This window comes from Mycobacterium sp. (assembly GCF_046330795.1).
Lineage (GTDB): Bacteria > Actinomycetota > Actinomycetes > Mycobacteriales > Mycobacteriaceae > Mycobacterium.
Window position 1 is genome coordinate 399169 of sequence record NZ_JAXLSA010000002.1, and the last position, 227494, is coordinate 626662.

At 68.5% G+C, this 227494-nt stretch carries 206 protein-coding genes, 2 tRNA genes, 3 rRNA genes and 4 pseudogenes (1 of these 215 cut by a window edge); 123 read left to right on the plus strand and 92 right to left on the minus strand.

Annotated elements, in window-relative coordinates; translation table 11 throughout:
• Positions 1-23 precede the first annotated feature (23 nt).
• Positions 24-1538: a flavin-containing monooxygenase gene (locus tag U0R18_RS09125; RefSeq protein WP_526367866.1), complete on the plus strand. Its 1515-nt coding sequence runs from the start codon at positions 24-26 to the stop codon at positions 1536-1538.
• Between the two features lie 26 nt (positions 1539-1564).
• On the opposite strand, the gene U0R18_RS09130 is transcribed toward U0R18_RS09125, so the two are convergent.
• Together U0R18_RS09130 and U0R18_RS09135 are read right to left on the minus strand one after the other, a co-directional pair.
• Positions 1565-2404 carry a class I SAM-dependent methyltransferase gene (locus U0R18_RS09130; RefSeq protein ID WP_526368272.1) on the minus strand — a complete coding sequence of 280 codons (840 nt, stop codon included), beginning with the start codon at positions 2402-2404 and terminating at the stop codon, positions 1565-1567.
• Positions 2393-3211 (minus strand): annotated as a pseudogene (locus tag U0R18_RS09135) (class I SAM-dependent methyltransferase); the annotation flags it as partial. The gene U0R18_RS09130 and the pseudogene U0R18_RS09135, both read right to left, overlap by 12 nt.
• A gap of 123 nt (positions 3212-3334) precedes the next feature.
• On the opposite strand from U0R18_RS09135, the gene U0R18_RS09140 reads away from it, so the two are divergent.
• The 3 genes from U0R18_RS09140 (at position 3335) to U0R18_RS09150 (ending at position 4943) form a co-directional block, all read left to right on the plus strand.
• Entirely contained in the window at positions 3335-3778 is a 444-nt protein-coding gene (locus U0R18_RS09140) for a PPOX class F420-dependent oxidoreductase (protein ID WP_526367867.1), read from the plus strand.
• 101 nt (positions 3779-3879) lie between these two features.
• A complete protein-coding gene (locus U0R18_RS09145) occupies positions 3880-4053 on the plus strand; it encodes a DUF5302 family protein (RefSeq protein WP_526367868.1) in 174 nt (57 codons plus the stop codon).
• 26 nt (positions 4054-4079) lie between these two features.
• Positions 4080-4943: an alpha/beta fold hydrolase gene (locus U0R18_RS09150; RefSeq protein ID WP_526367869.1), complete on the plus strand. Its 864-nt coding sequence runs from the start codon at positions 4080-4082 to the stop codon at positions 4941-4943.
• Here U0R18_RS09150 and U0R18_RS09155 read toward each other — a convergent pair.
• The 7 genes from U0R18_RS09155 to U0R18_RS09185 form a co-directional block, all read right to left on the minus strand.
• Positions 4873-6066 carry an MFS transporter gene (locus U0R18_RS09155; protein ID WP_526367870.1) on the minus strand — a complete coding sequence of 398 codons (1194 nt, stop codon included), beginning with the start codon at positions 6064-6066 and terminating at the stop codon, positions 4873-4875. The genes U0R18_RS09150 and U0R18_RS09155 overlap by 71 nt on opposite strands.
• 78 nt (positions 6067-6144) lie before the next feature.
• Positions 6145-7776, minus strand: a complete 1632-nt coding sequence (locus U0R18_RS09160; RefSeq protein WP_526368273.1) for a monocarboxylic acid transporter — start codon at positions 7774-7776, stop codon at positions 6145-6147.
• Positions 7776-8117: a DUF485 domain-containing protein gene (locus U0R18_RS09165; protein WP_526367871.1), complete on the minus strand. Its 342-nt coding sequence runs from the start codon at positions 8115-8117 to the stop codon at positions 7776-7778. Before U0R18_RS09165 ends, U0R18_RS09160 begins: the two co-directional genes overlap by 1 nt.
• Before the next feature lie 144 nt (positions 8118-8261).
• Entirely contained in the window at positions 8262-9977 is a 1716-nt protein-coding gene (locus U0R18_RS09170) for a sodium/solute symporter (protein ID WP_526367872.1), read from the minus strand.
• Positions 9974-10372 (minus strand): hypothetical protein, encoded by a 399-nt coding sequence (locus tag U0R18_RS09175; RefSeq protein ID WP_526367873.1) that lies wholly within the window; start codon positions 10370-10372, stop codon positions 9974-9976. Before U0R18_RS09175 ends, U0R18_RS09170 begins: the two co-directional genes overlap by 4 nt.
• Entirely contained in the window at positions 10362-11144 is a 783-nt protein-coding gene (locus tag U0R18_RS09180) for a LytR/AlgR family response regulator transcription factor (protein ID WP_526367874.1), read from the minus strand. The genes U0R18_RS09175 and U0R18_RS09180 overlap by 11 nt, the downstream gene beginning before the upstream one ends.
• Complete coding sequence (locus U0R18_RS09185) at positions 11137-12318, minus strand: sensor histidine kinase (protein WP_526367875.1); 1182 nt, start codon at positions 12316-12318, stop codon at positions 11137-11139. Before U0R18_RS09185 ends, U0R18_RS09180 begins: the two co-directional genes overlap by 8 nt.
• A 97-nt stretch (positions 12319-12415) precedes the next feature.
• On the opposite strand from U0R18_RS09185, the gene U0R18_RS09190 reads away from it, so the two are divergent.
• The gene (locus U0R18_RS09190; RefSeq protein ID WP_526367876.1) at positions 12416-12994 is read left to right on the plus strand and encodes an HhH-GPD-type base excision DNA repair protein; all 579 of its coding nucleotides are present in this window, start codon (positions 12416-12418) and stop codon (positions 12992-12994) included.
• Positions 12995-13067: 73 nt separating this feature from the next.
• Here U0R18_RS09190 and U0R18_RS09195 read toward each other — a convergent pair whose 3' ends face one another.
• Both U0R18_RS09195 and U0R18_RS09200 read right to left on the minus strand, forming a co-directional pair.
• Positions 13068-14057 carry an Rv1157c family protein gene (locus U0R18_RS09195; RefSeq protein WP_526367877.1) on the minus strand — a complete coding sequence of 330 codons (990 nt, stop codon included), beginning with the start codon at positions 14055-14057 and terminating at the stop codon, positions 13068-13070.
• 30 nt (positions 14058-14087) lie between these two features.
• Positions 14088-14633, minus strand: a complete 546-nt coding sequence (locus tag U0R18_RS09200) for a hypothetical protein (RefSeq protein WP_526367878.1) — start codon at positions 14631-14633, stop codon at positions 14088-14090.
• 233 nt (positions 14634-14866) lie between these two features.
• On the opposite strand from U0R18_RS09200, the gene U0R18_RS09205 reads away from it, so the two are divergent.
• Positions 14867-16060, plus strand: coding sequence for a mannosyltransferase (locus U0R18_RS09205; protein WP_526367879.1), 1194 nt, complete (start codon positions 14867-14869; stop codon positions 16058-16060).
• Here U0R18_RS09205 and U0R18_RS09210 read toward each other — a convergent pair.
• Complete coding sequence (locus tag U0R18_RS09210; RefSeq protein ID WP_526367880.1) at positions 16014-16307, minus strand: 4a-hydroxytetrahydrobiopterin dehydratase; 294 nt, start codon at positions 16305-16307, stop codon at positions 16014-16016. The two genes, U0R18_RS09205 and U0R18_RS09210, sit on opposite strands and share 47 nt — an antisense overlap.
• Positions 16308-16332: 25 nt before the next feature.
• On the opposite strand from U0R18_RS09210, the gene U0R18_RS09215 reads away from it, so the two are divergent.
• From U0R18_RS09215 to narI, 7 genes and pseudogenes are all read left to right on the plus strand, one after another.
• Positions 16333-16725 carry a (deoxy)nucleoside triphosphate pyrophosphohydrolase gene (locus U0R18_RS09215; protein ID WP_526367881.1) on the plus strand — a complete coding sequence of 131 codons (393 nt, stop codon included), beginning with the start codon at positions 16333-16335 and terminating at the stop codon, positions 16723-16725.
• Positions 16725-17774, plus strand: coding sequence for a hypothetical protein (locus U0R18_RS09220; RefSeq protein ID WP_526367882.1), 1050 nt, complete (start codon positions 16725-16727; stop codon positions 17772-17774). Before U0R18_RS09215 ends, U0R18_RS09220 begins: the two co-directional genes overlap by 1 nt.
• Before the next feature lie 103 nt (positions 17775-17877).
• Positions 17878-19098: a nitrate/nitrite transporter gene (locus U0R18_RS09225; protein WP_526367883.1), complete on the plus strand. Its 1221-nt coding sequence runs from the start codon at positions 17878-17880 to the stop codon at positions 19096-19098.
• Entirely contained in the window at positions 19095-22775 is a 3681-nt protein-coding gene (locus tag U0R18_RS09230; RefSeq protein WP_526367884.1) for a nitrate reductase subunit alpha, read from the plus strand. The genes U0R18_RS09225 and U0R18_RS09230 overlap by 4 nt, the downstream gene beginning before the upstream one ends.
• Positions 22775-24424 carry a nitrate reductase subunit beta gene (narH, locus tag U0R18_RS09235; RefSeq protein ID WP_526367885.1) on the plus strand — a complete coding sequence of 550 codons (1650 nt, stop codon included), beginning with the start codon at positions 22775-22777 and terminating at the stop codon, positions 24422-24424. The genes U0R18_RS09230 and narH overlap by 1 nt, the downstream gene beginning before the upstream one ends.
• On the plus strand, positions 24421-25077 hold the full coding sequence (narJ, locus tag U0R18_RS09240) for a nitrate reductase molybdenum cofactor assembly chaperone (RefSeq protein ID WP_526367886.1): 657 nt from the start codon (positions 24421-24423) through the stop codon (positions 25075-25077). Before narH ends, narJ begins: the two co-directional genes overlap by 4 nt.
• Positions 25035-25802: pseudogene (gene narI, locus U0R18_RS09245) on the plus strand (respiratory nitrate reductase subunit gamma); the annotation flags it as partial. The gene narJ and the pseudogene narI, both read left to right, overlap by 43 nt.
• Before the next feature lie 85 nt (positions 25803-25887).
• Here the strand turns inward: narI and U0R18_RS09250 are convergent.
• Positions 25888-27171, minus strand: coding sequence for a cytochrome P450 (locus U0R18_RS09250; RefSeq protein ID WP_526367887.1), 1284 nt, complete (start codon positions 27169-27171; stop codon positions 25888-25890).
• Between the two features lie 103 nt (positions 27172-27274).
• Between U0R18_RS09250 and U0R18_RS09255 the strand changes: the two genes are divergently transcribed.
• Positions 27275-28288, plus strand: coding sequence for a helix-turn-helix domain-containing protein (locus U0R18_RS09255; RefSeq protein WP_526367888.1), 1014 nt, complete (start codon positions 27275-27277; stop codon positions 28286-28288).
• Here U0R18_RS09255 and U0R18_RS09260 read toward each other — a convergent pair.
• Positions 28278-28544 (minus strand): hypothetical protein, encoded by a 267-nt coding sequence (locus tag U0R18_RS09260; RefSeq protein WP_526367889.1) that lies wholly within the window; start codon positions 28542-28544, stop codon positions 28278-28280. The genes U0R18_RS09255 and U0R18_RS09260 overlap by 11 nt on opposite strands.
• Before the next feature lie 117 nt (positions 28545-28661).
• Here U0R18_RS09260 and U0R18_RS09265 point away from each other — a divergent pair, with 117 nt between their 5' ends.
• Positions 28662-29060: a hypothetical protein gene (locus tag U0R18_RS09265; protein ID WP_526367890.1), complete on the plus strand. Its 399-nt coding sequence runs from the start codon at positions 28662-28664 to the stop codon at positions 29058-29060.
• Positions 29061-29132: 72 nt separating this feature from the next.
• On the opposite strand, the gene U0R18_RS09270 is transcribed toward U0R18_RS09265, so the two are convergent.
• Positions 29133-29300 carry a hypothetical protein gene (locus U0R18_RS09270; protein ID WP_526367891.1) on the minus strand — a complete coding sequence of 56 codons (168 nt, stop codon included), beginning with the start codon at positions 29298-29300 and terminating at the stop codon, positions 29133-29135.
• Between the two features lie 62 nt (positions 29301-29362).
• Here U0R18_RS09270 and typA point away from each other — a divergent pair, with 62 nt between their 5' ends.
• From typA to U0R18_RS09295, 5 genes are all read left to right on the plus strand, one after another.
• Positions 29363-31270 (plus strand): translational GTPase TypA, encoded by a 1908-nt coding sequence (typA, locus tag U0R18_RS09275; protein ID WP_526367892.1) that lies wholly within the window; start codon positions 29363-29365, stop codon positions 31268-31270.
• A gap of 93 nt (positions 31271-31363) precedes the next feature.
• Positions 31364-33211, plus strand: a complete 1848-nt coding sequence (locus tag U0R18_RS09280; protein ID WP_526368274.1) for an ABC transporter family substrate-binding protein — start codon at positions 31364-31366, stop codon at positions 33209-33211.
• A gap of 168 nt (positions 33212-33379) precedes the next feature.
• A complete protein-coding gene (gene mshB / locus U0R18_RS09285; protein ID WP_526367893.1) occupies positions 33380-34246 on the plus strand; it encodes an N-acetyl-1-D-myo-inositol-2-amino-2-deoxy-alpha-D-glucopyranoside deacetylase in 867 nt (288 codons plus the stop codon).
• Between the two features lie 332 nt (positions 34247-34578).
• On the plus strand, positions 34579-34713 hold the full coding sequence (locus tag U0R18_RS09290) for a hypothetical protein (protein ID WP_526368316.1): 135 nt from the start codon (positions 34579-34581) through the stop codon (positions 34711-34713).
• A complete protein-coding gene (locus U0R18_RS09295) occupies positions 34665-35066 on the plus strand; it encodes a hypothetical protein (protein WP_526367894.1) in 402 nt (133 codons plus the stop codon). Before U0R18_RS09290 ends, U0R18_RS09295 begins: the two co-directional genes overlap by 49 nt.
• Here the strand turns inward: U0R18_RS09295 and U0R18_RS09300 are convergent.
• Complete coding sequence (locus U0R18_RS09300) at positions 35063-36316, minus strand: hypothetical protein (protein WP_526367895.1); 1254 nt, start codon at positions 36314-36316, stop codon at positions 35063-35065. The two genes, U0R18_RS09295 and U0R18_RS09300, sit on opposite strands and share 4 nt — an antisense overlap.
• A gap of 256 nt (positions 36317-36572) precedes the next feature.
• On the opposite strand from U0R18_RS09300, the gene U0R18_RS09305 reads away from it, so the two are divergent.
• Positions 36573-39098: a bifunctional FO biosynthesis protein CofGH gene (locus tag U0R18_RS09305; protein ID WP_526368275.1), complete on the plus strand. Its 2526-nt coding sequence runs from the start codon at positions 36573-36575 to the stop codon at positions 39096-39098.
• A gap of 39 nt (positions 39099-39137) precedes the next feature.
• Positions 39138-39575, plus strand: a complete 438-nt coding sequence (locus U0R18_RS09310; protein ID WP_526367896.1) for a group III truncated hemoglobin — start codon at positions 39138-39140, stop codon at positions 39573-39575.
• Positions 39576-39601: 26 nt separating this feature from the next.
• Here U0R18_RS09310 and U0R18_RS09315 read toward each other — a convergent pair whose 3' ends face one another.
• The 7 genes and pseudogenes from U0R18_RS09315 to U0R18_RS09345 all read right to left on the minus strand — a co-directional run bounded on the left by U0R18_RS09315 (position 39602) and on the right by U0R18_RS09345 (position 46952).
• Positions 39602-40348 (minus strand): nuclear transport factor 2 family protein, encoded by a 747-nt coding sequence (locus U0R18_RS09315; RefSeq protein WP_526367897.1) that lies wholly within the window; start codon positions 40346-40348, stop codon positions 39602-39604.
• Positions 40349-40414: 66 nt separating this feature from the next.
• On the minus strand, positions 40415-41356 hold the full coding sequence (locus tag U0R18_RS09320) for an oxygenase MpaB family protein (RefSeq protein ID WP_526367898.1): 942 nt from the start codon (positions 41354-41356) through the stop codon (positions 40415-40417).
• A 33-nt stretch (positions 41357-41389) separates the two neighbouring features.
• A complete protein-coding gene (locus U0R18_RS09325; protein ID WP_526367899.1) occupies positions 41390-42019 on the minus strand; it encodes a TetR/AcrR family transcriptional regulator in 630 nt (209 codons plus the stop codon).
• Positions 42016-43227 carry a sulfotransferase gene (locus U0R18_RS09330; protein ID WP_526367900.1) on the minus strand — a complete coding sequence of 404 codons (1212 nt, stop codon included), beginning with the start codon at positions 43225-43227 and terminating at the stop codon, positions 42016-42018. Before U0R18_RS09330 ends, U0R18_RS09325 begins: the two co-directional genes overlap by 4 nt.
• Positions 43224-44285, minus strand: coding sequence for a DUF1214 domain-containing protein (locus tag U0R18_RS09335; RefSeq protein ID WP_526367901.1), 1062 nt, complete (start codon positions 44283-44285; stop codon positions 43224-43226). The genes U0R18_RS09330 and U0R18_RS09335 overlap by 4 nt, the downstream gene beginning before the upstream one ends.
• A 113-nt stretch (positions 44286-44398) precedes the next feature.
• A pseudogene (locus tag U0R18_RS09340) lies at positions 44399-46422 on the minus strand (oxidoreductase).
• The gene (locus U0R18_RS09345) at positions 46419-46952 is read right to left on the minus strand and encodes a PadR family transcriptional regulator (RefSeq protein ID WP_526367902.1); all 534 of its coding nucleotides are present in this window, start codon (positions 46950-46952) and stop codon (positions 46419-46421) included. Before U0R18_RS09345 ends, U0R18_RS09340 begins: the two are co-directional and overlap by 4 nt.
• A gap of 306 nt (positions 46953-47258) precedes the next feature.
• Between U0R18_RS09345 and fdxA the strand changes: the two genes are divergently transcribed.
• From fdxA to U0R18_RS09365, 4 genes are read left to right on the plus strand one after another with little or no spacing between them, the layout of a single operon-like run.
• Entirely contained in the window at positions 47259-47582 is a 324-nt protein-coding gene (gene fdxA / locus U0R18_RS09350; RefSeq protein ID WP_526367903.1) for a ferredoxin, read from the plus strand.
• 8 nt (positions 47583-47590) lie between these two features.
• The gene (gene dapC, locus U0R18_RS09355; protein WP_526367904.1) at positions 47591-48691 is read left to right on the plus strand and encodes a succinyldiaminopimelate transaminase; all 1101 of its coding nucleotides are present in this window, start codon (positions 47591-47593) and stop codon (positions 48689-48691) included.
• Between the two features lie 45 nt (positions 48692-48736).
• Positions 48737-50365, plus strand: a complete 1629-nt coding sequence (gene pruA / locus U0R18_RS09360) for an L-glutamate gamma-semialdehyde dehydrogenase (RefSeq protein WP_526367905.1) — start codon at positions 48737-48739, stop codon at positions 50363-50365.
• Between the two features lie 4 nt (positions 50366-50369).
• Positions 50370-51326: a proline dehydrogenase family protein gene (locus U0R18_RS09365; protein ID WP_526367906.1), complete on the plus strand. Its 957-nt coding sequence runs from the start codon at positions 50370-50372 to the stop codon at positions 51324-51326.
• A gap of 9 nt (positions 51327-51335) precedes the next feature.
• Here U0R18_RS09365 and U0R18_RS09370 read toward each other — a convergent pair whose 3' ends face one another.
• Entirely contained in the window at positions 51336-51842 is a 507-nt protein-coding gene (locus U0R18_RS09370; RefSeq protein ID WP_526367907.1) for an Rv2253 family sensor-like surface protein, read from the minus strand.
• Between the two features lie 132 nt (positions 51843-51974).
• Complete coding sequence (locus U0R18_RS09375; RefSeq protein WP_526367908.1) at positions 51975-52514, minus strand: NUDIX domain-containing protein; 540 nt, start codon at positions 52512-52514, stop codon at positions 51975-51977.
• 21 nt (positions 52515-52535) lie between these two features.
• Between U0R18_RS09375 and U0R18_RS09380 the strand changes: the two genes are divergently transcribed.
• Together U0R18_RS09380 and U0R18_RS09385 are read left to right on the plus strand one after the other, a co-directional pair.
• Positions 52536-53933 (plus strand): AMP-binding protein, encoded by a 1398-nt coding sequence (locus U0R18_RS09380; protein ID WP_526367909.1) that lies wholly within the window; start codon positions 52536-52538, stop codon positions 53931-53933.
• Positions 53924-54271: a VOC family protein gene (locus U0R18_RS09385; protein WP_526367910.1), complete on the plus strand. Its 348-nt coding sequence runs from the start codon at positions 53924-53926 to the stop codon at positions 54269-54271. The genes U0R18_RS09380 and U0R18_RS09385 overlap by 10 nt, the downstream gene beginning before the upstream one ends.
• 83 nt (positions 54272-54354) lie before the next feature.
• Here the strand turns inward: U0R18_RS09385 and bluB are convergent, their stop codons facing one another.
• Entirely contained in the window at positions 54355-55002 is a 648-nt protein-coding gene (bluB, locus tag U0R18_RS09390) for a 5,6-dimethylbenzimidazole synthase (RefSeq protein WP_526367911.1), read from the minus strand.
• A gap of 82 nt (positions 55003-55084) precedes the next feature.
• Positions 55085-56029, minus strand: coding sequence for a 2,3,4,5-tetrahydropyridine-2,6-dicarboxylate N-succinyltransferase (gene dapD, locus U0R18_RS09395; RefSeq protein ID WP_526367912.1), 945 nt, complete (start codon positions 56027-56029; stop codon positions 55085-55087).
• 131 nt (positions 56030-56160) lie between these two features.
• On the opposite strand from dapD, the gene dapE reads away from it, so the two are divergent.
• From dapE to U0R18_RS09435, 8 genes are all read left to right on the plus strand, one after another.
• Positions 56161-57225: a succinyl-diaminopimelate desuccinylase gene (dapE, locus tag U0R18_RS09400; RefSeq protein ID WP_526367913.1), complete on the plus strand. Its 1065-nt coding sequence runs from the start codon at positions 56161-56163 to the stop codon at positions 57223-57225.
• A gap of 9 nt (positions 57226-57234) precedes the next feature.
• Positions 57235-57834 (plus strand): cytokinin riboside 5'-monophosphate phosphoribohydrolase, encoded by a 600-nt coding sequence (log, locus tag U0R18_RS09405; protein ID WP_526367914.1) that lies wholly within the window; start codon positions 57235-57237, stop codon positions 57832-57834.
• A 10-nt stretch (positions 57835-57844) separates the two neighbouring features.
• Complete coding sequence (gene fadD6 / locus U0R18_RS09410; protein ID WP_526367915.1) at positions 57845-59629, plus strand: long-chain-acyl-CoA synthetase FadD6; 1785 nt, start codon at positions 57845-57847, stop codon at positions 59627-59629.
• Between the two features lie 150 nt (positions 59630-59779).
• Positions 59780-60604 (plus strand): dihydropteroate synthase, encoded by an 825-nt coding sequence (gene folP, locus U0R18_RS09415; protein WP_526368276.1) that lies wholly within the window; start codon positions 59780-59782, stop codon positions 60602-60604.
• On the plus strand, positions 60601-61548 hold the full coding sequence (locus tag U0R18_RS09420) for a glucosyl-3-phosphoglycerate synthase (protein ID WP_526367916.1): 948 nt from the start codon (positions 60601-60603) through the stop codon (positions 61546-61548). Before folP ends, U0R18_RS09420 begins: the two co-directional genes overlap by 4 nt.
• A gap of 56 nt (positions 61549-61604) precedes the next feature.
• Positions 61605-61910 (plus strand): DivIVA domain-containing protein, encoded by a 306-nt coding sequence (locus U0R18_RS09425; protein WP_526367917.1) that lies wholly within the window; start codon positions 61605-61607, stop codon positions 61908-61910.
• Positions 61901-62488 carry a DNA-3-methyladenine glycosylase I gene (locus U0R18_RS09430; RefSeq protein ID WP_526368277.1) on the plus strand — a complete coding sequence of 196 codons (588 nt, stop codon included), beginning with the start codon at positions 61901-61903 and terminating at the stop codon, positions 62486-62488. The genes U0R18_RS09425 and U0R18_RS09430 overlap by 10 nt, the downstream gene beginning before the upstream one ends.
• 103 nt (positions 62489-62591) lie before the next feature.
• Positions 62592-62759 (plus strand): DUF3117 domain-containing protein, encoded by a 168-nt coding sequence (locus tag U0R18_RS09435; RefSeq protein ID WP_005059648.1) that lies wholly within the window; start codon positions 62592-62594, stop codon positions 62757-62759.
• A gap of 28 nt (positions 62760-62787) precedes the next feature.
• Here U0R18_RS09435 and glgA read toward each other — a convergent pair whose 3' ends face one another.
• Positions 62788-63960, minus strand: coding sequence for a glycogen synthase (glgA, locus tag U0R18_RS09440; protein WP_526367918.1), 1173 nt, complete (start codon positions 63958-63960; stop codon positions 62788-62790).
• A gap of 136 nt (positions 63961-64096) precedes the next feature.
• Here glgA and glgC point away from each other — a divergent pair, with 136 nt between their 5' ends.
• The gene (gene glgC, locus U0R18_RS09445; RefSeq protein ID WP_526367919.1) at positions 64097-65311 is read left to right on the plus strand and encodes a glucose-1-phosphate adenylyltransferase; all 1215 of its coding nucleotides are present in this window, start codon (positions 64097-64099) and stop codon (positions 65309-65311) included.
• 28 nt (positions 65312-65339) lie between these two features.
• On the opposite strand, the gene U0R18_RS09450 is transcribed toward glgC, so the two are convergent.
• The 5 genes from U0R18_RS09450 to U0R18_RS09470 are packed head-to-tail and all read right to left on the minus strand — an operon-like array spanning position 65340 to position 69992.
• Complete coding sequence (locus U0R18_RS09450) at positions 65340-65981, minus strand: DUF4126 family protein (RefSeq protein ID WP_526367920.1); 642 nt, start codon at positions 65979-65981, stop codon at positions 65340-65342.
• Between the two features lie 48 nt (positions 65982-66029).
• A complete protein-coding gene (locus U0R18_RS09455; protein WP_526367921.1) occupies positions 66030-66704 on the minus strand; it encodes a methyltransferase family protein in 675 nt (224 codons plus the stop codon).
• A gap of 10 nt (positions 66705-66714) precedes the next feature.
• On the minus strand, positions 66715-68379 hold the full coding sequence (locus tag U0R18_RS09460; RefSeq protein ID WP_526367922.1) for an ABC transporter permease: 1665 nt from the start codon (positions 68377-68379) through the stop codon (positions 66715-66717).
• On the minus strand, positions 68376-69311 hold the full coding sequence (locus tag U0R18_RS09465; RefSeq protein WP_526367923.1) for an ABC transporter ATP-binding protein: 936 nt from the start codon (positions 69309-69311) through the stop codon (positions 68376-68378). Before U0R18_RS09465 ends, U0R18_RS09460 begins: the two co-directional genes overlap by 4 nt.
• A 6-nt stretch (positions 69312-69317) precedes the next feature.
• On the minus strand, positions 69318-69992 hold the full coding sequence (locus tag U0R18_RS09470) for a TetR/AcrR family transcriptional regulator (protein ID WP_526367924.1): 675 nt from the start codon (positions 69990-69992) through the stop codon (positions 69318-69320).
• A 112-nt stretch (positions 69993-70104) separates the two neighbouring features.
• Between U0R18_RS09470 and U0R18_RS09475 the strand changes: the two are divergent.
• Positions 70105-71036 (plus strand): annotated as a pseudogene (locus U0R18_RS09475) (mechanosensitive ion channel family protein).
• A gap of 10 nt (positions 71037-71046) precedes the next feature.
• Here U0R18_RS09475 and U0R18_RS09480 read toward each other — a convergent pair.
• Complete coding sequence (locus tag U0R18_RS09480; protein ID WP_526367925.1) at positions 71047-71709, minus strand: O-methyltransferase; 663 nt, start codon at positions 71707-71709, stop codon at positions 71047-71049.
• 142 nt (positions 71710-71851) lie between these two features.
• Here U0R18_RS09480 and sigE point away from each other — a divergent pair, with 142 nt between their 5' ends.
• The 4 genes from sigE (at position 71852) to tatB (ending at position 75169) form a co-directional block, all read left to right on the plus strand.
• The gene (gene sigE, locus U0R18_RS09485) at positions 71852-72661 is read left to right on the plus strand and encodes an RNA polymerase sigma factor SigE (RefSeq protein ID WP_526368278.1); all 810 of its coding nucleotides are present in this window, start codon (positions 71852-71854) and stop codon (positions 72659-72661) included.
• Positions 72662-72748: 87 nt separating this feature from the next.
• Positions 72749-73159: an anti-sigma E factor RseA gene (gene rseA, locus U0R18_RS09490; RefSeq protein ID WP_526367926.1), complete on the plus strand. Its 411-nt coding sequence runs from the start codon at positions 72749-72751 to the stop codon at positions 73157-73159.
• Between the two features lie 86 nt (positions 73160-73245).
• Positions 73246-74751: a serine protease HtrA gene (gene htrA, locus U0R18_RS09495; RefSeq protein ID WP_526368279.1), complete on the plus strand. Its 1506-nt coding sequence runs from the start codon at positions 73246-73248 to the stop codon at positions 74749-74751.
• Between the two features lie 4 nt (positions 74752-74755).
• Positions 74756-75169 carry a Sec-independent protein translocase protein TatB gene (gene tatB / locus U0R18_RS09500; RefSeq protein ID WP_526367927.1) on the plus strand — a complete coding sequence of 138 codons (414 nt, stop codon included), beginning with the start codon at positions 74756-74758 and terminating at the stop codon, positions 75167-75169.
• Positions 75170-75242: 73 nt separating this feature from the next.
• Here tatB and U0R18_RS09505 read toward each other — a convergent pair whose 3' ends face one another.
• The 4 genes from U0R18_RS09505 to U0R18_RS09520 form a co-directional block, all read right to left on the minus strand.
• Positions 75243-76391 carry a P-loop NTPase gene (locus U0R18_RS09505; protein ID WP_526367928.1) on the minus strand — a complete coding sequence of 383 codons (1149 nt, stop codon included), beginning with the start codon at positions 76389-76391 and terminating at the stop codon, positions 75243-75245.
• Between the two features lie 42 nt (positions 76392-76433).
• Positions 76434-77762, minus strand: a complete 1329-nt coding sequence (locus U0R18_RS09510) for a lytic transglycosylase domain-containing protein (RefSeq protein ID WP_526368280.1) — start codon at positions 77760-77762, stop codon at positions 76434-76436.
• Between the two features lie 223 nt (positions 77763-77985).
• Positions 77986-78522 (minus strand): DUF1003 domain-containing protein, encoded by a 537-nt coding sequence (locus U0R18_RS09515; protein ID WP_526367929.1) that lies wholly within the window; start codon positions 78520-78522, stop codon positions 77986-77988.
• A complete protein-coding gene (locus U0R18_RS09520) occupies positions 78519-79802 on the minus strand; it encodes a magnesium transporter MgtE N-terminal domain-containing protein (protein WP_526367930.1) in 1284 nt (427 codons plus the stop codon). Before U0R18_RS09520 ends, U0R18_RS09515 begins: the two co-directional genes overlap by 4 nt.
• Before the next feature lie 24 nt (positions 79803-79826).
• Between U0R18_RS09520 and U0R18_RS09525 the strand changes: the two genes are divergently transcribed.
• Positions 79827-80810: an HpcH/HpaI aldolase/citrate lyase family protein gene (locus U0R18_RS09525; RefSeq protein WP_526367931.1), complete on the plus strand. Its 984-nt coding sequence runs from the start codon at positions 79827-79829 to the stop codon at positions 80808-80810.
• 33 nt (positions 80811-80843) lie between these two features.
• Here the strand turns inward: U0R18_RS09525 and U0R18_RS09530 are convergent, their stop codons facing one another.
• On the minus strand, positions 80844-81353 hold the full coding sequence (locus U0R18_RS09530; protein WP_526367932.1) for a DUF4190 domain-containing protein: 510 nt from the start codon (positions 81351-81353) through the stop codon (positions 80844-80846).
• A gap of 53 nt (positions 81354-81406) precedes the next feature.
• On the opposite strand from U0R18_RS09530, the gene U0R18_RS09535 reads away from it, so the two are divergent.
• Positions 81407-81931: a general stress protein gene (locus U0R18_RS09535; protein WP_526367933.1), complete on the plus strand. Its 525-nt coding sequence runs from the start codon at positions 81407-81409 to the stop codon at positions 81929-81931.
• Between the two features lie 14 nt (positions 81932-81945).
• Entirely contained in the window at positions 81946-82542 is a 597-nt protein-coding gene (locus tag U0R18_RS09540) for a suppressor of fused domain protein (RefSeq protein WP_526368281.1), read from the plus strand.
• A gap of 4 nt (positions 82543-82546) precedes the next feature.
• Here the strand turns inward: U0R18_RS09540 and corA are convergent, their stop codons facing one another.
• Positions 82547-83647 (minus strand): magnesium/cobalt transporter CorA, encoded by a 1101-nt coding sequence (gene corA, locus U0R18_RS09545; protein WP_526367934.1) that lies wholly within the window; start codon positions 83645-83647, stop codon positions 82547-82549.
• A gap of 119 nt (positions 83648-83766) precedes the next feature.
• Between corA and U0R18_RS09550 the strand changes: the two genes are divergently transcribed.
• Complete coding sequence (locus tag U0R18_RS09550) at positions 83767-84945, plus strand: NAD(P)-dependent malic enzyme (RefSeq protein ID WP_526367935.1); 1179 nt, start codon at positions 83767-83769, stop codon at positions 84943-84945.
• Positions 84929-85816 carry a glycine betaine ABC transporter substrate-binding protein gene (locus tag U0R18_RS09555; protein WP_526367936.1) on the plus strand — a complete coding sequence of 296 codons (888 nt, stop codon included), beginning with the start codon at positions 84929-84931 and terminating at the stop codon, positions 85814-85816. Before U0R18_RS09550 ends, U0R18_RS09555 begins: the two co-directional genes overlap by 17 nt.
• A gap of 3 nt (positions 85817-85819) precedes the next feature.
• Here U0R18_RS09555 and U0R18_RS09560 read toward each other — a convergent pair whose 3' ends face one another.
• A complete protein-coding gene (locus tag U0R18_RS09560) occupies positions 85820-86650 on the minus strand; it encodes an SDR family NAD(P)-dependent oxidoreductase (protein ID WP_526367937.1) in 831 nt (276 codons plus the stop codon).
• A 202-nt stretch (positions 86651-86852) separates the two neighbouring features.
• Between U0R18_RS09560 and U0R18_RS09565 the strand changes: the two genes are divergently transcribed.
• A complete protein-coding gene (locus U0R18_RS09565; RefSeq protein WP_526367938.1) occupies positions 86853-87245 on the plus strand; it encodes a DUF732 domain-containing protein in 393 nt (130 codons plus the stop codon).
• A gap of 82 nt (positions 87246-87327) precedes the next feature.
• Here the strand turns inward: U0R18_RS09565 and U0R18_RS09570 are convergent, their stop codons facing one another.
• Both U0R18_RS09570 and U0R18_RS09575 read right to left on the minus strand, forming a co-directional pair.
• Positions 87328-91008: a multifunctional oxoglutarate decarboxylase/oxoglutarate dehydrogenase thiamine pyrophosphate-binding subunit/dihydrolipoyllysine-residue succinyltransferase subunit gene (locus U0R18_RS09570; protein WP_526368282.1), complete on the minus strand. Its 3681-nt coding sequence runs from the start codon at positions 91006-91008 to the stop codon at positions 87328-87330.
• A gap of 234 nt (positions 91009-91242) precedes the next feature.
• Entirely contained in the window at positions 91243-92007 is a 765-nt protein-coding gene (locus U0R18_RS09575) for a hypothetical protein (protein WP_526367939.1), read from the minus strand.
• A gap of 358 nt (positions 92008-92365) precedes the next feature.
• Here U0R18_RS09575 and U0R18_RS09580 point away from each other — a divergent pair, with 358 nt between their 5' ends.
• Complete coding sequence (locus tag U0R18_RS09580; protein WP_526368283.1) at positions 92366-94252, plus strand: MFS transporter; 1887 nt, start codon at positions 92366-92368, stop codon at positions 94250-94252.
• 9 nt (positions 94253-94261) lie between these two features.
• Here U0R18_RS09580 and U0R18_RS09585 read toward each other — a convergent pair whose 3' ends face one another.
• Both U0R18_RS09585 and U0R18_RS09590 read right to left on the minus strand, forming a co-directional pair.
• Positions 94262-97693 carry a TM0106 family RecB-like putative nuclease gene (locus U0R18_RS09585; RefSeq protein WP_526367940.1) on the minus strand — a complete coding sequence of 1144 codons (3432 nt, stop codon included), beginning with the start codon at positions 97691-97693 and terminating at the stop codon, positions 94262-94264.
• A gap of 102 nt (positions 97694-97795) precedes the next feature.
• Positions 97796-98377, minus strand: a complete 582-nt coding sequence (locus U0R18_RS09590) for an LppP/LprE family lipoprotein (RefSeq protein WP_526367941.1) — start codon at positions 98375-98377, stop codon at positions 97796-97798.
• 74 nt (positions 98378-98451) lie between these two features.
• Here U0R18_RS09590 and U0R18_RS09595 point away from each other — a divergent pair, with 74 nt between their 5' ends.
• The 3 genes from U0R18_RS09595 to U0R18_RS09605 are packed head-to-tail and all read left to right on the plus strand — an operon-like array spanning position 98452 to position 102083.
• The gene (locus U0R18_RS09595; protein ID WP_526367942.1) at positions 98452-100206 is read left to right on the plus strand and encodes a DEAD/DEAH box helicase; all 1755 of its coding nucleotides are present in this window, start codon (positions 98452-98454) and stop codon (positions 100204-100206) included.
• Complete coding sequence (locus tag U0R18_RS09600) at positions 100203-101339, plus strand: acyltransferase family protein (protein ID WP_526367943.1); 1137 nt, start codon at positions 100203-100205, stop codon at positions 101337-101339. Before U0R18_RS09595 ends, U0R18_RS09600 begins: the two co-directional genes overlap by 4 nt.
• A 21-nt stretch (positions 101340-101360) precedes the next feature.
• Complete coding sequence (locus U0R18_RS09605) at positions 101361-102083, plus strand: siderophore-interacting protein (RefSeq protein WP_526367944.1); 723 nt, start codon at positions 101361-101363, stop codon at positions 102081-102083.
• A 70-nt stretch (positions 102084-102153) separates the two neighbouring features.
• On the opposite strand, the gene U0R18_RS09610 is transcribed toward U0R18_RS09605, so the two are convergent.
• The 5 genes from U0R18_RS09610 to tap all read right to left on the minus strand — a co-directional run bounded on the left by U0R18_RS09610 (position 102154) and on the right by tap (position 107162).
• Entirely contained in the window at positions 102154-102735 is a 582-nt protein-coding gene (locus U0R18_RS09610) for a TetR/AcrR family transcriptional regulator (protein WP_526367945.1), read from the minus strand.
• Positions 102735-103985, minus strand: coding sequence for a cytochrome P450 (locus U0R18_RS09615; RefSeq protein WP_526367946.1), 1251 nt, complete (start codon positions 103983-103985; stop codon positions 102735-102737). The genes U0R18_RS09610 and U0R18_RS09615 overlap by 1 nt, the downstream gene beginning before the upstream one ends.
• A gap of 62 nt (positions 103986-104047) precedes the next feature.
• Positions 104048-104416 carry an STAS/SEC14 domain-containing protein gene (locus U0R18_RS09620; RefSeq protein WP_526367947.1) on the minus strand — a complete coding sequence of 123 codons (369 nt, stop codon included), beginning with the start codon at positions 104414-104416 and terminating at the stop codon, positions 104048-104050.
• Between the two features lie 111 nt (positions 104417-104527).
• On the minus strand, positions 104528-105895 hold the full coding sequence (locus tag U0R18_RS09625; RefSeq protein WP_526367948.1) for an FAD-binding oxidoreductase: 1368 nt from the start codon (positions 105893-105895) through the stop codon (positions 104528-104530).
• A 13-nt stretch (positions 105896-105908) separates the two neighbouring features.
• Complete coding sequence (gene tap, locus U0R18_RS09630; RefSeq protein WP_526367949.1) at positions 105909-107162, minus strand: multidrug efflux MFS transporter Tap; 1254 nt, start codon at positions 107160-107162, stop codon at positions 105909-105911.
• Between the two features lie 40 nt (positions 107163-107202).
• Between tap and U0R18_RS09635 the strand changes: the two genes are divergently transcribed.
• The 3 genes from U0R18_RS09635 to U0R18_RS09645 all read left to right on the plus strand — a co-directional run bounded on the left by U0R18_RS09635 (position 107203) and on the right by U0R18_RS09645 (position 109809).
• Positions 107203-108009, plus strand: coding sequence for a uracil-DNA glycosylase (locus U0R18_RS09635; RefSeq protein ID WP_526367950.1), 807 nt, complete (start codon positions 107203-107205; stop codon positions 108007-108009).
• Positions 108010-108102: 93 nt separating this feature from the next.
• Positions 108103-108723: a hypothetical protein gene (locus U0R18_RS09640; RefSeq protein WP_526367951.1), complete on the plus strand. Its 621-nt coding sequence runs from the start codon at positions 108103-108105 to the stop codon at positions 108721-108723.
• Positions 108724-108771: 48 nt separating this feature from the next.
• Positions 108772-109809 (plus strand): LLM class flavin-dependent oxidoreductase, encoded by a 1038-nt coding sequence (locus U0R18_RS09645; RefSeq protein WP_526367952.1) that lies wholly within the window; start codon positions 108772-108774, stop codon positions 109807-109809.
• Here the strand turns inward: U0R18_RS09645 and U0R18_RS09650 are convergent.
• Positions 109806-110243 carry a nitroreductase family deazaflavin-dependent oxidoreductase gene (locus U0R18_RS09650; RefSeq protein WP_526367953.1) on the minus strand — a complete coding sequence of 146 codons (438 nt, stop codon included), beginning with the start codon at positions 110241-110243 and terminating at the stop codon, positions 109806-109808. The genes U0R18_RS09645 and U0R18_RS09650 overlap by 4 nt on opposite strands.
• Positions 110240-110674 carry an HIT family protein gene (locus U0R18_RS09655; RefSeq protein ID WP_526367954.1) on the minus strand — a complete coding sequence of 145 codons (435 nt, stop codon included), beginning with the start codon at positions 110672-110674 and terminating at the stop codon, positions 110240-110242. Before U0R18_RS09655 ends, U0R18_RS09650 begins: the two co-directional genes overlap by 4 nt.
• A 37-nt stretch (positions 110675-110711) precedes the next feature.
• Here U0R18_RS09655 and U0R18_RS09660 point away from each other — a divergent pair, with 37 nt between their 5' ends.
• A complete protein-coding gene (locus U0R18_RS09660) occupies positions 110712-112109 on the plus strand; it encodes an amidase (protein WP_526367955.1) in 1398 nt (465 codons plus the stop codon).
• An 82-nt stretch (positions 112110-112191) separates the two neighbouring features.
• On the opposite strand, the gene U0R18_RS09665 is transcribed toward U0R18_RS09660, so the two are convergent.
• Positions 112192-112686 carry a DNA-deoxyinosine glycosylase gene (locus tag U0R18_RS09665; protein WP_526367956.1) on the minus strand — a complete coding sequence of 165 codons (495 nt, stop codon included), beginning with the start codon at positions 112684-112686 and terminating at the stop codon, positions 112192-112194.
• Positions 112687-112709: 23 nt separating this feature from the next.
• Between U0R18_RS09665 and U0R18_RS09670 the strand changes: the two genes are divergently transcribed.
• From U0R18_RS09670 to abmR, 3 genes are all read left to right on the plus strand, one after another.
• Entirely contained in the window at positions 112710-113831 is a 1122-nt protein-coding gene (locus U0R18_RS09670; RefSeq protein ID WP_526367957.1) for an adenylate/guanylate cyclase domain-containing protein, read from the plus strand.
• A gap of 47 nt (positions 113832-113878) precedes the next feature.
• The gene (locus U0R18_RS09675) at positions 113879-114082 is read left to right on the plus strand and encodes a hypothetical protein (protein WP_526367958.1); all 204 of its coding nucleotides are present in this window, start codon (positions 113879-113881) and stop codon (positions 114080-114082) included.
• A gap of 72 nt (positions 114083-114154) precedes the next feature.
• Positions 114155-114676 (plus strand): ATP-binding transcription factor AbmR, encoded by a 522-nt coding sequence (gene abmR / locus U0R18_RS09680; RefSeq protein ID WP_526367959.1) that lies wholly within the window; start codon positions 114155-114157, stop codon positions 114674-114676.
• A 30-nt stretch (positions 114677-114706) separates the two neighbouring features.
• Here abmR and U0R18_RS09685 read toward each other — a convergent pair whose 3' ends face one another.
• The gene (locus U0R18_RS09685) at positions 114707-116593 is read right to left on the minus strand and encodes an ABC transporter ATP-binding protein (protein ID WP_526368284.1); all 1887 of its coding nucleotides are present in this window, start codon (positions 116591-116593) and stop codon (positions 114707-114709) included.
• An 8-nt stretch (positions 116594-116601) separates the two neighbouring features.
• Positions 116602-118347: an ABC transporter ATP-binding protein gene (locus U0R18_RS09690; protein WP_526367960.1), complete on the minus strand. Its 1746-nt coding sequence runs from the start codon at positions 118345-118347 to the stop codon at positions 116602-116604.
• Positions 118348-118468: 121 nt separating this feature from the next.
• On the opposite strand from U0R18_RS09690, the gene U0R18_RS09695 reads away from it, so the two are divergent.
• Together U0R18_RS09695 and U0R18_RS09700 are read left to right on the plus strand one after the other, a co-directional pair.
• Positions 118469-119026, plus strand: a complete 558-nt coding sequence (locus tag U0R18_RS09695; RefSeq protein WP_526368285.1) for a DUF3558 family protein — start codon at positions 118469-118471, stop codon at positions 119024-119026.
• Positions 119023-119556 carry a DUF3558 family protein gene (locus tag U0R18_RS09700; protein WP_526367961.1) on the plus strand — a complete coding sequence of 178 codons (534 nt, stop codon included), beginning with the start codon at positions 119023-119025 and terminating at the stop codon, positions 119554-119556. The genes U0R18_RS09695 and U0R18_RS09700 overlap by 4 nt, the downstream gene beginning before the upstream one ends.
• Before the next feature lie 73 nt (positions 119557-119629).
• Here U0R18_RS09700 and U0R18_RS09705 read toward each other — a convergent pair whose 3' ends face one another.
• Positions 119630-120121 carry a SixA phosphatase family protein gene (locus U0R18_RS09705; RefSeq protein WP_526367962.1) on the minus strand — a complete coding sequence of 164 codons (492 nt, stop codon included), beginning with the start codon at positions 120119-120121 and terminating at the stop codon, positions 119630-119632.
• Between the two features lie 316 nt (positions 120122-120437).
• Between U0R18_RS09705 and U0R18_RS09710 the strand changes: the two genes are divergently transcribed.
• Together U0R18_RS09710 and U0R18_RS09715 are read left to right on the plus strand one after the other, a co-directional pair.
• On the plus strand, positions 120438-121595 hold the full coding sequence (locus U0R18_RS09710) for a metallophosphoesterase family protein (protein ID WP_526367963.1): 1158 nt from the start codon (positions 120438-120440) through the stop codon (positions 121593-121595).
• On the plus strand, positions 121592-124207 hold the full coding sequence (locus U0R18_RS09715; protein WP_526367964.1) for an AAA family ATPase: 2616 nt from the start codon (positions 121592-121594) through the stop codon (positions 124205-124207). The genes U0R18_RS09710 and U0R18_RS09715 overlap by 4 nt, the downstream gene beginning before the upstream one ends.
• Here the strand turns inward: U0R18_RS09715 and U0R18_RS09720 are convergent.
• From U0R18_RS09720 to U0R18_RS09735, 4 genes are all read right to left on the minus strand, one after another.
• Complete coding sequence (locus U0R18_RS09720) at positions 124200-125564, minus strand: LLM class flavin-dependent oxidoreductase (protein WP_526367965.1); 1365 nt, start codon at positions 125562-125564, stop codon at positions 124200-124202. The two genes, U0R18_RS09715 and U0R18_RS09720, sit on opposite strands and share 8 nt — an antisense overlap.
• 20 nt (positions 125565-125584) lie before the next feature.
• Positions 125585-126811, minus strand: a complete 1227-nt coding sequence (locus U0R18_RS09725; protein ID WP_526367966.1) for an acyl-CoA dehydrogenase family protein — start codon at positions 126809-126811, stop codon at positions 125585-125587.
• A gap of 131 nt (positions 126812-126942) precedes the next feature.
• Positions 126943-127746, minus strand: coding sequence for an acyl-CoA thioesterase (locus U0R18_RS09730; protein ID WP_526367967.1), 804 nt, complete (start codon positions 127744-127746; stop codon positions 126943-126945).
• On the minus strand, positions 127743-128360 hold the full coding sequence (locus U0R18_RS09735; RefSeq protein WP_526367968.1) for a TetR/AcrR family transcriptional regulator: 618 nt from the start codon (positions 128358-128360) through the stop codon (positions 127743-127745). Before U0R18_RS09735 ends, U0R18_RS09730 begins: the two co-directional genes overlap by 4 nt.
• 68 nt (positions 128361-128428) lie before the next feature.
• Here U0R18_RS09735 and U0R18_RS09740 point away from each other — a divergent pair, with 68 nt between their 5' ends.
• Positions 128429-129673 (plus strand): alpha/beta fold hydrolase, encoded by a 1245-nt coding sequence (locus U0R18_RS09740; RefSeq protein ID WP_526367969.1) that lies wholly within the window; start codon positions 128429-128431, stop codon positions 129671-129673.
• A 3-nt stretch (positions 129674-129676) separates the two neighbouring features.
• Here U0R18_RS09740 and oppA read toward each other — a convergent pair whose 3' ends face one another.
• Genes oppA through oppB form a run of 4 tightly spaced genes read right to left on the minus strand, consistent with a single transcriptional unit; the run spans position 129677 to position 135058 of the window.
• Positions 129677-131341, minus strand: a complete 1665-nt coding sequence (gene oppA / locus U0R18_RS09745) for an oligopeptide ABC transporter substrate-binding protein OppA (RefSeq protein ID WP_526367970.1) — start codon at positions 131339-131341, stop codon at positions 129677-129679.
• Between the two features lie 23 nt (positions 131342-131364).
• Positions 131365-133200: an oligopeptide ABC transporter ATP-binding protein OppD gene (gene oppD / locus U0R18_RS09750; protein WP_526367971.1), complete on the minus strand. Its 1836-nt coding sequence runs from the start codon at positions 133198-133200 to the stop codon at positions 131365-131367.
• A complete protein-coding gene (oppC, locus tag U0R18_RS09755; protein WP_526367972.1) occupies positions 133197-134087 on the minus strand; it encodes an oligopeptide ABC transporter permease OppC in 891 nt (296 codons plus the stop codon). The genes oppD and oppC overlap by 4 nt, the downstream gene beginning before the upstream one ends.
• Positions 134084-135058 (minus strand): oligopeptide ABC transporter permease OppB, encoded by a 975-nt coding sequence (gene oppB / locus U0R18_RS09760; protein WP_526367973.1) that lies wholly within the window; start codon positions 135056-135058, stop codon positions 134084-134086. Before oppB ends, oppC begins: the two co-directional genes overlap by 4 nt.
• 90 nt (positions 135059-135148) lie before the next feature.
• Here oppB and U0R18_RS09765 point away from each other — a divergent pair, with 90 nt between their 5' ends.
• The 6 genes from U0R18_RS09765 to U0R18_RS09790 all read left to right on the plus strand — a co-directional run bounded on the left by U0R18_RS09765 (position 135149) and on the right by U0R18_RS09790 (position 141167).
• Positions 135149-135640, plus strand: a complete 492-nt coding sequence (locus U0R18_RS09765; RefSeq protein WP_526367974.1) for a beta-class carbonic anhydrase — start codon at positions 135149-135151, stop codon at positions 135638-135640.
• A 166-nt stretch (positions 135641-135806) separates the two neighbouring features.
• Positions 135807-136736: a sulfate adenylyltransferase subunit CysD gene (gene cysD, locus U0R18_RS09770; protein WP_526367975.1), complete on the plus strand. Its 930-nt coding sequence runs from the start codon at positions 135807-135809 to the stop codon at positions 136734-136736.
• A complete protein-coding gene (cysN, locus tag U0R18_RS09775; protein WP_526367976.1) occupies positions 136736-138595 on the plus strand; it encodes a sulfate adenylyltransferase subunit CysN in 1860 nt (619 codons plus the stop codon). Before cysD ends, cysN begins: the two co-directional genes overlap by 1 nt.
• Positions 138592-139326, plus strand: a complete 735-nt coding sequence (locus U0R18_RS09780; RefSeq protein WP_526367977.1) for a 3'(2'),5'-bisphosphate nucleotidase CysQ — start codon at positions 138592-138594, stop codon at positions 139324-139326. Before cysN ends, U0R18_RS09780 begins: the two co-directional genes overlap by 4 nt.
• 9 nt (positions 139327-139335) lie before the next feature.
• Positions 139336-139932: a cysteine hydrolase family protein gene (locus U0R18_RS09785; protein ID WP_526367978.1), complete on the plus strand. Its 597-nt coding sequence runs from the start codon at positions 139336-139338 to the stop codon at positions 139930-139932.
• Positions 139932-141167, plus strand: a complete 1236-nt coding sequence (locus U0R18_RS09790) for a serine hydrolase domain-containing protein (protein WP_526367979.1) — start codon at positions 139932-139934, stop codon at positions 141165-141167. Before U0R18_RS09785 ends, U0R18_RS09790 begins: the two co-directional genes overlap by 1 nt.
• Positions 141168-141175: 8 nt before the next feature.
• Here the strand turns inward: U0R18_RS09790 and U0R18_RS09795 are convergent, their stop codons facing one another.
• Complete coding sequence (locus U0R18_RS09795; protein WP_526367980.1) at positions 141176-142588, minus strand: DUF222 domain-containing protein; 1413 nt, start codon at positions 142586-142588, stop codon at positions 141176-141178.
• 134 nt (positions 142589-142722) lie between these two features.
• On the opposite strand from U0R18_RS09795, the gene U0R18_RS09800 reads away from it, so the two are divergent.
• Complete coding sequence (locus tag U0R18_RS09800) at positions 142723-143196, plus strand: Rrf2 family transcriptional regulator (protein ID WP_526367981.1); 474 nt, start codon at positions 142723-142725, stop codon at positions 143194-143196.
• 1 nt (position 143197) lies between these two features.
• On the opposite strand, the gene U0R18_RS09805 is transcribed toward U0R18_RS09800, so the two are convergent.
• Positions 143198-143395 carry a hypothetical protein gene (locus U0R18_RS09805; protein ID WP_526367982.1) on the minus strand — a complete coding sequence of 66 codons (198 nt, stop codon included), beginning with the start codon at positions 143393-143395 and terminating at the stop codon, positions 143198-143200.
• A 55-nt stretch (positions 143396-143450) separates the two neighbouring features.
• Here U0R18_RS09805 and U0R18_RS09810 point away from each other — a divergent pair, with 55 nt between their 5' ends.
• From U0R18_RS09810 to U0R18_RS09820, 3 genes are all read left to right on the plus strand, one after another.
• Complete coding sequence (locus U0R18_RS09810) at positions 143451-144584, plus strand: TDT family transporter (protein ID WP_526367983.1); 1134 nt, start codon at positions 143451-143453, stop codon at positions 144582-144584.
• A 72-nt stretch (positions 144585-144656) separates the two neighbouring features.
• Positions 144657-145538 (plus strand): LLM class flavin-dependent oxidoreductase, encoded by an 882-nt coding sequence (locus tag U0R18_RS09815; protein WP_526368286.1) that lies wholly within the window; start codon positions 144657-144659, stop codon positions 145536-145538.
• A complete protein-coding gene (locus U0R18_RS09820) occupies positions 145535-146710 on the plus strand; it encodes a lactate 2-monooxygenase (protein ID WP_526367984.1) in 1176 nt (391 codons plus the stop codon). Before U0R18_RS09815 ends, U0R18_RS09820 begins: the two co-directional genes overlap by 4 nt.
• On the opposite strand, the gene U0R18_RS09825 is transcribed toward U0R18_RS09820, so the two are convergent.
• From U0R18_RS09825 to U0R18_RS09845, 5 genes are read right to left on the minus strand one after another with little or no spacing between them, the layout of a single operon-like run.
• A complete protein-coding gene (locus U0R18_RS09825; RefSeq protein WP_526367985.1) occupies positions 146707-147984 on the minus strand; it encodes a DUF4032 domain-containing protein in 1278 nt (425 codons plus the stop codon). The two genes, U0R18_RS09820 and U0R18_RS09825, sit on opposite strands and share 4 nt — an antisense overlap.
• Before the next feature lie 3 nt (positions 147985-147987).
• Positions 147988-149172, minus strand: a complete 1185-nt coding sequence (locus tag U0R18_RS09830) for an ABC transporter ATP-binding protein (protein ID WP_526367986.1) — start codon at positions 149170-149172, stop codon at positions 147988-147990.
• A gap of 2 nt (positions 149173-149174) precedes the next feature.
• Positions 149175-150005, minus strand: coding sequence for a carbohydrate ABC transporter permease (locus U0R18_RS09835; RefSeq protein WP_526367987.1), 831 nt, complete (start codon positions 150003-150005; stop codon positions 149175-149177).
• 58 nt (positions 150006-150063) lie between these two features.
• On the minus strand, positions 150064-150996 hold the full coding sequence (locus tag U0R18_RS09840; RefSeq protein WP_526367988.1) for a carbohydrate ABC transporter permease: 933 nt from the start codon (positions 150994-150996) through the stop codon (positions 150064-150066).
• Entirely contained in the window at positions 150993-152282 is a 1290-nt protein-coding gene (locus tag U0R18_RS09845) for an extracellular solute-binding protein (protein ID WP_526367989.1), read from the minus strand. Before U0R18_RS09845 ends, U0R18_RS09840 begins: the two co-directional genes overlap by 4 nt.
• Positions 152283-152457: 175 nt before the next feature.
• On the opposite strand from U0R18_RS09845, the gene U0R18_RS09850 reads away from it, so the two are divergent.
• From U0R18_RS09850 to U0R18_RS09865, 4 genes are all read left to right on the plus strand, one after another.
• Entirely contained in the window at positions 152458-154065 is a 1608-nt protein-coding gene (locus tag U0R18_RS09850) for a glycoside hydrolase family 13 protein (protein ID WP_526367990.1), read from the plus strand.
• Between the two features lie 12 nt (positions 154066-154077).
• Complete coding sequence (locus U0R18_RS09855) at positions 154078-154722, plus strand: pyridoxamine 5'-phosphate oxidase family protein (protein ID WP_526367991.1); 645 nt, start codon at positions 154078-154080, stop codon at positions 154720-154722.
• Positions 154723-154807: 85 nt separating this feature from the next.
• A complete protein-coding gene (locus tag U0R18_RS09860) occupies positions 154808-155176 on the plus strand; it encodes a hypothetical protein (protein WP_526367992.1) in 369 nt (122 codons plus the stop codon).
• A gap of 62 nt (positions 155177-155238) precedes the next feature.
• Entirely contained in the window at positions 155239-155589 is a 351-nt protein-coding gene (locus U0R18_RS09865; protein WP_526367993.1) for a hypothetical protein, read from the plus strand.
• Between the two features lie 51 nt (positions 155590-155640).
• Here the strand turns inward: U0R18_RS09865 and U0R18_RS09870 are convergent.
• Positions 155641-155716 (minus strand) — tRNA-Arg (locus tag U0R18_RS09870).
• 125 nt (positions 155717-155841) lie between these two features.
• Here U0R18_RS09870 and argS point away from each other — a divergent pair.
• From argS to rho, 6 genes are all read left to right on the plus strand, one after another.
• A complete protein-coding gene (gene argS / locus U0R18_RS09875) occupies positions 155842-157494 on the plus strand; it encodes an arginine--tRNA ligase (RefSeq protein WP_526367994.1) in 1653 nt (550 codons plus the stop codon).
• Between the two features lie 35 nt (positions 157495-157529).
• Positions 157530-158909 (plus strand): diaminopimelate decarboxylase, encoded by a 1380-nt coding sequence (gene lysA / locus U0R18_RS09880; protein WP_526368287.1) that lies wholly within the window; start codon positions 157530-157532, stop codon positions 158907-158909.
• A gap of 3 nt (positions 158910-158912) precedes the next feature.
• Positions 158913-160247 (plus strand): homoserine dehydrogenase, encoded by a 1335-nt coding sequence (locus U0R18_RS09885; protein WP_526367995.1) that lies wholly within the window; start codon positions 158913-158915, stop codon positions 160245-160247.
• On the plus strand, positions 160244-161323 hold the full coding sequence (thrC, locus tag U0R18_RS09890; RefSeq protein ID WP_526367996.1) for a threonine synthase: 1080 nt from the start codon (positions 160244-160246) through the stop codon (positions 161321-161323). The genes U0R18_RS09885 and thrC overlap by 4 nt, the downstream gene beginning before the upstream one ends.
• Before the next feature lie 4 nt (positions 161324-161327).
• Complete coding sequence (thrB, locus tag U0R18_RS09895; RefSeq protein WP_526367997.1) at positions 161328-162269, plus strand: homoserine kinase; 942 nt, start codon at positions 161328-161330, stop codon at positions 162267-162269.
• 266 nt (positions 162270-162535) lie between these two features.
• Positions 162536-164419: a transcription termination factor Rho gene (gene rho / locus U0R18_RS09900; protein ID WP_526367998.1), complete on the plus strand. Its 1884-nt coding sequence runs from the start codon at positions 162536-162538 to the stop codon at positions 164417-164419.
• A 13-nt stretch (positions 164420-164432) separates the two neighbouring features.
• Here the strand turns inward: rho and U0R18_RS09905 are convergent, their stop codons facing one another.
• Positions 164433-165071: a TetR/AcrR family transcriptional regulator gene (locus U0R18_RS09905; protein WP_526367999.1), complete on the minus strand. Its 639-nt coding sequence runs from the start codon at positions 165069-165071 to the stop codon at positions 164433-164435.
• Positions 165072-165161: 90 nt separating this feature from the next.
• On the opposite strand from U0R18_RS09905, the gene fadD1 reads away from it, so the two are divergent.
• The 16 genes from fadD1 (at position 165162) to U0R18_RS09985 (ending at position 179967) form a co-directional block, all read left to right on the plus strand.
• Positions 165162-166736 carry a fatty-acid--CoA ligase FadD1 gene (fadD1, locus tag U0R18_RS09910; RefSeq protein ID WP_526368000.1) on the plus strand — a complete coding sequence of 525 codons (1575 nt, stop codon included), beginning with the start codon at positions 165162-165164 and terminating at the stop codon, positions 166734-166736.
• Between the two features lie 277 nt (positions 166737-167013).
• Positions 167014-167256 carry a 50S ribosomal protein L31 gene (gene rpmE / locus U0R18_RS09915; RefSeq protein ID WP_526368288.1) on the plus strand — a complete coding sequence of 81 codons (243 nt, stop codon included), beginning with the start codon at positions 167014-167016 and terminating at the stop codon, positions 167254-167256.
• Between the two features lie 109 nt (positions 167257-167365).
• Positions 167366-168433 (plus strand): peptide chain release factor 1, encoded by a 1068-nt coding sequence (prfA, locus tag U0R18_RS09920; RefSeq protein WP_526368001.1) that lies wholly within the window; start codon positions 167366-167368, stop codon positions 168431-168433.
• A 2-nt stretch (positions 168434-168435) separates the two neighbouring features.
• Positions 168436-169314, plus strand: a complete 879-nt coding sequence (gene prmC / locus U0R18_RS09925) for a peptide chain release factor N(5)-glutamine methyltransferase (protein WP_526368002.1) — start codon at positions 168436-168438, stop codon at positions 169312-169314.
• Positions 169311-169964 carry an L-threonylcarbamoyladenylate synthase gene (locus U0R18_RS09930; RefSeq protein WP_526368003.1) on the plus strand — a complete coding sequence of 218 codons (654 nt, stop codon included), beginning with the start codon at positions 169311-169313 and terminating at the stop codon, positions 169962-169964. The genes prmC and U0R18_RS09930 overlap by 4 nt, the downstream gene beginning before the upstream one ends.
• Positions 169965-170021: 57 nt before the next feature.
• On the plus strand, positions 170022-171248 hold the full coding sequence (locus U0R18_RS09935) for a glycosyltransferase family 4 protein (protein WP_526368004.1): 1227 nt from the start codon (positions 170022-170024) through the stop codon (positions 171246-171248).
• Between the two features lie 296 nt (positions 171249-171544).
• Complete coding sequence (locus U0R18_RS09940; protein ID WP_526368005.1) at positions 171545-172009, plus strand: ATP synthase subunit I; 465 nt, start codon at positions 171545-171547, stop codon at positions 172007-172009.
• Between the two features lie 7 nt (positions 172010-172016).
• Complete coding sequence (gene atpB / locus U0R18_RS09945; RefSeq protein ID WP_526368006.1) at positions 172017-172814, plus strand: F0F1 ATP synthase subunit A; 798 nt, start codon at positions 172017-172019, stop codon at positions 172812-172814.
• Between the two features lie 53 nt (positions 172815-172867).
• Positions 172868-173125: a F0F1 ATP synthase subunit C gene (locus U0R18_RS09950; protein ID WP_526368007.1), complete on the plus strand. Its 258-nt coding sequence runs from the start codon at positions 172868-172870 to the stop codon at positions 173123-173125.
• Positions 173126-173134: 9 nt separating this feature from the next.
• Positions 173135-173641, plus strand: a complete 507-nt coding sequence (locus U0R18_RS09955) for a F0F1 ATP synthase subunit B (RefSeq protein WP_526368008.1) — start codon at positions 173135-173137, stop codon at positions 173639-173641.
• Positions 173642-174982, plus strand: a complete 1341-nt coding sequence (locus U0R18_RS09960; protein ID WP_526368009.1) for a F0F1 ATP synthase subunit B/delta — start codon at positions 173642-173644, stop codon at positions 174980-174982.
• Between the two features lie 51 nt (positions 174983-175033).
• The gene (atpA, locus tag U0R18_RS09965; protein ID WP_526368010.1) at positions 175034-176683 is read left to right on the plus strand and encodes a F0F1 ATP synthase subunit alpha; all 1650 of its coding nucleotides are present in this window, start codon (positions 175034-175036) and stop codon (positions 176681-176683) included.
• A gap of 41 nt (positions 176684-176724) precedes the next feature.
• Positions 176725-177648 (plus strand): F0F1 ATP synthase subunit gamma, encoded by a 924-nt coding sequence (locus U0R18_RS09970; protein WP_526368011.1) that lies wholly within the window; start codon positions 176725-176727, stop codon positions 177646-177648.
• Positions 177649-177685: 37 nt separating this feature from the next.
• Positions 177686-179122, plus strand: coding sequence for a F0F1 ATP synthase subunit beta (gene atpD, locus U0R18_RS09975; RefSeq protein WP_526368012.1), 1437 nt, complete (start codon positions 177686-177688; stop codon positions 179120-179122).
• A 6-nt stretch (positions 179123-179128) separates the two neighbouring features.
• Complete coding sequence (locus tag U0R18_RS09980; protein ID WP_526368013.1) at positions 179129-179497, plus strand: F0F1 ATP synthase subunit epsilon; 369 nt, start codon at positions 179129-179131, stop codon at positions 179495-179497.
• A gap of 17 nt (positions 179498-179514) precedes the next feature.
• Positions 179515-179967, plus strand: a complete 453-nt coding sequence (locus tag U0R18_RS09985; protein WP_526368014.1) for a DUF2550 family protein — start codon at positions 179515-179517, stop codon at positions 179965-179967.
• Positions 179968-179989: 22 nt separating this feature from the next.
• Here the strand turns inward: U0R18_RS09985 and U0R18_RS09990 are convergent, their stop codons facing one another.
• A complete protein-coding gene (locus U0R18_RS09990) occupies positions 179990-180577 on the minus strand; it encodes a cob(I)yrinic acid a,c-diamide adenosyltransferase (RefSeq protein ID WP_526368015.1) in 588 nt (195 codons plus the stop codon).
• 73 nt (positions 180578-180650) lie between these two features.
• Here U0R18_RS09990 and murA point away from each other — a divergent pair, with 73 nt between their 5' ends.
• The 4 genes from murA to rrf all read left to right on the plus strand — a co-directional run bounded on the left by murA (position 180651) and on the right by rrf (position 187587).
• Positions 180651-181907 carry a UDP-N-acetylglucosamine 1-carboxyvinyltransferase gene (gene murA, locus U0R18_RS09995; RefSeq protein WP_526368016.1) on the plus strand — a complete coding sequence of 419 codons (1257 nt, stop codon included), beginning with the start codon at positions 180651-180653 and terminating at the stop codon, positions 181905-181907.
• A 312-nt stretch (positions 181908-182219) separates the two neighbouring features.
• Positions 182220-183738: ribosomal RNA gene (locus tag U0R18_RS10000) — 16S ribosomal RNA — on the plus strand.
• A gap of 462 nt (positions 183739-184200) precedes the next feature.
• Positions 184201-187317: ribosomal RNA gene (locus tag U0R18_RS10005) — 23S ribosomal RNA — on the plus strand.
• Between the two features lie 156 nt (positions 187318-187473).
• A 5S ribosomal RNA gene (gene rrf, locus U0R18_RS10010) occupies positions 187474-187587 on the plus strand.
• Together the 16S, 23S and 5S rRNA genes form the textbook arrangement of a ribosomal RNA operon.
• 54 nt (positions 187588-187641) lie before the next feature.
• On the opposite strand, the gene U0R18_RS10015 is transcribed toward rrf, so the two are convergent.
• A complete protein-coding gene (locus tag U0R18_RS10015) occupies positions 187642-188133 on the minus strand; it encodes a methylated-DNA--[protein]-cysteine S-methyltransferase (protein ID WP_526368017.1) in 492 nt (163 codons plus the stop codon).
• On the minus strand, positions 188130-189611 hold the full coding sequence (locus U0R18_RS10020) for an AlkA N-terminal domain-containing protein (protein WP_526368289.1): 1482 nt from the start codon (positions 189609-189611) through the stop codon (positions 188130-188132). Before U0R18_RS10020 ends, U0R18_RS10015 begins: the two co-directional genes overlap by 4 nt.
• Positions 189612-189737: 126 nt before the next feature.
• Here U0R18_RS10020 and glsA point away from each other — a divergent pair, with 126 nt between their 5' ends.
• Complete coding sequence (gene glsA / locus U0R18_RS10025) at positions 189738-191024, plus strand: glutaminase A (RefSeq protein WP_526368018.1); 1287 nt, start codon at positions 189738-189740, stop codon at positions 191022-191024.
• Here glsA and U0R18_RS10030 read toward each other — a convergent pair.
• Positions 191021-192631: an adenylate/guanylate cyclase domain-containing protein gene (locus tag U0R18_RS10030; RefSeq protein WP_526368019.1), complete on the minus strand. Its 1611-nt coding sequence runs from the start codon at positions 192629-192631 to the stop codon at positions 191021-191023. The two genes, glsA and U0R18_RS10030, sit on opposite strands and share 4 nt — an antisense overlap.
• Positions 192632-192693: 62 nt before the next feature.
• Here U0R18_RS10030 and nucS point away from each other — a divergent pair, with 62 nt between their 5' ends.
• A complete protein-coding gene (nucS, locus tag U0R18_RS10035) occupies positions 192694-193365 on the plus strand; it encodes an endonuclease NucS (RefSeq protein ID WP_526368020.1) in 672 nt (223 codons plus the stop codon).
• On the plus strand, positions 193365-193658 hold the full coding sequence (locus U0R18_RS10040; RefSeq protein ID WP_526368021.1) for an Rv1322 family protein: 294 nt from the start codon (positions 193365-193367) through the stop codon (positions 193656-193658). Before nucS ends, U0R18_RS10040 begins: the two co-directional genes overlap by 1 nt.
• A 4-nt stretch (positions 193659-193662) precedes the next feature.
• Here the strand turns inward: U0R18_RS10040 and mce are convergent, their stop codons facing one another.
• On the minus strand, positions 193663-194139 hold the full coding sequence (gene mce, locus U0R18_RS10045) for a methylmalonyl-CoA epimerase (protein WP_526368022.1): 477 nt from the start codon (positions 194137-194139) through the stop codon (positions 193663-193665).
• Between the two features lie 82 nt (positions 194140-194221).
• Between mce and U0R18_RS10050 the strand changes: the two genes are divergently transcribed.
• The 3 genes from U0R18_RS10050 to U0R18_RS10060 all read left to right on the plus strand — a co-directional run bounded on the left by U0R18_RS10050 (position 194222) and on the right by U0R18_RS10060 (position 196800).
• Complete coding sequence (locus tag U0R18_RS10050; protein WP_526368023.1) at positions 194222-195403, plus strand: thiolase family protein; 1182 nt, start codon at positions 194222-194224, stop codon at positions 195401-195403.
• 73 nt (positions 195404-195476) lie between these two features.
• Positions 195477-195875 carry a DUF3817 domain-containing protein gene (locus U0R18_RS10055; RefSeq protein ID WP_526368024.1) on the plus strand — a complete coding sequence of 133 codons (399 nt, stop codon included), beginning with the start codon at positions 195477-195479 and terminating at the stop codon, positions 195873-195875.
• Between the two features lie 58 nt (positions 195876-195933).
• Positions 195934-196800, plus strand: a complete 867-nt coding sequence (locus U0R18_RS10060; protein ID WP_526368025.1) for a tetratricopeptide repeat protein — start codon at positions 195934-195936, stop codon at positions 196798-196800.
• Positions 196801-196804: 4 nt separating this feature from the next.
• Here U0R18_RS10060 and glgB read toward each other — a convergent pair whose 3' ends face one another.
• Together glgB and U0R18_RS10070 are read right to left on the minus strand one after the other, a co-directional pair.
• Positions 196805-199009 carry a 1,4-alpha-glucan branching protein GlgB gene (gene glgB, locus U0R18_RS10065; RefSeq protein ID WP_526368026.1) on the minus strand — a complete coding sequence of 735 codons (2205 nt, stop codon included), beginning with the start codon at positions 199007-199009 and terminating at the stop codon, positions 196805-196807.
• A 22-nt stretch (positions 199010-199031) separates the two neighbouring features.
• Complete coding sequence (locus U0R18_RS10070; RefSeq protein WP_526368027.1) at positions 199032-201104, minus strand: maltotransferase domain-containing protein; 2073 nt, start codon at positions 201102-201104, stop codon at positions 199032-199034.
• Between the two features lie 181 nt (positions 201105-201285).
• Between U0R18_RS10070 and glgP the strand changes: the two genes are divergently transcribed.
• Together glgP and U0R18_RS10080 are read left to right on the plus strand one after the other, a co-directional pair.
• Complete coding sequence (gene glgP, locus U0R18_RS10075) at positions 201286-203874, plus strand: alpha-glucan family phosphorylase (protein ID WP_526368028.1); 2589 nt, start codon at positions 201286-201288, stop codon at positions 203872-203874.
• 25 nt (positions 203875-203899) lie between these two features.
• Entirely contained in the window at positions 203900-204673 is a 774-nt protein-coding gene (locus U0R18_RS10080; protein ID WP_526368029.1) for an MspA family porin, read from the plus strand.
• 84 nt (positions 204674-204757) lie between these two features.
• Here U0R18_RS10080 and U0R18_RS10085 read toward each other — a convergent pair whose 3' ends face one another.
• The 3 genes from U0R18_RS10085 to U0R18_RS10095 form a co-directional block, all read right to left on the minus strand.
• A complete protein-coding gene (locus U0R18_RS10085) occupies positions 204758-206212 on the minus strand; it encodes a neutral zinc metallopeptidase (RefSeq protein WP_526368030.1) in 1455 nt (484 codons plus the stop codon).
• A gap of 35 nt (positions 206213-206247) precedes the next feature.
• Positions 206248-208167: an ATP-dependent DNA helicase gene (locus U0R18_RS10090; RefSeq protein ID WP_526368290.1), complete on the minus strand. Its 1920-nt coding sequence runs from the start codon at positions 208165-208167 to the stop codon at positions 206248-206250.
• Positions 208168-208241: 74 nt separating this feature from the next.
• A complete protein-coding gene (locus tag U0R18_RS10095) occupies positions 208242-209555 on the minus strand; it encodes a nicotinate phosphoribosyltransferase (RefSeq protein WP_526368031.1) in 1314 nt (437 codons plus the stop codon).
• A gap of 104 nt (positions 209556-209659) precedes the next feature.
• Between U0R18_RS10095 and clpS the strand changes: the two genes are divergently transcribed.
• The 9 genes from clpS (at position 209660) to U0R18_RS10140 (ending at position 218114) form a co-directional block, all read left to right on the plus strand.
• Complete coding sequence (clpS, locus tag U0R18_RS10100) at positions 209660-209962, plus strand: ATP-dependent Clp protease adapter ClpS (protein ID WP_526368032.1); 303 nt, start codon at positions 209660-209662, stop codon at positions 209960-209962.
• An 18-nt stretch (positions 209963-209980) separates the two neighbouring features.
• The gene (aosR, locus tag U0R18_RS10105) at positions 209981-210568 is read left to right on the plus strand and encodes an oxidative stress transcriptional regulator AosR (RefSeq protein WP_526368033.1); all 588 of its coding nucleotides are present in this window, start codon (positions 209981-209983) and stop codon (positions 210566-210568) included.
• Positions 210565-211623 (plus strand): P1 family peptidase, encoded by a 1059-nt coding sequence (locus tag U0R18_RS10110; protein ID WP_526368034.1) that lies wholly within the window; start codon positions 210565-210567, stop codon positions 211621-211623. Before aosR ends, U0R18_RS10110 begins: the two co-directional genes overlap by 4 nt.
• 9 nt (positions 211624-211632) lie before the next feature.
• On the plus strand, positions 211633-212304 hold the full coding sequence (locus U0R18_RS10115) for a rhomboid family intramembrane serine protease (RefSeq protein WP_526368035.1): 672 nt from the start codon (positions 211633-211635) through the stop codon (positions 212302-212304).
• A complete protein-coding gene (gene murI, locus U0R18_RS10120; protein ID WP_526368036.1) occupies positions 212301-213143 on the plus strand; it encodes a glutamate racemase in 843 nt (280 codons plus the stop codon). The genes U0R18_RS10115 and murI overlap by 4 nt, the downstream gene beginning before the upstream one ends.
• A gap of 58 nt (positions 213144-213201) precedes the next feature.
• A complete protein-coding gene (locus U0R18_RS10125; protein WP_526368037.1) occupies positions 213202-213999 on the plus strand; it encodes a cyclic nucleotide-degrading phosphodiesterase in 798 nt (265 codons plus the stop codon).
• The gene (rph, locus tag U0R18_RS10130) at positions 213992-214771 is read left to right on the plus strand and encodes a ribonuclease PH (RefSeq protein WP_526368038.1); all 780 of its coding nucleotides are present in this window, start codon (positions 213992-213994) and stop codon (positions 214769-214771) included. The genes U0R18_RS10125 and rph overlap by 8 nt, the downstream gene beginning before the upstream one ends.
• 158 nt (positions 214772-214929) lie before the next feature.
• Complete coding sequence (gene rdgB / locus U0R18_RS10135) at positions 214930-215550, plus strand: RdgB/HAM1 family non-canonical purine NTP pyrophosphatase (RefSeq protein WP_526368039.1); 621 nt, start codon at positions 214930-214932, stop codon at positions 215548-215550.
• Between the two features lie 65 nt (positions 215551-215615).
• On the plus strand, positions 215616-218114 hold the full coding sequence (locus U0R18_RS10140; RefSeq protein WP_526368040.1) for a cadherin-like domain-containing protein: 2499 nt from the start codon (positions 215616-215618) through the stop codon (positions 218112-218114).
• Here the strand turns inward: U0R18_RS10140 and U0R18_RS10145 are convergent.
• Entirely contained in the window at positions 218090-219250 is a 1161-nt protein-coding gene (locus tag U0R18_RS10145; protein ID WP_526368291.1) for an acyltransferase family protein, read from the minus strand. The two genes, U0R18_RS10140 and U0R18_RS10145, sit on opposite strands and share 25 nt — an antisense overlap.
• Before the next feature lie 93 nt (positions 219251-219343).
• Between U0R18_RS10145 and U0R18_RS10150 the strand changes: the two genes are divergently transcribed.
• Positions 219344-220804, plus strand: a complete 1461-nt coding sequence (locus U0R18_RS10150; protein WP_526368041.1) for an MFS transporter — start codon at positions 219344-219346, stop codon at positions 220802-220804.
• Here U0R18_RS10150 and U0R18_RS10155 read toward each other — a convergent pair.
• Genes U0R18_RS10155 through U0R18_RS10170 form a run of 4 tightly spaced genes read right to left on the minus strand, consistent with a single transcriptional unit; the run spans position 220765 to position 222147 of the window.
• Positions 220765-221115: a DUF3817 domain-containing protein gene (locus U0R18_RS10155; protein ID WP_526368042.1), complete on the minus strand. Its 351-nt coding sequence runs from the start codon at positions 221113-221115 to the stop codon at positions 220765-220767. The two genes, U0R18_RS10150 and U0R18_RS10155, sit on opposite strands and share 40 nt — an antisense overlap.
• Positions 221112-221501 (minus strand): hypothetical protein, encoded by a 390-nt coding sequence (locus U0R18_RS10160; protein ID WP_526368043.1) that lies wholly within the window; start codon positions 221499-221501, stop codon positions 221112-221114. Before U0R18_RS10160 ends, U0R18_RS10155 begins: the two co-directional genes overlap by 4 nt.
• A 54-nt stretch (positions 221502-221555) precedes the next feature.
• Positions 221556-221852 (minus strand): HigA family addiction module antitoxin, encoded by a 297-nt coding sequence (locus U0R18_RS10165; protein ID WP_526368044.1) that lies wholly within the window; start codon positions 221850-221852, stop codon positions 221556-221558.
• Between the two features lie 13 nt (positions 221853-221865).
• Positions 221866-222147 carry a type II toxin-antitoxin system RelE/ParE family toxin gene (locus U0R18_RS10170; protein ID WP_526368045.1) on the minus strand — a complete coding sequence of 94 codons (282 nt, stop codon included), beginning with the start codon at positions 222145-222147 and terminating at the stop codon, positions 221866-221868.
• 147 nt (positions 222148-222294) lie between these two features.
• On the opposite strand from U0R18_RS10170, the gene U0R18_RS10175 reads away from it, so the two are divergent.
• Positions 222295-222379 (plus strand) — tRNA-Leu (locus tag U0R18_RS10175).
• Between the two features lie 58 nt (positions 222380-222437).
• Here U0R18_RS10175 and U0R18_RS10180 read toward each other — a convergent pair.
• The 4 genes from U0R18_RS10180 to U0R18_RS10195 all read right to left on the minus strand — a co-directional run.
• Positions 222438-225032, minus strand: a complete 2595-nt coding sequence (locus U0R18_RS10180; protein ID WP_526368046.1) for a family 1 glycosylhydrolase — start codon at positions 225030-225032, stop codon at positions 222438-222440.
• A gap of 149 nt (positions 225033-225181) precedes the next feature.
• Entirely contained in the window at positions 225182-226009 is an 828-nt protein-coding gene (locus U0R18_RS10185; protein ID WP_526368047.1) for an SDR family oxidoreductase, read from the minus strand.
• Complete coding sequence (locus U0R18_RS10190; protein ID WP_526368048.1) at positions 226010-227263, minus strand: hypothetical protein; 1254 nt, start codon at positions 227261-227263, stop codon at positions 226010-226012.
• A gap of 36 nt (positions 227264-227299) precedes the next feature.
• Positions 227300-227494 carry the 3' portion of a nuclear transport factor 2 family protein gene (locus U0R18_RS10195; RefSeq protein WP_526368049.1) on the minus strand. It continues 252 nt past the right edge of the window, so 195 of the gene's 447 nt are visible here — the last part of the coding sequence; its start codon lies beyond the right edge, outside the window; the stop codon is at positions 227300-227302.

The window sequence follows — 227494 nt, forward strand, 5'->3', positions numbered from 1 at the left end:
CGACTACCCCGATGGAGTCAGCAATGGAGCGCACCGCCAATCACGTCGAGAAGCTCGACGTCCTCATCGTCGGAGCCGGTATCTCCGGGCTCGGCGCGGCGTACTACCTGCAACGTGAGCACCCCCAGCGGTCCTACGCGATCCTCGAGGCGCGGGACTCCCTGGGCGGAACCTGGGATCTGTTCCGCTACCCGGGGATCCGGTCGGACTCCGATCTGCACACCTTCGGCTATGAGTTCAAGCCCTGGCGCGACGAGGATGCGATCGCCTCCGGCGACAAGATCATGGCCTACCTGCACGAGACCGCGGCCGAGAACCATATCGACGGCAAGATCCGATACCGGCACAAGGTGCTCGGTGCGGCCTGGTCCAGTGCCGAGGCGCGCTGGACCGTCGACGTCGAGAACCTCGAGACCCAGGAACTGATCCAGTTCAGTGCCAACTGGATCTTCATGGCGGGCGGCTACTACCGCTACGACCAGGGCTACACCCCCGATTTCCCGGGCAGTGAGCGATTCTCGGGCCAGATCATCCATCCGCAGCACTGGCCGGAGGATCTGGACTACACCGGCAAGAAGGTCGTCGTGATCGGCAGCGGCGCCACCGCGATCACGCTGATCCCCGCGATGGCCGACAAGGCCGGCCACGTGACCATGCTGCAGCGGTCCCCGACCTATGTGATGCCGTTGCCGGCCAAGGACGCGTTCGCCAACACCGCCCAGAGGGTGCTCGGCGCGAAGCGGGGCTATGCGCTGTCCCGGCGCAAGAACATCCTGCGGCAGCGGGCCGTGTACGAGTTCTGTCAGCGCTTCCCGCGGGCGGCCCGCAAGGTGATCCGCCACCTGAACGCCACCCGGCTGCCCGACGGCTATCCCGTCGACGAACACTTCAACCCGAGCTATGGCCCGTGGGATCAGCGGCTGTGCGTCGTGCCCGACGGGGACATGTTCGACGTGATCAGCCGCGGTAAGGCCGACGTGGTGACCGACCGCATCAAGACGTTCACCGAGACCGGGATCGAGCTGGAGTCCGGCCGGCATCTGGATGCCGACATCATCGTCACCGCAACGGGTTTGAACATCCAGCTGTTCGGCGGGGTGTCGGTGAGCATCGACGGCGAACCGGTCGACCTGTCAAAGTCGTTCGCCTACAAGGGCATGATGCTCTCCGGCGTGCCGAACCTGGCGTTCGTCTTCGGCTACACCAACTCGTCGTGGACGCTGAAGGTCGGCCTGATCTGCGAGCACTTCTGCCGGCTGCTGACCCACATGGACACGCACGGATACGACACCGCCGTGCCGTTCGTCAGTGACCCGGGGATGCCGTCGCGGCCGATGGTCGATTTCGCGGCCGGCTACGTCCAGCGTGCCGCCAACGTGATGCCACGCCAGTCCGACGGCCTGACGTGGGGCATGTCGATGAACTACTTCACCGACGTGAAGGCGCTGCGGGAGAGCCCGGTGGCCAATCCGAACCTGCGGTTCGGTGCCGCGCGGCGGTCTGCCGGGGCAACCGATCCGGTGGCACTGGACGCCTGACCATCCGGCCTCGGTGTGGTTGCGGCTCAGCCGAATTCGAGCAGCAGCTGCACCGGGGCAACGTCGGCAAAGCGCGGGATCCGGTTCACCGCGCTGGCCAACGCGCCCAGCACCATGCCACGCGGACGGGCCATCGGTACGTGATGCACCGCCGTCACGCCCGGGATGGTGTTGACCAGGTTGTCGGCGTCGGCGCGGCTCAGGCTGAACGGCATGGGCGGGACACGGTAGCGGCGTGATGCTCGATGACCGCGACCAGTCAGCTTCGCGGCCCACGCCGGCGGTAGGTCGAACATCATCTGCCCGCCCGGAAAACGCTTGGCGCACTCCGCGATCAGGTCCAACGACTCGGCGGGTTGCAAGTACATCAACAGGCCCTCGGCGGTGATGTAGACGCCCTTGCTGTTGTCCACGTGATCCATCCAGCTGTGGTCCAGTGCGGACTGGCCCAGCATCTGGATGCTGTCGGAGGCGGGCAACAGCTCCCTGCGCAGCTCGATCATCTGCGGCAGATCGACACTGAGCCAACGGAACCGGTGATCCGGCAGGCGGGCCGAGAGCCGCCAGAAGGTGGTCTGCAGGCCTTCGGCCAACGCGACCACCGTGGCCGCCGGATGCGTGGCCAGGTACGCCACCGTACGATCATCGAACGCCTTGGCGCGCAGCGCCATATCCTGGCGCTGGGTGTAACCGAACTTCGCGAAGTCGAAGTCGATGGCGTCGACCAGCGACACCGCTACCGGGTCGTCCAGGATCCGGTCGGGCCGGCGAGCCTCGCTGGCCCGGACCTTCAGCGTCCTCAACGCCGTCTCGGGCACCCCGTCCAGATCGACCTTGTGCTTGCCGTCCGGCGGTCCGAACTCCAGTACCGTCACCGCAGGCCGGCGATTGCGCAGCGGCGCAACGGCATTGAACGGTGGGGATGCCACCAACCGGAAGATGCCGCGGCCGGCCGCGTACGGCACGTCATGTGCGGCCCGCACCCCGGGGATCTGGCCGGCCAGCGCCACCGCCTGATCTACCGTCAGGCCGAACGGCATGGGCGGCGCCTGATAGCGGTTGCTCAGTCTCAGGCCCTTCAGCGTCCTGCGGCTGAACCAGGGCGGGATGCTGTCGAACACCAGCTGCCCGCCGGGGAACCGCGCGGCCAGGTCGGCGATCAGCGACCGGACGTCCGCCGGGTCCAGGTACATGAACAGCCCCTCGGCCGTGATGATCACGCCGTTCGAGGCGTCGACCCGATCCATCCAGCTGCGGTCCAGGACGGACTGCGCGATCTCGACGATCCGGCGGTCGCGGGGGAGCAGTTGCTCGCGCAACTCGATCACCGCGGGCAGGTCCACCGAGTACCAGGTCGCCTGGTCCAGCACGCCTGCGGCATCGAGGCGCCAGAAGCTGGTCTGCATACCCTCGGCCAGCGCCACCACGGCGGCCTTCGGGTGCGCCCGCAGGTAGTCGATGGTCACCGCGTCGAACGACCGGGCCCGCAGTGCGTGCGACTGGTTCGGCCTGCCGAACTTCAGATAGTCGTAGTCCACGGCGTCGAAGAGTCGGATCGCCTCCGGATCCTCGATCGCGCCGCCGGGCCGCTTGGCCTCGGTGGCCCGGAAATGCAGGGTCCACAGGGCCGTGGCCGATACGCCGTCCAGGGTGTTGCCGTCGATGACCGTCACCGGACCCAGGGTAGCGACGCCGCCGAGTGTGGGCCTTTCGCACGCAGATCGCCAGCACGGCAGCCATGGCCCCCACACTCGGAAGGGCTCGGAACCAGACCGAGAGCTGAGTAGTCTCATGAGATGACCCGCCAGGTTTTCGACGACAAGCTATTGGCCGTCATCAAGGACAATTCGCTGGGGGTGCTGGCGACGATCAAGCGCGACGGCCGGCCGCAGCTGTCGAACGTGTCGTACTTCTTCGATCCGCGGGCCGTGGCGATCCAGGTGTCCATCACCGAGCCCCGGGCCAAGACCCGCAATCTGCGCCGGGATCACCGGGCGTCCATCCTGGTCAGCTCGGACGACGGCTGGTCCTACGCGGTCGCCGAGGGCAACGCCATCCTGACCCCGCCGGCGGCGAACCCGCACGACGACACCGTCGAGGCGCTGATCGCCGTGTACCGCAACATCGCCGGCGAGCATCCCGACTGGGACGACTACCGGCAGGCGATGGTCACCGACCGGCGGGTGGTGCTGACCCTGCCCGTCGCGCATCTGTACGGCATGCCCCCCGGCAAGCGCTGAGCCTCATTCTCCGCGAGTGTGCGTGTCGGTTCGCCGACACGCCGTTGATCCCGGACTTCTGCGCACCCTCGCGGTTGATGTGGGGGCGATAGGCTGCGGTCATGGCCAAGGACGACAAGCCAGAGAACGACAACAAGAAGAAGTTCCGCGAGGCGCTCGAACGCAAGAACGCCAAGGCCGCCGGTGGCGCGTCGCACGCCGACGGCGGCACCAAGCAATCCAAGGCACACGGCCCGGTCGAGGGCCGGCGGGAGTTTCGCCGCAAGAGCGGCTGAGTCGGCCAAATCGGCAGGACGCCAACGTGTTCACCGATTTCGATCTGGCGCTGCCGTCCGGCCGGGTCCGGGCCCGCCGCTGGGGCCTGGCCACCGCGCCCCTGTTGTTGTGTGTGCCGGGGCTGTCGGCCAACGTCACCGCATTCAACGGACTGGCCGATCACCTCGCCGGGGCCGACCGTCAACTGGTGGCGTTCGACCTGCGCGGGTGCGGGCACAGTGCCATGACCCCACCGGGGACCTACGGCATGGCCGGTCACGCCGATGACGTCGTCGCGGTCGCCGATGCACTGGGCGCAACCGAATTCGACGCCGCGGGCTGGTCGATGGGCGCGCTCATCCTGATGGACGTCGCACGGCGGCACCCCGGACGGCTGCGCAGTGTGAGCCTGATCGAGCACGCCGGCCTGGCACAGTCCCGGGCCCTGGCGGCGGTACGGGACTGGCTGAACCGACTCGACCTGGCCGTCGATACGCCGGGGGAGTACCTACGCAGGGTCGGTGACACCGGGCTGCCGGACGAGTTCTACGAATACGAACTCGGCCGTGGTGCCGACGGTCGCTCCCGGCCGCTGACCTCCCACGCGGCGGCCCTCGAGGACCTGGACCAGCCGTGGCCGCGTGACTGGAGCGCGCACTGGCGGGCCCTGACCATGCCGACGGTGCTGGTGCGGGCTCTGCGGCCGATCAACGACGGGCTGATCGTTCCGGACCGGGCGGTTGCCGCACTACGGGAGGTCAACCCGTCGATCACGGTGGTGGATGCACCGGACAGCGATCACTTCTCGGTCCTGGCGGACCCGCTGACCATCGCGGCGGTCAGCGCGCGGCTCGGCGCTCCTCGAACAGCACCGCCACGAAGCACAGGGCCGCGAGCACCGCGACGATGATCGCGAACGTGATCCCGGAGGTCTGCAGTCCCCAGTGCTGAGCGGCCAGACCTTCGCCGATCACGGGCAGCGAGATCGCGACGTAGGCGACGACGAAATACGTCGAGCTGACCTCGGCCCGGCGGTCGGGCGGGGTCCGGTCGGCCACCGCGGCCAACCCCCGGCCGAAGCTCATCCCCTGCCCGACCCCGGCCACCATGGCCCCGGCGATCAGCAGCGGCAGTGACGAGAAGTGCAGGGCCGCAGCCAGAATCACCATTCCGACCACCAGGATGGCGCAGCCGACCGCGACGGCCCGGGTCGGCTCCGCGCGGCGGACCACGACCTGGGTCACGGCGGACGCGGCGAACACCGAGGCGACGATGGCTCCGGCGGCCGCATGGTTGCCGATCCCGATCACCCGAGCGATGAACGACGGGGCCACCGCGGTGAACAGGCCCATCACCGCGAACCCCGCGAACGCGGCGGTGGCGGCGACGACGAACACCGACCGGGTCTCCGCCGGCACCGACAGGCGCTGGAAGCCGATGCGGCCCTGGGGTTGTGCCGTCTCACCTGCCAGCCAGATGGCCACCACGGCGACCAGGACCAGCACGATGTGCACCGCGAACGCCAGCTGCAGGGGCATCGGCGCGTACTGCACCAGCAGGCCGGCCAGCAGCGGGCCCAGCCCGAGCCCGCCCATATTGGCCACCGTCGCCACAGCGGGCGCCCGATTGCGCCAGGGCGGCGGTGCCGATTCGATGATTGCGGCCGTCGCGGTGCCGGTGAAGATGCCGGCCGACAGTCCCGACATCAGGCGGCCGACGAGTAGTTCGGGCACCGAGTGCGCGATCAGGAACACCACCGCACTGGCGATCGCTGCCGCCGCACCGGCCAACAGCATCGGCCGGCGGCCCACGGCGTCGCTCCAGCGGCCAAACGCCAGCAGGGCGAAGAGCACCCCGACGGCGTAGGTGGCGAAGATGACGGTGGTGGTCAGTACCGCGAAGTGCATCCGGTCGGCGTAGAGCGAGTACATCGGCGTCGGCAGCGTGGTGCCGAGCATGATCGCGGTGAACGCGTAGGCGAGCAGGGCCATCCGGTGGCGGGTCACGGTGCCCTCAACGCTACCCAGCGTCATTTCTTTCCGCGAGCAGACGCGAAGGCCCCCTTTTCGTGTCGAAAGAAGGGGCCAATGCGTCTGCTCGCGGGATATTGGTCAGTGCGCGATCGCCTTTTCGGCACCGACACCGGTCAGCGAGCGCACCTCCATCTCGGCGTTGCGGGCCGGGTCGCCGCGGTCCGGCGAGCTGAGCGTGCCCACGATGCCGAGCAGGAACGCCAGCGGGATCGACACGATGCCCGGGTTGGCCAACGGGAAGTACGCGAAGTCCATGCTCGGGATCATCGCCGTCTTGGCGCCCGACACCGCCGGCGAGAACACGATGAGCGCGATCGTCGAGATCAGTCCGCCGTACATGCTCCACAGGGCGCCGCGGGTGTTGAACCGCTTCCAGTACAGCGAATAGATGATGGTCGGCAGGTTGGCCGCGGCCGCGACCGCGAACGCCAGCGCCACCAGGAAGGCGATGTTCTGCCCGTTGGCCAGGATGCCCAGGCCGATCCCGAGAATGCCCAGCACCACCGCGGTGATCCGGGAGACCTTGACCTGCTCGGCCTCGCTGACCGCCCGCTTGCCGTGGTGCACCACCGAGGCGTAGACGTCGTGGGCGAACGACGCCGACGCGGTGATGGTCAGGCCGGCCACCACCGCCAGGATGGTCGCGAACGCCACCGCCGAGATGATGCCCAGCAGGACGACGCCGCCGAGTTCGAAGGCCAGCAGCGGGGCTGCGGAGTTCTGCCCGCCCGCGGCCGCCAGGATGCGGTCCGGACCGACGATTGCCGCCGCACCGTAGCCGAGCACCAGGGTGAACAGGTAGAAGGCGCCGATCAGGCCGATCGCCCAAACCACCGACCGCCGCGCCTCTTTCGCGGTGGGCACGGTGTAGAAGCGCATCAGCACATGCGGCAGACCCGCGGTCCCCAGGACCAGTGCCAGGGCCAGCGAGATGAAGTTGATCTTCGACGTCAGCGACCCGCCGTACTGCGCGCCCGGCGCCAGCACGTCGCGCTTGGCGACGGCCGCGTTCGACGAACCGGAGATGGCCGACTGCGCCGAGCCCAGGATGTCGGAGAAGTTGAGCCCGAATTTGGCGAGCACCATCACGGTCATCAGGGCGGCCCCGGTGATCAGCAGGACGGCCTTGATGATCTGCACCCAGGTGGTGCCCTTCATGCCGCCGACCAGCACGTAGACGATCATCAGGATGCCGACCACGGCGATCACGATCGACTGGCCGCTGCGGCTCTTGACGTCGAGCAACAGCGCCACCAGGCCGCCCGCGCCGGCCATCTGCGCCAGCAGGTAGAACAGGGACACCGTCATGGTGGAGATGGCCGCGGCCAGCCGGACGGGCTTCTGCTTCAGGCGGAAGCTCAGGACGTCGGCCATGGTGAATTTGCCTGTGTTGCGCAGCAATTCGGCCACCAGCAGCAGGGCCACCAGCCAGGCCACCAGGAAGCCGATGGAGTACAGGAAGCCGTCGTAGCCATAGACGGCGATGGCCCCGGCGATGCCGAGGAAGCTCGCGGCCGACAGGTAGTCGCCGGCGATGGCGATGCCGTTCTGCGGGCCGGAGAACGCCCGGCCGCCGGTGAAGAACTCGTCGGCCGTGGCGTTGCGCTTGCTGGCGCGAATCACCACGAAGAGAGTGACCAGGACGAACACGCCGAAGATCGCCATGTTGGCGACGGGGTTGCCGATGGTCTCGGCGGCCGAATAGGTGATCACCGCACGTCCCCTTCGAGCTGCGCACGGATGGCGGCCGCCCGCGGGTCCAGCTCGCGATTGGCGAACCGGACGTACAGGCCGGTGATCACGAAGGTGCTCAGGAACTGGCCCAGCCCGATCAGCAGGCCGACGTTGACGTTGCCGAACACCTTGGCGGCCATGAAGTCATGGGCGAAGGCGCCCAGCAATACGTACAGCCCGTACCACAGCAGGAAGAAGGCGGTCATCGGAAAGACGAAGCGGCGCAATCTGGTTCGGAGTTCCTGGAATTCCGGACTGGCCTGGGTGGCGAGAAACTGCGCACCGGTGGGGGCCGGCGGACTGTCGGTAGTGGACACCGCGGATGCTCCTGACCTCGGGATGTGTTGGTGGACGTGCCCACACCCTATTGAGACTCAGCTCACATCCGGAACATTTCCGGCCGCTGCGGCGGCGAAATGGGGAGCCCGTGCGCCGAACGGTCGATGTGCTCCCGTGAACGGTCACGTCTCGGTGGGGACTCGCTCCACGCCCATGCCCAACCGTTCCGGGACGTGCATCCGCGCGAAGACGCGCGGGAGGTCGGCGCCCGACGAACCGCGGGTGAATCGGCTGACCGTCACCATCACGAGGAAGGTCACCGAAACGCTGATGGCCGCGGGATAGCCGACCAGGCTGGCGGCCCAGCCGCCGGAGGCGTCGTCGTCGATCGCGTCGGTGACCGCCAGTGCCGCGGCGGTTCCGGAGAGTGCGGCCCCCACGATCAGTCCGCTGATCGCGCCCGCCGCAGTCAGGCCGCGCCACCAGATCCCGAGTACCAGCAGTGGACAGAGCGTCGATGCGGCCACCGCGAACACCAGTCCGACGTTGCGGGACAACTCGAGCGACGACGCCGCCAGCGCCAGCGGGATCGGGATGACGCCGCCGACGATCGCGGCCAGCCGGAAGTCGCGTACCCGTCCACGCAGCACGTCGGTCGACAACGCGCCGGCGATGCTCACCAGCAGGCCCGACGACGTCGCCAGGAAGGCGGCGATGGCCCCGGCGGCCACCAGCGCGGCCAGCCCGGCGCCGACCGGGCCGCCGATCGCCGCGCCGGGCAGCAGCAGGACGGCGGCGTCGGCCGCCCCGGTGACGAGCAGCTGCGGTACGTAGAGTCGCGCGAAGACGCCCAGCAGTGTCGGGAACATGTAGAACATCGACAGCAGCGCAATGACCGCCAGCGCGGTGCGCCGGGCCGCCCGGCCGTCGGGATTGGTGTAGAACCTGCCCAGCACGTGGGGCAGGCCCATGGTGCCCAGGAAGGTTGCGATGATCAGCGAAAGCACTTCGTACAGAGGATGATTGCCGCCGAGTCCGTCGCCCGAGGACAGCCACTGGTCCCCAGTGGAGGGGGCGCCGGCGACCACCGGGGTGCTGGCGCCGGCGGCCAGCGTCATCGTGGCGCCGCGGTGCAGTTGGTAGCGGCCGGGTCCGGGCAACGCGTGCCCGTCGACGGTGATGCCTTCTGCCCGGGTGACCTGGACCAGCACATCGGCCTCGATCGCGACGGTGGTGTCCTGGGTGATCGCCGGGGGCAGCGGCCCGCCGATGGCCGGGCGTTCACCGGCGAACAGCACCGCCAGGGCCAGCGCCGGCATCGCGATCGCGGTGAGTTTGAGCCAGTACTGGAATGCCTGGACGAACGTGATGGAGCGCATGCCGCCACCGACCACGTTGACGATCACGACAGTGGCGACCACCAGCGGACCGACCCAGACCGGTACTCCCAGAAGAATTTTCAGGGTCAGGCCGGCGCCCTGGTACTGCGGCACCAGGTACAGCACGCAGATGACGACGACCACCAGCATGGCGACGGTGCGCGCCCGCGCCGACCCGAGCCGGAACTCGGCGAAGTCCGGCACGGTGTAGGCGCCGGAGCGACGCAGCGGCGCGGCGACGAAGAGCAGTAGGCCCAGATACCCGGCCGTGAAGCCCACCGGATACCAGAGCGCGTCGGCGCCGTACTTGGCCACCAGTCCGGCGACGCCCAGAAACGAAGCGGCCGACAGATATTCACCGGAGATGGCCGCGGCGTTCCAGCGGGGGCCGACGGTGCGGGAGGCCACCAGGAAGTCGGAGGTGGTCCGGGACAACCGGCCGCCGTAGGCACCCACGAGAACGGTGGCCACGGCGGCCAGCAGGATGGCGGCAGCGGTGGTGGCCGCATGGTGCGTCATGTCTGGGTCCCGTCGTCGGCCCGTTCGATACCTTCGTCGACGATTCCCATGAAATCGCGCTCGCCCTGTTCGGCCAGGCGCACATAGATCCGGCCGACGAGATAGAACAGCGGGTAGAGTGCGACACCGAGGATCAGCCAGTTGACCCGGATGCCGAGCACCGTCAGTGCCGCGATCACGGGAAATGCCTTGCCCAGCAATGGTATTGCGAGCACAATAGCGCCGACGACGGTCGCCAGTCGCAGCGCCAGGCCCAGTTGGGCGCGGACCAGGCCCCGCACCAGTGCATCGCCGACCGCGGTCTGCTCCTGGACCTCGACGCGGGTGCGGACCATCCGGGCCCCGCGCCGGTGCGCAAGGATCACCCGTTGGCGGGGCGGCGGACTACTGGTCATCGCGGTAGCTGCGCATCGGGTCGCGGACCAGGCGGTCGCGCAGTTCCCGGGTCTGGCGCCGGCTCACCGGCAGTTCGATTGCCGGGGATGCGCCGTTCTCGTGCACCCGAACCACGATGCCGGCGTCGGTGTTGCGCAGCCCGGTGACCATTCCCAGGGCCACCAGATAGGACCGGTGGATGCGCTGGAAGCCGTGGCTCCGCCACCGGGTCTCCAAGGTGGACAGTGGAATTCGCACGAGGTGCGAACCGGACGACGAATGCAGCCGGGCGTAGTCCCCGTCGGCCTCCACCCAGCCGATGGTGTCGCGGCGCACCAGTTGGGTGACGCCGGCCAGCTCGACGGGGATCACCTCTTCTCCGGCGTCGGCATCGCCGGCTTGGGCGGCCGCTTCGGGCCGGCCCGCCGCCACCCGGCGGACCGCCTCGTCGAGCCGGTCCCGGCGCAGCGGTTTGAGCAGGTAGTCGACCGCGCCGACGTCGAAGGCCGCCACCGCCTTGTCGTCGTGCGCGGTCACGAACACCACGGCCGGCGGGCGGGCGAAGTTGCCCAGCACCGAGGCCAGTTCGAGCCCCGAGAGCCCGGGCATGTTGATGTCGAGGAAGATCGCGTCGATCCGGCGTTCGGAGAGTTCGCGCAGCGCGGCGGCGGCGTCGTTGACCCCGACGACCGTGCCGATCCCGGGGTTCGCGGTGAGCAGGTACATCAACTCGTCGAGCGCGGGGGCCTCGTCGTCGACGGCGAGTACGTCGAGCAATCCGTTGTCAGACATGGACACCCGGCCGGAATTTCGGCACTCGCATCACAACCTTCGTCCCTGCGCCGGGGGCGGTTTCGACGATCAAACCGTAGTCGTTGCCGAAGGCCGCCCGCAGCCGATGGTCGACATTGGTCAGACCGACGTGGGCCCTATCGTCGGAGCCGTCGGTGTCCAGGGCATCCGCGTGCGCCGAGCGCAGCACCTCGGGATCCATCCCGACGCCGTCGTCCTCGACGCTGATCACGCAGTCCGCGCCCTCGTCGCGCGCGATCAGGGTGATGCTGCCGCTGCGCCGGCCGGCCAGCCCGTGCCGAACGGCGTTCTCCACCAACGGTTGCAGCGCCAGGAACGGCACCACGACGCCCAGCACCTCGGGGGCCACCTGGAGTTTGACGTCGAGCGCGGGGCCGAACCGGGCGCGTTCGAGGGTGACGTACCGGTCGATGTTCTTGAGCTCGTCGGCCAGCAGCGTGTACTGGCCCGCGGCGCGGAACGAGTACCGGGTGAAGTCGGCGAAATCGAGGATCAGGTCACGGGCCCGGTCGGGGTCGGTCCGCACGAACGAGGCGATGGTGTTGAGCGCGTTGTAGACGAAGTGGGGGCTGATCTGGGCGCGCAGGGCCAGCACCTCGGCGCGGTCCAGCCGGGCGCGGGAGGCGCCGAGTTCGGCGAGTTCGAGTTGGCCGGTGGCGTAGCGGGCCACCTCACCGATGGCGCCGAGCAGTCCGGGGCCGGGCCGGGTCGGGCTGGCCACCACCAGCACGCCGAGCGCGTCGCTGTCGTCGGGCAGCAGCGGCTGGGCGATCAGGGCCGGGGCGGTGCCGGTGAGCACCCGCCGGCCGCCGGTGGCCGCGGTCTGCGCGGCACGCCCGGCGTCGGCCAGCGTGGCCGGGGCGGTGGTCCAGATCGAGCCGTCGTGTGCCAGCAGGGTCGCGTCGGTGTCGTACAGCGCGACGCCGGCCGCGCCCGTCAGCTCACGCAGATGCGGCACCGCGGCGGCAGCCGATTCGGCGTCGAGGCCCTTGCGCAGAGCGCGCGCGGCGGTGGCCGCGGTGTGCAGCGTGGCGTGCACCGCGCGCTCGGCGGGCGTGGCGACGACGCGGCGGGTCCGGATGACGAGGACCGCCGCGATCAACGCGGCCACGGCCAGCACCGCCACCAGCACGACGCCGAACTCCGCGGACATGTCGCTGAGGTTAGTACCGCCGAAACGTACGTCCGGGCGCAAAACTGCGAGTCGTGGCCGCCATTACGTCGGTTTCGGCGCGCCTACACTGAGGCGCATGCCGAAGTTGCAGCTCGTCCAGGATCCCGAAGCCGACGCCCTGCTGGCGTCCAGCCCGCTGGCGCTGCTCATGGGCATGCTGCTCGATCAGCAGATCCCCATGGAGGTCGCCTTCGCCGGTCCCAAGAAGCTGGCGGATCGCCTGGGGACACTGGATGCGGAGACCATCGCCGATTACGACACCGAGAAGTTCGCCGCCTTGTGCGCGGAAACCCCTGCGGTGCACCGCTTTCCGGGTTCGATGGCAAAACGCCTCCAGGACCTGGCCCGCGTCCTGGTCGACGACTACCACGGCGACGCGGCGGCCATCTGGCAACAGGGCAACCCGGACGGCCGGGAGATCCTGATCCGGCTGAAGCGGCTGCCGGGGTTCGGTGAGCAGAAGGCCCGGATCTTCCTGGCGCTGTTGGGCAAGCAGTACGGCCTGAAGGCACCCGGCTGGCGCGAGGCCGCCGGTGACTATGGCAAGGCCGGCACGCATATGTCGGTCGCCGATGTGCGCGACAAGGCATCGCTCGACGAGGTCCGCAGTTACAAGAAACAGATGAAAGCGGCCGCGAAGGCCGCCAAGGGCTGACCCGCTCGAGGGCGGGATAACCAAAGAGCCACCCGGTCATCGAGACCCGGGTGGCTCTGTCGTCGGTGCGTGGTTACGGAACCACCGTGGACCCGATGGTCGGCATGAACTGGCACTGCTTGTCCACGGTGGTGACCTGGCCGAAGATCGTCGACATCACGCTGCCCGAACCCGTGTCGACGATCGCGGTCAGCGTCGTCGGACCCGCGGCGTTGATATCGGCCTGCGGCTTCAGCGTCGACGTGCCCGACTTGCCGGTGCTCAGGTTGACCCAGGTGACGTTCAGCGGGAGCTTCTGCTCGGCCGCCGGCGCCGACGTGCCGACGGCGGTGAACACGTAGGCGGTCTGCCCGGCCGCCGGTCCCGGGGCCGGGATCTTGGCCGGTCCGGCGACCGAGATCGCCGTGGCGATGGACGCGCCGCCGTCGGGCAGGCAGCCGTTGCCGATCGACGGGTACATGAAGTCCTGCGTGATCGGCGCGTCGGGAATGGGTCCCGGTGCGGGTACCGCCGCCGGCGCGGCAACGGGCACCTCGGGTGCCGGCGCCGGGGCGGGAACGGCCTCGGGAGCGGGCGCCGGGACAGAGGCGGCCTGAGGTGCGACCGGCGCGGCGCCCTCGGGGGCAGGTGCCGGTGCTGCCAGGGGAGCGGCGTCGGGGGCCGGGCCGACGGCATGGGCCGGGTCGACACCGGGCGCCAGATGGGCCTCGGCGCCCGGGACCACGCCGTCGGGCACCACGTGGGCCACCGGATCGGCGACGAACTGACTGACCGCAGACGCCAGATTGCGTGAATCCGCCGGTGCCGCAGCGTTTCCGGCGAACGCCTGCGCAGCGGCCATCAACATCGAGGCGGCATTCGACGGATCCGAGGCGGCCTGCTGGATCGCCGGGCTCAGACTCTGGATTGCCGACAGCCCCGGTGCCTGCAGGGCGTCGATCGGCATGGGCAGCGGTGCCGCGGGATCAGCTCCCGCGACACCGCCGGCCAAGACGGCCAGCGAAGAGAATGCCGAGCCGATCGCGACGGTGGTGGTCACCAGCAGGGACCGGATGCGTGTCATCGGTTCGTCCAATCAGTCGTCGTGGAGGGATCAGGGCAGCGCGGAGGTCGGGAAGAGCGCCCCGAGGCCACCGATGGGAGACGTGGCCGCCGCGGCGGGCGCGAGTGCCGTCTGCGGCACGGCCGGTGCCCCGGACATCGCCGCGGCGACATCACCGGGGATGTTGAGGAACTGGCTCAACTGCGACGCGCCGGGAACGGCGGGCGCGGCGACCTGCTGGGCCGGCAGGAAGGTGTTCCCGGTGGGCGCGATGCCCGCGGACGCGGCGGGCAGGGCCGGCATGCCGGCGGGCAGGGCCGGGGAGGTGATGCCCGGAATGCCGTTGAGGGTGGCGGTGGCCAGCGGCGACGTCGCGGCCGGGACTGCGGCGGTCTGGGCGGCCGGCGCACCGGTGAGAACCGACGACGCGGCCTGCAGCACCTGCGGCAGCTTGCCCGGGTCCATCAGGCCCTGGATCATGCTGAGGCCGGGTACGGCAGGCATCGGCACGGGCAGCGGGGCCGGGTCGGCCTTGGCAATCCCGCCCGTCAGCAGAGCTGCTGATGAGCCCACCAGAATGGCGGAGCCGGTTAACACTGTCTTGATTCGCGACATGACGTTCCAATCACTTGATGGGCGGTATGCACCCGAAGTTAGTTTGTTACTGGTGGGACTCAAGTGACACGTGTGGCATTTATAGAAGCGTTACTGACCCGAGTGGAGACGGTGATCCAACCGCCCCTCGATCTGTGCCGCGGCGGCTGCGACCAAAAGCCGAGTGGCATTCGCCGTGGCTGCTGAACAGATCGGGGTGGAGCTACAGTCGGTCGATGAGCAAGCTGGCGCCGGCCGTGCTGGTCGTCAGCGTCGTCGCGCGACTGGCCTGGACCTATCTGGTGCCCAACGGCGCGAACTTCGTCGACCTGCACGTCTACCTCGGCGGCGCCGATGCGCTCAACCGGCCCGGCACGCTCTACGACTACGTCTACGCCGACCAGACCCCCGACTTTCCGCTGCCCTTCACCTATCCGCCGTTCGCGGCGGTGGCGTTCTATCCACTGACGTTCCTGCCGTTCTGGGTCGTCGCCCTGGGTTGGCAGCTGGGCATCATGGCGGCGCTCTACGGCGTGGTGCGACTCAGTCAGCGGCTGCTGGGCGTGATCGGCGGCATCCGCACCGCGATGCTGTGGACGGCGGTGGCCATCTGGCTCGAGCCGCTGCGCAGCACGTTCGACTACGGCCAGATCAACGTCGTGCTGGTGTTGCTGATTCTGCTTGCGGTGCACACCAATCGGTGGTGGCTCTCCGGGTTGCTGGTGGGGCTCGCGGCCGGGGTCAAGCTGACGCCGGCCGTCGCCGGGCTGTACTTCCTGGGGGTGCGGCGCTGGGCGGCGGCGGCCTTCTCCGTCGTCGTGTTCGCCGCGACCGTCGCAGTGTCCTGGCTGGTGGTCAGGGACCAGGCCACCTACTACTTCACCGAACTCCTCGGTGACGCGCGCCGGGTGGGCCCCATCGGGACATCGTTCAATCAGTCGTGGCGGGGCGGGATCTCACGGATCGTCGGGCACGACGCCGGCTACGGCGCACCCGTCCTGGCTGCCCTGGCGGTCACGGCGGTGCTGGCCTGGCTGGCCTGGCGGGCAGTCGCCAGCGATTCCGACCGGCAGGACCGGCTGGGCCTGCTGCTGGTGGTGCAGCTTTTCGGCCTCCTGCTCTCGCCGATCTCCTGGACCCATCACTGGGTGTGGTTGCTGCCCTTGATGATCTGGCTGCTGCACGGCCCCTACCGCTACCTGTTCGAGGCGCGGCTGCTCGGCTGGGGCTGGCTGGTGTTGACGCTCGTCGGGGTGCCGTGGCTGCTCAGCTTCGCCCAGCCGACCATCTGGCAGATCGGCCGGCCCTGGTACCTGGCGTGGACGGGCCTGGTCTACATCGTGGCGACCATGCTCACGCTGGCCTGGGTCGCCGCCGTGCGGCTCAGGTTCCCGGGTGGCCGACGATCCTGTCGATATCTCCTGCCATAGCGACGTCCTTGTCGGTGATGCCGCCCTCGGAATGCGTCACCAGCGCGAAGGTGATTGTCCGCCAACGGATATCGATATCCGCGTGGTGATCGGCGGCCTCGGCGTGCTCGGCGACCCGGCGCACGGCATCGATGCCGTCGAGGAACGTCGGGAACTTCACCGAGCGCCGCAGCGCACCGTCGGCACGCTGCCACCCGTCCAGCGTCGCCGCTGCGGCATCCACCTGCTCATCGCTCAATACGGCCATGCCCGACCGTATACCCTCTCAGCCCATGACGAACCAGATCGTCGTCGCCGGCGCATTGATCGTCGACGGCGCGCTGTTGGTCGCTCAGCGCGGCCACCCGCCGGAACTGGCCGGCCGGTGGGAATTACCCGGCGGCAAGGCCGCACCGGGGGAGAGCGACGCCGACGCGCTGGTCCGTGAACTGCGCGAGGAACTCGGCGTCGACGTGGCCGTCGGCGAACGTCTGGGGGTCGACGTCACCCTGGCCCCCGGGATGGTCCTGCGGGCCTACCGCGTCGCCCTGGTCGCCGGCACCGTCCATCCGCATGACCACCGGGAATTGCGCTGGGTGGGTGCCGACGACCTCGACGGGCTGACCTGGGTGCCCGCCGACACCGCCTGGCTGCCGGATCTGACCGCGGCAATGGCGACCGCCTGATGGGCGTCCTGCGGTTCCTCTGGGCCGGCGTGCTGGCGTTCGATCGGGTCGGGCGCCGGATACCGCAACTCATCCAAATCTGGCTCTGCGAGCTGCTTTTCGTCATGCCGCTGGCGTTCTTCATCGGCAAGGTCATCGATATCCGGGGCGCATTCGGGGTACCCGGCACCGGCGGCCGGATCCCCGGGGTGTTCTGGGGTGCGCTGGTGGTGGCGGGGGTGGCCGGGTTCTTCTTCGTACGCGGACTGCTGCGGCCACGCGTGGTCGAGGGATCCTGGGCCCCGGTGTTCAGGCTCCCGATCGGTGACGTCGACGTCATGGTCGCCAACAACCGTGCCCGGGTCAGCTACGACTACCTCACCAGCCATCCGTCCTACGCGCTCCTGCTCCTGCTCACCGCCCCCATCCCCGCGACGATGGTGTTGGCCACCCGCCACCAGGGCGACAGCACGTTCTACTTCCGGGCCGCCGGCATCGCCGGGCTGGTGATCATCGCGCTGATGGCGGTGGCGCGGGTGCTGGCCTGGTACGTCTTCCGGTTCGGGCGCGCCCACCTGGCGTCGGTGTCACCCCGGGTGGCGTGGGAGATCGCCTGGAAGCCGGTGCTGATGTTGGTGGTCGTGTGTTATGCGATCCCGGGCATCCCGATCGCGGTCATGTTCTTCGACGAACACCGCGCGATCGCGCGGCTGCCGGTGCTGACCGCCGCCGCCCCCAGCGGGTCCTACTTCCGGGTGGTCGGCACGATCGTCGGTGACCCGGTGTACTGGGCACCCGGCGGCACCGGTCGGGGCGGTAATAACTACGCCGGCGCGGGAGTCCTGCTGGACCTGGACGGGGGTGGTCAGGCGGTGCTGCTGGCCGAGTCGATGGCCGTCGCCGATTTCCGCGCCGTGCTCGAGGACGTCCATGATGGCCGGATTCGCACCCAGGGCAAGGTGATTGACGCCATTACCGACGATCAGCGCACCTACTACGGCTTCGACCTCGCCGATTTCGGGGATCCGACGGCACGTGGTCGGGTGCTGATGCTGCTCGGGCAGCCGTAACCCGGGGCTCGGTCGCGGGCCAGAGCATTGGCGTTCCCCGCAGTTCGGTGTGTTTTCGGCCAAAGTACGCCGTCCGGTCCTCCTCGGGTGCTTTGCTGAACAGGTGACCACAACAGCCCCGTCGTCCACCTACGCCGGGCAGGGTCTGAACCTTGCTCTGGCGACCTGGGTTTCGACGATCAACTTCTGGGCCTGGAACCTCATCGGGCCGATGTCAACCACCTATGCCGAGCGATTGTCGCTCAGTAGCACCCAGGCCTCGGTCCTGGTGGCCACCCCGATCCTGGTGGGCTCCTTGGGCCGATTGGTCAGCGGGCCGCTGACCGACCGATTCGGCGGACGGGTGATGCTGATCGCCGTCACCCTCGCGTCGATCGTGCCCGTCCTCGCGGTGGGGATCGCCGGTACCATGGGCTCCTATCCGCTGCTGATCCTGTTCGGCTTCTTCCTGGGAGTGGCCGGCACGATCTTCGCGGTCGGTATCCCGTTCTCCAACAATTGGTACGAGCCGGCCCGGCGCGGCTTCGCGACGGGAGTGTTCGGCGCGGGCATGGTGGGCACCGCCCTGTCGGCCTTCTTCACGCCGCGGTTCGTCCGGTGGTTCGGGCTGATGACGACGCACATCATCATCGCCGTCGCCCTCGCCGCCACGGCCGCGGTCGCGTTGCTGGTGCTGCGCGACTCGCCGGCCTTCCACGCGAACACCGACCCGGTGGTGCCGAAGTTGTTGGCCGCCGCGAAGTTGCGTGTCACCTGGGAGATGTCGTTCCTCTACGCCGTGGTCTTCGGCGGTTTCGTGGCGTTCAGCAATTACCTGCCCACCTACATCAAGACCATCTACGGCTTCTCCGCGGTGGACGCCGGTGCGCGAACCGCCGCATTCGCCCTGGCCGCGGTGATCGCGCGACCGATCGGCGGGATGCTGTCCGATCGGATACCGCCCAAGATCGTGGTACTGACCTCGCTGGCGGGCACCGCCACGATGGCCGCCGTCGCGATTCTGCAACCACCCGCGGACCTCTGGTCGGCGGTCACCTTCACCCTGCTGGCCGTATTCCTCGGCGTTGGCACCGGCGGCGTGTTCGCCTGGGTGGCGCGCCGGGCACCCGCGAAACGGGTCGGCTCGGTCACCGGGATCGTGGCCGCCGCCGGCGGTTTGGGCGGGTACTTCCCCCCGCTGGTGATGGGCGCCACCTACGACTCGGCGGGCCAGGACTACACCGTCGGCCTGTCGCTGCTGGTGGCCACCGCGCTGATCGCGCTGGTGTTCACCGCGGTGCGCCTGCACACGCATGAGCCCGAGCCCAAGGACGTCACCCCGTGACCCCTCGCATCGGCGGTCCGGTCGAGCAGCTGCTCGAACGCAGCGGCCGGTTCTTCACGCCCGGTGAGATTTCCGACGATCTGCGGACCGTCACGCGGCAGGGCGGCCGGGAGGGCGACACCTTCTACCGTGACCGGTGGAGCCACGACAAGGTGGTGCGGTCGACGCACGGGGTCAATTGCACCGGCTCGTGTTCGTGGAAGGTGTACGTCAAGGACGGCATCATCACCTGGGAGACCCAGGAGACCGACTACCCGTCCGTGGGCCCGGACCGTCCGGAGTATGAGCCGCGCGGGTGCCCCCGGGGTGCGGCGTTCTCCTGGTACACCTACTCGCCCACCCGGGTGCGCTATCCCTACGCGCGCGGGGTGCTGGTAGAGATGTACCGGGAAGCCGTTGCGCGCCTGGGTGATCCGGTGGCGGCGTGGGCGGAGATCCAGTCCGACCCGCAGCGCCGGCGCCGCTATCAGCAGGCCCGCGGCAAAGGTGGTCTGGTTCGGGTCAGCTGGGCCGAGGCCACCGAGATGATCGCCGCCGCCCACGTGCACACCATCAAGGAGTACGGCCCCGACCGGGTGGCCGGTTTCTCGCCGATCCCGGCGATGTCGATGGTCTCGCATGCCGCCGGGTCCCGCTTCGTGGAACTGATCGGCGGGGTGATGACGTCGTTCTACGACTGGTACGCCGACCTGCCGGTGGCCTCGCCCCAGGTATTCGGCGATCAGACCGACGTGCCCGAATCCGGCGACTGGTGGGACGCCGCGTACCTGCTGATGTGGGGCTCCAACGTCCCGGTGACCCGGACCCCGGACGCACACTGGATGGCCGAGGTGCGGTATCGCGGCACCAAGGTGGTCACGGTCAGCCCGGACTACGCCGACAACACCAAGTTCGCGGACGAGTGGATGCCGTGCGCTGCGGGCACCGATGCCGCGCTGGCCATGGCGATGGGCCACGTGATCCTGTCCGAATGTTTTGTCGAGAAGCGGGTTCCGTTCTTCGTCGACTACGCCCGCACCTACACCGACCTCCCGTTCCTGGTGAAGCTGGAAGCGCGCGACGGTGCGCTGGTGCCGGCGAAGAACCTGACCGCCGCCGATCTGGGCGGCGTCGCCGCAGAGCAGGAGAACGCCGCCTTCAAACCGGTACTGCTGGACGGCGGCACGGATTCCGTTGTGGTTCCGCATGGTTCGCTCGGGTTCCGCTACGGCGATGACGGGGTGGGCAAGTGGAACCTCGATCTCGGCGACATCACCCCGACGCTCACCGTGGCGCGGGACGGTGCCGAGACCGCGGAGGTGACCCTGCCCCGCTTCGACACCCTGGACGGACACGGCGAGACCATGCGCCGCGGGGTACCGGTCCGCCGGGTCGGCGAGCACCTGGTGTGCACGGTGTTCGATCTGATGCTGGCGCAGTATGGGGTGGCCAGGGCCGGTCTGCCCGGCGACTGGCCCACCGGCTACGACGATCCTTCGACGCCGTACACCCCTGCCTGGCAGGAGGCGATCACCGGGGTCTCGGCCGCCCAGGCCATCCGGATCGCCCGCGAATTCGCCCGCAGCGCAGAGGAATCCGGCGGACGGTCGGTGATCATCATGGGCGCCGGTATCTGTCAGTGGTTCCACGGGGACGCCACCTACCGCGCCGTGCTGGCGCTGCTGCTGCTGACCGGTTCGATGGGGCGCAACGGCGGGGGCTGGGCCCACTACGTCGGGCAGGAGAAGTGCCGGCCGGTGACCGGGTGGGCGACCATGGCGATGGCGACGGACTGGTCACGCCCGCCGCGCCAGATGGCCGGCACGTCGTACTGGTACGCCCATACCGATCAGTGGCGTTACGACGGCTACCGGGCCGATGCGCTGGCGAGTCCGGTGGGCCGGGGCCGGTTCCGCGATCGGCACACCATGGATGTGCTGGCCTCCGCCACGGCGATGGGGTGGAGTCCGTTCTTCCCGCAGTTCGATCGCTCCAGCCTGGATCTGGCCGACGAGGCGCGAGCTCAGGGGCGCGAGATCCCCGAGTATGTGGCCGAGCAACTGGGCTCGGGTGCGCTGAAGCTCGCCGTCACCGACCCGGACAACCCGCGCAACTGGCCCCGCGTGCTCAACATCTGGCGGGCCAACCTGCTGGGCTCGTCCAGCAAGGGCAATGAATACTTCCTGCGGCATCTGCTGGGCACCAGCTCCAATCTGCAGGCAACGCCCACCCCGGAAGCGTTGCGGCCCAACGACATCATTTGGTCCGACGACATCCCGGAGGGCAAGCTCGACCTGCTGATGTCGGTGGATTTCCGGATGACCTCGACCACCCTGCTGTCCGACGTGGTGCTGCCCGCGGCCACCTGGTACGAGAAGGCGGACCTGTCGAGCACCGACATGCATCCGTACATCCACGCGTTCAGCCCCGCCATCGACCCGCCGTGGGAGACCCGGTCGGACTTCGATGCCTTCGGCGCCATCGCGGTGGCGTTCAGTCGGCTCGCCGGCCGGCACCTGGGCACGCGCACGGATGTCGTGCTCGGCACCCTGCAGCACGACACCCCGGGCGCGATGTCGTACCCCGGTGGGACCGAGCATGATTGGCGGGTCGAGGGAGAGACGCCGGTGCCCGGGAAGACCATGGGTCCGCTGGCGGTGGTGGAACGCGACTACGGGGCCATCGCCGACAAGTGGGGCACCCTGGGGCCGCTCACCGAGAAGCTCGGTCTGACCACCAAGGGCATCACCACCCATCCCGACGTCGAGGTGGGGCAACTCGCGGCGAAATTCGGCGTGCTGAATTCCGGAGTGGCCCAAGGGCGTCCGGCGATCACCACCGCCGAGCGGATGGCCGACGTCATCCTCGCCCTGTCGGGCACCTCCAACGGCCGGCTGGCGGTGGAGGGATTCCGTGAGCTGGAACGGCGGACCGGACGCGAGTTGGTCCATCTCGCCGAGGGCAGTGAGGAACGGCGGATCAGTTACGCCGACACCCAGGCCCGGCCGGTGCCGGTGATCACCAGCCCGGAGTGGTCCGGCAGCGAGACCGGTGGTCGGCGGTATGCGCCGTTCACGGTGAATATCGAGGAGCTCAAGCCTTTCCACACGTTGACCGGGCGGATGCACTTCTACGTCGATCACGACTGGCTCGAGGAGCTCGGCGAGCAGCTACCCATCTACCGTCCACCGCTGGACATGGCGCGGTTGTTCGGCGAACCCGCACTGGGCGACAATGAACTGGGTGTCACCGTGCGCTATCTGACGCCGCACTCGAAGTGGTCGATCCACTCGGAGTATCAGGACAACCTGTTCATGCTGTCGCTGTCACGGGGCGGGCCCACCATGTGGATGAGTCCCGCTGATGCCGCGAAAATCGCGGTGCGCGACAACGATTGGCTGGAGGCGGTCAATCGCAACGGGGTGGTGGTGTGCCGGGCGGTGGTGAGTCACCGGATGCCCGAGGGGGTGGTCTACGTCTACCACGCCCAGGAACGCACCATCGACGTACCGCTGACCGAGACGACCGGCCGTCGCGGCGGCATACACAATTCGCTGACCCGGTTGTTGGTCAAACCCAGCCATCTGGCCGGCGGATACGCCCAGCACGCCTACGCCTTCAACTACCTGGGTCCCACCGGCAATCAGCGCGATGAGGTGACGGTGGTCCGTCGGCGTTCGCAGGAGGTTCAGTACTGATGCGGGTGATGGCGCAGATGGCAATGGTGATGAACCTGGACAAGTGCATCGGGTGTCACACCTGTTCGGTGACCTGTAAACAGGCCTGGACCAACCGCTCCGGCACGGAGTACGTGTGGTTCAACAACGTCGAGACCCGGCCCGGGCTCGGCTACCCGCGGGCCTACCAGGATCAGGACCGCTGGCGGGGCGGCTGGATCCGGGATCGCAAGGGCCGGTTGAAGTTACGCGACGGCGGCCGGCTGGCCAAGCTGGCCCGGATCTTCTCCAATCCCAAGCTGCCGTCCATCGACGACTACTACGAGCCGTGGACCTACGACTACGAGAACCTGACGTCGGCGCCGCTGGGTGAACAGATGCCGGTGGCGCCGCCGCGCAGCCTGATCAGCGGCAAGCCCATGAAGGTCTCCTGGTCGGCCAACTGGGACGACGACCTGGGCGGCTCCCCGGAGATCGTCCCGCAGGACCCGGTGCTCGAGAAGGTCGGCGAGCAGGTGCGGCTGGAACTCGAAGAGACGTTCATGTTCTACCTGCCGCGGATCTGCGAACACTGCCTCAACCCGGCGTGCGTGGCGTCGTGCCCGTCCGGTGCGATGTACAAGCGCAGCGAGGACGGCATCGTCCTCGTCGATCAGGACCGCTGCCGGGGCTGGCGGATGTGCGTCTCCGGATGTCCTTACAAGAAGGTCTATTTCAACCACAAGACGGGCAAGGCCGAGAAGTGCACGCTGTGTTACCCGCGCATCGAGGTCGGGTTGCCGACGGTGTGTTCGGAGACCTGCGTGGGGCGGTTGCGGTACCTCGGTCTGGTGCTCTATGACGTGGACCGGGTGCTGGAAGCGGCCTCGGTGCCCGACGAGCACGACCTCTACGAGGCGCAGCGTCAGATCCTGCTGGACCCCAACGACCCGGAGGTGATCGCGGGCGCGCGTGCGGAGGGCATCTCGGATGAGTGGATCGCGGCGGCGCAACGGTCACCGGTGTACGCGCTCATCAACGAATTTCGCGTGGCGCTGCCGCTGCACCCGGAATTCCGCACCGTCCCGATGGTCTGGTACATCCCACCGCTGTCCCCGGTGGTGGATGCGGTCAGCCGGGACGGACACGATGGCGAGGATCTGGGCAATCTGTTCGGCGCACTGGACGCCCTGCGCATCCCGATCGAATACCTGGCCGGCCTGTTCACCGCGGGCAATGTCGAGGCGGTGGAGGCCGTGCTGCACCGGCTGGCGGCCATGCGCTCCTATATGCGTGATGTGAACCTGGGCCGGGAGACCCAGCCGCACATCCCGGCGGCGGTCGGGATGACCGAGGAACAGATCTACGACATGTACCGGCTGCTGGCGATCGCGAAATACGAAGAGCGCTATGTGATCCCCAGCGCGTATGCCCCCAGCGCCGGATCCGTCGAGGAACCCGGTTGCTCGCTGTCCTTCGACGGCGGCCCGGGGATGTACGAATCCGGGCCGTTCGGCGAGGCCAGTGGAATGCCGATACCGGTGGCGGTGGAGACCTTCCACGCGCTGCAGCACCGGCAGACCGGTGAGGAGATGGCGGCCAACGCGGCGCGGCCGTCGCGGGTGAACCTGCTCAATTGGGACGGCCGCGGAACACCGCCCGGAATGTTCCCGACCGGAGCCGATCGATGAGACTCCGCACCCGCACCCGGTCGACCGTTCTGCAGGACCGCATGGTGTGGCAGGCGGCCTCACTGTTGCTCGGCTATCCCGACGCCGGGCAGGGTGCGCGGTTGGCGACGGCCGCCGAACTGCTGGACAACATGAGCGGTCCGGCCCGGGAGGCGTTGGCGCGCAACCTTGCCGCGCTGCGTGAAGTCGACGATCGCAGCGCCGCCGAGCAGTACGTGGCCACCTTCGACCTGAGCCGGCGCACCACCATGTACCTGACGTACTGGACTGCCGGCGATACCCGCAATCGCGGTGCACAGATGCACGCGTTCGTCAGCGCCTACCGGGCCGGCGGCGTACTGCCGCCGAAAGACGAAGCGCCCGACCATCTCCCGGTGGTGCTCGAATTCGCTGCCACGGTGGATCCCGAAGCCGGGCGGCGACTGCTCATCGAGCACCGGGTGCCCGTCGACCTGCTCCACCGCGGGCTGGTCGAACGCGGCTCGCCCTACGCCGACGCCATTGGTGCCGTGTGTACGACGCTGCCGGCTCCTACCGATCAGGAGGTGCAGCGGGCCCGCCGGCTGGCCGAGGACGGTCCGCCCGCCGAAGCCGTTGGCCTGCAGCCATTCACGCTGACGGTGCCGCCGCGACGAACCGAAGGGGTCGGCTGATGGGTCCGGTCTTCTGGGATGTGATCCCCTACGTGACACTGGCCGTCGTCGCCGTCGGCACCTGGTGGCGCTACCGCTACGACAAGTTCGGCTGGACCACCCGGTCCTCGCAGCTCTACGAGTCGCGGCTGTTGCGGATCGCCAGCCCGATGTTCCATTTCGGCATCCTGGTGGTGATCGTCGGCCATGTCATCGGGCTGGTGATCCCGGAGTCCTGGACGCATGCACTCGGGCTCAGCGAGCACGCCTACCACCTGCAGGCGGTCGTCCTCGGCAGCATCGCCGGGCTGTCCACTCTGATCGGCATCGGACTGCTGATCTACCGACGCCGCACCACCGGCCCGGTGTTCCTGGCCACCACCGTCAACGACAAGGTGATGTACGTGGTCCTGGTGGCTGCCATCGTGGCCGGATTGTGTGCCACCGCACTGGGTTCGGGGATCACCGGCGAGGCCTACAACTACCGGGAGACCATCTCGGTATGGTTCCGCTCGATCTGGGTGTTGCAGCCGCGCGGGGACCTGATGGCCGGCGCGCCGATCTACTACCAGGTGCATGTGATGATCGGGCTGACGTTGTTCTGCCTGTGGCCGTTCACCCGATTGGTCCACGCCTTCAGCGCGCCCATCGGGTATCTCTTCCGGCCCTACATCGTCTACCGCAGCCGGGAGGCCGCCCGTCCCGGCGAGCTCATCGGTTCGCAGCCGCACCGCCGCGGTTGGTGAACCAGCCTTCTCGTGCCGACCGCTCACCCAGGTTTCGCGCCGCCGGAAGGTACGTGGTCGAGCACTCGGCGAGTGGGGAGCGCGGTCAGGCGGCCGCGCGCATCGGCAGGCCCGTCGGTCCCGACAACGACGGTGTGGTCGTCCAGCGCACTGGGCCGGCCACCTCGAGTCGCGAGAACCGGTCGAACAGCGCGTTGAGGGCCACCTTGACTTCCAGGCGGGCCAGATGGGCACCCATGCAGAAATGGGCTCCGTGACCGAAGCCGCAGTGGCCCAAAGCCTTTCGGTCGATATCGAAGTCAGCGGGGTTGTTGAACCGGGCCGGATCGCGGTTGGCACCCGCATAGAACAGGACCACCCGCGACTTCGCCGGGATGACGGTGTCCCCGACGGCGTACGGTGCCAGCGCAGTACGGGCCACCCACTGCACCGGCGAACCCCAGCGCAGACCCTCCTCGACGGCTCGGGGGATGAGCGTCCGGTCGTCCCGCAGGCGGGTGTACAGATCAGGGTCGGCGGCCAGCGCGATCAAGATGCTGCCGAGCAGGTTGGTGGTGGTCTCGTTGCCGGCGACCAGCAGCAGCATCGCCGCCGACAGTGCTTCGACCGGCGACATCAGGCGCTCGGTGCGGGCGCGTCGTAGGAGCGCCAGGATGTCGTCGGATTCGTCGGTGCGCGTGCGCATTTCGCCGTCGATCAGGTTGCGCAGGGCCAGGATGTTGGGCAGGGCGCGGCCGGTCACCAGGGTGAGGTCGGCGGGAGTGCGAACCCCGAACAGTGTGGTGACGTCGTTGGACCACTCGCGGAAGTCCTGCCACCGTGACCGGTCCACGCCCAGCAGCACCGCGATCGCCGAAACCGGCAGCGGCACGGTCAGCGCCTGCACCATGTCGACGACGTCACCGGCCGCCAGGGCGTCGAGGCCGGGCGTGACGAACTCGCCCAGCCGCTCCTCGAGCCGCCGGATGGCTGCCGGTGTGAATGCCGGTGCGATGGCGCGGCGTAGCCGATCGTGGTCCGGGTTGTCGGTGGTCACCACGGTCTGCATGGGTGCCGCGCGCATCAGGATGCCCGATGCCGACGACAACTCGTCGTGCGCGCCGGCGGCCGCGGTGACGTCGTTGTAGCGGGCCAGCATCCAGATGTTCAGCTTCTCGTTGACATGCACCCGCTCTTCGCGCAGTCGGGCCAGATGCGGATGCGGATCGGCGATGACCCCGGGCAGGGTCGGATCGAAGCTCGTGCGCGGCACGGAGTCCGGCACCCGTCGCACCGGTGGCCGCCGGAGTTCCTCGTAGGCGCCACCGGCGATCATCCGGGTCAGGCTGCGCGCGGTGGCGGGGACGTTGGCCACGGCGGTAGGGAGCATGACGTCCACGATGCCAACGCAGACTCCCGCTGCACATGACCGGAACGGACAATCAGATGTTCGTTTCGGCCACCGCTCTGTTCGGAAGTGTCAGGATCGTCGGGTGACGCCGACGACGCGGAGCCCCGCCGGGGTGCGGTATGCGCTGGCGGTCGGTCGCGACGAGGGTCTGACCGCTGCGCAGTTGCTGGCCGGCACCGGGCTGACCGAGGCCCAGGTGGTGCTCGCCGACCACGCGATCGACCAGGATGCCGAGTTCATCCTGACCGCCAATCTGCTTCGCGCCGTTGGTGATCCGGTGTCCTGTGGAATCGCGGTCGGCTCCCGGGTGACCGCCGGGGATCTGGGGATCTGGGGGTACGCGTTGATCTCCAGTGCCACCGGCGCCGAGGCGCTGGCGGTTGCGGTGGACTACGTCAGCCTGGCGCCGACGGCCTTCGTTCCCGAGTTCGGGCCCGACGCCGAGCGTGCCGGTGAGAGCACTGCCGTGGTGTTGCGCGACGCCCACCTGCCGGTCGATCTGCGCGACTTCTACGCGGCCCGCGACATCACCGCCCTGCCCCTGCTGCTCCGGATGGCGGGGCTCGGCGATCCGGCGTTGACGGTCCACACCCGGTTCGAGGGGGCACCGGGCCAGCGGTTGGCGGCCGCGGTGCAGCCGATCGCGGTGCGGACCGGCGCGGCCCAGCACCGCATCTCCTTCGCGCGCGAGAGCCTGACGGCCAAGCTGCCGACCGCCGACCCGGTGACCAGGATGGCGTGCGCCCGCGAATGTGAGCGGTTGGTGCAGATCCGTGAGCCGACCCTGACCGCAACCGTGCGGTCCCGGTTCGCCCAGACCCCCGACGCGATGCCCGCCATCGACGACCTCGCCATCGAACTGCACATGAGCACCCGCACCCTGCGCCGCCAGCTCGCCGCGGAGGGCACGTCGTACCGGGAATTGCGCAACGATGTCGGCAAGGCGCTGGCGATCGAACTGCTCGAGGTGGTGGGGCTCTCGGTCACGGAGGTGGCGCGCCGGCTGGGTTACAGCGACGCCGCCGCGTTCTCGCATGCGTTCCGACGCTGGACGGGCCGCCCGGCGGGCGATGTCCGTCGGGGTATCAGTACCTGAGCGGGTCCGCGAGTACGCGCACCCGGTGATCGGGATGGCGCGCCGCGTAGAACGGATGCGTCAGCGCCGGGTGGCGGCAGTGCGGACACGACACCGGCGGGTCGTTGACCGACGACCCGGTCAGATGGTGGCACGTGCGGCAATGCACGACGTGGAATGCCCCGATCCAGTTCAACAGGCCGAGGAAGATGGCGCCGGTTGCGATGGCGCCCACCATCACCGCGATGACAACAACCAGAACCTCATAGACGGTCATTGGCGAGACCTCCAGACGCCCGAGAACACGTGACCGTTGTCACCCACGGTACGCGCGGATCGACCGCATGGCTGCGGAGTTCCGAGCGGCCGGGGCCGGGTGAGCGAAGATGGGTCCATGTCGGATTTCGAACCGCCCGCCAAGAAGCGCTCGCGCCGCCGCGTCCTGATGATCGTGGCGCTGACAGCCATGGCGGTCGTTGCCGTCGCGGTGGGCATCGGAGTGTGGGCATTCACGTCGAGGATCAGCGGCACTCACATGAATTGCTCGGACACCAGCGACGGATACTTCCGGCACGCCGAGAAGGGTGAGTTCGGCGGTTCCTGTGATTTCGCACACGCCGTGCAGCGCGCGGTGAACGAGAAAATCGGCAGTGCGCCACCCGGCAGCGCCAGTGGGCGGATCGTCGTTACCGTGCTCAATCCCGACGTCGGCAGCACGGTCGAGGTGACCTGCATGCTGACGTCCAGCGGTGGTGTGTGCAACGACGGGAACTCCACCGTCCGACTGTCGTGACCGTCGTCCCCGCGAACGTGCAGTCATATGCATTTTGAGCGGGCCAAACACATATTGCTGCAGGTTGACGGGTCAGGCCTTCCGGGCGCGCTTGTAGACCTTCTCGAGTTCCTTGCCGCGCAGCCCCAGCGTCTGCGCCTTGTGCAGTTTGCTCAGCACCAACGGGCAGCGCTTGCAGCGCGGCTTGGACCGGCAGCATTTCTTCTTCGGTTTGAGGCCGGCGACCTTTTCGGGCTTCACGGCTGAGCTTTCTGGTTCGGTCGTTTTCGTGATCGGGCATCCGCACTGAGACAATCTCCGGCGTGGAATCTGCCCCCAACTTTAGAAACGTCGCGATCGTCGCCCACGTCGACCACGGCAAGACCACCCTTGTGGACGCAATGCTGCGCCAGTCCGGCGCGCTGCACCACCGCGGTGATGACGCCACCGAGCGAATCATGGACTCCGGTGACCTGGAGCGGGAAAAGGGCATCACGATCCTGGCCAAGAACACGGCCGTGCACCGGCACAACGCCGACGGAACCGTGACCGTCATCAACGTGATCGACACCCCGGGCCACGCCGACTTCGGCGGCGAGGTCGAGCGTGGCCTGTCGATGGTCGACGGTGTGCTGCTGCTGGTGGACGCCTCCGAGGGGCCGCTGCCGCAGACCCGGTTCGTGCTGCGCAAGGCGCTGTCCGCGCACCTGCCGGTGATCCTGGTGGTCAACAAGACCGACCGGCCCGACGCCCGGATCTCCGAGGTGGTCGAGGAGAGCCACGACCTGCTGCTCGACGTCGCCTCCGATCTCGACGAGGAGGCCCAGGCGGCCGCCGAGAAGGCGCTCGACCTGCCGACGCTGTACGCCTCCGGCCGCGCGGGCATCGCCAGCACCACCGAACCCGCCAACGGCGAGAACCCCGACGGCGAGAACCTCGACCCGCTGTTCGACGTCCTGATGGAACACATCCCGCCGCCGGCCGGCGACCCCGAGGCCCCGTTTCAGGGCCTGGTGACCAACCTCGATGCGTCGGCATTCCTGGGCCGCCTTGCGCTGATCCGGATCTACAAGGGCCGGATCACGAAGGGCCAGCAGGTCGCCTGGATGCGGGAGGTGGACGGGCATCCCGTCATCACCAACGCCAAGATCACCGAATTGCTGGTCACCGAGGGCGTCGAGAGGACTCCGACGGCCGAGGCCGTCGCCGGGGACATCGTGGCGGTGGCCGGTATCCCCGAGATCATGATCGGCGACACGCTGGCCGACGTCGACCACGCGCACGCGCTGCCCCGCATCACCGTTGACGAGCCGGCCATCTCCGTCACCATCGGCACCAACTCGTCGCCCCTGGCGGGCAAGGTGTCCGGGCACAAGCTGACCGCGCGAATGGTCAAGTCCCGCTTGGATTCTGAGCTCGTCGGCAACGTGTCGATCAAGGTGGTCGACATCAACCGGCCCGACGCGTGGGAGGTGCAGGGCCGCGGCGAGCTGGCGCTGGCCGTGCTCGTCGAGCAGATGCGCCGCGAGGGCTTCGAGCTGACCGTCGGCAAGCCGCAGGTGGTCACCCAGGTTGTCGACGGCAAGCTGCACGAGCCGTTCGAGGCGCTCACCATCGACTGCCCCGAGGAGTTTCTCGGCGCCATCACGCAGTTGATGGCCGCCCGCAAGGGCCGCATGGAGCAGATGGCCAACCACGCGGCCGGCTGGGTCCGGATGGACTTCATCGTGCCCAGCCGCGGCCTGATCGGATTCCGCACCGATTTCCTGACGCTGACCCGCGGCACCGGTATCGCGAATGCGGTCTTCGACGGTTACCGGCCGTGGGCGGGCGAGATCCGGGCCCGGCATACCGGCTCGCTGGTCAGCGATCGCAGCGGCCAGATCACGCCATTCGCGATGATCCAGCTGGCCGACCGCGGGCAGTTCTTCGTTGAGCCCGGCGAGGAGACCTACGAAGGCCAGGTTGTGGGCATCAACCCGCGCGCCGAGGACCTCGACATCAACATCACCCGGGAGAAGAAGCTGACCAACATGCGGTCGTCGACGGCCGACGTGATGGAGACGCTGGCTCGGCCACTGGAACTCGACCTGGAGAAGGCCATGGAGTTCTGCGCCGAGGACGAATGCGTCGAGGTCACCCCGGAGATCGTGCGGGTCCGCAAGGTCGAGCTGACCGCCAGCCTGCGGGCCCGGGCCAAGGCCCGCGCCAAGCAGCAGGCCAACTCCTGAGCGATTTCGGTGCAGAAACCGTCGCTCACCGACGGTCAGTGCACCGAAATCACCGGATACCCTGACACCGTGCCGTCCGCCCGCAGCCGCCTGATGACGACGTCGGCGTTGGCCAAGGCCCTGGTCACAGTGCTGGCCGTGGCCGGCTGCACGGTCGACGCGCCACCGGCGCCGCAGAGCACGGACACCACGCAGACCACGGCCGCGCCGCCGCCCCGGGCGACCCAGATCATCATGGGTATCGACAACATCGGCCCCGGCTTCAACCCGCACCTGCTGTCGGACCAGTCGCCGGTGAACGCCGCGATCAGCGCCCTGGTGCTGCCCAGCGCGTTCCGCCCGGTACCCGACCAGGCCAGCCCGACCGGCTCGCGCTGGGAGATCGACCATTCGCTGCTGGTGTCGGCGGAGGTCACCAATCAGATCCCGTTCACGGTCACCTACCGGATCAGGCCCGAGGCATCGTGGACCGACAACGCCCCGATCGTCGCGGACGACTTCTGGTACCTGTGGCGGCAGATGGTCGGCCAGCCCGGCGTGGTCGACCCGGCCGGCTATGACCTGATCACCGGTGTGCAGTCGATCGACGGCGGCAAGACCGCGGTGGTCACCTTCGCCCAGCCGTACCCGGCGTGGCGGGAGCTGTTCTCCGACATCGTGCCCGCCCACATCGTCAAGGACATCCCCGGCGGTTTCGGGGCCGGGCTGGCCCGGGCCATGCCGGTGACCGGTGGCCAGTTCCGTGTGGAGAGCATCGACCCGCAGCGGGACGAGATCCTGCTCGCCCGCAACGACCGGTTCTGGGGGCAGCCCGCCGCCCCGGATCAGATCCTGTTCCGGCGCGCCGGCACGCCATCGGCGCTGGCCGATTCGATCCGCAACGGCGACACCCAGGTCGCGCAGGTGCACGGCGGTGCCGCGGCGTTCGCCCAGCTCTCCGCGATCCCGGAAGTGCGCACCGGGCGGATCGAGACGCCCAGGGTCCTGCAGTTGACGCTGCGGGCCCAGCAGCCCGCACTGGCCGACGTCGACGTCCGCAAGGCCCTGCTGTCCCTGCTCGACGTCGATCTGCTGGCATCGGTGGCCTCCGGCAGCGACAGCACCGTCACGCTGGCGCAGGCGCAGGTGCGCGCGCCGTCGGATCCCGGCTACCGGCCGACGGCGCCGCCGGCGCTGACGAGATCGGCGGCGCTGGGACTGCTCGAAGGGGCCGGCTACACCGTCGAGGCCATCGCGCCGACGCCGGCCGCGCCGCCGGCGTCCGACGATCCCGAACCGACCCGGGGACGGATCAGCAAGGACGGTGATCAGCTGACCCTGGTGATCGGGGTGGCCGCCAACGACCCGGCCGCCGTGGCCGTCGCCAACACCGCCGCCGACCAGTTGCGCAACGTGGGGATCGCCGCGACGGTGTCGGCGCTGGACCCCGTCGTCCTCTACGGCGACGCCCTGGCCAACAACCGCGTCGACGCCATCGTGGGCTGGCACCGGGCCGGCGGCGACCTCGCGACGGCGCTGGCCTCCCGGTACGGCTGCCCGGCCCTCGAGGCCACCCCGGTCTCGACGGTGGGCGCACCGGTCCCTGCGACCTCCGGGCCGCGCCCCACCCAGCCGTCGCCGGCACCACCGCCGCCGACCACGGCGACCTCGCCGCCGCCGGCCGAGGGTGGTGCCCTGGTGCAGGCCCCGTCGAACCTGACCGGGGTGTGCGATCACAGCATCCAGATGAATATCGATGCGGCCCTTGATGGTTCGAAGAGCATCGACGACGTGATCGCCGCGGTCGAGCCGCAGTTGTGGAGCCTGGCCGCGGTGCTGCCCATCCTGCAGGACAACACGATCGTCGCCGCCGGGCCCAGTGTGCAGAACGTCGACCTGACCGGGCCCGTCCCGGTCGGCATCGTCGGCAACGCCGGAGCCTGGGTCAAGGCTGGACGTTAGATCGACTGCGCGACAACAATATCCGCGTGCCGTGCGCGGAGGCCACCGGCACCCGCGAGCAGACGCAAAGTGCCCCTTCCCGCGGCGGAAATAGGGACCTTTGCGTCTGCTCGCGGAATTCAGTCCACCGGTGCGACTGTATTCGACCGGCGTGGCTATCGTTGGCCGATGGCTCCCGAAGCGCCCCGGCTGTTGTTCGTGCACGCGCATCCCGACGACGAAACCATCAACAACGGCGCCACCATTGCCCACTATGTCGGCCGCGGCGCACAGGTGCAGGTGGTCACCTGCACCCTGGGCGAGGAGGGCGAGGTGATCGGCGGGCGCTGGGCCGGGCTGACCGCCGATCGCGCCGATCAGCTCGGCGGCTTCCGCATCGGTGAGCTCGGTGCCGCGCTGGCGGCGCTCGGCGTGGAGGCGCCCGTCTTCCTCGGCGGCCCCGGGCGCTGGCGGGACTCGGGAATGGCTGGTACCCAACCGGTTTCGCGGCAGGAGCGGTTCGCCGAGTCGGGGCAGGACGCGGTCGACGCGCTGCTCGACCTCATCGCGACGCTGCGCCCGCACGTCGTGGTCAGCTATGACCCCAACGGGGGATACGGCCACCCCGATCACGTTCGCGCGCACGAGGTCACCACGGCCGCCGTGGCAGCCTCCCGGTCGGGCGGGCCGTGGCCGGTGCCGAAGTTCTACTGGGCGGTGACCGCCAAGTCGGCCGCATCGGCGGCGGTCGCCGAACTGGATGCCGCCGACCTGCTGCCGGGCTGGCAGCCGTTGCCCGGCGACGCCCTGGGCTTCGACGACGACCGGATCACCACCCGGATCGATGCCGGCGACGGGCTGGCCGCCAAGGTCGAGGCCCTGCGGGCGCACGCCACACAGGTGACCGTCGGGCCCACCGGCCGGGCCTGTGCGCTGTCGAACGACATGGCCTTCCCGATCCTGGGTGTCGAGCACTATGTGCTGGCCGCCGGGAGGCTGGGCGAGCGTGGGCCGGACGGATTCGAATCCGATCTGCTGGCCGGTCTGGACATCTGAACGCCGACAGCGATCGGCGGGCTGCCCCCTCTGCAGCCCGCCGATGCTCCGGTTCGGTCAGTTGGTGTTCGACCGCCGGACCCCCCGGACTGTGCGGGTATGGGACTTCGACCGACGGACCGAGTTGCGGTGACGGCTCTCGCCGGCCGCGATCCGGGCGATCAGCGAGGCGGTGATCGGGCTGTGCATCTGCGGTCCTTTCGTCGGAGCTCTTCGTCGGGCTCACGGCCGAAGTTACGGCCGACGACGGCGCAGCAGAACCACCCGACGCCCACTCGCGTAGCGCCGGGGGCTGATTGGGGTAGTGACTACTCGCCTCGGGGTACGCTGCGGTGAGCAGAACACCGGAAGGGACGGTTATGGACCCGGATCTGGACCCCAACCAGCAGCACTGGCAGGACCGCCTGGACAACTTCCAGTGGGTGGTGGGTTCGCTGGTGGGACTGCTCGACAGCGTGCCGACCTGACCGACGTCCGCCGGATCGTCATTCTGGTCCTGCTCGCTCTCGACGGCATCCTCTGCGCCGTGGCGGCGACCCTCCTGTTGCCGTCCTACCTGGGTTCGGTGTGGTTCCCGATCAGTGCCGTGGTCGCGGGCGCGGTCAACGTCGTTCTGGTCTGGGCGGCCCGGCAGTGGACCGATTCGACCCGGCTGGCGGCCCTGCCGCTGATCACCTGGCTACTGACCGTCGCCGCGTTGACCGTGGGCGGACCCGGCGGTGACACGATGATGGGCGGCGCCGGGATTGCCGCCCTCGGTCCCGTCCTGCTGATGGCGTGCGGCGCACTGCCCGCGCTCTGGCTGCTGTTGCGGCGCTAGTTGCCGTCCGTGCCGCCGTCACCCGAATCGGCACTCCCGGCTCCGTTGTCGGGCGTGTCCGCTGTGGTCCCCGGGTCGGCGGTGTGCGGAGTATCGGTCCCGGGTGTAGCACTCGAGCCGCTGTCGGAGGGGTCTTCCCCGGTGGGTCCGCCGTCGTCGGTGCCGGTAGCCGTGTCCGTGTCGGTGTCAGTACCCGTGTCGGTGTCGGTGCCCGTGTCGGTTCCCGTGGACGGATCCTCGGTGCCCGGGTTGTCGATGACGGTGCCGTCGTCGTCGGGCGTGCCCGGATCCTCCGTCGGGTCCGTGCTCGGCGTGGGCGTGGGCGTCGGTGTGGTGGGCCCGGAGTTGTCGGGCGTGGGTGCGGTCGGTTCGGGCGTGGGCGTGGGAGTGGCGGTGGGATCGGGCGTGCCGTCCGTCGACCCCGCTTCGGGGTCCTCGGTCTGCGGATCGGCCGGGACGGGCTCGGTCGGATCGGGCGTGGCCGACGGCGCCTCCGGTGCGGGTGAACTCTCGGTGGACGGGGTGCTGGTCACATCACCCGACGCCGCCGCCAGGGACATCCGCAGCGCCGGGTCGGCGGTGTCGGTGGCGGCCTGCGGCGCCAGCCCGGGCAGCGGGGGCAGCGGGAACGGCAGCCAGCCGAGCGAGAACACGTAATTGATCTCGCCGGCAACGCCCGCGCCCACGCCCTTGAGCGCGGCGTCGGCGATCGCGACGGCTCCGTTCCACCAGACGCCGAGGTTCAGCGGGTCGTTCACGATCGGGTCCAGGAACTTGTAGACGAAGCTGTCCACCACCGGCAGCACGAACGCGTTGTACCAGATGTTGATCTGATCGGAGACCAGGTAGCCGAACGGCACCCAGTTGATCAGCCACGGCCCGAGATCGAGCGCGACGTAGTTCGCCCAGTACCTGGTGAACGAATAGACCGAGTCGATGACGTCGGAGGCCACGTTCTGCACTTCGATCTGACCGTCATCGTCGACGGCGGCGCTCGGCGGGGCAGTGAATCCGGTGATGGCCGGCGCGGTGGTGCTCGACGATCCGCCGGTGGGCGACGGCCCGATCGACTCGATGAAGTCGACGGCGTCGCGCATGGTCTCGGGCGTGATCTTGGTGTGCGGGTCGGCCGAACCCAGCGAGTAGGCGGTGTAACTGAACGCCGGGGCGAACGACGCCCGGGGCTGCGCGGCGGACGGTGCCAGGACGATCGCACCGGCGGTCACCCCGCACACGCCTGCGGTCAGCATCGTACGAACTGAGATGCCCACGACCCGCCTCCTGCAGCCCCGCCCCGACTAAGAGACAACGTACCGCTTGGACAGCAGTTGCACAGGATTTCCACCGGCAGGCCCGGGGATGTTCACCAGATTGCGAGCCCGGCTAAGGTAACGGCAACCAGATTTCGACGACTTCGGGACGGGTTCGGATGAATAACGTGTTCGCGGGGGTTACAGGGGAGTGGCTCTGAACCCGCAGCGACAATCCGATCTGCCCAGTCCGGTCATGCCCGCCGCGGCGCACGCTCCTTCTCCGGCCGCCATGCGGCGGGTGCTGCGCCGGGCGCGGGACGGGGTGGTCCTCAACGTCGACGAGGCGGCGCTGGCACTGACGGCCCGCGGCGACGACCTGGTGCAGCTGTGCGCCAGTGCGGCCCGGGTGCGCGACGCCGGGCTGGAGTCGGCGGGCCGGCGCGGGCCGAACGGCGGCCTGCCGATCAGCTACTCACGCAAGGTGTTCATCCCGGTGACGCACCTGTGCCGGGACACGTGTCACTACTGCACGTTCGTCACGGTGCCGGGACGGTTGCGCGCCGAGGGCCGGGGCATGTACCTCGAGCCCGACGAGATCCTCGACATCGCCCGGCGCGGCGCCGAACTGGGCTGCAAGGAAGCGCTGTTCACCCTCGGTGACCGGCCGGAGACCCGCTGGCCCGAGGCCCGTCAGTGGCTCGACGAGCGCGGCTACGAGTCGACGCTGGACTATGTGCGTGCCATGGCGATCCGGGTGCTCGAGGAGACCGGTCTGCTGCCGCACCTCAACCCCGGCGTGATGAGCTGGTCGGAGCTGTCCCGGCTCAAGCCCGTGGCGCCGTCGATGGGCATGATGCTGGAGACCACGTCGACGCGGCTGTTCGAGACGCGCGGCCAGGCGCACTACGGCAGCCCCGACAAGGATCCGCAGGTCCGGTTGCGCACGCTGACCGACGCGGGCCGGCTCTCGGTCCCCTTCACCACCGGTCTGCTGGTCGGGATCGGCGAGACGTTGGCCGAGCGGGCCGAGACCATTCACGCGATTCGCAAGTCGCACAAGGAATTCGGTCATATCCAGGAAGTCATCGTGCAGAACTTCCGGGCCAAGGATCACACCGCCATGGCGGCGGTCCCGGACGCCGGGATCGACGACTTCCTGGCCACCATCGCGGTCACCCGGCTGGTGCTCGGTCCCGCCATGCGGGTGCAGGCGCCGCCGAACCTGGTGTCGCGCGCCGAATGCCTGGCCCTCATCGGTGCGGGTGTCGACGACTGGGGTGGCGTGTCACCGCTGACCCCGGATCATGTCAACCCCGAGCGCCCCTGGCCGGCGCTCGATGACCTCGCCGATGTCACCGCCGAGGCGGGTTACGAACTGGTGCAACGGTTGACCGCGCACCCGAAGTACATCGACGCCGGTGCGGCGTGGATCGACCCGCGGGTGCGGGCCCATGTCGACGCGCTGGCCGATCCGGATACCGGCTGGGCGCGGGACGTCAACCCGGCCGGGCTGCCCTGGCAGGAACCCGACGAGGCCGCCGAGTCGCTGGGTCGCGTCGATCTGCACAGCGCGATCGACAGTGACGGGCGGTTCACCGAGACGCGTAGTGACCTCGACAGCGCGTTCGGCGACTGGGAGTCCATCCGGGAGACCGTGCACGCACTGGCCGCGCGCGCACCCGAGCGGGTCGACACCGACGTGCTGGCCGCCCTGCGCAATGCCGAACGCGACCCGGCGGGCTGCAGCGACGACGACTATCTGGCACTGGCAACCGCGGATGGGCCTGCGTTGGAAGCTGTTGCCGCGCTGGCAGATTCGTTGCGCCGCGACACCGTGGGCGACGATGTGACGTTCGTGGTGAACCGCAACATCAACTTCACCAACATCTGCTACACCGGCTGCCGGTTCTGCGCGTTCGCCCAGCGCAAGGGCGATGCCGACGCGTACTCGCTGTCCACCGACGAGGTCGCCGACCGGGCCTGGGAGGCCCACGTCGCCGGCGCCACCGAGGTCTGCATGCAGGGCGGTATCGACCCCGAACTGCCGGTCACCGGGTACGCCGATCTGGTTCGCGCGGTCAAGGCCCGGGTGCCGTCGATGCACGTGCACGCGTTCTCGCCGATGGAGATCGCCAACGGGGTCACCCGGGCCGGCACGTCCATCCGGGAGTGGCTGACCGCGCTGCGCGAAGCCGGCCTGGACACCATCCCCGGCACCGCGGCAGAGATCCTCGACGACGAGGTGCGCTGGGTGCTGACCAAGGGCAAGCTGCCGACGTCGATGTGGATCGAGGTGATCAGCACAGCGCACGAGGTGGGTCTGCGGTCGAGTTCGACCATGATGTACGGCCACGTCGACACCCCACGGCACTGGGTCGGTCATCTGAACGTGCTGCGCGAGATCCAGGACCGCACCGGCGGATTCACCGAATTCGTACCGCTGCCGTTCGTGCATCAATCCTCACCGCTGTATCTGGCGGGCGCGTCCCGGCCCGGGCCCACGCACCGCGACAACCGGGCCGTGCACGCCCTGGCCCGGATCATGCTGCACGGCAGGATCCCGCACATCCAGACCAGCTGGGTCAAGCTCGGCGTCGAGCGCACCCAGGTGATGCTGCGCGGCGGCGCGAACGACCTGGGCGGGACACTGATGGAGGAGACCATCTCGCGGATGGCCGGTTCCGAGAACGGGTCGGCCAAGACCGCCGAGGAACTGGTCGCCATCGCCGAGGGCATCGGCCGGCCGGCCCGCCAGCGCACCACCACCTACGCCGCGTAGGTCCCCGCCCCCGGTTGGGTGGATGAAGGGAGCGAATCCATGGACACGACGCTGACGCGGTCCGAGATTCCGACGCGTGACCTGGCCGACCGCGACGATGTGTACGCGTTGCTGACCGCCTTCTACGGCCGGGCCCTGGTGGACGACCTGCTGACCGATGCGTTCAGCGACATCCGGGAGAAGGGCCTCGAGTCCCACCTGCCGGTGATGTGTGATTTCTGGGAGACGATGCTGTTCCGCGCCAAGCTGTATCGGGGTAGCGCGCTGGCACCGCACCAACACGTCCATGCCGAACACCCGCTGACCCACCGGCACTTCATCCGCTGGCTGACGCTGTGGATCGACACCGTCGACGCCATGTACCGCGGTCCGATCGCCGACCAGGCCAAGATCCTGGGTCGCCGGACCGCCTGGGCCATGCACCGCCAGCTGACCGGTGGTGACGTACCGGAACTCGATGCGTTCGTAGGGCGCTGAACCCCGGCGTTGCCAGTGACCGAGTGTCAGCCGCCGCGGACCCGCCGCCACGTGTTCTGCACGGCGGCAGGGAACTTCGTGGCCGCGAACAGCGCATGGAACACCGGGCTGGTGTCCTTGGGCAGCACTCCGCCGCGCTGCAATCCGTCCAGGATGTCGTAGAGCGTCTCGCCCTCTTCCATCAGACCGTCGGCGTTGAAGTGGTAGCGGTCGACGGCGGGCACCTGGATGAACCGCCCGTTGCCGTAGACCCGGGGTGCGCTCTCGTCGTACGGGTAGAGCCGCAACGGGCCGGTCCAGTGCCCGCTGCCGATGTAGCGGATCACGGTGCGCACCTTGCCCTCTGGCGTCACGTCCAGGTAGACCTGATCGGGCAGCGGGTCATAGCGCCAGTCGGGGATGGCGTCGAAGAACGCGAAGTTGTAGGTCACGAATTCGTCGATGCCGACGATGGTCCGGCCGAACGTGGTGACATCGGTGTAGCGGACATCGGGTGCGTAGAGCTCGTCGTTGATGTCCATGTCGCGGACCAGGAAGCTCCACCAGTACTTCTTGGCCCACGTCATGACCCAGGACAGGTCGGTGCCGAAGTGCTTGCTGTAGTGCGCGAGCTTCTCCTCGAAGTCGACGAACCACTGCTTGGTCATCGCCTGCAGTTCGGGTTCCTGGAGTACCCGGATCGGCTCGGCCCGGTTGGACTTCAGGTGGGTCGGGACGTGTCCGCGCAGCCGGGGCTGGGCCAGGGCGTGCTGGAACTTATCCTCGTCGAACACATCGTCTCCTTCGGTCTGTTATGAATCACGTTGCAGGACAACGAAATATGGCTGGCTATCCCGGCGTCAGAGCCCCGGCCCGCGGGTGAGCGCACGTGCCCGTGCGATGCCGTCGGCGTCGTCGCGGCCGAGGAACCAGCGCACCGCCGCACCGCCGATCCGATCGTTTCCCAGCAGGGCGAACGCGGGCATGCTGACCAGGAGGGCCAGCCGCAGGGCCGGATCGGCGAACGGCGGTAGGCGGTGCAGTCGGCGGGACGGACCGGGGAGCGCGGCGATGGCCAGCAGTGCGGAGCCCATCAGGACGGCGTCGCCCAGGGTGGCCACGAGGTCGTCGCGCCCGGCGGGCCGCAGCAGGCTGGCGGCGGTCCGCAGCTGGGCGGCGAACCAGCCGGGCTGGAAGGCGAACTTGGGCGCGATCGAGCGGTAATAACCGTCGATCTGCACCGCGCTCGTTGGAACGCGTTCGTGCGGCACTCCCATGAGCACCGCCAGTTCGGCCATCTCGGCGAAATAGGCGTCGCGGTCGGCGGCGGGCAGCCGCCGGGGCAACCGGCCGTCGAAGGCGAAGGTCTCATACGCCCGCAGCCCGGCGTGCGCGATGGTCACCGCGGCGAACAGCATCGCGTCGGGATCGACTGCGCGGTAGGCGCTGCCGTCGGGTGCGACGCCGGACATCGGCCGGTGATAGTGCGCCAGCCGTTCGGCGCATTCGAGGGCAGAGCGCTTGTCCCCGAACAGGATCGGCAGGGGAACGCCGACGGTGCGGCGCAGCCGGTCGTGGAAGTGGCCGCCCTTGGCCGTCGGCAGGCGCCAGCCCCGCTGGCGGCGCGGGTTGGTGGGGAACAACGGGTCGTGCCCGAGCAGGACGGCCTGGAAGTCCTTGTGCGGAACCTCGAGCAGATTGGTCACCTGGGCGATCATCAGCGTGGTCGCCGGCGCGGTGAGCACACGCCAGGCCACGGAATCCGGCCCGAAGAAGCCGTCCGTCCACGCATCGCCCGTCACGGGAAACGAGTGTTTCCTATACGTTGACGGGTGTCAAGCGAGGGACAGGATAGCCAGGGTGGTGTCGGTGCAGTACGTAACCAGGGCGTCCCGCGAAATTCCGGAACCGCCGGCGAGCCACTCGGCGAAGGCCGCCGCCAGCCCGCCCGAGATCACCGTCGCCTCCAGCTGCCGCCGAACGGCCGGGCGGCGGTCGTTGCCGTCGACGACCAGTGACCTGATGGTTCCGGCGAAGGCCGGCAGCGTGACGGCCGCGTGGGTGCGCAGCACGTCGTTACCCAGTGCCTCGCGGAAGATGAGGCGGCCGGCGTCCGGTCGTGCCTCGAGGTGCTCGGCGGCCGCCTCGAAGGTCACCCGCAGCCGGGCGCCGACCGGCTCCCGCGACCACTCCGGATCCTTCTGCACCGCCGTCGATATCGCGTGCTGCAGGGCGCGAACGGCCTGATCGTAGGCAGCCAGCAGGAGCGCGTCGGTGTCCGGGAAGCTCTCGTAGAAGTGCCGGGGTCCGATGTTGGCCGCGCGGCACACGGCCCGTACCGACAATGCCGCCCCGCTGTCCCGGCCGACAATCTCGCGGCACGCCAGCAGCAGGCGCTCCCGCCGCTCGCCGGCCCGGTCGTCCGAAGACGTTCCACGCCAGAGGCTTTCGCTGCCCGACGTCACGGTGAGTCCATGAGGAAGGCGAACCGCTCGTGGATCTCGCCCGGTTCGATCCCGAAATCGGCCGGTTGGTAGCGATGCACTCCGTGGGCGTCGCGGGGATGCGCGGCGTGATAGGCCGCGACGAACGCCTCGACCGGCGCCGCCGGCGCGAGTCCCGCGGCGTCGTACACCCGGCCCACCACATCCGCCGGGTGCGCCACCAGGTCGTCGTAGTCGACGTCGACGAACGTGGCATGCTCCGCCGAGGTCGACGCGCGCACCGCGGCGGCCCGCCGGAACCACATCTCGCTCTGATCGACCAGTTGCCGGCCGACCTCCACGGGGTCGACGTCGTCGCTGTAGGTGGCCCGGTACACCGCGAACAGGCTCGCGCCGGAGGCCAGCGTGGGCACGATGTCCCGATGGATCTGCACGACGACCACGCCGGGGAAGGCCGCGATCAGATGGTCCAGTTCGGCCGTGTGGGCGGGCGCCTTGAGGACGAAGCGCCGCGGGTCACGGACCGAAAGCAGTTGCAGCGCTTCGCGGTAGCGTCGATACGACGCACCCAGGTCCTGACCGGCCAGCCAGCTCGCATAGGACGGCAGCCGCATCATGGACGTGAAACCCCAATTGCGCAGATCGGTGCCCATCGCCAGGACGCATTCCTCCGGCAGATCCGGTCCCGACGGGTGCACATGGGCCATTTCGGGATTGAGGGTGTGCAGCAGTTCCGTCGCCGCCGCGCTCGTGGTCCGTGTGCGCGCCGGCGGGCCGTCGGCGAACACCCAAGGGGATACGAGCTCGGCGGGCAGGGGTGCGTGCAACCGGGGGTCCGTGCCGAGGAGCCGGAACAGGAAGGTGGTACCGGTACGCCAGCCGCCGATGATCACGATCGGTGGCTCCAGCGGAGTCGCGGCCACCGTCGGATGGTCACGCCGACAGGTGGCGATCGCGGCGCCGGCAATCAGCCGGCCGACCGCGGACTGCGCCGCCATCCGCGTTCCCACCGCGTTGAGGCGGGCCTCCTGCGCCGCGGAGTCGAGGAATTCGGCAAGGCCGGCCCGCCAGCCGTCGGCGAAAAGCTCGGCAGAGAACCGCTTTTCGGCGCGCTCGACGACGCTGTCCACGTCGAGCGAGTAGCGGTCCGGCCGCTGGGTGCGGTCCTGCTCGGCCGCCGCGTAGATCTGCTCGGCGACGGCGCTACGCGCGGGCGGTTGCCAGGTCACTGTGACTCGCCGAGCGGGATCACCCGGACCTCCGGGAGCGCCGGGTCGGTCTCGGACTGCAGGAATCGCATGACGAACAGTCCGAACCCGCGGCCCTCGGTGTCGAGCCAGTCGTAGCCCGGCAGCCCCGGGTCGCGGCCGGCGAGCGCGAAGCGGTACCGGCCGTCGACGATGGTGCTGCTGGCGGCCGTCCGCGACACGATCCGATTGCGGTGGTCCAGCGAGTTCAGGAACCGGCTGTACAACAGGATGTTCCAGTGTCGGCAGTCGACCAGGTCGCCCTCGATCAGCAGGGCTTCGTGTTCGCCGAGTCGCCAGGCGCCGCGCAGGTAGTGGATGTCCGGTTCGGTGAATGCCGCCCCGCCCGCCATCGCTGCCCAGTGCCGGACGCTGTTCGGCGCCGCGGCGTCCTCGGCCACGGCGAACCGGAAGGCGTCGGGCAGCCGCGAGAGGAATTTGCCCAGCCGGGCCAGATCGCCGGTGAACCGCGCATCGTCGGGTGCCGGGGGTCCGCCCGGTTCGTCGATCGGGTCGATCCGGCACCAGCCCGCCCGATCGAGCCGGATGTCGTTGTGCAGGTGCCGGATCCACAACGAACGTGCTCCGGCGGGCAGGTCCAGGTCGGCGCCGTGCGGGGCCAGGGTCAACGTGAATCCGCCGTCGGCGTCGAGGGTCAGGTCGTCGGTGTCGACGCGCGCCACGGCGGCCGCGTCGGCCACGCCGGTGCCCGAGTAGACGGTGACCGACTGGAACGCCGAGTCGCCCACGTTGCCCGTGATGAGGTAGCGCCGGTCGTCGCGAATGTCGGTGATCCAGTACCGGCAATCGGGGTTGTCCATGAAGAACTTCTCACGCCACCCGTTGAACGGGACGAATTCCGGTCGCTCGGTGTCGGTTTCGAGTCTGCCCAGCTGATTGTTCAGTGCCCGCAGCAGCGCCCGGAATCCATCGGTGCGTTCGGGAGCGTCCAGGTGGGCGGTGGCCTCTGCCAGCTTCCGGCCGGCGTCACGCAGCCCGTCCGCCAGGGCGTTCCACGCGTCGTCGGCGGAGGCGGTCACGGGAAACGAGTGTTGTCGATGGGTGGGGCGGTGTCAACGGACCCGTGAGGGTGCGCAAAGGTCCGCCGAGCTGCGGCGTGCCGCGGACCGACACGCACACTCGCCGGGGAACGCTACAGCCGCGCGGCCAACTCGGTGCCCTGCCGGATGGCCCGCTTGGCGTCCAGTTCGGCGGCCACGGCGGCGCCGCCGATGACATGCGGCGTGACGCCCAGGCCCGGCAGCTCGTCGGCCAGGTCGCGCACCGACTCCTGGCCCGCACAGATCACCACGTTGTCGACGGCCAGCAGTCGCGGTCGCTTGCGGTCCGGTCCGAAACTGATGTGCAGGCCGGCATCGTCGATCCGCTCATAGTTGACCCCCGAGAGTTGTTCCACCCCTTTAGCTTTCAGTGAGGCCCGGTGCACCCACCCGGTGGTCTTGCCCAGCCGTCTGCCCTGCGGGCCCTTGGTGCGCTGCAGCAGGTACACCTCGCGAGCGGGTGGGGCAGGGATCGGCCGCACCAGGGCGCCGCGGGCCTCCTGCGGATCGGCGACACCCCATTCGGCCTTCCAGTCCTTCAGGTTCAGCGTCGGTGACTCGTCGGTGACGAGTAGTTCGCTGACGTCGAAACCGATTCCGCCGGCACCGATCACGGCGACCCGGCGGCCCACCGGCTTGGCGCCGTAGATGGCCTCCGGATAGGTCAAGACCATCGGGTGGTCGATGCCGGGGATGTCCGGTAGTCGCGGGGCGACACCGGTGGCCAGCACCACGTCGTCGAAGCCCGCCAGATCGGCGGCCGCGGCGCGGACACCGAGGCGTTGCGTCACACCGTATTTCGACAGCATCGTGGCGTAGTAGCGCAGGGTCTCGGCGAACTCCTCCTTACCGGGAATTCGCCGGGCCATGTCGAACTGGCCGCCGAGGTGGGTGTTCGCGTCGAACAATGTCACGTGGTGGCCCCGCTGGGCGGCGCTGACGGCCGCGGACAGTCCGGCCGGTCCGGCGCCGACGACGGCCACCGAGCGAGCGCGGCGGGTGGGCCCGAGCACCAGGGTGGTTTCGTGGCCGGCGCGCGGATTGAGCAGACACGACACGGTCTTGTGCACGAATGCGTGGTCCAGGCAGGCCTGATTGCAGGCGATGCAGGTGTTGATCTCGTCGTCGGCGCCCGCAGCCGCCTTGGCCACCCAGTCCGGGTCGGCCAGCAATGGCCGGGCCATCGATACCAGGCGAACGGACGTCTCGGCCAGGATCTGTTCTGCGGTCTGCGGCATGTTGATCCGGTTCGACGCGACCACCGGGATATCGACGACGTCGGCCACCGCATTGCTGATGTCGACGAACGCCGCACGGGGCACCGAGGTCACGATGGTCGGCACCCTGGCCTCGTGCCAGCCGATGCCCGAATTGATGAGCGTCGCGCCGGCCGCCTCGACCTCGATCGCCAGCGCGACGATCTCCTCCCAGCTCTGGCCGCCGTCGACGTAGTCGGCCATCGACATCCGGTAGTCGATGATGAAGTCCGGCCCGAGCGCGGCGCGGGTGCGCCGGACGATCTCCACGGGCATCCGGCGGCGCTTGGCCGGGGTGCCGCCCCACTCGTCGGTGCGCGTGTTGGTCCGGGGCGCGAGGAACTGATTGAGCAGATAGCCTTCGCTGCCCATGATCTCTACGCCGTCATAGCCGGCCTCGCGGGCCAGCAGCGCACAGTTCACGAAGTCGTCGATGGTCTGTTCCACCCCCCGCGACGAGAGCCTGCGCGGCCGAAAAGGGTTGATGGGAGCCTTGATCGACGATGCGCTGACCGACAGCGGATGGTAGGCGTACCGCCCGGCATGCAGGATCTCAGCAGGATCTTGCCGCCCTCGTCGTGCACGGCCGAGGTGATCCGCCGGTGCCGGCGCGCCTCCGCGGATGTCAGCAGTTGCGCGGCGAACGGCAGCAGCCAGCCGGTGCGGTTGGGCGCGTACCCACCGGTGATGATCAGGCCGACGCCGCCGCGGGCCCGCTCGGCGAAGTACTCGGCCAACCGGCCGGTGTCCCGCGCACGGTCCTCCAGCCCGGTGTGCATCGAGCCCATCACCACCCGGTTGCGCAGGGTGGTAGAACCAAGATCCAACGGGGACAACAGGTTCGGGTACGTTTCGGTCATCGTTGGTCTCCCACTGCGCTGAGTACTTCGTCGAGCCATTCCACCGCGCCCCGTTCGGTCCGGATGCCGCCGCGCAGCACCAGGTGCTGATGCAGTGCGGCACCGGTGAGGGCTGCGGGGTCGGGAAACTGTTGCTTCTCCATATCGCGGTAGGCGTCGAGACGCCCGGCGTGCTGGGCGCGCACGGAGACGAGCTGATCGCGCAGCGCGGCCACGTCGTCGGGCCCGGCGCCGCGGAGTTTCACTGCGACGTCGCGCAAGTCGCGGTCGGCGGGATCGGCGATCCAACGGGACAGTTCGGCGCGGCCGGCCGGGGACACGGTGTAGACCTTCTTGTCCGGACGGCCCTGCTGGACCACCGCTGTCGCGCTGACCCAGCCGTCGCCCTCCATGGCGCGCAGGGTCCGGTAGATCTGCTGGTGCGTGGCGGTCCAGAAGTAGCCGATCGACCGGTCGAACCGGCGGGCCAGTTCGTAGCCCGAACCGGACTGCTCGGACAGTGCGACCAGGATCGCGTGGGTCAGAGCCATTCCGGCACCCTATGTGGTACCGCCGGTATTATGCAACATGTTGCACTGCAATGATGTGCACAGGCAGCGTGACCGGCGGTGAGTGTCCGCATTTGTACGAGGACAGCGGCGTGGCGGCGGCCAAACACGGGCGCTCGCCGGTTAGGCCGGAAATGAATGAAACGTCTAGTATCAGGTACTGGCCGCCCGGTTCGTCCGGGCGGCAAACCATAGGGCACACTTGCACACACGTCCGGTTACAGCCCCTCCGGACGCGCAGCCCATACGAACTGAAAACGCAGCAGCCCGCCTGATGAGGAGAGTTCTGTGACATACGTGATCGCTCAACCGTGCGTCGACGTCAAGGACAAGGCATGCATCGAGGAATGCCCCGTCGACTGCATCTACGAGGGCGCACGGATGCTCTACATCCACCCCGACGAATGCGTTGACTGTGGCGCGTGCGAACCCGTCTGCCCGGTCGAGGCGATCTTCTACGAGGACGACGTCCCGGACCAGTGGAGCAGCTTCACGCAGAACAACGCCGATTTCTTCGAGGAGCTGGGCTCCCCGGGCGGTGCCTCCAAGGTGGGCCAGACCGACAATGACCCGCAGGCCGTGAAGGATCTGCCCCCAGCGGGCGAGGACTGAGCCACGGCATGTCCCGGCGGGTTGTTTCGGCCACTTTGCCAAAGTTCCCCTGGGATACCCTCGCCGACGTGACCGCGCTGGCGCGCGCACATCCGGACGGCATCGTCGACCTGTCGGTCGGCACCCCCGTAGATGAGGTGGCCCCGGTGGTCCGCGCCGCGCTGACCGCCGCCGCGCCGGCGCCCGGCTACCCCGCCACCGCCGGCACCGCCGACCTGCGCCGGGCCATGATCGATGCCCTCGGGCGCCGCTATGGCGTCACCGGTCTGACCGAGGCCGCCGTGCTCCCGGTGATCGGCACCAAGGAGTTGATCGCCTGGCTGCCCACACTGCTCGGGCTGGGTGGCGAAGACCTGGTGGTCGTGCCCGAACTGGCGTACCCGACCTACGACGTCGGCGCCCGGCTGGCCGGGACGCGGGTGGTGGCCGCCGATTCCCTGACCCAGCTGGGTCCGCAGCGGCCGGCGCTGGTGTACGTCAACTCACCGGCCAACCCCACCGGCCGCATTCTCGGCGTCGAACATCTGCGCAAGGTCGTGACCTGGGCCCGCGAGCGCGACGTCGTCGTGGCCTCCGACGAGTGCTATCTCGGGCTGGCCTGGGAGGGCGAGCCGGTGTCGGTGCTGCATCCCTCCGTGTGCGACGGTGACCACACGGGACTGCTTGCGGTGCACTCACTTTCGAAGACCTCGTCGCTGGCCGGGTACCGTGCGGGGTTCGTCGCCGGGGACGCCGCCCTGGTCGGTGAACTGCTGGCGGTGCGCAAACACGCCGGCATGATGGTGCCCACGCCCATCCAGTCGGCCATGGTCGCCGCGCTCGACGACGACGCCCATGAGCGGGAACAGCGCGAGCGCTATGCCCGCCGGCGCGCCCAACTGCTGCCCGCCGTGCAGCGCGCCGGGTTCACCATCGAGCATTCCGAGGCCGGGCTGTACCTGTGGGCCACCCGTGGCGAACCGTGTCGCGACACCGTCGCCTGGTTCGCCGAGCGCGGGATCCTGGTGGCGCCCGGTGAGTTCTACGGCGCCCGCGGCGCCCGGCACGTGCGCATCGCGCTGACCGCCACCGACGAGCGCATCGCCGCCGCGGTCGCCCGGCTGGCCTGACCTGAATACGGGTCCCCGCGCATCCTCAGCTGGCATTCTGGAGCCATGGACGCCATCACCGATGTCCCGTCGCCCACGAACGAACCCGTGCATGAATACGCGCGCCGCTCGCAGGAACGCAAACGCCTGAAGGCGGCCCTCAGGTCGCTGGCCGCGGAGCCGATCGACCTGCCGCACGTCATCGGCGGCCGCCACGTCATGGGTGCCGGCGCGCGCGTCGACGTGGTCCAGCCGCACAACCACCGCGCGGTTCTCGGCACATTGACCAACGGCGAACACGCCGAGGCCACTGCGGCGGTCGAGGCCGCGACGGCCGCCAAGGACGCCTGGGCGGCCACGCCGTTCGACGAACGGGCGGCGGTGATCCTGCGTGCCGCCGACCTGCTGGCCGGACCGTGGCGGGAGAAGCTGGCCGCCGCGACCATGCTCGGCCAGTCGAAGACCGCCTACCAGGCCGAGATCGACTGTCCGTGCGAGCTGGTCGACTTCTGGCGGTTCAATGTCGAGTTCGCCCGGCAGATCCTGGCCGAGCAGCCGATCAGCTCCGCGGGCGTGTGGAACCGCACGGACCACCGTCCGCTGGAGGGCTTCGTCTACGCGATCACGCCGTTCAACTTCACCGCCATCGCCGGGAACCTGCCGACCGCACCCGCCCTGATGGGCAACACCGTGATCTGGAAGCCGTCGCCGACCCAGACGTTCGCGGCATACCTCACCATGCAGTTGCTCGAGGCCGCCGGCCTGCCGCCGGGGGTGATCAACCTGGTCACCGGTGACGGCTTGGCCGTCTCCGAGGTGGTGCTGGCCGACCCGCGGCTGGCCGGCATCCACTTCACCGGATCGACGGCCACCTTCCAGCACCTGTGGCGTGAGGTCGGCAGCAACATTGATCGGTACCACACCTATCCGCGCCTGGTGGGCGAGACCGGCGGCAAGGATTTCGTCGTCGGGCACACCTCGGCGAACCCGGATGTGTTGCGTACCGCGCTGATTCGCGGAGCGTTCGACTACCAGGGCCAGAAATGTTCGGCCGCCTCCCGGGCGTTCGTGCCGAAGTCGGTGTGGGAGCGCATGGGCGACGACTTCCTGGACGCCACCGGCAAACTGACCTACGGCGATGTGACCGATCTGTCCAACTACGGCGGCGCGGTGATCGACCAGCGGTCATTCGCCAAGAACGTCAAGGCCATCGAAAGAGCAAAGAGCGCCGCTGCCGTCGACGTGGCCGTCGGCGGCGAATACGACGACAGCGAAGGCTATTTCGTCCGCCCCACGGTGCTGCTCTCCGACGACCCGACCGACGAGGCGTTCCGCGACGAGTACTTCGGTCCGATCCTGGCGGTGCACGTCTTTCCCGACGACTCCTTCGACGACATCCTGGGCGTCGTGGACCGCGGATCCGCGTACGCGCTGACCGGTGCGGTGATCGCCGACGATCGCGCGGCGGTGCTGAAGACCTCCGAGCGGCTGCGCAACACGGCCGGCAACTTCTACGTCAACGACAAGCCGACCGGCGCGGTGGTGGGCCAGCAGCCGTTCGGCGGGGCGCGCGCCTCGGGGACCAACGACAAGGCCGGGTCCGCGTTGAACCTGCTGCGCTGGACCTCGGCCCGGTCGATCAAGGAAACCTTCGTGCCACCCACGAACCATCTCTACCCGCACATGGGGGACTGACGGCGTGGGCCTGTTCCAGCGGGTGGCCCGGCCGGCGATCCTGGCCGCCAGCCGTTCGCAGGTCATCCGCCGCGCGGCCGAAGGGCTTCCGCTGACCCGGTCGGTGGTGCGCCGCTTCGTGCCCGGTGAATCGGTCGACGATGCACTCGATTCGGTTGCGGTGCTGCGTGATTCCGGCCGGTTCGTGTCCATCGACCACCTCGGCGAGGACGTCACCGACCGGGCCGACGCCGACGCCACCGTACGGGCGTACCTCGAGCTGCTGGGCCGGCTGGGGGAGCGCGGCGAACCATCCGCGACGCCCCGCCCCCTCGAGGTCTCCCTCAAGCTCTCGGCGCTGGGCCAGGCGCTGCCCCGCGACGGCGCGAAGATCGCGCTCGACAACGCGCGCGCCATCTGCACCCGGGCCGCCGAGGCCGGGGTCTGGGTCACCGTCGACGCCGAGGATCACACCACCACCGATTCGACCTTGTCCATCGTGCGGGAGCTGCGCACCGAATTCGACTGGCTCGGAACGGTTCTGCAGGCATACCTGCGACGTACCGAGGGCGACTGCCGGGAGTTCGCGGCCGCCGGGGCGCGAATCCGGTTGTGCAAGGGCGCCTACGACGAACCGGAGTCCGTCGCCCACCGTGACCCGGCCGCCGTCACCGCCAACTACCTGAGCTGCCTGCGGGTGTTGATGGCCGGCTCCGGCTACCCGATGGTGGCCTCCCACGACCCGGTCATCATCGCCGCCGTCCCCGGAATGGCCGCCCGGACCGGGCGCACCGTCGACGGCTTCGAGTACCAGATGCTGTACGGGATCCGAGATCCCGAGCAGCGGCGGTTGGCCCAGGAGGGCAGCCACGTGCGGGTCTACGTGCCCTACGGTTCACAGTGGTACGGGTACTTCGTGCGCCGGCTGGCCGAGCGGCCGGCAAACCTGACGTTCTTCCTGCGCGCTCTCGCCGAGCGGTAGAGTGCGCTGCTAGGCCGGGAACGCGGCGACGGGTATGACCACGTTGCCGCGGCATGCGCCGGAGGCGATATCGGTGCTCCACATGCCGCGCAGCGAGCCGTCGGGCTGCGGGGTGAAGTACGTGAAGGACTCTGCGGGGCTCCACTGCGATTGGCCGGCGCCGCCGGCGGGACACTGCCACACCCAGTCATAGGCGATCTTCCACTGTTGGCCGTCCCAGCTGTAGCTCAACGGATTCGGGACGGTCGGGTTGGCCGACGCCGGACCGATCGCGGTCGCGACACACCGGCCGCCGGCGCAGCTGGTGGTCACGGTGTACACCGCGCTGGCATCCGGTTCGGGCAGCCGGGCGGCCGGGCTGGTGCCGCCCTTCTGGGAGGCGTAGGTCACCATCAGGTACCTGCCGGACCAGCCGCTGGGTGCGGCGTGGGCCGGGCCGGCCGTCGCAGCGCCCAGACCCACCAGCAGAGCCGAGAACACCGCGGCGCCGGTTGCGCGCCGTCGTGTTGCCGTCATCGTATTCCCCTGTGGTGGTGAGCTTCTCCACCACGGTATCGACGCCATGCCAGTCCAACGGCGGGCGCGCGGGCGATCGGTGCACATCGTTATGAACCCGAGGCCGGCCGTTGCCGGACAGTGCCTTCGGCGTTACCGGCCGGTGTGCAGACGCAGCAGGGTCCATGCCGCGATGGACTGCGCATCGGTGATCTCCCCGCTGCGCATCATCTCCTCGATGCGGTCCCCGGTGAACCAGTCGAACCGCATGTCCTGCTCCTCGTGCTCGCGCTGCGCCGCGCCCTCGGAGATCCCGGTGGCCAGGAACACATGGCCGCGCTGGCTGCTCATCCCGGCAGCCACGTCCAACATGCCCAGCCGGGTCAGGTCGGCGGCCCGCAGCCCGGTCTCCTCGCGCAACTCCCGGGCCGCCAGGACGGCCGGTTCCAGCTCGGTCAGCCCGACGGTGCCCTGCGGGAACTCCCATCGGCGCAACCCCAGCGGGTAGCGGAACTGCTCGACGAGCCCGTAGCGGCCGTCCGCGGCATGCGCGATCACCAGGGCGTAGTGGGGCTTGTCGATCACCCCGTAGAGACCGGGGCTGCCGTCGGGCCGGCGGATCGCGTCCTCGCGCACGGTCATCCAATTGTTGGCGTAGACCTGGCGGCTGGAGACTGTCTCGATGTGGGCCACCCGGCCAGTATCGTCGGCGGCATGCTGTTGAGCTCGCTCCGGTCCGCCGATTCCGCCGATATCGCCGACGCCGTCCGCATCGACGGGACCGTGCTATCCCGCAGCGATCTGCTCGGCGCGGCCACCGCGGTCGCCGAACGCGTCGCCGGTCCCGGCCGCGTCGCGGTGCTCGCCCGGCCCACCGCGGCGACGGTGCTCGCCGTGACCGGCTGCCTGATCGCCGGCGTCCCCTTCGTGCCGGTGCCCGCCGACGTCGGCGCCGCCGAACGTGCGCACATCCTGTCCGATTCGGGTGCCCGGGCCTGGCTGGGAGATGCGCCCGACGATCTGGCGGGCCTGCCGCACATCCCGGTCCGCCTGCACGCGCGGTCCTGGCACAGCTACGCCGAACCGGCGCCCGACGCGCCCGCCTACGTCATGTACACCTCCGGCACCACGGGCGCCCCCAAGGGCGTACAGACCAGCCGGCGCGCCGTCGCCGCCGATATCGACGCGCTCGCGACGGCCTGGCAGTGGAACGCCGGCGACACCCTGGTGCACGGTCTGCCGCTGTTCCATGTGCACGGTCTGGTGCTCGGGCTACTGGGATCGCTGCGTATCGGAAATCGCTTCGTGCACACCGGAAAACCCACACCGGAGGCCTATGCGGCGGCGGCCGGGACGCTCTACTTCGGGGTGCCGACCGTGTGGTCGCGAGTGGTCGCCGACCCGGAGTCGGCGCGGGCGCTGCGGGGCGCACGGCTGCTGGTGTCGGGCAGTGCCCCGCTGCCGGTCCCGGTGTTCGACGGCCTGGTCGCGCTGACCGGCCATGCGCCCGTCGAGCGGTACGGCAGCACCGAGTCACTGATCACACTGAGCACGCTGGGCGACGGTGAACGCCGGCCCGGCTGGGTGGGTCTGCCGCTGGCCGGGGTTCGGACCCGGTTGGTGGACGAGGCCGGCGCCGACGTGCCGCACGACGGGGAAACCATTGGGCGCCTTCAGGTTCGGGGTCCCATGATGTTCGACGGCTATCTGAACCGGGCGGCGGCCACCGCCGAGGTGCTCGGTGCGGACGGCTGGTATCACACCGGCGACGTGGCGGTGCTCGACGGCGACGGGATGCACCGCATCGTCGGTCGGGAATCGGTCGACCTGATCAAGTCCGGGGGATACCGGGTGGGGGCCGGCGAGGTCGAGACCGCGCTGCTGGGCCACCCCGGGGTCGCGGAGGTGGCGGTGGTGGGGCTGCCCGATGACGACCTGGGTCAGAAGATCGTCGCCTTCGTGGTCGGTGAAGCCTCGCCGCAGGCGCTGATCGACTATGTGTCGGAACAGCTTTCGGCTCACAAACGGCCCCGCGAGGTACGGATCGTCGACGCGCTTCCCCGCAATGCGATGGGCAAGGTGCTCAAGAAGGAGTTGCTCACATGGTCCTGAGATTCAGTGAACTGTGCATCGACGCCGCCGACATCCATGGGCTGGGGCAGTGGTGGTCGACGGTGCTGGGCTGGCCGGCCGAGACCACCGATGACGGCGACGTCGCGCTGCGGGCGCCGGCGGGTGCGGGGCCCGATTGGCTCTTCCTGGCGGTGCCCGAGGGCAAGACGGTCAAGAACCGCCTGCACATCGATCTGACACCGGACGATCAGCCGGCCGAGGTCGAGCGCGTGCTCGCCCTGGGAGCCCGCCGGGTCGACATCGGTCAGGGTGATCAGTCCTGGGTGGTGCTGGCCGACCCCGAGGGCAACGAATTCTGCATCCTCGCACCGGAGTAGGTCACCCTCAGGTCATTCGCGAGCGTGCGTGTCGGTCCGCGACGCGCCGCGGGCGAGCGAACTTTTCTGCACGTTCGCCGGAATCAGCGCCAGCCGTTCTCGAACACGAACTCCGACAACGGCCGGGCGGTGGCCCAGTGGTCGATCTCGAGCTGCGGGCGATCCGGGAATTCCGGCACCTCACCCAGACACAGCACGGCGATGGGCTCGGCGCCGTCGGGGATGCCCAGCAGCGCGGCCAGTTCGGCGGGATCGAAGATCGAAACCCAGCCCACTCCAATGCCTTCCGCGCGGGCGACCAGCCAGACGTTCTGCACCGCACAGGCCGCCGACGCCAGATCCATGTAGGGCATCGTGCGGCGGCCGAACACATGCTGTTCGCGGCCCTCGCCCAGGGCCACCACCAGGAGTTCGGCGCAATCCAGGATGCCCTCGACCTTCAGGGCCAGGAACTCGTCCTCCCGCTGCCCCAGGGCGGTCGCGGTGCGCTGGCGCTCCTCGTCCACCAGGGCGTGGATCCGCTTGCGCAGCAACGTATCGGTGATCCGCATGAAGCGCCACGGCTGCATCAGGCCGACGCTCGGGGCGGCGTGGGCGGCGCGCAGGATGCGGGCCAGCACGTCGTGGTCGATGGTGGTGCCCGGGACGAACCGGCGCATGTCTCGGCGTTCGAAGATGGCGCGGTAGACCGCCCGCCGCTCGGTGTCGCTGAACGCGTGTTCGGGACTCACGAGCCCTCCGGTTCGACGAAATGGCGCTTGCTTCTCGTAGTTTCCCGCCCAAAGGTGCGTTTCGGCGGGGGGTGACGTCGGGTCAGTTGCTGTGCAGGGCGTCGTTGAGCGTGATGCCGTGGCCGTCGCGGCCGACCACCTCGACGGCGCCCGAGGTCGAATTGCGGCGGAACAGCAGGTTGTTCGCGCCCGACAGCTCGCGGGCCTTGATGGTCCGGCCGTCGGCGGTGCTGACCTTGGTACCGGCCGTCACGTACAGGCCCGCCTCGACCACGCAGTCGTCGCCGAGCGAGATGCCCAGCCCGGAGTTGGCCCCCAGCAGGCAGCGTTTGCCCAGCGAGATCACCTCACTGCCGCCGCCGGACAGCGTGCCCATGATCGAGGCGCCGCCACCGATGTCGGAACCGTCGTCGACCACCACACCGGCCGAGATCCGGCCCTCCACCATCGACGTGCCCAGCGTGCCCGCGTTGAAGTTGACGAACCCCTCGTGCATGACGGTGGTTCCGGCGGCCAGGTGCGCGCCCAGCCGGACCCGGTCGGCGTCGGCGACCCGCACGCCGGCGGGCAGCACGTAGTCGACCATCCGGGGGAACTTGTCGACGCCGTAGACCGTCACCGGTCCGCGCTTGCGCAACCGCGCCCGCACCGACTCGAACCCGTCCACCGCGCACGGCCCGTGATTGGTCCACACCACGTTGGTCAGCAGGCCGAAGAAGCCCTCGGTGTTCAGCCCGTGCGGGGCGACCAGCCGGTGCGACAGCAGATGCAGCCGCAGCCAGACGTCGTGGGCGTCGGCGGCGGGCGCCGCCAGATCGGTGATCGTCGTCTGCAGCACCACCGTCTCGGTGCCACGGTCGTGATCCGAACCGACCAGCGCCAGTAGGTCGGCCGGTGCCTCGGCGGGGGTCAGCCGCTGGTTGCCCGGCGGGTCGAAGTCACCCAACTCCGGCGCCGGGAACCAGGTGTCCAGCACCGTCCCGTCGGCCGTCAGCGTCGCCAGTCCGATTCCGGAAGCTCCAGTCACGGTGCCCGAGAATACCGGGCGCCCACCGAGCCCGGGCGTCCGCGTTTGTACACCGGAGACCGGCGTGCCCCGCACAGACACGGCCGCTCGCGGATGGGGAGGCAGCCGAGCGGGGGCGATACCGTGGACACATGCTGGATCTCCACGGCGACCCCGTCGCGCTGACCGCCGCACTGGTGGACATCCCCAGCGAGTCGCGCGACGAGTCGCGCATCGCCGACGAGGTGGAAGCCGCGCTGCGCGAACAGGCCCCGGGCTTCCAGATCATCCGCAACGGGAACGCCGTGCTGGCCCGCACGGACCACGGCCGGCCCAGCCGCGTGCTGCTGGCCGGTCACCTCGACACCGTCCCGGCCGCCGGCAACCTGCCCAGCCGCCGCGTCGGCGCCAACCTGTACGGCTGCGGCACCTCCGACATGAAGTCGGGCGACGCCGTCTTCCTGCACCTGGCCGCCACCGTCGCCGAGCCGGCCCACGACCTGACGCTGGTGTTCTACGACTGCGAGGAGATCGAGGCCGCCGCCAACGGCCTGGGCCGCATCGAACGTGACCTGCCCGACTGGCTGACCGCCGACGTCGCCGTGCTCGGCGAACCTACCGGTGCGCTCATCGAGGCCGGCTGCCAGGGCACCCTGCGAGTGCTGATCAGCGCGACCGGGACTCGCGCGCATTCGGCGCGAGCATGGTTGGGCGACAACGCGATTCACAATCTGGCTCCGGTGCTGGACCGCCTGTCGGCCTATCGTGCCCGCGAGGTGGACATCGACGGCTGCGTCTACCGGGAGGGTCTGTCGGCGGTGAAGATCGACGGCGGGGTGGCCGGCAACGTCATCCCGGACGCGGCGGCGGTGACGGTGAACTTCCGGTTCGCGCCGGACCGGTCGCCGCAGCAGGCACTCGCCCATGTGCAGGAGGTGTTCGAGGGCCTGTCCGTCACCATCGCCCAGACCGACGCCGCGGCCGGTGCCCTGCCCGGGCTGGGCCAACCCGCGGCCGCTCGGCTGGTGGCCGCGGCCGGCGGCCGGGTGCGGGCCAAGTACGGCTGGACCGACGTGTCTCGCTTTGCCGCACTTGGTATTCCGGCGCTCAACTACGGTCCGGGCGATCCGAACCTGGCGCATACCGTCGACGAACACGTCGAGGTGGCGGCCATCACCGCCGTCACCGACACGCTGCGGGCCTACCTCACCGCCTAGGGTGGGCCGATGTCCTCCGAAATGCCCGAATTCGCCGTGTGTGTGTACTGCGCGTCGGGCCCGACGCACCCCGGGCTGCTGGCGCTGGCCGAGCGACTGGGGGTGGCCGTCGCCGATCGCGGCTGGACGCTGGTGTCCGGCGGCGGCAATGTCTCGGCCATGGGCGCCGTCGCGCACGGTGCCCGTTCACGCGGCGGCCGGACCGTCGGCGTCATCCCGAAAGCCCTGGTGCACCGCGAACTTGCCGACGTCGATGCCGATGAGCTGATCGTCACCGACACCATGCGGCAGCGCAAACAGGTCATGGAGGACCGCGCCGACGCGTTCGTCGCGCTGCCCGGCGGGATCGGCACCCTCGAGGAACTGTTCGAGACGTGGACGGCCGGCTACCTGGGCATGCACGAGAAACCGGTGGTCCTGCTGGATCCCGACGGGCACTACGACGGCCTGCTGGCATGGCTCGACGGCCTGCGCGACGGCGGGTACGTCGCGCAGGGCGCGCTGGACCGGCTGCTGACCGTCCGTGACGTCGACGCCGCGCTGGACCTGTGTGCGCCGGCACCGGACACCAGTGACGCCTCTGGTACCAGCGGTACCGCCCACCGTTAGGCTGGCGCGCATGCCAGCGACCGAATCCCGCTCCGCAGTCGGCCTCCTCGACATCGTGGGCCAGCTCCCCGGCGTTCTGGTGGACGCCCCGCAGATCGTCCGCGCGGTGTCCACCGGCATGTTCGCCCGTCCGACGTCGAAGACCTCGATCGGCAAGGTGTTCCAGGAGCGGGCCGAGAAATACGCCGACCGGGTGTTCCTCCGCTTCGGCGACCAGAAGATCACCTACGCGCAGGCCAACGCCACCGCGAATCGGTACGCGTCGGTGCTGGCCGACCGCGGCGTCGGCCGCGGTGACGTCGTCGGGATCATGCTGCGCAACTCGCCGAATGCGGTGCTGATGATGCTCGCCACCGTCAAGTGCGGTGCGGTGGCCGGGATGCTCAACTACCACCAGCGCGGCGACGTCCTGGCGCACAGCATCGGGCTGCTGAAGGCCACGACGATCGTCGCCGAAGCCGATCTGGTCGAGCACATCGCAGAGAGCGGCGCCGAGGTGGCGCCCGGGGTGCTGCTCACGGTCGCCGAACTCGAGCAGTTGGCCGAGTCGGCGCCGACCGCCAACCCGGCGTCGGCCTCGGAGGTGCAGGCCAAGGACACCGCGTTCTACATCTTCACGTCGGGCACCACCGGGCATCCCAAGGCCAGCGTCATGACGCACCTGCGCTGGCTCAAGGCGCTGGCCGGGTTCGGTGGCCTGGGCCTGCGGCTGCGCGCCGACGACACCCTGTATTCCTGCCTGCCGCTCTATCACAACAACGCGCTCACGGTCGCGGTGTCCTCGGTGCTCAGCGCCGGCGCCACCCTGGCGCTGGGGGAGAAGTTCTCCGCGTCGAAGTTCTGGGATGACGTAATTCGTTACGATGCAACAGCTTTCATCTACATCGGGGAGCTGTGCCGCTACCTCCTCAACCAGCCCGCCAAGCCCACCGACCGGGCGCACCGGATCCGGCTGATCGCCGGCAACGGACTGCGGCCCGAGATCTGGGACGAGTTCGTCACGCGGTTCGGCATCAAGCGGGTCTGCGAGTTCTACGCCGCCAGCGAGGGCAACGCCGCCTTCATCAACATCTTCAACATCCCCCGCAGCACGGGGATCAGCCCGATGCCGGCGCTGGCCTACGTCGAGTACGACACCGAGACCGGCGAACCAAAGCGTGATGAGGCCGGCCGCGTGCGCAAGGTGCCCGCGGGTGAACCCGGACTGCTGATCAGTCCCGTCAACCGGCTCTCGCCGTTCGACGGCTACACCGATCCGAAGGCCAGCGAGAAGAAGCTCATCCGCAACGCCTTCAAGGACGGCGACGTCTGGTTCAACACCGGCGACGTGATGCGGCCCCAGGGCCTGGGGCACGCCGCGTTCGGGGACCGCCTGGGCGACACCTTCCGGTGGAAGGGCGAGAACGTCGCCACCACCGAGGTGGAGGCTGCGCTGGCCGCCGACCCGCAGGTCGAGGAGAGCACCGTCTTCGGCGTGGAGATCCCCGACACCGGGGGCCGGGCGGGGATGGCCGCGGTCAAGGTGCGCGATGGCGCTGACTTCGACGGCATCGAACTGGCCGAGACGCTCTATGACCGGCTGCCCAGCTACGCCATCCCGCTGTTCATCCGCATCGTCGACCACCTCGAGGCGACCAGTACGTTCAAGAGCCGCAAGGTCGACCTGCGCGACGAGGCCTACGGCGACCACGTCGAGGATCCGCTGTTCGTGCTGGCGGGCCGCCGCGAGGGCTACGTGCCCTATCACGACGCCTACCCCGGCCAGGTCGCCGCGGGCGACGCCCCCAAGGGATAGGCCGAGTGGGCACCCTTATGCATTTGAGGCCCTTCGGATTGCATAAGAGTGCACGCTCGCGCCCGGGGGATGGCCGATTAGCCTGAACCCGTGCAGCGCGATCGATCTAGTTTCCTCGGCAAACCGGTCGCCGGTGACCGTGCGCTGATCATGGCGATCGTCAACCGCACTCCGGATTCGTTCTACGACCGCGGCGCGACGTTCACCGACGAGGCCGCCAAGGAGGCGGTGCACCGGGTGATCGCCGAGGGCGCCGACGTCGTCGACATCGGTGGCGTCAAAGCGGGTCCGGGCGGTTCGGTCGGTCCGGATGAGGAGACCGCCCGCGTGGTCCCGTTCATCGAATGGCTGCGGGCCGAATACCCCGAGCAGCTGATCAGCGTCGACACCTGGCGGGCCGGCGTGGCGAAGCTGGCCTGCGCGGCCGGTGCCGATCTGATCAACGACACCTGGGCGGGCGCCGATCCGGGCCTGCCGGCGGTGGCCGCGGAATTCGGCGCGGGCCTGGTGTGCTCGCACACCGGCGGCGCGACCCCGCGCACGCGGCCGTTCCGGGTGAACTACGGCACCACCACGCGCGGGGTGGTCGACGCGGTCGTGGCCGATGTGCGCGCGGCCGCCGAGCGGGCCGTGTCCGAGGGCGTGGCCCGGGACGCGATCCTGATCGACCCGACCCACGATTTCGGCAAGAACACTTATCACAGCCTTAGTTTGTTGCGGCACGTAAAAGATCTTGTTAACACCGGATGGCCGGTCCTGATGGCCCTGAGCAACAAGGATTTCGTCGGGGAGACTCTGGGTGTGGAGCTGACCGAACGACTGGAGGGAACTCTGGCGGCCACCGCGCTGGCGGCGGCCGACGGGGCCAGGATGTTCCGCGTCCATGAGGTCGCCCCCACTCGGCGCGTGCTGGAGATGGTCGCGTCGATCCAGGGAACGCGTCCGCCGACGCGCACGGTGAGGGGACTGGCATGACGACCGCACCCGATCTCGGGATCAACTGCCCGCCGACCACGGAGACCTGGCTGGCCGACCACAGCTGGAACCGGCCCACCTGGACCATCGAACAACTGCAGCGCGCCAAGGCCGGGCGGACAGTCTCCGTGGTGCTGCCCGCGCTCAACGAGGAAGAGACCGTCGCCTCGGTGATCGGCACGATCAGCCCGATGCTGGGCGGTCTGGTGGACGAACTGGTGGTGCTCGACTCGGGCTCCACCGACGAGACGGAGATCCGCGCCATCGCCGCGGGCGCCAAGGTCGTCAGCCGCGAACAGGCGCTGCCCGAGCTGCCGCCCAATCCCGGGAAGGGCGAGGTGCTGTGGCGGTCGCTGGCCGCCACCACCGGCGACGTGGTGGTGTTCATCGACTCCGACCTGATCGACCCCGACCCCATGTTCGTGCCGCGCCTGGTCGGACCGCTGCTCACCCGGACCGGCATCCACCTGGTCAAGGGCTTCTACCGGCGGCCGCTGAAGGTCGGCACCGGCGAGGACGCCAACGGTGGCGGCCGGGTGACCGAACTGGTGGCGCGGCCACTGCTGGCGGCGCTGCGGCCCGAACTCGGCGGTGTTCTGCAGCCCCTCGGCGGTGAATACGCGGCCACCCGCGATCTGCTGACGTCGGTGCCGTTCGCGCCCGGCTACGGCGTGGAGATCGGCCTGCTGATCGATACCTATGACCGCCTCGGCCTGGACGCCATCGCCCAGGTCAACCTCGGGATCCGGGCGCATCGCAACCGTCCGCTGACCGAGCTGGGGGCCATGAGCCGGCAGGTGATCGCCACGCTGCTGAGCCGCTGCGGGGTTCCCGACTCCGGCGTGGGCCTGACCCAGTTCACGGCCGACGGCGGTGACACGTTCACCGCGCGCACCACCAACGTGTCGCTGGCGGACCGGCCCCCGATGAACACGTTGCGCTAGCCGGTCCCGGCGGTCATCGTCGGACTCTGTCGGCACCATCAGGCAGGATCGACGGGGTGACCCTGATACTGCTCTATCTGGTCGTGCTGATTCTGGTTGCGGTGGTGCTGTTCGCCGTGGCCAGCGTGGTCTTCGGACGCGGTGAACAGCTGCCTCCGCTGCCCCGCGGCACCACCGCCACCACGCTGCCGGCCCACGACATCACCGGCGCCGACATCGAAGCGGTCAAGTTCACCCAGGCGCTGCGCGGCTATCACACCGGTGAGGTCGACTGGGTGCTCGACCGACTCATCGGGGAGATCGAATCGCTGCGTGGCGAGTTGGCCACGCTGCGGACGCATGCCGGCGAGCAATCGCGGTGAGTCACGTCGATCAGCGGATCCGCTGTGACTGGGTGCCGGTCGGTGCCGGCGCGGACGACATCATGTACCGCGCCTACCACGACACCGAGTGGGGCCAACCGCTGCACGGCCGGACCGCACTGTTCGAGCGGATGACCCTGGAGGCCTTCCAGAGCGGCCTGTCGTGGCTGATCATCCTGCGCAAGCGGGACAACTTCCGGCACGCGTTCGACCAGTTCGACATCGAGAAGATCGCGCGCTACGGCGAGGACGACGTGGCCCGGCTGATGGCCGATGCCGGCATCGTCCGCAACCGGGCGAAGATCGACGCCACCATCGCCAACGCCCGGGTGGCCGCCGATCTCGACGACGACCTCGACGAACTGCTGTGGTCGTTCGCCCCGCCGGCCAGGCCGCGGCCGGCCGCCATCGCCGACGTCGCGGCGGTCACCCCGGAGTCCACGGCGATGGCGCGCGAACTCAAACGCCGCGGATTCCGATTCGTCGGCCCCACCACGGCCTACGCGTTGATGCAGGCCACCGGGATGGTCGACGACCACGTCGCGAACTGCTGGGTTCCGGCCGCTCCGGGCTGCTAGCGCGCGGGTCTCTGCACACGCAGGTGGCGCGATAGGGAAGAATGGTCGGGGTTCGAACAGAAATGAACGACGCAGACCGGCTCACACGCGGAGGGAGCACTCGATGGCGGCGATGAAGCCCCGAACCGGCGACGGTCCTTTGGAGGCAACAAAGGAGGGGCGCGGCATCGTGATGCGGGTTCCGTTGGAGGGCGGTGGCCGCCTCGTGGTCGAGCTGACGCCGGACGAGGCCGCCGCACTGGGCGATGAGCTCAAGAACGTCACGAGCTGAAGTACGTCGCGCGAACCTGACCTGACCGTTACGCGGTGACCGCGCGGTAGATCTCCAGCGTCTGCTCGGCGATGTGGGCCCAGGAGAACTCGTCGATGCAGCGCTGCCGGCCCGCCCGGCCGTAGGCCTGGGCCCGGGCCGGATCGGCCACCAGAGTGTTGACCGCGTCGGCCAGCCCGGCCTCGAATGTTGCGGTGTCGCCGCTGTCGTAGTGCACCAGGGTCCCGGTGCGTCCGTCGTCGACCACCTCGGGTATCCCGCCGACATCGGACGCCACCACTGCCGTCGCGCAGGCCATCGCCTCCAGGTTCACGATCCCGAGCGGCTCGTACACCGACGGGCATACGAAAACGGTTGCTGCAGTGAGGATTTCGCGGATCTTCGAACCGTCGAGCATCTCCTGCACCCAGAACACCCCGCTGCGGGCCTGCGACAGTTGCTCGACCGCGGCGCCGACCTCGGCGGCGATCTCCGGGGTGTCTGGCGCGCCCGCGCACAGCACCAGCTGGACGTCCGGGTCGAACCGGTGGGCCGCCGCCACCAGATGCGCGACCCCTTTCTGGCGGGTGATGCGGCCGACGAACGCCACGATCGGGCGACCGGGATCCACGCCGAGCCGGGTCAGTACCGAATCGCCCGGATCCGCAGTCACGGGGTGCCACACCCCGGTGTCGATCCCGTTCTTGACGACGTGCACGCGGGCGGGATCCAGCGCGGGGTACACCCGCAGCACATCCGCGCGCATGCCGGCGCTGACGGCGATCACCGCATCGGCCGCCTCGACGGCCGTGCGCTCCACCCAGGACGAGATGCGATAACCCCCGCCGAGCTGTTCGGCCTTCCACGGCCGCAGCGGCTCGAGCGAGTGCGCGGTCAGGACATGCGGGACGCCGTACAGCAGGGCCGCGAGGTGACCGGCCATCCCGGTGTACCAGGTGTGCGAGTGCACCACGTCGGCGCCGGCGGCCGCGTTGGCCATCCCCAGGTCCGCCGACAGCGTCGACAACGCCGCGTTGGCGTCGGCCAGCGCGGGATCGGGCCGGTGCACGTGAACGTCGGCCTGATCGGGTCGCGGCGCTCCCATGCAGTGCACGTCCACGGCGCACAGCCGGCGCAGCTGGGCGACGAGTTCGGTGACGTGTACGCCTGCACCGCCGTACACCTCGGGCGGATACTCCCGTGTCATCATCGCCACCCGCATACCGACCGACGGTAGTGCCAGCGGCGGGCCCCCGCAGGGATTGCGGGGTGTGAAACCGGCCCCAATCCCGGGGGGAATTCTGAAAACCGCGTCATTGCGCTGGCCACCTCTGGCGGGTGTCGATAGGTTTGTCCCCATGAGGGAAGCGCCACACGTGCTGGGCATCGTCCTCGCCGGCGGGGAGGGCAAGCGGCTGTATCCCCTGACGGCGGATCGGGCCAAGCCGGCCGTTCCGTTCGGCGGCAGCTACCGGCTCATCGATTTCGTGTTGTCGAACCTCGTCAATGCGCGCTATCTGCGCATCTGTGTTCTCACGCAATACAAGTCGCACTCCCTGGACCGGCACATCTCGCAGAACTGGCGGCTGTCCGGGCTGGCCGGCGAGTACATCACGCCGGTCCCCGCGCAGCAGCGGCTGGGGCCGCGGTGGTACACCGGGTCGGCCGACGCCATCTACCAATCGATGAACCTCATCTACGACGAGGACCCCGACTACATCGTGATCTTCGGTGCCGATCACGTGTACCGGATGGATCCCGAGCAGATGGTGCAGCAGCACATCGAAAGTGGCGCCGGCGCAACGGTGGCCGGCATCCGCGTGCCGCGCGCGGAGGCGACGGCGTTCGGCTGCATCGACGCCGACGAGTCGGGCCGGATCCGCAGCTTCATCGAGAAGCCGGCGGACCCGCCCGGCACACCCGATGACCCGAACCAGACGTTCGTGTCGATGGGCAACTACGTGTTCACCACCAAGGTCCTGATCGACACCATCAAGGCCGACGCCGACGACGACCACTCCGATCACGACATGGGCGGCGATATCATCCCGCAGCTCGTCGCCGACGGGATGGCCTCGGTGTACGACTTCAACAACAACCAGGTTCCCGGCGCCACCGAACGCGACCACGGATATTGGCGTGACGTCGGCACGCTCGACGCGTTCTACGACGCGCACATGGATCTGGTGTCGGTGCACCCGGTGTTCAATCTGTACAACCGGCGCTGGCCGATCCGCGGCGGCACCGAGAACCTGGCGCCCGCCAAGTTCGTCAACGGCGGCTCGGCGCAGGAGTCCGTCGTTGGGGCGGGCAGCATCATCTCGGCGGCGTCGGTGCGCAATTCGGTGTTGTCCTCCAACGTCGCGATCGACGACGGGGCGATCGTCGAGGGCAGCGTGTTGATGCCCGGGGTCCGGGTGGGCCGCGGCGCGGTGGTGCGCCGCGCGATCCTGGACAAGAACGTCGTCATCGGGCCGGGCGAGATGGTGGGTGTCGACGTGGAGAAGGACCGGGAGAAGTTCTCGGTCAGCGCCGGTGGCGTGGTCGCCGTCGGCAAGGGCGTCTGGATCTAGCGCCGCACTTCCGGCCGCTCGCCCTCGATCAGGGCGCGCGCGGCGGCTGCTGCCAGTCCGCGGGTGCGGCGGTCGGCGGGGCATACGGTAGGTCCTTGCGCCGCTTGATCTTTCGCCACAGCCGCCAGCCCGACCAGATCAGCGCCGCCAGGATCACCAGCACGAGGATCGGCACCAGCAGTGCGATGAACACCAGGCCGAAACTGGTGACGTCCTCGACCGTGGACAGCACGGGAGCGGCCACCCCGGCGGTCGCGACGTTGGCGGCGGGCCGCACGGCGGACTTGGTCAGGCTGACCAGGAGCGCGATGACGACGCCGATCACCACCGGGATCCACCCGCCGGAGCGGGCCCACTGGCCGGGGTCGCTGACGGCGGCGGTCTGCGCGGCCGTGCCCGACCCGAACACGATGCCGCCGGCGGCGGGCCGCACGAAGGTCTGCACGGAGTCGTTCACCGAGTCCAGCGCCGGAATCTTGTCGGCGACGATCTCCACCACCAACAGGACGCCGATGATGAGGATCACCCAGCCGTTCTCCATCCAGTTCCACCCGGCCGGCAGGTGGACGATGTCGGTGAACCGCGCCAACAGTCCGAGCATCAGCATCGGGATGTAGGCGTTGAGCCCGGCGGCGGTCGACAGCCCGAGCCCGGTCAGTAGCTGTTCCACGCGACCAGTATGGGTTCAGCCGGACCGCCGCAGGGTCAGAACCCGAGCTCACCACACATTCGGTACCAGGCGGTAACGCACCTGTTGTCGGTACTCCCGGTAACCGGGAAGCTCGTCGGTGAGCATCTTCTCCTCGTCGAGGATCCGGATGCCGAGCACGACCACGGCCGGGATGAGCACCGTGAGCCCCCAGTAGGAGCCCAGCGCGAGCGGCGTGCCGGCCATCATGATGAGCGCACCGACGTACATCGGATGGCGCACCAGCCCGTAGAGCCCGGTGGTGGTGAGGGTCTGGTTCTCCTCGACCCTGATGGTGGCGGCGGCGTAGTTGTTCTGGAACACCACCGCCTGGGCCAGGATGAGCCCGACGGCCACCACGATGTTGCCGACGATCGCCAGCCACGTCGGCGGCGACGACCAGCCGAACCGGAGATTCAGTGCGCTCACCACGAACAGCGCTGTCGCCAGCAGATAGATGCCACACATGACGAGCCGTTGCGCGGGCCGGGTCTCGGCCGTCGGTCCGGCATGCATCCGGCGCTGCAGCGCGGCCGGTTTGGACACGGCCAGGTAGAAGCTGGGGCCCAGCGTGGTGAGCATGAATACGGCGACGAAGAGCCAGGCCTGCCAATAGTGGAACGTGCCGGCCGGCCAGAACAGGGTGGCGGCGAAGAACGCCAGCCCGGCGATGAGCGATGCGAAGGTCTGGATCATCAGTTTCATCTGCTGCTCCTCACTCCAGATCGCGTCGCCGAAATGCGTGGACGCCGAGCATGATCAGTGCGACGTCGATGGTGAGTAGCCACAGCAGCGGCACCGCCGTGAAGCTCCCGGCGCCGACGCGGGGGATGTGTGAGAACGGTTCGAGGTTCAGCAGCCACTGTGGGAACCCGGACAGCGATCCGAGCATGTACAGCGCGATGAAACCCACGAGTACCGCCCAGGCCGCCGGGCTGAACCGGGGCGCCAGCCCGAACAGTGCGACGGTCACCGCGGCGAGCAGCCACACCGCGGGCAACTGCACGGCGGCGGCGCCGAGTACGGCCGGCAGCTTGCCGCCGGCACCGCCCAGGCCGCCGGCCGTAATGCCGTAGGTCAGCCCCGCGACCATGCCGGCCAGCAGCATCGCGATACCCGACCCGGCGATCGCGAGTCCCAGATAGCTTGCCAGCCAACGGGTCCGGCTCACCGAGCCGGCCAATGCCGTCTCCGCGCGGCCGGTGATCTCCTCCTGGTGCAGCCGCAGCAGCATCGAGATGACGAATGCCGAGGCCACCATGCCGAGCATGGCGAACGCGATCGCGATGAAGGCCTGTTCCATGGCGGCGGTACCGCCGAGGCGCGTGACGATATCGCGGGCCAGCCCACTGTCGCCCACCTCGTCGCCCACCCCGTGCACGACGCTGCCGATCATCAGCCCGTACAGGCACAGGCCGGTCGTCCACAGCAGCAGTGCGCCGCGGCTGACCCGCCATGCCAGCGCCAGCGGCCCGGCCAGTGCGGGACCCGCCGTGCCGGCGCCGGGCCGCTCGGCCAGCAATCCCGCCCCGACGTCGCGGCGACCCCGCAGCCAGTAGGCGAACACCGTCAGGGCCGCGCACGCGAGCACGTGCAGTGCCAATACCCACCACCGGTCGCCGGCGAACGGTCGAACCTGTAACGACCAGCCCAGCGGCGAGAGCCAGGACAGCGCGCTGGATCCGGTGGCCGACCGGGCGTCGCCGACAGCGCGCAGCGTGAACGCGGCCGCCAGCACCGCGAATGCCAGGCCCCGGGCGGTGCGGGCGTTGGCCGAGAGTTGGGCAGCGACCGCGGCGACCGCGCCGAATACCAGACCCGAACCGGCCAGTGCCAGCCCGAATGCCAGGGAACCGGCGGCCGGGATATCGACGGTCAGCAGACCGGCGAAGCCGATCAGCCCGGTCAGCAGCGATGCGCCGAGTGCCAGCGTCAGCGCGGCGGTCAGATCGGCGTAGCGGCCGACCGCGGTCGAATCGAGCAGCTCGGTCCGGCCGGCCTCCTCGTCGGCGCGGGTGTGCCGGATGACCGTCAGGATCACCGCCACCGCGATCAACACATGGAACATCCCGGCCTTCCAGACGCCGACGGCGCCCAGGGTGTCGTTGTAGACGTTGCCGTACATGGCGCGCTGGGCCGGACTGGCCATGATCGAGGCCACCATGCCGGTGCGGTCGGCGTCGGTCGGATACACCTTGCTGATGCTGCCCACATAGACCGTGGCCAGCGGGACCGACAGCAGCAGGATCCACAGCGGGGCGACCACTCGGTCGCGGCGCAGATACAGCCGCAGCAGCCGCAGTGTCCCAGTGAATTTCGATGATCCGGGCGGGTCGCCCGCGGCCGATCGGGTCGCCGGGTCCAGGACGGGCGTACTCATGCGTGCACCTTCCGGTCCTCCCGGCTCCCGGAGTCCGGGTCGGTTCCGTAGTGGCGCAGGAACAGATCTTCCAGGGTTGGGGGCTGGCTGACCAGGCTGCGTACCCCGGCCTGCCCGAGTGCCCGGATCAATTCGGGCAAACTCGCGCTCTCGACCTGCACGTGCAGGGTGCTGCCCTCGAAGCCGATGTCCTCGACTCCCGGGATCCGCCGGAGATCGCCGGGGTCGCTGAGCAATTCGGCCTTGATCGAGGTGCGCGACAAACGCCGCATCGAGTCCAACGTGCCGGATTCGACGGTCCTGCCCGCGCGGATGATGGTCAGCCGATCACAGAGGGCCTCGGTCTCGGCCAGGATGTGGCTCGACAGCAGGACGGTGGTGCCGCGGTCACGGGTCTCGGCGACGCACTGTTGAAAGACGTTCTCCATCAACGGGTCCAGTCCGGTGCTGGGCTCGTCCAGCAACAGCAGTTCGGCGTGGGATGCGAATGCCGACACCAGCGACACCTTCTGCCGGTTGCCCTTCGAATAGGTGCGGGCTTTCTTGTGCGGGTCGAGTTCGAAGCGTTCGATGAGTTCGGTCCGGCGCTCGGTGTCGATCCCGCCGCGCATCCTCGCCAGCAGGTCGATCGTCTCGCCGCCGGTCAGCGACGGCCACAGCGTGACATCGCCGGGGACATAAGCGATCCGGCGGTGCAGGTCCACCGCGTCGGCCCACGGGTCGTGGCCGAGCATCCGCACGGTGCCTCCGTCGGAGCGCACCAGTCCCAACAGGATCCGGATGGTGGTGGACTTGCCGGCGCCGTTGGGGCCCAGAAAACCGTGGACTTCCCCCGGCGTGACGGTGAGGTCGAGGCCGTCCAGAGCGCGTACCGAACCGAAATTCTTTGCCAGGCCCTGGATTTCGATCGCCGGTTGCGCGAGCTCGGTCATGATGCGCTACTCCGTTTCATCCTCGGGTTCGGTGTCGGGCACGGTCTGGATGGGAATGCCCTGGTTGCGCCGCTCCAGGAACGCGTCGTACATGGTCGAGTCGGTGAGCAGGCCGTGGGAATACACCTCGAGCGCCGGCAGGATCATGTCCTGGGCGTAGTCGTGCAGCACCGCGCGAAGATCGGTGGGGTTGTCATGCAGCTGCAGGTAGAGCAGGAACGCCCCACCGCCGGACAGCGCGAGGTAGAAGGCCCGTGCCCTGGCGTCCTGGCTCGGCTTGACCGTTCCGGCGCGGACGCCCTCGTCCATGTACTGCTCGGCGTTGTCGATCATGGTGCGCCACATGGTCCTGGCCAGTTCGCCGCCGGTCTGCATGGTGCGCACCAGGTAAGCCATCATCGGCGCGAATTCCTCGATCTCGGCAATCGCCGTGAACCAGGCCGCCGGGTCGTGGGTCTGCAGGGATTCGCTCTTGGATTGCCGAATGCTCTCGGCAACGTGCTCGTCACAGGCCGCGCGCAGGCCGTCCTTGGAGCCGAAATGATGGATCACCAGACCTGGGCTCACTCCGGCCGCGCCGGCAATGGCTCGCACGCCGACCTCGAAGCCGTGCTGGCCGAACTGGTCGATCGCGGCGTCGCGGATCCTGGCGGCCGCGGTCAGGTCGTGCGCTGAACGCATGTTCAGTACGTTAAACACTCGTTCAGCGCGGTGTCAAGGGGTCCGCGCCGGCGGCAACGCACAAGAAGCCGTGAATGTTTGGTTCCCCGGCGAGGGCGGGAAGCCAGCGGCGATGGCTACGACACTGTGGACGACTGCTGCGTCCGATACGAGGCACGGTTTCTGGGACAACGAGGTCGGAAAGTGGTTGCTGACCAACGGGTTACACGTCGTGGTCGCCGTCGTTGTCGCGATCATCGCGACCCGCGTCATCCGGTGGGTGGCGGCACGGATCAGTCGGCGGCTGGCCCAGGGCGACAACAGTGACGCCGTCGTGCGGTCGAAACGGTCAAGCACCGTCAGGCCGTGGCGGCCGTCATCTCCTCGGTGGCCATCGGAGTGCTCTACACGATGGTCGCCCTGGACATCGCCAATGTGGTCGGGCTGCCGGTCGGCTCCCTGGTGGCGCCCGCCGCGGTGCTCGGTGCGGCCCTCGGTTTCGGAGCCCAGCGGATCGTGCTCGACCTGCTGAGCGGCTTCTTCCTCATCACCGAGAAGCAGTACGGCTTCGGCGATCTGGTGGAGCTGACGGTCTCAGGAGGTGGTGAGGCACGCGGCACCGTTGAGGACGTCACGCTGCGGATCACGCGACTGCGCACCAGCGACGGCGAGTTCTACACCGTGCCGAACGGACAGATCGTGAAGGCCCTGAACCTGTCCAAGGACTGGGCGCGTGCCGTCGTCGACGTTCCCGTCGCCCACTCCGCCGATCTCAGCCAGGTGACCGACACCTTGCACTCGGTCGCCGCGGCCGCCATGCGCGACGACGGACTGCCGGATCTGCTCCTGGATGAGCCGCAGCTGATGGGCGTGGAGAGCATCGGCGTCGAAACCGTGAACCTGCGCATGGTGGCGCGCACCCTGCCGGGGAAACAGTTCGAGGTCGGCCGCCGCTTGCGTTCCCTGGTGATGACCGCGTTCTCCGGAGCGGGAATCGACACCGACGGGAAGACTCCGGTCGCGGCCAGCACCCGGACCGGGTCCGACGACGGCGGGGACGATTGATCGGGCCGAATCAGTCCCGGGCGGCCGCCAGAATCCCGTCGCCGAGGGGCAACAGGACGGGGGTGAAGCGCTCGTCCTCGGCGATCAGCCGGGCCGCCTCGCGCACCGACGCGACCTCGGGATCGTTCGCCGACGGGTCCCCGGCGCGACCGGCCAGCGCGGCGCGGTGCACGACGATGACGCCGCCGGGGCGCAGCAGCCGGATTCCCTCGACCACGAAATCGGCCTGATCGCCCGGTTCGGCGTCGATGAAGACCAGGTCGTAGGACTCGTCGGCCAGGCGGGTGAGGACCTCTTGGGCGCGTCCGGTGATGAGCCGGGTGCGCGAGGGCCCGATACCGCCCTCGCTGAACGCCTGCTTGGCCAGGCGCTGGTGCTCGGGCTCGATGTCGATGGTGGTCAGGACTCCGTCGTCGCGCATCCCGGAGAGCATCCACAGCCCGCTCACCCCGGCGCCGGTGCCCACCTCCGCCACGGCCTTGCCCCCGGACAGTCGCGTCAGCATGCTCAGTAGCGCTCCGACGGCCGGGGTCACCGCGTCGGCGCCGATGTCCTCGGCCCGTTCGCGGGCCGCGGCGAGCACGGCATCCTCGGTGATCGAGCCCTCGGCGTGGGCGAGCATGGCGTCGGCGCGACTTGGCCGGACCAACACCGGCGGATCCTCATCGGGCATGCCCGCAGCGTAGATCGAATGCCGTCGTCAATGCAGCTGGCGCGCCCATCTGTGCAGCGCAATCGGGGCGCGACCGGCTTTCTCAGGAAAACTTCAGGTGCCTCATATGTCCGCCACACGCCGGTCGGCAACGGTATTCGGCATGGACGTCGGCGGTAGCTGGATCGGGAATAACGGCGAGGAGTTCCATGTTGCCGAACCCGACGGGTCACACGCCGTCGGGCCTCGCGCTCGCGGAACCACACCGCTCGCCGAACCCGACGGGTCACCCGCCGTCAACGGCTTCGACCAGGAGGATCCGACGACCAACGCGCTCATGGCCCCCGCCAGCATGTCGCACCCCGACCAGGGTGAACCGGGCTGGGTGGAGCCATCCGACGAGTTGCACGGCACCGCCGTGTTCGACGCAACCGGCGACAAGACCACGATGCCGTCGTGGGACGACCTGGTGCGCCAGCACGCCGATCGGGTCTACCGGCTGGCCTACCGCCTCTCCGGCAACCAGCACGACGCCGAGGACCTGACCCAGGAGACGTTCATCCGGGTGTTCCGCTCGGTGCAGAACTACCAGCCCGGGACCTTCGAGGGTTGGCTGCACCGCATCACCACCAACCTGTTCCTGGACATGGTCCGTCGACGTGGCCGCATCCGGATGGAGGCGCTGCCCGAGGACTACGAGCGCGTTCCGGCGTCCGACCCCGACCCCGAGCAGATCTATCACGACTCCCGCCTGGGCGCCGACCTGCAGGCCGCACTGGACTCGCTGGCTCCGGAGTTCCGCGCCGCCGTGGTGTTGTGCGACATCGAGGGCCTGTCCTACGAAGAGATCGGTGCGACGCTGGGCGTCAAGCTCGGCACCGTCCGCAGCCGTATCCATCGTGGCCGCCAGGGCATCCGCGAGTACCTCGCAGCGCATTCCCAGGATTCGCAGTACTCCGCCGAGTCGGCCTGACCCTTCCCCAGGTTTCTCGCAGTGAACTGGTCCCGCGCGCTACATTCGACTGCGGTGGTCGCCAACCACCGGGGAAGGAGCGGGGTGATGTTCGACCGGGGGCATGTGTTCCGGCTGTTCTCCCGGTTGCCGGCGCATTTCGCATCGCAGAGCGACGCGCCCGTCGGCGCGCCCCGGCAGTTCAGATCCACCGAGCACCTGTCCACCGAGGCCATTGCCGCCTACGTCGACGGCGAGCTGCGGATGAACGCCTACATGCGGGCCGCCACCCATCTGTCGCAGTGCGTCGAGTGCGTCGCCGAGGTCGACGCCCAACGGCAGGCCCGCGACGTGCTGCAGAACTCTCATCCGATCGACCCGCCGACCTCCCTGTTGGGCCGGCTCACCCAGATCCCGTTCTCGTCGCTGGTCCAGTGCGACGAACCCGGAGCCTGCGACGACCCCGGCCCCGAGTCGCAGGGGCCGCGCAACCCCTGGGACGGCCGGCGCCGCCGGTAGGGTGTAGCAGGGGCCGACGCCTCCCGGGCCCCCCGGCGGTTTCGCCGCACGGATCCGTACGCTTCGCACGATTGATCGAGGGTGACTTGAGTTCCAACCAGGACAACTCCGGCCAGGGTGCCAGCGGCCCGCGCCTGGCGCCGCGGCCCGTGTCGCGGCCTCCCGTCGACGAGGCGTCGCGCCGGACGTTCGCGCGGCCCGACGGCGTCGACGGGTCCTTCGTCGCCGACGAGCTGCGCCCGCAGCGGTTCCGCGATGGCTCGGAGTTCCGGCCCGACCAGAAGCCCAAGGATCCGGTGTTGGCCGAGGCGTTCGGCCGGCCGTATCAGGGCGGGGACTCCCTGCAGCGGCACCCGGTCGACGCCAGCGCTCTGGCCGACGAGAAGCTCGGTGACGACGAGCCCGACGACCCGTGGCGCAATCCCGCCGCGCCGGCCGCGCTCGGTGATCCGGCGGTCGCCGAACCCGAGCGCGCCGTCGCCGCGCCGCAGCTGGGCAAGCTGGGCGTGCGTGACGTCCTGTTCGGCGGCAGGGTCTCGTACCGGGCGCTGGCGCTGCTGGGCGTCACCGCGCTGCTGATCGGGCTGCTCGGCGGTTGGGTCGGCCGCAAGACGGCCGAGGTGGTGGAGGCCTTCACCACCTCCAAGGTCACGCTGGAGACCGGCGACGGCGAGCAGCTGCCGGCGGGTCAGTTCGCCAAGGTGGCCGCTTCCGTGGCCGATTCGGTGGTCACCATCGAGGCCACCAGCAACGACCAGGGTTCGCAGGGGTCGGGGGTCGTGATCGACGGCCGCGGCTACATCGTCACCAACAACCACGTGATCTCCGACGCCGCCAACAATCCCAGCCAGTACAAGACCACCGTCGTGTTCAACGACGGCAAGGAGGTTCCGGCCAACCTGGTGGGCCGCGACCCGAAGACCGACCTGGCAGTGCTCAAGGTCGACAACGTCGACAATCTGACGGTCGCCCGCCTCGGGGACTCCGACAAGGTGCACGTCGGCGACGAGGTCATTGCCGCCGGCGCGCCGCTGGGCCTGCGCAGCACCGTGACCCACGGCATCATCAGTGCGCTGCACAGACCGGTCCCGCTGTCGGGCGACGGCTCGGACACCGATACCGTAATCGACGCCCTGCAGACCGACGCCTCGATCAACCACGGCAACTCCGGTGGCCCGCTGATCAACATGGCCTCGGAGGTCATCGGCATCAACACGGCCGGAAAGTCGTTGTCCGACAGTGCAAGTGGCCTGGGCTTCGCGATCCCCGTCAACGAGGTCAAGGCCACCGCCGAGACGTTGATCAAGGACGGGAAGATCAACCATCCGACCCTGGGGCTCAGTGCCCGCTCGGTCAGCAACGACGTCGCCTCCGGTGCGCAGGTCGCCAATGTCAAGGCCGGCGGTCCGGCCGAGAAGGGCGGCGTGCAGGAGAACGACGTGGTGGTCAAGGTCGGTGACCGCACGGTGGCCGACGCCGACGAGATGACGGTCGCGGTGCGGCAGCTGAAGATCGGCCAGCCCGCTCCCATCGAGGTGGTGCGCGACGGTCGCCACGTCACCCTGACGGTCACACCTTCGTCGGACGGGTAGTTCCGTGTTCGCCAACGTGGGCTGGGGCGAGATGCTGGTGCTCGTCGTCATCGGCCTCGTGGTGCTGGGCCCCGAACGGCTACCGGGTGCCATCCGCTGGACGTCGAGCACGCTGCGTCAGGCCCGCGACTACATCAGCGGAGCCACCAGTCAGTTGCGCGAGGACCTGGGTCCGGAATTCGATGATCTGCGTGCACCCCTCTCGGAGCTGAACAAGCTGCGCGGGATGTCACCGCGCGCCGCGATCACCAAACACCTTCTCGACGGCGATGATTCACTGCTCAGCAGCGTGGAGAACACCTTCAACGAGGCCAAGTCCGAGCTCGTCGTCCCGCCGGCGGCCGCCCAGCGCTCGCCGGCCGCTCCGGCCGAGCCGGACCCGACGCTGCCCACCCCGTTCGACCCCGACGCCACCTGACTCACACGCCCAAACGTACGTCTCGGCGCGAAAGTGCGAGTGGGTCACGCCATTTCGTCGATCTCGCCCCGCGTCAGCGCCGCGTGGTGTCCAATCCCAGCGACATGCCGGCCAGCCCACGCCGGCGCGCCGTCAGCGCGTCGGCCACCTTCTGCAACTCCTTGGCGGCCACCGACTCGGGGGCCGAAAGAACAAGGGGCACACCGGAATCCCCGGCATTGACCAGTGCGGGATCCAACGGCACCTGGCCGAGCAGCGGCACCTCGGCGCCGGTGGTCCGCGTCAGGCTCTCGGCGACCTGCTGGCCGCCACCCTCACCGAACACCTGCATGGTGGAGCCGTCGGGCAGCACCAGGCCGGACATGTTCTCCACGACGCCGACGACGCGCTGGCGGGTCTGCACGGCGATGGCCCCGGCGCGTTCGGCGACCTCGGCGGCGGCCAACTGCGGGGTGGTGACGACGACGATCTCGGCCCCCGGGATCAGCTGCGCGATGGAGATCGCCACGTCGCCGGTGCCCGGCGGCAGATCAAGCAGCAGCACGTCCAGATCGCCCCAGTAGACGTCGGCCAGGAACTGTTGCAGCGCCCGGTGCAGCATCGGGCCGCGCCACACCACGGGGGTGTTGCCCTGGGTGAACTGCGCGATCGAGATCACCTTCACGTCGTGCGCCACGGGCGGCACGATCATCGAATCCACTTGAATGGGGCGGTCATTCGTGCCCATCATGCGGGGAACGGAGTGGCCGTAGATGTCGGCGTCGAGCAGCCCCACCGACAGGCCGCGCGCGGCCATCGCGGCGGCCAGGTTGACCGTCACGCTGGACTTGCCGACGCCGCCCTTGCCGGAGGCCACCGCGTAGACGCGGGTCAACGAGCCCGGCTGGGCGAACGGGATCACCGGCTCGGCGGACAGTCCCTGGTCGCCGCGCAACTGCTTGCGCAACTCGGCGCGCTGCTCGTCGTTCATGACGTCCAGGACGACGGTGACCGCGCCGGTGCCCGGCACGTCGGCGACTGCCCGCGTCACCAGCTCGCTGATCTCGGACTTCTTCGGGCAGGCCTCGGTGGTCAGGTAGATCTCGATGTGGGTGGCCCCGTCGGGCCGCACGTCGACGCTCTTGACCATGCCGAGCTCGGTGATCGGCTTGCGCAGTTCGGGATCGATGACCTTGGCCAGCGCGGCGCGCACGGCAGCGGTCGGATCAGTGCTCTCGGACATCACCGACGAGTCTATCGGTGACGCCGGAACGCTCGGCGCCGGTCAGGCAGCCGGGCCGGGCAGCGGGCCCAGCGATACCCCGGGAGCGCCGGATTCGGCCGGCATCGGTGCGGGCGCGGCGGGTCCCGGTGCTGCCGGCATTGGGGCGGGTCCGGGTGCAGGCGCCTGGGCCGGCGGCAGCACACCGGGGGCCGGAGCCTCGGCCGGAACCGGACCGGGGGCGGGCGCACCCGGCAGCGGGCCGAGGGCGGGTCCGGCGACCGAAGCCTCCGGCGCGGCCGGCTGCTGCATCCACGGCGGTACCCAGCCGGGCTGCATCCAGGGCGGGGTCCATCCCGGCTGGCCCCACTGCGGCACCGCGGAGGGATCGCTCAACGGGGTGTTGTCGCTCAGGCAGAAGATGGTGCACGGTGCGTTCAGCGGCGTCGCCGTGGTGCCCTCGGCAGGTCCGGGCGGTACGGGCAGCGAGTTGGCCACCCCGCTCTGCGTCAGGCTGAACACCGGCAGCGGATCGGTCGCCGAGAGGCCCGGGCCCAGCCCTTCGGGGTTGGACTCCATGTGGGCGTCCAACCGGGCGTCCGCGATGGGCGGCGTGGGACCCGTGATGGGCGGCAGGTTGACCGGCGCCACACCCGTTGCGTAGGAGGCGGCCCACCCGAGCACGTTGCGGGCGTAGGCCATCGAGTTGTTGTAGCGCAGGATCGCCGTCAGCACCTGCGACTGGTCCCGCAGATTCAGGCCACCGCTGCACAGGTACCGGGCCGCCGACAGGGTGGCGTCGTAGACGTTCTGCGGATCGGCCTTGCCGTCGCCGTCGCCGTCGGAGGCGAACCGGGACCACGTGCCCGGCAGGAACTGCATAGGACCCATCGCGCGGGCGTACGTCACGCGGCCGAGCTGGCTGGCCGAGACGATGACCTCGTTGCCCGGCAGGGTGCCGTCCAGGGCGGGGCCGTAGATCGGGCTGACCGCGGTGCCGCGGGAGTCGGTGGCGCCGTTGTTGGCGTGGCCCGATTCGATCCGGCCGATGCCGGCCAGCAGGTTCCAGCTGATGCCGCAGCCGGGAAGTGCGCGCGCCATGGTGGCCTCGGCATTGCGGTACGCGCTCAGCGCGATGGCGGGGATGCGCAGCGCGCCGGGGGCGGAGACGATGGCGGCCGGCGGGGGCGCGGATGCCGCGGAGGCGGCGACCCGGAACGCATCGGGTGCCTTGGCCACCGCGACCACCGTGGGGCCGCTCATGTCGACGGGCCGGGTGGGGGCGACGGCCGCCACCGGGCTGATCTCGACGACCTTGCCGGTGTCCGGGCTGACCGGGGTGGACGGCCCGGCCGCACCGACCGCGGCCGCGAGCACCAGGGGGGACAGCACGGCCACACCGAGGAGGGGAGAGTGGGTGGCGCGGGCCAGGCGGCCGCGCGTGCGCTCCGACGGCTCCTGGGGCACCTGATCGCTCGGGTCCGCACCCGAACCTGCCCTTATGCGCACTCGACCGTCCTCGTGATCGATGCCCGGCAAGCACCGCGGGCATACCTTGTGAACCAAGTCACCATACATAACAGTTGGGACACGTGTGGCAGCAATCCCCCGCTCGTCAGCCGGACTTCTTGGGCCGCCGCTCGCCGCCGTCCGACTTGCCCGCCGACGGCTTCTTCGGCGGGCTGAGCGCGTCGATCTTCTCGTGCAGTTCCTCGAGCTCGCGACGCAGGTAATCGCGGGTCGCGACCTCGCCGACCGCCAGCCGCAGCGCGGCCAGTTCGCGGGCCAGGAACTCGGTGTCCGCCTTGGTCTGTTCGGCGCGCCGGCGGTCCTCCTCGAGCGACACCCGGTCGCGATTCTCCTGGCGGTTCTGGGCCAGCAGGATCAGCGGGGCCGCGTACGCGGCCTGCGTCGAGAACGCCAGATTCAGCAGGATGAAGGGGTAGGGATCCCAGCGCCACTTCACCGCAAACAGATTCAGGGCGATCCAAACGATCACGATGATCGTCTGCCAGGCCAGGTAGCGGCCGGTACCCAGGAATCGGGCGATCGACTCGCTGAACCGGCCCACCGCCTCGGCGTCGAGGTTCAGTCGGGGGCGGCGCGAGGTGCGCGGGGTGTCGAGGCGGCTGCGCGCCGAAGCGTCACTCACTGGGCGGTGTCCAGTTCGGGCTCCTCGGTACTGGCCCGCCAGTCGTGCGGCAGCAGGTGGTCGAGCAGATCGTCGACGGTGACGGCGCCCAGCAGGTGCCCCTCGTCGTCGATCACCGGCCCGCAGACCAGGTTGTAGGCCGCGAAGTAACGGGTCACCGCGGCCAGGGTCTGCTCGGGGGCCAGGGTCGGCAGGTCGGCGTCCACGATGCCGCTCACCAGTGCCGCCGGGGGTTCGCGGAGCAGTCGCTGCAGGTGTACACAGCCCAGATAGCGGCCGGTCGGGGTGGCCGTCGGGGGGCGGACCACGAACACCAGCGACGACAGCGCCGGCGTCAGGTCGGGGTCGCGCACCCGGGCCAGCGCGGCGGCCACGGTGGTGTCCGGGGCCAGGATCACCGGTTCGGGGGTCATCAGACCACCGGCGGTGTCGGGGGAGTGCTGCAGCAGTCGGCGGACCGGATCGGAGTCCTCCGGGTCCATCCGGGCCAGCAGCACCTCGGCGTGCGTCGGGTTGAGCACACCCAACAGATCGGCGGCGTCGTCGGGGTCCATCGCCTCGAGCACGTCGGCGGCGCGCTCGGTGTCCATCTTCAGCAGCAGTTCGGTCTGCTCGTCCTCGCCGAGCTCCTGCAGGATGTCGGCCAGCCGTTCGTCGTCGAGGGCGTTGATGACCTCGGTGCGGCGTTTGGCGGGCAGGTCGCGGATCGCGTCGGCCACCTCGACCGGTCGTTGATCCTCGAACTGGTGCAGCAGTTGGGCGACGCCCTGGCCGGGCATCGCCAGCGCCGACGGTGTCAGCCCCTGGACGTGCTGCCAGTCGACGACGTGAACGGTGGTCCGCCGCAGCCGCCGGTGACTGCGCACCGCGAGCCGGGTCACCAGCCAGTCGCGGGTCCGGGTCTGCTCGATCGCCAGGTCGACCACCACCACGTCCTGACCCTGCAGCTGCGGCAGTTCCGGATCGTTGACCCGCACGCGGGTGTCGAGCACCTGGCCCAGCACCAGGACCTCGCCCGGCCGTTGGGCGAACCGGCGCAGCGACACGTTGCCGGTGGTGAGCGTCACGGCGGTCGGCTCGATCGCGGTGACCCGCAGGATGGGTACGAAAATCCTTCTGCGGGTGAGCAATTCGACTACCAGGCCCAGGACGCGGGGCTGCTGGCGAACGATGCTGATACTGATGACGACGTCGCGCACCCGGCCCACCGACTCACCGTCGGGGCCCAGCACCACCAGCCCGGCGAGCCGGGCCGCGTACACCCTGTTGATCGACGCCATGGTTCAAAGGGTAGGAGTGGACGGGTGAATTCCGCGTATCGCCCCCGTCGCGGGGATGATTTTGTCCATCTCCGACGGAGCTGCCTGTCCGTTCCGGGCAGCAATCGAAAGATGATCGAAAAGGCCAAGGGTCTGCCCGCCGACCAGGTGTTCCTCGACCTCGAGGATGCGGTGGCCGCCGACGCCAAGGCCGCGGCGCGGACGACGGTGGCGAGCGCGCTGGCCGAGCCCGGCTGGGCGGGACAGTTGCGGGGTGTCCGCGTCAACGACTGGACCACGCCCTGGACGCACGCGGATCTGATCGAGGTGGTGGCCGGGGCCGGTGCTGCGCTCGAGGTGGTGATCCTGCCGAAGGTCAGCGATGTGTCCCACGTGCAGGCCGCCGACCTGCTGCTGACGCAGCTCGAGCACACCCACGGGCTGCCGGTCGGGAGCATTGCGATCGACGCCCAGATCGAGGATGCGCGTGGTCTGACCAACATCGACGCGATCGCCGCCCATCCGCGGGTGCAGGCCCTGGTGTTGGGGCCGGCCGATCTGATGGCCAGCCTCAACACCCGCACCCTGGTGGTCGGTGAGCAGCCGCCCGGTTACGACGTGGGCGACGCTTATCACCACGTGCTGATGACGATCCTGGTGTCGGCGCGTGCGCACGGCGTGGCAGCGGTCGACGGCCCGTACCTCAAGATCCGCGACGTCGACGCGTTCCGGCGGGTGGCCGGGCGTGCGGCGGCGCTGGGCTACGACGGCAAATGGGTGCTGCACCCGGATCAGATCGCCGCCGGCAACGAGATATTCAGCCCGCGACAGGCCGATTTCGACCGCGCCGAGCTGATCCTGGAGGCCTACGAGTGGTACACGTCGGTGCCCGGCGGCTCCCGCGGGGCGGTGATGCTGGGTGACGAGATGATCGACGAGGCCAGCCGCAAGATGGCGCTGGTCGTCTCGGCGAAGGGGCGGGCCGCGGGGATGGGCCGCGAGGTCGCGCCGTTCCAGCCGCCGGCCTGACGTCTACCGAAAAAGGTTGAGGTTCAACGAGTCTCAGCGGAAGACGCTGGTCACTCCGCCGCCGGCCAGGAACAGGAACCCCAGGAGCAGGGTCACCAGCCCGATCACCAGTCCCGCGATCGCCATGCCGCGTCCGGCCTGTCCGGTCCGTCCCGTTTGCTGGATCCCCATGATGCCCAACAGGATTGCGGCCAGCGACGGCAGGAAGCACATGCACATCGGCACGCCCAGCAGGGCGCACACCAGCGCCGCGACCGACGGCCCGTTCTGGCCCGGTGGGACCCCGGCGCGGTACCCGGCATACGGGTCGTACGGCGGTGGATACGGCGGGTAGCCCGGCGGCGGTGGGTAGTAGCCGGGCGGCATCGGGGGAACGCCGAACGACGGCGGGGGAACGCCGGGCGGCGCGGATGGTCCGGTGAACATCGGCTGATCGGGGTAATCGGCCGGATAGTCGAGTGGCGCCGACTCGTACGACCCGACCGGCGGGGGCTGGTAGTTGCCCTCCCGGCGTTCGCCCGGATCTCCCGGGGTAGATGTCATGGCGCTCAATCTAGCGGTACGTACGATTGCAGGGAGTAGAGGAGGGACATCACATGACCAGTCCTTTTCAGCCCGGCCAGAATCCGGGCCCCCCGGTCGGGGGCCGCGGCGGACCGATCGGACTGCCGACCCCGCCGAAGGGTTGGCCGATCGGTTCGTACCCGACCTACGCCGAGGCGCAGAAGGCCGTCGACTACCTGTCCGATCAGCAGTTCCCGGTACAACAGGTCACCATCGTCGGCGTCGATCTCATGCAGGTCGAACGTGTCACCGGTCGCCTGACGTGGCCGAAGGTGCTCGGCGGTGGCGTGCTCACGGGCGCCTGGCTGGGTATCTTCGTCGGCCTGGTCCTGGGCCTGCTGGGCGGCAATCAAGGCAATCAAGCCGGAGCGTTGTTGACCGGCCTGATCGCGGGCATCATCTTCGGCTTGATCACCTCGGCCATACCTTATGCAATGGCAAGGGGTACAAGGGATTTCAGCTCCACCATGCAGCTGGTGGCCGGCCGCTACGACGTCCTGTGCGATCCCCAGAACGCCGAGCGGGCGCGGGACATGCTCTCGCGGTTGAGCATCTGAACGGCCCGCGCCCGATTCTCGACGCGGTCCGCGCTCATGTGCGAAACCATTTCGCCGCAGCGGGTTTCGCAGCCGAGCCCGATGCGGCGAGTGTGACGTTCCTGGGCGTTGAACCGATCGACGTACTGCGTTTCGGTCCCGTCGGCGGCCGGTTGCATCATGTTTCGCTCGGGTGCGCCCGCCACCCGATGGGGGATCCGGGCACGCTGGCGATCGATCCGGTCCATGGCCCGCGCGCGGAGGTGGTGCTCACGGTGCGCGACACGGTGCCCACCCCCGGCCTGGCGCGCACGATGGCCATCCTGGCGGCCACTCCGGCGGTCGACGGCATCGTGCTGGCCGCCGACGCGCTGATCGATCTCGGCGCACCGCTGTGGCAACGGCCCGCCGGACTGCCGCCGTTCAGCGCGGTGGTGCTGGCCGCCGGGCCCATCCCGGATCTGGAACCCGGCGAACCGTATGACCCGGTGACGTTCCTGGCCGCCACCCCGATCAGTGCGAACGAGGCCGCGTGGGCGCGGCTCGAGGGCGTCGAAGCGCTGCGGGAGGTCTGGCGACAGGACGGCGTCGACGTCACCGACCCGCAGCGCGTCGCGAGGCAGCCGAGCTGATCCGTTACAGCCAGTGGTTGCGGCGGAAGTTCCGGTAGAGGAACCCGCAGACGGCCACCATCAACAGCAGCACCGCCGGGTATCCCCAGGTCTCATGGAGTTCGGGCATGTGCTCGAAGTTCATGCCGTAGATGCCGGCGATCATGGTCGGGACGGCGGCGATGGCGACCCATGCCGAGATCTTGCGCATGTCCGTGTTCTGCTGCATGCCGACCCGCGCCAGGGCGGCCTGCACCAGGGAGGACAGCATCTCGTCGTAGCTGGCGATCTGGTCGGCCGCATGCGTCTGGTGGTCGATCACGTCGCGCATGTAGCGCAGGACCTCCTTGGACAGCAGATCCTTGTTGTCCGAGTGCAGCCGGCCCAGCTCGACCGACAACGGCGACACCGCGCGCCGCAGCTCGACCACCTCGCGCTTGAGCAGATAGATCTGTTCGACATTGGTCTTGGCGGTCGGCGAGAAGGTGTCCTCCTCGATGGCGTCGATGTCGCACTCCATCAGGCGCGTGACGTCAAGGTAGCTGTCCACCACGTGATCGGCGATCGCGTGCATCACGGCGTACGGACCCAGCGCGAGCTGCTCGGGTTGTTCCTCGAGTCGCCGGCGGACCCCGGCCAGCCCGCTGTGTTCGCCGTGGCGGACGGTGACGACGAACTCCGGGCCGACGAACACCATGATCTCGCCGGTCTCGACGATCTCGCGGGCCAGTGCCACGGATTCGTGGGGCACATAGTTGACCGTCTTGAGCACCAGGAACAGCGTGTTGTCGTAGCGCTCGAGCTTGGGCCGCTGATGGGCGTGCACCGCGTCCTCGACCGCCAGCGGGTGCAACCCGAAAACCTCTGCGACGGACTGCATCTGATGTTCATCGGGTTCGTGCAAGCCGATCCAGACGAAGGCCGACTGCCCGTCGGCGCGAATCTCACGGACCCGGTCCAGCGCCGCGGCGTGGGTGAACTTGCCGGGGAGCCGCGAGCCGTCGACGTAGACCGCGCAGTCGACCATGGCGCGGGCCACCGGCACGTGGATCCGTTTGACGTCGGGCACCGGCCGGGTGCGGGCGGCGCCCAGGAGCGAAGGCGGCAACGCGCGGAACGACGGCATTTCCAGCCTCCCTGTTCAGGGGAATGTGCATGCGAATGGTACGCCGCCGACCCGGAACGGGCTCCTCACAGCGAGGGAACCCCCGGCTGTGAGGTTGATCGGTGAAGTACCCTGACGCGGTGTCCGAAACCGTGAAGACCCCGCATCTCGTCATCGAGGACGAGGAGATTTTCGACGCCCACGTCGGTGGCAAATTGGCCATCGAGTTGAAGGCACCGCTGGACACCCAGCGGGCCCTGTCGATCGCCTACACGCCGGGCGTCGCACAGGTGAGCCGGGCGATCGCCGCCGATGCCACGCTGGCCAAGCGGTACACGTGGGCCAACCGGCTCGTGGTGGTGGTCTCCGACGGCACCGCGGTGCTCGGACTCGGTGACATCGGTCCGGCCGCCTCGCTGCCGGTGATGGAGGGCAAGAGCGCTCTGTTCAAGACGTTCGGCGGGCTGGACTCCATTCCGATCGTGCTGGACACCAAGGACCCCGACGAGATCGTCGAGACCCTGATCCGGCTGCGCCCCACGTTCGGGGCGGTCAACCTCGAGGACATCTCCGCGCCGCGTTGCTTCGAGATCGAGCGCCGCGTCATCGAGGCGCTGGACTGCCCGGTGATGCACGACGATCAGCACGGCACCGCGATCGTCGCTCTCGCGGCGCTGCTCGGCGCGGCCAAGGTGCTCCACCGTGACATGACCAGCCTGCGCATCGTCATCGCCGGTGCCGGCGCGGCCGGGGTGGCGTGCGCCAACATCCTGCTGGCCAAGGGAATTCAGGATGTCACGGTGCTCGACTCCAAGGGCATCGTGCACTCCGGCCGCCCGGACCTCAACGAGTTCAAGTCCGAGCTGGCCTCGCGTACCAACCCCGCCGGCCGGACCGGCGGCGTGGCCGAGGCGCTGGACGGGGCCGACATGTTCCTGGGTGTGTCGGCCGGGATCGTGCCGGAGGAGATCATCGCCACCATGGCACCCGGCGGCATCGTGTTCGCGCTGTCCAATCCCGACCCCGAGATCCACCCCGATGTCGCGCGCAAGTACGCGGCGGTCGTCGCGACGGGCCGCAGCGATTTCCCGAACCAGATCAACAATGTCCTGGCGTTCCCCGGGGTGTTCCGCGGCGCGCTGGACGCCGGCGCACGGCGCATCACCGAGGCGATGAAGGTGGCGGCGGCCGAGGCGATCCACGCGGTGGTGGGCGACGATCTGGCGCCGGACTACATCGTGCCGAGCCCCCTGGATCCCCGGGTGGCACCGGCGGTGGCCGCGGCCGTGGCGGCCGCATCCGATGAGGCGCAGGGCTAGCCTGCGCCGGTTCGTCACGGCCCTGCTGCTGGTCGGGCTGACCGCCTGCGGCAGCCACCAGACCGACCGGCCGGACGCCCCGACCGGCCTGACCGTCGGTGCGACGGCGGATGCCGGGTCGATGGTCCTGGCCAATCTGTACGCCGCGGCGCTGCGGTATTTCGGCTCGGCCGCACAGGTCGAGGTGGTCGCCGATCCGCTGGCGGCGCTGGATTCCGGGCAACTCGATGTGGTGCCGGGATTCACCGGGCGGTTGTTGCAGACCTTCGCGCCGGGCACTTCTTCGGGGTACGGCGACGAACAGGTCTACAAGACCCTGCTGGGAACGCTGCCGGAAGGCATCACTGCCGGTGACTACACCACCGCCGCCGAGGACAAGCCGGCCGCCGCGGTGACGGGGACGACGGTGACGGCCTGGGGTGGACGGGATCTGACCGAGCTGGTGGGGCACTGTGGCCAGGTGCGGCCGGGAACCGTGCGCGGCGTGGCCGTCCCGGCCCGGGTCGGGACCTGCAAGCTACCGGCGCCGATCGAATTCGACGACAGCGCAGCGCTTTTCGCGGCCCTGAAGTCGAACCGGATCAATGTCGCCTGGACCAGTACGGCCGACCCGGCGATACCCGAGGATTCCGACGGGCCGCAGGGGACCGTGCTGCTCGCCGACCACAAGCCGATGCTGATCCAGGCCGAGAACGCCGTGCCGCTCTACCGGCGCAACGAGCTGGACCCGCAGCAGGTGTTGGCGCTCAACCAGATCGCCGGCGCGCTGGACACCGCCGCACTCGAGCGGATGCACCGGCAGGTGGCCGCCGGTGCCGATCCCCGGGTGCTGGCCGACCAGTGGCTGGCCGACAACCCCCTCGGTCGCTGAGAATCAGCCCTTGCTGGGCATGAGCCGCGAGGTCACACCCGAGAACGCGTCCAGGTAGCCCGACCCCGTCATCCGCACGATGAAGTCGAGCACCTTGGCGTCCGCACCGACCAGCACGCGGGGCTTCTTCTTGCGGACCGCTTCGAGGATGATCGTGGCCGCGCGCTCCGGCGTGGTGTTGGCCAGCCGTTTGTCGAACAGCTTGGCCAGCTCGTTGGAGTCCACTTCGCCGGATGCGGTGGCGTTGCGCGCGATCGCGGTCTTGATGCCGCCGGGATGCACGGTGGTCACCGCGACCGGGTGCTTGTTGATCTTCATCTCCTGATACAGCGCCTCGGTGAAGCCACGTACGGCGAACTTGGCGGCGTTGTAGGCCGACTGTCCCGGCACCGAGAAGATGCCGAACAGGCTGGAGACGTTGACCACATGGCCGTCGCCGGACTCGATCAGGTGCGGCAGGAAGGCCTTGGTGCCGTTGACGACACCCCAGAAGTCGACGTCGACGACGCGCTCGATCTCCTTGAACTCGCAGATCTCGATGTCGCCGGTGTGCGCGATGCCGGCATTGTTGTAGATCTGGTTCACCTTGCCGAAGTAGGCCTTGACCTCGTCGGCGTAGAGCAGGAACGCTTCGCGCTCGGTGACGTTGAGCCGGTCGGCCTTCACCTCCACGCCCATCGCCTGCAGCCGCTCGGTGGTGACGGCCAGGCCCTCGGTGTCGACGTCGCTGATGGCCAGCTTGGCCCCGGATCGGCCCAGTGCAATCGCCAGCGCCTGCCCGATGCCCGATCCGGCACCGGTGACGACGCAGACCTTTCCGTCGAAGCCTTCCATGCTCACTCCTCTGGTCCTGGGGTCCCGTTGGTCACGACTCGCGCCGAGTTTAGCCAGTACCGGCGGTACCGCCGACTCCCGGGTCCGTCGCCGTGCCGTTCTGGTCGGCCTGCTCTGCGAAAACTACCCGCGCGATGCGCCGGACGACGCTGAGCAGTCGGATTGGGGTAACAACCGCGGCGGCGCCTACGATGACCCCGTTATGAAGCGTCACCACATCGCGGCCCTGGCGTCGCTCCTGGTTTCCGTCGGTGCGACGGGCGGACTGCTCGTCGGTGCCGCGCCCGCGCAGGCCGACCCGAGCACCGACCAGTTCGTCAACGATCTGTCGAGCATCGGACTGGCCGGCCTCGACCCGGGCACCGCGGCCTCGCTCGGACAGCAGGTGTGCCCGATGCTCGCCCAGCCCGGCCAGGACGTGGCCGACGTGGCCGCCAAGGTTGCCGACGAGGTGGGCCGCCCACTGGGCCCGGCGACGATGTTCACCGGCCTGGCGATCCAGATCTTCTGCCCGGGTGCGGTCGCCTCGCTGGCCAACGGCCAGTCGCCGATCCCGCTGCCCGGCATCCCGCCGCTGAATCTCTTCGGCAACTGACCGTCGACACCCGTGAGGGTGCGCAGAAGTACGCGCGCAGCGGCGTGTCGGCGGACCGACACGCACCCTCGCCGGAAAAAAATCAGCCGAACGCCTCGTCGAGGATCTCCTGGGTCTCCACGGCGTGCACCTTCGAGGAACCCGACGACGGTGCGCTCATGGCGCGCCGCGAGATGCGCTTGATACCCGTGAGCCGATCCGGCAGCAGCTCGGGCAGCGCCAGGCCGAACGTCGGCCAGGCACCCTGATTGGCCGGCTCCTCCTGCACCCAGAAGTACTCCTTTGCGCCGGGGTACTCGGCCAGCGTGCGACCGAGCCGGCGCGGCGGCAGCGGGTAGAGCTGCTCGATCCGCACGATCGCGACGTCGTCGCGCTTGTCCTTCTGCTTGCGCGCCAGCAGGTCGTAATAGATCTTGCCGCTGCACATCAGGATCCGGGTGACCGCGCCGCGGTCGCCGGTGCCCAGCTCGTAGGTGGGCTCCTCGAGCACCGAGCGGAACTTCTGCTCGGTGAAGTCCTTGATGTCGCTGACCGCGGCCTTGTTGCGCAGCATCGACTTCGGTGTGAACACGATCAGCGGCCGGTGGATGCCGTCGAGCGAGTGCCGGCGCAGCAGGTGGAAATAATTGGCCGGCGTCGACGGCTGGGCCACCGTCATCGAACCCTCGGCGCACAGCTGCAGGAACCGCTCGATGCGGCCCGACGTGTGATCGGGCCCCTGGCCCTCATGACCGTGCGGCAGGAGCAGTACCACGTCGGAGGTCTGGCCCCACTTGGCCTCGCCGGAGCTGACGAACTCGTCGATCACCGACTGTGCGCCGTTGAGGAAGTCGCCGAACTGGGCCTCCCACAACACCATTGCCTCGGGGTTGCCCACCGAGTAGCCGTATTCGAATCCGACCGCGGCGAACTCCGACAGCGGCGAGTCGTAGACCATGAACTTGCCGCCGGTCGGGGTGCCGTCCTCGTTGATGGCCAGCAGTGACAGCGGGGTGAACTCGTTGCCGGTGCGCCGGTCGATGATCACCGAGTGGCGCTGGGTGAACGTGCCGCGCCGGGTGTCCTGACCCGACATGCGGATCAACTTTCCTTCGGCGACAAGGGTTCCCAGCGCCAGCAGCTCGGCGAACGCCCAGTCGATCTTGCCCTCGTAGGCCATCTCGCGGCGCTTGTCGAGTACCGGCTGCACGCGCGGGTGCACCGTGAAGCCCTCGGGGAAGGCCAGGTGCGCGTCGCCGATCCGGGCCAGCAGGGCCTTGTCCACCCCGGTGGTCATACCTGTCGGGATCACCTGATCGGATTCGACGGATTCGCTGGGTTCGGGCTGGTACTTCTCCAGATCGCGGACCTCGTTGAAGACCCGCTCGAGTTGGCCCTGGTAGTCGCGCAGGGCGTCCTCGGCCTCTTTCATCGAGATGTCGCCGCGGCCGATCAGCGCCTCGGTGTAGGACTTGCGTACGCCGCGCTTGTGGTCGATCACGTCGTACATCGCCGGCTGGGTCATCGACGGATCGTCGCCCTCGTTGTGCCCGCGGCGGCGGTAGCACAGCATGTCGATGACGACGTCCTTCTTGAACTGCTGGCGGAAGTCGACGGCGAGTTTGGCCACCCAGACGCACGCCTCCGGATCGTCGCCGTTGACGTGGAAGATCGGTGCCCCAACCATTTTCGCGACGTCGGTGCAGTACTCGCTGGACCGGGAATGCTCGGGGGAGGTGGTGAACCCGACCTGGTTGTTGACGATCATGTGGACGGTGCCGCCGACGCGGTAGCCGCGCAGCAGGGACAGGTTGAGCGTCTCGGCGACCACGCCCTGCCCGGCGAACGCGGCGTCGCCGTGCAGCATCAGCGGGACCACGGAGAAGCCGTCGGCGGTGTCACCCTTGTCCAGGATGTCCTGCTTGGCCCGCACCAGACCCTCGAGCACGGGGTCGACGGCCTCGAGGTGACTGGGGTTGGCCGTCAGCGACACCTCGATGTCGTTGTCGCCGAACATCTGGATGTAGTTGCCCGACGCGCCGAGGTGATACTTCACGTCGCCGGAACCGTGCGCCTGCGACGGGTTCAGATTGCCCTCGAACTCGTTGAAGATCTGGGCGTAGGGCTTGCCGACAATGTTGGCCAGCACGTTGAGCCGGCCGCGGTGCGGCATGGCGATGACGACCTCGTCGAGACCGTGCTCGGCGCACTGGTCGATGGCGGCGTCCATCATCGGGATGATGGTCTCGGCGCCTTCGAGCGAGAACCGTTTCTGGCCAACGTATTTGGTCTGCAGGAAGGTCTCGAACGCCTCGGCGGCATTCAGCTTGCTCAGGATGTACTTCTGCTCGGCGACGGTCGGCTTCTCATGGCGGACCTCGATGCGCTCCTCGAGCCACTTCTGCTGTTCGGGTTCCAGGATGTGGGTGTACTCCACACCGATGTGCCGGCAGTAGGCGTCGCGCAGCACCGAGAGCACGTCGCGCAGCTTCTTGTATTCCTTGCCGGCGAACCCATCGACCTTGAACTCGCGGTCGAGGTCCCACAGCGTCAGGCCGTGGGACAGCACGTCGAGGTCGGGGTGGCTGCGGAAGCGGGCCTTGTCGAGTCGCAGCGGGTCGATGTCGGCCATCAGGTGCCCGCGGTTGCGGTACGCGGCGATCAGCTCGATGACCCGGGCGTTCTTGTCGGCGATCGAGTCCGGGTTGTCGGTGCGCCAGCGCACCGGCTCGTAGGGGATGCCGAGTTCGAAGAAGATCTCGTCCCAGAACTCGTCGTCGAGCAGTGACTGGTGGATGGTGCGCAGGAAGTCGCCGGATTCGGCACCCTGGATGATGCGGTGGTCGTAGGTCGACGTGAGCGTGATCAGTTTGCCGATGCCCAGTTCGGCGATGCGTTCCTCGCTGGCGCCCTGGAATTCGGCCGGATACTCCATCGCGCCGGCGCCGATGATGGCGCCCTGGCCGGCCATCAGGCGCGGCACCGAGTGCACCGTGCCCAGCGTGCCCGGGTTGGTCAGCGAAATGGTGACGCCGCTGAAGTCCTCGGCGGTCAGCTTGCCGTCGCGCGCGCGCCGCACAATGTCCTCGTAGGCGGCGATGAACTGGCCGAACGACATCGTCTCGCAGCCCTTGATGGCGGCCACCACCAGTGAGCGGCTGCCGTTCTTGCCCTGCAGGTCGATCGCCAGGCCGAGATTGGTGTGGGCGGGCGTGACGACGTTGGGCTTGCCGTCGATCTCGGCGAAGTGCCGGTTCATGTTCGGGAAAGCCTTGACGCCCTGCACGATGGCGTACCCCAGCAGGTGGGTGAAGCTGACCTTGCCGCCGCGCGTGCGCTTGAGGTGGTTGTTGATGACGACGCGGTTGTCGATCATCAGCTTGGCCGGGATGGCCCGCACGCTGGTGGCCGTCGGGACGTCCAGGGAGGCGTCCATGTTCTTGACGATCGCGGCGGCGGCCCCGCGCAGCACCTGGGATTGATCGTCCGCCGACACCGCGACGGCCGCGGGAGCGGGCTTGGCGGGTGCCGCCTTGGCGGGAGCGGCCGGTGCCGGGGCGGCGGGTGCCGCAGCCTTGGCGGGCTCGGCCTTGGGCGGCGCGGCTTCGGCCGGGGCGGCCGGGGTCTCGGGGGTCGCCTGCTTGGGCGCAGGCGCGGATGCGGCGGACTGTCCGTTGGCCGGGGCCGTGGTGGCTTCGGTGGTGGGTTCGGGGTTGTAGTCGACGAGGAATTCGTGCCAGCTCGGGTCCACGGAAGACGGATCGTCACGGAACTTCCGGTACATCTCTTCGACCAGCCACTCGTTCTGCCCGAAGGGTGAAGTTTTACTGCTCACGGCAGCTGCTCGCCTCGATTCATCGTGTGCGTCCCGGGCGGGGCCGGGCCTTGGCCCCACCGCATCAAAGGCTAGCGCTTCGATGGTGGGTCGGACCACGCAAGCAGCGCGAATCCGCGAGAAGTCACAGCTCGTAGTTGAACGTTTGGTTGAACGCTCGAGCCGAACGGCCGCCGAACCCGCTCAGTTCCCGGTGTTGTCACCTACCGCCGGCAGCACCCGCAGCGTCGTCGTCCAGCGGGCGGGGGCAGCGCCGAAGGCCGCTCGGGCGTTCTCGACGATCCGCTTGCCCATCATCCGGTTGCCCACCGCGCCGACGATGGCGCCGATGCCCGCCGGCAGGACCTTGCCGGCCACCATGGCGCCGCGCTTGAGGGTGTACTTCTTCAGGAAGTAGCGCATGAGCTTGCCGTTGAGCTGTGCGAGCGCCGGCACGGGCACGGTGCTGGCGGCCCCGTCGGACAACCATGCCCCGTTGGTACGGCCGCCGCCCAGCAGCCGGGCCACCGCGTGTTTGCCGTCATCGCCGGCCAGCGCGCCCAGCACCAGCGTCCGGCGCCGCTCCTTGTCGGTGACCGAGATGCCGTGCACCTCGGCGACGGCCAGGACGAAGACGGCCGTGGTCTCGAGGAACAGTGCGGTTTCGGCGGCCACCAACGACAACGCGATGAGCGTGCCGACACCCGGGACCAATGCCGCCGAGCCGACGGCCGCGCCACTGGCCGTCACCGCCGCCAGATAGTGCTTCTCCAGCTTGGTCACCATCTCCGCGGGGGTGGCGTCGGGAAACTTCCGGTGCAGCCGCTCCACGTAGGCGGCGATGGCGGGGGCCTGCACCCGGGCACCCGTCTCGATCAGGTTCGACAGCACGCGGGCCGAGGGCCCGGCGTCCTCGCCCGCCGTGGCGGGCACCTCGGACGTTGCCGACTTCTTGCGACCCCAGGCCATGAGTGCTTCTCCATCCGGACGATCCCAGTCGATCCCCTGACAGGGGATCCCCTCGAGGCTAATCCTCGCGCGTCTCCGGTCAACGAACGATGGCCGGGATCGGTGCCCGTTCGGTTGCTGGTGCCACCGAATGGAATAGTCGGGAGAGGCCGGATGGTTCGGAGGAACCGGACACGGAACGCGTCAACAGGGTCGGAGTCGAGGTCGTCATATGAGTTCGCCGAAACGGAGGCGCCCCGCCGCGGGCCCGGCCGCGCCGAACCGGACGCCCGCCCGTGCCGCCACCCGCGGCAGCCGTGGCCCCGGCGACCCGCCCCGCGGTGCATCCGGCCGGGTTCCCCGGCGGCCCGCCGGCCGGATGCCGGCCACGTCGGCGGTCCCGAATCCGTGGAACGCGTTGTGGGCCATGATGGTCGGTTTCTTCATGATCCTGGTGGACTCGACCATCGTCGCGGTCGCCAATCCCAGCATCATGGAGAAGCTGCAGACGGACTACGACGCCGTCATCTGGGTCACCAGCGCCTACCTGCTGGCCTATGCGGTCCCCCTGTTGGTCGCCGGCCGCCTCGGTGACCAGTTCGGCCCGAAGAACCTGTACCTGATCGGCCTGGCGATCTTCACCGCCGCGTCCCTGTGGTGCGGTCTGTCCGGGTCCATCGAGATGCTGATCGCCGCGCGGGTGGTGCAGGGCATCGGCGCGGCCTTACTGACGCCGCAGACCCTTTCTACGATTACCCGGATCTTCCCGCCCGAGCGGCGCGGCGTCGCGATGAGTGTGTGGGGCGCCACAGCCGGCGTCGCGACGCTGGTCGGGCCGCTGGCGGGCGGGATCCTGGTCGACCACCTCGGCTGGCAGTGGATCTTCTTCGTCAACGTGCCGATCGGCATCATCGGCCTGGGTCTGGGTGTCTGGCTGATCCCGGTCCTATCGACCAACCGGCACCGGTTCGACATCCTGGGCGTCGTGCTGTCGGGTGCGGCGATGTTCCTGGTGGTCTTCGGGCTGCAGGAGGGGGAGGCGCGCAGCTGGCCGTGCTGGATCTGGCTGATGCTCGCCGTCGGCGTCGCCCTGATGGGGCTGTTCGTCTACTGGCAGTCGGTGAACCGGAACGAGCCGCTGGTACCGCTGGGAATCTTCAAGGACCGCGATTTCAGCCTGGCCAATATCGGCGTCGCCGTGATCGGGTTCGTCGTGACGGCGATGATCGTGCCGCTCATGTTCTATGCCCAGGTGGTCAGTGGGCTCACACCCACCCGATCGGCATTGCTGACCGCACCGATGGCGGTGATCTCCGGTGCGCTGGCGCCGCTGGTCGGCAAGATCGTGGACCGGGCCCATCCCACGACGGTCATCGGGTTCGGCTTCTCGGCCCTGGCGATCGGGGTGACGTGGCTGTCCTGGGAGATGACTCCGACGACGCCGATCTGGCGGCTGCTGCTGCCGTTCGTGGCGCTGGGAATCGGGATGGCGTTCATCTGGGCCCCGCTGGCGGCCACCGCCACCCGTAACCTGCCCCCGCAGCTGGCCGGTGCGGGCTCGGGGGTCTACAACGCTACCCGGCAGGTCGGCTCGGTACTCGGCAGCGCCGGCATCGCGGCCTTCATGACGTCACGGATCAGCGCCGAGCTGCCCGCCGCGCCCGCGCGTCCCGCCGGCGCGGGAGCCACGCTGCAGTTGCCGGAATTCCTGCGCGAGCCGTTCTCGGCGGCCCTGTCGCAGTCCATGCTGCTGCCCGCGTTCGTGGCGCTGTTCGGGGTGATCGCGGCGATGTTCATGGTCGGCATGGTGCGCACCGCCGCGGCGCCCGCCGGCGCCGATACGGACCCGGACGAGGACCTCGACGCGGACCCCTACGACGAGCACGAGCTCGCTCCGGTGGCGTCGTTCGCCGCGCCCGCATTCGTTCGCCGGCCCGCGGGCTACGTCGACGACGATGAGGACGGCTACGTCGAATACCTGATCACGCCCCCCGAACGCGCTCCCGCCCCGCAAACCCCTGCCCCGACGGCCCCGGCACCGGCTCCCGAGCCGGAGCCCCCCGGCGAGTGGCAGCGGCTGATGGAGGACCGGGACGAGCCGGATCCGTGGAGCCGGCAGTTGATCACCGAGCCGATCCTGGCCGTGCGCGAGGTCGAACCGATCTGGACGGCACCGCTGGCGCGACATCGCTTGTCGGACAACGGTTTCGATCCACACCCTCCAGCCGGGCGGCACCGTCGGGTGGACCCGGACGACGTGTTCTGAGTCGGGGGCTCAGGGCCGGTCGTCGATCAGGGTCAGGAATGCGCCCAGGTCGATCAGGCCGTCCGGGCTGCCGGGTAGGTATTCGGTGAGCACATCGGAGGCCACCACCACGGCGGCGTACTGGGCCCGGCTGATGGCGACGTTGAGCCGATTCCGGTTGAGCAGGAACGAGATTCCGCGTGGCACGTCGTCGATCGATGACGCGGTCATGGAGAAGAACACCACCGGAGCCTGCTGCCCCTGGAACTTGTCCACCGTGCCGACCCGCAATTCGGTCAGTCCGGCGGTGTCCAGGCACTTTCGCAGCAGCGTCACCTGTGCGTTGTAGGGCGTGACCACCAGGATGTCGGTGGCGCGCAGCGGCCGGGTGCTGCCGTGCTCGTCGGTCCAGCTCCGGCCCAGCAGGCCACGGGCTTCGGCGACGATGGCCTCGGCCTCTTCGATGCTGTCGACCGAATTGCCGCGATGGGTCACCGGCATCAGCCGTACCCCGGGTGGATGATCCGCGAGATATCGTGCGGCGGTAACGGTTTCGTTGGACCGCAGCCGGTTGTCGTAGGACAGCCGGGACACTGCGGCGCACACGGCCGGGTGCATCCGATGGCTGCGGTCCAGGAAGTAGCCGCGTTCCGGCGGCAGGGTATGGCGGCCGTCGATCAGCCAGCCCAGCGCGGAGTGGTCCACCGGCTCCGGGTGGGTGCCCTGGCTGACCTGGGGCAGCTGCTGTGGATCACCCAGCAGCAGCAGGTTGCGCGCGCTGGCGGCGATGGCGATGGTGTTGGCCAGGTTGAACTGGCCCGCTTCCTCGATCACCAGCAGGTCGAGGGTTCCGGGCGCAACCCGCTGCGGGTTCGCGAAATCCCATGCGGTGCCGCCGATCACGCAGCTGGTCTGCTCGGCCAGGAATGTCGGGTAGGCATGCGTCTCGATCTCGAGCCACGATGCGTCGGCGGCCCTGTTGCCCTTCTTGGCGATTCGCTGCGGGTCGACGCCGGCCTCGACGATGCCGGTGAGCAGGTTCTCCACCACCGCGTGCGACTGCGCCACGACGCCGATCCGCCAGCCGTGCTCGCCGACCAGTCGGGCGATCGCGTGGGCGGCGGTGTGGGTCTTGCCGGTACCCGGCGGTCCGTGTACCGCAAGGTAGGACGAGTCCAGATCGGTCAGCGCGGCGGTGATGTCGTCCACCGGGGAGCCGGTGCGGGGCAGGGCCGCGCCGGAGCGGGTGCGTGGCGGGCGGCGCAACAGGATGTCGAGCAGCGCGGTCTGCGGTAGGTCGGGCAGTGCGCTGCCGACGTCACGGGCGGCCGCATCGATGGCGGCGCGTAATGTCTTGTCGGGCAACGGCGAACCCGGGGTCAGTGCGAACGGCAGCTGATCGAAGGTGCCACCGTTCTTGGGTTCCCGCTCGCAGATGAGCAGGGTCGTCGGCGTTTCGGGATCGTCGCACCCCTCGACGGTCACGTTGCCGGCAGCGCGGCGGTCGGAGTCGTCGGAGAGCGGGCCGGGCGAGGGCGGTTCGTAGAGCGCGTAGGCGTCGCGGGTGATGCCGCCGGCGGCGAACGATCCGGTGAGCTCGAGGATGCGCCGGGGTTTGCGTGCCTTCGGTGGCGTGTGCCAATCCTCGACGACCCTGGCCCGGTCGACCAGGAAGACGTCGGTCTGATCACCCCATTCGTCGACGGGGTTGTTGAGCCGGTCGAAGTGCGACCACCAGAACGGCTTGTTCTCGCGCTGGTGAAATCCGCGGGCCGCCGAGATCATCGCGACCGCGCGTTGTTCGTCGGTGCGCGAACCCAATTCGTCGCCGACGAACGCGGCCAGAGTGCGTTCCAGCGGATCGTCGACCTCGATCGGACCGGGCTCGCCGCCGGTCACCTTCTGAGTGCTGATCGGTACGACCCCGGCCTCGTAGGCCTGGATCAGTAGCCAGTCCCGCAGGCGCCGGGTGGACCGGCAGTCGTACCGGTTGTAGTCCTCGATCTCGCCGAGCACGGCGGACGCGTCGTCGGTGCGGCCCTCGGCACGCAGTTCGCAGTACCGCGCGTACTGGGTGATCGAATCGGCGGCGGTGGTGACCTCGCCGGTGCGCAGCTGCGCACCCATGTACAGCGGCTCCAGCGATTTGAGGCTGTAGTTCTCCGTGCCGACCCGAATGCTCTTGCGCACCAAGGGGTACAGGTCGACCAGCACGCCGTTGCGCAACAGGTCGTCGACGTCGTCCTCACCCACGCCGTAGCGGCCGGCCAGCCGCAGCAGCGCCGACTTCTCGTAGGGGGCGTAGTGGTAGATGTGCATCTGCGGATGCCGGTCGAGGCGGGCCCGCACGAATTTCAGGAACTTCTGCAGTGCGCGCCGCTCCTCGGCGCGGTCGTGCGCCCACAGCGGATGGAATCCGTCGCGCGCGTCCAGGACGCCGAACAGGTACTCGATTCCCCAGTCGCGGCCGTTGGGTGTCCACAGCGGATCGCCCTCGAAGTCGAAGAACAGATCGCCCCGGTCGGGGTTGGGCAGCAGGGTCAACGGTTGCGGGTCGGCGATCTCGTACGGCGGCGGGTCGCCGGCGCGGGCCCGGACCTGCAACCGCGCCTGTGCGGTCAGCGAGGTGACGACGCGGTCCGGCAGGTCCGGGACCGGGCCGTGATGGCCGGCGAGCTCGGTGGCGGTGCTGACCCCGGCGTCGATGAGTCGCGCGCGCTGGGTCAGGCGCATCCCCGCCACCCGTAGCAGGTCGTCGGTCTCGCGGACCATCAGCTGGCACTCCGGGCAGCGGAAACACGCGCGGACGTGTTCGTCGGTCCAGCACACCGCGTCGCCGGCGGCGTGGTGCCGGTCGAGCAGGTGCTCCAGTGCCGCGCGGCGCCGGCGGTACACCGGCACGATCTCGTCCACCCGGTATCGGGCGATCGCGCCGTCGCCCAGGATCAGTTCGGCCTCGTCGTCGATCGGGACGCCGGCCGCGGCCAGGGTGTCGGCGTAGGCCGCCAGTTGCAGCAGGGCCTCGACCTTGGCCGAGCGGGCCAGCTTGGTGTCACCGACCCGGTAGCGTCCGGGACCGGCGGAGTTGTCGCTGAGGGTCAGGAAGTCGGCGAACCCGACGAAGCGGCCGTCGAAGATGGCCGGCTGGTAGATCAGCGGGGCGCGGGCCTCGACGGCCCGGGTGGTCGCCTCGGCGGCCGCGGTCAGGCTGGCGGCGGTGTACGGGGCCATCGGGCGGCCGATGACGGTCCCGTGCCCGGTGGCCTCCCGCAGCGTCCCGAGGTGGCGCTGCTCGTGTTCGTCACCGAGGGCCGCGGTGCGGGCCAGCAGGGCGTCGTCCGCGGAGACCGCCGGGCCGCGCCCCAGCTTGGCGTCGAAGCCCCGCAACAGCGCATATTCGCAGCGTGCGGCGGCGGCCAGGTCCGAGGCACTGAAGACGACGCGGTCATCGACGATGAACACAGCAGCCACCATAGAGCCGGCCCCCAACCCGCGGGCGTGCGCAAAGGTCCGCCCACAGCGGCGTGTCGGCGGACCGACACGCACGGTCAGCGGTGCGGTGGGTCAGCCCGCGTTGCCGATCAGTTCCACACCGTTGCCGTTCCAGCGGAACTTCACGACGCTGTCCAGGCCGAGGGTGTTGGTGAACTTCAGCGCGACGGTGTCCCCGGTGCTCTGGGCCGCGTCGATGCCGTTGAACCCGAAGGTGTCCGGCACCCCGGTCGGGATGAACTTGCCCTGGTGGAACAGCACCGCGCGGGTGTTCGGGTTCGAGGCGTTGGTATTTGCCCGGACGATCACCGCCGACAGCTGCGCGCATTCGTTGTAGTTGCCCGCGATCGGCTCGGTGTTCCACGGCTGCTGACTGCGGGGATCCTTCGGCAGCTCCGTGATGGCCCGGGCGATCGCGGGCGCGGCCAGATTGACCGCACACGGGTCCGCTGGCGGCGGTGCCGTGCTGGTGGGTGTGGGCGGTGCCGACGGGGTCACCGGGGCGGTCGACGTGCTGACGGTGGCGGGGTCCGGTGTCTTGGAGACCGTCGAATCGCCCGAACCGCACGCGGTCAGCCCGGCCAGCAGAACCGCCGCGACCACGGTGCCGACGACCCCGGAACAACCGGGCGCCCGAATGGCCGTCCTCCACATTCGCGCCAGGCTACCGGCCCTGCACAACGCGACCGGGCAGGCGGGGCCGCGTATGCGCATTAGACTCCCATCCGATGACCACTGCCGACCCGGCCGACCCGGGCCCCTCCGACGACGCTCCGGCGACGTTCGCCGACCTGCACATTCATCCCGATGTGCTGCAGGCCGTCGTCGACGTCGGCTATGAGGCGCCGTCCCCGATCCAGGCGGCCACCATCCCCGCGCTGCTGGCCGGTTCCGACGTCGTCGGCCTGGCGCAGACGGGCACCGGCAAGACCGCGGCGTTCGCCATCCCGATCCTGTCCAAGATCGACGTGCAGTCCAAGGCCACCCAGGCGCTGGTCCTGGCGCCCACCCGCGAGCTGGCGCTGCAGGTGGCCGAGGCGTTCAGCCGGTACGCCGCCCGGCTGCCGCAGCTGACCGTGCTGCCCATCTACGGGGGTTCGTCGTACGGCCCGCAGCTGGCCGGGCTCAAGCGGGGCGCGCAGATCGTGGTCGGCACGCCGGGCCGGGTCATCGACCATCTGGAGAAGGGCCGCCTGGACCTCTCACACCTGGACTACCTGGTGCTCGACGAGGCCGACGAGATGCTGCAGATGGGTTTCGCCGAGGACGTCGAGCGAATCCTGGCCGACACCCCCGAGTACAAGCAGACCGCGCTGTTCTCGGCCACCATGCCGCCGGCGATCCGCAAGATCACCAGCAAGTACCTGCACGACCCGGTCGAGGTCACCGTCGAGGCGAAAACCGCTACGGCGGAGAACATCTCGCAGCGGTTCATCCAGGTGGCGGGCCCGCGCAAGCTGGACGCACTGACGCGCGTGCTCGAGGTCGAGCCGTTCGACGCCATGATCGTCTTCGTTCGCACCAAGCAGGCCACCGAGGAGGTGGCCGAAAAGTTGCGCGCCCGAGGGTTTTCCGCGGCCGCGATCAACGGTGACATCCCGCAGGCGGTGCGTGAGCGCACCATCAGCTCACTCAAGGATGGCTCCCTGGACATCCTGATCGCCACCGACGTGGCGGCCCGCGGCCTGGACGTCGAACGCATCAGCCACGTCGTCAACTACGACATCCCGCACGACACCGAGTCCTATGTGCACCGGATCGGCCGCACCGGCCGAGCCGGCCGCTCCGGCTCGGCGCTGTTGTTCGTCACGCCGCGGGAACGCCACCTGCTCAAGGCGATCGAACGCCACACGCGGTCCAAAGTGGTAGAAGCCGAGCTGCCGACCGTTGACGACGTCAACGAGCAGCGGGTGGCGAAGTTCCGCGATTCGATCACCGACGCGCTGGGCGCTCAGGGGATCGAGCTGTTCCGCCGGATGGTCGAGGACTACGAGCGCGACCACGACGTGCCGATGGCCGATATCGCCGCGGCCCTGGCGTTGCAGTCGCGCAACGGCGCCGAGTTCCTGATGTCGCCGGAACCGCCGCCGGAGAAGCGCCGGCCGCGCGACGGGGAGGAGCGGCCGGCCAGGGGTGAGCGTCCGGCGCGCCGGCGCGACAGTGAATTCGCTACGTACCGGATCGATGTCGGCAAGGCGCACCGGGTGATGCCGGGCGCGATCGTCGGCGCGATCGCCAACGAGGGTGGGTTGCACCGCAGCGATTTCGGGCACATCAGCATCCGCAACGACTTCTCGTTGGTGGAGCTACCGCAGCAGCTGTCCCGTGAGACGCTGAAGGCCCTCGAGCACACCAGGATCCAGGGCATGCCGATCAACCTCCGGCTGGACCGGGGGCCCTCGCCGCGGGGTGGCCGCGACGGCGCCGGGCCCGGCAAGCGGGACAAGCCGCCGTTCAAGAAGAAGCACCGCAAGTCGCAATGACGGTCGAGCTGCGCGGCAGTGTGCAGCGGGCCGACGGCGGTATGCGGGTCGCGTCGCTGACGGGTATCCGCGCGGTTGCCGCCCTGCTGGTGGTCGTCACCCACGCGGCGTACACCACCGGCAAGTACACGCACGGTTACGCGGGACTCGTCTACTCCCGGCTCGAGATCGGTGTGCCGATCTTCTTCGTCCTGTCCGGATTCCTGTTGTTCCGGCCCTGGGTCCGGGCGGTCGTGACCGGTGGCCCGTCACCGTCGCTGCGCCGGTACGCCTGGCATCGCGTGCGGCGCATCATGCCGGCCTACGTCGTCACTGTGCTGGGCGCCTTCGCGCTGTACCACTTCCACGAAGCCGGGCCCAACCCCGGTCACACCTGGATCGGGTTGCTGCGCAACCTCACCCTGACGCAGCTGTACACCGACAACTACGACTACGGCTACCTGCACCAGGGGCTGACGCAGATGTGGAGCCTGGCCGTCGAGGTGTCGTTCTACGTTGTGCTGCCGGCGCTGTCCTACTTCCTGCTGGTGTCGGTGGGCCGGCGGGCGTGGCGGCCGGGCCTGCTGCTGACGTCCATCGCGGTGCTCGGCCTGATCAGCCCGGCGTGGCTGCTGCTGGTGCACAACACCGATCTGCTGCCCAACGGGGCCCGGCTGTGGCTGCCGACCTATCTGCTGTGGTTCCTGGCCGGGATGGTGCTGACGGTGCTGCAGGCGATGGGGGTGCGGTGCAACGCCTTCGTGGTGCTGCCGATCGCGGTGTTCAGCTTCTTCATCGCGGCCACACCGATCGCCGGCGAGCCGACCACCTCGCCGACCGGCCTGGCGCAGGCGATCGTCAAGACGGTGTTCTACGCGGCCATCGCGGCGCTACTGCTCGCGCCGGCGGCACTCGGCGACGACGGCTGGTACACGCGGTTCCTGGGGAGCCGGCCGATGGTGTGGCTGGGGGAGATCTCCTATGAGATCTTCCTGGTCCACCTGGTGCTCATGGAGATCGCGATGACCTTCGTGCTGCACAAGCAGGTCTACACGGGGTCGACGACGGGGCTGTTCGTCGTGACGATGGCCCTGACGGTCCCGGTGGCCTGGCTACTGCACCGGTTCACCAGGGTGCGCCCGACAACGCGGTGAAGTTAGGTTACCCTAACTTTCATGACGGAACGCAAACCATCCCGCGGTATCCAGGGCGCCCTGGTCAAGCTGTGGCGCGGCGGCGATCACGAACTCACGGTCACCGGCCGGACCGAGGTCAGCCAGCACTATCTGCGTCTGCACTTCGATGCCGGCACCCTGCTGGCCGACCGCCCCGTGCACCCCACGATGTGGGTGCGGGGCTGGTTCCCCGACGGGGACAGGTCGCACCAGCGCGGCTACACGCTGGTCAACCCGGATCCGGCGGCCGGCACCGTCGACATCGACTTCGCCCTGCATGACGGCCTGGCGACGCGGTGGGCCATCGGCGCGCGGCCCGGGGACACCCTCGAGGTGACGGTGCTCGGCAGTAACTTCGCACTGCCGACGCCCGACCCGGCCGGCTACCTGATCGTCGGCGACACCGCTTCGCTACCGGCGATCAATTCGTTGCTGGACGCGATCGGGGACACGCCCGCGCGGGTGTTCCTGGCCGCCGCGCACAACGACGATCGCAGCCTGCCCGTGAAAACCGGTGCGGCCGTTGATGTCACGTGGGTGGATCGCGACGGCTCCGGGCAGCCACTCGTCGAGGCCGTGACGTCCTCGGCGTTCGACGCCGGCGATCACTTCGGCTGGGTGGCTTCCGACAACCGGACCACCCGCGGCATTGCCAAGGTCTTGCGGGAGGACTACGCCATTCCGCGGAGGTCGATCAAGGCGCAGGCCTACTGGGTCGCCTGACCCCGGATCTTTGCGGCCGAGCGTGCACCCACCTGCATCTGCGACCCTGATTCTGCATATGGGTGCACGCTCAGCGCTGGATCGGTGCGACGATCGGAACGAGAAACTCCTCGATCATTGCGCGTTCGTCGTCGGCGTCGTGGCCGGGGAACAGCAGAAGTGAGGTCAGCACCCGAACCAGCCAGCGGGCCTTGCGGTCCACCGCGGCCGCGTCGTCACCCGGCGCGCCCAACGACACCACGAACGCCGACACCATCGCGTTGATGACGTCGGACTGGTCGGCCAGTTGCACGCCGATCGGGGCATCGGCGGCGTTGAACCACGACTGCAGGGCCGGACTGTCGCGCACCATGGCCAGGGTGGTGACCAGGCCGGTCACCAACCGCTGCCGGGGATCGTCGATCCCGGTCAGCGTCTCGATGGTCCGGCGGTGCAATTGGTGGGCCTCGCGGTGCGCGTACGCGGTGTGCAGGGCCTGGCGGCTGTCGAAGTAGCGGTACAGCGTCGCCCGGGAACACCCTGCGGCCGAGGCGATCTCGTTCATGCCCACCGCAGCCACCGGCCGCTGGGCGAACAGTTCACCTGCCGCGTCGAGGATCCGCTCGGCGGCCACTTCGGTGCGCCTGTCGGCCAGCCAGTTGTTGGCGGCCATCACTTCACCCGGAACGGCACCGACAGGGGCCTGCGCACATACCCGCCGCCGGCCCAGACGATGCCGGCCTCGTCGACCTCGAAATCGGGGCAGCGGGTGAGCAATTCGGTGAGCGCGACGCGCGACTGCATCCGCGCCGCGGCCGCCCCGAGGCAGTGATGGGCGCCATGGCTGAACGTCAGGATGTTGCGGGGCCGGCGCGTGACATCCAGTTCACCGGCGTCGGGTCCGTACTGACGTTCGTCCCGGTTGCCCGAGCCGTAGAGGAACAGCACCCGGCGGCCCTCCGGGATGGTGACGCCCTCCACCGTGACGTCACGGGTCACGGTGCGGCCCAGGCACTGTGCGGGTGCGGTCAGCCGCAGGAACTCGTCGACGGCGTCGGGAATCAGCTCGATATCCTCGACCAGCAGGCGTCGTTGGTCGGGGCGCTGGTGCAGCAATTGCACTGTGCCACCGAGCATTCCGGTGGTGGTGTCATTGCCGCCGGTGACCATGGTGAAGGTGAACGCCAGGATCGACAGCACGCCGGCGATGTCGCCGTCGGCCCCGATTCCGGCCGAAACGAGGTGCGAGACGGTGTCGTCCTCGGGTTCGGTGCGGCGCCGCTCGATCAGCGCGGTGAAATAGCCCATCATCTCGCCGAGCGCGTCGCCGAGAGTTTCCAGCGCTCCGCCCAGGCCGCCCTCGGCGGTGTTGGCCGCCACGATCGCATCCGTCCAACCGTCGAACTTGCCGCGGTCGGCCTCAGGCACCCCGAGATAATGCGCCACCACCATCGACGGCAGCGGCTTGAACAGCTCCGCCACGATGTCGCCGCCGCCGTTGGCGCGCAACTTCTCGATGCGCTCGATGACGAATTCGCGGACCTTCGGTTCGACGGCTTCCACCTGGCGCGGCGTGAATCCGCGGGCTACCAGCTTGCGGAACTCGGTGTGCCCCGGCGGATCCTGCATCACCATTGGCGGATTGTCCTGCAGCCCGATGAGCTCCAACTCGCCGTAGTTGACGGTCAGGCCCTGGGCCGACGAGAACACCTCGTGGTTGCGGGCGGCGGCCCAGATGTCGGCGTGCCGGGACAGCACGTAGTAGTCGTGCGTCGGGTTGGCCTCGGGGACGACGTGGTGGACCGGATCGTGGTCGCGCAGCGCCCGGTACATCGGCCACGGGTTCGCCCACGTGCTGGCGTCGGCAAGGGTGAAGTGGGCGGGAGCCTGGTCGGACTCCGAGTGAGACATTGTGACCGTCATGTCTTATTGGTACGACACGGACGGTCGTATGTCAATGCGCCGGTCCGGTCGATTTCCCCGCTTCACCCGTCAGAGCGAATCCACTCCCGGGCCTGCTCGGTCTGCCCCGCCGGGAACTGGCGGATCTCCGCGGCGACGAAGTGCGACGCCACATGCTGAGCGAAGTCACCGAGGTGCGAGTCGGTGACGACGGCGATCTTCTTGACGTGTCGCTGATGATCGCGGACGAACCGGATGTGGGTGATCAGCGCGCCGAAGCTGTCCCAGCCAGGGAAGTGGGGTGCGTCAATGATCAGGCCGGCCAGATCGCCGCCCTTCTCGATGACGGGATCGACGGTGTTCGCCAGTTCGGCGAAGTCGGCCTTGTCCAGGGGTGTGGCCGGGCGCACTCGCACGATCGAGTTGGCCTGGTCCAATTCGAGTTCGATCACGATCGCTCCTTGCATTCGGGATGGCACCATCATCGCGCCGCCCGCAACCGCCCGGGAGGAGGACGAGGTCATCCCCCGGAAGGACTTTCGGTCACCGGCCGGGGGAACGTGTCACAGGATCGCACCCGGGTTCAGGATGCCGTCGGGATCCAGCGCGGTCTTGACCCGCCGGTTCAGCTCGAGGGCGTCGGGGCCGAGATAGTCGGCCAGCCACGGCTTCTTGAGTCGGCCCACGCCGTGTTCGCCGGTGATCGTTCCGCCCAGTGCGATCGCCAGATCCATGATTTCGCCGAAAGCCTTCTCGGCCCGCCGGGTCATCTCCGCATCGGCGGGGTCGAAGACGATCAGCGGGTGGGTGTTGCCGTCGCCGGCATGCGCGATCACCGAGATCATCAGCCCGGTGGTGGCGGCGATCTTCTCGATGCCCGCCACCAGTTCGGCGAACGCGGCCAGCGGCACGCCGACGTCCTCGAGGAGCAGCGATCCCTTGGCCTCGACGGCCGGGATGGCGAATCGCCGGGCCGCCACGAACGCCTCGCCCTCGTCCGGATCGGATGTCGAAAAGACTTCGGTGGCACCGCATTCGGCGAACACCGCGGCCATGAACTCGGCATCCTCGACGCCCGCGGGCCCTCTCTCGTCGGAGGTGGCGACCATCATCGCCGCCGCGCCGCGGTCCAGGCCCATCCTGAGCTTGTCCTCGACAGCGTTGATCGCCACCGCGTCCATGAACTCGAGCATCGCGGGCCGGATCCTCGCGGTGATGCCGGTGACCGCGTCGCACGCGCCGGTGACCGTCGGGAACGTGGCCACCACCGTGCACGACGGATGCTGTGGTGGCAACAGCCGCAGCGTCACCTCGGTGATCACCCCGAGGGTGCCTTCACTGCCCACGAACAGCTTCGTCAGGCTGAGTCCCGCAACGTCTTTCAGGCGCGGCCCGCCGAGTCGCACCGCGGTGCCGTCGGCCAGCACCACCTGCAGGCCGAGCACGTAGTCGGTGGTGACGCCGTATTTCACGCAGCACAGCCCGCCGGCGTTGGTGGCGATGTTCCCGCCGATGCTGCAGATCTCGAACGACGACGGATCCGGCGGGTACCACAGGCCGTGCGCGGCGACGGCCTTCTTGACCTCGGCGTTGAGCAGGCCGGGCTGGGCGACCGCGGTGCGGGTGACGGGATCGACGGTGATCGCGCGCATCTTCTCGGTGGACAGCACGATGCCGCCGTCGACGGCGGTGGCGCCGCCGGACAACCCGGTGCCCATGCCGCGCGGCACCACCGGGATCCGGTGGGCGCTCGCCCAGCGCAGCACGGTCTGAACGTCCTCGGTGCAGGTCGGTCGCACGACGGCCAGGGCCGTGCCGGCCGCCGGGTCGGCCGCGCGGTCCTGCCGGTAGGACGCGACGATGTCCGGGTCGGTGACCACGGCGCCCTCGGGGAGTTCGGCGCTCAGGAGGTCGATCGGTGCGGAAGCCATGGGTACTCCTGGGTCACGCCGCGGTGGGCGTTGAGATGTGGGCGGGCGGCGGGTCGTCGAGGCGGCGCAGCGCCGGCAGGAACAGCGCGATGATCCCGATGACCAGCATCGGCAACGACAGTGCCAGGAACGTGGTGTGCAACCCGGCGGCGTCGGCCAGGGGGCCGGCCAGGATCAGGCCCAGCGGTCCGGCGGCATAGGCCAGCGAGCCCATCACGCCGACCACGCGGCCGCGCAGGTGCTGCGGGGCGCGGGTCTGCATGACGTAGTTGTAGATCGGGGCGATCGGGCCGTAGACCAGTCCGACGATGACGCACAGCACCAGGATCAGTGGCAGCGGCGGCAGGAACGCGATCACCGTCATCGCCACGCCCAGGGTGAGCACGGCGGTCAGCATGGTGGTGCGCTTGCGCATCCGGCCGCTCAGGGCGGCGTAGCCCAGCGCGCCGATCAGCCCGCCGATCGACAGTGCCATCAGCACCCAGCCCAGGTGGGCGGGCTCGTTGCGGTCGGTGAAGTACTTCGGGAACAGCACGCTCTCCATCGGCATGTACAGGCCGGTGATGGCCAGGTCGACGAACGCCAGCGTGCGCAGCACCTTGTTGTTCCACACGAACCGGACCCCCTCGACGATGCCCGACCAGATCCCGTCGGGAAGTTTGGCGTGGTCGGGCCGGCCGGCGCCCTCCAGGCGCAGCACCGCGATGGCGGTGATCGACAGGCCGAACGCGGTGGCCGTCACCCACATGGTGTTGACCCCGCCGATCGCGGCGATCAGCAGGCCGCCCAGGCCGGGGCCGACGATGTAGGCCAGGTTGAACACTGCCTCGTAGACGCTGTTGGCGTGGTCGAGTGTCCAGCCGGCCCGGGTGGCCGCCTCGGGCAGCATCGATTCGCGGGCTGTCATGCCGGCCGGGTCGAACAGCGCACCGAACGCGGCCAGCACCGCCAGCACGGTCACGGTGATGGCGTCGGTGCCGAACATCAGCGCGATGACGGGGACGGCCGCGACGGAGAGCGCGGAGAGCAGGTCGGAGATCATCGAGACCCGGCGCCGGCCCAGATAGTCCACGGCGGTGCCCGCGATCAGCGTCGCCGCCAGGAGCGGCAGGGTCCCGGCCATCGCCACCACGGAGGCGTCGAGCGCGGACCCGGTCCGCTGCAGGACCAGCCAGGGGAACGCCACGATCGTGATGCCGTTGCCGGCGCCGGCCATCAGGGCGGCGAAGAGAATCAGTAGGAGCGGGACACGTCGGCGGCTCAGCATGGCGCCAGAATCGTATGCCGGGTTCGGGCAGGATGGTCGGATGTTGCCCCACCCGCGGAGCGGCCGCCCGTTCCCGTCTCCGGTCCCGCCGGGAACGGGGTGGCCCGGCGATCCCGCGACCGACGACACCCCGGTGGCCCGCAGCGGCGCCGCGGTGCGGCGGTTGGCCCGTGCGGCCGGCTCGGTGGGTGAGCTCGACGCCGACATCAGCGTGTGCCGGGCCTGTCCGCGACTGGTCGCCTGGCGGGAAGAGGTTGCCGTCACCAAGCGGCGCTCGTTCGCCGGCGAGCCGTACTGGGGGCGACCGGTGCCCGGCTGGGGGTCGGAGCGGCCGGGTGTGTTCATCGTCGGGCTGGCCCCGGCTGCCAATGGCGCCAACCGGACCGGCCGGGTGTTCACCGGTGACCGCTCCGGTGATCAGCTGTTCGCCTCGCTGTTCCGCTGCGGTCTGGTCAACCAGCCGGCCAGCGTGGATTCCGCGGATGGATTGCAGGCCAACGGTATTCGGATCAGTGCACCGGTCCGGTGTGCACCGCCCGCGAACGCCCCGACGCCGGCGGAACGCACCATGTGCGCGCCGTGGCTGGCTGCCGAGTGGGCGATGATCGCGCCGAGTGTGCGCGTCGTGGTGGCCCTCGGCGGCTTCGCCTGGCAGATCGCGCTCGGGCTGTTGGGCGTCACCGGGGCGAAGCCGAAGTTCGGGCACGGTGTCGCATTCCTGCTGCCGTCGGGTGTGCAGCTGCTCGGCTGCTACCACCCCAGCCAGCAGAACATGTTCACCGGCCGGCTGACCCCGGCGATGCTCGACGAGGTGTTCACTGACGCGCGGCGCCTCGCCCGCATCTGAACGGCCTCTACACATCGCGGGCCGATCGGAGGATGGTGATTGGTGGACCGGTGGCGCCACCGGGGCGCCGCCCCTGAGAAGAGGGGGTGGACCGTGTACGCACGCTCTACCACTATCCGCACCGATCCCTCGCGCATCGATGCGGGAATCGCGTTCACCCGGGACGAGATCATGCCGGCGGTGAAAGCCGTGAACGGTTGCGTCGGCGTCTCACTGATGGTCGACAGGAAGACCGGGCGGTGCATCTTCACCAGCGCCTGGGAGACCGAGGACGCACTTCGCGCAGGTCTGACGCTCGTGCAACCCGTACGAGCGCGGTCCGAGGAGATGTTCGGTGGCAACCGAACCGCCGCGCAGTGGGAGATCGCGGTGCTCCATCGGGACCATCTCACCGGGGCAGGTGCCGCGGTGCGCGCGACGTGGGTGAAGGTCGACCCGGACCACGTGGATGCCGGCATCGAGCTGTTCAGGACGTCGGTCATACCCCAGCTCGAGGAGCTGGAGGGATTCTGCAGCGCGAGCTTGATGGTCGACCGGGCCACCGGGCGGGCGGTGTCCTCGGTGACGTTCGACAGCCGCGCGGCAATGGAGCGCAACCGGACCGAGTCCGATGCGCTGAAGGCCGCGACCATGGGGCAGGCCGGCGCCATCGAACTCGACGAGGCCGAGTTCGATCTGGCCCTGGCCCACCTGCGGGTGCCCGAGATGGTGTGACCCGCGCTGCCCGGGAAGAGGCCCCCGGCGGATAGCGTTGAGCACCTCATGCGGTTATCCGTCCTCGACCTGGTGCCGGTGCGCACCGACCAGACCACCTCCGACGCCCTGGCGGCCACCGTGCGGCTGGCCCAGACCGCCGACCGGCTGGGCTTCACCCGGTACTGGCTGGCCGAACACCACAACATGCCCGCGGTCGCGGCCACCAGCCCGCCGGTGCTCATCGCGTTGCTGGCCGGCCGGACCGAGCACATCCGGTTGGGGTCCGGCGGCGTCATGCTGCCCAACCATGCGCCGCTGGCCGTCGCCGAACAGTTCGCCCTGCTCGAAGCCGCGGCGCCGGGACGCATCGACCTCGGGCTGGGCCGCGCACCCGGCTCGGACCCGGTGACGTCGGTGATGCTGAACGTGACCGACGAGGCCGTCGCCAACTTCCCGCGCTACCTCGACGAGATCGCCGCCATGATGAGCGCCGGCGGCGTTCAGGTGGAACTGCCCGCCCGGCTCGGTCGTACCGACTACGTGCTCAAGGCCACCCCGGCCGCGGCGGGTGAGCCGCGGTTGTGGTTGCTGGGTTCGTCGATGTACTCCGCGCACCTGGCCGCCGCCAAGGGCCTGCCGTACGTGTTCGCGCACCACTTCTCGGGCCAGGGGACCGAGGAGGCCCTGGCCGTCTACCGCGACGAGTTCCGGCCCAGCGACCTGCTCGCCGAGCCGGTCACCTTCCTGACGGTCAACGCGTCGGTGGCGCCGACGGCAGCCGAGGCGAACGCCCTGTTGCTGCCGAATCTGCAGTCGATGGCGCGGCTGCGGACCGGCCAGCCGTTGCGCGCGCTCGACCTGGTCGAAGATGCCGAAGCCGCAACGCCTTCCCCGCAGGAGCGCGCCATCATCGACGCGATGCGGGCCAGGGCCATCGTGGGCGCGCCTGCAGAGGCGGCCGCGCAGGTGCGCGAGCTGGCCGAGCATTTCGGCGTCGACGAGGTGATGATCCATCCGGTCGGAGCGGCGTACCGCGGGACGGATCCGGCGACGGCGCCGGCGCGTGAGCAGACGCTGGAACTCCTTGCGAAGGAACTGTTCTAGGGCGACAGCGTCACGACCGGGATCGGTCGCGTCGTGCGCTCCTGGTACCCGCGGTAGACGTTGCGGTTGTTGCGGTTGACGATGTCCCACAGCCGGTCGTAGTCCGGGTCCGTGGGCATGACGATCCGCGCCGTCACCGGGAACCGCCGTGGGCCGACGTTGATCTCGACCTGTGGCTGCTTCTTCAGGTTGAAGTACCACCCGGGCGCCCTGGGCGCGCCGCCCATCGACGCCACCACCAGGTAGTCGTTGCCGTCGTTGGAATAGCTCAGGGTGGTGGTCCGCGGCTGCCCGGTCCTGGCGCCGACAGTGTGCAGCAGCAGTGCCGGCGCGAACCCGCCGGGCAGGCGCCGGCCGATGCGTCCGTTGGTCCTGCGGTACACGGTGTCGTGCAGCCGCAGGAACCGGCCGGCGAGATCCTCCAGCCGGCTCATGACGTCCGGTCCTCGAGTTGGGCCAGCGCGTCCCGCAGGATGCGCGCGGTCGCCTCGCGGTCGGGGTCCTTGCGGACCACCAGACCCTTGGCGAACGTCAGCTTGTCGCCGGTGTGCCGCGGTGTCACGTGCAGGTGGATGTGGAAGACGCTCTGGAAGGCGGCCTTGCCGTCGTTGATGACGATGTTGTTGCCGTCGGCGTGCAGTCCGGAGGCGCGCGCGGCCCGGGCGATGCGCTGGCCCAGCCGCATCATTCCCGCTACGACGTCGGGCGGGGAGTCGGTCAGATCGACGTGGTGCTCCTTCGGGATCACCAGGGTGTGGCCACGCACGATCGGGCGGATGTCGAGGATCGCGACGTAGTCGTCGTCCTCGTGGATCCGGATCGCGGGGGCCGAACCGTCAACGATGGCGCAGAACACGCAAGACATCCCGCCACGGTACCGAGCGGGTGGCTACGCTTCGCCGATGGACTCCATCGACCTGGCGTTCGCCGGAGCTGCCGAGCAGGCCCGGATGCTGGCGTCCGGGGCGGTCAGCGCGCCGGCGCTCACCGAGCTGTATCTGGACCGGATCGCCCGCCTCGACCCGGAGCTGAGGTCCTACCGTGTGGTGTTCACGGCCGCGGCCCGGGCCGATGCGGTGTCCGCGCAGCAACGCCTGGACGCGGGGGAGCGGCTGCCGCTGTTGGGTGTGCCGATCGCGATCAAGGACGACGTCGACGTCGCCGGTGAGGTCACCACCTACGGCAGCACCGCGCACGGGCCCGCGCCCACCAAGGACGCGGAGGTGGTCCGGCTGCTGCGCGAGGCCGGCGCGGTGATCCTGGGCAAGACGGCCGTCCCCGAGATGATGCTGTGGCCGTTCACCGAGACGGTGTCCTACGGCGCCACCCACAACCCGTGGGACCTCTCGCGCACTCCCGGCGGCAGCAGCGGCGGCAGCGCGGCCGCCGTGGCGGCGGGCCTGGCGCCGTGGGCGCTGGGTTCCGACGGCGCCGGTTCGATCCGGATCCCGTCGACGTGGTGCGGGCTGTTCGGCCTCAAACCGCAGCGCGACCGGGTGCCGCTGGCTCCGCACGACGATGCGTGGAACGGGCTCTCGGTGAACGGGCCGTTGGCGCACACCGTGGAGGACGCCGCGCTGTTCCTGGACGTGACGTGTGACAAGTCCATGCCCGGTCCCGAGGGCGGTTTCGTCCGGGCCGCCTCGCGGCCGCCGAACCGGTTGCGAATTGCGTTGAGCACCAAGGTCCCTCCGCTGCTGACCGCGCACCGCGACGCCGAGCAGCGGGCCGCGGTGCATCAGGCCGGTCAGGTGTTGCGCGAACTCGGCCACGATGTGGTGGTGCGTGATATCGACTACCCATCGTCACTGGTGTACGGCCAGGTGATGCCGCGGTACTTCCGCGGTGCCTACGACGACGTCCGGACGTTGCCGCACCAGGAGCGACTTGATTCGCGCACCCGCGGCTTCGCCAACATCGGCCGGTTGATATCCGATAGCCGGATGGCGAAAATCCGTGCCGCCGAAGCGGATATGACCGCGCGGATGCTGCGGATCTTCGACGACTGCGATGTGGTGATCACCCCGGGCGCGGCAACCGGGCCGTCGCGGGTGGGCGCCTACCGCAAGCGCGGAGCCGTCGCCACGCTCGCGCTGGTGGCCGCGCGGGTGCCGTTCCAGGCGGCGTTCAACGCGACCGGCCAGCCGGCCGCCGTCGTCCCGTGGGGTCTGGACCGGCACGGGCTGCCGCTGTCGATCCAGTTGGTGGGCCGGCCTTTCGACGAGGCGACGCTGCTGTCCCTGGCCGCCGAGATCGAGGCCGACCGCCCGTGGGCCCACCGCCGCCCGCCGATCTCGTAGCCCATGTTCGTCTCCCGCGAGCGGCCGTGTCTGTACAGGGACACGCCGGTCCTCGTGTACCAATGCGGACGCTCGGCGGCGTTCAGTAGCCCAGTGCGGTGCGCCAGGCCGCAAGCTTCACCTCGAACGGCACAGTGTGCGCGGGGCTCGTCGAAGGCAGTCGCACGTATTCCACCTCCGGTGGGGCGAATGCCAGCCGCCGATAGTTGATCTGCGCGGCGCCCCCGGTGAAATACACCCGCCGGATCGTCGGCCACGTCGCGAAGAACGTCTCGAAGTCGTTGACCACCATGGACTCTCGCTCAACCGTTGAATCCAGCGACCCGGTCCGCCGGCAGAATGCCAGCACATCCCACACCGCATGACCGGCCGCCATCAACGCCGCCGTCCGCTGCGGGTACGGGGCATCGGGAGCGAAACCGAGCAACGAACCCATGATCGGCCAGAACGCGTTTCGCGGATTTCCGTAGTACTGCTGGCGCGCCAGTGACAGCACGCTGGGCGCGTTGCCCAGGAACAGCGCCACCGGTTGCCCGCCCACGATGGGAGGTAACCCCGTCACCACGTTGTCCTGCATCGGGAAAATGTACTGTGGCGCGTGTGACCGTGGAAGCCGATGTCGAAGCCTCGGGCCTGCTCGAGGGTCTCGAGGGTCAGGAGCGCGAGGAACGTGCCGAGCTGATCGCGTGGCTCTTCGCGAAAGGCTTCACGGCCGACCAGATCCGGCAGTCCTGGGCGCCGATGGTCCTGGCGTCACGGCGTCAGATCGGCGACGACGGCGTGTACGTGTCGACCCGCGACATCAGTGAGAAGTTCGGGCTCGACCTGGACCGGGTGCAGCAGGTGCAGCGCGCCATCGGCCTGCCGACCGTCGACGATCCGGACGAGGCGGTCTACCTGCGGGCCGACGGCGACGCCATCGCTCACACCGCGAAGTTCCTGGCGCTCGGCTTTGACGCCGACCAGCTCCTGCAGGTCACCCGATCACTGGCGGAGGGTCTGTCCCACACCGCCGAGATCATGCGTTACGCCGCATTGGCGACGGTAATCCGGCCCGGCGCAACCGAACTCGATGCGGCCAAGGGTTCGGAGCAGGTGGTGGCCGCGGCGGCGCCACTGCTCGGGCCCATGGTCGAGGACATGCTCCTGGTGCAGTTGCGGCACGCCATGGACACCGAGGCCGTCAGTACCGCGGAGCGCGCGTCGGGCAAACCGTTGCCGGGCGCCCGGGAAGTCACGGTGGCTTTTGCCGATCTCGTCGACTTCACCCGGTTGGGTGAGGCGGTCGAGCCCGAACGGCTCGAGGAATTGGCCTACCGGCTGGCGACCATGGCCCGCGACGTCGCCGAGCCACCGGTGCGCTTCATCAAGACCATCGGGGACGCCGTGATGCTGGTGTGCCCGGAGCCGGTCCCGCTGCTGAACGCCATGCTCGAACTGGCCGGCGCGGCCGAGGCGGATCCGGACTTCCCGCGGCTGCGGATCGGACTGGCCCACGGTGAGGCGGTCAGCCGCGCCGGCGACTGGTTCGGTAGCCCGGTGAACCGGGCCAGCCGGGTGACCGCCGCGGCCCGGCCCGGAACGGTCCTGGTGGGTTCTGGCGTCCGGGAGGCCGTCGGTGATGACGGCGACTTCGACTGGTCCTACGCCGGTGTCCGGCACCTCAAGGGCATCCAGGGGATGACCAAGCTGTTCCGGGTGCGCCGGCCCAGGACCAGCTGACCGCCGGCCGGTTGCCCGCTGGCCCGATACCGAGCATCCTGGGCGTCATGGCTGGTAACGAGATCGATCGGGAGCGGGCGCGCGGCGCACTCGAGGTGGTCAAGCAGAACCCCGGCATGGTGTTGTTCGCCCTCTCGCCGGCGATCGTTGCCGTGGGTGTGGTGTGGTGGCTGCTCGGCGGGGGATGGGCTTTCCTGCTGACCGTCGCGCTCGTCGCGGCCGGCGCAGTCTGGCTCCTGCGTAAGCGCTGACCGCCGCAAATTGGTGTTCACCGGCGGCGAACCACGCCCACATCAGGTCTGTAATCATGTAATTGTGTAAGCATGACCAATAAGCAAAGATCACACCACGACGTCGCCGAGGCCCCCGACTGGTTCGCCGGACGACTCCCCGATTCCTGGTTCGACGGTGATCCGGAGGTCGTCGTCGACCGCGAGGAGATCACCGTCATCGGCCGGCTGCCCACCCCCGACGAGGCGGAGACCAGAGCGCGTGCCGACGGGCGGGCGTCCCGCTTCCGCGAGGACACCCGCACCGAACGGATGCATATCGCCGACGAGGCGCAGGACCGGTTCGGACGAAAGGTGTCCTGGGGCGTGCGCACCGGGCCCGACGGCAACCGGGTGATGTTCACCCATCTCGCCGTCCCCGTCATGACCCGGCTGCGCCAGCCCGAACGCCAGGTGCTCGACACCCTGGTCAACGCCGGCGTCGCGCGCTCCCGGGCCGATGCGCTGGCCTGGTCGGTCAAACTCGTCGGCGAGCACGCCCAAGAATGGCTGACCAAGCTGCGCGACGCCATGGCAGAGGTCGACGAACTGCGCGACCAGGGCCCGGATCTGTAACCCCATGGGTGCTCGCCGGTGGGGTGACCCTCAGGCGCGCAACATCTCCCAGTAGGCACCCCGACGGTCGAGCAGCTCGGCGTGGGTACCCCGCTCGACGATCCGCCCGCCGTCCAGCACCAGGATCAGGTCGGCGTCGCGGATCGTCGAGAGGCGATGCGCGATGATGAAACTCGTTCGGTCCCTGCGTAACTCGGCCATCGCCCGCTGGATCAGCAGCTCGGTCCTGGTGTCGACCGAACTGGTGGCCTCGTCGAGGACCAGCAGCCGGGGCCGGGCCAGGATGGCGCGGGCGATCGTGACGAGCTGCTTCTCGCCGGCGCTCAGCGCGCCACCGTCGTCGCTGACCACCGTGTCGTATCCGTCGGGCAGCGTCTGGACGAACCGGTCGACGTGCGCCGCCCGCGCCGCGGCCAGCACGTCGTCGTGGCTGGCGCCGGGACGGCCGTAGGCGATGTTCTCCGCGATCGTCCCGGTGAACAGCCAGGTGTCCTGGAGCACCATCCCGATCTGGGTGCGCAGCGAGTGCCGGCTCACGGTGGTGGTGTCCATACCGTCGATCAGGATCCGGCCGGCATCCAGCTCGTAGAACCGCATCAGAAGGTTGACCAGCGTGGTCTTGCCGGCGCCGGTCGGCCCGATGATGGCGACCGTCTGGCCGGGCTCGGCGATCAGTGAAAGGTGTTCGAGCACGGGGGAACCCGGTACGTACCCGAAGGTGACGTCATCGAACTCCACCCGGGGAGGGCCCGCCCCGACGGCCAGCTCACGTGGAGGCTCGGCCGACTGTTCGGGTTCGTCGAGGAACTCGAAGACCCGTTCGGCGCTGGCCACTCCGGACTGCAGCGTGTTGTACATCCCGGCGATCTGGGTCAGCGGCTGGTTGAACTGGCGGACGTACTGGATGAACGCCTGGATCGCGCCCAGCGTGATCTGACCGGCCGCCACGTGCAGGCCGCCCACCACCGCGACCCCGACGTAACCCAGGTTGCCGACGAACATCGTTGCCGGGCCGACCAATCCGGAGAAGAACTGCGCACCGAACGCGGCGTGGAAGACGTCGTCGTTGAGGCCCGCGAACTTCTCCCGGGCCGCAGCCCGATGTCCGAACGTCCGGACCACGGTGAAGCCGCTGTAGGTCTCCTCGATGTGGGCGTTGAGCCGGCCCGTGTTTCGCCACTGCGCGACGAACATCTTCTGCGACCGGCGGGTGATCACCCGCGTGATCCACAGCGATACCGGCACCGTGACCACCGCGATCAATGTCAGCAACGGCGAGATGCTCAGCATCATGCCCAGTACGGCGACCACCGTCAGGGCGGACGTCAGCAGCTGGCTGATCGTCATCGACACCGACGTCTGGATGTTGTCGACGTCGTTGGTCACCCGGCTGAGCAGTTCGCCGCGCTGGCGGGTATCGAAGTGCGCCAACGGGAGTCGATGGACCTTCTCCTCGACGTCGGCGCGCAGCGTGAGCATGGTGCGCTTGACGACGACGTTGAGTAGCCGGGCCTGCAGCCACACCAGCAGCGCGGCAACGAGATACAGGCCCAGCGCCAGCAACAGGGTTCGTCCGACGGCGCCGAAATCCACACCGTGGCCGGGGATCACGTTCATGCCGGACAGCAGATCGGCGAAGGTGTCATCGCCGCGTTCGCGAGCCGCGGCGATCGCCTGCTCCTTGCTGAGGCCCGCGGGCAACTGCCGGCCGATCACACCGTTGAACAGCAGATCGGTCGCATGGCCCAGGATCCGCGGGCCGACCACTCCGATCCCGATGCCCAGCACCGCCAGGACCACCACGGTCAGGGTCAGTCCGCGCTGTGGCGTGAGCCGGCGCAGCAGACGCCCCACACTGCCCCGGAAGTCCCGGGACCGCTCCGCCGGAGCCTGTTGCATGCGCAGCGCACCGCGCATCGGGCCGCTCACCGTTGTTCTCCCGCAACCGCTCCGACGGTTTGCGACTCGGCGAACTGGGCGTAGGTCGGGCATTCGTCCAGCAGCGTCGCGTGATCGCCTTGCCCCGCCACGCGACCGTTGTCCAGGACGATCACTTGTTCGGCGTGCATTACCGTCGAAACCCGTTGTGCCACAATGATAACTGTAGAATCGGCAGCCATCTGCCGCAGGTTGGCGCGGACGGCGGCATCGGTGTGTACGTCGAGCGCGGACAGCGCGTCGTCGAACAGGTACACCGACGGGCGCCGGATCACCGCACGCGCGATCGCGAGCCGTTGACGCTGGCCGCCGGAGAAGTTGGCCCCGCCCTGGGCCACCCGCATCCCCAGGCCGTCGGGGTGCGCGCGGACGAAATCGTCGGCGCGGGCCACCCGCAGCGCCTCCCACATATCGTCGTCGGTCGCCCCCGCGAGCCCATACCGCAGGTTGTCGGCCACCGTGCCGGAGAACAGGTAGCCGCGTTGGGGTACCAGGCCGATCCCCGACCACAGCTCTTCGGTCGCCTGATCGCGAACGTCGATACCGTCGACCAGGATCGTGCCCCCGGTCACGTCGTAGAGCCGGCAGATCAACGACACCAGCGTCGACTTGCCCGACCCGGTGCCGCCCACGATCGCCGTGGTGGTCCCGGGCCGGGCCGTGAACGAGACATCTTGCAGCACCGGCATTTCCGCGCCCGGATACCGGAAACCGGCCCCGCGCAATTCGACGAGGCCCGTGCGCGGGCCGTGGGGTTCTACCGGCCGCACCGGCTCGGCGATCGCGGCCGGAGTGGACAGCACCTCGGTGATCCGTTCGGCGCACGCCGAGGCGCGCGGCAGCATCACGAAGAAGATCGTCGCCATCAGGACGGACATCAGGATCAACATGAAATACGACAGGAACGCGACCAGGGAGCCCACCTGCATGTGGCCGGCATCGATTCGCTTGCCGCCGAACCAGATCAGCGCCACCGAAGAGATGTTGATGGTCAGCGTGGTCACCGGCAGCATCAACGCCTGCCAGCGTCCTGCCGCCAGCGCGGTGTCGGCCAACTCGGTGTTGGCGACCCGAAACCGGTCCCGCTCGACCGATTCCCGGGCGAACGCGCGGATCACCCGAATGCCGGAGAGCTGTTCGCGCAGCACCCGGTTCACCGCGTCGATCAGCCGCTGCATCCGGCGGAAGATCGGCAGCATGCGGCGAATGATCAACCCGTTGGCCACGGCCAGCACCGGCACGCTGATCACCAGCAGCCAGGACAATCCGGCGTCCTGGTGCACCGCCATCACGATTCCGCCCACGCACATGATCGGGGCCGTCACCAGCATCGTGAACGTCATCTGCACCAGCATCTGAATCTGCTGGACGTCGTTGGTGCTACGGGTCAGCAGCGTGGCGGGGCCGAACCGGGTGGTCTCGTGTTCGGAGAACGTCGTGATGTGGTGGAACATCGCCGCCCGCGCGTCGCGCCCGAAACCCAGCCCGGCCCGTGAACCGAAGTAGACCGCACCGATCGCGCACGCCACCTGCAGCGCGGTGACGGCCAGCATCACGCCGCCGAGCCGCACGATGGTTCCGGTGTCGCCACGGGCCACGCCGTCGTCGATGATCCTGGCGTTCACGGTCGGCAGGTACAGCGAGGCCAGCGTGCTGATCGTCTGCAGCAGCATCACCATCGCGACCAGGCCCCGGTACGGCCGCACGTACTTTCGCAGCAGCGCCAGGAGCATTCCGCTACTTTCGCACATCCCCGGACGCCAACAAAAGTGCAGGTCAATAGGCGTGTCGACGCTCCACCCCAGATGCTGCCGCTACAGTGCATGCTGTGACGAGCAACGGGTGTGCGGACCGGTGAACCGCAACATGGTCCGCATGGCCGGCGCCATCGCCGCCCTCGCCGGGATGTCGGCCCTCGCCGCCTGCTCGAGCTCGGACTCCCCGGGCCCCCAGCCAGGTGCGCCGTCGGCGCCGGCGCCGGGCGCGGACGCCAAGCACGGGCCGATGTTCCCCGAATGCGGCGGGGTCAGCGACCAGACCGTCCAGCAGCTGACCCAGGTGAGTGGATTGGTGAACACCGCGAAGAACTCGGTGGGATGTCAGTGGCTCGTCAACGGCGGCATCGTCGGCCCCAGCTTCTCGTTCACCTGGTTCCGCGGCAGCCCCATCGGCCGTGAGCGCAAGACCGAGGAACTGTCCCGGACCAGGGTCGACGACATCAACATCGACGGCCACAGCGGGTTCGTCGCGGTCGGTACCGATCCGACGCTCGGCGACAACCTCTGCGAGGTCGGCATCCAGTTCGACGACGACTTCATCGAGTGGTCGGTCAGCTTCGCCCAGCAGGGCTTCCCGCCACCCTGTGACGTGGCCAAACAGCTCGCCACGCAATCGATCAGGAACGTCAAGTGAGGGCGCGCCGCGTCCTGGCGGGCGCTGCCGTGGTCGTCGCGGCGGCCGGCGTGGTCACGGGCTGTTCGAAGGTGGTAGACGGCACCGCTGCGCGTGAGGGCGCCGGGCCACGGAACAACGACTCTCAGCAGACCTATCCGAATCTGCTCAAGGAGTGCGACGTCCTGACCGCCGACGTGATCGCCAAGACCGTGGGCGCCGATCCCGCCGACATCCAGAGCACATTCGTCGGCGCCGTCTGCCGCTGGCAGGCAGCCAATCCCGGTGGTCTGGTCGACATCACCCGGTTCTGGTTCGAGCAGGGCAGCCTGGACAACGAGAAGAAGGTCGCCGCGGCGCTGAATTACCAGGTGGAGACCAAGAACATCGCCGGTGTGCCGTCCATCCTCATGCACTCCGGCGACGCCTGCGGCGTGGCCAGCGACGCCGGCGGTGTCGTCGGCTGGTGGGTCAACCCGCAGGCCCCCGGCATCGACGCCTGCGGAATGGCCACCAAGCTCATGGAACTGACGCTGGCCACCAGCTCCTGATCATTTCCGGCGAGTGTGCGCGTCGGTCCGCGACTCGCCGCGTTGCCGCGAACTTCTGTGCACCCTCGCGGACTTACCGGGGCACGTGGAACGTCGTGAGCATCGCGCCGCCGAGTTCCAGCGCGTGCCACGGTCCCCGCATCCGTAATACGGCCATCGCCGACGTCGGGTACTTCATCATGATCCGCTCGATCGCCGCCGGGTTGCTGCCGTCGACGCCCGCCAGGCCCAGGGCCAACTGCGACATCGCCGGCTCGTGGCCGAGCACCAGCAGACTGCGGACGTTGGCGTCGACGCGGTTGATCTCGTCGATGATCGCGCCCGGGGTCGCGCCGTAGATCCGGTCGAGGAACTCGGTGGGCGCGTCGATCCCGGTGCGCGCCAGGGTCTGGCGGGTCCGGGTGGCGGTGGAGCACAGCACTGATTCGATGGACGGCTCGATGGCCCCGGCGCCCCCCGACCGCAGCCAGTCGCCGGCCAGACCCGCCTCGCGTTCACCGCGCGGCGCCAGGGGCCGGTCGTGGTCGCTGACCCCGATCGGATAGTCGGACTTGGCATGTCTCATCAGCACCAGGACACGTTGGTCATCGCGCCCTGCCGATGCGCGATCCGTTCCCGCACTCGCTGGCGCAACTGCGCTCACTTCTCGCTCCCCGCTCATGCGCGATCCGTTCCCGCACTCGCTGGCGCAACTGCGCTCACTTCTCGCTCCCCGCTCATGCGCGATCCGTTCCCGCACTCGCTGGCGCAACTGCGCTCACTTCTCGCTCCACCAATGCACCGTATCGCTACATGCCGAGCGGCATCCCCGAACTTGTCGGCACCCCGCCATAGACTCGCCCTCGACCACGAAACAGCCGTCGCGAACAGGGGGAACTCCGATGCGGTTCATCCACACCGCCGACTGGCAACTCGGCATGACGCGCCACTTCCTGCAGGGTGAGGCGCAGCCGCGCTACGCCGCCGCCCGGCGCGACGCGGTCGCCGGCCTGCGTGCGGTCGCGGCGGAGTCGGGGGCGGAGTTCGTCGTGGTCGCCGGCGACGTGTTCGAGGACAACCAGCTCGACCCACGTGTCGTCAGTCAGTCGCTGGAAGCCATGCGCGCCATCGACATTCCGGTGTATCTGCTGCCCGGCAACCACGATCCCCTCGACGCGGCGTCGGTGTTCACCAGCGCCCTGTTCGTGGCCGAGTGCCCGCCCAACGTCACCGTGTTGGACCGGGCCGGCGGGTACGACGTCCGGCCCGGGCTGCAGATCGTCGCGGCGCCGTGGCGATCGAAGCGGCCCACCACCGACCTGGCCGCCGAGGCGCTCGCGGATCTGCCGGCCGACGGCACCATCCGCGTGCTGGTCGCGCACGGCGCGGTCGACACCCTCGACCCCGATCCCACCCGGCCGTCCACCATCCGGCTGGCGGCGCTGCGCGACGCCCTGGACCGCGGCGCCGTGCACTATGTGGCCTTGGGGGACAGGCACTCCCGCACCCGGGTGGGCGACTGCGGGCGCATCTGGTATTCCGGTTCGCCCGAGGTCACCAACTACGACGACATCGAATCGGACCCCGGTCATGTGCTGGTGGTCGACATCGACGACACCGGCCGGGTCGACGTCGATGCCCGCCGGGTCGGCCGGTGGCGGTTCACCACGCTGCGTTCGCAGCTCGACAACGACCGCGACGTCGCAGACCTGGATATGAACCTCGACCTGATGCCCGACAAGGACCGCACCGTCGTGCAACTGGTGCTCACCGGCACTCTGTCGGTCACCGACCGGGCCGCCCTGGACGCCCAACTGGACAAGTACTCCCGGTTGTTCGCGTGGATCGGGTTGTGGGACAGGCATTGTGACCTGGCGGTGGTGCCCGACGACGCGGAGTTCGGCGACCTGGGCATCGGCGGGTTCGCCGCCTCGGCGGTCGCCGAGCTGGTGGCCACGGCCCGGTCCGATGACGCTGCCTCCGAACAGGCTGCGCTGGCCGCGCAGGGTGCCCTGGCGCTGTTGCTGCGGTTGGCCGCGCCCCGAAGCGGTGCCGCATGAGGCTGCACCGGATGGTCCTGACGAACTATCGGGGCATCGCGCACCGCGAGATCGAGTTCCCCGAACGCGGTGTCACCGTGGTCAGCGGCCCCAACGAGATTGGTAAGTCCTCGTTGATCGAGGCGCTCGATCTGCTGCTCGAGTCCAAGGACCGATCCGCGAAGAAGGACGTCAAGCAGGTCAAGCCCACCCACGCCGACGTCGGCTCGGAGGTCACCGCCGAAATCAGCACGGGCCGTTACCGATTCGTCTATCGCAAGCGCTTCCACAAGAAGTGCGAGACTGAACTGACCATCATCGCGCCGCAACGTGAGCAGATCACGGGCGACGAGGCGCACGACCGGGTGCGCTCGATGCTCGCCGAGACGGTGGACACCGGCCTGTGGCAGGCCCAGCGGGTGCTGCAGGCCGCCTCGACCGCCGCGGTGGACCTGTCCGGGTGTGACGCACTGTCGCGCGCGCTGGACGTCGCCGCCGGTGATGCCGACGACCTCGCGGGCCTGTCCGGCAGCGAGCCGCTGTTGATCGAGCGAATCGACGCCGAGTACGGCCGCTACTTCACCGCGACCGGCCGGCCCACCGGGGAATGGGCGGAGGTCCGAACTGCCCTCGATGCCGCCACCGCCCAGGTCGCCGAATGCGAGACAGCCGTCGCCGAGGTGGACCACCGGGTTCAGCGGCACGCCGAACTGGCGGCCGAGCTGGCCCGACTGGAGGGTGGCCGGGCTGTCGTGACCGCCCGGCTGGCCGCCGCCGAGGCCGCCGACACGGCGGTCGCCGCCCTGGCCGACGAACTGCGCACCGAACAGAATTCGGCGACCGCCGCGGACGCCATTCGCGTCAACGCGACCGCCGCGCACAAGGAACGGCTCCGCCTGCGTGCCGACGTGACCACGCGCGCCGAGGAGATCCTAAGCGCCGATACCGCCGCCGACCAGGCCGCAGCGGCCGCCCAGTCCGGTGCCGAGGTGCTCGCCGAGGCCGAGCGGCTGGCCGCCGACGCGGGCACCATGCTCCAACAGAGCCTGTCCCGGGCCGAGACCGCCCGGCGCGCGCTGGCCGAACTCGGCGTCCGAGAGGAGGCCGATCGGCTCGGGCCCCGGCTCGAAGGGGTCGACGCCGCCGAGTCCGCCCTGAACGGGGTGGCGGCCCGGTTGCGCGACATTCCGTTGACCGACAGGGCGGTCCGGGCCATCGAGGAAGCCGCGGCCGCCGTCGGGCTCGCCGAGGCGAAGGCGGCACTGTCGGCCCCGCAGGTGCGGTTCACCGCGGAGTCCGGGGTCGAGCTGCTCATCGGCGGGCGCCGAATTGCCTTGGCGGCCGGGCAGTCCCACACCGTGACCGTCGCGGACGATGCGGAAATCGCGTTACCCGGGATCGGCACGCTGTCGGTGGTCCCCGGCGACGACACGCATGCCCGGCTCGTCGCGGCGCGCCGGAATCTGGCCGAAGCCCTGGCCGGTCCCGGTGTGGCCGACGTCGAGGAGGCGCGCCGGCTCGACGCCACCCGGCGGGAACTACTGGGCCAGCGCGATCTGTTGACCGGCACGCTCACCGGGCTGCTGGGCGGCGACAGCGCTGAGGCGTTGCGCGACCGCCTCGAATCCCTAAGGGCAGGGTTGACCGATGGCGATCCGGTCGACCCGACGGCGGTCCGGGCGGAGGCAGCAGCCGCCGAAGCGGCATGGGGTCTGGCGGCCAAGGCGGACGAGACACAGCGAAAGCTGGTGGTGGCCGCGGCCAAACAGGACAGCGAAAGGCGCCTGGCTGCAACGGTTCTGCGTGAGAAGGCCGCCGCGGCACGGCGTGAGCATGCCGCCGTCGTGGACCGGCTGGCCGCCCAGCAGTCGGAGATCTCCGATGACGATCTCGCGGTGCGCGCCCAGGCGAGCGTTGATGAGGCACAGCGTATCTCGGCACGGGTCGAGGCCGCGCGGGCGCGGATGGCGCAGGCCGACCCGCCGGCCGTCGCCGCGGAGCTGAGCGCGGCCCGCGCCGACGTCGAGGACTTCACGCGCCAGCACAGCGGGATCGAGCGGGATCTGCACGATATCGAGGTCGAGTTGGCGGTCATCGGGACCGAAGGCCGCAGCGGCCGGCTGGATGCGGCCCGGGTGCGTCACCAGCACGCGGTCGCCGAACATGACCGCGTGCGACGTCGGGCCGACGCCGCCCGGACGCTGCGCGAGGTGATGGGCCGGCACCGCGACACCACCCGTCAGCGTTACGTCCAGCCGTTCCGGGATGAACTGGAACGGTTGGGCCGCATCGTGTTCGGGCCCACCTTCGAAGTGGAGATCGACAGCGACCTGCAGATCCGGAACCGCACCCTCGACGGTCGTACGGTGCCGTTCGAATCGCTGTCCGGCGGCGCGCGGGAGCAACTCGGGATCCTGGCCCGGCTGGCGGTGGCCGCCCTCGTCGATACGCAGGATGCCGTGCCGGTGATGATCGACGACGCGCTCGGGTTCAGCGATCCCGAACGGCTCGCCCGGATGGGTGCCGTCTTCGACACGGTCGGTGCCGACGGCCAGGTGATCGTGCTGACCTGTGCGGCCGATCGCTACAGTGGGGTGTCCACGGCGCACACCGTGGAGCTGTCGGTCAGCTGACCGCCCGAATCCGCGGCGCCGATCCGAAATCGGCCGGCGTCACCGCGGGCAGTCCGAGGTGCTCCCGCAATGTGGAGCCGGTGTACTCGGCGCGGAACAGCTTGCGGCGCTGCAATTCCGGTACCACGGCGTCGACGAAGTCGTTGAAGGTGCCCGGTGTCGACGCCGCCGACACCATGAAGCCGTCGGCTTCGGCCGCGCTGAACGACTCCTCGATCTGATCGGCCACCTGGGTAGCCGTCCCGACGAACTGCGGCAGCAGCACGCCCTGGGCGTACCACTTGCCGATGTCGCGCAGGGTCAGGTTGTCCCGGTTGGCCACTCGACGGGCGGTGTCGAACAGCCCCTGGGTCCCGCTCACCTGCACGTCTTCGACCGGTGCATCCAGGTCGTACTGCGAGAAGTCATGATCGGTGTGCACGCTCAGTGTGATGAGCCCGGAGATCGGGTCGGCCAACTCGTTGTGGAAGGCCTGTTTCTCCCGCGCGATCGACTCGGTCTCACCGATGAACGGGATGAAGGCCGGGAAGATCAGCACGTGATCGGGGTCGCGGCCGAAGTTCACCGCGCGGGACTTGATGTCGTCGTAATAGGCGCGTCGACCCTCCGGCGTCGGATCGATCTCGAAGATCGCCTCGGCCCAGCGGGCAGCGAAATCCTTTCCCGTCGAGGATGATCCGGCCTGGATCAGCACGGGTCGGCCCTGCGGCGAGTGTGGAACGTTGAGCGGGCCACGGCTGCGGAAGTAGGGGCCGTCGTGGTCGACGTGGCGAATGCGCGACGGGTCGGCGAACACGCCGCCCGCCTTGTCGAGTACCAGCGCGTCGGGCTCCCAACTCGACCACAACTCCAGCGTCGTGCGGACGAACTCGTCGGCGCGCTCGTAGCGGAACTCGTGGTCGAGGTGTTCGTCGTGGCCGAAGTTCTGCGCCTCGCCCTGCGTCAACGACGTCACGATGTTCCACGCCACCCGGCCCCTGGTGATGTGGTCCAGGCTGGCGAAGATGCGAGCCAGCTCGTACGGGTGAAAGTAGGTGGCGGACTTGGTGATCGCCACCCCGAGACGGCTGGTGACCGCGGCGATGCTGGCCGCCACGATCGACGGGTCCAGCGTCGCGGTGGCCTGCGTGCCGCGCCGCAACGGCTCGGCGATGCCGTCGCCGAAGCGCACCGGCGCGGCCAGCAGATCGGCGAAGAACACGAAGTCGAACTTGCCGCGCTCGAGGATCCGGCCCATCCGGTGGTAGTACTCCGGCGTCAGGAAATCGGTGTCGCTGGCGGGATGGCGCCAGGCGGCGTGCGAGTGGGTCACCTGGGAGGCGATCTGGAATCCGCCGAGATGCAACTGTCGGGTCATTTCTGGTTCCCTTTCGCCTGTCAGAAGTAGGCGTTGGCGGGAATGGGGGCACCGTGCAGGAGGTTCTCGCCGATCACGCGTGCCTTGTAGACGACGGGGTTGTGCAGCGTAATGGTCCGCACGTTGCGCCAGTGCCGGTCGAGGTTGCGCTGCCGGCTGGCCGCGCTGGCGCCGCCGAGCTCGAGCAGCCGGGTGGCGGCCTCGGGAGCGACGGCGTCGAGATGGACCTTGACCTTGGCGACCTTCAGCTGCGCCTCGGTCGCCAGATCGGCGTCCGGGATCCCGCGGTCGTCGTAGGAGTCCGTGGCCGCGCCGATCGCGGACGCGGCATCGAGCACCGCGGCGCGCGCGACGTACGCGGTGCTGGCCAGTTCGCCCAGCAGCTTCTGGTACAGCGGATCGTCGACCGGGTTCTCGGTCAGGGCATGGCTGAAACTGCGGGTGCGCGAGCGCAGGAGCGCGGCCCCGTCGTCGACGACGGACTGGAGCACGCCGGCGACCACCGCGTGGATGTAGAGCTGCAACGAGGCGTACTGAACGGTGGGCTCCGGCTCGGCGTCGTAGGGCGTGTCCGCCAGTAGCTCGTCGGCTGCCACCGCCACGTCAGCGAAAGTCGTTGTCCCGGTGCCGGTTCGGCGCTGTCCGAAGCCGTCCCAGTCGTCGATCAGGCGGACGCCTTCGCGGTCCGACGGAACGATCACCGATGCGACCGAGTCGTGGTCGCTGGTGGTGGCCACCGTCAGGTAGTCGGAGAACAGGGTTCCGGTGCTGTAGAACTTCTCGCCGTGCAAGCGGTAGCCGGTCCCATCGGGCAGCAGGCGGGTGTTGAACACCAGGCTGCCCACGGCCAGCGATCCCTTCTCGCTGAACGCGTTGGCGAACAGCTTGCCCGCGGCCACCTCCAGCAGCCAGTGTCGTGACACGGCATTGGCCGGATCGGCGCGTAGCGCGCGGAGCCGTTCTTCGACGAACCAGAAGTGCGTCCGGAAGATGTGCGCGACGATCGGGTCCGCGCTCGCGACATCGATGATCGCCGAGAACAATTGCGGCACGGATAATCCCGGCCCACCGAATTCGGCGGGTAGTCGCAGGGTTCCGAAGCCGGCCTGTTTCAGTGCGATCACCTGGTCAAAGGGGTTCTCGTCGTTGAGATCTCGGTCCTTGGCGCCGGTTCGGATCTCGTCGAGCAGTGTGTTGAACGCGTCGGAACCGGGGAGCAGTGCGGGGGAGACGGGTGCCTGGGTCATGTCTCCGGTTCTACCGAAGGGCTCGGCGGCGATCACCGCTTTGGATCAGGGCGAACCTAAGCGACCGTGCATGAAGGACCGCCTGGCCGCGGCGTGTCGCGGACCGACACGCACCCTCGCCGGGGAACCGCTCAGTCCTTGAAGTAGACGATCTGCTGGGTGGAGGCCAGCAGGGTGCCGTCGCGACCGAACAGTTCGGCGGTCTGGCCGAAATAGCCCAGCGAGAACCGGTTTGCCCGCGCCGTGCCCAGGATGAAGTCGTGGCCCTGTGCCTCGACCTCACGCTGGTCGGCGTGGAAATAGATGTTCATCGAGATGGTCCCGGCCGGTACGACGCGACCGAGTCGCCGGTAGATGCGCGGGTAGAACAGGTCGCACATCGCCGTCAGGGCGGGGAAGTCCAACGGGCGCGGCGGGGTGTTTCGCATCCACAGCGTGGTCGTCGACGACGGGTCGGGGCCGGTGTCGGGCTGGGGCACCTCTCCGTCGAGGAACACCATCTCGTAGTTGCGCGTCCAGTGCACCCGCGGCGGAAACCCCGGTACCGCAACATCTTCCGGTGCTGGGACGGCCGGCATCACCGTCTCGTCGGCCGCCCAGGTCTCGCGGCGCAGCCCGAAGAGTGCCGTGGCGGTGGTCTTGGTCTCGCCGTCCTGGGTCAGTTCGATGATCCAGTGCTGGTTCGACCGGTTGGTCCGCGCGGCCCGCAGCACGATGTCGAAATCGCCGTCGGCGATGGGCGCGGCGAAATTCACCGTCAGGGCCACCGGCTGACCGTGGCAGTCGGGCTGGACCTGCACGGCGTGCAGCAGGGTGGCCGCGGTGATACCGCCGAACGGTCCCACCATGTTGGCCCATTCGGGCACCGTGCGGCCGCGGACCAGGCCGGGCCTGATCGGTTCGATCGCGATCCCGGTATCGAAGGCGCTGGTCATGTGTTCTCCTCGGCGCGGTAGAGCTGGTCGACGGCGCTGTCGACCAGCGTCGTGATGACCTCGGTGGGACTGACGTCGGCCAGCCACATCGACGGTGCGTCGGTGCGGTTGAGCATGGCGACGCCGTGCAGGGCGGTGGACAGTGCGGCGGCGATGCGCGGCAGCGCGGCCGGCGCCGGCTGCTCGGGGTGCACCCGGCAGTTGGCCAGGGCCCGGGTCACCACACCGAGTGCCTCGGCGGCGGCCGGCGTCAGCGCGGCCGCGCGCGTCATCATGGCGTACCGCTGGGGGTGGCGCTGGGCGAACGCCACGTAGGTGGCGCAGCCGCGGTGCAACCGATCCCGAGGATCGGAGCCGGCCGCGGCGGCGGCGTGGATCTCGTCGACGACGTCGTGCCAGGCACGTTCGGCCAGCGCCGCCACGATGGCGTCGCGGTCGGGGAAGTGTGCATAGATGGCGGGCGCGGTGATGCCCGCGGCGCACGCGATGCCTCGCAACGTCAGATCGGATTCGCTGTCGACGGCATCCAGCAGGTCGGTGGCCGCGGTCAGAATCTCGTCGCGCAGCAGTACCCCGTTACCGCGGGCATTGCGTCGACGGGTCGATACCGGCACGAGTGATGACTTTACATTCGTAAATAAACGTTCGTAAAGCTGGGTCCGGTGCGGCACAATGGGGCGCGATGAGGTGGACGCCGCGATCCCGGTTGCTGGAGGCCCGATTGGCGGCCCAGCCCGGCGTACGGTCGATTCGCCGGCCGATCACCCCCGACGGAGCACGGCAGTTCGACCTGCACTATGTGCGCACGGGTCCGCCGTCGGCGCACCCGGTGCTCGTCATCCCCGGCGGCCCGGGCATCGCATCGATCCAGACGTACCGGGCCATGCGCAAGCACGCGAGCGCGCTCGGTCTGGACATCGTGATGGTGGAGCACCGCGGCGTGGGCATGTCACGCCACGACGACGACGGCCACGATCTGCCGGCCGCCGCGATCACCATCGACCAGGTGGTGGACGACCTGAACGCGGTGCTCGACGACATCGGCGCCGAGCGGGCTGTCGTCTACGGCTGCTCCTACGGCACCTATCTGGCGGCCGGCCTCGGGGTCCGGCACACCGGGCGGATCCACGCCATGGTGCTGGATTCCCCGGTGCTCTCGGCGCGCGACATCGAGGACATCCGAAGTGCGGTCCGTGGGCTACTGCTCGACGGCCAACGGACCGACAGCGGCGATGTCGCCGAGAAGGTGCGTCGGCTGGTGAGCGGCGGCGCATTCGACTCGCTGTCCGGCGAGGTCGCCGCGACCGCGTACGCCATCGGCGGTCTGCCGCTGCTGTCCCGGCTGCTCGATCTGCTGCTGTCCGGGCACACCCTGCTGTGGCGCGCGATGACCCAACTCGGCAAGCTGACGCTACGAAACATCCCGTACCACAACGAGGTCGACCTGGCGGGCCGCATCGCGTTCCGCGAACTCGACTATGCGGGTCAGCCGGACGGGCTCCCGCTGGACCCGTCCGAGGCCCTGCTCGAGGTGGCCGCTCGGATTCCCGGACCCACACCGGTTTTCGAGGGCGAGCCCTACGACCTGGTCGCCGAGATGCCGCGGTTCGACTGGCCTACCGTGGTGGCCTCCGGGCAGCGTGATCTGACCACGCCACCGGCGGTCGCCGCCCGGGTCGCCGAGCTCATCCCCGACGCGGTGCTGGTCGAATTCCGTACCGCGGCGCACAGCATCCTGGACACCCGCGAAGCGGCGGCGTTGCAGATCATGCGGGCGGCGGTCGACGGACATGCTGGCGAGTTGGCTTCGCGCGCAGGCGAACTCGACGAACTACCCGGGAACATCTCTGTTCGGCTGCTGGTGGCCTTCATCGAGGCGGCCGCCGCGGTGGAGAAGCGGGTGCCGGGCACGAAGCCGATCGCGTAAGAGTTACTTCGTGAAGCCGACTTTGGTGTAGTCCAGATCGCCGATGCCGGCCGGTCCGAAATTCGCCAGCGTGCTGCGGATCCCGACATTGCCGGGCGACTGCGTCAACGGGAGCGAAAAGCCTTCGGCCCACAGCATCTGGTCGAGGTCGTTGGCCAGCGCCCGCGACTTGTCCTGATCGAGCTCGTCGAGCACGGCTTCGATCTTCGCGTCGATCTCCGGCGAGCCGATCTTGCCGAAGTTGCTGTCCCCGCCCGAGGCGAAGATCTGCGTCAGGCCACCCAGTGGGAACGCGTCGCCGACCCAGCTGAACTGGGCGATGTCGAAATCGCCGGTGTTGATGTACTGGCTGAAGAAGTTGTTGCCCGGCTTGGCATCCAGCACCAGCTTGACCCCGATCTGGGCGAGGTTGTTCTGGGCGATCTGGCCGAATTGCCGCGTGCTCTGCGCGTCGTACAGCACGTCGCGGATCACCAGCTGCTTGCCGTCCTTCTCGCGGAACTCGCCGTTGAGTTTCCAGCCCAGCGCATCGAGTTCGGACTTGGCCTTGTCCGGATCGAAGGCCACCACCGCGCTGTTGTCCTGATAGCCCTTCTGGCCGGCGACGAAGATGTGATTGTTCAGGGGCACCGGCTTGTCGACCAGCCCGCGCTGCGTCACGTCGGCGATGGCCTGCCGGTCGATACCCTTGGCGATCGCGAGCCGAAGCGCCCTGTCCGCCAGGATCGAACCGGGCGCACCGTTGAAGGTGAAGTGGTACCAGCTGGCGCCCGGTGCCCGGCGGATGCTGATGCCCGGGGTGTTGCGGGCGATGGTCAGCTCGTCGAGCGAGGCCAGCCCGGCCGCGTCGATCGTGTTGTTCTGCAACGCCGGGATCAGCGCGGCGTCATCGAGCACCAGGTAGGTCAGGGAGTCCAGCACCGGTGTCGCACCCCACCATTTCGGGTTGCGGGCCAACGTGATTCGTTGGGCGGTCCGGTCCAGATTGGTCACCACGAAGGGGCCGGCCGACGGTGGGGGGGCGTTGAGGAAGCCCTTGTTGAAGGCCTCCGGGGTGGCGGTCATGACCTTCGGGCAGAGCATGCCGTTGCCCGCGAACATGCCGCGCCACTCCGAATAGGGCTTCGCGAAAGTGACGACGGCCTGGCGATCGTCGACGCCGCGGGTCACCGACCCCACCCGGTCGGCGCCGGACGGGCCGGCGATCAGGAACGCCTTGTCCTTGCCGCTGGTGGCGTTGATCTGGCTGGCGATGTCCTCCCACGTGATCGGGGTGCCGTCCGACCACACCGCCTTCGGGTTGATCGTGTACGTGACCACCTGCGGGCTGGTGGAGGTCAGCTCGACGCTGGTGAAGTAGTCGGTGTTGACCGTCGTCGTACCGTCCGGGGCGACCCGGAAGGCACGCGGCATCGTCCACTTGAGCAGGTTGCCGTAGTCGGCCAGGTTGCCGTCGACATTCAGGTTGTTGAAGTTCGGCGGGAACGACGTCAGCGCCAGGCGCAGGGTGCCGCCCTGTTTGAGGTTCGCCGGGTCCTGCGGATTGATGTCGCTGGTGGTGCCCACCTCGGCGTTGCCGCCCGCCGACGGCGGGGTGTGGCCGCCGGAGCAACCGGCCAGCACCAGAACGGCGATCAACAACACGACGGACAGCTGGCGGCGCTTCATGAACACCGATGTTAACTGCGCGGTCAGGCGTCCCCGTGGAACCGACCCGGAACCGCGGCCAGCAACCGCCGGGTGTATTCGTCCTGCGGATGCGCGAAGACCTGGTCGGCCGGTCCCTGCTCGACGATGACGCCCTTGTGCATCACTGCCACCTGGTCCGCCAGGTGCTTGACCACCGACAGATCGTGGCTGACGAACAGGTACGAAAGGCCGAGTTCGTCCTGCAGGTCCAGCAGTAGGTTGATGATGCCGGCCTGGATCGAGACGTCCAGGGCCGACACGGGCTCGTCGAGGGCGAGGATCTTCGGTTCCGTGGCGAGTGCGCGTGCGATGCCGATCCGTTGTTTCTGGCCGCCGGAGAATTCGCCAGGGTAGCGTGCCGCGTCGGCGTGCCGTAGGCCGACGGTTTCGAGCAGTTCGGATACCCGCGCGGTGACGGCGGCCTTGTCGGAACCGTTGGCCTGCAACGGTTCTGCCAGGATGTCGAACACCGGCAGCCGGGGATCCAGCGAGGCCACCGGATCCTGGAACACCACCTGCAGGTCGCCGCGCAACCCGCGCCGGCCCGCGCGGTCCAGGGTGGCGACGTCGGTGCCGAGCACCGCGATGCTGCCGCTCTGCGGTGCCTTCAGCTCGAGGACCTCGTGCAACGTGGTCGACTTGCCCGAGCCGGACTCGCCGACGATGCCGAGCGTCTGGCCGCGGTGCAGGTCGAAGCTGACACCGTCGACGGCCCGGACCTCGCCGATACGGCGGCGGAACACGACGCCCTTGGTCAGCTCGAAGGTCTTCACCAGATCGCGCACCGCGACCACCACCTGATCGGGGGCGCAACCGGTAGTGCGCGGCACCACCGTCGACACACCGTAGATGTCGGCGGCGCTGCGGCCGTACACCTCGTCGCTGCGGATGCAGGCCACGCTGTGCCCGTCGGCCACCGGTAGCAGGGGCGGCTCGGCGGCGCGACAGTCGTCGATCGCCAGCGGGCAGCGGGGCGCGAACGGGCAGCCCGGATCCAGGGCGTTCAGCGCGGGCGGTGACCCGGGGATCGGCACCAGCCGGGTGCCCTGCGGGGCATCGAGCCGGGGTGAGGATCCCAGAAGTCCTGCGGTGTACGGCATTCGGCGATCCGGATAGAGGGCGGCCACGGAAGCCACTTCCACGGCCCGCCCGGCGTACATCACGACGGCGCGATCGGCGAACTCGGCGACCACGCCCAGATCGTGGGTGATGATCAGCACGCCGGCGCCGGTGACGTCGCGGGCGGTCCGCAAGACGTCGAGGATCTGGGCCTGCACGGTGACGTCCAGCGCGGTGGTCGGTTCGTCGCAGATCAGCAGGTCGGGATCGTTGGCGATCGCGATCGCGATGACAACCCGCTGGCGTTCGCCGCCGGAGAGTTCGTGCGGGAAGGCCCGGGCGCGCCGGTCGGCCTGGTTGATGCCGACGAGCTCGAGCAGTTCGATCGCCCGCCGCCGGGCGGCGGCACGCCCGGTCGAAGGGTGATGCACGGTGATGGCCTCGGCGATCTGGTCGCCGACGGTGTAGACCGGCGTCAGCGCCGACATCGGGTCCTGGAACACCGTGCCGATCTTCGCGCCCCGAATGTGGGAGAACTCAGGGTCGGACCTGCCGAGCAGTTCCTCGCCGTGCAGCTGCACCGATCCCGACACGGTGGCGTACTCCGGTAGCAGTCCGACGACGGCCATCGCCGTGGCCGACTTGCCCGAGCCGGATTCGCCGACCACCGCAACCACCTCGCGCGGATCGACGTGCAGATCGACTCCCCGGACGGCGTGCACCGGCGCGTCGTCGGTGGGGAACGTGACGTGCAGATCGGTCACCCGCAGCAGGCTCACCGGCCACCCCGCAGCCGCCGCAGGGTGGCCGAGCCGGGGTCGACGGCGTCGCGCAGACCGTCCCCGATCAGGTTGGCGCACAACACGATCGTCACCAGTACGCCGGCGGGGAACAGGAACACCCACGGGAACGTGGTGACCGATTTGGTGCCATCGGCGATCAGCGTGCCCAGCGACACGTCGGGCGGCTGCACGCCGAAACCGAGGAAGCTGAGCCCGGTTTCGGCCAGGATGGCCAATCCGACATTCAGCGCGGTGTCGATGATCAGGATGGAGGCGACGTTCGGCAGGATGTGCCGGGCGATGATCCGCCAGCTGGACACACCCATATATCGTGCGGCGCGGACGAATTCGCGGTCCCGCAGACTCAACGTCATCCCGCGCACCATCCGCGAGCTGACCATCCAGCTGAACAGTGAGAGCAGCACGATCAGCAGCAGCACGCTGCCGGTCTGCTTGACCCGCGGGGTCATGATCGCGATCAGGATGAAGCTGGGCACCACCAGAAGCAGGTCGACGATCCACATCAGCGCGCGGTCGCGCCAGCCGCCGAAGTAGCCGGCCACCGATCCGACGGTCGCGGCGATGGCGGTGGAGATCAGCGCGACGCACAGGCCGATGAGCATCGACTTCTGCATGCCGCGCAATGTCATCGCCAACAGGTCCTGCCCTAGCGCGTTGGTGCCGAACCAGTGCGACGTGCTCGGTGGTTGTTGCAGTGCGTAGTAGTCCAGGTCGGTGTAGGACCACGGCAGCAGCGACGGGAGCGCATAGCAGCCGACGAAGAGTACGAGGAGGACGACCAGGGACACCACCGCCGGACGGTTGCGCCGGAACCGGCGCACCACCAAGGCATTTCGCGAGGCAAAAACGGCCGGCTGTGTCATGTCACCCGCACCCTCGGATCGAGCGCGGCGTAGATGACGTCCGCGAGCAGGCCGGCCAGCAGGATCACCGCACCGGAGAACACCGTCACCGCGGCGATGATGTTGGTGTCCTGGGTCGCAATGCCCTGCACCACCCATTCGCCCATGCCGTGCCAGCCGAAGATCTTCTCGACGAACACCGCGCCGGTCACGACGCCCGCGACGCCGTACGCGAACAGGGTCGCCATCGGGATCAGCGCGGTGCGCAGCCCGTGTTTGAACAGCGCCTGCCGCCGCGTGAGGCCCTTGGCGCGTGCGGTCCGGATGAAGTCCTGCCCGAGGACGTCGAGCATCGCGTTGCGTTGGTAGCGGCTGTAGCCGGCGATCGCCCCGAGCGCGAGCGTCGTGGTCGGCAGGACGAGATGCTGCAGTCTGTCCACCAGCTGGGCCCCGACGCCAGTGACATCCGGTGACGTCTCGCCGATGTAGGAGAAGAGTTGCACGCCCAGAAGGGAATTGACCCGGTTGGCCCCCAGGATGAGCAGGCTCGCGATCACGAATGTAGGGGCCGACAGGATCAACAGGGATACCGCGGTGATGAGGCGATCGGACAGGCGGTACTGGCGCACCGCGCTCCACGCCCCGATCAGCACCCCGAGCGTCGCACCGAGCACGCTGCCGATCATCAGCAGCCGCAGGCTCACCCCGATCCGCCGGCCGAGTTCGTCGGCGACGGGCTGGCCGGTGACCGTGGTGCCGAAGTCGCCATGGATGGCGCCGGCCGCCCAGTGCGCGTACCGCAGCGGGATCGGCTGGTCGAGATCCAGTTCGGCGGCCTTGGCGTCGATGACCGACTGCGGGGGACGGGGGTTGCGCTGCAGCAGGCTGTCCAGCGGCGTGAATGAGACCGAGGTCAGGCTGAACGTCAGGAACGATGCCAGGGCCAGCAGCACCAGGTAGTTCAGCAGCCGGCGCGCGAGGAATCGCGTCATGCGCACAGGGTAAGAGATCCGCCCGGCAGTTTCGTTCAGGCTGCGCGGAGTCGGTGTCCGGGGGCGCGCCCGCGCGTAGCGTCGGTACCCATGACTGTCACCGATGAATACCTGGCCAACAACGCGAAGTACGCGGAGACATTCACGGGCCCGCTTCCGTTGCCGCCCAGCAAGCATGTCGCCGTGGTGGCCTGCATGGACGCCCGGCTCGACGTGTACCGGATTCTCGGCCTGGCCGACGGTGAGGCGCACGTCATCCGCAATGCCGGCGGGGTGGTGACCGACGACGAGATCCGCTCGCTGGCCATCAGTCAGCGCCTACTGGGCACCCGCGAGATCATCCTGATCCACCACACCGACTGCGGCATGCTGACCTTCACCGACGACGAGTTCAAGCGGAAGATCCAGGACGAGACGGGTATAAAGCCGGAATGGGCGGCCGAATCGTTCACCGATCTGGCCGAGGATGTCCGGCAGTCGCTGCGGCGCATCGAGGCCAGCCCGTTCGTCACCAAGCACGAGTCCCTGCGCGGCTTCGTCTTCGACGTCGCCACCGGCCGCCTCGACGAGGTCACCCTCTAAATTCCCTGCCGCCAGCGTGCACCCTTAGGTATTTTCCGGCCACGGAAATGCTCGAGGGTGCACGCTCGCGGTGGAGGCGCGGGGGTTGACGACGCCCCCGATGACTGGTTCTATACCGGGTTAGGAAAGTAATTCTGGTAAATCTAACCAACTTTACGAGGAAGCAATGACCACAGCTGCGGTGGGCCAACCGGCCGCCGGTCAGTACGAGCTGAGCCACCTGCGCGCGCTCGAGGCCGAGGCCATCCACATCATCCGCGAGGTCGCCGCCGAGTTCGAGCGGCCGGTGCTGCTGTTCTCCGGCGGCAAGGACTCGATCGTCATGCTGCACCTGGCCATCAAGGCATTCGCGCCGGGGCGGCTGCCGTTCCCGGTCATGCACGTCGACACCGGCCACAACTTCAATGAGGTCATCGCCACCCGCGACGCCCTGGTGGCGCGCTACGGGCTCCGGCTGGTGGTCGCCAGCGTGCAGGAGGACATCGACGCGGGCCGCGTGGTCGACAACGGGCCGTCGCGCAACCCGCTGCAGACCGTCACGCTGCTGCGGGGCATCCGGGAGAACAAGTTCGACGCCGCGTTCGGCGGTGCCCGTCGTGACGAGGAGAAAGCCCGCGCCAAGGAGCGCGTGTTCAGTTTCCGCGACGAGTTCGGCCAGTGGGACCCCAAGGCGCAGCGGCCCGAGCTGTGGAACCTGTACAACGGTCGGCACCGCAAGGGCGAGCACATCCGGGTGTTCCCGCTGAGCAACTGGACCGAGTACGACATCTGGGCCTACATCGGCGCCGAGAACATCGAGCTGCCGGGCATCTACTACGCCCACAACCGGCCGGTGTTCCAGCGCGACGGCATGCTGCTGGCCGTCCACGAGTTCATGCAGCCGCGCGCCGACGAGCCGGTGTTCGAGGCCTCGGTGCGATTCCGCACCGTCGGCGACGTCACCTGCACCGGTTGCGTGGAATCCACCGCGTCCACCGTCGACGAGGTGATCGCCGAGACCGCGGTCTCGCGGCTGACCGAGCGGGGCGCCACCCGCGCCGACGACCGGATCTCCGAGGCCGGCATGGAAGACCGCAAGCGGGAGGGCTACTTCTGATGACCGCCAACACCACACTATTGAGGATCGCGACAGCCGGCTCGGTCGACGACGGCAAGTCCACCCTGATCGGCCGGCTGCTCTATGACTCGAAGGCCGTCATGGAGGATCAGCTGGCCGCCGTCGAGAAGACCTCCGCCGAGCGGGGCAACGACTACACCGACCTGGCGCTGGTGACCGACGGCCTGCGCGCCGAACGTGAGCAGGGCATCACGATCGACGTGGCGTATCGCTACTTCGCCACGGCCAAGCGGAAATTCATCATCGCCGACACTCCGGGGCACATCCAGTACACCCGCAACATGGTGACCGGAACCTCGACCGCGCAGCTGGCGATCGTGCTCGTCGACGCCCGGCACGGGCTGCTCGAACAGTCCCGCCGGCATGCTTTCCTGGCCTCGCTGCTGGGGGTGCAGCACATTGTGCTGGCAGTCAACAAGATGGACCTGATCGACTGGGACCGTGAGCGTTTCGAGTTCATCCGCGACGAGTTCCATGCGTTCGCGGCTCGTCTGGACATTCACGACGTGACCTCCATCCCGCTCTCGGCGCTCACCGGCGACAACGTCGTCGCCAAGTCCGACAAGACCCCGTGGTACGACGGCCCGGCGCTGCTGAGCCATCTCGAGGACGTCTACATCGCCGGCGACCGGAACCTGGTCGACGTGCGGTTCCCGGTGCAGTACGTGATCCGGCCGATGACCCACGAGCATGCCGACCACCGCAGCTACGCCGGCACCGTCGCCTCCGGCGTGATGCGCCCCGGTGACGAGGTGGTGGTGCTGCCGGGCGGAAAGTCCAGCCGCATCACGACCATCGACGGCCCGTCCGGCCCGGTGCAGGAGGCCTTCCCGCCGATGGCGGTGTCGGTCAGCCTGGCCGACGACATCGACATCTCCCGCGGTGACATGTTGGCCCGGCCCAACAACCAGCCGGCGGCGACCACCGAATTCGACGCCACGGTGTGCTGGATGGCCGACGACGCGGCGCTCGAGCCCGGCCGTGAGTACGTCGTCAAGCACACCACCCGCACCACGCGGGCCCGGGTGGTCGGCCTGGACTACCGGCTCGACGTCAACACCCTGCACCGCGACAAGAGCGCAACGGCGTTGAAGCTCAACGAACTCGGCCGCGTCACCCTGCGCACGCAGGTGCCGGTGCTGCTCGACGAGTATTCGCGCAACTCCGCAACCGGTTCCTTCATCCTGATCGACCCCGACACCAATGTGACGGTGGCCGCCGGTATGGTCCGCGACACCACGCCGGCCGCAACCCGTGCCGCGACGCCGAACACCGTTCGGCATCAGTCGCTGGTGACCGCCGGCGACCGGCTGACCAAGGGCCGCACGCTCTGGTTCACCGGATTGTCCGGCTCGGGCAAATCGTCGATCGCGGTGCTGGTCGAACAGAAACTCCTCGAACATGGTTGTCCCGCATATATTCTCGACGGTGACAACCTGCGGCACGGACTCAATGCGGACCTGGGGTTCTCGATGGCCGACCGTGCCGAGAACCTGCGCCGGCTGGCCCACATCGCCACCCTGATGGCCGACGCCGGCCTGACCGTCATGGTGCCGGCGATCAGCCCGCTCGAGGAGCACCGCGACCTGGCCCGCAAGGTGCACGCCGACGCGGGGATCGAATTCCTCGAGGTGTTCGTCGACACCCCGCTCGAGGACTGCGAGAAGCGGGACCCCAAGGGCCTGTACAAGAAGGCCCGGGCCGGGGAGATCACCCACTTCACCGGTATCGACAGCCCCTACCAGCGCCCGAAGAATCCCGACCTGAGGCTGACGCCCGAGCATGCGCCGGACGAGTTGGCGCAACGGGTGGTCGAGTTGCTGGAGCGCGAATCGTGAGCGATCACGAACTGGCGGCACGCCTGGCGGCCGCCGCGGGAGAGCTGCTGCTCGGGGTGCGGTCCGAGCTGGCCGACGCCACCGCCGACGAGCGAAAAGCGGTAGGGGACAAGCGTTCCCATGACTTCCTGATGGCCGCGCTGGCTGCCGAACGGCCCGGCGACGCGGTGTTGTCCGAAGAAGGTGTGGACGACCCGGTTCGGCTGACCGCGAAGCGGGTCTGGATCGTGGACCCGCTGGACGGCACCCGGGAGTTCTCCGAACTCGGGCGCGACGACTGGGCGGTGCACGTAGCTCTTTGGCAGGAGGGCGAACTGGTCGCCGGGGCCGTCGCGCTGCCCGCACAGGGGGTGACGCTGGCCACGCCGGACGTGGCCGCGCCGCCGTCGGCGCCGGCAACTCCGAGAATCGTGGTGTCGCGGACCCGGCCACCGGCGATCGCCCTGGCCGTGCGCGACGCCCTGGGCGGTGAGTTGGTCGAAATGGGTTCTGCCGGAGCGAAAGTCGCCTCGGTGGTGCAGGGCATCTCCGATATCTACGTGCACGCCGGCGGTCAATATGAGTGGGATTCGGCGGCTCCGGTCGCGGTGGCCCGGGCCGCCGGGCTGCACACCTCCCGCATCGACGGCTCACCGCTGGTCTACAACCAGGTGGACGTGAAGTTGCCGGATCTGATCGTCTGCCGGCCCGAGTACGCCGATGCGGTGCTGGCGGTGACCGGCCAGGCGTAGCTTGGCCATATGCCCGAGCACCCGACACTGCGCACCCTGTCCGGACTGTCACCCGCGCCCGCCGGCCTGGCCGAGTCCGCGCTGATCCTGATCGACTGCCAGAACACCTACACCACCGGTGTGATGGAACTCGACGGCGTGCAGGGGGCGCTGGACGAAGCCGCGACCCTGCTGGAGCGGGCCCGGGTGGCCGGGGTGCCCGTGATCCACATCCAGCACGACGCGGGCCCGGGCTCGCCGTACGACGTTCGCACCGACATCGGCGCCATCGTCGAGCGGGTGGCGCCGCGCGCGGGGGAACCGGTGGTGGTCAAGAACTATCCGAACTCGTTCGTGCAGACCGATCTCGATCAGCTGCTGAAGGAACGCGCCGTCAGCAATTTGGTGCTGGCCGGGTTCATGACCCACATGTGCGTGAACTCCACCGCCCGCGGCGCCTTCAACCTGGGCTACGCGCCGACGGTGGTGGCCGCTGCAACCGCGACCCGCCCACTTCCCGCGCTGGGTGCGGAGGTGCCCGCCGCCGCGATGCAGTCGGCGAGCCTGGCGGCGATGGCCGACCTGTTCGCCGTCGTGGTGCCCGATGCGGCGACACTGCCGGACTGATGCTCGCGCATGCCGTCCGCGTGGTGGCTACCGCGCTGCTGCTTGCCGGTTGCGCGGCTACCTCGACCACCAGTTCCGCGCTGAGGCCGATCGATGCGTCCGGCTTGCAGGCCGTCGTTGCAAGACTGGCCGAGCAGGTGCGCGTGCCCGGTGCGGTGGTCGTCCTGCGCACGCCCCAGGGGAACGTCACCGCGGCCGTCGGCACCACCGAGTTGGACACCCAGACCCCTCCGACAGCGGGCACCCATTTCCGGATCGCGTCCAATACCAAGACGATGACCGCCGCGCTGATCATGCTGCTGGCCCAGGACGGCAAACTGCGCCTCACGGATCCGGTCGCCGAATACGTGCCGAATGTGCCCAACGGCAACAACATCTCCCTCGCGCAATTGCTCGAGATGCGCAGCGGCCTGTACAACTACACCGCCGATCCGGGATTCGCCGCCACCCTCGACGCCGATCCCGCCAAGGTGTGGACGCCACGGGAGGGTCTGGAGATCGCCTTCCGGCACCCGCCGGAATTCGCCCCCGGCACGTCCTACGAGTACAACAACACCAACTACGCTCTACTGGGTCTGGTCGCCGAGAAGGCCGGCGGCCTTTCACTGGCCGACCAGTTCCAGGATCGGTTGTTCGGCCCGCTGAGCCTGCGCCAGACGTCGCTGCCGGCGGCGGCCGACGCCGGTGCCATCTCCCCGCCGTTCTCGCACGGATACATGTACGGTGTAACGCGTTACGCGCTCGCCGACGACCCCTACCCCGCCGACCTCCAGGCGGCGGCGCGGTCCGGAGCACTGCGGCCGGTGGACTACACGCAGCAGAACTCGTCGTACGCCACCGCGGCCGGCGGAGCGATCTCCACCGCCGACGATCTGGCCACCTGGATCCGCGCGCTGGTCTCCGGTCGGGTGTTCGGCGCCGACGTCCAGAAGCAGTGGCTGGCCAGTCTGCGGGCCGAGGATCCCGCGGAGCCCGACGGCAAGAAATATGGCTACGGCATCTCCTACCAGCGGTTCGGCCCCCACGCGGCGATGTACTACCACGGCGGGGAACTGCCCGGATTCAACTCCTTCATCGGCCATGACCCGGACAACGATGTGACGCTGGTGATCTGGACCAATCTCACGCTGGACGCCGATGGCCGGACGACGGCCAATGCGATGCTCCCGGCGATCCTCGATGAGGTCTACACCGGTATGTCGTTGACGTCGCCCACCCCCACCGCCACGAGATGATCTCATGCTCAACCACTTTCGTCATCGGTGAGGTGTTCGTCCTCGGCGATGAGCTCTTGCGGATGGTGTAGATGGTTGACCTCCGGCGGACCCGTGCCATCGGACCAGGCCAACCGGCCATCGTCGGTGATCTCGGTGGTGTAGGTGCCGTCGGTAGCGGCCTTGTGCGACGGGCCGCAGGCGAAGAAGAGCTTGTCGGCGTCAGTCGGCCCGCTGTTGACGTGGTCCACCGGCGCGTGATGGACCTCCGAGTGGTAGCCCGGCTCTGCGCAGCGCGGGTGCGTGCAGCCGTGATCCCTTGCATAGCAGACGATTCGCTGATCAGGGGTGGCGAGTCGGTGGCTGCGGCCCAGGTACAACGGCCGCTGGGAATGATTCTCGAAGACCACCAGATAGTGGATCGCGTTGGCGGCCATCGCGATCAGATCGCGCATGGGCAGCGTCGATCCACCGCCGGTGCGCGCGGGACCCGGCATCGTGATATCGGGGTTGGCGACCGCGGCGGCGGCCTGCTCGAGCTCGGCCAGCGTCGTCGTGGTGATGACGGTGACGGGCAGCCCGCGATGAGTGCCGAGGTTTCCCGACGCGAGCGCTGTCCGCATTCCCCACGCGAATGCGTCATGCAGCCGTTGGGATTTCGTCCGGGTGTCCATCGACGCATCGACCACGGTCTGATCGGATTCGGGCAGGTGATGGCCGGGCCGCATCGCCGCGGCGATGGGCTCGAAGTAGGCCCGGGCCTCCGGGGTCAGGTAGCCGTGCAGCTTGCTCATGCCGTCGGGGCCCTGGGGACCGAGTACCAGTCCGCGACGATTCTGCCGGTCGACGTCGTCGAAGAAGCCTTCCGGATTCAGCTCCTCGGCCAGCGCCTTTCCTACCGTCGCGACGAACTGGTGGTCTTCGACCCGGGCGTGCCGCACAAGCGTCCGTTCGGCTTTGGCCCGGTTCTCGGCATCGACCACCTTCGGCAGCAGATCCATTGCCTTGCACACTTCGCGGATCTGTTCCTCGCTGAGCTCACCGGCATCGACGGCGGCGCCCAACTCGGGCAGTTCGGCCGGCAGGGTTTCGCCGTTGAAAGCGCGCCGCGGGCAGATCCGGGCGGCCAGTTTCATTCGGCGAGTGACTTCGTTGGCCGTGATCCGCAGCCGTTTGCGCAATAGATCGCGGACCTTCACCCCGCACGATGGGCCGGGCCCGTCGGGCGGCTCGGCGATCTGCCCGAACACCCGGTACATCAGTCCGCGGTTCACCCGGTCCTGGGTTTCGAGCCGATCGGCCAGCTCGATCCGGAACGCGTTGCCGACCTCGTCGGTGGAGCATTCGCGTAGCCGCTCGAGTGCTGCATCGATCGCGTCCAACTCCGCACGCACGCGGGCGCGTGCCACATCGGGCGGCAGGTAGGCAGGGGGCGCGGACATGACCCCACGGTATTCGCACAACCGTTCGAAGAGACGCGAGCTGTGCTGGCGGGAGGTAGATCTGTGGACGAAGTCGCAACTGTGGACAACGCACCATTCCTGATTAATCCGGCCTGAAATGACACAATTGACCCATGCGCATGTCGGCCAAGGCGGAGTACGCCGTCCGCGCCATGGTCCAACTGGCCACCGAAGAGCCTGGCGTCCTGGTCAAGACCGACGACCTCGCCAAGGCCCAGAGCATCCCGCCGCAGTTCCTGGTCGACATTCTCTCGGACCTGCGCACCGATCGGCTGGTGCGCAGCCAGCGCGGCCGCGACGGCGGCTACGAACTTGCCCGGCCCGCCGCGCAGATCAGCATCGCCGACGTCCTGCGGTGCATCGACGGGCCCTTGGCCAGCGTTCGGGACATCGGCCTCGGCGATCTGCCGTATGCCGGCCCCACCGCGGCGCTGACGGACGTGTGGCGCGCCCTCCGGGCGAGCATGCGATCCGTCCTCGAACGCACGACGCTCGCAGACGTCGCCGCAGGCGAGCTGCCCGGGCATGTCGCCCAGATGGCCGACGACTACCGCGCGCAGGAAGCCACCCGAGGGCACCGCGAATGACTCACTCGTCGGCTGCCTGATCCTTGCCGTATTTGGGATTGCCGTCCTCGTCGAGCCAGTCGTTGACGGCGGTACCCGACACCGTGCCGTGCGAGCCCGGCAGCACCACCGTCGGCCGGTCCTCGTAGGCCCGGGCCATGTCGGCCGCGGCCTCCTTCGCGTCGTCGGTCACCTCGGGTTGCGAATCATCTGTAGCCATTTCCTTCGGCTGCCCGCAAATGTGACGCACGAAACAACGGGGCGTCTGTGAAGCTATGGCCATGACGGAACGCCAGCAGCATCGTGTCGAGGTGCTGGGCAACATCGGGCCCAACTGGTTCGCCTCGGTGATGGGCACCGGGATCGTCGCCACCGCGGGCGCCACCCTGCCGGCCCACCTCCCGGGACTGCGGGTGTTCACCGACATCGTGTGGGTGTTCGCGGCACTGCTTCTCCTGGTCCTCGTCGCCGTGGTCGGCGGCCACTGGCTGCGCAATCCGAGGGTCGCGCGTACGCACGCCCGCAATCCGCAGATGGCCCACTTCTACGGCGCGGCACCGATGGCGCTGCTGACGGTTGCCGCGGGTGCGCTGCTCGTCGGGTATCGGCTGATCGGCGAACGCGTCGCCGTCGACGCGGCGTGGGTGCTCTGGACGGCCGGCACCATCGGCGGCCTGTTCACCGCGGTGAGCATCCCGTTCCTGATGTTCACCCAGCACAATGTCGAACCCGACTCGGCGTTCGGCGGTTGGCTGATGCCCGTGGTGCCGCCCATGGTTTCCGCCGCCACGGGCGCCCTGCTCATCCCGCACATGGCGCCGGGAACGGGCCGCCAAACGATGCTGTACGGCTGCTACGCGATGTTCGGCCTGTCGCTGGTCGCCTCGCTGATCATCATCTCGATGATCTGGAGCCGGCTGGCGTTGTACGGCACGTCGGGCACCGCGCGGGTGCCGACGTTGTGGATCGTGCTCGGTCCGCTGGGCCAGGCGATCACCGTCGTGGGCCTGCTCGGCACCAACGCCGCCCTGGCGGTGGAGCCCGAAATCGCCCAATCCCTGGGCGCTTTCGCGATCATCTTCGGCGTCCCGGTGTGGGGCTTCGCGGTGCTGTGGATCGCCTTGGCCGCCACGCTGACGATCCGGACGATGCGGCGCGGCATGCCGTTCGCGCTCACGTGGTGGAGCCTCACCTTCCCGGTCGGCACCTTCGTCACCGGCACCACCCAACTCGCGCTGCACACCCATCTGCCCGCGTTCCGCTACGCCGCGGTGATCGCCTACCTCGGGTTGCTGAGCACCTGGGTGCTGGTGGCGATCCGCACGACGCGCGGCAGTGTCCGGGGCAACCTGCTCCAACCGCCTCCGGGCGGCGGACCGGTACGGGCGCACAAGGATCCGGCGAAGTGAGACCCACCGCCTGACCGGTCCCGCCCCGGTGGCCGGGGACGTCGTGCCACAATCGGCCACGTGCACGTCGGGATGACACTGCCGGTGATGGAACCGGACCTGGACGCCGCGACGCTGCGGACGTGGGCGCAGATCGTCGACGACGGTCCGTTCTCATCGCTGTGCTGGGGTGAGCGGATCGCCTTCACCAACCCCGACAGCCTGACGCTGCTGGGCGCCCTGACGGCCTGGACCGACCGGGTCGAATTGGTGACGACGGTGATCGTGCCCCAGTTGCACGATCCCGTGATGTGCGCGAAGGCCCTGGCGACCGCCGACATGCTCTGCGGCGGCCGGCTGACCGTCGGCATCGGAGTCGGTGGTCGCCACGAGGATTACCACGCCGTCGGCGCCGATCCCAGCACCCAGACCATGCGGGCCATGGCCGAGCGCGTCGGGATCATGCGGCGGGTGTGGGCGGGGGAGAAGATCACCGAGTCGGTGCTGCCGGTCGGCCCGGCGCCGGCGCAGCCCGGCGGACCCCGACTGCTGGTCGGCACCATCGGACCGAAGACCGTACGCAGCGCGGCGTCCTGGGCCGACGGCCTGGCCGGCATCTCCATGGATCTCGACACCGTGAAGGAGAACGCGCTGTTCGACGTCGCACGCGAATCCTGGTCCCAGGCAGGCAAACCCGCGCCCCATCTGGCGACCTCGTTCTGGTTCGCGCTCGGCGAGCCGGAGGCAGCCCGCGATCAGGTTCGTCGGCATCTGTTGCGCTACATGAATTGGATCCCGGCCGATCTGGTCGAGGCAATCGCCCCCACCACCGGGTGGTCCGGATCCGAGGACCAACTGGCTGCCCAACTCAGGGCGTTCGAGGCCATCGGGTGCGACGAGATCCACTTGATCCCAACCAGTTCCGATGTCGACCAGCTTCGGCGTGCCGCCGAAGTCGCAAAGGATTTCGCATGACCACTCCGTTCGGTGCCTACCAGTACGAGATCTACTTCCAGGGACTCACCGGCGTCCTGCCGAAGCTGCCGATGTCGTATCCCGAACTCGAGGCCCGCGCGCAGCAGGCGTTGCCGCCATCGGTGTGGTCGTATGTCGCCGGCGGGGCGGGTGACGAACGCACCCAGGACGTCAACGCGACCGCCTTCGCGAACTGGGGTCTGATGCCCCGCATGCTCGTCGGCGCCACCGAGCGGGACCTGTCGGTCGAACTGTGGGGAAAGCGTTGGCCGGCACCGATCTTCATGGCACCCATCGGCGTGATCGCGCTGTGCGCGCAGGACGCTCACGGCGACCTGGCCACCGCCCGTGCCGCCGCAGCGACCGGCGTACCGATGTGCGCGTCCACCCTTGTCGCGGATCCGATGGAGGACGTCGCCGCGGAATTCGGCGACACCCCGGGGCTCTACCAGCTGTACTGTCCGACCGACCGGGAGATCGCGGAGAGTCTGGTCCACCGCGCCGAATCCGCGGGTTACGCGGGCATTGTGGTCACGCTGGACACCTGGATCCCCGGTTGGCGTCCCCGCGATCTCGCGACCTCGAACTTCCCGCAGTTGCGCGGGCATTGCCTGGCCAACTACACCAGCGACCCGGTGTTCCGGCAGAAGGCGGGCCTGGCCGAGTTTTCTGGGGGCATGCCCCCCGGTGAGGCCGTCATGTTCTGGGCGAGCGTCTTCGGCAAATCGCTCACGTGGGACGACCTGACCTGGCTGCGGTCGCTGACCAAGCTGCCGCTGATCCTCAAGGGGATTTGTCATCCCGAAGATGCCAGGCGTGCAATCGATTACGGGGTCGACGGCATCTACTGCTCCAATCACGGCGGGCGGCAGGCCAACGGTGGGCTGCCCGCCATCGACTGCCTGCCCGGCGTGGTGGCGGCCTCCGGCGACCTGCCGGTGTTGTTCGACTCCGGAATCCGTTCCGGTGCGGACATCATCAAGGCGCTGGCCCTGGGCGCCAGCGCCGTCGGGATCGGGCGGCCCTACGCCTACGGGCTGGCGCTCGGCGGTGTCGACGGCATCGTGCACGTCCTGCGTTCCCTGCTCGCCGAGGCCGATCTGATCATGGCGGTCGACGGCTACCCGACGCTGGCCGATCTGACGCCCGACGCCCTGCGCCGGGTCACCTAATCGTCCTCGAAGTCCTCGTCGAATACGACCTCGAACGGTTCGGTGGGAGTCTCGACCACCACCAACTTCGCCGCCGAATCGGTTGGCACGACGTTATGTCCCAGTGCGGCAAGGGCTTTCTCGGTACCCACATCGTGCCCGGCGCGCTCGCTCAGCAGCCAGCGGACCTCCAGCAGGTCGCAGTACGCCTGGATCGGGGTGCCGGTGTTGCCGACGGCAGCATGCGCGCGATCCATGCCCGGCAGGGCGATCTCCCGCAGCCACAGCTGCGCCGCCGTGGTCTCGCTGACGTCCTCGCCCCCTTCCCGGCTCAGCTGCACCTGGTAGGCGTGCAGTTCGCCGAGCAGGATGCGGGCCTGGCCCTCGCCGACGTCGAGCCCGGTCAGAGCGTGCAGGTGGGTCGCGTGGTAGCGGCGGTCGCCGACGGCCACGTGCAGCCGCAGATCGTTGCCCGCCGTCCCGCTGGGCCGCAGCGTCACTTCGTCGACGGCGAAGCCGAGCTCATGCAGTCGGCGGATGGTGCCCTCCACCCGGTAGCGGTCGGCGAAGCCGAAAACCGGTTCGCTGTGCAGGATTTCCCACAGCGTCTGGTAGCGGCGGCGGATGTCGATGGCCTCGGTCAGCAGAGTGGCCCGAAGTTCCGCCGAGCGGCCCAGCCGGGCGGCGATGTCGTCCAGCCCCGCAGCGACGTTCTCCACCAGGATGTCGACGTCGAGTTCGCGCTGCCCGTCGGAGAGCCGGGGGTGCACCTCGCTGGTCTCGGCGTCGACGAGCCAGGCCTGCAGCACCTGGCCGTCCCGGGAGAACAGGGTGTTCGCCAGGGAACAGTCACCCCAGAACACGCCGTGCCGGTGCAGTTCGACCAACAGCGAGGCCATCGCGTCGTACAGCCGGTCCCGCTGGCGCGGCTGATCGGGGGGCAGTCGCAGGAACAGCCGACGGTACTGCCAGGAGCCCTCGAGGTAGCGCGTGACCATCAATGCGGTGCCGAAGTCGGGCTGAACCACCACCCCGGCCGGGCGAACGGCGTTGAGCGACAACTCTTCCAGATGACGCAGCACGTCGTACTCGCGGACGGCCAGCCGCGGCGGCAGCTCCTTGACCGCCCATAGCGCGCCGTCGCAGTCGACGAACTTCACCAGATGCCGGCTGGGGCCGACGGCGACGTCACGCAGGGGAACGTCGGGCATCAACCACTGCGCCAGTGGTAGGTCCCAGGGCAGGGCCAGTAGACCGGGGGTGGGCGCCCGCAGGCGCAGCTCCGGCGGTCGCACGGCTCAGGCGGTTGCCGCCGCCGACGCTGTGCGGGTGAGGTTTTCGCCGGTTCTCGGATCGAACAGATGAATCCGAGAGGTGTCCAGCCAGATGTCGGCCCGGCTGCCCGGTGCGACTTGGCTGGCCGGATCGAGCTCCACGCAGATCTGGGTCCGCAGGTGTTCGCTGTCCAGATCGTTGGCCAGCCGCGCCAATTGCGCGGAGATGTCCGCCGGGGCATCGTAGGGCACGAAAGCGTACTGCTCGTTGCCCATCCATTCGGTGACGTCCACGTCGACGGCGAATGTCGCACCGCGCCCGGCCTTCACCGCATCGACCAGGGTGGCGTCCTCGAAGCTGCCCGGCCGGATACCGGCGATGAAGACGGTGTCGCCGCCGCCCAGGTGCTCCCACTCCGGCCGCAGTGGCACTGACACGAACGGCAGTTCGAGTTGGTCGCCCTGGATCCGGGCGGGCACGAAGTTCATCGGCGGTGAGCCGATGAACCCGGCGACGAACAGGTTGACCGGGTTCTCGTAGAGTTCCCGCGGCGACGCGACCTGTTGCAGCACACCCTTTTTCAGCACCGCGACCCGGTCACCCAGCGTCATGGCCTCGGTCTGGTCATGGGTGACGTACACCGTGGTGACGCCCAGACGGCGCTGCAGGCGCAGGATCTCGGTGCGCATCTGGCCGCGCAGCTTGGCGTCCAGGTTGGACAGCGGCTCGTCGAACAGGAACGCGTCCGCTTGCCGGACGATCGCTCGGCCCATCGCGACGCGCTGGCGCTGACCGCCGGAGAGGTTGGCGGGCTTGCGGTCCAGATGCTCCTGCAACTCGAGGGTCCGGGCCGCGTCCTCGACCCGGCTGCGGATCTCGGCGTCGGACAGCTTGCCCGACAGCCGCAGTGGGAAGGCGATGTTCTCGAATACGGTCAGATGCGGGTACAGCGCGTAGTTCTGGAACACCATCGCCAGGTTGCGGTCCCGGGGTGCCTTGTCGTTCACCAGCTTTCCACCGATGTACATCTCGCCGGAGGTGATGTCCTCGAGCCCGACGATCATCCGCAGCAGCGTCGACTTACCGCATCCGGACGGCCCGACCAGGATCATGAACTCGCCGTCGGCGATGTCGAGGCTGATGTCGTTGACGGCCGGGTAGCCGTCGCCGTACCGCTTGACGATGTTGCGCATCGAGATTTCGGCCATGGTTATCCCTTCACCGCTCCGGAGGTCAGGCCCGCCACGATCCGGCGCTGGAAGACGAGCACCAGGATCACCACGGGGATGGTCACGACGACCGAGGCCGCCATGATGTAGGGCACCGCGGACTGGAAGTACGAGGCGCCCTGGAAGAAGGCCAGCGCCGCGGGCACGGTGCGGGCATTGTCGGTCGAGGTCAGCGAGATCGCGAACAGGAAGTCGTTCCAGCAGAAGAAGAACGTCAGGATCGCCGTGGTGAACACGCCCGGTGCCGCCAGCGGCACGATCACCTTCCGGAACGCCTGCCATGACGTCGCGCCGTCCACCTGGGCGGCGTGCTCCATCTCCCACGGGATCTGCCGGAAGAACGCCGACAGCGTCCAGATCGACAGCGGCAGGGCGAAAGTCATGTAAGGGATGATCAGCCCGATCCAGGTGTCGTAGATGCCCAGGTTGCGCCACATGTTGAACAGCGGGCCGACCAGCGCGGCCTGCGGGAACATCGCGATGGCCAGTGCCAGCGACAGCAGCACCTTCTTGCCGGGGAAGTCCAGCCGGGCGATGGCATAGGCGGCGAACATCGCGATGATGACCGACAGGAACGTGGCGATCAGGGCGATGCCGATCGAGTTGATCAGCGCGCGGGTGAAAAGTGGTTGGCCGAAGACCTCGGTGAAATTGTCGAACGTCCATGAGGTGGGCAGGAATTGGGGCTTGCCCGACACGATGTCCGACGCCGGCTTGAAGGCCAGCATGATCATCCACAGCAGCGGGAAGAAGCTGTAGACCACGATGACCAGGCCGGCAATGGTCCACCAGCGTGTTGATCTGGCGCTCATTCGCTCGCTCCTCCTCGGGCCTCGTGCCTCGGCCCGCATCGTCGGCTCGCTGGGGAGGTCATTCGTCGCCCCTCACCTGTGACAGGTCGGTCTTGAAGACTTTTATGAAGATCCAGGCGATCAGCACCACCGACAGGAACAGCAGCACCGAAACCGCCGACCCCATGCCGAGATTCACCAGCGTCACGTTCTGCCGGTAGGCCAGGAACGAAATGGTCTCGGTGTTGTTCGCGCCGCCGGTCATCACGAACGGATTGTCGAAGATCCGCCACGCATCCAGGGTGCGGAAGAGCAGTGCCACCATGATCGCGGCCTTCATGTTCGGCAGCGTTATCTTCCAGAGCCGCTGCCAGGCCGTGGCGCCGTCGACCTGGGCGGCCTCCTGCATGTCCTCGGGCACCTGGACCAGACCGGCCAGCAGTAGCAGCGAGATGAACGGCGTGGTCTTCCAGATCTCCGACAGGCAGATGACGAACAGTGCCGACCAACGCTCGCCGAACCAGTTGAAATCGCCCAGGTGTAGCCAGCCGTTGACGAACCCGGAGTCGATGGCGAAGCCGTAGCGCCAGACGAATGCGGAGACCACGGTGACGATGCCGTACGGGATCAGGATGGCGGTGCGCATCAGGCCGCGGCCGCGGATGATCCGTAGCATCACGTAGGCGAACATGAAGCCGAGCACCAATTCGATGGCCACGGTGACGACGGTGATGAACAGCGTGGTCGCAAAGTCGTTCCACCACACCGGATCCGTCAGGATCACCCCGTAGTTCCGCAGACCGACGAACGTGCGGCCCGCCGGATCGGTCAACCGATAGTTGTACAGCGACAGGAACAGTGCGTACACCAGGGGGTAGGCCGTCACCAGGAGCATCACCACATACGACGGCAGGGTCAGCCAGGTTCCCAGGCGGCGCTCGCCGCGCAGCCGGCTGCTGACCGTGGCCCGGTGCGACGCAGAGTGTTTGGCGCGCTCGTCGATGGTCGTCACAGCAGCCGCCTTCCGTTGAGCACGTCGGCCATGAACTGGTCGGCCCGCTGCGGTGTATCGCTGTTCACCGAGGCCGGCGGATGCCAGGTCTGGATCACCGAGCCGGTGACGTCGACGTAGTACGGCGTCAGGGGCCGTGGCCCGCCCTCGCCGATCGAGTCGCGGATCAGGTCGGCGTTGGGGTACTTCTCCCGGACCTTGGGATCGTTGTAGGACGCCTCGTACGGTGACGGCTCACCCTCGTCGAGCATGTACTGCGTGGCCTTCGGCAGCGCATTGACGCACTCCACCAACCGGACCGCCAGATCGGGATGGCGGGTGTACGCGCCGATGGCGAGGTTCGCGCCGCCCAGCGGCGGCTGGCTCGGTTTGTCGGGGAACACCCGCGGGTAACGCGCCCATCCGATGTCGTCGACCACGTCCTGGCTCAGCGTGCCCTCCTCGACGGCGCTGCGCGCGGCGGCCAGCACGTAGGGCCAGTTCAGCATGAACATGCCGTTGTCGCCCTGGAAGGTTGCCCGCGCCTGTTCCTCTTTCGCGGTCGACAGGTCCGCGGCCGCAGCGGGGGAGCGGGCCAGGCTGCCGATGATCTCGGCCGCCTTCGCGCCGGCCTCGCTCGCCAGACTCGGGGTAGCGTTGCGTCCCGCTTCGGGGTTGGTGATGATGTGTCCGCCCGCCCCCAGCACCAGGGCGTTGACCCACACCATGTAACCCTCGTATCGCGCGCCCTGGACGGCGACGCGTTTGCCTTGTCCCACAGCGGCTTTGATCATCTGGTCCCAGGTGAAATCCGGGTTCTCCGGATTCACTCCCGCCGCGGCGGCCAATGATTTGCGGTACCAGAGCAGCTGCGTGTTGGTCTTGAACGGGGCGGCGTAGAGGGTGTCCTTCCACATGCCCGTCGCCACCGGCGCGGCCAGCATCCCGTCGGTCAGCTTCTGTTTCTCGTCCGCACTGAACGGACGCAGGAACCCCGCGTTGGCGAACTCGGCCGTGTAGACCACATCGGTGCTGAGCACGTCGATCGAGGTGTCCTTGGCGGCCAATCGGCGCACCAGTTGTTCGCGCTGCTGGGTGGCGTCGTTGGGCAGCGTCTCCACCCGGACGCGGTACGCGCCGCCAGAGGCCGCCGCGCAGTCCTGGGCGCGGGTTACCGCGCCGCCGTTGTCGGGCATCGCGAACCACGTGAGCACCGGTGTCCCGCCGTCATCACCGGCACATCCGGCGAGAGCCGTCGCCACCAGCACGCCGGCGGCGCAGGCGGCCAGCTGCCGAAGTTTCGCCATCGAACCTCCACGACCTGAACGGCGATCACCTGCTGACCGTCTCGCGCAAGTGTGGCACAGTTCATAGTTCGTTCAGAGACCCCTGTCGGCGCGTTGCCCGCGGTTGACAGCCTCTCCCCGCGGACCCACCCTGAGGTGCGGCCAGCCGAAAATCGCGCATCCCGATGAGGATTTGATGAACAAGTCATGGTGGGAGACCGCCGTCGTGTACCAGGTGTACATCCGCAGCTTCGCCGACGACAACGGCGACGGCGTCGGCGACATCGCGGGCCTGCGCTCCCGGCTGCCCTATCTGTCGGCGCTGGGGATCGACGCAGTGTGGATCAACCCGTGGTATCCGTCACCGATGGCCGACGCCGGTTACGACGTCGCCGACTACCGGGACATCGAGCCGTCCTACGGCACCCTCGCCGAGGCCCAGGCGTTCATCGCCGACGCGCACGCGGCCGGGATCAAGGTGCTGCTCGATATTGTCCCGAACCACACGTCGGATCACCATGACTGGTTCCGGGCCGCCCTGGCCGGCGAGCCCGATGCCCGCGAGCGCTACCTGTTCCGGGCGGGCCGGGGTGAACTGCCGCCCAACGACTGGCAGAGCGTCTTCGGCGGACCGGCCTGGACGCGCGTCGAGGACGGTTCGTGGTACCTGCACCTGTTCGCCCCCGGCCAACCCGACCTGAACTGGATGCACCCCGATGTCCGTGCCGAATTCGAGAACGTGCTGGGGTTCTGGTTCGACAAGGGCGTCGACGGCTTCCGGATCGACGTGGCGCACGGTCTGGTGAAGGCCGCCGGTCTGCCCGACCGCGGCGTCATCACCGACGGTGTGCAACACAATCAGGCGCACCCGGCCTGGGACCAGGACGGCGTGCACGAGATCTACCGCGGGTGGCGTGCGGTGGCGAATCGTTATGCGCCGGAGCGGATCTTCATCGCCGAGGCGTGGGTTCCGAGCAACGAGCGACTCGCCCGGTATCTCCGCCCCGATGAACTGCACACCGCGTTCCAGTTCGACTTCCTGCGCGCGCCGTGGCGCGCGACGATTCTCCGGACCGTTGTGGACGACGCGATATCGGCGGCCGCGTCCGTGGGGGCCCCGCCAACGTGGGTGCTGTCGAATCACGATGTGCCCCGCACCGTCACGCGGTATTCGCGGTCGCAGCCGAACGGTCTGGTCGAGACCGACTGGGAGCGTGCGCGATGGGCCGAAGAGGAGGCCGACCACGAACTGGGCCGACGGCGGGCGCGGGCATGCGCGCTGTTGCAGTTGGCGTTGCCCGGAACGGCGTACATCTATCAGGGTGAAGAACTCGGCCTCGAGGAGGTCGAGGACATTCCCGACGAGGTCCGTCAGGATCCGACGTGGGTGCAGTCCGGTTTCACCGATGTGGGCCGGGACGGTTGCCGGGTGCCGCTGCCGTGGTCGGGTTCTGTTGCGCCGTATGGCTTTTCACCGACGGCGGTGCCGACCTGGCTGCCGCAGCCCGGGCATTGGGCGGCGTACACGGTGGCGTCCCAGGACGACGATCCCGGATCGTTCCTCGAGCTGTACCGCGCCGCGTTGGCGTCGCGGCCGAGCTTGTGGGTGGACACCGGTGACGTGCGGTGGCTGACCGTCTCGCCCGATGTGCTGGCCTTCGCGCGCAGTACTGCGCAGTGCTGGGTGAACACCGGCGACGTCCCCGTCGATCTGCCGATCGGTCATCACGTGGTGCTGGCGTCGGTGGCCGGTGTTGGTTCGACGCTGCCGCCGGATGCGGCGGCATGGCTCGTCGCGTCATGACACAGTGAGGGCATGTCGCAGCCCTCGACCCGGGTTACCCGGCTACCCGAGAAGCAGGTCGGTTCCCGAGATGCGTTGTTCGCGTTGCTCGCCAGCACGCCGTTGGCCACCGTTGCGCTGATCCGCGACGGGCATCCGGTGATCTTCCCGACCGGTTTCGTCCGTGTCGGTGACGAGCTGGTGATCCACGGTTCCACCGGATCGCCGTGGTTACGTGCCCTGGCCGACGGGGTTCCGGCCGCCGTGTCGGTCACGGCACTGGACGGAATCGTGGTGGCGCGCAGCGGATTCGAGTCGTCGTTCCACTATCGGAGCGCAACGGTGTTCGGGGTGTTCGAGCAGGTCGGGGAACAGGACAAGGTGCGTTACCTCGAAACGCTGACCGACACCTTCATCCCGGGCCGCGTGGCCGAACTGCGGTCCAGCACTCGCAAGGAGTTGGCCGCAACGTTGGTGCTTCGCCTGGCCATCGGGGAGTCGAACTGGTCGCTGAAGGTCAGCGACGGCTGGCCCGACGATCCGCCCGAGGACGTCGAGGCCGGGGTGTGGGCCGGTGTTGTCCCGATGTCGGTGCGCTTCGGTGAACCGCAGCGCGCGCCGGATTGCGACGCGGCGATCCCGGTGCCGGAATCGGTGCGGGTGCTGACCCAGTCGTAATGAATCGTGGGAAACGACCCATCGCAGCGGGCTCGCGGCCCACAATCGACGAAGGACTCCTGCGAGCTGGCCGGGGGTATGGGATATGAAGGCATACATCGCAACGGGCCTGACCCTTCTGGCCCTGAGTACATCTGCGGTGGCCCGTGCCGATGGCCTGAATGTGGTTTTCAGTCCCGGAATCGAATCGCTGTCGGTGGCCGTCACCGACACGACGAACTACGCCCGCCAGAACTGCGGTTACACCGCTACCCCGCAACAACCGACGCTGCTGAAGCCGGTGTCGCGCACGTTCACCGTGCCGCGCGCAGGAACAACGACGCTGGTGTTCCCCGGTGTTCCGACGGCCACGGTCTGGGACGTCAGGATCAACTGCGACTTCATCGACGTCGAGGCCACGGTGGGACTGGATCCGCCTCCACCCGGCTCCGTGGCAACTCAGATGACCTACTGATACCTGGGGATCGCAGTTCGTGACGGCCCGTCGGCACGTGGCGCGGATGGTAGGAACAACGAGTGTCTGACTGCGTCGTCGTTGAATTCAATGATCCTGAACCGGTGCTGGGTGGCTTTCGGCTTCTCGCCGAACTCAGTGCGGGTGGGGACATTCGGCTCGAAGATCTGGAATTCACCCACAGCATCGACGGTATGGCCAGCACCGTGCTCGCTCGCAGTGTGGATACCGCGATGAAGCCGCTGGAGCGGTTCGCCACCGGGACGTTCGACCGAGCGACCCTCGATGCCGTCGCGCAGGACCTGCCGCACGGCAACACCGCCGCGATGGTGCGCTACGACGGAGCGGCGATGGCCCAGGTTCTCGACCTCTGGCGTGCTGCGGGTGTGGCGGTGACGTCCGCGATGCGGTGACCGGCAGCAGCTGCGTGAATCTCGCACAGGCTGGCGTTCCCGCTGGTCAGCTGGTGCCCCCGGCAGGAATCGAACCTGCGGCCTTCTGCTCCGGAGGCAGACGCTCTATCCCCTGAGCTACGGGGGCGTGGTGAAGACAACCGCGCCAATGGGCCTGCACAGACTAACGCATCGCCGGGCCCGCTCCCGCATCAGCACCTGCGTGGGAAACGGATTCGGGCGCTGACCGGCCAGACCATAGGATGATCCCTCGTGACCCCCGCTGATCTGGCCGAGCTGCTGCGGACCACCGCGTCCGCAGTGCTCACCGCGCATGCCCTCGACCTCGCCGCCCTTCCGGAATCGGTGACCGTCGAGCGTCCGCGCAACCCCGAGCACGGTGATTACGCCACCAACCTGGCGCTTCAGGTGGGCAAGAAGGTCGGCGCCAACCCCCGTGAGCTGGCCGGCTGGCTGGCCGATGCGCTGGCCGAAGCGCCGGGCATCGCCGCCGCCGAGGTCGCCGGGCCCGGGTTCGTCAACCTGCGACTCGACGCCGCGGCGCAGAACGTCCTGGTCGAGAACATTGTCGCCGCGGGCCCCGCCTATGGCACGTCCCCGGATCTGAAAAGCCAGGTGATCAACCTGGAATTCGTGTCGGCCAACCCCACCGGGCCCATCCACATCGGCGGCACCCGCTGGGCCGCCGTCGGTGATGCGCTGGGCCGGGTGCTGGCCAGCCAGGGGGCCGCGGTCACCCGGGAGTACTACTTCAACGATCACGGCGCCCAGATCGACCGGTTCGCCCGCTCGCTGATCGCCGCCGCCAAGGGCGAGCCGACCCCGGAGGACGGCTACGCCGGCGAGTACATCAACGACATCGCCGCACAGGTGCTCGCCGAGGCGCCGGATGCGCTGTCTCAGCCCGCCGAGGAGCAGCAGGAGACGTTCCGCTCCATCGGGGTCGACCTGATGTTCACCCAGATCAAGCGCTCGTTGCACGAGTTCGGCACCGACTTCGACGTGTTCACCCACGAGGACTCGATGCACACCACCGGCCGCGTGGACCAGGCGATCGCCCGGCTGCGGGACAACGGCAAGATCTACGAGAAGGACGGTGCGACGTGGCTGCGCACCACCGACTACGGCGACGACAAGGACCGCGTCGTCATCAAGAGTGACGGTGAGCCCGCCTACGTCGCCGCCGACATCGCCTACTACGTCGACAAGCGCGAGCGCGGCTTCAACCTCTGCATCTACATGCTGGGCGCCGACCACCACGGCTACATCGCCCGATTGAAGGCGATCGCCAGCGCCCTCGGCGAGAACCCCGACACCGTCGAGGTGCTCATCGGTCAGATGGTCAACCTGGTGCGCGACGGCCAGCCGGTGCGGATGAGCAAGCGTGCCGGCACCGTCATCACGCTCGACGACCTGGTCGACGCGCTCGGTGTGGACGCCGCCCGGTACGCGCTCATCCGCTCCTCGGTGGATACCGCGATCGACATCGACCTCGAGCTGTGGTCCAGCGCGTCCAGTGAGAACCCGGTCTACTACGTGCAATACGCGCACGCCCGGTTGTGCGCCCTGGCCCGCAACGCCGCCGAGTTGGGTCTCACCCCCGATACCGCGCATCTGGACCTGCTCACCCACGAGAAGGAGGGTGCGTTGATCCGTAGCCTCGGCGAGTTCCCGCGGGTGTTGAAAACGGCTGCGTCCCTTCGGGAACCGCACCGGGTGTGCCGCTACCTCGAGGATCTGGCCGGGGACTACCACCGGTTCTACGACTCGTGCCGGGTGCTGCCGATGGGCGATGAGGAGATCACCGATCTCAACCGGGCCCGCGCCGCCCTGTGCCAGGCCACCCGTCAGGTCATCGAGAACGGCCTGAACATTCTCGGCGTCTCGGCTCCGGAGCGGATGTGAACGCCCATCCCGCGGGCCCTCGGCACGCCGAGGAGATCCACCACGGCAACGCGCCGGCCGCGCCGTCGTCGACGCAGGAACTGCTCCTGCTGGCCCCGAATGTCTGGCCGCGCAACCTCGTTCGCAATCCGGATGGCGAAGTGTCGATCGCGGGTGTGCCGGTGACACAGCTGGCCGCCGAATACGGCACCCCGTTGTTCGTCATCGACGAGGACGATTTCCGGTCACGCTGCCGCGAGATCGGCGACGCCTTCGGCGGGGGCCAGAACGTGAACTACGCGTCCAAGGCTTTTCTGTGCAGCGAGATCGCCCGCTGGATCGACCAGGAAGGCCTATCGCTGGACGTCTGCAGTGGCGGTGAACTGGCCGTGGCACTGAACGCCGGCTTCCCGCCGGAGCGGATCGCTCTGCACGGCAACAACAAGTCCATCGACGAGCTGACCACCGCCGTGAAATCCGGTGTGGGACATGTGGTGCTGGACTCGATGACCGAGATCGAACGGCTCGACGCCATCGCCGGTGCGGCGGGCGTGGTCCAGGATGTGTTGATCCGCGTCACCGTCGGCGTGGAGGCACACACCCACGAATTCATCTCGACGGCGCACGAGGACCAGAAGTTCGGCCTCTCGCTGGCCAGCGGTGCGGCGATGGACGCGGTCCGGCGGGTCTTCGAGACGGACAACCTGCGCCTGGTCGGACTGCACAGCCACATCGGATCGCAGATCTTCGACGTCGCCGGTTTCGAGATCGCCGCCCACCGGGTGCTGGGCCTGCTGCGCGACGTGGTCGCCGAGTTCGGTGTCGACAAGACCGCGCAGATCGCTACCGTCGACCTCGGCGGCGGCCTCGGTATTTCGTATGTGCCGCAGGATGATCCGCCGCCGGTGCAGGAGCTGGCCGACAAGCTCAACGCGATCGTGCGGGCCGAGGCTGCGGCGGTCGGACTGCCGACGCCGCGGCTGGTGGTCGAGCCGGGCCGCGCGATCGCCGGGCCGGGCACCGTCACCCTGTATCAGGTCGGCACGGTCAAGGATGTGGCGATCAGCGCGACGGCGCATCGCCGGTACGTCAGCGTCGACGGCGGGATGAGCGACAACATCCGCACGTCGCTCTACGGCGCCGAGTACGACGCCCGGCTGCTGTCGCGCACCAGCGATGCTCAGCCGCGATTGGCCCGGATCGTCGGAAAGCATTGCGAGAGTGGCGACATCGTCGTGCGGGACACCTGGGTGCCCGACGACGTGGTCCCCGGGGATCTGCTGGGCGTCGCGGCCACCGGCGCCTACTGCTATTCGATGTCGAGCCGGTACAACATGTTGGGCCGGCCCGCGGTGGTTGTGGTGCGCGATGGGAAGGCGCGGCTGATCCTGCGCCGCGAGACCGTCGACGATTTGTTGAGTCTGGAAGTGGGTTGAGACGTGGTTAACGCAGAGCGAGACGAAAAGCCGGTCGGCGTAGCGGTATTGGGTCTGGGCAACGTCGGCAGCGAGGTCGTCCGGATCATCGAGGAGAGCGCCGACGATCTGGCGGCCCGCATCGGCGCACCACTGGTGCTGCGCGGCGTCGGCGTGCGAAACGTCGGCCCCGATCGCGGGGTGCCGGTCGAGATGCTCACCGACGACATCGACGCGCTGGTATCCCGTGACGACGTCGACATCGTCGTGGAGGTGATGGGTCCGGTCGAGCCGGCACGCAAGGCCATCCTGGCCGCCCTCGAGGGCGGCAAGTCCGTGGTGACCGCCAACAAGGCGCTGCTGGCGCAGTCCACCGGCGAGCTGGCGCAGGCGGCCGAGCAGGCGCACGTGGACCTGTATTTCGAGGCGGCCGTCGCCGGTGCGATCCCGGTGATCCGCCCGCTGACCCAGTCGCTGGCCGGGGACACCGTGCTGCGGGTCGCGGGGATCGTCAACGGCACAACGAATTACATCCTGTCGGCAATGGACGACAGCGGCGCGAGCTATGACAGCGCACTGGCCGATGCCAGCGCCCTGGGCTACGCCGAGGCCGACCCGACCGCGGACGTGGAGGGCTACGACGCCGCCGCCAAGGCCGCGATCCTGGCCTCGATCGCCTTCCACACCCGGGTCACCGCTGACGACGTCTACCGCGAGGGCATCACCAAGGTCACCGCCGAGGATTTCGCATCGGCGAAGGCGCTGGGCTGCACCATCAAACTGTTGGCCATCTGTGAACGCATCACCACCGACGATGGGCAGGAACGGGTTTCGGCGCGGGTGTACCCGGCGCTGGTGCCGCTGTCCCATCCGCTGGCCAACGTGAACGGCGCGTTCAACGCCGTCGTGGTGGAGGCCGAGGCGGCCGGACGGCTGATGTTCTACGGCCAGGGCGCCGGCGGGGCACCCACGGCCTCGGCCGTCATGGGCGACCTGGTGATGGCCGCGCGTAACCGGGTGCAGGGCGGTCGCGGACCCCGCGAGTCGAAGTACGCGCAGCTGCCGGTCGCGCCGATCGGGGTGGTCCCGACCCGGTACTACGTCAGCTTGTACGTCGACGACCTGCCGGGTGTGCTGTCCTCCGTGGCAGCCGAATTCGCCAAGCAGGAGGTCAGCATCGCCGAGGTCCGCCAGGAGGGCATCGTCGGCGGCGACGGCCAGCGGGTGGGCGCGCGGGTGGCGGTGCTGACGCACCGCGCCACCGACGCCGCGCTGAGCGGAACCGTCACCGCACTGGCCGAGCTGGACGCCGTGACGAAGGTCAACAGTGTGCTGAGGATGGAAGGGGCCGGCGAATGACCACCCACGCGCCCGTGCACCGGGTCTGGCCCGGTCTGATCGAGGCGTACCGCGACAGGTTGCCGGTCGCGGCGACATGGACGCCGGTGACGCTCTTCGAGGGCGGCACCCCGCTGATCCACGCCAAGCGGCTCTCCGAACAGACCGGCTGCACAGTGCATCTGAAGGTCGAAGGGCTCAATCCGACGGGTTCGTTCAAGGACCGCGGCATGACGATGGCCGTCACCGACGCGGTGGAGCGCGGCCAGCAGGCGGTGCTGTGCGCCTCGACGGGCAACACCTCGGCATCGGCCGCCGCGTACGCCGCGCGTGCCGGCATCACCTGCGCCGTGCTGATTCCGCAGGGCAAGATCGCGATGGGCAAGCTGGCGCAGGCAGTCATGCACGGCGCCAAGATCATTCAGATCGACGGAAACTTCGACGACTGTCTGGAGCTGGCCCGCAAGCTGACCGCCGACTACCCGACGATCTCGTTGGTCAACAGTGTCAATCCGGTCCGGATCGAGGGCCAGAAGACCGCCGCGTTCGAGATCGTCGACGTGCTCGGACGCGCGCCTGATGTGCACTCCCTGCCGGTCGGCAACGCCGGCAACATCACCGCGTACTGGAAGGGCTACACCGAATACCACCGCGACGGCCGGGTGGAGAAGCTACCGCGGATGCTGGGCACCCAGGCCGCCGGCGCCGCGCCGCTGGTGCTGGGGGAGCCGGTCAAGGAGCCCGAGACCATCGCCACCGCCATCCGGATCGGTTCCCCGGCTTCGTGGTCGTCGGCGGTGGCCGCGCAGGAGGAATCCGGCGGACGCTTCGTCGCGGCCACCGATGAGGAGATCCTGGCCGCGTACCACCTGGTTGCGCGCGCCGAGGGCGTGTTCGTCGAGCCCGCGTCCGCGGCCAGCATCGCCGGACTGCTCAAGTCGATCGAGGACGGCTGGGTCCAACGGGGTTCGACGGTGGTGTGCACCGTGACCGGCAACGGTCTCAAGGACCCCGACACCGCGCTCAAGGGCATGCCGACGGTGACACCGCTGCCGGTCGACCCGTCGGCCGTCGTCGAACAACTCGGACTGGCCTGACCGAATGACACGGACACTGCCGGTGGGGCTCACCGCGAGCGCGACGGTCGCCGCGTCGAGTGCCAACCTCGGCCCCGGATTCGACAGTCTGGGCATCGCGCTCGCCCTGTACGACGAGATCGCCGTCGAGACAACCGATTCCGGACTGATCGTGCAGGTAGAGGGTGAGGGCGCCGGGCAGGTCCCACTGGACGCCGATCATCTGGTGGTCAAGGCGATCCAGCGTGGTCTGCAGGCAGCGGGGTTCTCGGCAGGTGGCCTGAAGGTGAACTGCCGCAACAACATTCCGCACTCCCGTGGTCTGGGATCGTCGGCAGCGGCCGTCGTCGGAGGCTTGGCTGCAGCCAACGGCCTTGTGGCACAAATGGATACCGACACGCTGGGCGACGCCGAGCTGGTGCAGTTGTCCTCGGAATTCGAGGGGCACCCGGACAACGCCGCCGCGGCGGTACTCGGTGGGGCCGTGGTGTCCTGGACCGAATCGGGCGAACCGCCGCGGTACGGCGCGGCGGCACTACGGTTGCACCCCGCCATCCGGCTCTTCTCGGCCATCCCCGAGGTCCGGTCGTCCACCGCGGAGACCCGCGTGCTGCTGCCCGCGCAGGTCAGCCACCAGGATGCGCGGTTCAACCTGAGTCGGGCGGCCCTGCTGGTGGTCGCGCTGACCGAGCGGCCCGACCTGCTGATGGTGGCCACCGAGGACGTCCTGCACCAGCCGCAGCGCGCCCCGGCGATGCCGGCGTCGGCGGAATATCTGCAGTTGCTGCGCAGTTACGGTATTGCAGCGGCGCTGTCCGGTGCCGGACCTGCGGTCCTGGCCCTGACCACGGAGAACGACCTGCCCGCCGAGGCAATCGACTTCGGTGCCGCCAATGGATTCACCGTCCGCCACATGGACGTGGGGGAGCCCGTTCGTTGGAACACCGGCGTGCCGGTGCGGATCTGACCGCCACGCCACGCTCGGGGTTTCTTGCTTCCGGCAACGATGCGGGTTATCCTCGGTCCCGTCCCGGCAATCGCAGCGTCTTTTGCGCCGACACTAGGACGACTACCCAACTTCTTGTGTACTCGTGGACGGACGCTTCGCTATTGGCCGCGAATCCCGGCGATCACCATTGCTGAGCCGATGGTGGTACTCCGTGCCCTGCGGAACGAATCTCGCCGGGCACCAAACCCTCCGCATCGGATACCGCGGGGGAAGAAAGGAAATCCGTGACTGATACGGACCTCATCACGGCCGAAGGCAGCCTCGACCAGAGCGCGCCAGCCGTGTCTTCCGACATCGCAGCGCCGCCGTCCGGCGGATCCCTGGGCACCATGGTGTTGCCCGAGCTGCGCACGCTGGCCACCAAGGTCGGCGTCAAGGGGGTTTCGGGTATGCGCAAGGGCGAACTGATCGAGGCGATCCGCGAGCGCCAGAGTGGCGGGAGCAAGCCGGACACCGGCAAGTCCGACTCCGGCAAGGCGGACGCCGGCGCGTCCGACTCCGGCAAGTCCGACGGCGCCGCCGAAGCCCAGAACGGTGCGCCCGCCGAGCAGTCCTCGGAGCGCGCGTCCGAGCAGCCCCAGCAGCCACGCCGTGAGCGTCGCACCGCCTCGCGCGGTGCCGGATCGCCCGCCGGTGGGGAACAGGCCGAGAACTCGGCGCCCGAGAAGTCCGCCGAGCAGAACGACGCGCCGAAGTCCGAGAAGTCCGAGGACCGCACCGAGGGCGGCCGGGACGAAGGCCGGCAGGACCGCGGCGACCAGCAGAACCGCAACAACAGCGGCGGCGGCAATCAGAACAACAACCGGAACAACAACAACCAGAACAACAACCAGAACAACGACGACGACGACGAAGGTCGCCAGGGCCGTCGCGGCCGTCGCTTCCGCGATCGCAAGCGTCGCGGCGACCGCCAGGGCGGCGGCGAGGGCGGCGGCGACACCGAGTTGCGCGAGGACGACGTCGTGCAGCCCGTCGCCGGCATCCTCGACGTGCTCGACAACTACGCGTTCGTGCGGACCTCGGGATACCTGGCCGGCCCCAACGACGTGTACGTCTCGATGAACATGGTGCGCAAGAACGGCCTGCGTCGTGGTGACGCCGTCACCGGTGCGGTCCGGGTGCCTCGCGAGGGCGAGCAGGCCAACCAGCGCCAGAAGTTCAACCCGCTGGTCCGCTTGGACACCGTCAACGGCGGCCCCGTGGACGCCGCCAAGAACCGGCCCGAGTTCGGCAAGCTGACCCCGCTGTACCCGAATCAGCGGCTGCGCCTCGAGACGTCCGGCGAGAAACTGACCACGCGTGTCATCGACCTGATCATGCCGATCGGAAAGGGTCAGCGCGCGCTGATCGTGTCGCCGCCCAAGGCCGGCAAGACCACGATCATGCAGGACATCGCCAACGCGATCACGAAGAACAACCCCGAGTGCCATCTGATGGTGGTGCTGGTCGATGAACGACCCGAAGAGGTCACCGACATGCAGCGCTCGGTCAAGGGCGAGGTCATCGCCTCGACCTTCGACCGGCCGCCGTCCGACCACACGCAGGCCGCGGAGCTGGCCATCGAGCGCGCCAAGCGCCTGGTCGAGCAGGGCAAGGATGTCGTGGTGCTGCTCGACTCGATCACCCGGTTGGGCCGTGCGTACAACAACGCCTCGCCGGCGTCGGGCCGCATCCTCTCCGGTGGTGTGGACTCCACGGCGCTCTATCCGCCCAAGCGGTTCCTGGGCGCCGCCCGCAACATCGAGCACGGCGGCTCGCTGACCATCATCGCCACGGCCATGGTCGAGACCGGCTCCACCGGTGACACGGTCATCTTCGAGGAGTTCAAGGGCACCGGTAACGCGGAGCTCAAGCTGGACCGCAAGATCGCCGAGCGACGGGTGTTCCCGGCCGTGGACGTGAACCCGTCCGGCACTCGCAAGGACGAATTGCTGCTGTCCGCCGACGAGTTCGCGATCGTGCACAAGCTGCGCCGCGTGCTGTCCGGTTTGGACAGCCATCAGGCCATCGATCTGCTGATGAGCCAGCTGCGCAAGACCAAGAACAACTACGAGTTCCTGGTCCAGGTCTCCAAGACGGCGCCGGGCGCGCCCGACGGCACCGACTGATCCTGGCGAGCAGTCAGGAACCGGCGCGCAGCGCGGGCATCAGATATCGATCGAGGTAGGCGATCAGCGCCGCCGGGTCGTCGGGATCCAGCGTGTCGCCGGGCACCGTCGTCACCGACAGCACCGCACGCGCCACCCATTCGGATGCCTCGTGCATGTCGTCGACGCCGATCTCGCCACGCTCGACCGCCGCCTCCAGATATGGCCGCCAGAACGCCGCGAGATCGGGAATCAGCCCCTGCACACCGGCTCCCGCGCAGGCCGCGAACTCCTCGGGCTCGTCCCGCCGCAGCCGCATCAGTAGCGCGCCGGGGGAGTCGTAGGCCGACCGGCCCAGCGTGACGCCCGCGCACAGCTGCGCGGCCAGCCCATCGACCCGGGCGAGGGTGGCGTGTGCTTCGCCCCAATACGCGTCGTTGAGCCGGACGATCGCCGCGCCCAGCAGCGCCGCCTTGTCCGGGAAGTGCCGGTAGAGCCAGCCCCGGGACACCCCGGCGGCCTCGGCGACCTCCGACACCGTGGTCGCCCGGATGCCCTTGGTGCGCAGGCACGTCTCCGCCGCGTCGATCAGCCGGTCGCGTACCGTCCTCGACCCGGCGTCGTCCGCGTCGGCCGCTTCGCCCGTTTCCGTGGTGTCCAAGCCCGTGCTCATCCCGAGTATCTTCGCAGAATCCGACCACCCTCGGGTGCCCTCACTAGACACTCTTATGATTCTGTTCACTACGACCCGAGGTGGTGTGCGGTGGCGGAAACCATTCAGCAGCAGCTACGCGAGTGGCTCGACGAATCGTCGGTCGCGGTGCGCTACGACGAGTATCAGCAGAGCTGGCGCGATCATCTCGCCGACGCCACGGCGCAGTCCTCCGCACTGCTGGGCATCGCCGACCGGACCAGGCCGATGCACATCGGGGTGCTACTGGGCAACACCCCGGACATGCTGACCGCACTGGCCGCCGCGGGGCTCGGCGGTTATGTGCTCTGCGGTATCAACAACACCCGCCGCGGAGCGGCGCTCCAGCGCGACATCCTGCACGCGGATTGCCAGATCCTGTTGACCGACGCCCACCATCGGGGCCAGATCGACGGTCTGGACCTGCCGGGTGTCCGGGTTCTCGACGTCGGCGGCGACGAATGGGCCGCACTGGTGGCCGGCGCGGGGCCGCTCTCGCCCTACCGCGAGGTGGGGCCGATGGACACCTTCATGCTGATCTTCACCTCGGGAACCAGTGGCGATCCGAAGGCCGTCCAGGTGCCGCACTTCACGGTGCTGGTTGCCGGCGCCACGCTGGCCGAGCGGTTCCGCCTCACCACCTCCGACGTCTGCTACCTGTCGATGCCGCTGTTCCACTCCAACGCGGTGCTGGCGGGCTGGAGCGTCGCGGTGGGGTCCGGCGCCGCCATGGCCCCCGCTGCGTTCTCGGCCTCGGGCCTGCTGGCCGACCTGCGCCGGTACGGCGTGACGTACATGAACTACGTCGGGAAACCGCTGGCCTACGTGCTGGCCACCCCCGAGGCTCCCGACGACCACGACAACCCGCTGCGAATCGCGTTCGGCAACGAGGCCAACGAACGCGACATCGACGAATTCTCCCGGCGCTTCGACTGCCGGGTCTGGGACGGCTTCGGCTCGACCGAGGGGGCGGTGATCGTCACGCGTGAGGACGGCTGCCCGCCGGGGTCGATCGGCCGCGGCTTCCCCGGCGTGGCGATCTACGACGCGAACACGATGACCGAATGTCCCATCGCGCGCTTCGACGACAACGGCGCACTGGCCAACGCCGACGACGCCGTCGGCGAACTGGTGAACACCGCCGGGGCCGGAATGTTCCAGGGCTACTACAACGACGCCGCCGCCACCGACGAACGCCTGCGGGACGGGATGTACTGGTCGGGAGACCTGGCCTACCGGGACGCCGACGGCTGGATCTACCTCGCCGGGCGCACCGCCGACTGGATGCGGGTCGACGGGGAGAACCTTGCGACTGCCCCGATCGAGCGAATCCTGTTGCGTAACAAGGGAATCAGTCAAGTCAGTGTGTACGCGGTACCCGATGCGAACGTCGGCGACCAGGTGATGGCCGCGGTGGTAGAGCACACCGGGGCCGAGCTGACGCCCGAGGGATTCGAAGAATTCCTGGCCGCGCAGCCGGACCTGTCGCCCAAGGGCCGTCCGCGCTATGTGTGGCTCACCGACCGGTTGCCCGCCACGGCCACCAACAAGATCCTCAAACGCGAACTCGTCGCGATGGGCAGTACCCCCGCAGGCGGCCGGCGGTGGGTGCGCGACGAGCGGGGAACCGTCTACCGCGAGGGGTGATCGCCGCCCCGCGGCAGGGGAGCGGGGGCGACGATCACCCGGCCCGTGACGCCCGCGGTCGGAGTGGGCGCATGCGGTGGTTCTACCCGGCCCGGCCGGTATTCACACGCGCCGCGGCCGGGACTGCCCCCGGGAATGCGCAGCGCCCGTCCGGCGTTTTGGGGATACGGCGGCTGACCTGGCATAATTGACCGCCGACCACCTCCGGTTCCGGTTCACGCCCGATATCCCAGGTCAGGAACGGGCGACCCGGCGGCCGACTATCGAAGAGGACACCATGAAATCCGGCATTCACCCTGCCTACAAAGAGACCACCGTGGTCTGCGGCTGTGGCAACACTTTCAACACCCGCAGCACCAAGGAGAGCGGCCACATCGTGGTCGAGGTCTGCTCGCAGTGCCACCCGTTCTATACCGGCAAGCAGAAGATCCTGGACAGCGGCGGCCGCGTCGCCCGGTTCGAGAAGCGCTACGGCAAGCGCAAGACCGGTTCGGACCAGGCTGCTGCCGCCGACAGCTAGTTTCGTCACCGGCGCCCGCTCCCGCATGCCATGAGCATGCAGTGAGCCGGGCGCCGGTTTCGTGTACGGGCAGGAATCCATTCGGGTTCGAGGTAGGTGAGGAGGGCGCGTGACCACCACGGCGATCGACGCGCTGGTGGCCGAACATGCCGATCTCGAGCGGCAGCTCGCCGATCCGGCACTGCATGCCGACGCGGCCGCCGCCCGGAAGGTGGGCCGGCGCTTCTCGCAACTGGCCCCCATCGTGGGCACCTACCGAAAGCTCGAATCCGCCCGCGGCGACCTCGCCGCAGCGCGCGAGCTGGCCGATGAGGACGAGTCCTTCGCCGCCGAGGTACCGGAGCTCGAGGAGCGCGTCGCCGAGCTCGACTCCCAGCTGACCGACATGCTCGCGCCGCGCGATCCGCATGACGCCGACGACATCGTGCTCGAGGTGAAGTCCGGGGAGGGCGGGGAGGAGTCGGCGTTGTTCGCCGCCGACCTGGCCCGCATGTACATCCGTTATGCCGAACGGCGCGGCTGGACCGTGACCATGCTCGGCGAGACCACCTCCGATCTCGGCGGCTACAAGGACGCGACCCTGTCGATCGCCGGCAAGGGTGATTCGCTCGACGGGGTGTGGTCGCGGCTGAAGTTCGAGGGTGGCGTACACCGGGTGCAGCGCGTTCCCGTCACCGAGTCGCAGGGCCGGGTGCACACGTCGGCCGCCGGCGTGCTCGTCTACCCCGAGCCCGAAGAGGTCGAGCAGGTCCAGATCGACGAGTCGGATCTGCGCATCGACGTCTACCGCAGTTCGGGGAAGGGTGGCCAAGGGGTTAATACCACCGACTCCGCGGTGCGCATCACGCATCTGCCCACCGGCGTCGTGGTGACCTGTCAGAACGAGCGTTCCCAGCTGCAGAACAAGGCCCGGGCGATGCAGGTGCTCGCCGCGCGACTGCAGGCCCTGGCCGAGGAGCAGGCCTCGGCCGACGCGTCGGCCGATCGGGCCAGCCAGATCCGCACCGTCGACCGCAGCGAGCGAATCCGGACCTACAACTTCCCGGAGAACCGGCTCGCCGACCACCGGATCAACTTCAAGGCACACAATCTGGACCAGGTGCTCGACGGCGACCTCGACCCGGTGCTCGACGCGCTGGCCGAAGCGGACAAGCAGTCTCGCCTCCAGCAGGCCTGACGATGCGGCCGCACAGCGAATTGAAGACGGCGATCAGCGCGGCGGCACGGTCGCTGGCCGCCGCCGGCATCGATAGCGCGCAGGTGGACGCCGAGCTGCTGGCCGCGCACGTGGCCGGGGTGGACCGTGGCCGGCTGGCGGTGCTGGACGTGCCGGGCCCTCCTGATTTCGAGGCCCGGTACCGCGACCTGGTCGACGCCCGCGCACGACGGATCCCGCTGCAACATCTGACCGGGCTGGCACCGTTCGGCCCACTGATGCTGCATGTGGGCCCGGGCGTGTTCATCCCCCGCCCGGAGACCGAGGCGATGCTGGAGTGGTGCATGAAAGCTCTTGCAGATCAACAGGATCCGATGATCGTCGATCTGTGCACCGGCAGCGGAGCCCTGGCCGTGGCGCTGGCCCGGCACCGTCCCGATGCCACCGTCGTCGCGGTCGACGATTCGCCGGTGGCCCTGGGCTACGCCACGCGAAACGCGGCCGGGACGTCGGTGCAGGTCGTCGAGGCCGACATCACGGCCCCGGACGCGGGCCGCCTCCGCCCCGACCTCGACGGCCGGGTCGACCTGCTGGTCTGCAATCCGCCCTATATCCCGGAGGCTGCCGAACTCGAACCCGAGGTCGCCGGACACGATCCCCATCACGCGCTGTTCGGCGGTCCCGACGGCATGGCCGTCATCCCCGCCGTCGTGGCGCTGGCGGTGCGCTGGCTGCGTCCCGGCGGCGTCTTCGCCGTGGAGCACGACGACACCACCTCCGCCCAGACCGTCGAACTCATCACGCGGACGGGACTCTTCGACGATGTGACCGCGCGAGCGGACCTCGCCGGCCGGCCCCGATTCGTGACCGCTACACGTCAGGAGAGTGAACGCAACTCATGAGCCCGGTATTCGACTGCGCCGACGAGTCCCAGCGCGCCACCGGTATCGCCTCGGCCATCAGCGCGGTCAAGGGCGGTCGGTTGGTGGTGCTGCCCACCGACACCGTCTACGGCATCGGCGCCGACGCATTCGACAGTGCGGCGGTGGCCGCGCTGTTGGCCGCCAAGGGCCGCGGTCGCGACATGCCGGTGCCCGTGCTGGTCGGTTCGTGGACGACCATCGACGGCCTGGTCTACACGGTCCCCACCGCGGCGCGTGAGCTCATCCGGGCGTTCTGGCCCGGCGCGCTGAGCCTGGTGGTTCGGCAGGCCCCGTCGTTGCAGTGGGATCTCGGTGACGCCAACGGCACGGTGATGCTGCGCATGCCGCTGCATCCGGTCGCCATCGAACTGTTGCGTGCGGTCGGGCCGATGGCCGTGTCGAGCGCCAACGTCAGCGGCAATCCGCCGGCCGTGACGGTCGACGATGCCGTGGCGCAACTGGGCGACAAGGTCGAGGTCTACCTCGACGGCGGCCACGCCGAGGCCGCAGCCGCGTCGACGATCGTCGATCTCACCGGGCCGCAGCCGAAGATCCTGCGGGTCGGTCCGGTGACCGCCGAGCGCGTCGGCGAGGTGCTCGGGATCGAGCCCGCGGCGCTGCTGCCCTGACGCGCGGACTCAGAATGTTCCAGTACGGTCTGGTGACGATGAGCAGCGTGAGTGGCGATGGGCGTTAGCCGGGTGCTCGCCGACAGCCTGCACGCCCTGTCGGACCGCGGGGCCGGGGTGCCGCTGCGCGAGCTCGCGCTGGTCGGATTGACCGCGGCGATCATCACCTACTTCGCCACCGGACTGGTGCGCGTCCTGGCCACCCGGATCGGTGCGGTCGCCTATCCGCGCGAACGTGACGTCCACGTGCGGCCGACGCCCCGAATGGGTGGGCTGGCCATGTTCATCGGCGTCATCGCCGCCGTCTTCCTGGCGTCGCAGCTGCCCGCGTTGACCCGCGGCTTCGTCTACTCCACCGGCATGCCCGCCGTCGTCGTCGCCGGCGGACTGATCATGGTCATCGGCCTGATCGACGACAAGTGGGGTCTGGACGCGCTGACCAAGTTCGCCGGTCAGATCACCGCGGCCAGTGTGCTGGTGACGATGGGGGTGGCCTGGAGCGTCCTCTACATCCCGTTCGGCGGGGTCGGCACCATCGTGCTGGACCAGACGTCATCCATCCTGCTGACACTGGCGCTGACCGTGTCGATCGTGAACGCGATGAACTTCGTCGACGGCCTCGACGGTCTGGCTGCCGGGCTGGGCCTGATCACCGCGCTGGCGATCTGCGTGTTCTCGGTCGGGCTGCTGCACGACCACGGTGGCGACGTGTTGTTCTACCCGCCGGCCGTCATCTCGGTGGTCCTGGCGGGCGCGTGCCTGGGATTCCTGCCGCACAACTTCTACCGCGCCAAGATCTTCATGGGCGACTCGGGCTCGATGCTCATCGGGCTGATGCTCGCCGCCGCGTCCACCACGGCCGCGGGGCCGATCTCGCAGAACGCCTACGGCGCGCGCGACGTCTTCGCACTCCTGTCGCCGTTCCTGTTGGTGATCGCCGTGATGTTCGTTCCCGCGCTGGACATGCTGTTGGCGATCGTGCGGCGCACGCGGGCCGGGCGCAGCCCGTTCAGCCCGGACAAGATGCACCTGCACCACCGGCTGCTGCAGATCGGTCACTCCCACCGGCGGGTCGTCCTGCTGATCTATCTGTGGGTGGGCATCGTCGCGTTCGGCGCGGCGTCCACGATCTTCGTGGATCCGCGCTACATCGGCGCCGTCATGCTGGCCGCAACCGTCATCGCCGGGGTGGTCACCCTGATCCCGCTGCTTCGCCGCGGGGACGCGGACTTCGAGAACCGCAGCGACGGCTTCGACGAGTATTTCCGCGGTGACTGGGACTGATCGGGTAGGGCTCGGCCACCCCATCAGGACGGGCTCCGAACGGATTACGACGTGAAGTAGTAGGTACCCGTTTTGGGGCTCCTACCATGTGGTACGGTTCTGGCAGAACCCGAAAACCTCGCGGGTTGCCGGCCCCGGCCCCCGGTCTCGAAGACCGTTCGGCGCCGATGCAAGACCATTGTTGGACCGACGACTTAGGGAGCTACCCCCTTGGGTGATTCCACCGCGCCTGCGGGCCTCCGATACGCTCGGCGGGCACGCAACCGACCGGCGGACCTGGGAAGCGAGGTGAAACCGTGACCAATCCCGTCCAGCCCGCGCAGGACGCACCACTGGTCTTCCCGGCGGTCGCCTTCGATCCCGTTCGGTTGTCGGTCATCTGCGCCGCCGGGACCGCGGTCATCGCCATCGTCGCTGCGCTTCTCGGTCATCCGACGTTCGGCCTGTTCTTCGGGATCGGGATGGCGCTCGGTCTGCTCAACGCACTGTTGGTCCGGCGGGCGGTCAGCTCCATCACCGCGCAGGACCATCCACTGAAGAAGAAGATGGCCCTCAACTCTGCCACCCGGCTGCTCGCGATCACCGCGGTCGGCCTGGCGATCGCCTTCTACTTCAGGCCCATGGGGCTGGGCGTGCTGTTCGGCCTGGCCCTGTTCCAGGTCATTCTCGTCCTGAGCACGTCGCTGCCGGTGATGAAGAAGCTGCGCGCCGCCGGCACCGATGTACCGGGGTCCCACGACGGATTCGCAACGAAGGATTGATTCGCAGATGTCTGAGCAAGTCCTTGCCGAGGCCGCGATCCACGTCGGCCACCACGCGCCGATCTGGCACTGGTTCGGGCTGACGATCAACGGCGACACCGTCATCGCTTCCGCGGTGGCCGGCGTCATCGTCATCGCCCTGGCGTTCTTCCTGCGGGCCAAGGTCACCTCGACCGGTGTCCCCGGCAAGGTGCAGCTGTTCTGGGAGACCATCACCATCCAGATGCGCGACCAGGTCGAGAGCGCGATCGGCATGAAGATCGCCCCGTTCGTGCTGCCGCTGGCGGTGACGCTCTTCGTCTACATCCTGATCGCCAACTGGTTGTCGGTGCTGCCGGTGCAGTACACCGACTCCTCGGGTGCCACCAGCGAGCTGCTCAAGCCGCCGGCCTCCGACATCAACTTCGTGCTGGCGCTGGCCATGTTCGTGTTCCTCTGCTACCACCTGGCGGGCTTCTGGCGGCGCGGCCTCATCGGCCACCCGGTCCGGTTGCTCAAGGGCCACGTCACGATCCTGGCGCCGATCAACCTGGTCGAGGAGATCGCCAAGCCGATCTCGCTGTCACTCCGACTTTTCGGCAACATCTTCGCCGGCGGCATCATGGTCACGCTGATCGCGCTGTTCCCGGCCTGGATCATGTGGGCGCCCAATGCGATCTGGAAAGCGTTCGACCTTTTCGTCGGGCTCATCCAGGCGTTCATCTTCTCGCTGCTGACCATCCTGTATTTCGGTCAGGCAATGGATATGGGTCACGACGACGATCACGCCGAAAACCACGCCAAAGACCACGCAGAAAGCCACTGAGACACCAACAAGCCTGGTAGATAACGACTACCAGTTATCAAGGAGGAAAGAGAATGGCCGCAGTAGACCCCGCAATCGTTCAGGGTGCCCTGATCGGCGGTGGCCTGATCATGGCCGGTGGCGCCATCGGTGCCGGTATCGGTGACGGTATCGCCGGTAACGCGCTGATCTCGGGCATCGCCCGGCAGCCCGAGGCCCAAGGCCGACTGTTCACCCCGTTCTTCATCACGGTCGGTCTGGTCGAAGCCGCGTACTTCATCAACCTGGCCTTCATGGCGCTGTTCGTGTTCGCCACCCCGGGCGCTTCGTAAACCGTCGACATGGGTGAACTGAGCGCAACCGTTTTGGCGGCGGAAGAGGGCGGGGGACAGAGCAACTTTCTGATCCCCAACGGCACCTTCTTCGTCGTGCTGATCATCTTCCTGATCGTGCTCGCCGTGATCGCGAAGTGGGTTGTGCCACCGGTCAGCAAGGTGCTCGCCGAGCGCGAGGCCATGCTGGCCAAGACCGCTGCCGACAGCAAGAAGGCGGCGGAGCAGGTGGCCGCCGCCCAGTCCGACTACGACCAGACGATGGCGGGCGCCCGCAGTGAGGCGTCGGCCATCCGGGACGAGGCCCGCGCGCAGGGGCGCCAGGTCGTCGACGAGTCGCGCGCAGCGGCCGGCGGCGAGGTCGCCGAATCGCTGCGTGTCGCAGGCGACGAACTGTCGCAGAACGCGCAGGCCGCGTCGGCGCAGTTGGAGTCGTCGGTGGACGGTCTATCTCGGACGTTGGCCGACCGCATCCTCGGAACCGATGGTGCGGCAGCTTCAGGCGGGAGTCGGTAGATGTCGACCTTTATCGGACAGCTGATCGGCTTCGCCCTCATCGTGTGGCTGATGGTCAAGTTCGTGGTGCCGCCGCTGCGCAACATGATGGCCAAGCAGCAGGACGCGATCCGCGAAGCGCTCGATGAGAGTGCGGCGGCCGCGCACCGACTGGCCAGCGCCGACGAGACGCATGCCAAGGCCCTGGCCGATGCCAAGGCCGAAGCGGCGCGGGTGACCGACGAGGCGCGCACCGACTCGACCCGCATCTCCGAGCAACTCGGTGAGCAGGCCGTCGTCGAGGCCGACCGGATCAAGGCCCAGGGTGCGCAGCAGGTGCACCTGCTGCGCCAGCAGACGATCCGCGAGCTGCGCGGCGATCTGGGGTCGGCATCGGTGGCCAAGGCCGAGGAACTGGTGCGGGCGCACGTCGCCGACCCGGCGCGGCAATCGGCCACCGTTGACCGGTTCCTCGACGAACTGGACGAGATGTCGCCGTCGTTGGCGGTGTTCGACGCCGGTGCCGCCCTGAGCCTGCGTGCCGCCAGCCGGGAATCGCTGGCCGAGACGGTCCGCAAGTTCGACGACGTCTCCGGCGGGCTCGACGAGGCCGCCCTGGACACGCTGGCCGGTGACCTCACGTCGGTGGCCAGGCTGCTCATCACCGAACCCGTGCTGTCGCGACATCTCGCCGACTCGGCGGAGGGTACCGAGGCGAAGGCCCGGCTGGTCGACTCGCTGTTCGGCGGCAAGATCGGCGCCCCGGCCCTCGGGGTGCTCGCGACCGCCGCGTCCCAGCGGTGGTCGGCGGAGTCGAACCTGATCGACGCCGTCGAGCACGTCGGCCGGCTGGCCCTGCTGGTCCGTGCCGACCGTGCCGGCCGGGGCGAGGAGCTCGAAGAGCAGTTGTTCCGGTTCGGCCGCGTGCTGGACGAGGAACCGCGACTCACGGCGCTGCTCTCCGATTACAGCGCGCCGGCGCAGGGCCGAATCGCCCTGCTGGACAAGGTGCTCTCGGGTGGGGGTGGATCGGTGGATCCGACGGCGGCGACGCTGCTGGCGAACACCGTGACACTGCTGCGCGGCGAACGCGCCGACGAGGCCGTCATCGATCTGGCCGAACTGGCGGTCGCACGCCGGGGCGAGGTCGTGGCGCACGTGACCGCGGCGGCCGACCTGTCCGAACAGCAGCGCACCCGGCTCACCGAGATCCTCAGCCGCATCTACAGCCATCCGGTGTCGGTGCAGCTCAACGTCGACCCGGCGGTACTCGGCGGGTTGCAGATCGAGGTCGCCGACGAAGTCATCGACGGCTCCATCTCATCCCGACTGACCGCAGCCCGCGCCGGGCTGCCGGACTGACCACCAGCATCCAGCGAACCTAGTAACACAAAGGCAGGAAGACGAAAAGCCATGGCAGAGTTGACAATCTCGGCTGCTGATATCGAAGGCGCGATCGAGGACTACGTCTCGTCGTTCGCTTCGGACTCCGGACGCGAGGAGATCGGCACCGTCATCGACGCCGGCGACGGCATCGCCCACGTCGAGGGTCTGCCCTCGGTGATGACCCAGGAGCTGTTGGAGTTCTCCGGCGGCGTCCTCGGTGTGGCGCTGAACCTCGACGAGCACAGCGTCGGCGCGGTCATCCTCGGTGAGTTCGAGAAGATCGAAGAGGGCCAGCAGGTCAAGCGCACCGGCGAGGTGCTCTCGGTGCCCGTCGGCGACGAGTTCCTCGGCCGCGTGATCAACCCGCTCGGACAGCCGATCGACGGCCAGGGCGACATCAAGGCCGAGACCCGTCGCGCGCTCGAGCTGCAGGCCCCCTCGGTGGTGCAGCGCCAGGGCGTGAGCGAGCCGCTGCAGACCGGCATCAAGGCCATCGACGCGATGACCCCGATCGGCCGTGGTCAGCGGCAGCTGATCATCGGGGACCGCAAGACCGGTAAGACCGCCGTCTGCGTCGACACCATCCTCAACCAGCGCGAGGCCTGGGAGACCGGTGATCCCAAGCAGCAGGTGCGCTGCGTGTACGTCGCCATCGGCCAGAAGGGCACCACCATCGCCAGCGTGAAGCGGGCGCTGGAGGAAGGTGGCGCGATGGAGTACACCACCATCGTCGCGGCCCCGGCGTCCGACTCGGCCGGCTTCAAATGGCTTGCGCCCTACACCGGTTCGGCCATCGGTCAGCACTGGATGTACAACGGCAAGCACGTCCTGATCGTCTTCGACGACCTCTCCAAGCAGGCCGACGCCTACCGCGCGATCTCGCTGCTGCTGCGCCGCCCGCCGGGCCGCGAGGCCTTCCCCGGCGACGTCTTCTACCTGCACTCGCGGCTGCTGGAGCGTTGCGCGAAGCTCTCCGACGAGCTCGGCGGCGGTTCGATGACGGGTCTGCCGATCATCGAGACGAAGGCCAACGACATCTCGGCGTTCATCCCGACCAACGTCATCTCGATCACCGACGGTCAGTGCTTCCTGGAGTCCGATCTGTTCAACCAGGGTGTGCGCCCGGCCGTCAACGTCGGTGTCTCGGTGTCCCGCGTCGGTGGCGCCGCTCAGATCAAGGCCATGAAAGAGGTCGCGGGCTCGCTGCGTCTGGATCTGTCGCAGTACCGCGAGCTGGAGGCCTTCGCGGCCTTCGCCTCCGACTTGGACGCCGCGTCCAAGGCCCAGCTGGACCGTGGTGTCCGCCTGGTGGAGCTGCTCAAGCAGGCGCAGTACAGCCCGATGCCGGTCGAGGATCAGGTTGTCGCGATCTTCCTCGGTACCCAGGGCCACTTGGATTCGGTTCCGGCCGAAGATGTTTCGCGTTTCGAGTCGGAGTTCCTCGAGCACGTGAAGGCCAGCCATTCCGACATCCTCACCGGCATCAAGGAGAGCAAGAAGCTCTCCGAGGATGCCGAGGAGAAGTTGGTGTCGGTGGTCAACGACTTCAAGAAGGGCTTCCAGGCCACCGACGGCAGCTCGGTCGTCGTCGACGAGCACGTCGATGCGCTGTCCGAGGACGAGGTCGGCAAGGAGTCGGTCAAGGTCAAGAAGCCGGCTCCGCCGAAGAAGAAGTAGCAGCGAGGGTCGAGCGAGGTACCGGAAGGGTCTGAAAACCGATGGCAGCAACACTGCGCGAGTTGCGCGGTCGCATCCGCTCCGCCGGGTCGATCAAGAAGATCACCAAGGCACAGGAGCTGATCGCGACCTCGCGGATCGCCAAGGCGCAGGCCCGGGTCGAAGCGGCCCGGCCCTATGCCACTGAGATCACCAACATGCTGACCAACTTGGCCGGCGCCAGCGCGCTCGACCATCCGCTGCTCGTGGAGCGGGAGAACCCCAAGCGCGCCGGCGTGCTGGTGGTGTCCTCGGACCGCGGTCTGTGTGGTGCGTACAACGCGAACGCGCTGCGCCAGGCCGAGGAACTGCTGGCCCTGCTGCGTGACGAGGGCAAGACGCCGGTGATCTACGCCGTCGGCCGGAAAGCGTTGGGTTACTACAGCTTCCGCAACCGTCCCGTCACCGAATCATGGACCGGGTTCTCCGAGCACCCCACCTACGAGAATGCCAAGGAGATCGCCGACACCCTGGTGGAGGCATTCCTGTCCGGTGCTGACGACGAGGGCGAGGACCCCGGCGCCGACGGGATCCTCGGCGTCGACGAGCTGCACATCGTGTTCACCGAATTCAAGTCGATGCTGTCGCAGACCGCCGAGGCCCGGCGGATCGCACCGATGGTCGTCGAATACGTCGGCGAGGACACGACCGGCCCGCACACCCTGTTCTCCTTCGAGCCCGATGCCGAGACCCTGTTCGGCGAGCTGTTGCCGCGCTACGTCGCCACCCGGGTGTATTCGGCGCTGCTCGAGGCCGCCGCGTCGGAGTCGGCGTCGCGACGCCGGGCGATGAAGTCCGCCAGCGACAACGCCGACGACTTGATCAAGGCCCTGACGCTGGAAGCCAACCGCGAGCGCCAGGCGCAGATCACCCAGGAAATCAGCGAGATCGTCGGCGGCGCCAACGCGCTGGCCGACGCCAAATAGACAACACCGTAGAACCACCCCTAGGAAGCGAAGAGATATGACTGCCCCCGCAGAAGCGAAGAAGGACACCACCGGGCGCGTGGTTCGCATCACCGGTCCGGTGGTGGACGTCGAGTTCCCGCGTGGATCGGTGCCGGACCTGTTCAACGCCCTGCACGCCGACATCTCCTACAAGGACCTGTCCAAGACGCTGACCCTCGAGGTCGCACAGCACCTGGGCGACAACCTGGTGCGCACCATCTCGATGCAGCCCACCGACGGCCTGGTCCGCGGCGTCGAGGTGACCGACACCGGTGCGTCGATCTCGGTGCCCGTCGGAGACGGCGTCAAGGGCCACGTCTTCAACGCCCTCGGTGACTGCCTCGACGAGCCCGGCTACGGCAAGGACTTCGACCACTGGTCGATCCACCGCAAGCCGCCGCCATTCGATCAGCTCGAGCCGCGCACCGAGATGCTCGAGACCGGCCTGAAGGTCGTCGATCTGCTCACCCCGTACGTGCGTGGCGGCAAGATCGCCCTGTTCGGCGGTGCCGGCGTGGGCAAGACGGTGCTCATCCAGGAGATGATCAACCGCATCGCCCGCAACTTCGGCGGCACCTCGGTGTTCGCCGGCGTCGGAGAGCGCACCCGTGAGGGGAACGACCTGTGGGTCGAGCTCGCGGATGCCAACGTGCTCAAGGACACCGCGTTGGTGTTCGGTCAGATGGACGAGCCGCCGGGCACTCGTATGCGTGTCGCGCTGTCCGCGCTGACCATGGCCGAGTACTTCCGCGACGAGCAGGGCCAGGACGTGCTGCTGTTCATCGACAACATCTTCCGGTTCACCCAGGCCGGCTCCGAGGTGTCGACCCTGCTGGGCCGCATGCCCTCGGCGGTGGGTTACCAGCCCACGCTGGCCGACGAGATGGGCGAGCTGCAGGAGCGCATCACCTCCACCCGCGGCCGGTCCATCACCTCGATGCAGGCCGTGTACGTGCCCGCCGACGACTACACCGACCCGGCCCCGGCCACCACGTTCGCCCACCTGGACGCCACCACCGAGCTGTCCCGCGCGGTGTTCTCCAAGGGCATCTTCCCGGCCGTGGATCCGTTGGCGTCGAGTTCGACGATCCTGCACCCGAGCGTGGTCGGCGACGAGCACTACCGGGTTGCGCAGGAAGTCATCCGAATCCTGCAGCGCTACAAGGATCTTCAGGACATCATCGCCATCCTCGGCATCGACGAGCTTTCCGAGGAGGACAAGCAGCTGGTCTACCGGGCCCGTCGCATCGAGCGCTTCCTGAGCCAGAACATGATGGCCGCCGAGCAGTTCACCGGTCAGCCGGGCTCCACGGTGCCCCTCAAGGAGACCGTCGAGGCGTTCGACAAGCTGTCCAAGGGCGACTTCGACCATGTGCCCGAGCAGGCGTTCTTCCTCATCGGTGGTCTTGACGATCTCGCCAAGAAGGCCGAGAGCCTCGGCGCGAAGCTGTGATGCGCCATGGCAGCTGACATGCATGTCGACATCGTCGCCGTCGAGCGCAAGATCTGGTCCGGTGAAGCGAGTTTCGTGTTCACCCGCACCACGGCCGGTGACATCGGAATCCTGCCCCGGCACATCCCGCTGGTGGCCCAATTGGTCGACGACGCGGTCGTACGGGTCGAACGCGAGGGTGAGGGCGATCTCCGCATCGCCGTCAACGGCGGGTTCATGTCGGTGACCGAAGAGGGCGTGATCATCCTCGCCGAGTTCGCCGAGCTCGAGTCGGAGATCGACGCGGCCAAGGCTCAGTCGAACGCTGATTCCGACGACCCAGCGGTCGCGGCCAAGGGTAGGGCGGCACTCCGCGCCATCGGCAAGCTCGACTAGGCCGCGGGGGTCCCGCGATGAGCACGCCCATGATCATCATGGTCGTGCTCGTCGGCGTTCTGGGGCTGCTCGTAGCCGTTCTCGGGTACCGGTTGTGGAACCTGCGTCAGGGCGGCACCGCGGCGATCCTGCGGGACCTTCCGGCTACCGCGGGACACGGGTGGCGCCACGGGGTCGTCCGATACCGCGGCGGCGAGGCCGAGTTCTATCGCCTGTCCAGCCTGCGTTGGTGGCCCGATCGCCGGTTGAGTCGGCGGGGTCTCGAGATCATCGCCCGGCGGGCTCCGCGCGGGGACGAGTTCGACATCATGACCGAGGCGATCGTGATCCTCGAACTCGGTGACGCCGCGGCCGATCGGCCCGACCGCCGGCGTGGCTACGAAATGGCACTCGACCGCGGTGCGTTGACGGCGTTCCTCTCGTGGCTCGAGTCGCGGCCGTCGCCGCGGGCCCGTCGACGCAGCGCCTGATCCCGGATCGGTTTGGCGGACATCAGCTTTCGGTTTGGGGCGCGCCCCCGCCCGGCTGCCAGAGGACGTCCCCGTCGGGGTTGGCGACCCGCGACAGGATGAACAACAGATCGGACAGTCGGTTGAGGTACTTGGCCGGCAGGACGCTGACGGTCTCCGGGTGGTCGGCCACCGCGGTCCAGGCGGAGCGCTCGGCGCGGCGGGTCACCGTACGGGCGACGTGCAGCAGGGCCGACAGCGCGGTACCGCCGGGCAGGATGAACGAATTCAGTGCTGGCAGTGGCTCATTGAACTCATCGCACCACGCCTCGAGCCGGTCGATGTAGTTCTGGGTGATCCGCAGTGGCGGGTATTCGGGGTTGTCCACCACCGGTGTCGAAAGGTCGGCGCCCGCATCGAAGAGGTCGTTCTGGATCTGGCGCAGCACCGATCCGAGCCGTTCATCGGGTGATCCGAGCGCAACGGCCACACCGATGGCGGCGTTGGCCTCGTCGCAGTCGGCATAGGCCGACAGTCGGGAGTCGTTCTTGGACACCCGGGAAAAGTCACTCAGGCCGGTCGTGCCGTCGTCGCCGGTGCGGGTATAGATGCGGGTCAGATGGACTGCCATGACAGCACCGTACTTGTGCCTCGGGCGCCCCGGAAGCTGACACCCGCCGAGGGCCATCATTAGACTGAGCCGCGTGAGCGAGCGTTTCGTGGTGACCGGGGGGAGCCGGTTGTCAGGCGAGGTGGCCGTCGCGGGAGCCAAGAACAGCGTGCTCAAGTTGATGGCGGCCAGCCTGCTCGCCGAGGGCACCACCACCATCACCAACTGTCCGGACATCCTCGATGTACCCCTGATGGCCGAGGTGTTGCGTGGTCTGGGGGCCACCGTCGAACTCGACGGCGACGTGGTTCGCATCACCTCGCCGGATGAACCCAAGTACGACGCGGATTTCGCGGCCGTCCGGCAGTTCCGCGCTTCGGTATGTGTTCTGGGGCCGCTGGTGGGTCGCTGCAAGCGCGCCAAGGTCGCGTTGCCCGGCGGTGACGCCATCGGCTCCCGGCCGCTGGACATGCACCAGTCCGGGCTGCGGCAGCTGGGCGCCGATTGCAGCATCGAGCACGGATGTGTTGTGGCCCAGGCCGACTCGCTGCACGGTGCCGAGATCCAACTCGAGTTCCCGTCGGTCGGCGCCACCGAGAACATCCTGATGGCTGCGGTCCTGGCCGAAGGTGTGACCACGATCCACAACGCCGCACGCGAGCCCGACATCGTCGACCTGTGCACCATGTTGGTGCAGATGGGCGCTCAGATTTCCGGCGCCGGATCGGCCACGCTGACCATCACGGGTGTTCCGCAGCTGCATCCGACCGAACACCGTGTGATCGGGGACCGCATCGTCGCCGCCACCTGGGGGATCGCCGCGGCCATGACGCGTGGCGACATCACGGTCACGGGCGTCGATCCCGCCCACCTGCAGCTGGTGTTGCACAAGCTGCACGACGTCGGCGCCACCGTGACCCAGAGCGACGACGGCTTCCGAGTGGTTCAGTACGAGCGCCCGAAGGCGGTCAACGTGGCCACGCTGCCGTTCCCGGGCTTCCCCACCGACTTGCAGCCGATGGCGATCGGGCTGGCCTCGATCGCCGACGGCACCTCGATGATCACCGAGAACGTTTTCGAGGCGCGGTTCCGGTTCGTCGAGGAGATGATCCGCCTCGGCGCCGATGCGCGCACCGACGGCCATCACGCGGTGATCCGCGGAATCCCGCAGTTGTCGAGCGCACCGGTGTGGTCGTCGGACATCCGGGCGGGCGCCGGCTTGGTGCTCGCGGCGCTGGTGGCGGACGGAGATACCGAGGTGCACGACGTTTTCCACATCGACCGCGGCTACCCGTTGTTCGTCGAGAACCTGGTGGCTTTGGGAGCCGAGGTTGAGCGGGTAAGCTCGTAGACGCCTCCGCACGGGGGCACAACTTCACGTGGTGCGGATCACACAAGATCGGCATCGATACGAGGTTGACTTCCCTGACATGATCGGTCTAAGCTGGCAGGGTTGCCCCGAAGCGGGCAAAACAAAGCAAGTCTGTTGTTTGAGAACTCAATAGTGTGTTTGGTGGTTTTTGTTTGTTGTTTTTTGCCATGCTCTGGTACCCCCGTGTTGGGGTGTGGCGTGATTGTTTTTGATGCCAGTTTTTGGTGTCTTTTTGTTAGGTCAGATTTTTCTGATTCGGATTCTGCCTGCGCCTTTGGGTGTGGGGGTTTTTGTTTGGAGAGTTTGATCCTGGCTCAGGACGAACGCTGGCGGCGTGCTTAACACATGCAAGTCGAACGGTAAGGCCCTTCGGGGTACACGAGTGGCGAACGGGTGAGTAACACGTGGGTGATCTGCCCTGCACTTCGGGATAAGCTTGGGAAACTGGGTCTAATACCGGATAGGACCACGGTCTGCATGGATTGTGGTGGAAAGCTTTTGCGGTGTGGGATGGGCCCGCGGCCTATCAGCTTGTTGGTGGGGTGATGGCCTACCAAGGCGACGACGGGTAGCCGGCCTGAGAGGGTGTCCGGCCACACTGGGACTGAGATACGGCCCAGACTCCTACGGGAGGCAGCAGTGGGGAATATTGCACAATGGGCGCAAGCCTGATGCAGCGACGCCGCGTGAGGGATGACGGCCTTCGGGTTGTAAACCTCTTTCAATAGGGACGAAGCGCAAGTGACGGTACCTATAGAAGAAGCACCGGCCAACTACGTGCCAGCAGCCGCGGTAATACGTAGGGTGCGAGCGTTGTCCGGAATTACTGGGCGTAAAGAGCTCGTAGGTGGTTTGTCGCGTTGTTCGTGAAAACTCACAGCTTAACTGTGGGCGTGCGGGCGATACGGGCAGACTGGAGTACTGCAGGGGAGACTGGAATTCCTGGTGTAGCGGTGGAATGCGCAGATATCAGGAGGAACACCGGTGGCGAAGGCGGGTCTCTGGGCAGTAACTGACGCTGAGGAGCGAAAGCGTGGGGAGCGAACAGGATTAGATACCCTGGTAGTCCACGCCGTAAACGGTGGGTACTAGGTGTGGGTTTCCTTCCTTGGGATCCGTGCCGTAGCTAACGCATTAAGTACCCCGCCTGGGGAGTACGGCCGCAAGGCTAAAACTCAAAGGAATTGACGGGGGCCCGCACAAGCGGCGGAGCATGTGGATTAATTCGATGCAACGCGAAGAACCTTACCTGGGTTTGACATGCACAGGACGCCGGCAGAGATGTCGGTTCCCTTGTGGCCTGTGTGCAGGTGGTGCATGGCTGTCGTCAGCTCGTGTCGTGAGATGTTGGGTTAAGTCCCGCAACGAGCGCAACCCTTGTCCTATGTTGCCAGCGGGTTATGCCGGGGACTCGTAGGAGACTGCCGGGGTCAACTCGGAGGAAGGTGGGGATGACGTCAAGTCATCATGCCCCTTATGTCCAGGGCTTCACACATGCTACAATGGCCGGTACAAAGGGCTGCGATGCCGTGAGGTGGAGCGAATCCTTGTTAAAGCCGGTCTCAGTTCGGATCGGGGTCTGCAACTCGACCCCGTGAAGTCGGAGTCGCTAGTAATCGCAGATCAGCAACGCTGCGGTGAATACGTTCCCGGGCCTTGTACACACCGCCCGTCACGTCATGAAAGTCGGTAACACCCGAAGCCGGTGGCCTAACCCTTGTGGAGGGAGCCGTCGAAGGTGGGATCGGCGATTGGGACGAAGTCGTAACAAGGTAGCCGTACCGGAAGGTGCGGCTGGATCACCTCCTTTCTAAGGAGCACCACGATGTTCGGGCCGGCCCGCAGAGCGCGGGGTTCCCGGTTTTCGAACGGATTCGTTGGATGGGCCTGGTCTGTAGTGGATCGGGTTCTGGTGCGCGATGAACAAGACGTTGACCAGGGCGGGGCCTGCTCCTTTTGGGGTGGGTAGACCTGGTGTCACCAGACACACTGTTGGGTCCTGAGACAACAGGCCCGCGGGCCCGCCTTGTGGGGTGGGTGCCGGCCCCTGGATGGTCACCCCCCTTTTTTTGGGGGGTGGGTGTGTGGGGGTTCGTGTTGTCGCTCCATCTTGGTGGTGGGGTGTGGTGTTTGATTTGTGGATAGTGGTTGCGAGCATCAGACCGCATGATTGCTCGGGTTGTCGTCGCTCTTTCGGGGGTGGTGGTGGTTCGGGTGGTGTGTGGTTTGTTGTGGTGTAATTTTTTGTGATTCTCTATTTTTGGTTTTGTGTTTGTAAGTGTTTAAGGGCGCATGGTGGATGCCTTGGCACTGGGAGCCGATGAAGGACGTGGGAGGCTGCGATATGCCTCGGGGAGCTGTCAACCGAGCTGTGATCCGAGGATGTCCGAATGGGGAAACCCGGCACGAGTGATGTCGTGTCACCCGGCACTGAATACATAGGTGTCGGGGGGGAACGCGGGGAAGTGAAACATCTCAGTACCCGTAGGAAGAGAAAACAAAAGTGATTCCGTGAGTAGTGGCGAGCGAAAGCGGAGGATGGCTAAACCGTGTACATGTGATACCCGGCAGGGGTTGTGTGTGCGGTGTTGTGGGACGTTCTTCTTCTGTCTGCCGGCAGGAGCGGGAGTGATAAACCATGGTGTTAGGTGAAGTGGCCTGGGATGGTCTGCCGTAGACGGTGAGAGCCCGGTAACCGAAAACTTCATGGCTGTTGTGAAGTGTTCCCGAGTAGCAGCGGGCCCGTGAAATCTGCTGTGAATCTGCCGGGACCACCCGGTAAGCCTGAATACTTCCCAGTGACCGATAGCGGATTAGTACCGTGAGGGAATGGTGAAAAGTACCCCGGGAGGGGAGTGAAATAGTACCTGAAACCGTGTGCCTACAATCCGTCAGAGCCTTCACTTGTTCGTGGGGTGATGGCGTGCCTTTTGAAGAATGAGCCTGCGAGTCAGGGACATGTCGCGAGGTTAACCCGGGTGGGGTAGCCGTAGCGAAAGCGAGTCTGAATAGGGCGTATCCATCCCGTGGGGGTGGTGTAGTGGTGTGTTCTGGACCCGAAGCGGAGTGATCTACCCATGGCCAGGGTGAAGCGCGGGTAAGACCGCGTGGAGGCCCGAACCCACTTAGGTTGAAGACTGAGGGGATGAGTTGTGGGTAGGGGTGAAAGGCCAATCAAACTCCGTGATAGCTGGTTCTCCCCGAAATGCATTTAGGTGCAGCGTCACATGTTTCTTGCTGGAGGTAGAGCTACTGGATGGCCGATGGGCCCTACTAGGTTACTGACGTCAGCCAAACTCCGAATGCCGGTAAGTCATAGTGTGGCAGTGAGACGGCGGGGGATAAGCTCCGTGCGTCGAGAGGGAAACAGCCCAGATCGCCGGCTAAGGCCCCTAAGCGTGTGCTAAGTGGAAAAGGATGTGCAGTCGCAAAGACAACCAGGAGGTTGGCTTAGAAGCAGCCACCCTTGAAAGAGTGCGTAATAGCTCACTGGTCAAGTGATTGTGCGCCGATAATGTAGCGGGGCTCAAGCACACCGCCGAAGCCGCGGCAGCCAGGTAACTGGCTGGGTAGGGGAGCGTCCTGCATCCGGTGAAGCCACAGGGTGACCTAGTGGTGGAGGGTGTGGGAGTGAGAATGCAGGCATGAGTAGCGATAAGGCAAGTGAGAACCTTGCCCGCCGAAAGACCAAGGGTTCCTGGGGCAGGCCAGTCCTCCCAGGGTGAGTCGGGACCTAAGGCGAGGCCGACAGGCGTAGTCGATGGACAACGGGTTGATATTCCCGTACCCGTGTGTGAGCGCCCAATGACGAATCATCGGTACTAACCGCCCAAAGGGTGGCTGATCAATCCCTTCGGGGAGCGAGGGCCGCCGGCTGCGCGGGACCTTCGGTGGTAGTAGTCAAGCGATGGGGTGACGCAGGAAGGTAGCCGTACCAGTCAGTGGTAATACTGGGGCAAGCCCGTAGCACGACACCTAGGCAAATCCGGGTGTCATCAGGTGTGAGAGGTGATGCATAGCCGAGTGAGGCGAATTCGGTGATCCTCAGCTGCCGAGAAAAGCCTCTAGCGAGCACACACACGGCCCGTACCCCAAACCGACACAGGTGGTCAGGTAGAGAATACCGAGGCGTACGAGTGAACTATGGTTAAGGAACTCGGCAAAATACCCCCGTAACTTCGGGAGAAGGGGGACCCCTTACTGTCAACACCCTCGCGGTGGGCAGCGGTGGGGGGTGGCACAAACCAGTGAGAAGCGACTGTTTACTAAAAACACAGGTCCGTGCGAAGTCGCAAGACGATGTATACGGACTGACGCCTGCCCGGTGCTGGAAGGTTAAGAGGACCCGTTAACCCCTCGGGGTGAAGCGGAGAATTTAAGCCCCAGTAAACGGCGGTGGTAACTATAACCATCCTAAGGTAGCGAAATTCCTTGTCGGGTAAGTTCCGACCTGCACGAATGGCGTAACGACTTCTCAACTGTCTCAACCATAGACTCGGCGAAATTGCACTACGAGTAAAGATGCTCGTTACGCGCGGCAGGACGAAAAGACCCCGGGACCTTCACTATAGCTTGGTATTGATGTTCGATACGGTTTGTGTAGGATAGGTGGGAGACTGTGAAACAATTACGCCAGTAATTGCGGAGTCGTTGTTGAAATACCACTCTGATCGTATTGGACCTCTAACCTCGAACCGTATATCCGGTTCAGGGACAGTGCCTGGTGGGTAGTTTAACTGGGGCGGTTGCCTCCCAAAAAGTAACGGAGGCGCCCAAAGGTTCCCTCAACCTGGACGGCAATCAGGTGTTGAGTGCAAGTGCACAAGGGAGCTTGACTGCGAGACTGACACGTCAAGCAGGGACGAAAGTCGGGACTAGTGATCCGGCACCCCCGAGTGGAAGGGGTGTCGCTCAACGGATAAAAGGTACCCCGGGGATAACAGGCTGATCTTCCCCAAGAGTCCATATCGACGGGATGGTTTGGCACCTCGATGTCGGCTCGTCGCATCCTGGGGCTGGAGCAGGTCCCAAGGGTTGGGCTGTTCGCCCATTAAAGCGGCACGCGAGCTGGGTTTAGAACGTCGTGAGACAGTTCGGTCTCTATCCGCCGCGCGCGTCAGAAGCTTGAGGAAACCTGTCCCTAGTACGAGAGGACCGGGACGGACGAACCTCTGGTCCACCAGTTGTCCCACCAGGGGCACCGCTGGATAGCCACGTTCGGACAGGATAACCGCTGAAAGCATCTAAGCGGGAAACCTCTTCCAAGACCAGGCTTCTCACCCATCAAGTGGGATAAGGCCCCCCGCAGACCACGGGATCGATAGACCAGACCTACACGCACCGCAAGGTGTTCAGGGAACTGGCACTAACCGGCCGAAAACTTACAACAACCAACAACAAACCGTTGTAAGAACACACAAAAATTGACGCCACCGCGACGCAACCACACCACAAACCCATCAACACCACACCCCCCACCAAAAACAAACCCGGTGAACCCCCCCACACCAACAGGGAACCATTCACCCACACAAAAAAATAGAGTTACGGCGAACATAGCGACAGGGAAACGCCCGGACCCATCCCGAACCCGGAAGCTAAGCCTGCCAGCGCCGATGATACTACCCAACCCGGGTGGAAAAGTAGGACACCGCCGAACACACACAAAACAGAAACGCCCCCCACACCCTGGGGGGCGTTTCTATTTGTTGGATCAATCGAACAACGTGAGGCTCGCCGTCTCTTTCTCCAATTCGAGCAGGGTTGATTTCCTTTCGAGACCGCCGCCGAATCCGGTCAAACTTCCATTCGCGCCGATAACACGATGGCAGGGCACGATCACCGCGATCGGATTATGACCATTCGCGAGCCCGACGGCGCGAAATGCATTGGGTGAACCGATCTGTTCCGCTATTTCTCCATATGATCTGGTCTCGCCGTACGGAATGGTGCGCAATGCATTCCAGACCTTGCGCTGGAACTCTGTTCCAGCCATTTCGATGTTCAGGTCGAATTCACGGAGGTCGCCGGCGAAGTATGCGGCCAGTTGGTCGACGGCATCCTGGAAGGAGCTGTCGTCGCGCGTCCAGTCGGCCCGGTCGGGCTCATACGTCTGATCGACCATCCGCAGGTTGGTCAGGACATCGCCGTCGCCGGCCAGTGTCAGTGGGCCGATCGGGCTTTCGATCATTCGATAGCGGGTCATGCCGCCTCCTTCGGGGGCCATTGGTTGACGGAGTGGTCCAATGCGGTCCACAGGTATTGAGTGGCGTACGAACGCCAGGGCCGCCAGCGGGTGCTCACCTCCGCGAGCGCCCGGGACTGGTCGGGCAGACCGATACTGCGGGCCGACAATCGCAGCCCCAGGTCGGACGCGGGAAACGCATCCGGATCACCGAGCCCGCGCATCGCGATGATCTCGGCCGTCCAGGGCCCGACACCGGGCAGCTCGAGCAGCCGCTCGCGGGCGTCGTTCCAGTCACTACCGGCGTCTAGGACCAGATCTCCGTCGGCGAGCGCCCGGATCAGCGCCTGCAGGCTGCCCCTGCGCGCCGCGGGCATCGCGAGACGGCTGGGATCCAGGTGTGTCAACTCCGTGACCGACGGAAAACCGTGGGTCAGTCCGCCGCCGGGATCCTCGACCGCGGGACCGTACGCCGCGACCAATCGGCCGGCGTGGGTGCGCGCGGCGGTCGTCGACACCTGCTGGCCGAGGATCGCCCGCACCGCGAACTCGTTCTCGTCCACCGTTCGTGGAATCCGTTGTCCGGGAGACTTCCTCACCAACGGCGCCAGAGCCTCGTCGGCCGTGAGGGCTGCGTCTACGGCTTCGGGGTCGGCGTCGAGGTCCAGCAGACGCCGGCACCGCGCGACCGCGACGGTCAGGTCGCGGAAGTCGTCGAGTGCCAGCACGCACCGCACGTGGTCGGCCGCGGGGGTCAGTTCGACGATGCCGGTGCCGTGCGGTAGCCGCAGGACGCGCCGGAAGGCGCCGTCGCGGACCTCCTCGCAACCGGGGATGGCAGTCGCGGCGAGATGCCCGAACACTCCGGCGAAGCCGAACGGCTGCCGCACCGGCAACCGCAGCGTGAGCGTGCCGGTCGGCTGGGCCTGATCCAGGTGGGTGGCACGGCGGCGCAGCTCGGTGGGGCTGACGTCGAAGACGGCTCGGACGGTGTCGTTGAACTGGCGAATGCTCGAGAAGCCCGCGGCAAAAGCGACGTCGCCGAACGGCAGCGCTGTCGTCTCGATGAGGACGCGTGCCGTCTGTGCCCGCTGCGCCCGGGCCAGCGCGAGGGGCGTGGCACCGACCTCGGCCTGCAGCAGCCGCTCGAGTTGGCGGGTGGTGTATCCGAGTTGGGCGGCAACCCCGGTGACGCGGACGCGGTCCACGGCACCGTCGGCGATCAGCCGCATCGCCCTGGCCACCACGTCGCGGCGGATGTTCCACTCGGGCGACCCCGGTGACACGTCCGGCCGACAGCGCTTGCAGGCCCGGAAGCCGGCCCGCTGGGCGGCCGCGGCGGTGGGGTAGAACCGCACATTGCGTGCCAGCGGGGGACGGACCGGGCAGCTGGGCCGGCAGTAGATGCCGGTGGTCAGCACCGCGGTGACGAACCACCCGTCGAACCGCGCGTCCTTGGCCTGGACGGCGCGGTAGCAGCGGTCGAAGTCGTCGTGCATGCCACCCACGATGGCATGCTGCGCCCGTCGTTACTAGCGGAAAAACGACATGGTTGTGGGTGGGCGTTGTGGGTGGGCGTTGTGGGTGGGCGCGGCGGGGGACCGGCCCACGCTACGATCGCCGATGTGTCCGAGCTGGTGCAGCGCTACCTCGACCAGATCCTGCGGGAGCATGCCGGTGACACCGCGGGGAAGCTGGCGGACTACATTCCCGAACTCGCGGCGGTGGACCCGGACGACTTCGCTATCAGCGTGTCGTCGTCGGACGGCTACGTCTATGAAACCGGCGATACCGCAACGCAGTTCACCATCCAGTCCGTGTCGAAGCCGTTCACCTACGCGTTGGCGATGGACCGGCTGGGTGAAGCAGTGGTCGACGCCCACATCGGGGTGGAACCGTCCGGGGAGGCGTTCAACGAGATCAGCGTCGACCGCACGACCCGGCGCCCGAAGAACCCGATGATCAACGCCGGGGCCATTGCCGCCGTGGCACTGGTCCCGGGCACCGGCGACGAGCGGTTCGAGAACATCCGGGGGTTCTACTCGGGGTGCGCGGGACGCGAACTCGACGTCGACGAAGAGGTGTACCGCTCCGAGGAAGCAACCGGTTCGCGGAACCGGGCGATCGCCTACATGCTCGACAGTTTCGGCGTGCTCGACGCCGATCCCGACGAGGTCCTCGACGTGTACTTCCGGCAGTGTTCGCTGACGGTGACCAGTACGGATCTGGCCCGGATGGCGGCCACCCTGGCCCGCGGCGGGCTCAACCCGTTGACCGGCCGGCAGGTCACCACGGCCGAGGTGGTACGGCGAACACTGTCGGTGATGACGACCTGCGGGATGTATGACGCCGCCGGTGACTGGGTGAGCGCGGTGGGGATGCCCGCGAAGAGCGGCGTCGGGGGTGGCATCGCCGCGGTGCTGCCCGGGCAGCTCGGGATCGGGGTGTACTCACCGCTGCTCGACGACAAGGGCAACAGCGTGCGCGGGGTGAAGGTGTGTCGCAGCCTGTCCCAGGAGCTGGGCCTGCACTTCCTGACCGTCTCCCGCGAGTCGCGCTCGACGATCCGGGCGGTCTACGACGTGGACGACGACATCCGGGTGTACGAGGTGCACGGCGACCTGCTGTTCGCCGGCGCCGAGCAGGTATTGCGGAGCATCGACCGCGACAGCGCCGACTTCGCGGCGGTCATCCTGGATGTCTCCCGGTTGGACAGCGTCAACGATCCGGCTCGTGCGATGCTGCTGGGCCTCAGCGCGCAGCTCGGTGGTGAGGGAAAGGCGGGATTCCTCGTCGACCCCGATCGGCGGGTGATCCCCGCCGAGCACCCGGCCGCCGATCTGTGCTTCCCCGATGTCGACGACGCGGTGGCCGCGGCGCGCGCGTGGTTGCACAGCGCGCCGGCACCCTAACCCTTGGGTACCGCCAGGAGCACCGGATCGGGCATGCCGCGCAGCGTGACGCTGTCACTGCAAATCCATTGGGCACGTGAACTTTCCGATGCGGACTCCACGGTGCCGCAGGTGGCCAACACCCTGCCCGGAACGGACTTCGCCAACTCGCACAGCCGGGCGGCCTCGTTGACCGGTTCGCCGATCACGGTGTACTCGAAGCGCTCGTGCGCTCCGACATTGCCCGCGACGACGTCGCCATGAGCGACGCCGATCCCGGCCTCACACTCGGGTACCTCCGTGCGGATCCGCTCGGGAATGGCCAGCGCGGCCGACAGGGCGGCATCCTCGGGATCCTCGATGTCGGTGGGAGCGCCGAAGATTGCCAGGCAGCCGTCGCCCTCGAACTTGTTCAGCAGGCCCCCGCGGCTCTCGACCTCGTCGACCACCACGCTGAAGAAGCGGTTGAGCAGTGTCACCACTTCCCATGCCGGGCGGGCGGTGACCAGTTCGGTGGATCCGATGATGTCGACGAAAAGTATTGCGACACGGCGCTCTTCGCCGCCGAGGGTGGACGGGTCGGCTTCGGCGGCTGCCGCCACATCACGCCCGACGTGGCGACCGAACAGATCACGGACCTTCTCCCGTTCGCGCAGTCCGGCCACCATGGAGTTGAAGCCTTGTTGCAGCTCGCCGAGCTCGGTGCCGTCGAAGGCGATCAGGTTGGTGTCGAGGTTGCCCTCTTCAACGCGCTTGAGTGCCGCCCGGACCACCCGAACCGGGGTGGCGGTGATCCACGCCGCCACCCACATCAGGATGAAACCGAAGATGACCGACGCCGTCGAGGAGATCAGTACTGCCACCGCGAGCTGGCGCAGGTTGAGATTGCCCAGCAGCAGCGCGAAGAAGGCGATCATCCCGATGCCGATGATCGGTAGTCCCGAGCTCAGCATCCACACCGTCATCAGCCGCCCCATGATGCCCGGTGCGAACCGGCGGGGCGCAGGGCCGGCCTCGAGTGCCTGCGCCGCAATGGGGCGCAGGGTGAACTCCGTCGCCAGATAGCTGAAGGTCGCGACCATCGCTCCGACGATGCCGAGGACGCCGAGGAACCTCGGGATGAATGCGGCGTCGACCCGGCCGAACAGCACCGTCGACAACACGGCGGCGCCACCCCACAGCGCAATGTGCACGACGGCCACCCGCCACGGGATCATGAACGTACTGCGCTGGTCGTCGACCGTCGGCCGACGGCGTTCGGTGGCCCACCGCAGTGCGTTGACGGTGGTGTCGGTCAGCAGCCACGTGCCGACGGCGAGCGCACTGATCACGTACACCGGCATTATCACCACGCCGTAGCGCAGCGGCGCGTCCTCGAAGATGTCCGGCTCCGGGAAGGCCACCAGGACGAGCAGCGCGGCGACGGCGATGCCCACCACGTTGATCACCGAGATGAACACGGTGAGGATGACCTGAATGCGGACCCGACGCCGGCCGGCGGTCTCGACGCGTCGGCCCAGCAGCCAGGACCCGTAGGCCGGCGTCTTCTTCGGGAGTCGACCGCTCTGCCGGGTGACCCGTTCCAGGACCCGACCCAGCTTGCGCGCGAGCGTCTCGTCGGCCTTCATCGTGGCGTCAGCCTAACCGGGCCGCGTCGGCCCGGTGCCCGGTTGCCTCTAAGGTTGACCGGGTGCGTCTTGTCATCGCCCAGTGCACCGTCGACTACGTGGGCCGTCTCACGGCGCACCTGCCCTCGGCGCGGCGATTGTTGCTGATCAAGGCCGACGGCTCGGTCAGTGTGCATGCCGACGATCGGGCGTACAAACCGTTGAATTGGATGAGCCCGCCGTGCTCGGTGGCCGAACACACCGACGGTCCGCTGCCGGTGTGGGTGGTCGAGAACAAGGCCGGCGAGCAGTTGCGGATCACCATCGAAGATGTCGAACACGATTCGGTTCACGAACTCGGCGTCGACCCGGGCCTGGTGAAGGACGGTGTCGAGGCCCATCTGCAGGTGTTGTTGGCCGAGCACGTCGAATTGCTCGGGGTGGGCTACACCCTGGTGCGTCGCGAATACATGACCGCGATCGGTCCGGTCGACCTGCTCTGCCGCGACGAGGAGGGCCGCTCGGTGGCCGTCGAGATCAAACGGCGCGGTGAGATCGACGGCGTCGAGCAGCTGACCCGCTATCTCGACCTGCTGAACCGGGACTCGCTGCTGGCTCCCGTGACCGGGGTGTTCGCCGCGCAGCAGATCAAGCCGCAGGCCCGCACGCTGGCGATTGATCGCGGGATCCGTTGTGTGACATTGGATTACGATCAGATGCGCGGTATGGACAGCGACGAGTACCGGTTGTTCTGATGGCGCGTCGATCGAACTCCAGGTCCGGCCATCCGGCGCAGCGGTCGCCGCTACCGGCGGCCCGTCGCATCGAACTCGGTCCCGACGGCCACGACTACGAGGTGCGGCCGATTCCCGGTGCGCGGGCCCTCAAGGTCTATCGCTGTCCGGGGTGCGATCACGAGATCCGCTCTGGCACAGCGCATGTGGTGGTGTGGCCGGCGGACGACGGCGAGGGTGAGGATCGTCGGCACTGGCACACGCCGTGCTGGGCGAACCGGGCCAACCGCGGCCCGACGAGGAAGTGGTCCTAGCGGATCAGTGCGCGACGTCGGCGGCGGGTTCGGTGAGTTCGATCAGAACACCGCCGGCATCCTTGGGATGGATGAAGTTGATCCGGGCATTGGCGGTGCCGCGCCGCGGGGCGTCGTAGAGCAACCGGACACCCTGTTCGCGCAGACGCTCGGAGAGGGTGTCGAGATCGCTGGTGCGATAGCACAGCTGTTGGAGACCGGGGCCGCGCTTGTCGAGGAACTTGGCAATGGTCGAGGACTCGTCGATCGGCGCCATGAGCTGGATCTGGGCGCTGCCGACCGGCGCGCCGCGGACGCTCAGCATGGCCTCGACGATGCCCTGTTCCTCGTTGACCTCTTGGTGCAGGACGATCATCCCGAGATGGTCGTGGTACCACTTCTTGGCCACTTCCAGATCCGGGACGGCGATGCCGACGTGATCGATGGCCGTCACGAGCGCGGACGCCAGAATCGGGCGGGCATCTGCCTGATCGGTGGTCATAACGTAACGGTAACCTGACTGTCAGGGTTTGCACATCAGTCGGCGGCTGTAACGGTCGTCTCAATTTCGGCCGGAGGAAGACATGACCACGTCGGTGATCGTTGCTGGGGCGCGTACCCCCATCGGGAAGTTCAACGGCTCGCTGAAGGGGTTCTCCGGGACCGATCTGGGCGCCGTCGCGATCAAGGGTGCACTGGAGAAGGCGCAGGTCCCCGCGTCGCTGGTGGATTACGTGATCATGGGCCAGGTGCTCACGGCCGGCGCCGGGCAGATGCCGGCGCGGCAATCGGCAGTGGGCGCGGGCATCGGCTGGGACGTTCCGGCGCTGTCGATAAACAAGATGTGCCTGTCGGGGATCGACGCGATCGCTCTGGCCGATCAGCTGATCCGGGCCGGTGAGTTCGAGGTCGTGGTTGCCGGTGGACAGGAGTCGATGACCCAGGCGCCGCACCTGCTGACCAAGAGTCGCGGCGGCCTGCCCTACGGCGATGTCCCGCTGATCGACCACCTGGCCTACGACGGCCTGCACGACGTCTTCACCGACCAGCCCATGGGTGCGCTCACCGAGCAGCGGAACGACACCGACAAGTTCACCCGTCTCGAGCAGGACGAATTCGCCGCCGCCAGCCACCAGAAAGCCGCTGCGGCCTGGAAGGACGGGGTGTTCGCCGACGAGGTCGTGCCGGTGTCCATCCCGCAGCGCAAGGGCGACGCGATCGAGTTCGCCGAGGACGAGGGCATCCGGGCCAACACCACTGCCGAATCGCTGGGGGGTCTCAAGCCGGCGTTCCGCAAGGACGGCACCATCACCGCGGGTTCGGCGTCGCAGATCTCCGACGGCGCCTGCGCGGTGGTCGTGATGGCCAAGGCCAAGGCCGAGGAACTCGGCCTGGACTGGCTGTGCGAGATCGGCGCACACGGCAACGTCGCCGGTCCGGATTCGACACTGCAGTCCCAGCCCGCCAATGCGATCAAGAAAGCCGTTGCCCGCGAAGGTATCTCGGTGGACCAGCTCGACGTGATCGAGATCAACGAGGCGTTCGCCGCGGTATCGCTGGCCTCGACCAAGGAACTGGGTGTCGACCCGGCCAAGGTCAACGTCAACGGCGGCGCCATCGCTGTCGGCCATCCCATCGGCATGTCCGGCGCCCGGATCGCCCTGCACGCGGCGCTGGAACTGAAGCGCAACGGCGGCCACTACGCCGTGGCGGCGCTGTGCGGTGCGGGCGGCCAGGGTGATGCGCTGATCCTGCGTCGCCCCTAGGCGCCGCAGGACCCACTGCACGACCCACTACGCGACGTAGTAGCTGGGTCGGCGCTGAGGCACAATCGTCGGCATGACAGACACCGTTCCGACGACCGTCGCCAGCAGGTTCGCCCTTCGTTCGACGGCCGGGCGGCTGCGGTTGGTGGCGCTCGCCGAAGCGCTGAGCTGGGTCGGCCTGCTGGTGGGCATGTACTTCAAGTACCTGGGAGAACCCCGTACCGAGATCGGCGTCAAGATCTTCGGGCCCATTCACGGCGGCGTCTTCATCGCCTTCGTGGTGGCTGCCGCGCTGGCCGCGGTCGCATTTCGGTGGACGGTCCGGACCTGTTTGCTGGCGTTGCTGGCGAGCATTGTGCCGCTGGCCTCTGTGATGTTCATCATATGGGCCGATCGCACCGGCAAACTGGGGCCTCGACGGGACGGGGCGGACAGTTCGCGGCCGGCTGGAGTGGCCGCGACGACGCCGTGACAGACTTGACCCTGTGACACGTTCCGGCCCTGCGGGGCGTCCCAGGATCGCCGCGTCCATGACCGGCGCCGTCGACCTGTCCGGTCTCAAACAGCGCGCACAACAGCCTGCCGGGGCATCCGGCGGCGCGGCCCCCGCGGGCGCGCTCGAGGTCACCGAGGCCAACCTCGAGACCGAGGTCCTGGCCCGGTCCAGTCAGCTGCCGGTTGTCGTAGTGCTGTGGTCGCCGCGCAGCGAGGCCAGCGTGCAGCTCGCCGAGAACCTGGCGGCGCTGGCGGCCCAGGACAACGGCACCTGGGCACTGGCGACCGTCAACGTGGACACCACGCCGCGCGTCGCGCAGCTGTTCGGCGTGCAGGCCGTGCCGACGGTGGTGGCCATCGCCGGCGGGCAGCCGCTGGGCAGTTTCCAGGGACCCCAGCCGCCGGATCAGCTGCGTACCTGGATCGACTCGCTGCTCAAAGCCACCGCCGGCAAGCTCGGCGGCGCGGCCGAGGACGGCGACCCCGAACAAGTGGACCCGGCTCTGGCGGCCGCGCGCGACGCGCTGGATTCCGGTGATTTCGACACGGCCAAGACCGCCTACGAGGCGATTCTGGCCGGCGATCCCAACCACGCCGAGGCCAAGGGCGCGGTCCGGCAGATCGCGTTCCTGGCGCGCGCCACCACCCGGGATGCCGGTGCGATCGCCGCCGCCGACGGCGCGCCCGGCGACATCGAGGCGGCGTTCGCCGCCGCCGACGTCCAACTGCTCCAGCAGGATGTCGCCGGCGCGTTCGATCGGCTCATCGCACTGGTGAAATCGACCGCGGGCGACGACCGCACCACCGTACGCACTCGGCTGATCGAGCTCTTCGAACTCTTCGATCCCGCCGACCCGGACGTCATCGCCGGCCGGCGCAACCTGGCCAACGCGCTGTACTGACCCGCTACTCGGGCACCAACCACAGCGCCGACGTCGGAGGCAGGGTGACGATGGCCGAGGCGGGTCGGCCGTGCCAGGGCTCGTCGACCGCATCGACGCCGCCCATGTTGCCCACCCCCGCCCCGTTGTAGACGGTCGCATCGGTGTTGAGAACCTCGCGCCATCTGCCGGCGTGCGGCAGGCCGAGCTGGTAGCGGCCGTGCTCGTTGCCGGCGAAGTTGAAGACGCAGGCCATGACCGAGCCGTCCGACCCCCAGCGCAGGAAGCTCAGCACGTTGTTGGCGGAGTCGTTGGCGTCGATCCAGGAGTAACCCTCGGGTTTGGTGTCCTGGCTCCACAGCGCCGGATGGGAGCGGTAGAGCCCGTTGATGTCCCGAACCATTTGCAGGATTCCGGTGGAATAGCTGTGCTCGTCGAGCTGGTACCAGTCGACGCCACGCTCCTCGGACCACTCCGCGCGCTGGCCGAACTCCTGGCCCATGAACAGCAGTTGCTTACCGGGATGCGCCCACTGATAGGCCAGCAGGCTGCGTAGCCCGGCCGCCTTGACGTGATCGTTGCCGGGCATCCGGCCCCACAGTGTGCCCTTGCCGTGCACCACCTCGTCGTGGCTGATCGGCAGGACGTAGTTCTCGCTGAACGCATACAGCATCGAGAACGTCATCTCATGGTGGTGATAGCTGCGGTAGATGGGATCACGGCTGACGAAACTGAGCGTGTCGTTCATCCAGCCCATGTTCCACTTCATCGAAAACCCAAGGCCGCCAATGGTTGTCGGTCTGGTGACACCGGGCCACGAGGTGGACTCCTCGGCGACGGTCACGATGCCCGGGTTGAGCTTGTGCACCGTGGCGTTCATCTCCTGCAGGAACTGGACGGCCTCGAGGTTCTCCCGGCCGCCATGCACGTTCGGCGTCCAGCCGCCCGCGGGTCGCGAGTAGTCCAGGTAGAGCATCGACGCCACGGCATCCACCCGCAGCCCGTCGACGTGGAACTCCTGCAGCCAGTAGAGGGCGTTGGCCACCAGGAAGTTGCGCACCTCAGGGCGGCCGAAGTCGAAAACGTATGTGCCCCAATCCAGTTGTTCGCCGCGCCGGGGATCGGCGTGCTCGTAGAGCGGGGTGCCGTCGAAGCGGCCCAGTGCCCATGCGTCCTTGGGGAAGTGCGCCGGAACCCAGTCCACCAGGACACCGATCCCGGCCTGGTGCAGCCGGTCCACCAGATACCGGAAGTCGTCGGGAGTGCCGAACCGCGAGGTGGGCGCATAGTACGAGGTCACTTGGTAACCCCACGATCCACCGAACGGATGCTCGGCGACCGGCAGCAGTTCCACGTGGGTGAATCCCTGTGTCACAACGTAATCGGTGAGTTCATCGGCGAGTTGCCGATAGGAGCGGCCGGGGCGCCACGAGCCCAGGTGCACCTCGTAGGTGCTCATCGGCTCGAACACCGGGTTCGAGGCGGCCCGCTCGGACATCCACGCGTCGTCGTTCCACGTGTAGCTGCTGGCGAACACCCGCGACGCGGTCTGGGGCGGCACCTCGGTGGCGAATGCCATCGGGTCGGCGCGGTCGGTGGTCCGGCCGTCGGCGCCGTGGACGCGGAACTTGTAGAGACCCTCGGGCGGGAAGCCCGGCCAGAACAACTCCCAGACCCCCGTGGAGCCCATGACCCGCATCGGGGCATCGGTCCCGTTCCAGTTGTTGAATTCGCCGATGAGACTGACGCCCTTGGCATTCGGCGCCCATACCGCAAAGGACACGCCCTCCACGACGCCGTCGGCGGTGGTGAACGAGCGCGGATGGGCGCCGAGCACCTCCCACAGCCGTTCGTGGCGACCCTCGGCGAACAGATGCAGATCGATCTCGCCGAGCGTCGGGAGGAACCGGTAGGCGTCGGCCACCGTCGGGCCGAACGAGCCGCCGTCGGGAGTGGGGTAGCCGATCTCGAGCCGGTAGTCGATCAGGCCGGTGAACGGCAGGGCGACGGCGAACAGCCCGGAGTCGATGTGCTGCAACGGGTACCGCTGCTCGCCGACGAGCGCTGTGACCGTGTTGGCGTGCGGCCGGTAGGCGCGGATGACGGTGTGGTCGCCGTATTCGTGCGCGCCCAGTACGGCGTGCGGATCGTGGTGGGTCCCGGAGGTCAGGCGGTGCAGATCGGACGGATCCGGCGCCAGGAACCTGCTGACGGTGCCGGTGCTGGTCATCGGGGCGCTCCTCTCGTTCACGTCATTCGCGGCGCAGCAGCGGGCCGCGGGCCGCCGCGGGGATGTTCGGCATGTTCAGGATGTGGGCGACGGCCCGGCCGGGGTCCAGGCGGATGTAGTTCGACTGGCCCCACTGGTATTCCTCGCCGGTGATCTCGTCGCGTACCCAGAACCGGTCGTACCACTCCATTCCGAGGGCGCCCATGTCCAGCCACAATGTGGCCTCCTCGGCGCCGAACGGGTTGAGTGTCACCACCACGAGGACGCAATCGCCGGTGGTCGGATCGAACTTGCTGTAGGCCAGCACGGCGTCGTTGTCCACCGAATGGAATTTGATGGTCCGCATCTCGCGCAGAGCCGGGTGCAGCCGGCGGATCTCGTTCAGCTGGGTCAGGAATGGCTCCAGCGAATTCCCTCGGGCCAGCGCGGCGTCGAAATCGCGGGGCCGAAGCTCGTACTTCTCCGAATCGAGGTACTCCTCGCTGCCGGCGCGTACCGGCTGATGCTCGAAGAGTTCGAAACCGGAGTACACGCCCCACAGCGGGCTGAACGTGGCCGCGAGCACCGCGCGGATGGCGAACATTCCCGGCCCGCCGTGCTGCAGGCTCTCGTGCAGGATGTCGGGCGTATTCACGAACAGGTTGGGCCGGGCCTCGTCGGCGTGCGAGGCGATCTCCTGGCCGAACTCGGTGAGTTCCCACTTGGCGGTGCGCCACGTGAAATAGCTGTAGGACTGGGTGAATCCGAGCCTGGCCAGACCGTAGAGCCGAGCGGGCCTGGTGAATGCCTCGGCCAGGAACAACACGTCGGGGTCGACGTTCTTGACCCGCCCGATGAGCCAGGCCCAGAAGTCCGGCGGCTTGGTGTGTGGATTGTCGACGCGAAAGATCTTGACGCCGTGGGATACCCAGTACAGCACCACCCGTAGCACCTCGGCATACAGGCCGGCGGGATCGTTGTCGAAGTTCAGCGGGTAGATGTCCTGGTACTTCTTCGGCGGGTTCTCCGCATACGCGATGGTGCCGTCGGGGAGTTCGGTGAACCACTGGCGGTGGTCACGGGCCCACGGATGGTCGGGTGCGCACTGCAGCGCCAGGTCGAGTGCCACCTCCATTCCGAGATCGGTTGTGGCAGAGACGAATTCGTCGAAATCGTCAATGGTGCCCAGGTCCGGGTGAACGGCGTCGTGGCCGCCGGCGTGGCTGCCGATGGCCCACGGGGAGCCGACGTCGCCGGGGGCGGCTGTGACGGTGTTGTTGCGGCCCTTGCGGTGCAGTTCGCCGATGGGATGGATCGGCGGGAGGTACACGACGTCGAAACCCATCTTCGCGATCCGCGGCAGCGCCTTGGTGGCGGTGGCGAACGTGCCGTGCAGTGGGACGCCCTCGGAATTGCGGCCGCCGGTGGACCTCGGGAACAGTTCGTACCAGGACGCGAACCGCGCCCGGGGGCGGTCCACCCAGATGCCGAATTGCTCACCGCGGGTGACTAATTCGCGCAATGGGTACTCGGCCAGCAGTGCGGTGACCTCGGCGGACAGGGCAGCCCCCGCACGCTGAGCCGGCTCGCCCGGGGCGCGCAACGCGGCCGCCGCATCCAGCAGGGGAGCGCGGCGACCCCGCGGCAACCCGGCCGCGGCGCGGTCGAGCAGTCGCGCACCCACCAGCAGATCGTTGGAAAGTTCGGACTCGCTCTGGCCCGCCTCGAGCTTGACGGTCACGGCGTGGCGCCACGAGCTGATGGGATCACCCCAGCCGTCCACCCGAAAGGTCCACAGCCCGACCGCGTCGGGAACGAACTGGCCGTGGAAGACGTCGGGGGTGCGGCCGGCGGACATCGGCAGCTGTTGGGGTTTGACCCGCGGGCCTGCCACCACCTCTTGGATCGGCACGGGTTCGGGTTGGACCGGGCCGGTGACCAGCTGAGGGTAGGAGCTGCCGTGGTAGCGCACCACCAGCGTCGACGACACCGCCTCGTGGCCCTCGCGCCATACCGTGGCGCACACCGGCACAACTTCGCCGACCACGGCCTTGGCGGGGAACCTTCCACCGGACACGACGGGTGAAACATCGTCGATCTCGATGCGACCGGGCACCGGAGCTCTCCTCACACTGGGTCATGTCTTGCCACGTCTTGTCGCGAACTCGTCGGGGCTGGTGTTGGTGTTAACCAATTCCTGTCACCTTCACACCGTAGTGGGCAGGATCGGCCCGCGCGGCGAAAGAGTTCGCCGGCCCATCCCACCGGGCGGCCCGGAATCAGTAAGCTCTGCACGCGTGAAGGCGCTCCGCAGGTTTACCGTCCGCGCCCATCTGCCGCAGCGACTGGCGGCCCTGGACCGATTGGCGATCAACCTGCGATCGTCCTGGGACACCGCGACCCAGATGCTCTTCGCCAGCATCGACGAGGGGCTGTGGGCCAGCCACGGCGGCGATCCGGTGGCGCTGCTGGGCTCGGTCAGCCCGGAACGCCTCGAACAGCTGGCCGGTGACAGCGAATTCCTCCGACAGCTCGACGAGCGGGCGGCCGATCTGGACGACTACCTGAGCCGGCCGCAGTGGTACCAGGAGCAGGCCCACCAGGAGCACGGCGATCCGCCCGCCGGGATCGCGTACTTCTCGATGGAGTTCGGTGTTTCCGAGGCGCTGCCGAACTATTCCGGCGGCCTCGGGATCCTCGCCGGCGATCACCTGAAATCGGCGTCGGATCTCGGGGTGCCGCTGATCGCGGTCGGACTGCTCTACCGCTCGGGCTACTTCCGGCAGTCCCTGACCGCGGACGGCTGGCAGCAGGAGACGTATCCGGCCCACGATCCACAGGGGCTGCCGCTGCGCCTGCTGACGACCGCGTCCGGCGACCCGGTGCTGGTCGATCTGACGATGCCCGAGGGCGCGCAGCTGCGGGCGCGGATCTGGGTGGCCCAGGTGGGCCGGGTGCCGCTGCTGCTGCTGGATTCCGATGTGCCCGAGAACGAACACGACATGCGCGGCGTCACCGATCGGCTCTACGGCGGCGACCAGGAACACCGCATGAAGCAGGAGATCCTCGCCGGGATCGGCGGTGTTCGGGCCATCCGCGCCTACTGCCAGATCGAGGGCCTGCCGGCGCCCGAGGTGTTCCACATGAACGAGGGCCACGCGGGCTTCCTCGGCCTGGAGCGGATCCGGGAGTACATCGCCGGGTCGGGTCTCGATTTCGACACGGCGCTGACGGCGGTGCGGGCCGGCACGGTCTTCACCACCCACACGCCGGTGCCGGCCGGTATCGACCGGTTCCCGACGGATCTGGTGGCGCGCTACTTCGCCGACGACCGGCCCAACCCGCTGCTGCCCGGGGTGCCGCTGGACCGGGTGCTGGCCTTCGGCGCCGAGGAGGATCCGTCGAAGTTCAACATGGCGCACATGGGACTGCGGCTGGCGCAGCGGGCGAACGGCGTCTCACTGCTGCACGGCCGGGTCAGCCGCACGATGTTCGCCGATCTGTGGCCGGGCTTCGACGCCGACGAGGTTCCCATCGGCTCGATCACCAACGGGGTGCACGCGCCCACCTGGGCGGCGCCGCAGTGGATCGAGCTGGCCCGCGAGCTGGTCGGCGACCCGCTGATGCAGCTGTCCGAACCGGCGACCTGGCAACGCCTCCAACAGGTTTCCCCGGAGCGGATCTGGTCCATCCGCAACCGATTGCGTGCCCTGCTGGTCGACGACGTCCGGCGCCGGCTGCGGCTGTCGTGGCTCGAGCGTGGTGCCACCGAGGCCGAACTGGGCTGGGTCGCGACCGCGTTCGATCCCGAGGTGCTGACCATCGGTTTCGCCCGGCGCGTGCCGACCTACAAGCGGCTCACGCTCATGCTGCGGGATCCGGAGCGACTCGAGGCTCTGCTGCTCGACGAGCGACGCCCGCTGCAGCTGATCGTCGCGGGCAAGTCGCATCCGGCCGACGACGGCGGCAAGACGCTGATCCAACAGGTGGTGAAGTTCGCCGACCGGCCGGAGGTCCGGCACCGGATCGCCTTCCTGCCCGACTACGACATGTCGATGGCGCGGCTGCTGTACTGGGGCTGCGACGTCTGGCTGAACAATCCGCTGCGGCCGTTGGAGGCCTGCGGCACGTCCGGGATGAAGAGCGCGCTCAACGGCGGGCTGAACCTCTCGATCCGCGATGGCTGGTGGGACGAGTGGTACGACGGCGAGAACGGGTGGGAGATCCCGACGGCCAACGGGGTCGCCGACGAGACCCGCCGGGACGATCTGGAGGCGGCGGCGCTCTACGGCCTGCTCGCCGATGCGGTGGCCCCGAAGTTCTACGACCGCGACGGTGCCGGGGTCCCGGCCCGGTGGGTCGAGATGGTGCGTCACACCCTGGAGGCACTGGGCCCGAAGGTGCTGGCCTCCCGGATGGTCCGGGACTACACCGAGCGGTACTACATCCCGGCGGCGCGGTCGGTGCGCCGGACCCTCGGGTCGGCGAGCGACTTCGGGCCCGCCCGGGAATTGGCCGCCTACCGGCTGAAGGTGCTGGCCGCCTGGCCGAACGTCGAGATCACCGATGTCGACAGCACCGGGTTGCCCGACACGCCGCTGCTGGGCTCGCAGCTGACGCTGACCGCCTCGGTCGCGCTGGCAGGCCTGCGGCCCGACGAGGTGGCCGTGCAGGCCCTGCTCGGACGTGTCGACGGCGGTGACGACCTGATCGATCCGCAGGTTGTTCCGATGGCGCACGTGGGCGGCTCGGACGGCGCGCTGGAGGTGTTCTCGGCGACCACTCCGTTGCCGATCGCGGGTTCGGTCGGATACACGGTTCGGGTGCTGCCACATAACGATCTGCTCGCGGGAGATAACGAGTTGGGGTTGGTCCGGCTGGCATAGCCGAAACCGGTAGTACGGTCCGGGCGTGAGAGCGGCGCGTGGCTGGTTGGCGTCCGGCGGTCTGCTGGTCGTCTGCGTGCTGGCGGCTGCCCCGGTGCCGACGGCCGGTGCAGACCCGGAACCGGCCAATGTCGAGGCTCCGGTGGTTCCCGCCGCGGCCGTGGCCCCGGCGGCGCCCATCGATCACGCCGCCGACGTCGTCGCGCCGGGGGATCAGGCCACCATCGCGTCCGCGCCGGCGGCGACCACGACGGCACCGGACGGCTGGGTGCTGACGGTCGGCGCCAAGGACGAGACGTTGCGCAACATTGCGCCATTGACGACAGCCCTCTCGTCCCGGGACTACGAGGTGGCTGCCGTGTTCGTGGGATCGCTGCGCGGCCCGGACGGCACCGCGCCGCCGCACGGTGTGCTGGAGGTCGGCTACCAGATCGGCTGCGGTATCGACATGAGTACGTCGCAGGGCGTGACGCTGACCGACAGTGCCGGGCTCACGCCGTCGATCGGCCTGGGCGGCATCGATGTGGTGTCGCCGCTGCCCGAGATCCTCAATCCCATCGTGCTGGCGCCGTTCACCAGCGGTGTCGCGGTCGGCCTCAAACCTGGCATCGTCAACATCGTGCCGGTCAGCAAGAAGGAGTTCACCGGCGCGGACCCGTGGGTGTCGGTCAGTGGGTTCCACGTGAAGATCGACGGCTGCGTGGGGGAGTCGTTCATCCGGTCCTACGCGGTTCTCACGCATTCCACCGAGCAGTCGGATTCGATCCAGGCGTACTACGGCACCACCAGAAAAGTCTGAGTCCTCTCGTCGCGAGGGTGCAGAAACGCCCGGGGCGACGCGGCGTGTCGCGGACCGACGCGCACGGTCGCCGGAGAAGGCGGCTCAGGGGAAGCGGCGCAGGCAGCGGTCCTCGTCGCCGAGCACACCCACCCGGAACGCGTCGATACGCGAGAAGCCGGCGGGCACCGTGGCACCGTTGACGTCCGCGGCGACCAGGCCGTTGATGAGCAGACCCGCGACCGCCTCGTCGAGATCGCCGGCCGTCAGCGCGACGGTGTTGCCGTCCGGAGTGTTGACCCCGTCGGCCAGCCTGGTGGTGGCCACCCCGGTCAGGCAGGCGGTGCGCAGACCGGCTTCGGCGCTGTCGAGGACCAGGCCGCCGTGCTGGTGCTGGATCGACATCATGTACCGCGACATCAGCACCGAGTAGGCGCTGTTGTCCCCGGACAGCGCCGTCAGCATGTCGTCGGGGTCACCCTGCGGGGTGCCCAGCTTCTCCAGCGCGGGCAGGTCCACCGTGATGGTGTTGGTGGCGGGGCAGAACGATGCCGGCGGGCTGGGCTGCGCGTCGGCGCAGGCGGCCGCGGCGAAGCTCAGCTTCGGCGGCTGGGCCGGCTTGAACAAGATGGTCATCGCATCGATGATGGCCTTCACCGACTCCTCGGACACCGGCCACTCGCCGGACTCGTTGCGCTGCAACGCAACCGGTAGGTCGCCACGGCGCGCCGCGATCTCCTTCGCATCGATGCCGGCACACGCCGAGGGTCCGTCGATGAAGCCGAACTGGAAGGCCGAGATCCGCTCGAACGCCGAGCCGTGTTCGTCCGCCAACCCTGATTCGGAGGCCCCTGGGCCTACGTCGTCCTCGGACAGCAGCGGGTCGCGGAACGAGATCATAGTGGCCAGCAGGTTGTTCAGCCCGTCGCCGGTGGACAGCGTGAACCGCGGTGAATCACCCTCGGCCACCCAGCGCAGGTAGCTGCCGGCCAGGCAGTCCGCCTGCTGTTCGACCACCAGGATCGGCGTGCCCTTGCGGTTCAGCTTGGCCTGCTTCTGCACCGAGTGTCCGTACTCATGAGCGAGCACCATGGTGATTGCCATGTCCCCGTTGGCTTTTCGCAATTCCGGCATGAGCACTCCGCGGTCCCAGCCGATGATGTTCTCCGACGGGCAGAAGGCCGCGTTGACCAGGCTGTAGGTGTCGTCGTCGCAGAAGGTGCCGTCGTAGTCGTTCGAATCCCAGGAGTACAGCGCCTTGACCGGGTGGAAGGCCCCCGGGAACGACGCACCGAAGGCCTCGCCCCAGAACTGCTCGATGTCGCTGACGGACGCGGCGGCGATCTGGTCGACCTTGCCGCCGTCGGAGTCGGACACCTGACGCGACTTGTCCGTGCCGCCGGGCCGCAGCCCGGTCGGTCCGTCGACCGCGCGCATGCCCGCCACCTTGAACGGATCGGCGAACACCGACACGGGCTGGCCCGCAACGACGGTCGAACATGCCGCGACCGCGGCGGCCAGGGCAGCCACGTACGCGGCCAGTGCGAAACGGCGGAGCATGGCTCGACAATAGTGGCGAGACGTCCGCGCAGGCCTCAATCCGCGGCGGGCGTTGCGGCCCGCAGCCGCGCCAGCGCATCACGCACCCGCACCGGATCCGTGGTGGCCCAGTACGGCGGCAGGGATGCGCGCAGATAGCCGCCGTAGCGGGCGGTGGCCATCCGAGAGTCCAGCACCGCGACCACACCGCGGTCGTCGGTGTGCCGCAACAGCCGCCCGGTGCCCTGGGCCAGCAGCAGGGCCGCATGCGCGGCCGCGACGGTCATGAATCCGTTGCCGCCCCGGGCGGCCACCGCGCGCTGCCGAGCGGTGAGCAGCGGATCGTCGGGACGGGGGAACGGGATCCGGTCGATCAGCACCAGCGACAGCGACGGGCCCGGCACGTCGACACCCTGCCACAGTGACAGCGTGCCGAACAACGAGGTGGCCGGATCGGCCGCGAACGCCTCGATCAGCAGGGCGGTGGCGTCGTCACCCTGACACAGCACCGGAGTGTCCAACCGTTCGCGCATGGCCTCGGCGGCCGCCCGGGCCGCCCGGTTCGACGAGAACAGGCCGAGGGTGCGGCCCCCGGCCGCGGTGATCAGTTCCGCGATCTCGGTCAGCTGCTCCGGGGTGCCGGTGCCGTCCCGTCCGGGCGGCGGCAGATGCGCTGCGACATAGAGGATTCCGGAGGTCGCGTGGGCGAACGGTGAACCGACATCCAGGGCGTTCCAGGCGGCTTCCGTTTCCAGGCCGGTCAGCCCCCAGTTGCCGGCCATCGCGTCGAAGGATCCGCCGATGGTCAGCGTCGCGGAGGTCAGCACGGTGGTCGACCGGCCGAACAGGCGGGCCCGCAGCAATCCCGCCACCGACAGTGGCGCGACGCGCAGCGCGGAGCGGCGCGTCCCCCGGATCTCATCGTGGTCGATCCACACCACATCGGCGCGCTCGGCGATCGGCGGCCCGAACGAGGACAGGATGCGGGTGGCGGTGTCGGCCACCTCGGCCAGTGCGGTGATCGCCTCGTTGCGGGCGGCGGCGGCCTGGGGGTCGCCCGGCGTGGGGTTGATCGCCGACCGGGCGGCCTGGGCGGCATCCCGCAGCGCCGTCAGGTAGGTGGCCAACTCGTCGTCGAGCACATCGACACGGCGTGGCTCCGCATCGTGGATGGCCGACGTGAGTGTGGCGCTGGCCGCTTCGAGCCGATCCACCAGTTCGGGTCCGAGGAGCTTGCCGGCACGGCGCTGCGCAACGCCCAGCGCCGTGGCCGTGAGCTCGGCGGTGGCCACGCCGGTGACCCGGTCGACCAGTTCGTGTGCCTCGTCCACGATCAGGCAGTCGTGTTCGGGCAGCACCGCGGCGTCGGCGATGGCGTCGATGGCCAGCAGCGCATGGTTGGTCACGACGACATCAGCCGACCCGGCCTTGGCGCGGGCCTTCTCCGAGAAGCATTCGGCGGAATACGGGCAGCGCGCCACCCCGATGCATTCCCGCGCCGATACGCTGACCTGCGACCAGGCGCGCTCGGACACCCCGGGCCGCAGCTCGTCGCGGTCACCGGTTCTGGTCTCATCGGCCCACGCCGTCAGGCGCTGGACGTCGCGGCCCAGCGCGCCGACCGCCACCGGTTCGAACAGTTCGTCCTGCCCCAGTGGTTCGTCGGTCGATCCATTGTGAATCTTGTTCAGGCACAGGTAATTTCCCCGGCCCTTCAGCAGTGCGAAGGTCGGCTTGCGGGGCAGGGCGCCGGCCAGCGCCTCGGCCAGCCGGGGCAGGTCACGGTCGACCAACTGGCGTTGCAGCGCGATGGTGGCCGTCGACACCACCACCGGGCCCGGGTCGGAGTCGGGTTCCCGACCGGCTGCGCGGGCCAGGGCCGGCACCAGGTAGGCCAACGACTTGCCGGTCCCGGTGCCGGCCTGGACCGCCAGGTGCTCTCCGGTGTCGAAGGCACGCGCCACCGCTTCGGCCATCTCGATCTGACCGCCGCGTTCGGCGCCCCCGAGTGCGGCCACGGCGCGTCCGAGCAACTCGGTGACGGAGACGGCTATGACGTCACGACCCGGGTCGGGATGGCGGGCTCCCCGTGCGACAACTTCAGTCCCTCCCACGGCAGGCTGGTCAGTCCGGCCGCAACCCGCGCCCGCGCCTCGGACAGGTCGGTGGTGCACACGACCTCGCCCGCGCGAACCAGGGTGACCGTCACCGGTCGGCCGACCGGCGCGGGACCGTCGACCGGGTGGACGACCTCCTCGAGGATGGTGCCCGACGGTTTGGTGATCCGCACCGCCGCCTTCCGTCCGCCGTGGGATTCCTTGTGGCTGCTGCGTTTCTGCACCGGAATCCCGTCCACCTCGACGAGTTTGTAGACCATGCTCGCCGTCGGTGCGCCCGAGCCGGTGACCAGCGAGGTGCCGACCCCGTACGAGTCGACGGGGTCGGCCCGCAGCGCGGCGATCGAGTACTCGTCGAGGTCGCCGGACACCACGATCTTCGTTCCGGTGGCGCCCAGCTCGTCGAGCTGGGCGCGGGCCTGGCGGGCCAGCACCCCCAGGTCGCCAGAGTCGATCCGCACAGCGCCGAGCTGCGGTCCCGCCACGGCCACCGCGTTGGCGATGCCGGCGGTCACGTCGTAGGTGTCGACCAGCAGCGTGGTGCCCACTCCCAGCGCGTCGACCTGGGCCCGGAACGCCGCCGGCTCGTCGGGCCCGTCGGCGGTGGTGTGCACCATCGTGAAGGCGTGCGCACTGGTGCCCAGCGCGGGCACCCCGTAGCGGCGGTGGGCCTGCAGGTTCGATGTCCCGTCGAAGCCGGCCAGGTACGCGGCGCGAGCCGCGGCGACCGCAGCGCGCTCATGGGTGCGCCGCGACCCCATCTCGATCAGCGTCCGGCCGCCGGCCGCGCTGACCATCCGGGCGGCCGCCGACGCGATCGCGGTGTCGTGGTTGAAGATCGACAGTGCGAGGGTCTCGAGTAGGACGCACTCGGCGAAGGTGCCGCTGATCGACAGGACCGGTGAGTTGGCGAAGTAGAGCTCCCCCTCGGGATAGCCGTCGACGTCGCCGGCGAATCGGAAGTCGCGCAGGAACTCCAGCGTCGCGGGGTCGAGGAATTCCGCCAGCGATGCCAGTGCCCCGTCGTCGAACCGGAACTCGCCCAGGCTGTCCACGAATCGACCGGTTCCCCCCACCACGCCGTAGCGGCGCCCGTCGGGCAGGCGCCGGGCGAAGAGCTCGAAGGTGGTGCGCCGGTGCGCGGAGCCGTCCCGCAGCGCGGCCTGCAGCATCGTCAGTTCGTACTTGTCGGTCAGCAGGCCCACGCTCACAGCCACACGGTAGTCGGCGCGGCAGGTCGGGGGCACGTCATCGAGCGGCCCGGCGCGCCCCGCACAGAGGTGGGTATCGCCGGAGAACCGGGCGGTCGGCGCGGTTCTTGGGCCATCGGCGTCGCGGTATCCTGATCGCCATGGTTGCGGAAGCGCCGACGAAACCGGGGACGGCCCATCGGGCCGACAGTGACACCACCGAGGCCACCCAGCGGCCCTGGGTCACCATCGTGTGGGACGACCCGGTGAATCTCATGAACTACGTCACCTACATCTTCCAGAAGCTGTTCGGCTACTCCGAACCGCACGCCACCGAGCTCATGCTGCAGGTCCACAACGAGGGCAAGGCGGTCGTTTCCGCGGGCACGCGCGAATCCATGGAGGTCGACGTGTCCAAGCTGCACGCCGCCGGCCTGTGGGCCACCATGCAGCAGGACCGCTGAACGGTACGGGCGCCGAGCGTGCGTAAGTGGAAGCGGGTCCAGACCGCTCGTGGCCCGCGGTTCCGGTCCGCCGTCGAACCGCATGAGTCCGCGCTGCTGCTCAACATGACCAACTCGGTCATCGAGATGCTGGATGATCGCGAATCATCTTCTCCCAGAGACGAACTCGAAGAGCTGACCGGTCTGCGCACGGGGAACTCGACGCCGCCCACCGATGCCACCATGAGCCGGCTGCTGCCGGATTTCCTGCGGGTGCAGAGTCCGCATCCGGCGGGATCGGGAACCGCCGAGAGTGTCAACGGCGCTCTGCGGAGTTTGCACGAGCCGGGGATAATCGAGGCCAAACGTCAAGCGGCGCAGCGGGTTCTGAATACCTGTCCGGCCGGCGGCGGCCGGATCGAACTGACGGAAGCGGACGCCAGCGCCTGGGTCACCGCGGTCAACGACATCCGCCTGGCCCTGGGCACCATGCTCGATGTGGGGCCCGACGGCCCGCACCGGTTGCCGGCCGGTCACCCGATGGCCGGGCACCTCGACGTCTACCAGTGGCTCACGGTGCTGCAGGAGTATCTCGTCCTGGCCCTGATGGACAAACCGTTGCGATGACGGGATCGATCACCGATGTCGCGGGCATCCTCGTGGGCCATCACCATCGGGTCGACGACGACGCCGCGCTCGGCTCGGGCTGGGCCACCGGTACCACCGTGGTGCTCGCCCCACCGGGGACGGTCGGGGCGGCCGACGTGCGGGGCGGGGCGCCCGGAACCCGCGAGACCGACCTGCTCGATCCGGCCAACAGCGTGCGGCACGTCGACGCGGTGGTCCTCACCGGCGGCAGTGCATTCGGGCTGGCGGCCGCCGACGGCGTGATGGGTTGGCTCGAAGAACACGACCGCGGGGTGGCGATGGACGGCGGTCGTGTTCCGATCGTGCCCGCTGCGGTGATCTTCGATCTGCCCGTCGGCGCCTGGGGGTGCCGGCCCACCGCGGAGTTCGGGCTCGCCGCGCTGCGATCGGCGTCGGCGACCGTTGCGATGGGCAGTGTCGGCGCCGGCGCGGGTGCGCGGGCGGGGGCGCTCAAGGGTGGCGTCGGCACGGCATCGGTGCGACTGGACGACGGAGCCGCCGCGGGCGTGACGGTCGGTGCGCTGGTCGTGGTCAACGCGGCGGGCAACGTCGTCGACCCCGAGACCGGACTGCCCTGGGCGGCCCGGTCGAGCGCCGACTTCGGCCTCACCGCACCGCCGGCCGAGCAGATCGCGGCGCTGGCCGAACTCGAGCGGGATCGCAAGGCCGCCAAGGGCCCCGGGTCGGGTGCGCTCAACACCACCATCGCGGTGGTGGCCACCGATGCGGTCCTCGGACCGGCCGCGTGCCGGCGCGTCGCGGTGGCCGCGCACGACGGCCTGGCCCGTGCGATCCAGCCGTGCCACACCCCGGTCGACGGCGACACGGTGTTCGCGTTGGCCACCGGGACGGTGGCGGTGTCCCCGGACGCCGACACCCCGGCGCAGATGGTGCCGGAGACCAAGGCGATCAGCGAGATCGGCGCGGCGGCGGCCGATGTACTGGCGCGCGCGGTGCTCGCCGGGGTGCTCGCCGCGGGGCCGGTCGCCGGGATCGCGACGTACCGAACCACCCTGCCCGGAACGTTCGCATAACCTGATCGCATGAACTCCGCGCCCGGTCTGCCTGCGCCGCAACGCGAGAAGCGGCCCGCGTGGAAGACCGGCGCGACGACCATCGTCACGTTCGTCGCGTTGCTCTACGTCGTGGAACTCCTCGATGTCCTCTCTAACCATCGCCTCGAGACCCACGGCATCCGCCCGCTCGAGGCCGACGGCCTGTGGGGGATCCTGTTCGCCCCGGTGCTGCACGCCAACTGGGGCCACCTGATCGCCAACACCGTGCCGGCGCTGGTGCTCGGATTCCTGGTGACGCTGGCCGGCATGTCCCGGTTCGTCTGGGCCACCGCGATCATCTGGATCCTCGGCGGGTTCGGCACCTGGCTGATCGGCAATATCGGGCAGTGCAACCTGGGGACCTCGAACCACATCGGTGCCTCGGGGCTGATCTTCGGCTGGTTCACCTTCCTGCTGGTGTTCGGCTGGCTGACCCGGCACATCTGGCAGATCGTGGCCAGCCTCGCGGTGTTCGTCATCTACGGGGGCATTCTGTGGGGCCTGGTGCCCGTGCTGCACCAGTGCGGCGGGGTGTCCTGGCAGGGTCACCTGAGCGGCGCGGTGGCCGGAGTCGTTGCCGCGTACTGGTTGTCGTCCCCCGAGCGGGAGGCCCGGCAGAAGCGCGGGCTGTCCGGGCCGCCGCCGCTCACGCCGACATGACGGCGCCGAACTCCGATGCCCCGGTCGGCGTCTTCGACTCGGGGGTGGGCGGGCTGACCGTCGCCCGCGCGATCATCGACCAGCTGCCCGCCGAGAACATGATCTACGTCGGCGACACCGCCAACGGGCCCTACGGTCCGCTGCCGCTGGCCGAGATCCGCACGCATGCGCTGGCCATCATGGACGACCTGGTGGCCCGTGGCGTCAAGGCTCTGGTGATCGCCTGCAACACCGCCTCGTCGGCGTGCCTGCGCGACGCCCGCGAACGCTACGACGTGCCCGTCGTCGAGGTGATCCTGCCGGCCGTCCGGCGTGCCGTGGCCACCACCCGCACCGGCCGCATCGGCGTGATCGGAACCCAGGCGACCATCACCTCCCGGGCGTATCAGGACGCCTTCGCGGCGGCGGTCGGCACCGAGATCACCGCGGTGGCCTGCCCACGTTTCGTCGACTTCGTCGAACGCGGTGTCACCAGCGGCCGGCAGGTGCTCGGCCTGGCCGAGGGCTACCTCGAGCCGCTGCAGCGCGCCGGTGTCGACACGCTGGTGCTCGGATGCACGCACTATCCGCTGCTGTCGGGCCTGATCCAGTTGGCCATGGGCGAACAGGTGACCCTGGTGTCCTCGGCCGAGGAGACGGCCAAGGATCTGCTGCGCGTGCTCACCGAGCGCGATCTGCTGCGCGGTGGTCCCGACGGACCGGTCAGCGATCCGGCGCCGCAACGGCGGTTCGAGGCTACCGGCGATCCGGAGGCGTTCCTGGCCCTGGCGGCCCGCTTCCTCGGGCCCGCGATCACCGGGGTTTCGCCGCTGCAGCGCCGTATCGGCACCCCGGGGTGAATCGTTTTCGGCAAACCTCCGGAGTTTTTTTCAATGTGGTAATGGGCATGGCACAGTAGTGACTGTGCGCATCACGGTTCTCGGCTGTTCGGGCAGCGTTGTCGGCCCCGACTCACCCGCGTCCGGGTACCTGCTGAACGCACCCGACAGCCCACCCCTCGTGATCGACTTCGGCGGTGGGGTTCTCGGGGCCCTGCAGCGCCACGCCGACCCCGGTGAGGTCGACGTCCTGCTGTCGCATCTGCACGCCGACCACTGTCTGGATCTGCCCGGCCTGTTCGTCTGGCGGCGCTACCACCCGGTCCCGCCGATCGGCAGGAAGCGGATGTACGGCCCGAGCGACACCTGGGCGCGGCTGGGGGCGGCGTCGTCACCCGAGGGTGGCGAGTTCGACGACTTCACCGACATCTTCGACGTCATCCCGTGGCGGGACGGTGAGAGCGTGCGGATGGGCGCGCTGGATGTGTTGCCCGTCGCGGTCAGTCACCCGACGGAGTCCTACGGGTTGCGGTTCACCGATCCGTCCGGTGCGGTGTTCGTGTTCAGCGGTGACACCGGGGTATGCGATGCGGCAGTGGAGCTGGCCCGCGACGCCGATGTGTTCCTCTGCGAGGCGTCGTGGACCCACGACCCCGAGAACCGGCCGCCCGCCGTGCACCTGTCGGGAACCGAGGCGGGACAGATCGCCGCCCGGGCGAACGTCTCCGAACTGCTGCTCACTCACATCCCGCCGTGGACCTCCCGCGAGGATGTCATCAGCGAGGCCAAGGCCGCGTTCGACGGACCGGTGCGCGCCGTGGTCTGCGGTGAGACCTTCGAGGTGTCCCGCACCCGTTTGGGTGACGATCGTGCCTGAACGCGAAGACGGCCGCACCGACGACGAACTGCGGCCCGTGACGATCACCCGGGGTTTCACCTCCCATCCCGCCGGCTCGGTTCTCGTCGAGTTCGGCCAGACCCGAGTCATGTGCACCGCCTCGGTCACCGAGGGCGTCCCGCGCTGGCGCAAGGGGTCGGGCCTGGGCTGGTTGACCGCCGAGTATGCGATGCTGCCCGCGGCGACGCACAGCCGCTCGGACCGGGAGTCGGTCAAGGGCCGCCTCGGCGGACGCACCCAGGAGATCAGTCGGCTGATCGGCCGGTCCCTGCGGGCCTGCATCGATCTGCGGGCACTCGGGGAGAACACCATCGCCATCGACTGCGACGTGCTGCAGGCCGACGGCGGCACCCGCACCGCCGCGATCACCGGTGCCTACGTCGCGCTCTCCGATGCGGTCACGTATCTGGGCGCCGCCGGGAAGCTGACCGACCCGCGGCCGTTGTCGTGCGCGATCGCCGCGGTCAGCGTCGGCGTGGTCGACGGCCGGGTCCGCGTCGATTTGCCCTACGAGGAGGATTCGCGCGCCGAGGTCGACATGAACGTCGTGGCCACCGACACCGGAACGCTGGTCGAGGTACAGGGCACCGGCGAGGGCGCCACCTTCCCGCGCTCGACGTTGGACAAGCTGCTCGACGCCGCGCTGGGCGCCTGCGACACGTTGTTCGCACTCCAGCGCGAGGCGCTCGACGCGCCGTACCCGGGTGTGCTGCCCGACGGTCCGGCGCAGAAGAAAGCCTTCGGCAGCTGACAGCCCGCCGGCGACGATGCGGAGCGTCAGCGAGGAGGAGGAGCGGCGGAATATGACGCGCCGGCGACGATGCGGAGCGTCAGCGAGGAGGAGGAGCGGCGGAATATGACGCGCCGGCGACGATGCGGAGCGTCAGCGAGGAGGAGGAGCGGCGGAATATGACACGGCTGCTCGTCGCGAGCCGCAACGCCAAGAAGCTCGCGGAACTGCGGCGGGTGCTCGACGCCGCCGGGGTGTCCGGGCTCGAGTTGGTGTCGCTGGCCGATGTGCCGGAGTATCCGGAGGCGCCCGAGACGGGGGCGACGTTCGAGGAGAACGCCCTGGCCAAGGCGCGGGACGGTTTCGCCGCGACGGGGTTGCCGTGTGTCGCCGATGATTCCGGCCTGTCCGTCGACGCCCTCAACGGGATGCCGGGGGTGCTGTCGGCGCGGTGGGCCGGCGTGCGCGGTGCACGCCGCGACAAGGATGAGGCGAATTTCCGGCTCCTGCTGGCGCAGCTGGCCGACGTACCCGCCGACCGGCGCGGTGCGGCGTTCGTGTCCGCGTGCGCACTGGTGTCGGCGGCCGGCGAGACCGTGGTCCGTGGTGAGTGGCCGGGAATCATCGCGCCGGGGCCGCGCGGTTCGGGCGGGTTCGGCTACGACCCGGTGTTCGTCCCGGTGGGTTCGGACCGTTCGGCGGCCGAGTTGAGCCCGGCCGAGAAGGACGCGGCCTCGCACCGGGGGCGCGCACTGGCCGCGTTGGTTCCCGCCCTGGGCGCGCTGAACCGAGTTTGCTAACCGAGTGTGGTTCCTCGCCCGGCCGTGAGTACGCTGTGTGACGTCTGACACACAGGAGGCCGCACATGGGTGCATCTCGGGGGTATGCGGGTCATGTGGGCCGCGTCGGTGCGCTGGCGGTGGCACTCGGCATCGGGTCGGCGATGTTCGTCGGCGCCGGAACCGCGCTGGCCGAGGAGTCCGGCACAACATCTGCGGGTTCGGGTTCCGGCGCAACCGCCGGGGCCGGGAACTCCGCAACGTCGGGAACCAGCGGTAGCGACCAATCGTCCGCGTCATCCGCACCGGCGGCCGAGCCGTCCTCCGCGGAGTCCTCCGAGCCGTCGAAGGACAAGACCGATCCGGCTGACGAGGCCGGCGCCGGGTCCGAGACCGCCGACGATGCCACGTCGGCGCCCAGCTCCGACGCCACCGACCCCGAGCCGACGCAGGAACCCGAAACCACCGACGACGCCGGTGTGACGGCGCGTCACTCGGGTGCGACGCCCGCGCCGACGGCAGAGCAGACCGCTGTCGCGCGGCAGGACACCGGCTGGGACGCCGACGACGAGGTGGCGGTCCATGAGGACGCCGCGCCGAGCGACGATGCACGGGAACCGGATCCGGATCCCGCACCGGTCGCCGTCGTCGTCGACGAGGCCCCGGCCAGTGTTCAGCGCACGAATCTCGTTGTGGAGAGCGATGATTCGATGCAGCAGGCGGCGCAGCAGGTCACGGTGGCACGTGCGGAACTGATCACTGTCGATGACTCGACGTCCACGGGGCAGCCCGCGGTCCCGTACCAGCAGGGCACGCTCGAGGGTCTGCTCGCGTTGATCGCCCGCGAGATCGAGTACACGTTCTTCAACAAGCGGCCCACGGTGACCTACGATTCGTCGCTCACCGTGCAGACCGACGCCGGCCAGGTGACCGGTGCGGTCAAGGGGACCGACGCCGACGGTGACGCGTTGACCTACAGCGTGGTGAGCGGACCGACCAAGGGGGTCGTGACCGTTGCGGCCGACGGTAGCTTCACCTACACCCCGTACGCCGAGCTGGCTGCCACCGGCGGCACCGACAGCTTCCTGGTCAAGGTCAGCGACTACCCGGGCAATCCGTTCCACATCCACGGCCTGGCGCTGTTCTTCGGCGACGCGTACCAGAGGGTCACCGTCGACCTCGCCGCCACCACCGCCACCAGCCCGCTGGGCACCCAGGACCAGATCGACGCCGAGAAGCTGGCCACCGAGATCGCGAACACCCCGATCATGGCGTTGGCGAAATGGTTGTTGAAGATGTCCTGGCAGGCGTCGGCCGAGAAGCTGTTCGGCACCATCGACGCCAAGAACATGGCCCTGCTGGACAAGGCCGTCAACGAGTACGCGCTGCAGGCCGCGCTGGAACTGCAGCTGCTCAACCCGAACGATTCGCACGTGATCCAGCAGGTGATGCCGCCGCACACCTGGTTCAACGAGGCGTTCGGCGGGGCCCGGATCCTCTACGACAACCCCGACACGATCTACCGGATGATCCCGGTCAACGCGTCGTCGTCCTACGTCATCACCGGCCGGTTCACCGGGCCGGAACCCGCTGACACGACGTTCAGCGTGCTGACCGGGTTGACCGGCACGACCACCGGGGTGCTGACCGCGCACGATCTGGTTCGCAACGCCGACGGCTCGTTCACCATCACGGTCGACTCCACGCCCGCCGATGGACGTCCCAACCATCTGCAGCTACCGTCGGATGCGACGTTGATCGCGGCACGTAATACGTTGTCGGACTGGAACACCCAGGTCCCGATGAGCCTGTCGATCGAGCGGGTGGGCGGCCCGCCGAACAATCTGTTCAGCCAGCTCGGGTTCTACGACTTCCCGGTGATCGGGCCGCTGTTCTCCAGCACGCCGATCCTGTCCCAGCTGCTGTCGCTGGTGCCGCCGCTGAACCCGATGCCGTTGTGGCTGCAGGCAACCGAGACGGCGATCGTGTCGATGCTCGGCCTGTTCATGGAGCCGCAGTACATGGCCGTCGCGGCCACCGACGCCGTCACCGGGGAGCCACGACCGGCCAACGTCCTGTCAGCGCCCGCGCACAACGCCTCGTTCCTGGCCAACCAGCTGCAGAGCGCCGGTCACTTCCAGCTGGCCGACGACGAGGCGCTGGTGATCACGATCGATCCCGGATCCGCCCGGTACTTCAATGTTCCCGTCACCAACGTGTGGACGGTCACCGACAACTACTGGGACCAGCAGACCAGCTTGAACAACGTGCAGGCGGTCCATGAGGCCGGGCAGCCGTACACCCTGGTGCTGTCACCGACCGAGCCGTGCACCGACGCCGGCTGCGTGGCGAACTGGGTGTCCACCGGTGGTCTGAACCAGGGCACGCTGTCGATCAGGTTCCAGGACATCGATCTGGAGAACTACGTCGCACCAACGGTTTCCGCGCATTGGATCAAGCTCGCCGATCTGGACACCGAGCTGCCGCCCGGCACCAAGTTCCTGACACCGGAGGAGCGCGCGGAAGCGCTCGCGACGCGCAAGGCCGGCTACGACAAGCGCTACGCGCCCTTCGTGCAGATCTGAGGTCCCGGCGGGCGGTGCGTCAGCCGCCGCAGCAGCAGCGCCAGCGGAACCGTCACCGCCAACGTCGCCAGGTACAGGCCCACCGTCGACCCGGTGAACAGCGGCCAGCGCAGCACCGCGCCCATCAGCACCGCCAGGATCACCACGTGCAACAGGAAGATCTCGTAGGAGATCTCGCCCAGCCAGACCAGCGGCCGGCTGCCCAGCACGCGGGCGTAGGCCCCCGGGTTACCGAGGACCAGTGGCGCCAGCGCGAGGGTGGCGATGACGCCGTACAGCACCGCCTTGGCCAGCGGCTGCCACCAGGTGTCCGGACCGGTGATGTGCCCGGCGATCTCCGTCGATGCAAGGAGGTACAGGCCGACGGCCAGTGGCAGTGCGACGATCGCGCGGCACCGCACCCCGAGACGCTGCAGCACCGCCAGCGCCATGCCGCCGGCGAACCACGACAGGTGCGCGGGCAACCACATGCCCGCCGCCGACGGCAACAGGTCGGTGGAGTGCACCACGATGAGCCACAGCGGGCTGATCATCGCGAGGCCGAACAACCCCGCCAGCAGGACTTCGGGCTGCCAGCGCCCGCGGCACAGCACCGTCAGCAGGAGATGGGCCAGCAGGGGGAGGGCCGCGTAGAACGACACCTCGACGGCCAGGCTCCACATCTGTGACAGCCCCGGATGCAGGTAGGTCAGCACGAAGTTGTCGGTGTAGATCTGCGTCAGCGTCAGGTAACGGAGCAGGCCCGCCCAGCTCTGCCCGGGGCTGTCGCCGACGGTGAACACGGTGTAGATCGCGAACGTCGCCAGGACCGTGACCAGGTAGCCCGGCAGCACCCGGCGGGCCCGGTGGCGGGCATAGCGGGCCAGTCGTGGCGACGAGGTGCCCGACTCGGCGGCGCTCACCCAGGGCCGGAACAACAGGTACCCGGACAGCGCGAAGAAGATGGGGACGCCGATTTCCAGCCGGGCGCCGATCTGGCCGAGGTAGCCATGGCCCAGGAATCCGGTCGCGAATGCGGCGTGGGTTCCCACGACGAGCAGGGCGGCGACGGCGCGCAGTCCGGTCAGTGCCGCCACCCGATGTTCCGGGGTCGGGGCGGAGTTCCGGCGATCGGGCGCCCGAGGGCTGCGCTGGATCACCGGGGTTGACACGCGTCAATAGTAAGGAACCTTGCTGAGGGCGCCCTGAGCGAAATATGCCTAGCCGAACTAAATGGGTAGTCTGACCCGATGGGTCGACGTCGCACCGATGCTCGCGACCCGTCGTCCCACCACCCCGGAATCCTCGTCGCGGTGATGGCCGCCGCCGGAATCAGCGTGTCCCTGATGCAGACGCTGATCATCCCGGTGCTGCCCGAACTGCCGGTGCTGCTGGGTACCGCACCGTCCAACGCGTCGTGGGCGATCACCGCGACGCTGCTGACCGCGGCCGTGGCCACCCCCGTGTTCGGCCGCCTCGGCGACATGTACGGTGCCAAGCCGATCCTGATCTGTTGCGCGGTGTTCCTGACGGCCGGCTCGCTGCTGGCGGCAACCACCACTTCCCTGCTGCCGTTGATCATCGGCCGTGGACTGCAGGGTTTCGGCATGCCGATCATCCCGCTCGGCATCAGCGTGCTGCGCACCTGCGTCCCGGCCGAAAAGGTCGGTGCGGCAATGGGATTGATGAGCGCGTCGCTGGGCGTCGGCGGCGCGCTGGGGCTGCCGCTGGCGGCGGCCATCGCCCAGCATTTCGAGTGGCATGCCCTGTTCTGGTTCGGCACGGCGATCGGCGCGTCGTGTCTGGTTCTGTTCGTCGTCATGGTGCCGCGACTGCCGCCCCGCAGTGCCGACCGCTTCGACCCGCTGGGCACAGTGCTGCTGGCCGTCGGGTTGGTCACGCTGCTGCTGGGAATCTCCAAGGGCGGCGGCTGGGGATGGGCCTCGGCGGTGACGCTGGGACTCTTCGTGTCGTCGCTGATCGTGTTCGCCGTGTTCGGGTGGTGGCAGCTGCGGGTGGACTCACCCATCGTCGATCTGCGGACCACGGCCCGACGGCCCGTGCTGACCACCAACATCGCCTCGGTCGGGGTGGGTTTCTCGTTGTTCGCACTGGCGCTGATCGCCCCGCAGGTGCTCGAACTACCGGTGCAGACGGGGTTCGGCCTCGGGCAGTCGATGCTGGCCACCGGTCTATGGCTGGCTCCCGGCGGCCTGGCGATGATGCTGACCTCATCGGTGGCCGCTCGGGTCGCCGCCCGGCGCGGCCCGCGCTTCACCCTGGTGGCCGGCTGCCTGGTGATCGCGGGGTCCTATCTGGCCGGGCCGATGCTGCTGGGCAGCGCGGTGACGGTGATGCTGCTCAACATCGTGGTCAGCATCGGGGTGGGCTTCGCGTTCTCGTCGCTGCCGGCTCTGATCAACGCGGCGGTGCCGATGTCGGAGACCGCGGCCGCCAACGGCATCAACGCGCTGGCACGGTCGCTGGGCACCTCGACCAGCAGCGCCGTGATCGGGGCGGTGCTGGCCGGGATGACCGTGACGGTGCACGGCCATGAGGTTCCGAGCCTGCACGCGTTCCAGGCGGCGCTGCTGATCGCCGCGTGCGCGGCGTTGGCCGCCGCGGCGGTGGCGCTGCTGATCCCGCGACCAGGTGGCCCCGAGCGGACCGGTCAGAGACCGAAGCGGGCCTTTATCTCCGTCGTCCGGTAGTGCTCGACGATGATGCCCAGCAACGGGATGGTGCCGGCGAGCAGCGTGCCGATGGTCTTGGCGATGGGCCAGCGCACCTTGATCGCCAGGTTGAACGTGGCCAGCAGGTACGCGAAATACACCCAGCCGTGCACGATGCCGATCCACGTCGGCGGATTGTCCACCTTCAGCACGTAGCGGACGTAGATCTCGTAGCACAGCGCGATCAGCCAGATGCCCGTCGCCCAGGCCAGAGCGCGGTAGGCGGCGAGCGGCTTGCGGATCTCGTCGGCGGTCACGGCGCCGGTGGGTCGGTCGGGTGTCTGGGTCATGCGGTGGTCCTGTCGGGTCGATCCTGGTTGTTCTGTTCGTCACTGCGGGCGAGTTCGGCGAGGTAGGCGTTGTACTCGGCCAGGGCGGGGTCGTCGTCATGCGGCTTCGGGGCCTGCGGGCGCTGGGGGAGCAGGTCCTCGGGAATCTCGGTGACCTCGGTGGCGCTGCGGGGCTCGGGCGGGGCCTGCTCGTAGCGGACGTACTTGCGGTAGGCGTAGACGCAGAAGCCGGCGAAGAACGGCCACTGCAGGGCATAGCCCAGGTTCTGGAAGGTGCCGGTGGCCGACTCCCAGCGGGACCATTGCCACCAACCCAGGGCCAGGCAGCCGCAGGCGGCACCGATGACCAGGATGATCATCGGCCACGTGCGGCGGCGGGTGGACATGCTCCGACGGTACCGGTCAGCGGTGGTTCAGCTGGAATCGAGGTTCGGGCCAGGTCAGCCAACGTCTGCGAGCGGGCGGATGCTGTCGAGCGCCGCTGCCTTCGTAGCGCGGATCATGTCGGCGTCGTAGCGAGCCTGCAGGTTGATCCAGAACATGTCTGACAGGCCCAGCGCGCGCGACAGGCGCAGGCCGGTGTCGGCGGTGATGGCCCGCCGCCCGTGGATGATGTCGCTGAGCCGGGTCTGCGAGACGTCGATCGCCTTGGCCAGTCGGTACGGGGTGATGCCCATCGGGATCAGGAACTCCTCGGCAAGGATTTCGCCGGGGTGCGTCGGTGCGAAGTCGGCCATGACGTTCTCCTCCTCAGTGGTAGTCGGTCAGCTCTACGTCGTCGGCACCGCCGTTGCTCCAGACGAAACAGATGCGGAACTGATCGTTGACGCGGATGCTGTGCTCGCCATCGCGGGGCGGTTGCAGTTTCTCCAGCCGGTTGCCCGGTGGAATGCGTAGGTCGTTGATGCTTTCCGCGGCATCGATGATCTGCATCTTGCGGCGCGCCGCCTTGGCCAGTGCGACGCTGACCCCCTTCGTACGTCGCAGCTCCCACACCTGCTGGGTGGCGCTGTCCCGAAACGAGCGGATCACTGTCCAATGCTAACGACTCGTGTTACTAACATCAATCGTGAGTATTGTCGCCGATGGTTCGGCGGCCGAACTTCATGATCTCCACCGGAATGCATGCTGGGCTCCTCGGTCGAGTGGTGAAGATGACGATGTAGTCTCAGGTCTATTGCGGGCGTGGCGAAACCAGGCAGACGCGCGGTCTTTAGGTGTCCGTGTTCGAAAGAGCGTGGGGGTTCGAATCCCCCCGCCCGCACTCAATTTTCTTGTCTGACCGCACACTACGACGGAGCACCGACAAGTTCGGGTTCGCGTTAGGGCAGACTGCCGGTGGCCTTCACGTACTGCTGGAACAGTTCGGCCGGAATCGAATTGGTGGTAGTGATCTGGTTGAGCACGGCCACCGTCGACCGTGCCGTGCGTTCCAGCGTGACCGGGTCCCACGAGTACAGGCCGAACTTCTCGCCGTAGCCCAGGATCCACTCCAGGTTGTCCAGCAGCGACCACGAGATATAGCCGCGGATGTCGACGCCGTCGTTGATCGCCTTGTTCACCACCGCCAGATGACGGACCAGGTAGGACGACCGCTGGGTATCGGTGGCGTCGGCGAGCCCATTCTCGGTGATCCACAACGGAATTCCGTAGGACGCCGCGATGTCGAGCATGTCGCGCATCCCGCTGGGCTTGATCACGGTCGGGGCGTCGCTGCACTCCTCGGCCGGGCACCCACCGACGAGCACGTTGATCAGATTGGCGAACTGCGGGTAGCCGGTCAGCAGTGGCATCGACGCGAACGGCGAACCGCCCCAGCCGATGACGCTGCCCTGGCCGTAGTAGTTGACGCCAAAGAAGTCGGCCTTGTTCGCCAGCTCCGGATGGATCTCGTCGGCGGCGATGACGCCGTCGAAGTTCGCGTCGACCTCACCCCTGATCACCGCGTTGGGGAACCAGGTGTTGAAGAAGTCGCTGAACTGCACTGCCGCCTGTTGGTCGATCGCGCTGGTGGCATTTTCCGGCCGCCAGTCGAACATGCTCAGTGCCGCACCGACATTCGCGTCTTCGTCGAGCTGGTGGATGATGTCGTAGGAGCCGGAGTAGGCCGCTGCCTGGTTGAGCAGACCCTTGGCCATCAGGTCCGGCCGGAAGACGCCGGACGGGAAGCCGGTGCCGAACGGAATGCCGTAGTAGGCCGGCATCATCGAGTTCATCGGCTCGTTGAGCACGATCCAGTCGGTCACCTGGTCGCCGTACTTCCAGGCCAGATACGCGGTGTACTTCTCGAACTCGGCGACCGTCGAGTCCGAGACCCAGCCGCCCTGTTCCTCGGGGGTGCCGCCGAAGATTTCCTCGAGCCGCGCCCTGCTGGGGTCGTGCACCCACAGCGGCAGGGTGAAATGGTTGATGGTCACCATCGGCTCCAGGCCGAGGGCGTGCAGCGTCGCGAGCACGTTGGCGTAGTGCGCCACCGCGTCCTGGTCGGCCAGCGCGTCGAGCTGTTGCAGGACAGCGTCGGTGAAGCCGCCCGAGATATCCACCGCTGCAGTCGAATTGGGGAAGATGCGGCTCCATTCGATACCCATCCGGAAGGTGTCGGCGCCGACCTCGTCGGCGGCCAGCTGCGCGTCGCTCGCGTACGTCAGGTAGGTGCCGGGCCCGTTCTCGGGAAGTGCGTCGCTGTGCCAGCCCAGCAACAGCTTGTTGACCGGGTCATGCAGCCACTGCCACCAGTCGGAGTTCACGTCCAGGGGAGCGCCGCCGCCCATCTCGGACTGGAAGCCGGAAGTGGCCACCCCCCAATGGAATCCGTCGGGGAAGACCAGGTCGGTCAGATCGCCGGTGCCGGTGAAGTTGATCGTCACGGTGACCGTCGGCGACGTTCGGGGCAGGAAGTCCGATAACAGGGAGCCGAGGAATGGGATGCCGCGGATGAAGTTGACCGGGATCTCCCACAGGCTGTCCAGGCCGTGCAGCCGGGAGCCGTCGCTGACCTCGACGGTGAAGCTGTCCGAGCCGCCGAGGGTGGAGAAGTCGACGACGGGGGTGTAGGTGAACGTTCCGGTGGCCTGGTCGATGCTGACCCGGCCCAGCGCCGGCCCGCGACCCAGGATCGTGTAGGTCAGCGCGTCGCCGTCGGCGTCGGTCGCTCCGAACGTCCCGACCGCTTGGTCGTCGGTCTGGCTGGTGATGACCGGCGCGGCGACGGGGTGGCTGTTGAAGAAGAAGCTGTCGAACTCCCGCCGGGCGAATGCCAGCATCGCCCAGAGGCCGGTCGCGGCGCCGGGCACGTCATCGCCGCCATCCGGTTGGGCCAGGGGGCTGGTCAGGCTGGTTGCCGTCGCAACGGTCTCGACGACCCGATCGGGGGCGGTCGGTGCGACGGGGTCGGCCGCCGGCTCGGCGAACCGGACCGCGACAGTAGCGGCGGGCGCGGCGCGGTCCGCGGCCGTCTCGGCGGGGACGGGCTCGTCGTCGTCGGCGGGCTCCGGTGCGTCGATGTCCGGAACGGCTCGTGGTGCCGCGTCGTCCGTCTCGATGACCTTCAGCGTCTTCGCGGGCGCGGCGGCCCGCGAGTTGGTCCGCTCCGGGTCCTGCGAGTCCGGGGCCTCGTTGTCGTCCTCGGTGTCGGCCGTCGGCGCGATGGGTTCCGCCGTGTCCTCGGCTGCGGTCGGTTCAGGTTCTACAGTCCGACTGGGTTCCGCGGTCCCGGTGACGGCCTGGGTGGGCTCGGTGGACGGGTCCTCGTCGGCGCCGGCCTGCGACGACGGGTCGGCCGACTTCGAGGTGTTGTCGGTGGTGTCCGTCGCATCGGCCCAGCCCGTTGGCGCCCAGCCCGTCAGCACTGTCGCCCCGAGGCCCAGCGCCACGGCGAACCGGCCGATTTGCGTCGCTGCAAGCACAGTTGCCCCCATCTCCGACCCTCCGGATGCTACTGAGCCGACGCGCGCCGCGAGGTTGTTTGCCCCGGGTGCGGGTGCATCCCCGTACATCTGTTCAGTGCTGGTTGTGTCAAAGTGCGAGTGAACCTCGCCGGGACCGCTGAGCAGATCGGCATGGGGCGTCAGGACGGGAAGTTGACGTCCTTGGTGACGGGAGCCCATTCCTCGATCGATGCCGAGAACGTGGCGAGTCGATCGCGCACCGCTTTGAGCACGTCGCGGCCCAGCAGCAGGCGCAGCGGTGGGTCGTCGGCCCGCGCCACCATCAGGACGGCCTCGGCGACCTTGCGCGGATCACCGGGCAGATGGTCGGCGAACTGCTTGATCAGATCCTTGCGGGTCGCCACATCGGCGTAATCGGCGATCGGGGTGCTCGACTCCTTCATCGACCGGGAGGCCCAGTCGGTACGGAACGCGCCCGGTTCGATGAGGGTGACCTTGATGCCCAGTGGGCCGACCTCCGTTGCCAGCGCCTCGGTGACGGCCTCGAGCGCGAACTTGGTCGACGAGTAGTACGCGTTGGGCGGGTTGGCCACCAGGCCGGTCATCGACGAGATGTTGACGATGTGGCCGCTGCCCTGCGCGCGCATGCCGGGCAGGACGGCCTTCATCATGTCGACCGAGCCGAAGTAGTTGACGTCGAACAGCTTTCGCACCTCGGCGTCCTCGCCCTCCTCGACCGCGGACAGGTATCCGTGGCCGGCGTTGTTCACCAGGACGTCGAGACCACCCCAGGCGTCGGTGGCGGCGGCGACGGCGGCGGCGATCTGCCCGGCATCGGTGACGTCGAGGGCGACCGGAAGTGCGCGGTCGCCGAACTCGTCGGCCAGGTCGGCCACGGCGTCGCGGCTGCGTGCGGTCACGACCACCTGGTGGCCGTCCTGCAGTGCGGCCCGGGCGATTTCGCGGCCGAAGCCGGTCGAGCAGCCGGTGATGAGCCAGCGCGACATCTACAGCGTCCCTTCCGGCAGTCGGCGCAGATACGCGTGTCGCCGCCTCGCCAGTTCGGTTTCCCGCTCGGCGGCGCTCACGGGCCGCAGTCCCGCCACCTCGACATCGAGCCGATCCAGCTTCACCACCCGGCCGCGGGCGCCGAGGCTGGGCTGCGGGCCGGCCTCGCCGAATTCGGCCATCCGCAGGGTCAGGATCCCCTCCCGTAGGCCGTCGGAGTCGATCCAGTTGGCCACGCCCGGATCGACGGGGGAGATGACGTAGGTATACCCGCCGTCCGCGTTGGGAACGGACTGCGCCTTGTTGAGACTGCCGGTGCGGTCGACGATGTCCAGGGTGGTGCCCCAGATGTTGCTCAACGGCACCGTGAAGTACTCGGCGCCACCGTCGTCGACGTCGACGACGAAGGCCTCGTCGGGCGCCAGGTCGAACCGGCCCATCACGTACACCTGATTGCGCATCGCCCCCACCCGGTCGGCCGACCAGGCCAGGTTGAACTGGTTGGCCGGCATCTTCGCGACACCGTGACTGAGCTTGCCGGTGAAGTCGGCGAAGTACGCCATCATCGCCGCCGTGGCGTCGGCCTGTTCGTCGCGGGTACGCGCGGCGCTCGCCGGGGGTGCGCCGAGACGTTCCACCGCAATGTGATTCGGGTCGTCACGTCCCCAATCGAGCAGGACGTCGCGGATGTAGAACTCGTGTGCCTCCGGTGTGCTCTGCACGTGGTTGGGCCGTCCCCCGGCCGGATCGGAGTCGACGGTGATGGTGTAGCTGCCGTCGGGTTCGACCTCCATGGTGCGGCCGTTGAGCACCGCGACCGTGCCCATGTTGGCGTCCCACAGGGTGAAGTAGTTCTCCGTCATCCGGTTGGCACCGACCCGGCCGTGGATGACGTAGCGTTCGTCGCCGGAGATCGGGATCACCCGGTAGACACTGTCGGGATTGTCTATCCCCCAACGTGATCCGGGAATCTCCTGCTCGCCGACGGGATGGCCCAGCCGGGTGATGCAGCTGACCTTGGGCCGCAGCTTGTCCTGGTTCGAGGACCATACGGCTGCGGAGAACATCACCTCCGTGAAGGCGTCGTCGAATCTCTCCCGCATGGTGTCCGAGGGTTTGGCCCGGCTCAACCACTTCTCGGCGACGTCGCGGTAGGCGGCTCGCACGGTGGGGTGCTCGGTCAGCTCGAGGGCGGCGAGTTCCTGTTCGTGCTGGGCGGCCGTCGCCACCGGATCAGTGTCAGCAGCCGTCATGGCTGACTCCTTGTCGAATTCGCTCGTGCGGCAACATCAGCCGAATTTCAGGTGCTTGCTCAGGTCGCCGGTCTGGTCGATGAACATGGTCCGAGAGTCGAACCACCACCGGCCGTCGACCAGGTGGAAGGTGTCGTGATAGTGACCGGTGACGATGATCTGCAGCGGCAATTCGGGGGTGGCCTGCGTGACGCAGTAGTACGACCTGGCGCGTGCGGTGCCGGAGTCGTC

What these genes read in the sequence shown, in the direction of transcription:
- U0R18_RS10090 (WP_526368290.1), bottom strand. Translation starts at nt 208,167, where the DNA reads ATGGCCGAAGCGGTGGCGCGTGCCTTCGACACCGGAGAGCACCTGGCG.
- U0R18_RS09250 (WP_526367887.1), bottom strand. Translation starts at nt 27,171, where the DNA reads ATGCTCCCTACCGCCGTGGCCAACGTCCCCGCCACCGCGCGCAGCCTG.
- U0R18_RS09705 (WP_526367962.1), bottom strand. Translation starts at nt 120,121, where the DNA reads ATGAGACATGCCAAGTCCGACTATCCGATCGGGGTCAGCGACCACGAC.
- U0R18_RS09555 (WP_526367936.1), top strand. Translation starts at nt 84,929, where the DNA reads ATGAGGCGCAGGGCTAGCCTGCGCCGGTTCGTCACGGCCCTGCTGCTG.
- U0R18_RS10115 (WP_526368035.1), top strand. Translation starts at nt 211,633, where the DNA reads ATGAACTCCGCGCCCGGTCTGCCTGCGCCGCAACGCGAGAAGCGGCCC.
- U0R18_RS09790 (WP_526367979.1), top strand. Translation starts at nt 139,932, where the DNA reads ATGCTCGCGCATGCCGTCCGCGTGGTGGCTACCGCGCTGCTGCTTGCC.
- U0R18_RS09955 (WP_526368008.1), top strand. Translation starts at nt 173,135, where the DNA reads ATGGGTGAACTGAGCGCAACCGTTTTGGCGGCGGAAGAGGGCGGGGGA.
- U0R18_RS09655 (WP_526367954.1), bottom strand. Translation starts at nt 110,674, where the DNA reads ATGTCTTGCGTGTTCTGCGCCATCGTTGACGGTTCGGCCCCCGCGATC.
- U0R18_RS09460 (WP_526367922.1), bottom strand. Translation starts at nt 68,379, where the DNA reads ATGAGTACGCCCGTCCTGGACCCGGCGACCCGATCGGCCGCGGGCGAC.
- U0R18_RS09310 (WP_526367896.1), top strand. Translation starts at nt 39,138, where the DNA reads ATGGACACGACGCTGACGCGGTCCGAGATTCCGACGCGTGACCTGGCC.
- U0R18_RS09730 (WP_526367967.1), bottom strand. Translation starts at nt 127,746, where the DNA reads ATGACCAGCGCCTTCGATACCGGGATCGCGATCGAACCGATCAGGCCC.
- U0R18_RS09935 (WP_526368004.1), top strand. Translation starts at nt 170,022, where the DNA reads ATGGGCGTTAGCCGGGTGCTCGCCGACAGCCTGCACGCCCTGTCGGAC.
- oppB (WP_526367973.1), bottom strand. Translation starts at nt 135,058, where the DNA reads ATGACGCGATTCCTCGCGCGCCGGCTGCTGAACTACCTGGTGCTGCTG.
- U0R18_RS09765 (WP_526367974.1), top strand. Translation starts at nt 135,149, where the DNA reads ATGACTGTCACCGATGAATACCTGGCCAACAACGCGAAGTACGCGGAG.
- U0R18_RS09560 (WP_526367937.1), bottom strand. Translation starts at nt 86,650, where the DNA reads ATGGAAGGCTTCGACGGAAAGGTCTGCGTCGTCACCGGTGCCGGATCG.
- U0R18_RS09580 (WP_526368283.1), top strand. Translation starts at nt 92,366, where the DNA reads ATGCCGGCCACGTCGGCGGTCCCGAATCCGTGGAACGCGTTGTGGGCC.
- U0R18_RS09215 (WP_526367881.1), top strand. Translation starts at nt 16,333, where the DNA reads ATGACGAACCAGATCGTCGTCGCCGGCGCATTGATCGTCGACGGCGCG.
- U0R18_RS09210 (WP_526367880.1), bottom strand. Translation starts at nt 16,307, where the DNA reads ATGGCCGTATTGAGCGATGAGCAGGTGGATGCCGCAGCGGCGACGCTG.
- U0R18_RS10165 (WP_526368044.1), bottom strand. Translation starts at nt 221,852, where the DNA reads ATGGCCGACTTCGCACCGACGCACCCCGGCGAAATCCTTGCCGAGGAG.
- U0R18_RS09980 (WP_526368013.1), top strand. Translation starts at nt 179,129, where the DNA reads ATGGCAGCTGACATGCATGTCGACATCGTCGCCGTCGAGCGCAAGATC.
- U0R18_RS09690 (WP_526367960.1), bottom strand. Translation starts at nt 118,347, where the DNA reads ATGCTCCTGGCGCTGCTGCGAAAGTACGTGCGGCCGTACCGGGGCCTG.
- U0R18_RS09800 (WP_526367981.1), top strand. Translation starts at nt 142,723, where the DNA reads ATGCGCATGTCGGCCAAGGCGGAGTACGCCGTCCGCGCCATGGTCCAA.
- clpS (WP_526368032.1), top strand. Translation starts at nt 209,660, where the DNA reads ATGGTTGCGGAAGCGCCGACGAAACCGGGGACGGCCCATCGGGCCGAC.
- U0R18_RS09905 (WP_526367999.1), bottom strand. Translation starts at nt 165,071, where the DNA reads ATGAGCACGGGCTTGGACACCACGGAAACGGGCGAAGCGGCCGACGCG.
- U0R18_RS09990 (WP_526368015.1), bottom strand. Translation starts at nt 180,577, where the DNA reads ATGGCAGTCCATCTGACCCGCATCTATACCCGCACCGGCGACGACGGC.
- U0R18_RS09615 (WP_526367946.1), bottom strand. Translation starts at nt 103,985, where the DNA reads ATGACGGTCACAATGTCTCACTCGGAGTCCGACCAGGCTCCCGCCCAC.
- U0R18_RS09715 (WP_526367964.1), top strand. Translation starts at nt 121,592, where the DNA reads ATGAGGCTGCACCGGATGGTCCTGACGAACTATCGGGGCATCGCGCAC.
- U0R18_RS09665 (WP_526367956.1), bottom strand. Translation starts at nt 112,686, where the DNA reads ATGCAGGACAACGTGGTGACGGGGTTACCTCCCATCGTGGGCGGGCAA.
- U0R18_RS10040 (WP_526368021.1), top strand. Translation starts at nt 193,365, where the DNA reads ATGGCGCGTCGATCGAACTCCAGGTCCGGCCATCCGGCGCAGCGGTCG.
- U0R18_RS09185 (WP_526367875.1), bottom strand. Translation starts at nt 12,318, where the DNA reads ATGTCCGCGGAGTTCGGCGTCGTGCTGGTGGCGGTGCTGGCCGTGGCC.
- pruA (WP_526367905.1), top strand. Translation starts at nt 48,737, where the DNA reads ATGGACGCCATCACCGATGTCCCGTCGCCCACGAACGAACCCGTGCAT.
- U0R18_RS10155 (WP_526368042.1), bottom strand. Translation starts at nt 221,115, where the DNA reads ATGACCCAGACACCCGACCGACCCACCGGCGCCGTGACCGCCGACGAG.
- U0R18_RS09280 (WP_526368274.1), top strand. Translation starts at nt 31,364, where the DNA reads ATGACGACGTCGGCGTTGGCCAAGGCCCTGGTCACAGTGCTGGCCGTG.
- dapC (WP_526367904.1), top strand. Translation starts at nt 47,591, where the DNA reads ATGTCCCGGCGGGTTGTTTCGGCCACTTTGCCAAAGTTCCCCTGGGAT.
- U0R18_RS10190 (WP_526368048.1), bottom strand. Translation starts at nt 227,263, where the DNA reads ATGACGGCTGCTGACACTGATCCGGTGGCGACGGCCGCCCAGCACGAA.
- U0R18_RS10140 (WP_526368040.1), top strand. Translation starts at nt 215,616, where the DNA reads ATGGGTGCATCTCGGGGGTATGCGGGTCATGTGGGCCGCGTCGGTGCG.
- U0R18_RS09950 (WP_526368007.1), top strand. Translation starts at nt 172,868, where the DNA reads ATGGCCGCAGTAGACCCCGCAATCGTTCAGGGTGCCCTGATCGGCGGT.
- U0R18_RS09850 (WP_526367990.1), top strand. Translation starts at nt 152,458, where the DNA reads ATGAACAAGTCATGGTGGGAGACCGCCGTCGTGTACCAGGTGTACATC.
- U0R18_RS09480 (WP_526367925.1), bottom strand. Translation starts at nt 71,709, where the DNA reads ATGCCCGATGAGGATCCGCCGGTGTTGGTCCGGCCAAGTCGCGCCGAC.
- glgA (WP_526367918.1), bottom strand. Translation starts at nt 63,960, where the DNA reads ATGCGGGTGGCGATGATGACACGGGAGTATCCGCCCGAGGTGTACGGC.
- U0R18_RS09470 (WP_526367924.1), bottom strand. Translation starts at nt 69,992, where the DNA reads ATGCGTTCAGCGCACGACCTGACCGCGGCCGCCAGGATCCGCGACGCC.
- folP (WP_526368276.1), top strand. Translation starts at nt 59,780, where the DNA reads ATGGCGATCGTCAACCGCACTCCGGATTCGTTCTACGACCGCGGCGCG.
- U0R18_RS09985 (WP_526368014.1), top strand. Translation starts at nt 179,515, where the DNA reads ATGAGCACGCCCATGATCATCATGGTCGTGCTCGTCGGCGTTCTGGGG.
- U0R18_RS09195 (WP_526367877.1), bottom strand. Translation starts at nt 14,057, where the DNA reads ATGACACGCATCCGGTCCCTGCTGGTGACCACCACCGTCGCGATCGGC.
- mce (WP_526368022.1), bottom strand. Translation starts at nt 194,139, where the DNA reads ATGACCACCGATCAGGCAGATGCCCGCCCGATTCTGGCGTCCGCGCTC.
- sigE (WP_526368278.1), top strand. Translation starts at nt 71,852, where the DNA reads ATGGACGTCGGCGGTAGCTGGATCGGGAATAACGGCGAGGAGTTCCAT.
- U0R18_RS10030 (WP_526368019.1), bottom strand. Translation starts at nt 192,631, where the DNA reads ATGAAGGCCGACGAGACGCTCGCGCGCAAGCTGGGTCGGGTCCTGGAA.
- U0R18_RS10060 (WP_526368025.1), top strand. Translation starts at nt 195,934, where the DNA reads ATGACCGGCGCCGTCGACCTGTCCGGTCTCAAACAGCGCGCACAACAG.
- glgC (WP_526367919.1), top strand. Translation starts at nt 64,097, where the DNA reads ATGAGGGAAGCGCCACACGTGCTGGGCATCGTCCTCGCCGGCGGGGAG.
- U0R18_RS09300 (WP_526367895.1), bottom strand. Translation starts at nt 36,316, where the DNA reads ATGCTGACCGCAGGCGTGTGCGGGGTGACCGCCGGTGCGATCGTCCTG.
- tap (WP_526367949.1), bottom strand. Translation starts at nt 107,162, where the DNA reads ATGCTGAGCCGCCGACGTGTCCCGCTCCTACTGATTCTCTTCGCCGCC.
- prmC (WP_526368002.1), top strand. Translation starts at nt 168,436, where the DNA reads ATGCGGCCGCACAGCGAATTGAAGACGGCGATCAGCGCGGCGGCACGG.
- rseA (WP_526367926.1), top strand. Translation starts at nt 72,749, where the DNA reads ATGTTCGACCGGGGGCATGTGTTCCGGCTGTTCTCCCGGTTGCCGGCG.
- U0R18_RS09520 (WP_526367930.1), bottom strand. Translation starts at nt 79,802, where the DNA reads ATGGCGTCGATCAACAGGGTGTACGCGGCCCGGCTCGCCGGGCTGGTG.
- U0R18_RS09930 (WP_526368003.1), top strand. Translation starts at nt 169,311, where the DNA reads ATGAGCCCGGTATTCGACTGCGCCGACGAGTCCCAGCGCGCCACCGGT.
- U0R18_RS09465 (WP_526367923.1), bottom strand. Translation starts at nt 69,311, where the DNA reads ATGACCGAGCTCGCGCAACCGGCGATCGAAATCCAGGGCCTGGCAAAG.
- U0R18_RS09645 (WP_526367952.1), top strand. Translation starts at nt 108,772, where the DNA reads ATGCGGTTATCCGTCCTCGACCTGGTGCCGGTGCGCACCGACCAGACC.
- U0R18_RS10050 (WP_526368023.1), top strand. Translation starts at nt 194,222, where the DNA reads ATGACCACGTCGGTGATCGTTGCTGGGGCGCGTACCCCCATCGGGAAG.
- atpD (WP_526368012.1), top strand. Translation starts at nt 177,686, where the DNA reads ATGACTGCCCCCGCAGAAGCGAAGAAGGACACCACCGGGCGCGTGGTT.
- U0R18_RS09205 (WP_526367879.1), top strand. Translation starts at nt 14,867, where the DNA reads ATGAGCAAGCTGGCGCCGGCCGTGCTGGTCGTCAGCGTCGTCGCGCGA.
- U0R18_RS09605 (WP_526367944.1), top strand. Translation starts at nt 101,361, where the DNA reads ATGACGGAACGCAAACCATCCCGCGGTATCCAGGGCGCCCTGGTCAAG.
- fadD6 (WP_526367915.1), top strand. Translation starts at nt 57,845, where the DNA reads ATGCCAGCGACCGAATCCCGCTCCGCAGTCGGCCTCCTCGACATCGTG.
- U0R18_RS09420 (WP_526367916.1), top strand. Translation starts at nt 60,601, where the DNA reads ATGACGACCGCACCCGATCTCGGGATCAACTGCCCGCCGACCACGGAG.
- narH (WP_526367885.1), top strand. Translation starts at nt 22,775, where the DNA reads ATGCGGGTGATGGCGCAGATGGCAATGGTGATGAACCTGGACAAGTGC.
- abmR (WP_526367959.1), top strand. Translation starts at nt 114,155, where the DNA reads ATGACCAATAAGCAAAGATCACACCACGACGTCGCCGAGGCCCCCGAC.
- U0R18_RS10150 (WP_526368041.1), top strand. Translation starts at nt 219,344, where the DNA reads ATGGGTCGACGTCGCACCGATGCTCGCGACCCGTCGTCCCACCACCCC.
- U0R18_RS09595 (WP_526367942.1), top strand. Translation starts at nt 98,452, where the DNA reads ATGACCACTGCCGACCCGGCCGACCCGGGCCCCTCCGACGACGCTCCG.
- U0R18_RS09455 (WP_526367921.1), bottom strand. Translation starts at nt 66,704, where the DNA reads ATGAAACTGATGATCCAGACCTTCGCATCGCTCATCGCCGGGCTGGCG.
- oppA (WP_526367970.1), bottom strand. Translation starts at nt 131,341, where the DNA reads ATGAAGCGCCGCCAGCTGTCCGTCGTGTTGTTGATCGCCGTTCTGGTG.
- U0R18_RS10020 (WP_526368289.1), bottom strand. Translation starts at nt 189,611, where the DNA reads ATGCACGACGACTTCGACCGCTGCTACCGCGCCGTCCAGGCCAAGGAC.
- U0R18_RS09970 (WP_526368011.1), top strand. Translation starts at nt 176,725, where the DNA reads ATGGCAGCAACACTGCGCGAGTTGCGCGGTCGCATCCGCTCCGCCGGG.
- cysN (WP_526367976.1), top strand. Translation starts at nt 136,736, where the DNA reads ATGACCGCCAACACCACACTATTGAGGATCGCGACAGCCGGCTCGGTC.
- U0R18_RS09960 (WP_526368009.1), top strand. Translation starts at nt 173,642, where the DNA reads ATGTCGACCTTTATCGGACAGCTGATCGGCTTCGCCCTCATCGTGTGG.
- glgB (WP_526368026.1), bottom strand. Translation starts at nt 199,009, where the DNA reads ATGACCAGCACCGGCACCGTCAGCAGGTTCCTGGCGCCGGATCCGTCC.
- U0R18_RS09815 (WP_526368286.1), top strand. Translation starts at nt 144,657, where the DNA reads ATGACACTGCCGGTGATGGAACCGGACCTGGACGCCGCGACGCTGCGG.
- U0R18_RS09725 (WP_526367966.1), bottom strand. Translation starts at nt 126,811, where the DNA reads ATGACCCAGGCACCCGTCTCCCCCGCACTGCTCCCCGGTTCCGACGCG.
- U0R18_RS09685 (WP_526368284.1), bottom strand. Translation starts at nt 116,593, where the DNA reads ATGCGCGGTGCGCTGCGCATGCAACAGGCTCCGGCGGAGCGGTCCCGG.
- U0R18_RS09795 (WP_526367980.1), bottom strand. Translation starts at nt 142,588, where the DNA reads ATGTCCGCGCCCCCTGCCTACCTGCCGCCCGATGTGGCACGCGCCCGC.
- U0R18_RS09370 (WP_526367907.1), bottom strand. Translation starts at nt 51,842, where the DNA reads ATGACGGCAACACGACGGCGCGCAACCGGCGCCGCGGTGTTCTCGGCT.
- U0R18_RS09380 (WP_526367909.1), top strand. Translation starts at nt 52,536, where the DNA reads ATGCTGTTGAGCTCGCTCCGGTCCGCCGATTCCGCCGATATCGCCGAC.
- corA (WP_526367934.1), bottom strand. Translation starts at nt 83,647, where the DNA reads ATGCCGTCGTTCCGCGCGTTGCCGCCTTCGCTCCTGGGCGCCGCCCGC.
- U0R18_RS09830 (WP_526367986.1), bottom strand. Translation starts at nt 149,172, where the DNA reads ATGGCCGAAATCTCGATGCGCAACATCGTCAAGCGGTACGGCGACGGC.
- U0R18_RS09265 (WP_526367890.1), top strand. Translation starts at nt 28,662, where the DNA reads ATGTCGGATTTCGAACCGCCCGCCAAGAAGCGCTCGCGCCGCCGCGTC.
- U0R18_RS09345 (WP_526367902.1), bottom strand. Translation starts at nt 46,952, where the DNA reads ATGGCTCTGACCCACGCGATCCTGGTCGCACTGTCCGAGCAGTCCGGT.
- U0R18_RS09575 (WP_526367939.1), bottom strand. Translation starts at nt 92,007, where the DNA reads ATGGCCTGGGGTCGCAAGAAGTCGGCAACGTCCGAGGTGCCCGCCACG.
- U0R18_RS09820 (WP_526367984.1), top strand. Translation starts at nt 145,535, where the DNA reads ATGACCACTCCGTTCGGTGCCTACCAGTACGAGATCTACTTCCAGGGA.
- U0R18_RS10160 (WP_526368043.1), bottom strand. Translation starts at nt 221,501, where the DNA reads ATGTCCACCCGCCGCCGCACGTGGCCGATGATCATCCTGGTCATCGGT.
- U0R18_RS09530 (WP_526367932.1), bottom strand. Translation starts at nt 81,353, where the DNA reads ATGACATCTACCCCGGGAGATCCGGGCGAACGCCGGGAGGGCAACTAC.
- mshB (WP_526367893.1), top strand. Translation starts at nt 33,380, where the DNA reads ATGGCTCCCGAAGCGCCCCGGCTGTTGTTCGTGCACGCGCATCCCGAC.
- U0R18_RS09435 (WP_005059648.1), top strand. Translation starts at nt 62,592, where the DNA reads ATGGCGGCGATGAAGCCCCGAACCGGCGACGGTCCTTTGGAGGCAACA.
- log (WP_526367914.1), top strand. Translation starts at nt 57,235, where the DNA reads ATGTCCTCCGAAATGCCCGAATTCGCCGTGTGTGTGTACTGCGCGTCG.
- U0R18_RS10185 (WP_526368047.1), bottom strand. Translation starts at nt 226,009, where the DNA reads ATGTCGCGCTGGCTCATCACCGGCTGCTCGACCGGCTTCGGCCGCGAA.
- U0R18_RS09650 (WP_526367953.1), bottom strand. Translation starts at nt 110,243, where the DNA reads ATGAGCCGGCTGGAGGATCTCGCCGGCCGGTTCCTGCGGCTGCACGAC.
- U0R18_RS09590 (WP_526367941.1), bottom strand. Translation starts at nt 98,377, where the DNA reads ATGTGGAGGACGGCCATTCGGGCGCCCGGTTGTTCCGGGGTCGTCGGC.
- U0R18_RS09505 (WP_526367928.1), bottom strand. Translation starts at nt 76,391, where the DNA reads ATGTCCGAGAGCACTGATCCGACCGCTGCCGTGCGCGCCGCGCTGGCC.
- thrB (WP_526367997.1), top strand. Translation starts at nt 161,328, where the DNA reads ATGACACGGACACTGCCGGTGGGGCTCACCGCGAGCGCGACGGTCGCC.
- thrC (WP_526367996.1), top strand. Translation starts at nt 160,244, where the DNA reads ATGACCACCCACGCGCCCGTGCACCGGGTCTGGCCCGGTCTGATCGAG.
- U0R18_RS09625 (WP_526367948.1), bottom strand. Translation starts at nt 105,895, where the DNA reads ATGGCTTCCGCACCGATCGACCTCCTGAGCGCCGAACTCCCCGAGGGC.
- U0R18_RS10055 (WP_526368024.1), top strand. Translation starts at nt 195,477, where the DNA reads ATGACAGACACCGTTCCGACGACCGTCGCCAGCAGGTTCGCCCTTCGT.
- U0R18_RS10110 (WP_526368034.1), top strand. Translation starts at nt 210,565, where the DNA reads ATGACGGGATCGATCACCGATGTCGCGGGCATCCTCGTGGGCCATCAC.
- U0R18_RS09260 (WP_526367889.1), bottom strand. Translation starts at nt 28,544, where the DNA reads ATGACCGTCTATGAGGTTCTGGTTGTTGTCATCGCGGTGATGGTGGGC.
- U0R18_RS09855 (WP_526367991.1), top strand. Translation starts at nt 154,078, where the DNA reads ATGTCGCAGCCCTCGACCCGGGTTACCCGGCTACCCGAGAAGCAGGTC.
- U0R18_RS09710 (WP_526367963.1), top strand. Translation starts at nt 120,438, where the DNA reads ATGCGGTTCATCCACACCGCCGACTGGCAACTCGGCATGACGCGCCAC.
- U0R18_RS10180 (WP_526368046.1), bottom strand. Translation starts at nt 225,032, where the DNA reads ATGGGGGCAACTGTGCTTGCAGCGACGCAAATCGGCCGGTTCGCCGTG.
- U0R18_RS09305 (WP_526368275.1), top strand. Translation starts at nt 36,573, where the DNA reads ATGCCCGCCGCGGCGCACGCTCCTTCTCCGGCCGCCATGCGGCGGGTG.
- U0R18_RS09385 (WP_526367910.1), top strand. Translation starts at nt 53,924, where the DNA reads ATGGTCCTGAGATTCAGTGAACTGTGCATCGACGCCGCCGACATCCAT.
- U0R18_RS09660 (WP_526367955.1), top strand. Translation starts at nt 110,712, where the DNA reads ATGGACTCCATCGACCTGGCGTTCGCCGGAGCTGCCGAGCAGGCCCGG.
- U0R18_RS09740 (WP_526367969.1), top strand. Translation starts at nt 128,429, where the DNA reads ATGAGGTGGACGCCGCGATCCCGGTTGCTGGAGGCCCGATTGGCGGCC.
- U0R18_RS09140 (WP_526367867.1), top strand. Translation starts at nt 3,335, where the DNA reads ATGACCCGCCAGGTTTTCGACGACAAGCTATTGGCCGTCATCAAGGAC.
- U0R18_RS09180 (WP_526367874.1), bottom strand. Translation starts at nt 11,144, where the DNA reads ATGTCTGACAACGGATTGCTCGACGTACTCGCCGTCGACGACGAGGCC.
- U0R18_RS09175 (WP_526367873.1), bottom strand. Translation starts at nt 10,372, where the DNA reads ATGACCAGTAGTCCGCCGCCCCGCCAACGGGTGATCCTTGCGCACCGG.
- rpmE (WP_526368288.1), top strand. Translation starts at nt 167,014, where the DNA reads ATGAAATCCGGCATTCACCCTGCCTACAAAGAGACCACCGTGGTCTGC.
- U0R18_RS09190 (WP_526367876.1), top strand. Translation starts at nt 12,416, where the DNA reads ATGCCGAAGTTGCAGCTCGTCCAGGATCCCGAAGCCGACGCCCTGCTG.
- rdgB (WP_526368039.1), top strand. Translation starts at nt 214,930, where the DNA reads ATGACACGGCTGCTCGTCGCGAGCCGCAACGCCAAGAAGCTCGCGGAA.
- U0R18_RS09155 (WP_526367870.1), bottom strand. Translation starts at nt 6,066, where the DNA reads ATGACGCTGGGTAGCGTTGAGGGCACCGTGACCCGCCACCGGATGGCC.
- U0R18_RS09635 (WP_526367950.1), top strand. Translation starts at nt 107,203, where the DNA reads ATGTTGCCCCACCCGCGGAGCGGCCGCCCGTTCCCGTCTCCGGTCCCG.
- U0R18_RS09860 (WP_526367992.1), top strand. Translation starts at nt 154,808, where the DNA reads ATGAAGGCATACATCGCAACGGGCCTGACCCTTCTGGCCCTGAGTACA.
- U0R18_RS09845 (WP_526367989.1), bottom strand. Translation starts at nt 152,282, where the DNA reads ATGGCGAAACTTCGGCAGCTGGCCGCCTGCGCCGCCGGCGTGCTGGTG.
- U0R18_RS09805 (WP_526367982.1), bottom strand. Translation starts at nt 143,395, where the DNA reads ATGGCTACAGATGATTCGCAACCCGAGGTGACCGACGACGCGAAGGAG.
- U0R18_RS09835 (WP_526367987.1), bottom strand. Translation starts at nt 150,005, where the DNA reads ATGAGCGCCAGATCAACACGCTGGTGGACCATTGCCGGCCTGGTCATC.
- U0R18_RS10015 (WP_526368017.1), bottom strand. Translation starts at nt 188,133, where the DNA reads ATGACCCGCTATCGAATGATCGAAAGCCCGATCGGCCCACTGACACTG.
- U0R18_RS09675 (WP_526367958.1), top strand. Translation starts at nt 113,879, where the DNA reads ATGGCTGGTAACGAGATCGATCGGGAGCGGGCGCGCGGCGCACTCGAG.
- U0R18_RS09125 (WP_526367866.1), top strand. Translation starts at nt 24, where the DNA reads ATGGAGCGCACCGCCAATCACGTCGAGAAGCTCGACGTCCTCATCGTC.
- U0R18_RS09220 (WP_526367882.1), top strand. Translation starts at nt 16,725, where the DNA reads ATGGGCGTCCTGCGGTTCCTCTGGGCCGGCGTGCTGGCGTTCGATCGG.
- U0R18_RS09610 (WP_526367945.1), bottom strand. Translation starts at nt 102,735, where the DNA reads ATGGCCGCCAACAACTGGCTGGCCGACAGGCGCACCGAAGTGGCCGCC.
- U0R18_RS10085 (WP_526368030.1), bottom strand. Translation starts at nt 206,212, where the DNA reads ATGCTCCGCCGTTTCGCACTGGCCGCGTACGTGGCTGCCCTGGCCGCC.
- cysD (WP_526367975.1), top strand. Translation starts at nt 135,807, where the DNA reads ATGACCACAGCTGCGGTGGGCCAACCGGCCGCCGGTCAGTACGAGCTG.
- U0R18_RS09810 (WP_526367983.1), top strand. Translation starts at nt 143,451, where the DNA reads ATGGCCATGACGGAACGCCAGCAGCATCGTGTCGAGGTGCTGGGCAAC.
- U0R18_RS09565 (WP_526367938.1), top strand. Translation starts at nt 86,853, where the DNA reads ATGAAGCGTCACCACATCGCGGCCCTGGCGTCGCTCCTGGTTTCCGTC.
- U0R18_RS09570 (WP_526368282.1), bottom strand. Translation starts at nt 91,008, where the DNA reads ATGTACCGGAAGTTCCGTGACGATCCGTCTTCCGTGGACCCGAGCTGG.
- U0R18_RS09145 (WP_526367868.1), top strand. Translation starts at nt 3,880, where the DNA reads ATGGCCAAGGACGACAAGCCAGAGAACGACAACAAGAAGAAGTTCCGC.
- U0R18_RS09600 (WP_526367943.1), top strand. Translation starts at nt 100,203, where the DNA reads ATGACGGTCGAGCTGCGCGGCAGTGTGCAGCGGGCCGACGGCGGTATG.
- oppC (WP_526367972.1), bottom strand. Translation starts at nt 134,087, where the DNA reads ATGACACAGCCGGCCGTTTTTGCCTCGCGAAATGCCTTGGTGGTGCGC.
- atpA (WP_526368010.1), top strand. Translation starts at nt 175,034, where the DNA reads ATGGCAGAGTTGACAATCTCGGCTGCTGATATCGAAGGCGCGATCGAG.
- U0R18_RS09720 (WP_526367965.1), bottom strand. Translation starts at nt 125,564, where the DNA reads ATGACCCGACAGTTGCATCTCGGCGGATTCCAGATCGCCTCCCAGGTG.
- atpB (WP_526368006.1), top strand. Translation starts at nt 172,017, where the DNA reads ATGTCTGAGCAAGTCCTTGCCGAGGCCGCGATCCACGTCGGCCACCAC.
- U0R18_RS09535 (WP_526367933.1), top strand. Translation starts at nt 81,407, where the DNA reads ATGACCAGTCCTTTTCAGCCCGGCCAGAATCCGGGCCCCCCGGTCGGG.
- U0R18_RS09785 (WP_526367978.1), top strand. Translation starts at nt 139,336, where the DNA reads ATGCCCGAGCACCCGACACTGCGCACCCTGTCCGGACTGTCACCCGCG.
- narJ (WP_526367886.1), top strand. Translation starts at nt 24,421, where the DNA reads ATGAGACTCCGCACCCGCACCCGGTCGACCGTTCTGCAGGACCGCATG.
- dapE (WP_526367913.1), top strand. Translation starts at nt 56,161, where the DNA reads ATGCTGGATCTCCACGGCGACCCCGTCGCGCTGACCGCCGCACTGGTG.
- U0R18_RS09170 (WP_526367872.1), bottom strand. Translation starts at nt 9,977, where the DNA reads ATGACGCACCATGCGGCCACCACCGCTGCCGCCATCCTGCTGGCCGCC.
- murI (WP_526368036.1), top strand. Translation starts at nt 212,301, where the DNA reads ATGACGGCGCCGAACTCCGATGCCCCGGTCGGCGTCTTCGACTCGGGG.